Source organism: Enterobacter sp. ECC_219_Taxon_10, from assembly GCF_058354905.1.
The window spans coordinates 3941516-4170104 of the sequence record NZ_CM178005.1 but is presented as its reverse complement, the minus strand read 5'-3'; the positions used below and the strand labels follow the sequence as shown (position 1 = coordinate 4170104).

Annotated in this window: 222 protein-coding genes, 2 tRNA genes, 1 other RNA gene, 1 pseudogene and 1 riboswitch (2 of these 227 cut by a window edge); of the genes and pseudogenes, 131 read left to right on the top strand and 95 right to left on the bottom strand. The window is 55.1% G+C overall.

Features of this window, described 5'->3' with window-relative positions; translation table 11 throughout:
* Positions 1–315 carry the 3' portion of a tRNA (adenosine(37)-N6)-threonylcarbamoyltransferase complex transferase subunit TsaD gene (gene tsaD, locus AC4ICF_RS19770; RefSeq protein WP_024906472.1) on the top strand. It extends 699 nt beyond the left edge of the window, so the window shows 315 of its 1014 coding nt (coding positions 700–1014); its start codon lies off the left edge, out of view; the stop codon is at positions 313–315.
* A gap of 42 nt (positions 316–357) precedes the next feature.
* Here tsaD and ureG read toward each other — a convergent pair whose 3' ends face one another.
* The 9 genes from ureG to AC4ICF_RS19725 all read right to left on the bottom strand — a co-directional run bounded on the left by ureG (position 358) and on the right by AC4ICF_RS19725 (position 6994).
* Positions 358–975, bottom strand: coding sequence for an urease accessory protein UreG (gene ureG / locus AC4ICF_RS19765; protein WP_023298635.1), 618 nt, complete (start codon positions 973–975; stop codon positions 358–360).
* A 9-nt stretch (positions 976–984) separates the two neighbouring features.
* Entirely contained in the window at positions 985–1659 is a 675-nt protein-coding gene (locus AC4ICF_RS19760; RefSeq protein WP_316379908.1) for an urease accessory protein UreF, read from the bottom strand.
* Positions 1659–2198: a HupE/UreJ family protein gene (locus AC4ICF_RS19755; protein WP_316379909.1), complete on the bottom strand. Its 540-nt coding sequence runs from the start codon at positions 2196–2198 to the stop codon at positions 1659–1661. The genes AC4ICF_RS19760 and AC4ICF_RS19755 overlap by 1 nt, the downstream gene beginning before the upstream one ends.
* A 9-nt stretch (positions 2199–2207) precedes the next feature.
* On the bottom strand, positions 2208–2672 hold the full coding sequence (gene ureE / locus AC4ICF_RS19750; protein ID WP_302220379.1) for an urease accessory protein UreE: 465 nt from the start codon (positions 2670–2672) through the stop codon (positions 2208–2210).
* 9 nt (positions 2673–2681) lie between these two features.
* Entirely contained in the window at positions 2682–4385 is a 1704-nt protein-coding gene (gene ureC / locus AC4ICF_RS19745; RefSeq protein ID WP_316379910.1) for an urease subunit alpha, read from the bottom strand.
* Positions 4378–4692, bottom strand: a complete 315-nt coding sequence (locus AC4ICF_RS19740; protein ID WP_316379911.1) for an urease subunit beta — start codon at positions 4690–4692, stop codon at positions 4378–4380. The genes ureC and AC4ICF_RS19740 overlap by 8 nt, the downstream gene beginning before the upstream one ends.
* 10 nt (positions 4693–4702) lie before the next feature.
* Positions 4703–5005, bottom strand: coding sequence for an urease subunit gamma (locus AC4ICF_RS19735; protein ID WP_316379912.1), 303 nt, complete (start codon positions 5003–5005; stop codon positions 4703–4705).
* Between the two features lie 10 nt (positions 5006–5015).
* Positions 5016–5843, bottom strand: a complete 828-nt coding sequence (locus AC4ICF_RS19730; RefSeq protein WP_233002787.1) for an urease accessory protein UreD — start codon at positions 5841–5843, stop codon at positions 5016–5018.
* Between the two features lie 137 nt (positions 5844–5980).
* Positions 5981–6994, bottom strand: a complete 1014-nt coding sequence (locus AC4ICF_RS19725) for an alpha/beta hydrolase (RefSeq protein ID WP_316379913.1) — start codon at positions 6992–6994, stop codon at positions 5981–5983.
* A 142-nt stretch (positions 6995–7136) separates the two neighbouring features.
* Here AC4ICF_RS19725 and AC4ICF_RS19720 point away from each other — a divergent pair, with 142 nt between their 5' ends.
* Positions 7137–7559: a MarR family winged helix-turn-helix transcriptional regulator gene (locus AC4ICF_RS19720; RefSeq protein ID WP_316379914.1), complete on the top strand. Its 423-nt coding sequence runs from the start codon at positions 7137–7139 to the stop codon at positions 7557–7559.
* Between the two features lie 42 nt (positions 7560–7601).
* Here the strand turns inward: AC4ICF_RS19720 and AC4ICF_RS19715 are convergent, their stop codons facing one another.
* Both AC4ICF_RS19715 and plsY read right to left on the bottom strand, forming a co-directional pair.
* Positions 7602–9068 (bottom strand): MFS transporter, encoded by a 1467-nt coding sequence (locus AC4ICF_RS19715; protein ID WP_166712372.1) that lies wholly within the window; start codon positions 9066–9068, stop codon positions 7602–7604.
* 93 nt (positions 9069–9161) lie between these two features.
* Positions 9162–9776: a glycerol-3-phosphate 1-O-acyltransferase PlsY gene (plsY, locus tag AC4ICF_RS19710; RefSeq protein WP_061097029.1), complete on the bottom strand. Its 615-nt coding sequence runs from the start codon at positions 9774–9776 to the stop codon at positions 9162–9164.
* Between the two features lie 107 nt (positions 9777–9883).
* Here plsY and folB point away from each other — a divergent pair, with 107 nt between their 5' ends.
* Together folB and bacA are read left to right on the top strand one after the other, a co-directional pair.
* A complete protein-coding gene (gene folB, locus AC4ICF_RS19705) occupies positions 9884–10252 on the top strand; it encodes a bifunctional dihydroneopterin aldolase/7,8-dihydroneopterin epimerase (RefSeq protein ID WP_116342110.1) in 369 nt (122 codons plus the stop codon).
* A 106-nt stretch (positions 10253–10358) separates the two neighbouring features.
* Complete coding sequence (gene bacA / locus AC4ICF_RS19700) at positions 10359–11180, top strand: undecaprenyl-diphosphate phosphatase (protein WP_316379915.1); 822 nt, start codon at positions 10359–10361, stop codon at positions 11178–11180.
* A 13-nt stretch (positions 11181–11193) separates the two neighbouring features.
* Here bacA and AC4ICF_RS19695 read toward each other — a convergent pair whose 3' ends face one another.
* Both AC4ICF_RS19695 and AC4ICF_RS19690 read right to left on the bottom strand, forming a co-directional pair.
* Positions 11194–12435, bottom strand: coding sequence for a multifunctional CCA addition/repair protein (locus tag AC4ICF_RS19695; RefSeq protein WP_116342106.1), 1242 nt, complete (start codon positions 12433–12435; stop codon positions 11194–11196).
* A 61-nt stretch (positions 12436–12496) separates the two neighbouring features.
* Positions 12497–13117, bottom strand: coding sequence for a TIGR04211 family SH3 domain-containing protein (locus tag AC4ICF_RS19690; protein WP_028014457.1), 621 nt, complete (start codon positions 13115–13117; stop codon positions 12497–12499).
* 229 nt (positions 13118–13346) lie between these two features.
* Between AC4ICF_RS19690 and AC4ICF_RS19685 the strand changes: the two genes are divergently transcribed.
* The 3 genes from AC4ICF_RS19685 to hldE are packed head-to-tail and all read left to right on the top strand — an operon-like array spanning position 13347 to position 18996.
* Positions 13347–14648: a CYTH domain-containing protein gene (locus tag AC4ICF_RS19685; RefSeq protein WP_316379916.1), complete on the top strand. Its 1302-nt coding sequence runs from the start codon at positions 13347–13349 to the stop codon at positions 14646–14648.
* Positions 14649–14669: 21 nt separating this feature from the next.
* A complete protein-coding gene (gene glnE, locus AC4ICF_RS19680; protein WP_491466128.1) occupies positions 14670–17525 on the top strand; it encodes a bifunctional [glutamate--ammonia ligase]-adenylyl-L-tyrosine phosphorylase/[glutamate--ammonia-ligase] adenylyltransferase in 2856 nt (951 codons plus the stop codon).
* Positions 17526–17565: 40 nt separating this feature from the next.
* Positions 17566–18996, top strand: coding sequence for a bifunctional D-glycero-beta-D-manno-heptose-7-phosphate kinase/D-glycero-beta-D-manno-heptose 1-phosphate adenylyltransferase HldE (gene hldE / locus AC4ICF_RS19675; RefSeq protein ID WP_316379918.1), 1431 nt, complete (start codon positions 17566–17568; stop codon positions 18994–18996).
* A gap of 77 nt (positions 18997–19073) precedes the next feature.
* Here hldE and ubiK read toward each other — a convergent pair whose 3' ends face one another.
* Positions 19074–19370, bottom strand: a complete 297-nt coding sequence (ubiK, locus tag AC4ICF_RS19670; protein WP_014071796.1) for a ubiquinone biosynthesis accessory factor UbiK — start codon at positions 19368–19370, stop codon at positions 19074–19076.
* A gap of 121 nt (positions 19371–19491) precedes the next feature.
* Positions 19492–19642: riboswitch (FMN riboswitch) on the top strand.
* Between the two features lie 105 nt (positions 19643–19747).
* Here ubiK and ribB point away from each other — a divergent pair.
* The gene (gene ribB, locus AC4ICF_RS19665) at positions 19748–20401 is read left to right on the top strand and encodes a 3,4-dihydroxy-2-butanone-4-phosphate synthase (RefSeq protein ID WP_316379919.1); all 654 of its coding nucleotides are present in this window, start codon (positions 19748–19750) and stop codon (positions 20399–20401) included.
* A 44-nt stretch (positions 20402–20445) separates the two neighbouring features.
* Here ribB and AC4ICF_RS19660 read toward each other — a convergent pair whose 3' ends face one another.
* The 4 genes from AC4ICF_RS19660 to AC4ICF_RS19645 form a co-directional block, all read right to left on the bottom strand.
* Positions 20446–21507: a fimbrial protein gene (locus AC4ICF_RS19660; RefSeq protein WP_163329700.1), complete on the bottom strand. Its 1062-nt coding sequence runs from the start codon at positions 21505–21507 to the stop codon at positions 20446–20448.
* On the bottom strand, positions 21491–22252 hold the full coding sequence (locus AC4ICF_RS19655; protein ID WP_316379976.1) for a fimbrial biogenesis chaperone: 762 nt from the start codon (positions 22250–22252) through the stop codon (positions 21491–21493). Before AC4ICF_RS19655 ends, AC4ICF_RS19660 begins: the two co-directional genes overlap by 17 nt.
* Positions 22253–22261: 9 nt before the next feature.
* The gene (locus AC4ICF_RS19650; protein ID WP_439209979.1) at positions 22262–24700 is read right to left on the bottom strand and encodes a fimbria/pilus outer membrane usher protein; all 2439 of its coding nucleotides are present in this window, start codon (positions 24698–24700) and stop codon (positions 22262–22264) included.
* Between the two features lie 73 nt (positions 24701–24773).
* Positions 24774–25334, bottom strand: a complete 561-nt coding sequence (locus tag AC4ICF_RS19645; protein WP_491466127.1) for a fimbrial protein — start codon at positions 25332–25334, stop codon at positions 24774–24776.
* Between the two features lie 453 nt (positions 25335–25787).
* Between AC4ICF_RS19645 and ygiD the strand changes: the two genes are divergently transcribed.
* Positions 25788–26576: a 4,5-DOPA-extradiol-dioxygenase gene (gene ygiD, locus AC4ICF_RS19640; protein WP_316379920.1), complete on the top strand. Its 789-nt coding sequence runs from the start codon at positions 25788–25790 to the stop codon at positions 26574–26576.
* Positions 26577–26615: 39 nt separating this feature from the next.
* Here the strand turns inward: ygiD and AC4ICF_RS19635 are convergent, their stop codons facing one another.
* From AC4ICF_RS19635 to tolC, 3 genes are all read right to left on the bottom strand, one after another.
* Positions 26616–27776 (bottom strand): glutathionylspermidine synthase family protein, encoded by a 1161-nt coding sequence (locus AC4ICF_RS19635; protein WP_316379921.1) that lies wholly within the window; start codon positions 27774–27776, stop codon positions 26616–26618.
* Positions 27777–27778: 2 nt separating this feature from the next.
* Positions 27779–28444 (bottom strand): DUF1190 family protein, encoded by a 666-nt coding sequence (locus tag AC4ICF_RS19630; RefSeq protein WP_028014445.1) that lies wholly within the window; start codon positions 28442–28444, stop codon positions 27779–27781.
* A gap of 160 nt (positions 28445–28604) precedes the next feature.
* The gene (gene tolC / locus AC4ICF_RS19625; protein ID WP_316379922.1) at positions 28605–30092 is read right to left on the bottom strand and encodes an outer membrane channel protein TolC; all 1488 of its coding nucleotides are present in this window, start codon (positions 30090–30092) and stop codon (positions 28605–28607) included.
* 204 nt (positions 30093–30296) lie between these two features.
* Between tolC and nudF the strand changes: the two genes are divergently transcribed.
* From nudF to parE, 5 genes are read left to right on the top strand one after another with little or no spacing between them, the layout of a single operon-like run.
* Positions 30297–30929: an ADP-ribose diphosphatase gene (gene nudF, locus AC4ICF_RS19620; protein ID WP_116342078.1), complete on the top strand. Its 633-nt coding sequence runs from the start codon at positions 30297–30299 to the stop codon at positions 30927–30929.
* The gene (locus tag AC4ICF_RS19615; RefSeq protein WP_061097042.1) at positions 30926–31348 is read left to right on the top strand and encodes a DUF1249 family protein; all 423 of its coding nucleotides are present in this window, start codon (positions 30926–30928) and stop codon (positions 31346–31348) included. Before nudF ends, AC4ICF_RS19615 begins: the two co-directional genes overlap by 4 nt.
* A gap of 27 nt (positions 31349–31375) precedes the next feature.
* Positions 31376–32203 (top strand): 3',5'-cyclic-AMP phosphodiesterase, encoded by an 828-nt coding sequence (gene cpdA, locus AC4ICF_RS19610; RefSeq protein ID WP_116342076.1) that lies wholly within the window; start codon positions 31376–31378, stop codon positions 32201–32203.
* On the top strand, positions 32203–32784 hold the full coding sequence (yqiA, locus tag AC4ICF_RS19605) for an esterase YqiA (RefSeq protein WP_023331317.1): 582 nt from the start codon (positions 32203–32205) through the stop codon (positions 32782–32784). Before cpdA ends, yqiA begins: the two co-directional genes overlap by 1 nt.
* A gap of 28 nt (positions 32785–32812) precedes the next feature.
* Positions 32813–34705: a DNA topoisomerase IV subunit B gene (gene parE / locus AC4ICF_RS19600; RefSeq protein ID WP_316379923.1), complete on the top strand. Its 1893-nt coding sequence runs from the start codon at positions 32813–32815 to the stop codon at positions 34703–34705.
* 104 nt (positions 34706–34809) lie between these two features.
* Here the strand turns inward: parE and AC4ICF_RS19595 are convergent, their stop codons facing one another.
* Positions 34810–36948 carry a TonB-dependent siderophore receptor gene (locus AC4ICF_RS19595; RefSeq protein ID WP_316379924.1) on the bottom strand — a complete coding sequence of 713 codons (2139 nt, stop codon included), beginning with the start codon at positions 36946–36948 and terminating at the stop codon, positions 34810–34812.
* A gap of 384 nt (positions 36949–37332) precedes the next feature.
* Here AC4ICF_RS19595 and AC4ICF_RS19590 point away from each other — a divergent pair, with 384 nt between their 5' ends.
* From AC4ICF_RS19590 to AC4ICF_RS19570, 5 genes are read left to right on the top strand one after another with little or no spacing between them, the layout of a single operon-like run.
* The gene (locus AC4ICF_RS19590; RefSeq protein WP_116342275.1) at positions 37333–38145 is read left to right on the top strand and encodes an ABC transporter ATP-binding protein; all 813 of its coding nucleotides are present in this window, start codon (positions 37333–37335) and stop codon (positions 38143–38145) included.
* The gene (locus tag AC4ICF_RS19585) at positions 38142–39125 is read left to right on the top strand and encodes a FecCD family ABC transporter permease (RefSeq protein WP_316379925.1); all 984 of its coding nucleotides are present in this window, start codon (positions 38142–38144) and stop codon (positions 39123–39125) included. Before AC4ICF_RS19590 ends, AC4ICF_RS19585 begins: the two co-directional genes overlap by 4 nt.
* Entirely contained in the window at positions 39122–40162 is a 1041-nt protein-coding gene (locus AC4ICF_RS19580) for a FecCD family ABC transporter permease (RefSeq protein WP_316379926.1), read from the top strand. Before AC4ICF_RS19585 ends, AC4ICF_RS19580 begins: the two co-directional genes overlap by 4 nt.
* 9 nt (positions 40163–40171) lie before the next feature.
* Positions 40172–41122, top strand: coding sequence for an iron-siderophore ABC transporter substrate-binding protein (locus AC4ICF_RS19575; protein ID WP_163329690.1), 951 nt, complete (start codon positions 40172–40174; stop codon positions 41120–41122).
* On the top strand, positions 41119–41994 hold the full coding sequence (locus AC4ICF_RS19570) for a MurR/RpiR family transcriptional regulator (RefSeq protein WP_163329689.1): 876 nt from the start codon (positions 41119–41121) through the stop codon (positions 41992–41994). Before AC4ICF_RS19575 ends, AC4ICF_RS19570 begins: the two co-directional genes overlap by 4 nt.
* Positions 41995–42011: 17 nt before the next feature.
* Here the strand turns inward: AC4ICF_RS19570 and lysM are convergent, their stop codons facing one another.
* The 5 genes from lysM to qseB all read right to left on the bottom strand — a co-directional run bounded on the left by lysM (position 42012) and on the right by qseB (position 45564).
* Entirely contained in the window at positions 42012–42452 is a 441-nt protein-coding gene (gene lysM / locus AC4ICF_RS19565; RefSeq protein ID WP_028014428.1) for a peptidoglycan-binding protein LysM, read from the bottom strand.
* An 85-nt stretch (positions 42453–42537) separates the two neighbouring features.
* A complete protein-coding gene (locus AC4ICF_RS19560; RefSeq protein WP_116342064.1) occupies positions 42538–42852 on the bottom strand; it encodes a putative quinol monooxygenase in 315 nt (104 codons plus the stop codon).
* Positions 42853–42883: 31 nt separating this feature from the next.
* The gene (locus AC4ICF_RS19555) at positions 42884–43465 is read right to left on the bottom strand and encodes an NAD(P)H-dependent oxidoreductase (protein WP_024906501.1); all 582 of its coding nucleotides are present in this window, start codon (positions 43463–43465) and stop codon (positions 42884–42886) included.
* Positions 43466–43570: 105 nt separating this feature from the next.
* Positions 43571–44908: a quorum sensing histidine kinase QseC gene (gene qseC, locus AC4ICF_RS19550; protein ID WP_316379927.1), complete on the bottom strand. Its 1338-nt coding sequence runs from the start codon at positions 44906–44908 to the stop codon at positions 43571–43573.
* Entirely contained in the window at positions 44905–45564 is a 660-nt protein-coding gene (qseB, locus tag AC4ICF_RS19545) for a quorum sensing response regulator transcription factor QseB (RefSeq protein ID WP_163329687.1), read from the bottom strand. Before qseB ends, qseC begins: the two co-directional genes overlap by 4 nt.
* A 139-nt stretch (positions 45565–45703) precedes the next feature.
* Here qseB and AC4ICF_RS19540 point away from each other — a divergent pair, with 139 nt between their 5' ends.
* From AC4ICF_RS19540 to ftsP, 4 genes are all read left to right on the top strand, one after another.
* Positions 45704–46105: a YgiW/YdeI family stress tolerance OB fold protein gene (locus AC4ICF_RS19540; RefSeq protein WP_023309189.1), complete on the top strand. Its 402-nt coding sequence runs from the start codon at positions 45704–45706 to the stop codon at positions 46103–46105.
* A gap of 118 nt (positions 46106–46223) precedes the next feature.
* Positions 46224–48482 (top strand): DNA topoisomerase IV subunit A, encoded by a 2259-nt coding sequence (gene parC, locus AC4ICF_RS19535; protein ID WP_116342058.1) that lies wholly within the window; start codon positions 46224–46226, stop codon positions 48480–48482.
* A gap of 162 nt (positions 48483–48644) precedes the next feature.
* Positions 48645–49382 (top strand): 1-acylglycerol-3-phosphate O-acyltransferase, encoded by a 738-nt coding sequence (gene plsC / locus AC4ICF_RS19530; protein WP_061097059.1) that lies wholly within the window; start codon positions 48645–48647, stop codon positions 49380–49382.
* Positions 49383–49440: 58 nt separating this feature from the next.
* Positions 49441–50853 (top strand): cell division protein FtsP, encoded by a 1413-nt coding sequence (gene ftsP, locus AC4ICF_RS19525; RefSeq protein ID WP_116342056.1) that lies wholly within the window; start codon positions 49441–49443, stop codon positions 50851–50853.
* Between the two features lie 32 nt (positions 50854–50885).
* Here the strand turns inward: ftsP and AC4ICF_RS19520 are convergent, their stop codons facing one another.
* On the bottom strand, positions 50886–52361 hold the full coding sequence (locus AC4ICF_RS19520; protein WP_316379928.1) for a TrkH family potassium uptake protein: 1476 nt from the start codon (positions 52359–52361) through the stop codon (positions 50886–50888).
* A 200-nt stretch (positions 52362–52561) separates the two neighbouring features.
* Between AC4ICF_RS19520 and AC4ICF_RS19515 the strand changes: the two genes are divergently transcribed.
* A complete protein-coding gene (locus AC4ICF_RS19515; protein WP_316379929.1) occupies positions 52562–54736 on the top strand; it encodes a YgiQ family radical SAM protein in 2175 nt (724 codons plus the stop codon).
* A gap of 96 nt (positions 54737–54832) precedes the next feature.
* On the opposite strand, the gene dkgA is transcribed toward AC4ICF_RS19515, so the two are convergent.
* Positions 54833–55660: a 2,5-didehydrogluconate reductase DkgA gene (gene dkgA / locus AC4ICF_RS19510; RefSeq protein WP_021242117.1), complete on the bottom strand. Its 828-nt coding sequence runs from the start codon at positions 55658–55660 to the stop codon at positions 54833–54835.
* Between the two features lie 105 nt (positions 55661–55765).
* Positions 55766–56929, bottom strand: coding sequence for an alcohol dehydrogenase (gene yqhD, locus AC4ICF_RS19505; RefSeq protein WP_316379930.1), 1164 nt, complete (start codon positions 56927–56929; stop codon positions 55766–55768).
* 195 nt (positions 56930–57124) lie between these two features.
* Between yqhD and AC4ICF_RS19500 the strand changes: the two genes are divergently transcribed.
* A complete protein-coding gene (locus AC4ICF_RS19500) occupies positions 57125–58024 on the top strand; it encodes an AraC family transcriptional regulator (protein WP_233002811.1) in 900 nt (299 codons plus the stop codon).
* A gap of 45 nt (positions 58025–58069) precedes the next feature.
* Here AC4ICF_RS19500 and yghB read toward each other — a convergent pair whose 3' ends face one another.
* Together yghB and metC are read right to left on the bottom strand one after the other, a co-directional pair.
* Positions 58070–58729 (bottom strand): DedA family general envelope maintenance protein YghB, encoded by a 660-nt coding sequence (gene yghB, locus AC4ICF_RS19495; protein ID WP_163329680.1) that lies wholly within the window; start codon positions 58727–58729, stop codon positions 58070–58072.
* Positions 58730–58872: 143 nt separating this feature from the next.
* Positions 58873–60060, bottom strand: coding sequence for a cystathionine beta-lyase (gene metC, locus AC4ICF_RS19490; protein WP_116342044.1), 1188 nt, complete (start codon positions 60058–60060; stop codon positions 58873–58875).
* 251 nt (positions 60061–60311) lie between these two features.
* Here metC and exbB point away from each other — a divergent pair, with 251 nt between their 5' ends.
* Together exbB and exbD are read left to right on the top strand one after the other, a co-directional pair.
* Positions 60312–61043 carry a tol-pal system-associated acyl-CoA thioesterase gene (exbB, locus tag AC4ICF_RS19485; RefSeq protein ID WP_163329679.1) on the top strand — a complete coding sequence of 244 codons (732 nt, stop codon included), beginning with the start codon at positions 60312–60314 and terminating at the stop codon, positions 61041–61043.
* A 4-nt stretch (positions 61044–61047) separates the two neighbouring features.
* The gene (gene exbD, locus AC4ICF_RS19480) at positions 61048–61473 is read left to right on the top strand and encodes a TonB system transport protein ExbD (protein ID WP_116342040.1); all 426 of its coding nucleotides are present in this window, start codon (positions 61048–61050) and stop codon (positions 61471–61473) included.
* A gap of 42 nt (positions 61474–61515) precedes the next feature.
* On the opposite strand, the gene AC4ICF_RS19475 is transcribed toward exbD, so the two are convergent.
* Both AC4ICF_RS19475 and AC4ICF_RS19470 read right to left on the bottom strand, forming a co-directional pair.
* Complete coding sequence (locus AC4ICF_RS19475; RefSeq protein WP_116342038.1) at positions 61516–61965, bottom strand: cytoplasmic protein; 450 nt, start codon at positions 61963–61965, stop codon at positions 61516–61518.
* Position 61966: 1 nt separating this feature from the next.
* Entirely contained in the window at positions 61967–62371 is a 405-nt protein-coding gene (locus tag AC4ICF_RS19470; RefSeq protein ID WP_233002812.1) for a hypothetical protein, read from the bottom strand.
* A gap of 102 nt (positions 62372–62473) precedes the next feature.
* Between AC4ICF_RS19470 and AC4ICF_RS19465 the strand changes: the two genes are divergently transcribed.
* Together AC4ICF_RS19465 and AC4ICF_RS19460 are read left to right on the top strand one after the other, a co-directional pair.
* The gene (locus tag AC4ICF_RS19465; protein WP_116342034.1) at positions 62474–62977 is read left to right on the top strand and encodes an ESA_00282 family adhesion-associated protein; all 504 of its coding nucleotides are present in this window, start codon (positions 62474–62476) and stop codon (positions 62975–62977) included.
* Positions 62978–63058: 81 nt separating this feature from the next.
* On the top strand, positions 63059–63547 hold the full coding sequence (locus AC4ICF_RS19460) for a TIGR00645 family protein (protein ID WP_003862473.1): 489 nt from the start codon (positions 63059–63061) through the stop codon (positions 63545–63547).
* A 102-nt stretch (positions 63548–63649) separates the two neighbouring features.
* Here the strand turns inward: AC4ICF_RS19460 and AC4ICF_RS19455 are convergent, their stop codons facing one another.
* A complete protein-coding gene (locus AC4ICF_RS19455) occupies positions 63650–64690 on the bottom strand; it encodes an aldo/keto reductase (RefSeq protein ID WP_316379931.1) in 1041 nt (346 codons plus the stop codon).
* A gap of 257 nt (positions 64691–64947) precedes the next feature.
* Between AC4ICF_RS19455 and AC4ICF_RS19450 the strand changes: the two genes are divergently transcribed.
* Positions 64948–66495: a methyl-accepting chemotaxis protein gene (locus AC4ICF_RS19450; RefSeq protein WP_163329677.1), complete on the top strand. Its 1548-nt coding sequence runs from the start codon at positions 64948–64950 to the stop codon at positions 66493–66495.
* A gap of 54 nt (positions 66496–66549) precedes the next feature.
* Here the strand turns inward: AC4ICF_RS19450 and AC4ICF_RS19445 are convergent, their stop codons facing one another.
* Positions 66550–67143: a TetR/AcrR family transcriptional regulator gene (locus tag AC4ICF_RS19445; protein WP_116342028.1), complete on the bottom strand. Its 594-nt coding sequence runs from the start codon at positions 67141–67143 to the stop codon at positions 66550–66552.
* 142 nt (positions 67144–67285) lie between these two features.
* On the opposite strand from AC4ICF_RS19445, the gene AC4ICF_RS19440 reads away from it, so the two are divergent.
* Genes AC4ICF_RS19440 through AC4ICF_RS19430 form a run of 3 tightly spaced genes read left to right on the top strand, consistent with a single transcriptional unit; the run spans position 67286 to position 70154 of the window.
* Positions 67286–68341, top strand: a complete 1056-nt coding sequence (locus tag AC4ICF_RS19440) for a sugar phosphate isomerase/epimerase family protein (RefSeq protein WP_316379932.1) — start codon at positions 67286–67288, stop codon at positions 68339–68341.
* A gap of 24 nt (positions 68342–68365) precedes the next feature.
* On the top strand, positions 68366–69262 hold the full coding sequence (locus AC4ICF_RS19435; RefSeq protein WP_116342022.1) for an alpha/beta fold hydrolase: 897 nt from the start codon (positions 68366–68368) through the stop codon (positions 69260–69262).
* Entirely contained in the window at positions 69252–70154 is a 903-nt protein-coding gene (locus AC4ICF_RS19430; protein ID WP_316379933.1) for an alpha/beta hydrolase, read from the top strand. The genes AC4ICF_RS19435 and AC4ICF_RS19430 overlap by 11 nt, the downstream gene beginning before the upstream one ends.
* A 74-nt stretch (positions 70155–70228) precedes the next feature.
* On the opposite strand, the gene AC4ICF_RS19425 is transcribed toward AC4ICF_RS19430, so the two are convergent.
* Both AC4ICF_RS19425 and yghU read right to left on the bottom strand, forming a co-directional pair.
* On the bottom strand, positions 70229–70561 hold the full coding sequence (locus AC4ICF_RS19425) for a glycine zipper domain-containing protein (protein ID WP_116342019.1): 333 nt from the start codon (positions 70559–70561) through the stop codon (positions 70229–70231).
* A 158-nt stretch (positions 70562–70719) separates the two neighbouring features.
* On the bottom strand, positions 70720–71586 hold the full coding sequence (gene yghU / locus AC4ICF_RS19420) for a glutathione-dependent disulfide-bond oxidoreductase (protein ID WP_045403966.1): 867 nt from the start codon (positions 71584–71586) through the stop codon (positions 70720–70722).
* Positions 71587–71768: 182 nt separating this feature from the next.
* Between yghU and gss the strand changes: the two genes are divergently transcribed.
* Entirely contained in the window at positions 71769–73628 is a 1860-nt protein-coding gene (gene gss, locus AC4ICF_RS19415; RefSeq protein ID WP_316379934.1) for a bifunctional glutathionylspermidine amidase/synthase, read from the top strand.
* A 485-nt stretch (positions 73629–74113) separates the two neighbouring features.
* Positions 74114–74809 carry a winged helix-turn-helix transcriptional regulator gene (locus tag AC4ICF_RS19410; RefSeq protein ID WP_316379935.1) on the top strand — a complete coding sequence of 232 codons (696 nt, stop codon included), beginning with the start codon at positions 74114–74116 and terminating at the stop codon, positions 74807–74809.
* Positions 74810–74896: 87 nt separating this feature from the next.
* On the opposite strand, the gene AC4ICF_RS19405 is transcribed toward AC4ICF_RS19410, so the two are convergent.
* From AC4ICF_RS19405 to AC4ICF_RS19385, 5 genes are all read right to left on the bottom strand, one after another.
* Complete coding sequence (locus AC4ICF_RS19405) at positions 74897–75415, bottom strand: fimbrial protein (RefSeq protein ID WP_316379936.1); 519 nt, start codon at positions 75413–75415, stop codon at positions 74897–74899.
* Positions 75416–75429: 14 nt separating this feature from the next.
* Positions 75430–76500 carry a fimbrial protein gene (locus tag AC4ICF_RS19400; protein WP_316379937.1) on the bottom strand — a complete coding sequence of 357 codons (1071 nt, stop codon included), beginning with the start codon at positions 76498–76500 and terminating at the stop codon, positions 75430–75432.
* A gap of 42 nt (positions 76501–76542) precedes the next feature.
* Positions 76543–79140 carry a fimbria/pilus outer membrane usher protein gene (locus AC4ICF_RS19395; protein WP_320719866.1) on the bottom strand — a complete coding sequence of 866 codons (2598 nt, stop codon included), beginning with the start codon at positions 79138–79140 and terminating at the stop codon, positions 76543–76545.
* Positions 79137–79847 (bottom strand): fimbrial biogenesis chaperone, encoded by a 711-nt coding sequence (locus AC4ICF_RS19390; protein WP_316379939.1) that lies wholly within the window; start codon positions 79845–79847, stop codon positions 79137–79139. Before AC4ICF_RS19390 ends, AC4ICF_RS19395 begins: the two co-directional genes overlap by 4 nt.
* A 78-nt stretch (positions 79848–79925) precedes the next feature.
* The gene (locus AC4ICF_RS19385) at positions 79926–80471 is read right to left on the bottom strand and encodes a fimbrial protein (RefSeq protein ID WP_316379940.1); all 546 of its coding nucleotides are present in this window, start codon (positions 80469–80471) and stop codon (positions 79926–79928) included.
* 311 nt (positions 80472–80782) lie between these two features.
* Here AC4ICF_RS19385 and AC4ICF_RS19380 point away from each other — a divergent pair, with 311 nt between their 5' ends.
* From AC4ICF_RS19380 to AC4ICF_RS19370, 3 genes are read left to right on the top strand one after another with little or no spacing between them, the layout of a single operon-like run.
* Positions 80783–81502, top strand: a complete 720-nt coding sequence (locus AC4ICF_RS19380) for a fimbrial biogenesis chaperone (RefSeq protein WP_316379941.1) — start codon at positions 80783–80785, stop codon at positions 81500–81502.
* Between the two features lie 17 nt (positions 81503–81519).
* On the top strand, positions 81520–83985 hold the full coding sequence (locus AC4ICF_RS19375; RefSeq protein WP_316379942.1) for a fimbria/pilus outer membrane usher protein: 2466 nt from the start codon (positions 81520–81522) through the stop codon (positions 83983–83985).
* Positions 83960–84889: a fimbrial protein gene (locus tag AC4ICF_RS19370; protein ID WP_316379943.1), complete on the top strand. Its 930-nt coding sequence runs from the start codon at positions 83960–83962 to the stop codon at positions 84887–84889. The genes AC4ICF_RS19375 and AC4ICF_RS19370 overlap by 26 nt, the downstream gene beginning before the upstream one ends.
* Before the next feature lie 58 nt (positions 84890–84947).
* On the opposite strand, the gene AC4ICF_RS19365 is transcribed toward AC4ICF_RS19370, so the two are convergent.
* A complete protein-coding gene (locus AC4ICF_RS19365) occupies positions 84948–85475 on the bottom strand; it encodes a fimbrial protein (RefSeq protein WP_316379944.1) in 528 nt (175 codons plus the stop codon).
* Positions 85476–85836: 361 nt separating this feature from the next.
* On the opposite strand from AC4ICF_RS19365, the pseudogene AC4ICF_RS19360 reads away from it, so the two are divergent.
* Positions 85837–85947: pseudogene (locus tag AC4ICF_RS19360) on the top strand (hypothetical protein); the annotation flags it as partial.
* Between the two features lie 38 nt (positions 85948–85985).
* Here the strand turns inward: AC4ICF_RS19360 and pgaD are convergent.
* Genes pgaD through pgaA form a run of 4 tightly spaced genes read right to left on the bottom strand, consistent with a single transcriptional unit; the run spans position 85986 to position 92131 of the window.
* Positions 85986–86420, bottom strand: a complete 435-nt coding sequence (gene pgaD / locus AC4ICF_RS19355; protein WP_316379945.1) for a poly-beta-1,6-N-acetyl-D-glucosamine biosynthesis protein PgaD — start codon at positions 86418–86420, stop codon at positions 85986–85988.
* Complete coding sequence (gene pgaC, locus AC4ICF_RS19350) at positions 86417–87748, bottom strand: poly-beta-1,6-N-acetyl-D-glucosamine synthase (protein WP_233002816.1); 1332 nt, start codon at positions 87746–87748, stop codon at positions 86417–86419. The genes pgaD and pgaC overlap by 4 nt, the downstream gene beginning before the upstream one ends.
* On the bottom strand, positions 87741–89684 hold the full coding sequence (gene pgaB, locus AC4ICF_RS19345; protein ID WP_316379946.1) for a poly-beta-1,6-N-acetyl-D-glucosamine N-deacetylase PgaB: 1944 nt from the start codon (positions 89682–89684) through the stop codon (positions 87741–87743). The genes pgaC and pgaB overlap by 8 nt, the downstream gene beginning before the upstream one ends.
* Before the next feature lie 8 nt (positions 89685–89692).
* Positions 89693–92131 carry a poly-beta-1,6 N-acetyl-D-glucosamine export porin PgaA gene (gene pgaA, locus AC4ICF_RS19340; protein WP_316379947.1) on the bottom strand — a complete coding sequence of 813 codons (2439 nt, stop codon included), beginning with the start codon at positions 92129–92131 and terminating at the stop codon, positions 89693–89695.
* A 673-nt stretch (positions 92132–92804) separates the two neighbouring features.
* Here pgaA and AC4ICF_RS19335 point away from each other — a divergent pair.
* Positions 92805–93332, top strand: coding sequence for a helix-turn-helix domain-containing protein (locus AC4ICF_RS19335; protein WP_116342006.1), 528 nt, complete (start codon positions 92805–92807; stop codon positions 93330–93332).
* 61 nt (positions 93333–93393) lie between these two features.
* Here AC4ICF_RS19335 and AC4ICF_RS19330 read toward each other — a convergent pair whose 3' ends face one another.
* Together AC4ICF_RS19330 and AC4ICF_RS19325 are read right to left on the bottom strand one after the other, a co-directional pair.
* Complete coding sequence (locus AC4ICF_RS19330) at positions 93394–96396, bottom strand: autotransporter outer membrane beta-barrel domain-containing protein (RefSeq protein ID WP_491466126.1); 3003 nt, start codon at positions 96394–96396, stop codon at positions 93394–93396.
* A gap of 116 nt (positions 96397–96512) precedes the next feature.
* Positions 96513–96827 (bottom strand): lipoprotein, encoded by a 315-nt coding sequence (locus tag AC4ICF_RS19325; RefSeq protein ID WP_028014394.1) that lies wholly within the window; start codon positions 96825–96827, stop codon positions 96513–96515.
* A 175-nt stretch (positions 96828–97002) separates the two neighbouring features.
* Here AC4ICF_RS19325 and AC4ICF_RS19320 point away from each other — a divergent pair, with 175 nt between their 5' ends.
* A complete protein-coding gene (locus AC4ICF_RS19320; protein WP_316379949.1) occupies positions 97003–97635 on the top strand; it encodes a LuxR C-terminal-related transcriptional regulator in 633 nt (210 codons plus the stop codon).
* Positions 97632–99416: a hybrid sensor histidine kinase/response regulator gene (locus tag AC4ICF_RS19315; RefSeq protein WP_316379950.1), complete on the top strand. Its 1785-nt coding sequence runs from the start codon at positions 97632–97634 to the stop codon at positions 99414–99416. The genes AC4ICF_RS19320 and AC4ICF_RS19315 overlap by 4 nt, the downstream gene beginning before the upstream one ends.
* Positions 99417–99492: 76 nt before the next feature.
* On the opposite strand, the gene AC4ICF_RS19310 is transcribed toward AC4ICF_RS19315, so the two are convergent.
* Positions 99493–99568 (bottom strand) — tRNA-Phe (locus AC4ICF_RS19310).
* A gap of 95 nt (positions 99569–99663) precedes the next feature.
* Positions 99664–100377, bottom strand: a complete 714-nt coding sequence (locus AC4ICF_RS19305) for a DUF554 domain-containing protein (protein WP_116341998.1) — start codon at positions 100375–100377, stop codon at positions 99664–99666.
* Positions 100378–100558: 181 nt separating this feature from the next.
* Between AC4ICF_RS19305 and AC4ICF_RS19300 the strand changes: the two genes are divergently transcribed.
* Positions 100559–102694, top strand: a complete 2136-nt coding sequence (locus AC4ICF_RS19300; protein ID WP_316379951.1) for an ornithine decarboxylase — start codon at positions 100559–100561, stop codon at positions 102692–102694.
* A 102-nt stretch (positions 102695–102796) separates the two neighbouring features.
* Here the strand turns inward: AC4ICF_RS19300 and AC4ICF_RS19295 are convergent, their stop codons facing one another.
* A complete protein-coding gene (locus AC4ICF_RS19295; protein ID WP_316379952.1) occupies positions 102797–103489 on the bottom strand; it encodes a response regulator in 693 nt (230 codons plus the stop codon).
* Positions 103479–105104 (bottom strand): ATP-binding protein, encoded by a 1626-nt coding sequence (locus AC4ICF_RS19290; protein ID WP_166712333.1) that lies wholly within the window; start codon positions 105102–105104, stop codon positions 103479–103481. The genes AC4ICF_RS19295 and AC4ICF_RS19290 overlap by 11 nt, the downstream gene beginning before the upstream one ends.
* 345 nt (positions 105105–105449) lie before the next feature.
* On the opposite strand from AC4ICF_RS19290, the gene AC4ICF_RS19285 reads away from it, so the two are divergent.
* The 8 genes from AC4ICF_RS19285 to citG are packed head-to-tail and all read left to right on the top strand — an operon-like array spanning position 105450 to position 112761.
* Positions 105450–106811 (top strand): 2-hydroxycarboxylate transporter family protein, encoded by a 1362-nt coding sequence (locus AC4ICF_RS19285; RefSeq protein WP_491466125.1) that lies wholly within the window; start codon positions 105450–105452, stop codon positions 106809–106811.
* A gap of 17 nt (positions 106812–106828) precedes the next feature.
* The gene (locus AC4ICF_RS19280; protein WP_116341988.1) at positions 106829–107692 is read left to right on the top strand and encodes a fumarylacetoacetate hydrolase family protein; all 864 of its coding nucleotides are present in this window, start codon (positions 106829–106831) and stop codon (positions 107690–107692) included.
* Positions 107693–107705: 13 nt separating this feature from the next.
* A complete protein-coding gene (citC, locus tag AC4ICF_RS19275) occupies positions 107706–108728 on the top strand; it encodes a [citrate (pro-3S)-lyase] ligase (RefSeq protein ID WP_316379954.1) in 1023 nt (340 codons plus the stop codon).
* 16 nt (positions 108729–108744) lie between these two features.
* Entirely contained in the window at positions 108745–109038 is a 294-nt protein-coding gene (citD, locus tag AC4ICF_RS19270) for a citrate lyase acyl carrier protein (protein ID WP_116341984.1), read from the top strand.
* Positions 109035–109910, top strand: coding sequence for a citrate (pro-3S)-lyase subunit beta (citE, locus tag AC4ICF_RS19265; RefSeq protein WP_316379955.1), 876 nt, complete (start codon positions 109035–109037; stop codon positions 109908–109910). The genes citD and citE overlap by 4 nt, the downstream gene beginning before the upstream one ends.
* Before the next feature lie 10 nt (positions 109911–109920).
* Positions 109921–111438 (top strand): citrate lyase subunit alpha, encoded by a 1518-nt coding sequence (citF, locus tag AC4ICF_RS19260; RefSeq protein ID WP_233002880.1) that lies wholly within the window; start codon positions 109921–109923, stop codon positions 111436–111438.
* 2 nt (positions 111439–111440) lie between these two features.
* Positions 111441–111980, top strand: a complete 540-nt coding sequence (gene citX / locus AC4ICF_RS19255) for a citrate lyase holo-[acyl-carrier protein] synthase (RefSeq protein ID WP_316379956.1) — start codon at positions 111441–111443, stop codon at positions 111978–111980.
* Positions 111958–112761 (top strand): triphosphoribosyl-dephospho-CoA synthase CitG, encoded by an 804-nt coding sequence (citG, locus tag AC4ICF_RS19250; RefSeq protein WP_316379957.1) that lies wholly within the window; start codon positions 111958–111960, stop codon positions 112759–112761. Before citX ends, citG begins: the two co-directional genes overlap by 23 nt.
* An 80-nt stretch (positions 112762–112841) precedes the next feature.
* Here citG and AC4ICF_RS19245 read toward each other — a convergent pair whose 3' ends face one another.
* The 4 genes from AC4ICF_RS19245 to mutY all read right to left on the bottom strand — a co-directional run bounded on the left by AC4ICF_RS19245 (position 112842) and on the right by mutY (position 116864).
* Positions 112842–114098, bottom strand: coding sequence for a nucleoside permease (locus AC4ICF_RS19245; RefSeq protein ID WP_116341974.1), 1257 nt, complete (start codon positions 114096–114098; stop codon positions 112842–112844).
* Between the two features lie 282 nt (positions 114099–114380).
* Entirely contained in the window at positions 114381–115457 is a 1077-nt protein-coding gene (gene mltC, locus AC4ICF_RS19240) for a membrane-bound lytic murein transglycosylase MltC (protein ID WP_045260773.1), read from the bottom strand.
* Positions 115458–115512: 55 nt separating this feature from the next.
* On the bottom strand, positions 115513–115785 hold the full coding sequence (locus tag AC4ICF_RS19235; protein ID WP_023309138.1) for an oxidative damage protection protein: 273 nt from the start codon (positions 115783–115785) through the stop codon (positions 115513–115515).
* A 26-nt stretch (positions 115786–115811) separates the two neighbouring features.
* The gene (gene mutY / locus AC4ICF_RS19230) at positions 115812–116864 is read right to left on the bottom strand and encodes an A/G-specific adenine glycosylase (RefSeq protein ID WP_316379958.1); all 1053 of its coding nucleotides are present in this window, start codon (positions 116862–116864) and stop codon (positions 115812–115814) included.
* Positions 116865–117008: 144 nt separating this feature from the next.
* Here mutY and trmB point away from each other — a divergent pair, with 144 nt between their 5' ends.
* From trmB to AC4ICF_RS19215, 3 genes are read left to right on the top strand one after another with little or no spacing between them, the layout of a single operon-like run.
* Positions 117009–117728: a tRNA (guanosine(46)-N7)-methyltransferase TrmB gene (gene trmB, locus AC4ICF_RS19225; protein WP_233002828.1), complete on the top strand. Its 720-nt coding sequence runs from the start codon at positions 117009–117011 to the stop codon at positions 117726–117728.
* On the top strand, positions 117728–118054 hold the full coding sequence (locus AC4ICF_RS19220; protein ID WP_010435485.1) for a YggL family protein: 327 nt from the start codon (positions 117728–117730) through the stop codon (positions 118052–118054). The genes trmB and AC4ICF_RS19220 overlap by 1 nt, the downstream gene beginning before the upstream one ends.
* Before the next feature lie 56 nt (positions 118055–118110).
* The gene (locus AC4ICF_RS19215; protein ID WP_166712316.1) at positions 118111–118827 is read left to right on the top strand and encodes a YggN family protein; all 717 of its coding nucleotides are present in this window, start codon (positions 118111–118113) and stop codon (positions 118825–118827) included.
* Between the two features lie 67 nt (positions 118828–118894).
* Here AC4ICF_RS19215 and AC4ICF_RS19210 read toward each other — a convergent pair whose 3' ends face one another.
* From AC4ICF_RS19210 to AC4ICF_RS19185, 6 genes are all read right to left on the bottom strand, one after another.
* On the bottom strand, positions 118895–119257 hold the full coding sequence (locus tag AC4ICF_RS19210) for an endonuclease domain-containing protein (protein ID WP_045308346.1): 363 nt from the start codon (positions 119255–119257) through the stop codon (positions 118895–118897).
* 63 nt (positions 119258–119320) lie between these two features.
* Positions 119321–120463 carry a radical SAM family heme chaperone HemW gene (hemW, locus tag AC4ICF_RS19205; protein ID WP_116341966.1) on the bottom strand — a complete coding sequence of 381 codons (1143 nt, stop codon included), beginning with the start codon at positions 120461–120463 and terminating at the stop codon, positions 119321–119323.
* Positions 120456–121049, bottom strand: coding sequence for an XTP/dITP diphosphatase (locus AC4ICF_RS19200; protein ID WP_010435473.1), 594 nt, complete (start codon positions 121047–121049; stop codon positions 120456–120458). The genes hemW and AC4ICF_RS19200 overlap by 8 nt, the downstream gene beginning before the upstream one ends.
* Positions 121050–121052: 3 nt before the next feature.
* A complete protein-coding gene (yggU, locus tag AC4ICF_RS19195) occupies positions 121053–121349 on the bottom strand; it encodes a DUF167 family protein YggU (protein ID WP_014885193.1) in 297 nt (98 codons plus the stop codon).
* Positions 121346–121912 (bottom strand): YggT family protein, encoded by a 567-nt coding sequence (locus tag AC4ICF_RS19190; protein ID WP_116341962.1) that lies wholly within the window; start codon positions 121910–121912, stop codon positions 121346–121348. The genes yggU and AC4ICF_RS19190 overlap by 4 nt, the downstream gene beginning before the upstream one ends.
* 21 nt (positions 121913–121933) lie before the next feature.
* Complete coding sequence (locus AC4ICF_RS19185; RefSeq protein WP_116341960.1) at positions 121934–122635, bottom strand: YggS family pyridoxal phosphate-dependent enzyme; 702 nt, start codon at positions 122633–122635, stop codon at positions 121934–121936.
* 17 nt (positions 122636–122652) lie between these two features.
* On the opposite strand from AC4ICF_RS19185, the gene AC4ICF_RS19180 reads away from it, so the two are divergent.
* Positions 122653–123633 carry a type IV pilus twitching motility protein PilT gene (locus tag AC4ICF_RS19180; protein ID WP_316379959.1) on the top strand — a complete coding sequence of 327 codons (981 nt, stop codon included), beginning with the start codon at positions 122653–122655 and terminating at the stop codon, positions 123631–123633.
* Positions 123634–123643: 10 nt separating this feature from the next.
* Here the strand turns inward: AC4ICF_RS19180 and ruvX are convergent, their stop codons facing one another.
* The 8 genes from ruvX to metK form a co-directional block, all read right to left on the bottom strand.
* Positions 123644–124060 carry a Holliday junction resolvase RuvX gene (ruvX, locus tag AC4ICF_RS19175; protein ID WP_021242076.1) on the bottom strand — a complete coding sequence of 139 codons (417 nt, stop codon included), beginning with the start codon at positions 124058–124060 and terminating at the stop codon, positions 123644–123646.
* Positions 124060–124620 (bottom strand): YqgE/AlgH family protein, encoded by a 561-nt coding sequence (locus tag AC4ICF_RS19170; protein WP_020883695.1) that lies wholly within the window; start codon positions 124618–124620, stop codon positions 124060–124062. Before AC4ICF_RS19170 ends, ruvX begins: the two co-directional genes overlap by 1 nt.
* Before the next feature lie 74 nt (positions 124621–124694).
* Positions 124695–125642: a glutathione synthase gene (gene gshB, locus AC4ICF_RS19165; RefSeq protein ID WP_023331278.1), complete on the bottom strand. Its 948-nt coding sequence runs from the start codon at positions 125640–125642 to the stop codon at positions 124695–124697.
* Positions 125643–125661: 19 nt separating this feature from the next.
* Positions 125662–126393: a 16S rRNA (uracil(1498)-N(3))-methyltransferase gene (gene rsmE / locus AC4ICF_RS19160; RefSeq protein WP_316379960.1), complete on the bottom strand. Its 732-nt coding sequence runs from the start codon at positions 126391–126393 to the stop codon at positions 125662–125664.
* 51 nt (positions 126394–126444) lie between these two features.
* Positions 126445–127152, bottom strand: coding sequence for a deoxyribonuclease I (gene endA / locus AC4ICF_RS19155; RefSeq protein WP_233002833.1), 708 nt, complete (start codon positions 127150–127152; stop codon positions 126445–126447).
* Between the two features lie 94 nt (positions 127153–127246).
* A complete protein-coding gene (locus AC4ICF_RS19150; protein WP_003860035.1) occupies positions 127247–127744 on the bottom strand; it encodes a SprT family zinc-dependent metalloprotease in 498 nt (165 codons plus the stop codon).
* A 59-nt stretch (positions 127745–127803) separates the two neighbouring features.
* Positions 127804–129201, bottom strand: a complete 1398-nt coding sequence (galP, locus tag AC4ICF_RS19145) for a galactose/proton symporter (protein WP_045134809.1) — start codon at positions 129199–129201, stop codon at positions 127804–127806.
* 360 nt (positions 129202–129561) lie between these two features.
* A complete protein-coding gene (metK, locus tag AC4ICF_RS19140; protein ID WP_061097111.1) occupies positions 129562–130716 on the bottom strand; it encodes a methionine adenosyltransferase in 1155 nt (384 codons plus the stop codon).
* A 138-nt stretch (positions 130717–130854) separates the two neighbouring features.
* On the opposite strand from metK, the gene AC4ICF_RS19135 reads away from it, so the two are divergent.
* The 5 genes from AC4ICF_RS19135 (at position 130855) to speB (ending at position 134680) form a co-directional block, all read left to right on the top strand.
* Positions 130855–131073: a hypothetical protein gene (locus AC4ICF_RS19135; RefSeq protein ID WP_162874982.1), complete on the top strand. Its 219-nt coding sequence runs from the start codon at positions 130855–130857 to the stop codon at positions 131071–131073.
* A gap of 68 nt (positions 131074–131141) precedes the next feature.
* Positions 131142–131285, top strand: a complete 144-nt coding sequence (locus AC4ICF_RS19130) for a hypothetical protein (RefSeq protein ID WP_420094878.1) — start codon at positions 131142–131144, stop codon at positions 131283–131285.
* A gap of 94 nt (positions 131286–131379) precedes the next feature.
* Positions 131380–131511, top strand: a complete 132-nt coding sequence (yqgB, locus tag AC4ICF_RS19125; RefSeq protein ID WP_127312443.1) for an acid stress response protein YqgB — start codon at positions 131380–131382, stop codon at positions 131509–131511.
* Positions 131512–131519: 8 nt separating this feature from the next.
* The gene (gene speA / locus AC4ICF_RS19120) at positions 131520–133496 is read left to right on the top strand and encodes a biosynthetic arginine decarboxylase (protein WP_116341952.1); all 1977 of its coding nucleotides are present in this window, start codon (positions 131520–131522) and stop codon (positions 133494–133496) included.
* Positions 133497–133759: 263 nt separating this feature from the next.
* The gene (gene speB, locus AC4ICF_RS19115) at positions 133760–134680 is read left to right on the top strand and encodes an agmatinase (protein WP_008499737.1); all 921 of its coding nucleotides are present in this window, start codon (positions 133760–133762) and stop codon (positions 134678–134680) included.
* 3 nt (positions 134681–134683) lie between these two features.
* Here the strand turns inward: speB and AC4ICF_RS19110 are convergent, their stop codons facing one another.
* A complete protein-coding gene (locus tag AC4ICF_RS19110; RefSeq protein ID WP_316379961.1) occupies positions 134684–135895 on the bottom strand; it encodes an MFS transporter in 1212 nt (403 codons plus the stop codon).
* A 414-nt stretch (positions 135896–136309) separates the two neighbouring features.
* Here AC4ICF_RS19110 and AC4ICF_RS19105 point away from each other — a divergent pair, with 414 nt between their 5' ends.
* The 14 genes from AC4ICF_RS19105 to AC4ICF_RS19040 all read left to right on the top strand — a co-directional run bounded on the left by AC4ICF_RS19105 (position 136310) and on the right by AC4ICF_RS19040 (position 149004).
* Positions 136310–136633, top strand: a complete 324-nt coding sequence (locus AC4ICF_RS19105; RefSeq protein WP_116341948.1) for a Rieske (2Fe-2S) protein — start codon at positions 136310–136312, stop codon at positions 136631–136633.
* On the top strand, positions 136630–136938 hold the full coding sequence (locus AC4ICF_RS19100; protein ID WP_163329644.1) for a recombinase-like helix-turn-helix domain-containing protein: 309 nt from the start codon (positions 136630–136632) through the stop codon (positions 136936–136938). The genes AC4ICF_RS19105 and AC4ICF_RS19100 overlap by 4 nt, the downstream gene beginning before the upstream one ends.
* 10 nt (positions 136939–136948) lie before the next feature.
* Positions 136949–137971: an aromatic ring-hydroxylating oxygenase subunit alpha gene (locus AC4ICF_RS19095; protein ID WP_163329643.1), complete on the top strand. Its 1023-nt coding sequence runs from the start codon at positions 136949–136951 to the stop codon at positions 137969–137971.
* Complete coding sequence (locus AC4ICF_RS19090; RefSeq protein ID WP_302221200.1) at positions 137971–138720, top strand: SDR family oxidoreductase; 750 nt, start codon at positions 137971–137973, stop codon at positions 138718–138720. The genes AC4ICF_RS19095 and AC4ICF_RS19090 overlap by 1 nt, the downstream gene beginning before the upstream one ends.
* Positions 138721–138732: 12 nt before the next feature.
* On the top strand, positions 138733–139521 hold the full coding sequence (locus AC4ICF_RS19085; RefSeq protein WP_116342271.1) for an IclR family transcriptional regulator: 789 nt from the start codon (positions 138733–138735) through the stop codon (positions 139519–139521).
* A 78-nt stretch (positions 139522–139599) separates the two neighbouring features.
* The gene (locus AC4ICF_RS19080) at positions 139600–140526 is read left to right on the top strand and encodes a VOC family protein (RefSeq protein ID WP_166712302.1); all 927 of its coding nucleotides are present in this window, start codon (positions 139600–139602) and stop codon (positions 140524–140526) included.
* Positions 140523–141710, top strand: coding sequence for an NAD(P)/FAD-dependent oxidoreductase (locus AC4ICF_RS19075; protein WP_316379962.1), 1188 nt, complete (start codon positions 140523–140525; stop codon positions 141708–141710). Before AC4ICF_RS19080 ends, AC4ICF_RS19075 begins: the two co-directional genes overlap by 4 nt.
* A gap of 25 nt (positions 141711–141735) precedes the next feature.
* Complete coding sequence (locus tag AC4ICF_RS19070) at positions 141736–142992, top strand: MFS transporter (protein ID WP_316379963.1); 1257 nt, start codon at positions 141736–141738, stop codon at positions 142990–142992.
* A 10-nt stretch (positions 142993–143002) separates the two neighbouring features.
* Positions 143003–143533, top strand: a complete 531-nt coding sequence (locus tag AC4ICF_RS19065; RefSeq protein WP_062933216.1) for a cupin domain-containing protein — start codon at positions 143003–143005, stop codon at positions 143531–143533.
* Positions 143534–143542: 9 nt separating this feature from the next.
* The gene (locus AC4ICF_RS19060) at positions 143543–144313 is read left to right on the top strand and encodes an alpha/beta fold hydrolase (RefSeq protein WP_163329775.1); all 771 of its coding nucleotides are present in this window, start codon (positions 143543–143545) and stop codon (positions 144311–144313) included.
* On the top strand, positions 144297–145091 hold the full coding sequence (locus tag AC4ICF_RS19055) for an SDR family oxidoreductase (protein ID WP_316379964.1): 795 nt from the start codon (positions 144297–144299) through the stop codon (positions 145089–145091). The genes AC4ICF_RS19060 and AC4ICF_RS19055 overlap by 17 nt, the downstream gene beginning before the upstream one ends.
* 9 nt (positions 145092–145100) lie before the next feature.
* Positions 145101–145871, top strand: coding sequence for an aspartate dehydrogenase (locus AC4ICF_RS19050; protein ID WP_316379965.1), 771 nt, complete (start codon positions 145101–145103; stop codon positions 145869–145871).
* Positions 145872–145880: 9 nt separating this feature from the next.
* Complete coding sequence (locus AC4ICF_RS19045) at positions 145881–147350, top strand: aldehyde dehydrogenase (protein ID WP_316379966.1); 1470 nt, start codon at positions 145881–145883, stop codon at positions 147348–147350.
* Positions 147351–147363: 13 nt separating this feature from the next.
* Positions 147364–149004, top strand: coding sequence for a thiamine pyrophosphate-binding protein (locus AC4ICF_RS19040; protein ID WP_302221216.1), 1641 nt, complete (start codon positions 147364–147366; stop codon positions 149002–149004).
* Between the two features lie 53 nt (positions 149005–149057).
* Here the strand turns inward: AC4ICF_RS19040 and AC4ICF_RS19035 are convergent, their stop codons facing one another.
* Together AC4ICF_RS19035 and loiP are read right to left on the bottom strand one after the other, a co-directional pair.
* Positions 149058–150326 (bottom strand): OprD family outer membrane porin, encoded by a 1269-nt coding sequence (locus AC4ICF_RS19035; protein ID WP_116341921.1) that lies wholly within the window; start codon positions 150324–150326, stop codon positions 149058–149060.
* Positions 150327–150536: 210 nt separating this feature from the next.
* The gene (gene loiP / locus AC4ICF_RS19030) at positions 150537–151295 is read right to left on the bottom strand and encodes a metalloprotease LoiP (RefSeq protein ID WP_116342269.1); all 759 of its coding nucleotides are present in this window, start codon (positions 151293–151295) and stop codon (positions 150537–150539) included.
* Positions 151296–151566: 271 nt separating this feature from the next.
* On the opposite strand from loiP, the gene tkt reads away from it, so the two are divergent.
* From tkt to AC4ICF_RS18995, 7 genes are all read left to right on the top strand, one after another.
* Positions 151567–153558, top strand: a complete 1992-nt coding sequence (gene tkt, locus AC4ICF_RS19025) for a transketolase (RefSeq protein WP_316379967.1) — start codon at positions 151567–151569, stop codon at positions 153556–153558.
* A 341-nt stretch (positions 153559–153899) separates the two neighbouring features.
* The gene (gene epd / locus AC4ICF_RS19020) at positions 153900–154919 is read left to right on the top strand and encodes an erythrose-4-phosphate dehydrogenase (protein WP_061097136.1); all 1020 of its coding nucleotides are present in this window, start codon (positions 153900–153902) and stop codon (positions 154917–154919) included.
* A gap of 49 nt (positions 154920–154968) precedes the next feature.
* The gene (gene pgk / locus AC4ICF_RS19015; RefSeq protein ID WP_023309116.1) at positions 154969–156132 is read left to right on the top strand and encodes a phosphoglycerate kinase; all 1164 of its coding nucleotides are present in this window, start codon (positions 154969–154971) and stop codon (positions 156130–156132) included.
* Between the two features lie 92 nt (positions 156133–156224).
* Positions 156225–157304: a class II fructose-bisphosphate aldolase gene (gene fbaA / locus AC4ICF_RS19010; protein WP_061097137.1), complete on the top strand. Its 1080-nt coding sequence runs from the start codon at positions 156225–156227 to the stop codon at positions 157302–157304.
* A 186-nt stretch (positions 157305–157490) separates the two neighbouring features.
* Positions 157491–158345 (top strand): small-conductance mechanosensitive channel MscS, encoded by an 855-nt coding sequence (gene mscS / locus AC4ICF_RS19005; RefSeq protein ID WP_163329636.1) that lies wholly within the window; start codon positions 157491–157493, stop codon positions 158343–158345.
* A 145-nt stretch (positions 158346–158490) separates the two neighbouring features.
* On the top strand, positions 158491–159126 hold the full coding sequence (gene argO, locus AC4ICF_RS19000; RefSeq protein ID WP_316379968.1) for an arginine exporter ArgO: 636 nt from the start codon (positions 158491–158493) through the stop codon (positions 159124–159126).
* Positions 159127–159218: 92 nt separating this feature from the next.
* Positions 159219–159959: an oxidative stress defense protein gene (locus AC4ICF_RS18995; protein WP_116341915.1), complete on the top strand. Its 741-nt coding sequence runs from the start codon at positions 159219–159221 to the stop codon at positions 159957–159959.
* 48 nt (positions 159960–160007) lie between these two features.
* On the opposite strand, the gene argP is transcribed toward AC4ICF_RS18995, so the two are convergent.
* Entirely contained in the window at positions 160008–160901 is an 894-nt protein-coding gene (argP, locus tag AC4ICF_RS18990; RefSeq protein WP_003860089.1) for a DNA-binding transcriptional regulator ArgP, read from the bottom strand.
* Positions 160902–161028: 127 nt separating this feature from the next.
* Between argP and rpiA the strand changes: the two genes are divergently transcribed.
* Positions 161029–161688 carry a ribose-5-phosphate isomerase RpiA gene (gene rpiA / locus AC4ICF_RS18985; RefSeq protein ID WP_003860091.1) on the top strand — a complete coding sequence of 220 codons (660 nt, stop codon included), beginning with the start codon at positions 161029–161031 and terminating at the stop codon, positions 161686–161688.
* Positions 161689–161954: 266 nt separating this feature from the next.
* Entirely contained in the window at positions 161955–163187 is a 1233-nt protein-coding gene (gene serA / locus AC4ICF_RS18980; RefSeq protein WP_116341913.1) for a phosphoglycerate dehydrogenase, read from the top strand.
* 107 nt (positions 163188–163294) lie between these two features.
* Here the strand turns inward: serA and AC4ICF_RS18975 are convergent, their stop codons facing one another.
* From AC4ICF_RS18975 to zapA, 3 genes are all read right to left on the bottom strand, one after another.
* The gene (locus AC4ICF_RS18975) at positions 163295–163891 is read right to left on the bottom strand and encodes a 5-formyltetrahydrofolate cyclo-ligase (RefSeq protein WP_316379969.1); all 597 of its coding nucleotides are present in this window, start codon (positions 163889–163891) and stop codon (positions 163295–163297) included.
* Between the two features lie 24 nt (positions 163892–163915).
* A non-coding RNA gene (gene ssrS / locus AC4ICF_RS18970) (6S RNA) lies at positions 163916–164099 on the bottom strand.
* A gap of 41 nt (positions 164100–164140) precedes the next feature.
* On the bottom strand, positions 164141–164470 hold the full coding sequence (zapA, locus tag AC4ICF_RS18965) for a cell division protein ZapA (protein ID WP_006811891.1): 330 nt from the start codon (positions 164468–164470) through the stop codon (positions 164141–164143).
* Positions 164471–164637: 167 nt separating this feature from the next.
* Here zapA and AC4ICF_RS18960 point away from each other — a divergent pair, with 167 nt between their 5' ends.
* The 8 genes from AC4ICF_RS18960 (at position 164638) to AC4ICF_RS18925 (ending at position 174668) form a co-directional block, all read left to right on the top strand.
* Positions 164638–165216 (top strand): YecA/YgfB family protein, encoded by a 579-nt coding sequence (locus AC4ICF_RS18960; RefSeq protein ID WP_028014333.1) that lies wholly within the window; start codon positions 164638–164640, stop codon positions 165214–165216.
* A gap of 31 nt (positions 165217–165247) precedes the next feature.
* On the top strand, positions 165248–166561 hold the full coding sequence (gene pepP, locus AC4ICF_RS18955) for a Xaa-Pro aminopeptidase (RefSeq protein ID WP_320719943.1): 1314 nt from the start codon (positions 165248–165250) through the stop codon (positions 166559–166561).
* A complete protein-coding gene (gene ubiH, locus AC4ICF_RS18950; RefSeq protein WP_316379970.1) occupies positions 166558–167736 on the top strand; it encodes a 2-octaprenyl-6-methoxyphenyl hydroxylase in 1179 nt (392 codons plus the stop codon). The genes pepP and ubiH overlap by 4 nt, the downstream gene beginning before the upstream one ends.
* A gap of 12 nt (positions 167737–167748) precedes the next feature.
* A complete protein-coding gene (ubiI, locus tag AC4ICF_RS18945; protein WP_116341907.1) occupies positions 167749–168951 on the top strand; it encodes an FAD-dependent 2-octaprenylphenol hydroxylase in 1203 nt (400 codons plus the stop codon).
* Positions 168952–169348: 397 nt separating this feature from the next.
* Positions 169349–170443: a glycine cleavage system aminomethyltransferase GcvT gene (gene gcvT, locus AC4ICF_RS18940; RefSeq protein WP_116341905.1), complete on the top strand. Its 1095-nt coding sequence runs from the start codon at positions 169349–169351 to the stop codon at positions 170441–170443.
* Positions 170444–170466: 23 nt separating this feature from the next.
* Positions 170467–170856 (top strand): glycine cleavage system protein GcvH, encoded by a 390-nt coding sequence (gene gcvH, locus AC4ICF_RS18935; RefSeq protein ID WP_008499718.1) that lies wholly within the window; start codon positions 170467–170469, stop codon positions 170854–170856.
* Between the two features lie 126 nt (positions 170857–170982).
* Complete coding sequence (gcvP, locus tag AC4ICF_RS18930) at positions 170983–173856, top strand: aminomethyl-transferring glycine dehydrogenase (protein WP_163329634.1); 2874 nt, start codon at positions 170983–170985, stop codon at positions 173854–173856.
* Between the two features lie 68 nt (positions 173857–173924).
* Positions 173925–174668 (top strand): SDR family oxidoreductase, encoded by a 744-nt coding sequence (locus tag AC4ICF_RS18925; protein WP_316380095.1) that lies wholly within the window; start codon positions 173925–173927, stop codon positions 174666–174668.
* Between the two features lie 47 nt (positions 174669–174715).
* Here AC4ICF_RS18925 and bglA read toward each other — a convergent pair whose 3' ends face one another.
* Together bglA and AC4ICF_RS18915 are read right to left on the bottom strand one after the other, a co-directional pair.
* Positions 174716–176149 carry a 6-phospho-beta-glucosidase BglA gene (gene bglA / locus AC4ICF_RS18920; protein ID WP_116341901.1) on the bottom strand — a complete coding sequence of 478 codons (1434 nt, stop codon included), beginning with the start codon at positions 176147–176149 and terminating at the stop codon, positions 174716–174718.
* A 116-nt stretch (positions 176150–176265) separates the two neighbouring features.
* Positions 176266–176997, bottom strand: coding sequence for a MurR/RpiR family transcriptional regulator (locus AC4ICF_RS18915; protein WP_192982836.1), 732 nt, complete (start codon positions 176995–176997; stop codon positions 176266–176268).
* A 265-nt stretch (positions 176998–177262) separates the two neighbouring features.
* Between AC4ICF_RS18915 and trhA the strand changes: the two genes are divergently transcribed.
* Complete coding sequence (trhA, locus tag AC4ICF_RS18910) at positions 177263–177922, top strand: PAQR family membrane homeostasis protein TrhA (RefSeq protein WP_023331242.1); 660 nt, start codon at positions 177263–177265, stop codon at positions 177920–177922.
* Between the two features lie 74 nt (positions 177923–177996).
* Here the strand turns inward: trhA and ygfZ are convergent, their stop codons facing one another.
* Positions 177997–178977: a tRNA-modifying protein YgfZ gene (gene ygfZ, locus AC4ICF_RS18905; protein WP_116341899.1), complete on the bottom strand. Its 981-nt coding sequence runs from the start codon at positions 178975–178977 to the stop codon at positions 177997–177999.
* A 294-nt stretch (positions 178978–179271) separates the two neighbouring features.
* On the opposite strand from ygfZ, the gene sdhE reads away from it, so the two are divergent.
* Together sdhE and AC4ICF_RS18895 are read left to right on the top strand one after the other, a co-directional pair.
* The gene (gene sdhE, locus AC4ICF_RS18900) at positions 179272–179538 is read left to right on the top strand and encodes an FAD assembly factor SdhE (protein WP_010435322.1); all 267 of its coding nucleotides are present in this window, start codon (positions 179272–179274) and stop codon (positions 179536–179538) included.
* A complete protein-coding gene (locus AC4ICF_RS18895; protein WP_116341897.1) occupies positions 179519–179929 on the top strand; it encodes a protein YgfX in 411 nt (136 codons plus the stop codon). Before sdhE ends, AC4ICF_RS18895 begins: the two co-directional genes overlap by 20 nt.
* 6 nt (positions 179930–179935) lie before the next feature.
* Here the strand turns inward: AC4ICF_RS18895 and fldB are convergent, their stop codons facing one another.
* Positions 179936–180457 (bottom strand): flavodoxin FldB, encoded by a 522-nt coding sequence (gene fldB, locus AC4ICF_RS18890; RefSeq protein WP_116341895.1) that lies wholly within the window; start codon positions 180455–180457, stop codon positions 179936–179938.
* Between the two features lie 101 nt (positions 180458–180558).
* On the opposite strand from fldB, the gene xerD reads away from it, so the two are divergent.
* The 5 genes from xerD (at position 180559) to lysS (ending at position 186651) form a co-directional block, all read left to right on the top strand.
* Positions 180559–181455 (top strand): site-specific tyrosine recombinase XerD, encoded by an 897-nt coding sequence (gene xerD / locus AC4ICF_RS18885; RefSeq protein ID WP_116341893.1) that lies wholly within the window; start codon positions 180559–180561, stop codon positions 181453–181455.
* A 28-nt stretch (positions 181456–181483) separates the two neighbouring features.
* Positions 181484–182197: a bifunctional protein-disulfide isomerase/oxidoreductase DsbC gene (dsbC, locus tag AC4ICF_RS18880; RefSeq protein ID WP_116341891.1), complete on the top strand. Its 714-nt coding sequence runs from the start codon at positions 181484–181486 to the stop codon at positions 182195–182197.
* 5 nt (positions 182198–182202) lie between these two features.
* Positions 182203–183936, top strand: a complete 1734-nt coding sequence (recJ, locus tag AC4ICF_RS18875) for a single-stranded-DNA-specific exonuclease RecJ (protein WP_116341889.1) — start codon at positions 182203–182205, stop codon at positions 183934–183936.
* Between the two features lie 89 nt (positions 183937–184025).
* A protein-coding gene (gene prfB, locus AC4ICF_RS18870) for a peptide chain release factor 2 (RefSeq protein WP_096059326.1) occupies positions 184026–185124 on the top strand; the annotation gives its coding sequence in 2 pieces (ribosomal slippage) (positions 184026–184100 and positions 184102–185124; 1098 coding nt in all).
* A 9-nt stretch (positions 185125–185133) separates the two neighbouring features.
* Complete coding sequence (gene lysS / locus AC4ICF_RS18865; protein WP_061097156.1) at positions 185134–186651, top strand: lysine--tRNA ligase; 1518 nt, start codon at positions 185134–185136, stop codon at positions 186649–186651.
* Positions 186652–186688: 37 nt separating this feature from the next.
* Here lysS and idi read toward each other — a convergent pair whose 3' ends face one another.
* Positions 186689–187231: an isopentenyl-diphosphate Delta-isomerase gene (gene idi, locus AC4ICF_RS18860; RefSeq protein WP_116341887.1), complete on the bottom strand. Its 543-nt coding sequence runs from the start codon at positions 187229–187231 to the stop codon at positions 186689–186691.
* A gap of 163 nt (positions 187232–187394) precedes the next feature.
* On the opposite strand from idi, the gene actS reads away from it, so the two are divergent.
* The 3 genes from actS (at position 187395) to AC4ICF_RS18845 (ending at position 189176) form a co-directional block, all read left to right on the top strand.
* Positions 187395–188138: an amidase activator ActS gene (actS, locus tag AC4ICF_RS18855; RefSeq protein ID WP_041908359.1), complete on the top strand. Its 744-nt coding sequence runs from the start codon at positions 187395–187397 to the stop codon at positions 188136–188138.
* Between the two features lie 80 nt (positions 188139–188218).
* Positions 188219–188292: transfer RNA gene (locus AC4ICF_RS18850), tRNA-Gly, on the top strand.
* 557 nt (positions 188293–188849) lie between these two features.
* Entirely contained in the window at positions 188850–189176 is a 327-nt protein-coding gene (locus AC4ICF_RS18845; protein ID WP_055322107.1) for a GrlR family regulatory protein, read from the top strand.
* Between the two features lie 35 nt (positions 189177–189211).
* On the opposite strand, the gene AC4ICF_RS18840 is transcribed toward AC4ICF_RS18845, so the two are convergent.
* Positions 189212–189910: a DUF8453 domain-containing protein gene (locus AC4ICF_RS18840; protein ID WP_055322106.1), complete on the bottom strand. Its 699-nt coding sequence runs from the start codon at positions 189908–189910 to the stop codon at positions 189212–189214.
* A 152-nt stretch (positions 189911–190062) separates the two neighbouring features.
* On the opposite strand from AC4ICF_RS18840, the gene AC4ICF_RS18835 reads away from it, so the two are divergent.
* The 11 genes from AC4ICF_RS18835 (at position 190063) to AC4ICF_RS18785 (ending at position 200673) form a co-directional block, all read left to right on the top strand.
* Positions 190063–190269 carry a hypothetical protein gene (locus AC4ICF_RS18835; RefSeq protein ID WP_154591466.1) on the top strand — a complete coding sequence of 69 codons (207 nt, stop codon included), beginning with the start codon at positions 190063–190065 and terminating at the stop codon, positions 190267–190269.
* 2507 nt (positions 190270–192776) lie between these two features.
* A complete protein-coding gene (locus AC4ICF_RS18830) occupies positions 192777–193223 on the top strand; it encodes a hypothetical protein (RefSeq protein ID WP_491466124.1) in 447 nt (148 codons plus the stop codon).
* 250 nt (positions 193224–193473) lie between these two features.
* Positions 193474–194385: a DUF6945 domain-containing protein gene (locus tag AC4ICF_RS18825; protein ID WP_491466123.1), complete on the top strand. Its 912-nt coding sequence runs from the start codon at positions 193474–193476 to the stop codon at positions 194383–194385.
* A 15-nt stretch (positions 194386–194400) separates the two neighbouring features.
* A complete protein-coding gene (locus tag AC4ICF_RS18820; protein ID WP_491466122.1) occupies positions 194401–194874 on the top strand; it encodes a hypothetical protein in 474 nt (157 codons plus the stop codon).
* 114 nt (positions 194875–194988) lie between these two features.
* The gene (locus AC4ICF_RS18815) at positions 194989–195444 is read left to right on the top strand and encodes a hypothetical protein (protein ID WP_491466121.1); all 456 of its coding nucleotides are present in this window, start codon (positions 194989–194991) and stop codon (positions 195442–195444) included.
* A 46-nt stretch (positions 195445–195490) separates the two neighbouring features.
* Entirely contained in the window at positions 195491–197626 is a 2136-nt protein-coding gene (locus tag AC4ICF_RS18810) for a chemotaxis protein (RefSeq protein WP_491466120.1), read from the top strand.
* A 617-nt stretch (positions 197627–198243) separates the two neighbouring features.
* Positions 198244–198585 carry a hypothetical protein gene (locus AC4ICF_RS18805; RefSeq protein ID WP_047039314.1) on the top strand — a complete coding sequence of 114 codons (342 nt, stop codon included), beginning with the start codon at positions 198244–198246 and terminating at the stop codon, positions 198583–198585.
* A gap of 18 nt (positions 198586–198603) precedes the next feature.
* Positions 198604–199638, top strand: coding sequence for a major capsid protein (locus tag AC4ICF_RS18800; RefSeq protein ID WP_316383096.1), 1035 nt, complete (start codon positions 198604–198606; stop codon positions 199636–199638).
* 81 nt (positions 199639–199719) lie between these two features.
* Positions 199720–199923 (top strand): hypothetical protein, encoded by a 204-nt coding sequence (locus tag AC4ICF_RS18795; RefSeq protein ID WP_055322424.1) that lies wholly within the window; start codon positions 199720–199722, stop codon positions 199921–199923.
* Positions 199924–200072: 149 nt separating this feature from the next.
* Positions 200073–200249 (top strand): hypothetical protein, encoded by a 177-nt coding sequence (locus tag AC4ICF_RS18790; RefSeq protein WP_154591467.1) that lies wholly within the window; start codon positions 200073–200075, stop codon positions 200247–200249.
* Complete coding sequence (locus AC4ICF_RS18785; RefSeq protein ID WP_058686808.1) at positions 200206–200673, top strand: hypothetical protein; 468 nt, start codon at positions 200206–200208, stop codon at positions 200671–200673. The genes AC4ICF_RS18790 and AC4ICF_RS18785 overlap by 44 nt, the downstream gene beginning before the upstream one ends.
* A gap of 40 nt (positions 200674–200713) precedes the next feature.
* Here AC4ICF_RS18785 and AC4ICF_RS18780 read toward each other — a convergent pair whose 3' ends face one another.
* A complete protein-coding gene (locus tag AC4ICF_RS18780) occupies positions 200714–201907 on the bottom strand; it encodes a tyrosine-type recombinase/integrase (protein WP_055322426.1) in 1194 nt (397 codons plus the stop codon).
* 204 nt (positions 201908–202111) lie between these two features.
* On the opposite strand from AC4ICF_RS18780, the gene AC4ICF_RS18775 reads away from it, so the two are divergent.
* The gene (locus AC4ICF_RS18775) at positions 202112–204064 is read left to right on the top strand and encodes a site-specific integrase (RefSeq protein WP_046883079.1); all 1953 of its coding nucleotides are present in this window, start codon (positions 202112–202114) and stop codon (positions 204062–204064) included.
* Between the two features lie 1078 nt (positions 204065–205142).
* Here the strand turns inward: AC4ICF_RS18775 and AC4ICF_RS18770 are convergent.
* The gene (locus tag AC4ICF_RS18770) at positions 205143–206063 is read right to left on the bottom strand and encodes a hypothetical protein (protein WP_046883078.1); all 921 of its coding nucleotides are present in this window, start codon (positions 206061–206063) and stop codon (positions 205143–205145) included.
* Between the two features lie 224 nt (positions 206064–206287).
* Between AC4ICF_RS18770 and AC4ICF_RS18765 the strand changes: the two genes are divergently transcribed.
* From AC4ICF_RS18765 to AC4ICF_RS18755, 3 genes are all read left to right on the top strand, one after another.
* A complete protein-coding gene (locus AC4ICF_RS18765) occupies positions 206288–206845 on the top strand; it encodes a recombinase family protein (RefSeq protein ID WP_046883077.1) in 558 nt (185 codons plus the stop codon).
* 108 nt (positions 206846–206953) lie between these two features.
* Positions 206954–207091: a hypothetical protein gene (locus AC4ICF_RS18760; protein ID WP_368277803.1), complete on the top strand. Its 138-nt coding sequence runs from the start codon at positions 206954–206956 to the stop codon at positions 207089–207091.
* 276 nt (positions 207092–207367) lie between these two features.
* Complete coding sequence (locus tag AC4ICF_RS18755; protein ID WP_316380096.1) at positions 207368–209884, top strand: AAA family ATPase; 2517 nt, start codon at positions 207368–207370, stop codon at positions 209882–209884.
* A 40-nt stretch (positions 209885–209924) separates the two neighbouring features.
* Here AC4ICF_RS18755 and AC4ICF_RS18750 read toward each other — a convergent pair whose 3' ends face one another.
* Entirely contained in the window at positions 209925–210422 is a 498-nt protein-coding gene (locus AC4ICF_RS18750) for a membrane protein (RefSeq protein WP_046883075.1), read from the bottom strand.
* A 240-nt stretch (positions 210423–210662) separates the two neighbouring features.
* On the opposite strand from AC4ICF_RS18750, the gene AC4ICF_RS18745 reads away from it, so the two are divergent.
* Together AC4ICF_RS18745 and AC4ICF_RS18740 are read left to right on the top strand one after the other, a co-directional pair.
* Positions 210663–211127, top strand: coding sequence for a helix-turn-helix domain-containing protein (locus AC4ICF_RS18745; protein ID WP_046883074.1), 465 nt, complete (start codon positions 210663–210665; stop codon positions 211125–211127).
* Between the two features lie 175 nt (positions 211128–211302).
* Entirely contained in the window at positions 211303–212175 is an 873-nt protein-coding gene (locus AC4ICF_RS18740) for a DUF6998 domain-containing protein (protein ID WP_046883073.1), read from the top strand.
* Between the two features lie 745 nt (positions 212176–212920).
* Here AC4ICF_RS18740 and AC4ICF_RS18735 read toward each other — a convergent pair.
* The gene (locus AC4ICF_RS18735; protein ID WP_316380097.1) at positions 212921–213730 is read right to left on the bottom strand and encodes a LecA/PA-IL family lectin; all 810 of its coding nucleotides are present in this window, start codon (positions 213728–213730) and stop codon (positions 212921–212923) included.
* Positions 213731–214267: 537 nt separating this feature from the next.
* On the opposite strand from AC4ICF_RS18735, the gene AC4ICF_RS18730 reads away from it, so the two are divergent.
* Positions 214268–214897: a helix-turn-helix domain-containing protein gene (locus tag AC4ICF_RS18730; RefSeq protein ID WP_316380098.1), complete on the top strand. Its 630-nt coding sequence runs from the start codon at positions 214268–214270 to the stop codon at positions 214895–214897.
* Positions 214898–214991: 94 nt separating this feature from the next.
* Positions 214992–215606, top strand: a complete 615-nt coding sequence (locus tag AC4ICF_RS18725; RefSeq protein ID WP_302221267.1) for an outer membrane beta-barrel protein — start codon at positions 214992–214994, stop codon at positions 215604–215606.
* Between the two features lie 59 nt (positions 215607–215665).
* Here AC4ICF_RS18725 and AC4ICF_RS18720 read toward each other — a convergent pair whose 3' ends face one another.
* Positions 215666–216061, bottom strand: coding sequence for a hypothetical protein (locus AC4ICF_RS18720; RefSeq protein ID WP_116341873.1), 396 nt, complete (start codon positions 216059–216061; stop codon positions 215666–215668).
* Between the two features lie 287 nt (positions 216062–216348).
* Here AC4ICF_RS18720 and yjdI point away from each other — a divergent pair, with 287 nt between their 5' ends.
* Positions 216349–216579 (top strand): 4Fe-4S mono-cluster protein YjdI, encoded by a 231-nt coding sequence (gene yjdI / locus AC4ICF_RS18715; RefSeq protein ID WP_032660181.1) that lies wholly within the window; start codon positions 216349–216351, stop codon positions 216577–216579.
* Between the two features lie 10 nt (positions 216580–216589).
* Positions 216590–216862: a GNAT family N-acetyltransferase gene (locus AC4ICF_RS18710; RefSeq protein ID WP_013098585.1), complete on the top strand. Its 273-nt coding sequence runs from the start codon at positions 216590–216592 to the stop codon at positions 216860–216862.
* 27 nt (positions 216863–216889) lie between these two features.
* Here AC4ICF_RS18710 and AC4ICF_RS18705 read toward each other — a convergent pair whose 3' ends face one another.
* A complete protein-coding gene (locus AC4ICF_RS18705; RefSeq protein WP_316380099.1) occupies positions 216890–217501 on the bottom strand; it encodes a LysE family translocator in 612 nt (203 codons plus the stop codon).
* Between the two features lie 114 nt (positions 217502–217615).
* Between AC4ICF_RS18705 and AC4ICF_RS18700 the strand changes: the two genes are divergently transcribed.
* Positions 217616–218086: an Lrp/AsnC family transcriptional regulator gene (locus AC4ICF_RS18700; protein WP_061097185.1), complete on the top strand. Its 471-nt coding sequence runs from the start codon at positions 217616–217618 to the stop codon at positions 218084–218086.
* Positions 218087–218122: 36 nt separating this feature from the next.
* On the opposite strand, the gene AC4ICF_RS18695 is transcribed toward AC4ICF_RS18700, so the two are convergent.
* A complete protein-coding gene (locus tag AC4ICF_RS18695; protein WP_116341867.1) occupies positions 218123–219352 on the bottom strand; it encodes an amino acid permease in 1230 nt (409 codons plus the stop codon).
* 119 nt (positions 219353–219471) lie between these two features.
* The gene (locus AC4ICF_RS18690) at positions 219472–219933 is read right to left on the bottom strand and encodes a multidrug/biocide efflux PACE transporter (protein WP_116341865.1); all 462 of its coding nucleotides are present in this window, start codon (positions 219931–219933) and stop codon (positions 219472–219474) included.
* A gap of 104 nt (positions 219934–220037) precedes the next feature.
* Between AC4ICF_RS18690 and AC4ICF_RS18685 the strand changes: the two genes are divergently transcribed.
* From AC4ICF_RS18685 to wzz(fepE), 6 genes are all read left to right on the top strand, one after another.
* Positions 220038–220904, top strand: coding sequence for a LysR family transcriptional regulator (locus AC4ICF_RS18685; protein WP_116341863.1), 867 nt, complete (start codon positions 220038–220040; stop codon positions 220902–220904).
* Positions 220905–220997: 93 nt separating this feature from the next.
* On the top strand, positions 220998–222176 hold the full coding sequence (locus AC4ICF_RS18680) for an acetyl-CoA C-acetyltransferase (protein WP_316380100.1): 1179 nt from the start codon (positions 220998–221000) through the stop codon (positions 222174–222176).
* Positions 222177–222413: 237 nt separating this feature from the next.
* Positions 222414–223250 carry a 5-dehydro-4-deoxy-D-glucuronate isomerase gene (gene kduI / locus AC4ICF_RS18675; RefSeq protein ID WP_316380101.1) on the top strand — a complete coding sequence of 279 codons (837 nt, stop codon included), beginning with the start codon at positions 222414–222416 and terminating at the stop codon, positions 223248–223250.
* Positions 223251–223313: 63 nt separating this feature from the next.
* Entirely contained in the window at positions 223314–224075 is a 762-nt protein-coding gene (gene kduD, locus AC4ICF_RS18670; protein ID WP_116341857.1) for a 2-dehydro-3-deoxy-D-gluconate 5-dehydrogenase KduD, read from the top strand.
* A gap of 313 nt (positions 224076–224388) precedes the next feature.
* The gene (gene araE, locus AC4ICF_RS18665) at positions 224389–225804 is read left to right on the top strand and encodes an arabinose-proton symporter AraE (protein WP_028014298.1); all 1416 of its coding nucleotides are present in this window, start codon (positions 224389–224391) and stop codon (positions 225802–225804) included.
* 187 nt (positions 225805–225991) lie between these two features.
* Positions 225992–227116: an LPS O-antigen length regulator Wzz(fepE) gene (gene wzz(fepE) / locus AC4ICF_RS18660; protein ID WP_166712270.1), complete on the top strand. Its 1125-nt coding sequence runs from the start codon at positions 225992–225994 to the stop codon at positions 227114–227116.
* Positions 227117–227154: 38 nt separating this feature from the next.
* Here wzz(fepE) and AC4ICF_RS18655 read toward each other — a convergent pair whose 3' ends face one another.
* Positions 227155–227478, bottom strand: coding sequence for a cupin domain-containing protein (locus tag AC4ICF_RS18655; RefSeq protein ID WP_163329624.1), 324 nt, complete (start codon positions 227476–227478; stop codon positions 227155–227157).
* A gap of 133 nt (positions 227479–227611) precedes the next feature.
* On the opposite strand from AC4ICF_RS18655, the gene AC4ICF_RS18650 reads away from it, so the two are divergent.
* Positions 227612–228304 carry an aspartate/glutamate racemase gene (locus tag AC4ICF_RS18650; protein ID WP_116341851.1) on the top strand — a complete coding sequence of 231 codons (693 nt, stop codon included), beginning with the start codon at positions 227612–227614 and terminating at the stop codon, positions 228302–228304.
* Here the strand turns inward: AC4ICF_RS18650 and AC4ICF_RS18645 are convergent.
* A protein-coding gene (locus AC4ICF_RS18645) for a LysR family transcriptional regulator (RefSeq protein ID WP_116341848.1) crosses the window boundary here: on the bottom strand, positions 228299–228589 show its final stretch. Its footprint extends 636 nt past the window's final position; only the last 291 of its 927 coding nucleotides appear in the window; its start codon lies beyond the right edge, outside the window; its stop codon occupies positions 228299–228301. The two genes, AC4ICF_RS18650 and AC4ICF_RS18645, sit on opposite strands and share 6 nt — an antisense overlap.

Sequence of the window (228589 nt, the reverse complement as noted above, 5' to 3'; positions counted from 1 at the left end):
GATATCGCCCGCGCGTTTGAAGATGCGGTGGTGGACACGCTGATGATCAAGTGCAAGCGCGCGCTGGATCAGACCGGCTTTAAGCGTCTGGTGATGGCGGGCGGCGTCAGCGCCAACCGCACGCTGCGCGCGAAGCTCGCCGAGATGATGCAAAAGCGCCGCGGGGAAGTGTTCTACGCGCGTCCGGAATTCTGTACCGATAACGGTGCGATGATCGCTTACGCCGGAATGGTGCGCCTGAATGCGGGTGCAACGTCCGACCTGAGCGTGTCCGTGCGTCCGCGCTGGCCGCTGGCGGAACTGCCGGAGGCGTAATCCCCCTGACCCTCTCCCCACAGGGGAGAGGGAAATTTACAACTACATCCGCAGCATCCCTTTCTCTTCCAGAAACGCAATAATCGTCGCTAAACCGTCTCCCGCTTTAAGATTGGTAAACGTCCAGGGACGCTCGCCGCGCATGCGGTTAGTATCGCGCTCCATCACCTCCAGCGACGCCCCCACGTAAGGCGCGAGGTCGGTTTTGTTTATCACCAAAAAGTCGGATTTGGTGATCCCCGGTCCGCCCTTGCGCGGAATTTTTTCCCCTTCGGCAACGTCGATCACATAGATGGTCAGATCCGCCAGCTCCGGGCTGAAGGTGGCGCTCAGGTTATCGCCGCCGCTTTCAACGAAGATCAGATCCAGATTGCCGAACTTCTCGCTTAACGCTTCCACCGCCGCCAGGTTCATTGAGGCATCTTCGCGGATGGCAGTATGCGGACAGCCGCCCGTCTCCACGCCCACGATGCGCTCCGGCTCCAGCGCGCCCGCCTCGGTGAGGATGCGCTGATCCTCTTTGGTGTAGATATCGTTGGTCACCACCGCCAGGTGATACGTGTCGCGCATTGCCTTGCAGAGCGCTTCCAGCAGCGCGGTTTTTCCCGACCCTACCGGGCCACCCACGCCCACGCGCAGGGGATGTTTGTAATCAGCCATGTTGACTCCTCAGGAACGGAATAGTCGTGAATATTGGGTTTCGTGGCGCGCGGAGGCGATGGCGGAGAGCGGCGTTGCTGCCCCCAGCGCATCGTCGCGACGTAAAAATGCCTGTTCAAAACCAGCGGCGTAGTGGTCGCTCAGCTCGATAATCAGCTGCTGCGCGGCCTGTTGCCCAAACGGCACCAGCTTAACGCCCGCCATCACCGCGCTCTCTATCCAGCTGTAGCCGAGGCTCAGTGCCAGCTCATGCGCGCCAATGCCCCAGCGAACGCCAAGCCACGCCATGCCGCAGAGCTGGCTCTGCATAAACAGCGGCAGCCACTCTGCCGGGCAGTCCGGCTCCCAGCTTTTAACCAGCCGGGTAAAGGCCGCCCCGCGGTTGCGCTCCTCTTCGCGGAGCTCGCGCGTTTCCCGGCAGGCGAGAAGGTATGCCGTCCAGCGTTTTGCACTTGTAAGATCGCTACGCTCACAGGTCTGATAAAGACGGATAAACAGCGGCAGATCGACGCAGAAAAAGCTCTGCTCCATCTGCTGAATTTGCCAGCGTTTAAAGGCCCCGGCGTCGGTTACCCAGCCCGCCTCAACGGCCCACTCCAGTCCCTGTGACCAGGTAAACGACCCGACCGGCAGGCTGCTGCTGGAGAGCTGCATCAGGCGTAGCCTCTGGCGGGCGTGCTCCATCAGCTCATCAGCGCCAGCAGGGCGGAGACGATCAGCCCGCCGCCGAAGGTTTTACGCAGGCTGTCGTGACGGCGAAGCAGCAGCCCTGCGGCGAAACTGGCGCACAGCACCGTGGCGCTGGCGAACATAAAGCCGCTGGTGAAGAGCCAGAAGTTGTGGCCGGACATCTCCACGCCGTGCGCCCAGCCGTGGAACATCGCCAGGGCAGGCACCGCCAGCAGCAGACGGTTTTCAGTTTTAAACATCATCACGCCGGATACCGCCAGCGAGGCGATAATCAGCATCTCCATGCCGCTGAAGCCGCCGAGCAGGTTGCCCGCAATGGCGCCAACGAGCATCATGCCGAGGGTGGCAAACGGCAGCAGGAGCTTGCGGCCGCTCAGCGCCGAGAGCACGCCGGCGCCTGCCAGCATCAGCAGGTGATCTAGCCCGGTTAGCGGGTGGAGAAAGCCGGCCTGAAAGCTGTCGGCACCGTGGCCGGGATGGGCGAGCGCCGGTACGGAAACGGCCAGCAGAAACAGCGGTAAATACTTGCGCATGAGGAGTCCTTAATGTGAATGAGCGTGAGAATGGCTGTGGCTGTGGGCATCGCTGGCGTACGCGCCCGCTTCCGGTTCAAATGGCAGGCTGGCGTAGGTTACGTCCAGCCCGAACTGGCGCAGCATGTTGTCGAGAACGTGGTCGTGGTGATAGCGCAGCTCGCCGGGCATGACCTGCAGCGGCACGTGGCGGTTGCCCAGGTGGTAGCAGGCGCGGGCCAGCAGGAACGGGTCGGTGCAGCGCACCACGGAGACGGACTCAGCCGCTGCGATCACTTCGATCACCTCACTGCCGTCGTCGGTGGTCAGCAGATCGCCCCCGCGCAGCAGCAGGCCGCGCGGCAGCATCAGCCCGGCTTCGCGCCCGTCGTTCAGCGATACGCGTGCACGGCTTTTCACCCGCACGTCAATCGGCAGCGTGACGCTGGCGGTGATCGGGTGCGCGTGGTCCAGGCGTTGGGTTAAATAGATCATCATCACTCCTCAAAACAGGAAATAGCGTTGCGCCATCGGCAGAACGTCGGCCGGTTCGCTGGTTATCAGTTCGCCGTCGACGCGCACCTCATAGGTTTGTGAGTCGACGGTGATGTTCGGCTGTAAACCGTTGTGGATCATGTCCGCCTTTTTCACCGTCCGGCAGCCTTTCACCACCGCGGTGGCGCTCTGCAGGTTGAGCTGCTGCGGGATGCCGTTCTCACTGGCGGCCTGCGAGATAAACGTCAGCCGTGTGGCGTGGCGCGCGGCGCCCAGCGATCCAAACATCGGACGGTAATGCACCGGCTGCGGAGTAGGGATCGAGGCGTTGATATCACCCATTGGCGCACAGGCTATCATCCCGCCCTTGACGATGGTGGCGGGCTTGACGCCGAAGAACACCGGGGACCAGACCACCAGATCCGCCAGCTTGCCCGCCTCAATCGAACCGACTTCGTGGGCGATGCCGTGGGTGAGCGCCGGGTTAATGGTGTACTTGGCGACATAGCGCTTCACGCGGAAGTTATCGTTCTCGCCCGTCTCTTCCGGCAGCGCGCCGCGCTGGACCTTCATGCGGTGCGCCACCTGCCAGGTGCGGATAATCACTTCCCCGACGCGGCCCATGGCCTGCGAATCTGACGAGGTGAGCGAGAACGCGCCGATGTCGTGCAGCACGTCTTCAGCGGCGATGGTTTCCCGGCGAATGCGCGATTCGGCAAACGCCACGTCCTCGGCGATATCCGGATCGAGGTGATGGCAGACCATCAGCATGTCGAGATGCTCGTCGATGGTGTTCACCGTGTAGGGCAGGGTCGGGTTGGTGGAGGAGGGCAGAATATTCGGGTGCGCGCAGGCGGTGATAATATCCGGCGCGTGACCGCCACCCGCGCCTTCGGTGTGGAAGGTGTGGATGGTGCGCCCGGCGATAGCTGCCAGCGTGTCTTCGACAAACCCGGACTCGTTCAGCGTGTCGCTGTGCAGCGCCACCTGAATATCCATTTCTTCCGCGACTTCCAGCGAGCAGTTGATCGCCGCAGGCGTCGCGCCCCAGTCTTCGTGGATCTTCAGCCCGATGGCGCCCGCGGCAATCTGCTCGCGCAGGGCCTCCGGGTTGGAGCCGTTACCTTTGCCGAGCAGGCCGATATTCACCGGCAGCGTATCGGCGGCCTGCAGCATGCGGGCGATATACCACGGCCCCGGCGTGCAGGTGGTGGCGTTGGTGCCCGCCGCCGGTCCGGTGCCGCCGCCGATCATGGTGGTGACGCCGGAGACCAGCGCCTCTTCCGCCTGCTGCGGGCAGATCCAGTGGATGTGGGTGTCGATCCCGCCGGCGGTGACGATCTTCCCCTCGGCGGCAATCACTTCCGTCGCCGCGCCAATCGGGATCGTCACGCCAGGCTGAATGTCCGGGTTCCCGGCTTTACCGACGGCAAAGATCCTTCCGTTCTTCACGCCGATATCGGCCTTCACGATCCCCCAGTGATCGACGATCAGCGCATTGGTGAGAACCAGATCCACGCAGCCGTCCGCGGTCATCTGTCCCTGGCCCATGCCGTCGCGGATCACCTTCCCGCCGCCGAACTTGACCTCTTCGCCGTAGACCGTGAAATCGTCCTCCACTTCGATCCACAGTTCGCTGTCTGCAAGCCGGACCTTATCACCGGTGGTGGGGCCGAACATGTCGGCATAGGCCTGGCGTGAAATGTCAGCCATGTTTCACCTCGCCCATCACCTCGCCGCGAAAGCCAAAAATGCGCTGCGCGCCCGTCACCTGAACCAGTGTCACTTCCCGCCTCTGGCCGGGTTCGAAGCGCACGGCAGTGCCCGCCGGGATGTTCAGCCGATAGCCTCTGGTGGTTTCCCGGTCAAACTTCAGCGCCGGGTTGACCTCGTAAAAGTGGTAGTGCGAGCCGACCTGGATCGGCCTGTCGCCGTGGTTTTCGACAATCACGCTTTGGGTTTCTCGCCCGACATTGATCGCAATAGTGCCGGGCTGGATCTGATATTCACCTGGGATCATCACGCGCTCCTTAGACGATCGGGTTGTGGACGGTGACGAGCTTGGAACCGTCCGGGAAGGTGGCTTCCACCTGAATATCCGGGATCATTTCCGGGACGCCCTCCATCACCTGATCGCGCCTCAGGACGTGGCGGCCCGCCTCCATCAGCGAGGCGACGGTTTCGCCATCGCGGGCGCCTTCCATAATGAAGACGCTGATCAGCGCGACCGATTCCGGGTAGTTGAGCTTTACCCCGCGCGCGAGGCGGCGTTCGGCAACCAGCGCGGCGGTGAACAGCAACAGCTTGTCTTTTTCTCTGGGAGTCAGTTCCATAACGTTTCTCTTATGTCTGCCAGATGCGCGGCGAACAGGCGGTTTTGGTTGTGAGAAGCGGGCGAAGCGACTGCCAGATGTCGCGCATCACCCGCTGGCAAATCAGGTTGTCGTGGGAGAGAAAACGCACCGACAGCAGGTCATCGGTAAGCGTTGCCCCGGCATAATTTTCCAGCGGGGCGAGCAGCGCGCGCACCGTGTCGAGATGTTCTTCCCGGGCCGGATAGAACAGCAGCGTGCCGATCCACGGATGCCCGCCGACGGGCGTGAGATCGCCGTTGCTAAGATGCTGGCGCTCAATCAGGCGCGGCTCGTCGTCGACCCAGATTTCAAGGCGGCTCTCCATCGTGCCGTGGCTGAAGGTCTCACCGATAACCGGGCGACCCAGACAGTACAGCTCCCACGCCAGCAGCGTGCTGGAGGCCTTCAGATGAAAAACGGAGCGCAGCGCGGCGTTCGCGCCGGGGAAGATAATGGTGTCCTGCGGCAGCCACTCCAGCGTGGCGTCGTTATCAAGGTAAAAGTGCTGGCTCAGACGCGCCTGCGGGCCGCGGCTGCGGTAGAACTTGCTGGCGCCGGGCATGGTGATAAGCGCGTGGCTTTTGGCATCGAGCCGAACGGAAATGTCCAGCGTATCGCCCCCCACGACGCCGCCGGGCGGGTGCAGCAGGTAAAGGTGGCACGTTTCCCCTTCAGGGTAAAACGGTCGCTGAACCGTAAGCGGCCCGACGTGGTGAGCGGAGTGCAGGAGGGTTTTCTCAGGGGCGTGACAAAACTGCAGGGCAAGCGACGCCTGCCAGCCTTTATACGTATTATCAGTGACCTGAGCTGCTAACATGCTGCATCCATCTGCTCACCATCGGGGTCGTTTCAGTATGCCCTGGCGGAAATGAAGGCTGTCATATGAGTCGCTTATGGATAGAGGAAATAAAAAAGCACGGCCCGGGGCCGCGCTCAGCGTGAAGCATGACGATCCTATTTCAGGTGGTCATGTAATGCTGCACCTGCCTGCTCAAGGGCGACTTTAACCGTCGGCTCCTGGCTCAGCGGGTTAAGCAGGCCGTAGTCGTGGATCATGCCGTTATAGCGCGTGACGGTCACCGGGACGCCAGCTGCATCCAGTTTACGCCCGAATGCTTCACCTTCATCCCGCAGAACGTCCAGCTCAGCTGTCTGAATCAGCGTTTCCGGGAAGCCTTTCAACTGTGCACTCGTGGCGCGAAGCGGAGAGGCAAGAATATTGTTGCGATCGGCAGCGCTGGTGGTGTAGTTATCCCAGAACCATTTCATCATGTTTTTTGACAGGAAATAGCCATTTTCGAACTGGTTATACGAGGCAGTATCAAATTTCGCATCGGTAACCGGCCAGAGCATGACGTTGTAGCGAATCTTTGGCCCATTGAACTGTTTGGCCTGCAGCGCCACGGAAGCCACCATGTTGCCGCCCACGCTGTTGCCCACCAGACCCAGACGGCTACCGTCCACGCCGATTTCCTGGCCGTGCTCGGCTACCCATTTTGTCGCCTCATAGGCCTGATTGATTGCCACCGGGAAATGGGCTTCAGGTGACGGGGTGTAATCGACGTAAACCGCAGCGGCGCCTGATGCGCGAACCAGATCGCGGATCAAGCGTTCGTGGGTTGGGTAATCACCCAGCACCCAACCGCCACCGTGGAAGAACATAAAGATGGGGAGCGCGCCGCTGGCGTTTTCAGGTTTCACTATTTTCAGTTTTATGGCCTGGCCATTTACCTGGATCGTTTTCTCAGAAACCTGAGCGGGCGGCAGTTTGGCACCTTGTTGTGCGCCGATCAGTACCTGGCGGGCCTCCTGCGGGGTCATCTGTTCCATCGGTTTCCCTTTGCCAGAGTTCAGGACATTAAGAAACGCCTGCACGCCTGCGGTCGGGGCCGGAGTATTGATGGTTTGGGCGGATGCCGCTGCTGACGCGAAGACGGAAGAAACGAGAATGGCGGTTAATGTTTTCATAGTGGTACCTCTTTTAACGTATTTGATTGGATATATAAGTAGTGCGCTATTTAGTTGTTGATGTAATACTTGCGCACAAGATACTTTTGGTCAAACATTATTTATAATTTTTTTTAGACAACAGATTCAGGTTGATAGAAAAATGAAAGAAAACAAAAGATTAGATGATTTGCTGTGTTTCTCGCTGTACTCGGTAACCAATGCCTTCGTGCGCCAGTACCGCCCCCTGCTGCAGGAGATGGATCTGACCTATCCGCAATTTGTTGTTTTGATGGCTCTTTATGAGAAAGACAACATCCCACTTCGCGATCTCAGCGATAAGACCTATTTTGATTCAGGCACATTGACCCCGCTGGTTCAGAAGCTTGAGGCAAAAGAATTCCTCAACCGTATCGCGGTTGTGGGGGATGAAAGGATGAAAAATGTCGTACTGACCGCTAAGGCGAAAGAACTAAAAAAACGGGTGATGGCGCTGCCGGACCAGATTCGCTGCAGCATGCGGATGAGTGATGATGAGCTTGAGATGCTAAAAAAACTCTCGCGGACGCTGCTCGACGATTTGTAAAAACCCTTCGGTGGGGGGTGAACCCACCGAAGCGATGTGTCGTTACCGGTAGTCCTCCGCATCCACGTCATAGCCGGACGGCTCCCAGCGGATCGCCAGCAGCGACGCCAGGCCGATAAACGGCGCCAGCGCAATCACCCAGAACACGGCAGTGTCGAGAGACGCAACCAGTAGCGGGAACAGGAACAGCGACAGCGTGGAGCTGCTGCGCATCAGCGTCTGGTTGAGGCCTACGCCCACGCCGCGCAGCGAGGTCGGGTAGCTCAGCGAGGCGAACGTCATGGTATGCGCGCCCGGGCCAAATCCCTGACCGAACAGGAACAGCGCCAGCATCGCGACGGCGAGCACGCCTTCAGAAGCGCCTTCAGGGCGGCCAATCAGCGCCAGGCCCAGCAGCGCCACAAGCTGGCAGGCGTAACCCGCAAGCGACATCCGCCAGGCGCCGAAGCGCGGCACGTAGCGTACCGCCAGCAGTCCGCCGACGAAGGCAAACAGCAGGTTAAGCACCAGAGAAATGAGAATGGTGGTGAGCATCGACTGCACAAAGAAGCTGGAGATGATCACCGGCAGGCCAAACGCCACGGCGTTATAGGCAAACGACGAGACGACGGAAAGCAGCGTGGCGAGCGTCGTGCGGCGTAAGTAGATGCCGCGGAACAGGTTCAGATAGTTTGACCATTTCGCTTTATTCACCACAGGTGCAGGCTGGCTGAGCGCATCCTGCGGCACGTGGGCATTGATGTTATACGACTGGCGTAAAATCGACGCCGCCTCCTTCAGGTTGCCCTGATTCGCCGCCCAGACCGGAGATTCGCTCATATAGCGGCTGCGGATGGCGATAATCACCAGCGCGGGCACCGCGCCAAAGCCGAGAATCAAACGCCACAGCCAGTCGCTGTGGCTCTCCGGCAGCGCGGCGTAGAAGAACAGCACCAGCAGGTAAGAGACGCTGATGGCGGCATACCAGGTGGGGCACCACATCGCGACGCTGGAGGCCTTATTTCCCGGGCCTTTCAGCCTGGCGAACTCACTCAGGAACGCCATCGCCACGGGAAGATCGATCCCCACGCCGAGCCCCATCACGAAGCGGGCGCCCGCGAGCACATATTCGTTCGGGGCCAGCGCGCAGGCGATGGCTGCCACTACGAAGAACACCATATCAGCCATAAAAACGCGGTAGCGCCCGATTTTATCCGTGAGGTAACCGCCGAGCAGCGCCCCGACGATAGCGCCAAAGGTAATGGCCGAAGCCACCATACCGGTACCGGCGGGCGTCAGGTTAAACTCGCGGGTGATGTCTTTAATGCCGAACGCCAGCGCGCCCAGATCGTAGGCGTCGAGGAAAATCCCGCCCAGCGCGATACCCACCACGATACGGGCGTTGGCCCGGCCCTGTGAGCCGTCATTAACGAGACGGGATACATCCGATGCACTGCGCACCCACTGAATGTCGCCATCAGAGGGGATCCCTGCCGTTGAAAGGGGAGTTGAATCTGTGATTTCTGCCATTTTTCTTTTTGTGTGGTTGTGTTGTGTCTCTAACAGTTACCACAGGCAGAAGGTGACCAAAATCACATTTGGTTATAAGGCATAACGAACGCTTTATTTAGCGTCTTTCTTCTTGCGCTTGAGCTTAGTCCAGATCTTGGTTTCCTGACGACGCCACAGGCGCTGAATATTGTCGTGATGGCGCAGCAGGATCAGGCAGGAGAGCATTGACACCGGGAAGGTGAACTGGGGTTTGAACCACCAGACATAGAACGGAGCGATCAGCGCGCTGACGATAGCGCCCAGCGACGAGTAGCCGCTCAGAAGAATGGTGAGCAGCCACGTCCCGGCCATTACGCCGGTGAGATCCCAGCCGATAGGTGCAATCGCACCGAAGGCCGTCGCAACGCCTTTTCCGCCTTTAAAACCAAAGAAAACGGGCCAGATATGGCCGACGCAGGCGGCGATGGCGATAAGACCAAGCCAGAACGGCGTAACGCCCAGCGCATAGGCGCCCCAGACGGGTAGCATCCCTTTCAGAACATCAAAAATCAAAACCGCTACGGCTGCTCCCTTGCCGCCAATTCGAAGCACGTTGGTCGCTCCCGGATTCCCGGAACCACTTTCACGCGGGTCAGGTAACCCGGCAATGCGGCAGACCAGAATGGCGCTGGAGATTGAGCCGCAAAGATAGGCGAGGAGGATCATTCCAGGCGCGATTGCACTCATAACGCTGTTCCGTTTTGAAAATGTATCTGTATTCTCAGCATCTGTGGATAATACGCATAATTCGCCGGAAGTGGTATCCGGTTTAGCCAAAAAGCAGGCAGGTCGTGATGGATATTGTATTTATAGAGCAACTTTCGGTAATCACCACAATTGGTGTTTACGACTGGGAACAGACCATCGAGCAGAAACTGGTGTTCGATATCGAAATGGGATGGGATAACCGCAAATCGGCAAAAAGCGATGACGTGAATGACTGTCTGAGCTATGCCGACATCAGCGAAGCGGTCATCGGCCACGTGGAAGGACAACGTTTTGCGCTGGTGGAACGCGTGGCGGAGGAGGTGGCGGAACTGCTGCTGACCAAATTCAACTCACCGTGGGTACGCATCAAGCTGAGCAAGCCGGGTGCGGTCGCGCGCGCGGCCAATGTGGGCGTGATTATCGAGCGTGGCACAAATCTGAAAGGAAAGATTTAACGTCATAATTGCTAAACCATTTTAGGTTATATCGGTCTTAAGGCTGTATCTTTCACGGTTGTCCGCGTGGACACCGTTTTTTATATCTTTTTTTAGGGGTTTATAGATGAGCGATATGCACTCGCTGCTGGTGGCGGCAATTCTGGGTGTGGTCGAAGGATTGACGGAGTTTTTGCCGGTTTCCAGTACGGGCCATATGATTATCGTTGGCCATCTGCTGGGCTTTGAAGGCGATACCGCAAAGACGTTTGAGGTGGTGATTCAGCTGGGCTCGATTCTGGCGGTGGTGGTGATGTTCTGGCGCCGTCTGTTTGGCCTGATCGGCATTCATTTTGGCCGGCTGCCGCAGCGCGAAGGCGAGGGCAAAGGCCGCCTGACGCTGATTCATATCCTGCTCGGGATGGTCCCGGCGGTGGTGCTGGGGCTGGTATTCCACGACACCATTAAATCGCTGTTTAACCCGATTAACGTCATGTACGCGCTGGTGGTGGGCGGCTTCCTGCTGATTGCCGCGGAAGTGCTGAAGCCAAAAACCCCGCGTGCGGAAGGTCTGGACGATATGACCTATCGCCAGGCGTTTATGATTGGCTGCTTCCAGTGTCTGGCGCTCTGGCCGGGCTTCTCGCGTTCAGGGGCGACCATTTCTGGTGGCATGCTGATGGGCGTGAGCCGTTATGCCGCGTCGGAATTTTCATTCCTGCTGGCGGTGCCGATGATGATGGGCGCCACCGTGCTCGACGTCTATAAGAGCTACCACTTCCTGACTACCGGCGACATTCCGATGTTCGCCGTCGGCTTTATCACCGCGTTTATCGTGGCGCTGATCGCCATCAAAACCTTCCTGCAGCTGATTAAGCGTATCTCGTTCATTCCGTTCGCGATCTACCGCTTTATCGTCGCCGCTGCGGTGTACGTGGTCTTCTTCTGATGACGGGTTGCCCTCACTCTTTCGGCTGAGGGCAACGTTTTTCCTTCCACGCCGCTACCGCATCAATCCGGCGTTTCGTCAGCTCCTCGCGAATCTCCGGGCCTTTAAACCCTGCCTCAACCACATCTTTCGTTGGCACCGCTTTTGCGACTTCCCACGCTTCGCGCAGCAAACGCCCCTGCGGGTAATCGGACGCTTCAAACCCGGTACGGCCGCGAACGTCGGCTTCACTGGTCAGCGCAATCTGCTCGACGCGCTGCGGCTTGCGCCAGGCGTCGATATTATCGAACAGCTTCACGATGGTGGCGGGCTTCAGGATCGGGAAGGTGTGGATCAGGTCATGGAACTCGGCCACCAGTTTCGCCAGGTCACGGATCTCGTTCGGCACGCGCAGGCGCAGGCATAGTCCCTCGACCAGCTTCACTCCTGCCGGGCCGTGCCCGTGGTGGCGTGGCCAGAACTCTTTCGGCGTTAAGCCTTTGCCGAGATCGTGGCACAGGGTGGAAAAGCGCACGTCCACGTCAGGGCTGAGCATGGCTGCCATGCTCAGGGTCATCAGCGTGTGCACGCCGGTATCAATTTCCGGGTGCCATTTCGCCGGCGCGGGGACGCCAAACAGCGCGTCGATTTCCGGGAACAGCACCTTCAGCGCGCCGCAGTCGCGCAGGACCTGGAAAAAGACCTGCGGGTTGCGGGTGGTGAGGGCATTTTCCGTCTCTTTCCAGACGCGCTCCGGCGTCAGGTGTTCCAGTTCTCCCGCCTCGGTCATGGCCGTCATCAACGCCATCGTCTCATCGGCAATACGGAAGCTCAGATGGGCGTAACGCGCGGCAAAACGCGCCACGCGCAGAACGCGGAGCGGATCTTCAGAAAATGCCGGGGAGACGTGACGCAAAAGACGGTCGCGCAGGTCATCCTGCCCGCCGTAGGCGTCAATGATATGGCCGTTTTCGTCCTGGGCCAGGGCGTTAATGGTGAGATCGCGGCGAAGCAAATCCTGCTCGAGCGTCACATCCGGCGCGGCGTAGCAGGTGAAGCCCGTATAGCCGGAACCGGATTTCCGCTCGGTACGCGCCAGGGCGTACTCTTCCCGGCTTTTCGGGTGCAGAAACACGGGAAAATCGCGGCCTACCTGCTGGTAGCCCGCGTCGAGCATCTCTTCCGGGGTGGCACCCACCACCACCCAGTCTTTATCTTTGACCGGCAGACCTAACAACGCATCACGTACCGCACCACCGACCAGATAACTCTTCACGCCCAACACTCCCGTTTTCTCTTTTCGCAAGATAATACGTAAGTCTGGCAGAGAAGACGAATTAGTTCATCCAGCGGTCTTTACGCTTACGGCTTGGGATCAGATGCGGCAGGACCAGGCCCAGCACCAGACCTACGCCCAGTACGCCGCCGCCATACATAAACCACTGCATGATAATGGTGCGCTGTTTGTCATCAAGCTGCAGGTTCGCGGCGTTCACTTTTTTCTGCGCGACGATCAGCTCGTTTTTGAGCTTTTGATTCTCTTCTTTAAGACCGTTGATCACGCCGTCGCTCTGCGCCACTTTCTGCTGCATTTCGGCGGTGCGCTGGTTCCAGGTCCCGTCGATGTTGTTCAGCTTGTCGGTCAGCGTCTTCACCTGGTTTTCCAGGTCCGGCACGCGGGTGCGCAGGCTTGGCACGGTGCTCAGCTCTTTCATCGGGATCCAGGAGGTACGGCCGGAACTGTCGCGAACCTGACCGTAATTGGTCTCCGCGTTGGTCTGTAACAGGGTGACTTCCTCGCCGGCATTCACCGTACCCACGAGGCGATAATTATCTCCGGGGCCACTGCGTACCCAGGTGTTCAGTTCGTCAGAAACGTAACGCTTCTCTTCAGCGTGCACTGCGGTTGCGGCGCTAAAAGCGAGTAAAGTAAGTCCAATCAGGCGTAATTTAAGCATCATTAGTCGTTATTTTCATAAAAAGTGGAACGATAGTAGTGGCAACAGTGTCTCTACGCAAAGCATTCGTCAGCAATCAGAATCATCTGTGTCACGACTCTACACATTTACGCCCGACAAATTGCTCATTGCATGGCAATTTGGCGCAAAATACTATGTACTGACAAACAAATGGCGAGGAAGTTCGCCCTCATTGACGCGTCTGTGACGCCCGCAAAAGTACAAGGCTATGGCTCAGGAAATCGAATTAAAATTTATCGTCGAAAAAGACAGCGTTGACGCGCTCCGTCAGCATCTGAATACGCTCTCCGGCGAGCACCATGAACCCGTACAGTTGCTCAACATCTACTACGAAACGCCGGACAACTGGCTGCGCAACCACGATATGGGGCTGCGCATCCGCGGCGCACACGGGCGCTACGAGATGACGATGAAAATCGCCGGCCGCGTGGTCGGCGGTTTGCATCAGCGCCCGGAATATAATATCGACATCAGTAAGCCAGAACTTGAGCTGGAACGTTTCCCGGCGGAAGTCTGGCCGGAAGGCGAACTGCCCGCCACGCTGGCAACACAGGTGCAGCCGCTGTTCAGCACCGATTTCGCTCGCGAGAAATGGCTGGTGACGGAAGGCAAGAGCCGCATTGAGATCGCGCTGGATTTAGGCGAGGTGAAGGCGGGTGAGAGCCTGGAACCGATCTGTGAGCTGGAGCTGGAACTTCTGGAAGGGGAGGCGAGCGACGTGCTGAAGCTGGCGCGTAAGCTGGTAAGTCAGCCGGGGTTACGTCAGGGCAGCCTGAGCAAAGCGGCGCGCGGCTACCACCTGGCTGCCGGAAATGCGCCACGCGTGCTGCGAGAGACCCCTATTCTGCGCGTCGTGCCGAAAGCCAGCATTGAACAGGGCATGGAAGCGGCGCTGGAGCTGGCGCTCTATCAGTGGCAGTACCACGAGGAGCTGTGGGCGCGTAACGTGAAAAATGCCAAAAAACAGGTGCTGGCCGCTATTGGCCTGGTGCGTCATACCCTGACGCTGTTTGGCGGTATCGTACCGCGTAAAGCAAGCGCTCACTTACGCGATCTGCTGACCCAAACCGAGACGCTGCTGCTTTCCGACGTATCGGCGCAAACCGCGCTTTACAGCCCGCAAAATGCCGCGGCAAAACTGGCGTTGACCGAATTTCTGGTGACGCGCGGCTGGCGCACCTTCCTGGATGCAAAAGCGCAGACCAAAATCGCGGATAACTTCAAACGCTTCGCGGATATCCATCTTTCCCGCCACGCCGCCGAGTTGAGAACCACCTTCGCACACCCGCTGGGCGACCAGTATGGCGATCAGCTTCCCCGTCTGGCGCGTAACATCGACAGTATGTTGCTGCTGTCCGGTGCGTATGAGGGCGTGAAGGCGCAGGCCTGGCTGGAGAACTGGCAGGGACTTAAGCATGCCATTGAGACCCGTCAGCAGATTGAGATCGAGCATTTCCGCAACGAGGCCATTTCGCAGGATCCGTACTGGCTGCACAGCGGAAAACGTTAATTCTGGCAAGGAACCCCTGATATGCCGCTTTCTTCGCAGTTACAGCAGCACTGGCAGACCGTTTGCGAACGTCTGCCCGAGTCGTTACCCGCGTCATCGTTAAGCGAGCAGGCGAAAAGCGTGCTCACGTTCAGTGATTTTGTGCAGGAAAGCGTCAGCGCTAACCCGGAATGGCTGGCGGAGCTTGAAAGCGCGCCGCCGCAGGCTGACGAGTGGCGGCATTATACCAGCTGGCTGCAAACCGCGCTGGCAGATGTAACGGATGAGGCCACGCTGATGCGCGTTCTGCGTCAGTTCCGCCGCCGGGTAATGGTGCGCATTGCCTGGGCGCAGGCGCTGGAGCTGGTGAGCGAAGAGAGCACTTTGCAGCAGCTGAGCGAGCTGGCGCAGACGCTGATCGTCGCCGCGCGGGACTGGCTCTATGCCGCCTGCTGTAAAGAGTGGGGCACGCCGTGCAGCGAAGAAGGGGTTCCGCAACCGCTGTTAATTCTGGGAATGGGCAAGCTGGGTGGCTGTGAGCTGAACTTCTCCTCCGACATCGATCTGATCTTTGCCTGGCCGGAGAACGGCTCCACGCGCGGCGGGCGTCGCGAGCTGGACAACGCCCAGTTCTTTACCCGCCTTGGCCAGCGTCTGATTAAAGCGCTGGACCAGCCGACGCAGGACGGCTTCGTCTACCGTGTGGACATGCGCCTGCGCCCGTTTGGTGACAGCGGTCCGCTGGTGCTGAGCTTCGCCGCGCTGGAAGATTATTACCAGGAGCAGGGACGCGACTGGGAACGTTACGCGATGGTCAAAGCGCGGATCATGGGCGACAGCGACGACGCTTACGCCAACGAGCTGCGTGCCATGCTGCGCCCGTTTGTGTTCCGCCGCTACATTGACTTCAGCGTGATCCAGTCCCTGCGAAATATGAAAGGGATGATCGCCCGCGAGGTGCGCCGCCGTGGGCTGAAGGACAATATCAAGCTTGGCGCGGGCGGCATCCGCGAAATCGAATTTATCGTTCAGGTCTTCCAGCTGATCCGCGGCGGGCGCGAGCCGTCGCTGCAGTCCCGCTCGCTGCTGCCGACGCTGAGCGCCATTGAGCAGCTGCACCTGCTGCCGGACGGAGACGCGCAAACCCTGCGCGAGGCCTATCTGTTCCTGCGCCGTCTGGAAAACCTGCTGCAGAGCATCAACGACGAACAGACCCAGACCCTGCCGGGCGATGACCTTAACCGGGCGCGTCTGGCCTGGGGCATGCGCGTGGACGACTGGTCAACGTTGACCGAACGGCTGGATGCCCATATGGCAGGCGTGCGCCGCATCTTTAACGATCTGATCGGCGACGACGAAAGTGAATCGCCGGACGATGCGCTCTCCGAGCACTGGCGCGAACTGTGGCAGGACGCGCTTCAGGAAGATGACACCACGCCGGTGCTGGCGCACTTAAGCGACGATGCCCGCCATCGCGTGGTGGCCTTAATTGCTGATTTCCGTCTGGAGCTGAACAAGCGCGCCATCGGCCCGCGCGGTCGTCAGGTGCTGGATCATCTGATGCCGCACCTGCTGAGCGAGGTCTGCTCGCGTGAGGACGCGCCGGTGCTGCTGTCGCGCATGATGCCGCTGCTGAGCGGGATTATCACGCGCACCACCTATCTTGAGCTGCTGAGCGAATTTCCGGGGGCGCTGAAGCACCTGATTTCCCTCTGCGCCGCGTCGCCGATGGTGGCCAACAAGCTGGCGCGCTACCCGCTGCTGCTGGATGAACTGCTCGACCCGAACACGCTGTATCAGCCAACGGCGACGGACGCCTACCGGGACGAGCTGCGCCAGTATCTGCTGCGCGTGCCGGAAGAGGACGAAGAGCAACAGCTGGAGGCACTGCGTCAGTTTAAGCAGGCCCAGATGCTGCGCGTCGCAGCGGCGGACATCGCCGGTACGCTGCCGGTGATGAAAGTGAGCGATCACTTAACCTGGCTGGCGGAAGCGATTATTGATGCGGTTGTCCATCAGGCGTGGGTGCAGATGGTGGCGCGCTACGGCCAGCCGAAACACCTCGCTGAACGTGAGGGGCGAGGGTTTGCGGTGGTTGGTTACGGCAAGCTGGGCGGCTGGGAGCTGGGCTATAGCTCCGATCTGGATTTAATTTTCCTGCACGACTGCCCGGCGGACGTGATGACCGACGGCGAGCGCGAGATTGACGGGCGTCAGTTCTATCTGCGCCTGGCCCAGCGCATCATGCACCTGTTCAGCACCCGCACCTCGTCGGGGATTCTGTATGAAGTGGATGCGCGCCTGCGCCCGTCCGGCGCGGCGGGTATGCTGGTGACCTCAACGGACGCGTTTGCCGATTATCAGAAGAATGAAGCCTGGACGTGGGAGCATCAGGCGCTGGTGCGCGCTCGCGTGGTCTATGGCGATCCGCAGCTCAAAACGCAGTTTGACGTTATCCGCAAGGAGGTTATGACCACCATGCGTGATGGCAGCACGCTGCAAACGGAAGTGCGCGAAATGCGCGAGAAAATGCGCGCGCACCTCGGGAATAAACACCGCGATCGCTTTGATATCAAAGCCGATGAGGGCGGGATTACCGATATTGAGTTTATCACTCAGTACCTGGTGCTGCTGCACGCCCACGACAAGCCGAAGCTGACGCGCTGGTCCGATAATGTGCGCATTCTGGAGCTGCTGGCGCAAAACGACATCATGGACGAGCAGGAGGCCCAGGCCTTAACCCGTGCCTACACCACGCTGCGCGATGAGCTTCATCACCTGGCATTGCAGGAGCAGCCGGGGCACGTGGCGCTGGACAGTTTTGCTCATGAACGTGCTCAGGTAACGGCCAGCTGGCAGAAGTGGCTGGTGGAACCGTGCGTAACAAATCAAGTGTGATATTATCGCGCGCAAATTGTGAATCTTTCTGGAGTCAGGAATGAAAGTAACACTGCCAGAGTTTGAACGTGCTGGAGTAATGGTTGTTGGGGATGTGATGCTGGATCGCTACTGGTATGGGCCTACCAGCCGCATATCCCCGGAAGCACCGGTGCCGGTGGTTAAGGTCGACACCATTGAAGAACGTCCCGGCGGCGCGGCAAACGTGGCGATGAACATTGCCTCTCTGGGCGCGCACTCGCGTCTGGTGGGCCTGACCGGCATCGACGATGCGGCGCGCGCGCTGAGCAAGTCGCTGGCGGACGTGAACGTGAAGTGCGACTTCGTTTCTGTTCCGACCCACCCAACGATTACGAAACTGCGCGTGCTGTCGCGCAACCAGCAGCTGATCCGACTCGATTTTGAAGAAGGCTTTGAAGGCGTCGACCCTGAACCGCTGCACGAGCGTATCAACCAGGCGCTGGGCAATATCGGCGCGCTGGTGCTGTCCGACTACGCCAAAGGCGCGCTGGCCAGTGTGAAGACGATGATTCAGCTGGCGCGCAAAGCCAGCGTGCCGGTGCTGATCGACCCGAAAGGGACCGATTTTGAGCGCTATCGCGGCGCGACGCTGCTGACGCCAAACCTCTCCGAGTTTGAAGCGGTGGCGGGCAAGTGTAAAACGGAAGACGAACTGGTTGAGCGCGGCATGAAGATCATTGCTGACTTCGAGCTCTCTGCGCTGCTGGTGACCCGCTCCGAGCAGGGGATGACGCTGCTGCAGCCGGGCAAGGCGCCGCTGCATATGCCAACCCAGGCGCAGGAAGTGTACGACGTGACCGGTGCCGGCGATACGGTGATCGGCGTGCTGGCGGCGACGCTGGCAGCGGGTAACTCCCTGGAAGAGGCATGCTACTTCGCTAACGCCGCGGCGGGCGTGGTGGTGGGGAAACTGGGTACCTCAACTGTTTCGCCAATCGAACTGGAAAACGCGGTGCGCGGCCGCGCCGACACCGGTTTTGGCGTCATGACCGAAGACGAGCTGAAGGTGGCCGTTGCCGCCGCGCGTAAGCGTGGTGAAAAAGTGGTGATGACCAACGGCGTGTTTGACATTCTGCACGCGGGCCACGTGTCGTATCTGGCGAACGCGCGCAAGCTGGGCGACCGCCTGATTGTGGCGGTCAACAGCGATGCGTCGACGAAGCGCCTGAAGGGCGAAACGCGTCCGGTGAACCCACTGGAGCAGCGTATGATCGTGCTCGGTGCGCTGGAAGCGGTGGACTGGGTGGTGTCGTTTGAAGAAGACACGCCGCAGCGCCTGATTGCCGGCATTCTGCCGGACCTGCTGGTAAAAGGCGGGGATTACAAACCGGAGCAAATCGCGGGCAGCGAAGAGGTCTGGGCCAACGGCGGTGAAGTGATGGTGCTCAACTTTGAGGACGGGTGCTCAACCACCAACATCATCAAGAAGATCCAGAAAGACAGTCAGTAAAAAACGGGCCTGTTGGCCCGTTCGTTTTTCACCCTCTCCCTGTGGGAGAGGGCTGGGGTGAGGGCATTAGGCCGCACTTACTCCTGGTCGTCCACCGGTGGAATAGCCGGTGCTGGCTTCACTTCTTCCGGTGCATTACGGTTTTCCAGCTCGGTCAGACGCTGTTCCAGCAGCGCCAGCTTCTCGCGGGTGCGCAGCAGAACCTGGGTCTGCACGTCAAACTCTTCGCGGCTGACTAAATCAAGGCGAACCAGCTGCGCCTGCAGCGTCTGGCGGATTTTCTTTTCTACGTCATCCCCAAATTCACGAATGCCTTTCGGCATGGACTCATGAACCTGACGCGCGATCTGCTCAATTTTTTTCGGGTCAATCATAATGGCTTCCCTTGATAAGTCGGTGTTGATGAACATTGTAGCGCGTCATGACCCAGGATAAAGCAGATTTGTTTGAAGCTTATGCATTGCCCAGGTTAATCAATAGCGTTATAGTTATCTCGCTTATTCTCAGGGCGGGGCGAAATTCCCCACCGGCGGTAAATCAGCGTCATGCTGAAAGCCCGCGAGCGCTTTGAGTGAATTCTCAAAGGTCAGCAGATCCGGTGTAATTCCGGGGCCGACGGTTAGAGTCCGGATGGGAGAGAGTAACGATCCAGTCGGGCATGGCCCGCTCACGTTATTTTTTTGCCGCTTGTTCGGCGCTCCTAAGACTGCCCTGATTCTGGTAACCATAAAGTTAATGAGGTTTTTTTACCATGAATCAGACGCTACTTTCCTCTTTTGGCACTTCAATTCAACGTGTTGAACATGCACTGGATGCACTGCGCGAAGGCCGCGGTGTGATGGTGCTTGACGATGAAAACCGTGAAAACGAAGGCGACATGATTTTTGCCGCCGAAAACATGACCGTTGAGCAGATGGCGCTGACCATCCGTCACGGCAGCGGCATCGTATGCCTGTGTATTACCGAAGACCGCCGCCAGCAGCTCGATCTGCCGATGATGGTTGAAAACAACACCAGCGCCTTCGGAACCGGTTTTACCGTGACCATTGAAGCGGCCCATGGCGTGACTACCGGTGTGTCGGCGGCTGACCGTCTGACGACCGTGCGTGCAGCGATTGCCGATGACGCAAAACCATCCGATCTCCACCGTCCAGGCCACGTCTTCCCGCTGCGTGCGCAGCCGGGCGGCGTGCTGACCCGTGGTGGCCACACCGAAGCGACCATCGATCTGGTGACGCTGGCTGGCTTCAAACCGGCTGGCGTGCTGTGCGAACTCACCAATGATGACGGCACCATGGCGCGCGCGCCGGAGTGCATGACCTTTGCACGTCTGCACAACATGCCGGTGGTGACGATTGAAGATCTGGTGGAGTACCGCCAGGCGCACGAGCGCAAAGCCAGCTGAAGTTGCTGATGTGAAAAAGCCGGGGAAACCCGGCTTTTTTGTTGCTAGTGATAGTTAATTTTGAATAACACCACGGTTTCGAAAGGACCGGACTGGATAGCTTTTCCTTCTACTGGAGACAGCTCTGCGGTGTAATCCTGCTGATATTGCAGCGTGCTGCCCGTAAAATCGGCATATTCTTCATAGTGGTTAAAGGTGTAGGGCTGAGTGCCGTTGAGTATTCTCAACTGCAAGCCATTCCCAATAAGTAATGCCGTGTCCTCAGCGGTGAGCGATTCCGTAGTATAGAACGACGAATCCATTTTGAACCCATCTGAACATTGTGCATCCTGCACCTTCGTCGTCTTCACCGAAAAGGTTCGTCTACGCGTCTGCTGATTCACAATATCGCGCGCGCTGAAGGTACCAAAATCAATCTCCTGATTCTCCGGGAAAATACTGAACGTCGCCCCACAGTCCAGCACGGTAATGTTTTGCAGACCGTTGATGTGATATTTGAGGTTTTTGGCGTCCGACATCTGGTTCACGCCACCTTTTCCGTCAAACTGGACAACGATGTAATCGCCCAGGGAGCTGACGTAGCCGTGGGGCGGCATCGCTTTGATTTTGACGTATAAGCGCAGGCGAGCAACAAAGGTGCGCGAGGTATGGATATCGTCCGGGTTACCGGAGCAGATCAGATTTTCCCAGCCCATCTGCCGGATCTGCGCCGGGGTATAAATCGTGATGTTTTGGTTGTCCAGACACTGGCGGGTATCGACGCCGTTAGGCTGGCCGGTTGCATCGTAATCCATCCCTTCATAGGTCACGCCCAGTTCATAATAGGGATCCGATGCGGCAGGATAAGGGTTTACCCAGGCGAAGATATCTTCTTGTTCAAAACCGCCGACAACATTGTGGTTGCACGTCACCGGAATTTTGATGTCATCTGATTCCCAAATTTTTTCGCCCACCTGCGCATTGCTGGGAATGGCGAACGGCGAGATGGTTTTGGTCTCCTCAACGGGACCGCCTGAGCCGCCCAGATAGCAGTCCAGTGCCAGCGCCTCTTTTAACGGCAGTGCAGAAACCAGCAAAATAAACAGGACATTAGCGAGATTTCGCATCTTTTTCGATCTTCCGTTCGGTAAGTTTGCACTGCGCTGTACCCGCGCACTGCACGTCGACCTTTTTCAACGCACCGTAATCGTCGATATAGCCGATGCTGTAATAATTACCGTGGTAGTCACCGGTAGAGGTTGTTGCCGTTGCGAAGGGTGCAAGCATCAGGCTGTCAAAGCCCGGCAGCATGGTTTTGGCATTCTTACTGAGCCAGGCCAGGGTGATGTAGTACGGCGTCGGGTTATGTATAGTCAGCCCTTTCGCGGTGGCTGAAATTTCCATCCGCATTTCTGCCTGCTCGCCGGGCTTTTTGGTAATTGCTTTAGGACGCCAGAACAGTTTGATCCTGCTCTGCATCGCCACCTGCATGACGCTGCGCTCTTCGCTGGCGCTGGTGCTTTTTGGCGGCACTTCGCGCAGGTTGAAATAGAACAGGGATTCCCTGTTTTTTGGCAACTGGCCGGTGGCCGCTTGCTTAACGATCCTGACCTGCGACGCGGAGCCCGCTTCAATGCGTTGAATCGGAGGCAGCGCCATGAAGTGCGTATCCTCCTTGCGACCTTTCTCATCTTCAATCCAGGAGAGCGCCAGATAGGGCAGCGCTTTGCTCTGGTTTTCTATCTTCAGGCTGCTGGCCTTGTCGCTTTCCGGGAAGACAATGCGCGTGCGGTCCAGGTTAACGGCTGCGTGGCTGGCAAATGCGGTGCCGATAAGCATCAGGCACAGGTTTTTAAGTAGGGTGAATTTCATCATGATTTCTTACTGACATGGCAGTATCAACTGCATACTGTTTTCGAGTTGTGAAGGTAACACGAAGCGACACTGCTGATTGTCCCCCCACGTTACGCGGAACTGCTGTTCTGGCTTTACGGCGCCCAGCCAGACGTGGCCATCATCGGCGACCATTCCAATCTGTCGATCGTTATCCAGCAGGCGAACAATCGCCCCCAGCGGCGGCGTGCCGGACGGCGTACGTAAGATGCCTGTAATATCGTTGCCTGCGCGGGTTGCAATTTGACGGTACCCGATGGCGCCCTCTGTCCAGGTTGAAGTCACGACGCGGGTGTCCACGTCTACGCCGTCGGGCAGATTGTTCATATTGACCTGCACGCTGGAGGGCGAATAGCTGGAAATGGACGGTAAAACGCCAATGCCAAAGCGGTTGGTTTCATCCCGCGACATGTTCAGCGGGATGTTGCCTACGCCGTCGGTACTGACCATCACGCGCGGCTCGTTACCGTAGCTGCGACGATGCAGCGCAGCACCTTTGGCCGTTGAGGTGAAGGAGCCATTCCAGCTGGCACTCAGGGAATTGTATTCATTAGCCTTATAACTCCCGGAGAGATTCAGGTCGCCATATGGAGAATAATGTTGATAGTTACCGCTCACCTGCGCGCCGGCATCTGATTTCTCGCTCTCGGTACCTGCGGAAACACCCCAGGTATTGTTGCGGTCTGATGTGTCATACCACGAAACGTTCTGGCTCAAACTGTCGCCGTTACGCAGGTCGTAATTCAGACGATGATCGGGGTCGAGCGGTACGCTCAGTGAGAGGTAGAACTGCGTATCGTCGTCTTCGTCTTCATAGTGCGTTTTACTCCACGACATGGTGACGCCCAGGTTTTTCCAGCGACCGATGTCAAAGTTATAGCCTGCTGTCACGCTGCCCGTTGTGGAGGGGGTGTCATTCCACCAGGTTTGACGCAGCATGTTGACATAGAGGTTGAGCGATAGCGCTGAAATGTACTGGCTTGCCGTCACGCTGAGCGTCTGTTTTTCTGACTGGCGGTCATTATTGTCATCATCCAGAAAACGGGCGTAGCTGAGAAACTGCGGGTCTGAGTAGCGATAGCTGGCGAGCGTAAGCTGGCTGCCGGTGGTATCGAAACGTTTACTGTAGTTAAAGCGGTAGCTGTAACCTGTCTGGCTATTCTGATTGGGCAACCGGCTGGTCGCCTGCGTCACGTCAAAAGAGAGGGCGCCCAGGTACTCCATATTTTGTCCGATCCCGGCGGCAACGGACCGGTAACGATCGCCATCGGCGAGCGAACCGCCATAAAGGGAGGTTTGTGACAGCATACCCCAGGAGAATTCACCGCTCATAAAGGCGTTATCTTCAACGTCATGAGACGCGTCTTTTCGCGCTTTTCCGGTCGCCAGCTTATAGCGAACCTGACCTTTACGCGTTAAAAACGGCACCGATTCTGCCGAGACCTGGAAGGTGCTGACGCGCCCATCCTCTTCCGTCACCTTGACGTCCAGCGTGCCCTGCACCGACTGGTTAAGATCCTGAATAACAAACGGTCCCGGCGGAACTTTACTTTGATAGATCACACGATCGGCCAGGCTGACCGTGACCGTCGCGTTGGTTTGCGCAATCCCGGTAATTTGTGGCGCGTAACCCCGCAGGGACCATGGTAGCATGCGTTCATCGCTGATCAGGGAGGCGCCGGTATAGGTAAACGCATCAAAAATGGCAGACTGAAAATCCGTTTCGCCAAGGGTCAACTTCGCCCCGAGTGAAGGCAAGGGGCGGAACATGTAAACACGGGAAAAACGTCCGTCATGTTCAGAGCCGGCGTCGGTATGCGTTTGTGTGTACTGATAATCGCTGCGCAACCGCCATGGACCCATATTGGCACCGGCGGTCCCGTAGGTGTTGGCGTTATCCGAGGCCGATCCGTTATTGGGCTGGTAATGGCTGGCGAACAGGTTGTAATCCAGCAATACGCCAGGCACGCCGTTATCCCATGTGGAGGGAGGCATCCAGTCAGCGGCACGATACTGCAGCCATGCCTGCGGAACGGTAACTTTTAACGTTTGGGTTGCTTGCTCAAACGTAAAGGTAATATCGGGCCGGGAGGTGAAATCAATGCATCCGTCTTTTTCGGGTAAAGCGTTACGAATATCATCTTTTAGCGCAAAGGTATCAGCCAGTTCAGACGGAATACATACCTGTACTGAATCATTAAACGCTTTCCAGTTAAGCTGCCATCCGTTCGCCAGTGGAACGTCATTAATAGAAACGGTAACAAAATAGCTTCCGGGGATGACGGCTATTTCATCTTTAAAAAGAGAAAGATCGACGCTGCCTCGCTGGTCTTTATCAATAGCATTGATATTAAACTCAGTGGCGTAGGTGCACTTCGTCATTAACAGGGACGCAATGATGATTGTTTTTTGTAATTTATATGTCATCATCCTGTTACTCAAAATAATGTTGCGGACCGACTGACGCATTAAGCCAGCCGGTCTGTTTTGTCGCGTAGTATTATTTGTACATCAGCACATAGTTGGCGGTGGCTTCTACCTGGCCGGCAGTCGCGGTTTTACCTGCAGGCACTTCCATTAACGCTTTAAAGTGCAGCGTTTGAGTAGTGAAGCCTGCCAGCAGATCAACTTCATTAGCCGCGCCCAGCGTGATGTTGGATTCGGCGTTATCCAGCAAACGAACGCCCACGTTCTGTGCGCCGCTGGCGTAGGTGTTGGTCATGAGACTGGTGTCAGTCGCGTCTGTTGCTGCGCTGGTGAAGGTGACATCGACTTTGGTAATTGGCGTGTCGGTCTCATCAGCAGGATCGTCAAGCTGGCAGTTTTCCAGGTTGATATCAACCGGAACAGCAGTAGACTTTTTGTTGGCATTAATAACGGCAGTGGTCACTTCACCCAGGTCAACTTCTTTGTCAACGCTGTCCGGTGCAATGCTGCATGGTGCATCAATAACCACGCCTTTAAATTTAATTTTGCCGGAACCCTGTTCTTCCGCGAAGGCAGAACCCGATACAATGGCAGCCATCGCAACCGCTAACAGTACTTTTTTACCCATATACATGAAAATATCCTTTTTCAAATGAATTCATACTCTGAATATTAATTTCAGAAAGCAGTTTGAGTATACGGGAGGACGGAGAGAGAATGCGATTACTGTAGCTTAAAGCTAATTTAAGTTAACCTTTATATATAATTTCTGTTGATTGTAAGGTCCGGCCTGCTCTCCTGATTTAGCGGCTTAGCAGCGATGATGATATAATTTTTTTTAATGTATTTTTGGTCGATATAAATGTTGACATTAATTTTCTAATATTTACTGGCATTGGTGCGGGTTATTATTGTCATCTTTATTTTACAGCCAGTGAGTATAGTCTGATGAGGGGGGCTGTACGTGGTTAAGCAGCCTCATATTCAAATTTCCTGATGATGATCTTCACGGTTATCTGCGTTCATCTTTATCTGAATACGCGTAATGTAGAACCATCAAATTGACACCTTCTCTAAGGATACCACCATGTCTTCTTCTCGTATGCCGGCCCTGTTTTTAGGCCACGGTAGCCCAATGAACGTTCTGGAAGACAACGTCTATACCCGCGCCTGGCGCCATCTTGGCGAGACGTTGCCGCGACCGAAGGCGATTGTGGTGGTGTCCGCGCACTGGTTCACCCGTGGCACTGGCGTGACCGCCATGGAAGCGCCTAAGACCATTCATGATTTCGGCGGCTTCCCGCAGGCGCTGTACGACACGCATTATCCGGCTCCAGGATCGCCTGAGCTGGCGCAAAAGCTGGTGGATTTGCTGGCTCCTGCCCCGGTCGCGCTGGATAAAGAAGCCTGGGGCTTTGACCACGGCTCGTGGGGCGTGCTGATAAAAATGTACCCCGATGCGGATATCCCGATGGTGCAGTTGAGCATCGACAGCACTAAACCGGCTGCCTGGCATCTGGAGATGGGCCGCAAGCTGGCGAACCTGCGTGATGAAGGCATCATGCTGGTGGCAAGCGGCAACGTGGTGCATAACCTGCGCACCGCGCGCTGGCACGGTGAGAATACGCCTTACCCGTGGGCGACCGCTTTTAACGACTACGTCAAAGCGAACCTGACCTGGCAAGGCCCGGTTGAGGAGCATCCGCTGGTGAACTATCTGGATCACGAAGGCGGTTCGCTTTCTAACCCGACGCCGGAACACTTCCTGCCGCTGCTTTATGTTTTGGGCGCATGGGACGGTCAGGAGCCGGTTACTATTCCGGTTGACGGCATTGAGATGGGTAGTTTGAGTATGCTGTCGGTGCAGGTTGGGTGAAAACATGCCGGGCCAGGCGAAGCCGCCACCCGGCAGATCTTACTCTACGAAAATATGCGGATAGAACCGTGACAAATCCTGCGTGATCAGCGCGCGGTCTTCGCGAATGCCAATCCCGGCGGGCCGATCGTTGATGAGCCAGCTGCCAATCAGCGTATAGCTGTCGCCAAACTTCGGCAGTTGCCAGAATTCCTGGACGATCATTCCTTCTTCGCCGTACGGTCCTTCAACCGCTTCCAGCGTTTTACCGTTTTCGATAATTGAGACGTTCGCCCCTTCGCGGGAAAAAATCGGTTTAACGACGTATTTTTCCATCGGCGGGAAATCATCTTCCGCAAAATACGCTGGCAGCAGGTTAGGATGGTTCGGGAACATCTCCCACAGCATCGGCAGCAGGGCTTTATTAGAGATAATGCTCTTCCATGCCGGTTCCAGCCAGCGCACGCCCGCGTCTTCCAGCTTGGTGGAGAACATTTCGCGCAGCATGTATTCCCACGGATAGAGCTTGAACAGGTTGCTGATCACCTGATCCTGCATATCCGTAAACTGACCTTTTTCCCCCAGGCCGATATCCTCGATATAGAGGAACTCGGTCGCCACTTCAGCTTCAGCAGCGCAGTCCTGCAGATACTGAACCGTACCACGGTCTTCTTCCGTGTCGCGGCAGCAGGCAAGATGCAGCAGGTTGAAGCCAAACTGCTCCCGCAGCTCGGCAAAACGCTCAATCAGCTTTTCCTGCAGGCTGTTGAACTGGTCGCTGCCTTCCGGCAGGTTTCCGGCGTTCATCTGATCTTCCAGCCAAATCCACTGGAAGAACGCCGCTTCATAAAGGGAGGTTGGCGTATCTGCGTTGTTTTCTAACAGCTTCGGTTCACCCACGCCGTCCCACGTCAGATCGAGGCGAGAGTAAAGCGAGGGCTGATTTGTTTTCCACGACTGCCGGACGAAACTCCAGGTGTGCTTCGGAATACGGAATTTGGTCATCAGCGCGTCGCTGTCGATGACTTTTTCCACAACCTTCAGGCACATCTGGTGCAGCTCGGCCGTCACCTCTTCCAGTTTTTCCACCTGGTCGAGCGTCAGTTTGTAGTAAGCATCTTCACACCAGTACGGCTCCCCGTACATGGTGTGAAAGTTAAAACCGTATTCGGTGGCTTTTTCGCGCCAGTCCGGGCGCTCGGTAATACCGACTCGTTCCATGATCAGCCGCCCATTGAGCGAGTAGAAGTGCCTGTTGCACTACGCTGCATGCTGGTCTGTTTTGCCACAGACTCACCGAACCCACCGCGGGTGATGGTGCTGGTGGTTGCAGGCTTCGGCGCCATCGCGGTTTTCGGGACGGTCACGGTGCGGCCCGGGGTCGCTGCGCCGTAGCCTTTGCCGCTGGCATCGGTATATTGACCATAAGCCGGACTGGCCGGGTTTTTCGAGCTAAACAGCGGTTGCTGCTGATAGCCTGCACCGCCACCCATCAGGCGGCCCATCATGTAGCCTGCCATTAGTGGCATCCAGAAGCTGCCGCTGGACTGCGCCTGCGCCTGATTTTCCGGCGCAGTACCTGCCTGAGCCGGCGTCTGCTGACACTGACCTTCACCAAATTCCGCCACGCAGTCTTCGCGTGAGGCGTATTTTGGCGCGGTGCGTTCCGCTTCTTTCAGCGCGTTGGTGTAGGCGGTTTTACATTCTGCAGCCTGGCCGGTTGCGGCAGAGCAGTCGTCCGCGTTTTGATACAGCGATACCGTTTCGTCGTTTTTCTCACAGCCTGCCAGCATAAAGACAGCGGTTACTGCCAGCGCAACAGGGGTGAGGTGACGTGCGTTCCAGCTTTTGCGGAACGACGCGTGATTGATCGTTTTTGTCCGTTTCATGTTTGTCTTCCAGGACCCAGTGGTAATAACGCTCAGGATAGTGGATGAGTGGTTGAAAATGAAGCGAAGAGGGGTGGAATCAGGGGGATCTTTACGTTGGCTTACGTTCGGGGGGATGCAGATGCGCCCTCTCCCGGTGGGAGAGGGCGTGATAACAACTTTAGTTACGGAACGGGTTAGAGCCTTTGCTGGCGGACGTAGTAGTACGCGCTGCCGCTGGCTGCGCAGCAGGCGCGCTGCCAGCGGCGTTGAAGTTATCAACGGCGGCAACCTGCTCCGGGTTCTCCGGCGCAACGCTTTCCGGAGAGGTGGAGACCGGTTTGCCCAGCGCACTGTTCAGCATCTGCAGATCCTGCTCGTTCAGCGTACCGAGCGCCTGCTTGATGTTCAGCTGGTTAATCAGGTACTGGTAACGCGCGCTTGAGAGTTGCTGCTTCGCGTTGTACAGCGTGGTGGTCGCGTCGAGCACGTCAACGATGGTGCGGGTACCCACAGAGTAACCGGCTTCCATCGCGTCCAGGGAGCTCTGTGCAGACACCACGGCCTGTTTATAGGCATTGATGCTGCTGATGGAGGCGTTGACGTTGTTGAAGGAGGAGCGAACGGTCTGCACCACGTTGCGGTGCGCGCTTTCCAGCTGCTCGCTCGCGCCAACAAAGTTGTACTGCGCCTGTTTCACCTGGGAGTTAACCATACCGCCCTGATACAGCGGCAGGGAGAAGCTCAGGCCCACTTTGTTCTGACCCATATTGCTGTCGTCATAAGCCTGTGAATTGGCACCATTCGTTTTAGAGCCGCTATAGGTGGTATCAGAGACGCCGGTCGACGCGCTCAGGCTCAGGGTTGGCAGATGGCCATCCTGCGCCTGACGAATTTGCTCGCGGGCCAGGTCCTGGCTCAGACGCGCCTGCAGCAACGTCAGGTTGCGGTTTTCCGCCTCTTTCAGCAGGGCGTTAACGGCCTGCGGCTTATCCGTTTTGAAGCTGTCCACGTTCAGGGACGCCAGCTCAGGGTAGTAATTTCCGGTCACCTGACGCAGGGATTCCAGCGCGTTGTCGAGGTTGTTACGCGCGGTCACTTCGTTAGCCAGCACGGTGTCGTACTGTGAACGGGCGTTCTGCACGTCGGTGATCGCCACCAGACCCACGTTGAAGCGCTGGGTGGTTTGATCTAACTGGCGGTAGATCGCCTGTTTCTGCGCTTCGGTGTAGGAGAGCGCGTCAATGGCGCTCAGCACGTTGAAGTACGCGGTTGCAGTGTTCAGGATCAGCGTCTGCTGGTCGGTCTGATAGGTCACATCCTGGATGCCCGCGCTCTTTTCCTGCAGGGTCAGGGCGCGCCATTTGGACATATCAAACAGCGTCTGTGTTAATTGCAGTGAGGCGCTGGTAGCATTGGAGTTAACGCCGTTAGCGTCGCGGAAACCGTTGCTGTAGGTATAATCTGCACCTAAACCTAACTGCGGCAGCAGTGGGCTACGCGCTTCGTTAATCTTTTCAAACGCAGCATCACGATCGGCCGCTGATTTACGTAAATCAGGGTTGCCCAGACGTGCCTGCTGGTAGACCTGTAACAGGTTTTCCGCCTGGCTCATTGCACTGAAGCCCGTCAGGCTCAGGCCGATAAGGATGGGGAGCAATTTCTTCATTTGCATTCCTTGTTGTGAAGCAGTATTAGCGCTGATCTAATTAAAAAATAATTGCCGATTCTAACAGAATCATCCACACCAAAAGGTTGGCGTTACGTGCCATCTGGCGGTAATTTGCACCAATCTACCATATAGCCTTACAAACGGCAGCCAAACAGCCTTGAAATTCACAATTTCATCACCATTGCTACCAGGACTCGACTCATGCAAAAACCAGAAAAGTTGCCCGTGACATTCGCCAAAAACGATGTAGAAATTATTGCACGAGAAACGCTTTATAGCGGTTTTTTTTCAATGGATCTTTACCGTTTCAGGCATCGCCTGTTTAACGGCGAAATGAGCGGCGAAATCAGACGCGAAATTTTTGAGCGCGGGCATGCGGCTGTCTTGCTACCCTTTGACCCAGTGCGTGACGAAGTCGTGCTGGTGGAGCAGATCCGCATTGCCGCGTATGACACCAGCGAAAGCCCGTGGCTGCTGGAGATGGTGGCCGGGATGATCGAAGAGGGCGAGTCAGTTGAAGACGTCGCCCGTCGCGAGGCGCTGGAAGAGGCCGGGCTGGTGGTTGGCCGCACAAAACCGGTGTTGAGTTATCTGGCAAGCCCGGGGGGCACCAGCGAGCGCTTGTCCATTATGGTGGGCGAAGTGGACGCCACGACGGCGGAAGGGATCCACGGTCTGGCTGATGAAAACGAAGATATTCGGGTTCATGTGGTGAGCCGGGAGCAGGCTTATCAGTGGGTAGAAGAGGGTTTAATCGACAACGCAGCGTCTGTCATCGCCCTGCAATGGCTGCAGCTGCATTATCAGACATTACGAAACGAGTGGAAAAAATGAAGCGCTATACGCCTGACTTCCCAGAAATGATGCGCCTGTGCGAAACCAATTTCGCCCAGCTGCGCCGCCTGCTGCCGAGAAACGACGCACCCGGCGAAACGGTAAGCTATCAGGTGAGCAACGCGCAGTATCGGTTAACGATAACAGAATCAACGCGCTACACTACGCTGGTGGACATTGAGCAAACGGCACCCAGCATCAGCTACTGGAGCCTGCCGTCTATGACGGTGCGTCTCTATCACGACGCGATGGTCGCTGAAGTGTGTTCAAGTCAGCAGATCTTTCGCTTCAAGGCGCGGTATGATTATCCGAATAAAAAGTTGCATCAACGCGACGAAAAGCATCAAATTAACCAGTTTTTAGCCGACTGGCTAAGATATTGTTTAGCACATGGAGCAATGGCGATTCCGGTTTGTTAGCGTCATAAACCTACCTAAGGACACCATTTGGAAAGCCTGTTGAACCTGACTGTTGCTGGTGGGGCGCCAGTCAGGATATTACAAATCACCGATACCCACCTTTTTGCCGAAAAGCATGAAACTTTGCTTGGGGTTAATACCTGGGAGAGTTATCAGGCGGTACTGAGCGCCATTCACGCTGAACATCGCGACTGCGACCTGATTGTCGCAACGGGCGATCTGGCGCAGGACCAATCCTCCGCGGCCTACCAGCATTTTGCTGAAGGCATCGCGAGCTTTAGCGTGCCCTGCGTCTGGCTGCCCGGAAACCATGACTTCCAGCCCGCGATGTACAGCGCCCTTCAGGATGCGGGAATTTCTCCGGCGAAATGTGTTTTTGCGGGTGAACAGTGGCAGATCCTGCTGCTGGACAGCCAGGTGTTTGGCGTCCCGCACGGTGAGTTAAGCGAGTTTCAGCTCGACTGGCTTGAGACCAAACTGGCTGCTGAGCCTGAACGTCACACCCTGCTGTTACTTCATCATCATCCGCTACCGGCGGGCTGCAGCTGGCTGGATCAACACAGCCTGCGCAACTCCGCGGCGCTGGATAGCGTGCTGGCGAAATTCCCACGGGTGAAAAATCTGCTGTGCGGGCACATTCATCAGGAACAGGATCTCGACTGGAACGGACGCCGCATGCTGGCGACGCCGTCGACCTGCGTGCAGTTTAAGCCGCACTGCGCCAACTTTACGCTGGATACCATCGCGCCGGGCTGGCGCTGGCTGGAACTGCATGCCGACGGCACGCTGACCACGGAAGTCTGCCGCCTGGCGGGCGCAGAGTTCCGACCGGATACCGCTTCAGAAGGCTACTGATGTCTACGCTCCTTTATCTGCACGGATTCAACAGCTCGCCGCGCTCCGCAAAAGCGACGCAGTTTCGCCAGTGGCTGAGCGAACATCACCCCCATGTTGAGATGATCATCCCGCAGCTGCCACCATACCCGGCAGAGGCGGCGGAAATGCTCGAATCGATCGTGCTTGAACACGGCGGTGAATCGTTTGGCGTGGTCGGCTCATCGCTGGGCGGATACTATGCCACCTGGCTCTCACAATGCTTTATGCTGCCGGCCGTTGTGGTTAATCCGGCGGTTCGGCCGTTTGAGCTGCTGAGGGACTTTCTTGGTGAAAACGAGAACCCCTACACCGGACAGCAATATGTGCTAGAGTCACGCCATATTTACGATCTCAAAGTTATGCAGGTCGACCCGCTTGAAGCGCCGGATCTCATCTGGCTGCTGCAGCAGACGGGTGATGAAGTGCTGGATTACCGCCAGGCAGTGGCGTATTACGCCTCCTGCCGCCAGACTATAGAAGAGGGCGGAAACCATGCTTTCACGGGCTTTGAGAATCATTTCACCCAGATTGTCGATTTTCTTGGACTGCACAGCCACTGACAATCAATGCGAATTGCTAGTTTAAATCATGACGCAAACCTATAACGCTGATGCCATTGAGGTCCTCACCGGGCTTGAGCCGGTTCGCCGCCGCCCGGGGATGTACACCGATACGACGCGCCCAAACCATCTGGGCCAGGAAGTTATTGATAACAGTGTGGACGAAGCGCTGGCGGGCCATGCCAAACGCGTTGACGTCATCCTGCATGCCGATCAGTCGCTGGAAGTTATCGACGACGGTCGCGGCATGCCGGTGGATATCCACCCGGAAGAGGGCGTGCCCGCCGTTGAGCTGATCCTCTGCCGTTTGCACGCGGGCGGTAAGTTCTCCAACAAAAACTATCAGTTCTCTGGCGGCCTGCACGGCGTGGGGATTTCCGTGGTGAACGCCCTGTCCAAACGCGTGGAAGTCAACGTCCGCCGCGACGGTCAGGTGTACAACATCGCGTTTGAAAACGGTGAAAAGGTGCAGGATCTGCAGGTCGTCGGCACGTGCGGTAAACGCAACACCGGTACCAGCGTCCACTTCTGGCCTGACGAAAGCTTCTTCGACAGCCCACGTTTTTCCGTTTCTCGCCTGACGCACCTGCTGAAAGCCAAAGCAGTGCTCTGTCCGGGCGTGGAAATCACCTTTAAAGACCACGTCAACAACACCGAGCAGGCCTGGTGCTACGCCGATGGTCTGAACGACTACCTGTGCGAAGCGGTAAACGGCCTGCCGACGCTGCCGGAAAAACCGTTCGTCGGTAACTTTAGCGGCGATACCGAAGCCGTGGACTGGGCGCTGCTGTGGCTGCCGGAAGGCGGCGAGCTGCTGACTGAGAGCTACGTCAACCTGATCCCGACCATGCTCGGCGGTACGCACGTCAACGGCCTGCGTCAGGGTCTGCTGGACGCGATGCGCGAGTTCTGCGAATACCGCAACATTCTGCCGCGCGGCGTGAAGCTGTCGGCGGAAGATATCTGGGATCGCTGCGCCTACGTGCTCTCCGTGAAAATGCAGGATCCGCAGTTTGCCGGTCAGACTAAAGAGCGTCTCTCCTCACGTCAGTGCGCGGCGTTCGTCTCCGGCGTGGTGAAAGATGCGTTTACCCTGTGGCTGAACCAGAACGTTCAGGCGGCTGAGATGCTGGCTGAAATGGCCATCTCCAGCGCCCAGCGTCGTCTGCGCGCCGCCAAAAAAGTGGTGCGTAAAAAGCTGACCAGCGGCCCTGCGCTGCCGGGCAAGCTGGCCGACTGTACCGCACAGGATCTCAACCGTACCGAGCTGTTCCTCGTGGAAGGGGACTCGGCGGGCGGGTCGGCCAAGCAGGCGCGCGATCGTGAATATCAGGCGATCATGCCGCTCAAGGGTAAGATCCTGAACACCTGGGAAGTCTCTTCAGACGAAGTGCTGGCCTCGCAGGAAGTGCATGATATCTCCGTTGCGATCGGTATCGATCCGGACAGCGAAGATCTGAGCCAGCTGCGCTACGGCAAGATCTGTATCCTCGCGGATGCGGACTCTGATGGTCTGCATATCGCCACGCTGCTGTGCGCGCTGTTCGTGAAGCACTTCCGCACGCTGGTGAAAAACGGCCACGTCCACGTTGCGCTGCCGCCGCTGTACCGTATCGACCTTGGCAAAGAGGTTTACTACGCGCTGACGGAAGAAGAGAAGGCGGGCGTGCTGGAGCAGCTTAAGCGTAAGAAGGGCAAACCAAACGTGCAGCGCTTTAAAGGGCTGGGCGAAATGAACCCGATGCAGCTGCGCGAAACGACGCTGGATCCGAACACGCGCCGCCTGGTGCAGCTGACGATCAGCGACGAAGACGAACAGCAAACCAACGCCGTGATGGATATGCTCCTTGCCAAAAAACGTTCGGAAGACCGACGTAACTGGCTGCAGGAGAAAGGCGATATGGCGGATATTGAGGCCTGATGATCCCCCTCACCCCGGCCCTCTCCCCAAAGGGGAGAGGGTGTTAAATTCCCCTCTCCCCTTTGGGGAGAGGGTTAGGGTGAGGGGAACTCCTCGCACTAAAATCAAAACTCCATCTTCACCGTAAACTGCACTTCGCGCGGATCGCCAATCTGATTGCCCAGGTTGTTGGTCGCAATGGACGACGTGTAGTAGGTCTTATCAAACAGGTTTTTCACGTTCACCTGCAGCGTCACCGGATACTGTAGTTTCATCTTGTACGCCGCAAACGCGTCCGCCACGAAATAGCCCGGCAGATAATAATCCGCACCGTTGGTTGCCGAGCGACGGCTTACGCCGTGCCCGCCGCCGCCGAGCGTCAGGGTATTCCCGGCAAACGCATTGTGAATATCGTAGGTCAGGAACAGGGAGCCGGTGTGGCGCGGCACGTTCGGCAGCGGTTTACCCGCGTAGTCCGGGTCCTCCAGCACTTTCGCGTCGGTATAGCCGTAGCTGGCGATAATGTTGGTGTTCTCCGTCAGCGACCCCGCAAGATCCACCTCTACGCCCTTAGAGCGCACGCGGCCCGCGGTTTTGGCGATGGTTTCGCCCCCAATGCTTTCAGTGTACAGCACGTTGCGCTTGTGAATATCAAACAGCGCAATGTTGGCGGTAACACCTTCGAACAGGTCAAACTTTGCGCCCACTTCATACGCATTCGACGTTTCCGGCGGCAGGTCGCCAATGTAGCTCGCAATGGACGACTGCGGCATAAACGTCTGCGAGTAGTTGGCAAACAGCGAGACTGCTGGCGTCAGTTTGTAAACCAGCCCCAGCTTTGGCGTCCACTGCTCGTCGCGGCTGTCGGTATTGACGTTAAACGGACGGCCTTTGCCCGCGTACTGGGTGTAATACTGGTAGCGTAGCCCGGCGACGGCGATCCATTTATCCGTCAGGTACAGGGCATCCTGAGCGTAGGCCGAGTAGCTCTCCTGCTTGAGCGTCTGGTCGCTGTCAGCGGCGGAGACGGTTGTACACTCGTCGAGTTTGCCATAAACCGGATTATAGATATTGAAACCTTTGACGTTCTTACAGCGCATCATGTCCGTGCGCAGCAGATCGTAATTTTCATACGACACGCCGGTGAGGATCTCATTATAAAAGCCCGCGATATCCACGTTGCCCTGCAGATCCGCACGGGTGCTGTGCATGCGCTGGGTCGAGCCCTGGGTCGCATCCACCCGGCGGGTCAGGGTGCCGGTTTTTGAATCGTAGGCCATAACGCGGGCCTGGTTGTCGCTGTATTTATCCTGGCTGTAGCTGTAGTCGAACTTCGCGGTCCACTGGCTGTTGAGGCGATACTCCGCGTTAAGCTGAGCGAGATCGGACTGCCCGTCGGTCACGTTAAACGGCTCGTCAAAGCGGGTTTTGCGATCGACATTCACTGGCTGTTTGGTGTTGAGATCGAAGATCGTTCCGCGATCGAACGGCGTCTTATAGTCGCGATGCGAATAGAGCACGGTCACGGTGGCATCGTCGCCGAACCAGGTCAGCGACGGGGCGATAAACGTGCTGCGTTCGTTGCCGAAGTTGCGCCAGTAGTCCTCGTCCTGATACTCGCCCGTGAGGCGATACGCCAGGCGCGTGCCCTCAATCGGGCCGGTAACATCGACCTGTCCGGTGCCGCCGCCAAAGCTGGAAGAGGTGGCAGAAATCGAGCCGCCGAAGGTCTTCTCCGGGCGCTTCGTGACGACGTTAATCAGGCCGCCCGGATCGAGAATGCCGTAAAGCGTCGAGGCCGGGCCTTTGAGCACCTCCACGCGTTCGGTTGCGGCGTTAAAGCTGCGCGGCAGGACGGTGCGCAGGCCGTTGGTCATGATCGAGCCGTCGCGGTTTGCGCCAAACCCGCGGCGTACAAAGGCATCCTGCGTACCGCCCAGGGTGTTGGTCTGCACCACGTTGCTGACGTTATAGAGCGCTTCATCCAGCGTGGTGGCGTGCTGATCCGCCAGCACCTTATCGCTGACGGTATTCACCACCTGCGGGATATCCAGCATCGGCATGTTGGTCAGCGTGGCGGTGGAGGTGTTCAGCGGCTGGTAGCCGTTGGTGGCCTCCGCCGTAGTGTTTGGATCGGCGGTGACGGTAAGTGTTTCGCCGTCTTTAGCCGTGGTGTCTGCTGCCTGCACCAGCGGCGCCATAAACAGCAGTGAAAAGAGCGCGCGCCCTTTTACCCCAGAGAGTGAAGGTGTGAACGTAGCCATTACATCTGTTATCCCAAAATATCCGTGAAGCATATTCACGGAAGAACGTGTGAGTCATTGCCCTTTATGGTCTGCTCGTTAGCCAGAACCGGCATCGAACATGTAATTGAGAATCATTCAATCATGCGGAAATGTAGTAGTAAATGAAAAAAGATAAAAATCGGCTACATCTATGAAACGTAACGGGAAAGCACAGCTATAACTCATTATTTCATTGAAAATTAATAATTTGTTGTTTTGCTTGTTAGTGTAGTAACGCTCCGTTACCCCTGGTTTATTCAGGGTGTTTCTTCTCTTGACTACTACATGGCTCGGCCTCAAACTCTCAAAAGAGAATGATTTTTATTTATATTTGTTTCCCTTTTTTATTACGTTGGCATGCACGTGGCTCACAACACGACAAAACCGGGACTGGTTCTGGAGAATCTTTCTGCCGGTTATCAGAAAAAAATCATCGTTGATGATATTTCCCTTGCGATCCCCCAGCAGAAAATCACCGTTCTGGTAGGGGCGAACGGCTGCGGAAAATCCACGCTGCTGAGTACCATCGCGCGTTTGCTCCAGCCGCTTGGCGGCGCGGCGGTTCTCGACGGCAAGGCGATCCACGCGCAGCCGACGAAAGCCGTCGCCCGCCAGCTTGGCATCCTGCCGCAGTCTCCGCTGCTGCCGGAAGGGTTAACCGTCTTTGAGCTGGTCTCGCGCGGGCGTTTTCCCTGGCAGAACGTTATGCGCCAGTGGAGCGACGAGGACGAGCAGGCGGTGGAAGAGGCCCTGCGCCTGACCGGTACGGCAGAGTTTGCCCACATGCCCGTGGAAAGCCTGTCCGGCGGCCAGCGTCAGCGCTGCTGGATCGCCATGGCGCTGGCGCAGCAAACGCCGTATATCCTGCTGGATGAACCCACCACGTTCCTCGATCTCCGCTATCAGGTGGAGATCCTCGAACTGCTGCATACGCTGACGCGCGAGCATGGACGTACCGTGGTGGTGGTACTGCACGATCTTAACTTCGCCGTAAACTACGGCGATTCGCTGGTCTTTTTACGCCAGGGAAAAGTCGAGGGCGTACTGCATGAGGGAGACGCCTGCACGCCTGAGCTTATTAAAGCGGTGTTTGATGTCGACGTACATATGTCCATCAATCCGCTGACCGGTAAACCGTTCTTTATGCCGTTTCGCCAGGTCGCAAAACAGCCATGATGCGCACCTCTCTGGCTTTCCTGATTTTCGCCGTGCTGCTGGCAACGGGCGCGATTGCCCATCTGGGGATCGGCGCCCGCCTTATCGCCCCGCAAACGGTGGTGGAAGCACTCTTCCACTTCGATCCGCGTAATTTCGATCATAACGTCATTATCAAACTCAGACTGCTGCGCCTCTGCGCCGCGATGGTGACGGGCGCCGCGCTCGGCGTGGCGGGCGTGCTGCTGCAATCCACGATCCGCAACCCGCTCGGCGAACCGCATATTTTGGGGCTCAACGCCGGGGCAGCACTGGCTGTGGTGCTGACGAGCGCGCTAGGGATGACGCTGCCGTTTGGGCGCCCGCTGATTGCCGCCGCCGGAGCCGCGGCGCTGTTTCTGCTGGTGCTCACGTTCTCCTCGTCCGGACGCACCGGGCTTACGCCGATGAAAGTCACGCTGTGCGGCGTGGCGATGTCGGCGTTTGTCTCGTCGATTACCGCCACGGTGCTCATCCTGGATGAACAGACGCTGCTCGCCATGCGCACCTGGCTGGCGGGGGATTTGGCGGGGGTCAGCGGTGAAACGATTACCGCTGCCCTGTGGGTGGCTGGCGTGGGCTTTGCGCTGGCGCTCTGGCTGTCGCCCTCGCTCAACATGCTGGCGCTGGGCGACAGAATGGCGCAGGGGCTTGGCGTATCGCTGCTGAAAACCCGGCTGTTCGCTCTGCTGGCCATCGCGCTGCTCTGCGGTGCGGCAGTCTCCATTGCCGGACCGATCGGCTTTATCGGGCTCGTGGTGCCGCAGCTCGTCCGCCGTCTGGTGTCGGTCGATCTGCGCGTGATGGTGCCGCTGTCCGCCCTGTGCGGGGCGCTGGTTCTGCTGCTGGCGGATATCGCTGCCCGCACGCTGTTTTCGCCCTGGGAGCTGGCAACCGGCATCATGACCGCGCTGGTTGGCGCCCCCGTCTTTATCTTCATGGCCTCGAGGATGTTCAAATGAACCGTGCCGGACTGCGTGCGCTTCGGGTTGGCGCCTTCTCGGCGTTGGTCCGTCCAAAGGCGTTGGCGTATCTGGCCGTGCTGACGCTGGCAGCCTGCTTGCTGGTAGGTTTTGGCCTGACGCATGGTTCTCTGCCCATCCAGACTTCCGCCATCGGGCGTGCGCTGTTTTATCCAGAAAGCCTGACGGCGGAGGCGCGCTATATCGTGATGGATATCCGCCTGCCGCGCCTGCTTATGGCGGCGCTGTGCGGTGGGATGCTCGGTATGGCGGGGGCGGCAATGCAGTCTATTACCCGAAATGGCCTGGCCGATCCGGGGCTTATCGGGGTGAAAGAGGGCTGTAGCGCGGCGGTACTGCTGCTGATATTTCAGTTCCCGGCGCTGGGCCTGGCCTGGCGGCCGCTGGTCGGCATGGCCGGGGGGCTGCTCACCGCGCTGCTGGTGATGGCCCTGGCGCGCGATATCTCACGTCCGCGATTCATCCTGATCGGCATCGGCGTGTCGTGGGTCTTTGCCGCCGCAATGGGCGTTTTTATGACCACGGCGGACGTGCGCGACGTGCAGACGGCAATGCTGTGGCTGGCGGGCAGCCTGCACGCCGCAAACTGGACGCTGGTTTGCATTGCCGCTGTCTGGACGCTTCCGGCGTTTGCGCTGCTGCTGCTTACCGCCCGCGCTGCCGACGTGGCGCTGCTCGGCAACCACGTCGCCGCGGGCCTTGGCGTGCGCGCACAGCGGCTGGCGCTTCTAAGGGTTCTCGCCCCGGTAGTGCTGACGGCGGCCTGCGTCTCCTGCGTGGGCAGCATTGGTTTTGTCGGTCTGATTGCGCCGCATATGGCGCGCCTGCTGCTCCGCGGCGGGCAAACGGCGCTCCTGACGGGTAGCGCCGTGCTGGGGGCGCTGCTGGTGCTGCTGGCGGATAACGTCGGGCGGCTGGCATTCCTCCCGCTGCAGCTGCCGGCGGGAATTGTGATTTCACTGATTGGCGGACCGTTTTTCCTGCTGCTGCTCTGGCAGCGTCGGGACAGATTTTAGAGGGTTAACATGCGCATACTGTTTTCGATGCTGTTGCTGGTGGGGTTTGCGGCGAGCGCGGCTGAGCCGACGCAGACGTTTACTGACGATCTGAACCGTAAGGTGGTGGTGCCGGTGCATCCGAAACGGATCGTCTCGTTACACGACCTGGACATTACCATTCCGTTAATTGAGCTTGGCGTACCGCCGGTGGCGAGCCATGGCCGCACCCGGCCGGACGGCAGCCACTTCTTGCGTTCCAGCGGCATGTTGACCGGCGTCGACTTCGATAATTCCGACATCAAGTTTATCGGCACTGCGGATATCGATATCGAAGCCATTGCCGCCGCAAAACCGGACCTGATCGTTACCGAGCCGACGCGCAACACCCCGGTGGAACAGCTGGAGAAAATTGCCCCGACGGTGAGCATCGATCATCTCGACGGCGGCGCGCCGGAGATCTACCGCAAGCTGGCGCAGCTGACCGGAACGCAGGCGCGGCTCAGGATTCTGGAGCGGCGCTATCAGGAGCAAATTAAGGCGCTGAAAGCGACGATTGATACCCGCAAGGTGAGCGTGTCGGTGATTCAGGCCAATCAGGGGAAAATCAACGCCATGCACAGCTACCATTCGCTGGGGCGCGTGCTGCGTGATGCCGGGTTCACCTTCCCGCCGCTGATTGAGTCCATCCCGGAAGGGGGGCGCATTGACGTCAGCGCCGAGCGGCTGCCGGAGCTGGATGCCGATTTCGTTTTCGCCACCTGGCGCGGGGATACGGGCGGCAAACCGCAGGATGAGCTGGCAGCGATGGATGCAGTGATGCCGGGTTGGTGCCAGTTCCTGAATGCCTGTCGAACCGGACATTACGTGCTGATCTCGCGTGAAGAAGCTATCTCGAACTCGTTCGCCTCGTTAGGGCTGATGGCCGCGCAGGTGCAGTCGCACATTGCCGGACGTCCGCTGCCGGAGGCGTCACGATGAGCCGTAAAGTTGATCTCTTCGGGGACCGCCTCCGCTCGCGATCGCACCAGCTCACGCCTCGGCTGCTGCAGGTGGCGCGCTATATCAATGAAAATCGGGAAGCGGTGATGGAACAGACGGCAATGGAGATCGCGACGCTGCTGAAAACGTCGGATGCCACCGTCGTTCGCGCCATCCAGGCGCTGGGTTTTGCCGGGCTGCGCGATCTGAAGCAGACGCTGGAGCAGTGGTTTGGCCCGGTCGTGACCTCCAGCGAAAAGATCTCCACCACGGTAAATACGCTGACCAGCGACGTCAATGCGAGCATTGATTTCGTGCTGGAGGGGCATCAGCATACCTGTGAAGTGTTGTCTGAACCCCATAACCGCTTCGCGATGGCGCAGGCGGTCTCGCTGCTGGCGCAGGCGAGGCAGGTTGCCATATTTGGAATTGGCGCGTCCGGGATTTTGGCCGAATACACCGCCAGACTCTTTAGCCGGATGGGGCTACCCGCCACGCCGCTTAACCGTACCGGAATAGGGCTGGCCGAGCAGCTGATCGGGCTCCAGCGCGGAGATGTGCTGATCATGATGGCGCAAAAATCCGCGCACCGGGAAGGGCAAACCACGCTGCGCGAAGCAAAACGGCTGGGTATTCCCACGATTTTGCTGACCAATGCCATCGACTCGCGATTCAGCAAAGAGGCCAGCGTGGTGATCCACGTCCCGCGCGGCGGCGAGAAAGGTAAAATCCCGCTCCACGGCACGGTGTTGCTGTGTCTGGAGATGATTATTTTATCCGTGGCCTCCACCGAGCCGCAGCGCACCATCAAGTCGATGAAGCGCATCAACGAGTTACATCGTGGGTTAAAACCGGGGAAGAAAAGCAGCTGATTTCCCCGGCTCGCGGATCACGCTTTCGGAATACGCAGCGTCTGGCCAGGATAGATTTTATCCGGGCTGGAGAGCATCGGGCGGTTAGCCTCAAAAATCTTATTGTACTGGTTAGCATCGCCGTACACGGTTTTGGAGATAGCGCTCAGGGTATCGCCGGATTTCACCGTGTAGTAGGTGGCTTCATCTTTGGCATCGGTCGTGGTGATGTTGTTCTCCACCTCGCTGACGCCCGCGATGTTCCCGACGGCAACCTGGATTTTTTCCTTCTGCTCCTGGGTCAGCCCGTCGCCCGTCACGCTGGCTTTGCCGTCGGTAACGTTAACCTGAACTTTGTCTGAACCGGGAATGTTGAGTTTCTTGAGGTGCTCGGTGATTTTGTCGCTCTGACCTTTATGGTCGGTCAGGTTATCCCATAGCTTTTCGCCTGCTTCTTTTACGAAGTTAAAAAGACCCATTCCATCCTCCTGTTAATCATGAAGTCAGAATAAGCATAGCAGGTCAGAGAGATTTCCCTCCCCGGAAGGAGAGGGAAGGCAGGTTTTAAACCCCTTGCTCCAGAATACGGATGTGGGTCTCCAGCACGTCACCCTTCACCGCATCGCTCCAGGCTTTCATGTGCGCGGTCTGCAGGTGCGCTTCAAGGTGCGCGACGGTTTCCCACTGCTCAACCATGATAATGGAGTCTGGCGCGGTGGACTGGAAGCTCGCGTCGGTAGCGGCGTCCACCATCGGCGCGTAGCCGTGGCAGCCTTCTTCTTTCAGTACGGTTGGGATGATTTTCGCGAACTGATCCAGCACCGCCTGGCGGTGATGTTGACCTGGACGAGTACGGATTTCTGCGATTACTGTAAGCATGGTTACTACTCCTTTAATTCCAGGCTACCAGTTAAGCAAAAATTTTCGCGAGATGCTTGCGATATTCTGCGATATAGCTCGGGACGTCCGGCATTTTTATCACGTCGTTAACGATAAAGGTCGGCAGCGGATCCATGCCCAGGAACTGATTCGCCTTGTGGAACGGCAGGTACGCGCCGTCGACGCCCACGCCCTCGAAGAACTGATCTTTTTCGGTGAAGGCTTCCAGAGGAGCGTTCCAGGTGAGGGAGAGCATATATTTTTTACCCTGAATCAGGCCGCCGGAGCCGTATTTTTTAGATGCGTCTGAGCGGGTGCGGCCGTCGCTGGCATACAGTGAACCGTGACCTTCGGTGAATACGTCGTCCATGTACTTTTTCACGGTCCACGGTGCGCCCATCCACCAGCCCGGCATCTGCCAGATCACCACGTCGGCCCACAGGAAGTTCTGCACTTCGGCCTTCACGTCATAGTTGCTGTCCGCACGTACGACCTTAACATCATGCCCGGCGTCGCGCAGGAAGCCGTCCGCGACCTCGGTCAGGGTGTCATTCAGCTGGCCTTTAGAGTGCGCAAATTCTTTTGCGCCGTTGATAATCAGAATGTTGCTCATTTATTGTCCTCGATGCTGAGAGTATGTCCGGTATTCTACGCGCGAGGGCGGAGCGGAAAAATGAGCAAAATGTGCAAAGTCTTTTGCGCGTAGTGCAATAATCCCTTACCAGCTGACCTTCACGTCAAAGCCGCCTTCAGGCGCATTGCCCAGCGAGACGCGCATGCCGTGCAGCGCGGCAATGCGTTTCACAATGGATAATCCCAGCCCGCTGCCCGTTGCGTCCTGACCCGGCGGACGATAAAACCGCTCGCCGAGACGCGCCAGCGCATCGGGTGAAATGCCCGGGCCGTTGTCGCGCACGGTGAAGCTACGGGTGTTCAGCGTCACGTCTACCACGCTGCCGCGCGGGCTGTAACGGGTAGCGTTGTCCAGCAGGTTACGCGCCAGCAGGCTCAGAAGCAGCTGTTGACCCGTGCGAGTCACCTCCGGCGCGTTGATGTTAAGACGAATATCAATACCCGCCTGCTGCGCCGAAGGGTAGATATCCATCACCGCAGACTGCAGCAGGTCGGCCATCGCTATCTGTTCTACGCCGTCCAGACTATCCAGCGAGTCCAGGCGCGACAGGGTGAGGAGCTGATCCACCAGCCGGGAGGCGCGGTCGATACCCGCGTGCAGCTGCGCCAGCGCTTTTTCCTGCGCCTGCGGATCGTCCTGTGAAAGCTGCGCCACGTCGGTTTGCACCTTCAGCGCGGCCAGTGGGCTGCGCAGCTCGTGGGCGGCGTCGGAGGTGAAGCGGCGCTCGCGGGCCATCATCTCCTGGGTACGCGCAAAAAGATGGTTCAGCGAGTTGAGCAGGGGGCGCACCTCCGCAGGCACGTCCTGAGTGGGCAGGGCGTCGGTGGCGTCCGGCGAGCGGGAACGCAGGGTCTGGGCCAGCTTTTTCAGGGGCTTTAGTTCCCGGCTCAGCAGGACAATAAGCAACAGCAGCATCACCGGCAGCGCCACCAGCCACGGCGTCAGCTGCGAGCTGACCACGTCCAGCGCCATATCCTGCCGGTACTCCCACTCCTGGCCGACCACCACGCGGTATTTTCCGTCTGGCGACGTCAGCCATAAAAAGCGCCATTCGTCGTTGTCATCCTGAAGCCGTCCGTCATCAAAGCCGTCGCGACGATAGTGATACGGAATATCGCGCCCGTTTTCGCCGTCGTTAAGGATCATCGTGCCATCTGAAGCGTAAATAGCGAAGGCCAGCGCGTCATCGTCCAGATGCCCGTGTTTGGCCTTTTTCGGCACCTCGCGCATGCGCTCCGGCGCGCGGATCTCGTCAAGATCCATCGTCAGCAGCCGTTTGGCAAACAGCATCTGCTGCGTATCGAACAGCTTATCGAGCTTGTGGGTAGTCTGCTGCCACGCCACCAGGCTGGCGGCAAACCAGGCCGTCAGAGACAGCGCTAAAAAGAGAAGCGTCAGGCGCAGCTTCAGGCTCAGCTTCATGCGTCACCCAGGGTATAGCCGATGCCGTGCACGGTGCGGATAAACTCGCTCCCGAGCTTGCGGCGTAAATGATGAACATGGACTTCCACGGCGTTGCTGGAGACGTCATCGTCCCAGGTATAAAGCTTTTCCTCGATGAGCTTGCGCGGCAGCACCCGGCCCGCGTTACGCATTAACAGCTCCAGCAGGGCGAACTCTTTCGGTTTAAGCGTCACCGTTTCGCCCTCCAGCGTGGCGATGAGGCTTGCCGGGTCGAGCGTCACCTTGCCGTGGCGCAACTCGCTGCGCGTCTGGCCGTGGCTGCGGCGCACCAGCGCTTCCAGGCGGGCAGCCACCTCGATCAGCGCGAACGGCTTACAGAGATAATCGTCTGCCCCGAGGCGCAGCCCCTCGACGCGCTGGTTCAGCGCATCCCGCGCCGTCAGGATCAGCACCGGCTCGCTGCGCCCGCTTTCGCGCCAGGCGCGCAGGATGTCCAGACCGTCCAGTTCCGGCAGGGTCAGATCAAGCACGACGGCATCATAGGGCGCAGAGGCGAGCGCGGCCTGTCCGGTTTTCCCGTCGGTAAACCAGTCCACGCTAAAGCCCAGTTTGCTTAAGCCCGCTTTGATGCCATCACCAATTAACCTGTCGTCTTCTACCAGTAAAATGCGCATGTTCCCTCCTTGATGCCGTCAGTAAACCCTCTGCAAGCGCCTGCTGTACAGTAAAAATAAATAAATTTTCCCCTTAAGAAGTTGTTAAGGTTTACCCTGTTTAATGGATTGTGAAACGACATTAAAGGGAGAGATTACGATGAAAAAATTCGCTGCAATTGCTGCCATCATGATGATGACCACCGCGCCGGTCTTTGCTGCTCAGGGCGGTTTCACTGGCCCATCCGCTACACAGACCCAGACGCAAACCCAGCAGGGCGGTTTTGTCGATAACAACGCCAACCTCACCACCGCGGCTAAAGTCAAAGATCTGAAGGACGACGCCTGGGTCAAGCTGCGCGGGAACATTACCGAGCGCCTGTCCGATGACCGCTACACCTTCCGCGATGAGTCCGGCACGGTAGTGGTTGAGATTGATCACAAGCGCTGGAACGGCGTGACCGTGACCCCGCAGGATAAAGTCGAACTGCAGGGTAAAGTCGACAAAGACTGGAACGAATTTGAAATCGACGTGAAGCAGGTCATCAAGCTGAACAAATAACCCGAAAAGGGCCGCTTATGCGGCCCTTTTTCTTTGTGACTCAATTCATCAGATGAGGTAGTATCTGCGGCAATATTGCCTGAAACCCTTCGGTTTCTGAGTTGAGGAATCACACGTAATGAGCGATATGGCAGAGCGCCTCGCGCTACATGAATTCACGGAAAACGCCTACCTGAACTACTCCATGTACGTCATCATGGACAGGGCGTTACCGTTTATCGGGGATGGCCTGAAGCCCGTTCAGCGCCGCATCGTCTACGCGATGTCCGAGCTGGGGCTGAACGCCACCGCCAAGTTCAAGAAATCCGCCCGTACCGTCGGTGACGTACTGGGTAAATACCATCCGCACGGCGACAGCGCCTGTTATGAAGCGATGGTGCTGATGGCGCAGCCGTTCTCTTACCGCTACCCGCTGGTGGACGGGCAGGGGAACTGGGGTGCGCCGGACGATCCAAAATCCTTCGCGGCAATGCGTTATACCGAATCCCGCCTGTCCAAATATGCCGAAGTGCTGCTGGGCGAGCTGGGTCAGGGAACCGTTGACTGGGTGCCAAACTTCGACGGTACGATGCAGGAGCCGAAAATGCTGCCTGCGCGTCTGCCGAACATCCTGCTGAACGGCACCACCGGTATCGCGGTCGGCATGGCGACGGACATTCCGCCGCACAACCTGCGTGAAGTGGCGAAAGCCGCCATCACCCTGATTGAGCAGCCAAAAACCTCGCTGGACGATCTGCTGGATATCGTCCAGGGGCCGGACTACCCGACCGAAGCCGAGATCATCACCTCGCGCGCGGAAATCCGCAAAATCTACCAGAACGGTCGCGGCTCCGTGCGCATGCGCGCGGTGTGGAACAAAGAGGACGGCGCCGTGGTGATCACCGCGCTGCCGCACCAGGTTTCCGGCGCGAAAGTGCTGGAGCAGATCGCTTCCCAGATGCGCAATAAAAAGCTGCCGATGGTGGATGACCTGCGCGACGAGTCCGACCACGAGAACCCTACCCGTCTGGTGATCGTGCCGCGCTCCAACCGCGTGGACATGGAGCAGGTGATGAACCACCTGTTCGCCACTACCGATCTGGAAAAAAGCTACCGCATCAACCTGAACATGATCGGCCTTGACGGACGCCCGGCGGTGAAAAACCTGCTTGAGATCCTCTCCGAATGGCTGACGTTCCGCCGCGATACGGTGCGCCGTCGTCTGAACCATCGTCTGGAGAAGGTGCTTAAGCGCCTGCACATCCTCGAAGGTTTGCTGGTGGCGTTCCTCAATATCGACGAGGTGATCGAGATCATCCGTACCGAGGACGAGCCGAAGCCGGCCCTGATGTCGCGCTTCGGCATCAGCGAAACCCAGGCCGAAGCGATCCTCGAACTGAAGCTGCGCCATCTCGCTAAGCTGGAAGAGATGAAGATCCGCGGCGAGCAGAACGAGCTGGAAAAAGAGCGCGATCAGCTGCAGGCGATCCTCGCGTCAGAACGCAAAATGAATAACCTGCTGAAGAAAGAGCTGCAGGCGGATGCCGATGCCTTCGGCGATGACCGTCGTTCTCCGCTGCACGAGCGCGAAGAAGCGAAGGCGATGAACGAGCACGACATGCAGCCGTCCGAGCCGGTGACCATTGTGCTGTCGCAGAGCGGCTGGGTGCGCAGCGCCAAAGGCCACGATATCGACGCGCCGGGTCTGAGCTACAAAGCGGGCGACAGCTTTAAAGCGGCGGTGAAAGGTAAGAGCAACCAGCCGGTGGCGTTTATCGACTCCACGGGCCGCAGCTACGCCATCGACCCGATCACGCTGCCTTCCGCGCGCGGCCAGGGCGAACCGCTGACCGGCAAGCTGACGCTGCCGCCGGGCGCAACGGTTGACCACATGCTGATGGAGGCCGATGACCAGAAGTTGCTGCTGGCGTCCGATGCGGGCTATGGCTTTATTTGTACCTTTAACGACCTGGTGTCGCGTAACCGCGCCGGTAAAGCGCTGATCAGCCTGCCGGACAACGCTCACGTGATGCCGCCGCTGGTGATCGAGAACGAGAGCGACATGCTGCTGGCGATCACCTCTGCCGGACGCATGCTGATGTTCCCGGTCAGCGACCTGCCGGAGCTGTCGAAAGGTAAGGGCAACAAGATCATCAACATACCGTCTGCGGAAGCCGCGAAAGGTGAAGATGGCCTGGCGCATCTCTTCCTTCTGCCGCCGCAAAGCACGCTGACCATTCACGTCGGCAAGCGTAAAATCAAGCTTCGTCCGGAAGAGCTGCAGAAAGTGGTGGGCGAGCGTGGCCGCCGCGGTTCGCTGATGCGCGGCCTGCAGCGTATCGACCGCGTGGAGATTGATTCCCCTGCGCGCAGCAGCGCGGGCGACAGCGAAGAGTAATGCCGTGACACCCCCTCTGTCCGGAGGGGGTATTTCAATAAAATTTCCCGTAAAATCGTTGTTAATTCGTGCGTTGCGATTAACAATACGCGCTCGTAATAAAGTCCTTACCTGGCCACAGGTGAAGTATAATTGTCAGCTGTCAGGGCTTCAGAGGTCGCTATGCTATATATTGTTCGTCTTATTCTTACCGTTATCTACTGCATTCTGGTCTGTATTTTCGGCTCTATTTACTGCCTGTTCAGCCCGCGTAATCCGAAGCATGTTGCCACCTTTGGCCATATGTTCGGCCGCCTTGCGCCGCTGTTTGGCCTGAAGGTTGAAAAACGCCTGCCTGAAGGGGCGGAGAATTTCGGTAACGCCATCTATATCGCTAACCATCAGAACAACTACGATATGGTGACGGCCTCCAATATTGTTCTGCCGCCGACCGTAACGGTGGGGAAAAAAAGCCTGCTGTGGATCCCGTTTTTTGGCCAGCTGTACTGGCTGACCGGTAACCTGCTGATCGACCGTAATAACCGCGCAAAAGCGCACGGCACCATTGCGGAAGTGGTGAACCATTTTAAAAAGCGCAAAATATCCATCTGGATGTTCCCGGAAGGAACGCGCAGCCGCGGTCGCGGTCTGCTGCCGTTTAAAACCGGCGCGTTTCATGCCGCAATTGCGGCAGGTGTTCCAATTATTCCCGTGTGCGTTTCCAATACTTCTAATAAGATTAATCTTAACCGCCTGAATAATGGTCTGGTGATTGTCGAAATGCTGCCACCCGTCGATACCAGTAAGTATGGTAAAGACCAGGTGCGCGAGCTGGCAGCCCACTGCCGCGAGCTGATGGCTCAGCATATTGCGCTGCTGGACAAAGAAGTCGCAGAAAGAGAAGCCGCCGGTAAGGTTTAATCCGGCGTTAAAGGGAAAACGAATTCCCGCGTTGTTAGTCGTTTCAGATGGAGCTTATATGTCACTCAGTCGGCGTCAGTTTATTCAGGCTTCGGGGATTGCCCTTTGTGCGGGTGCGATGCCGCTGACAGCCAGCGCCGCCGGGCAGCAACAGCCGCTACCCATTCCGCCGTTGATTGAATCCCGTCGCGGGCAGCCGCTTTTCCTCACGCTTCAGCGCAGCCACTGGTCGTTCACCCAGGGCACGCGCGCGCCGGTGTGGGGCATTAACGGGCGCTACCTCGGGCCGACCGTCCGCGTGTGGAACGGCGATGACGTTAAGCTCATTTACAGCAACCGTACGGCTGAAAACGTCGCCATGACCATCAGCGGCTTACAGGTTCCTGGCCCGCTGATTGGCGGCGCGGCGCGAATGATGTCCCCCAACGCCGACTGGGCGCCCGTCCTGCCGATCCGCCAGAGCGCGGCAACCCTGTGGTATCACGCCAATACCCCTAACCGTACGGCGCAGCAGGTCTATAACGGCCTGGCCGGCATGTGGCTGGTGGAAGATGAGATGAGCAAATCGCTGCCGATCCCGAACCACTACGGCGTGGATGATTTCCCGGTCATCATTCAGGACAAACGTCTGGATAACTTCGGTACGCCGGAGTACAGCGAGCCGGGCAGCGGTGGCTTCGTCGGCGATACGCTGCTGGTTAACGGCGCGCAGAGCCCGTACGTGGAAGTGTCCCGTGGCTGGGTGCGCCTGCGTCTGCTCAACGCCTCTAACTCGCGCCGTTATCAGCTGCAGATGAGCGATGGCCGCCCGCTGCATGTCATCTCCGGCGACCAGGGCTTTTTACCCGCGCCTGTCTCCGTAAAACAGCTGGCGCTGGCGCCGGGAGAGCGTCGTGAAATTCTGGTGGATATGACCAACGGGGATGAAGTCTCCGTCACCTGTGGTGAAGCCGCGAGCATTGTTGATCGTATTCGCGGGTTCTTTGAGCCGTCGAGCATTCTGGTCTCCACGCTGGTGTTAACCCTGCGCCCAACCGGCCTGCTGCCGTTGGTCACCGACAGCCTGCCGATGCGTCTGCTGCCGCAGGAGATCGTGAGCGGTTCGCCGGTGCGCAGCCGTGATATCAGCCTGGGCGACGATCCAGGCATTAACGGCGCGCTATGGGATGTGAACCGTATTGATATCACCGCCCAGCAGGGCACCTGGGAGCGCTGGACGGTGCGTTCAGATATGCCGCAGTCGTTCCATATTGAAGGGGTAAGCTTCCTGATCCGCAACGTTAACGGTGCGATGCCGTTCCCGGAAGACCGTGGATGGAAAGATACCGTCTGGGTGGACGGCCAGGTTGAACTGCTCGTCTACTACGGCCAGCCTTCCTGGCCGCACTTCCCGTTCCTGTTCCACAGCCAGACGCTGGAGATGATGGACAGGGGCTCCGTGGGGCAGATGCTGATTAACCCCGCGCCTTAACCCCCTGACATTCCCGGTTCGCCGGGAATGTTTTAAGCCCGCCAGAAAAAGCGCGAGAACAGAATCAGTACCGGGTAAATTTCCAGACGCCCTAAGATCATCGCCGCGCACATCAGCAGTTTCGCTCCCTCTGTTAACGTGCCGAACGTTGACGCCGTCTCGCCAAATCCCAGCCCCATGTTGTTGATACAGGCGGCAACCGTGGCGAATGACGTAAACAGGTCGTAGCCCATCAAATTAAGCGCCCAGACAAAAAAGCCCGTGATCATCACGTAGAGAAAAAAGAAGCTCCATACCGAGCGCAGGACGCGTTCATTCACCACGCTTTTGCCCACCTTTATGCTCAGCAGCGCGCGCGGATGGGCCAGCTGGTTCATCTCCTGAATACTCTGCTTGAACATAATGAGAAAACGCAGGGCTTTGATCCCGCCGCAGGTTGAGCCTACGCAGCCGCCAAAAAAGCTGGCGCTCAACAGCAGGAAGATGGTGTGGGCGGGCCATTGGGCATAGTCAGCTGTCGAAAGGCCGTTATCGGTCATCATCGAACTGGCCAGGAAGAAGGCGTGCACCAGGCTATCGACAGGGTTGTACATTCCCGCGTGCCAGACCTGCCAGGCGGTGATGACGATAATCACCGCGGCGGCGCTCAGAAAGAATCTCACCTCCGGGCTGCGGCGAATCGGCTTCAGGGTGCGTCGGACAATGGCGACGTACCAGAGGGTGAAGTTAAACGCGGAGAGCAGCGAAAACGCCCCGGCGACCAGCTCAATCGCGTGGCTGTCATAAAAACCGATGCTCTCGCTGCGGGTGGAGAACCCGCCCAGCGACACCGTCGAAAGCCCGTGACAGAGGGCGTCAAAAAAGGGCATCCCCGCCAGCCAGTAGGCCAGGGTGCAGGCCACGCCCAGCGCGAAGTAGGTCACCCACAGGGTACGCGCGGTATCGGCAAGGCGGGGCGTCAGGCGCTCCTCCTTGAACGGACCCGGCATCTCTGACTGATAGAGCTTCATGCCACCAATGCCCAGCAGCGGCAGAACCGCGACGGCCAGCACGATGACGCCTAATCCGCCAATGAAATTGAGCTGAGCGCGATAATAAAGGTACGACTTCGGCAGGGCGCTGACGTCCCCGATCACCGTCGCCCCGGTGGTGGTGATCCCGGAAACCCCTTCGAAGAGCGCGTCCGCAAAGGAGAGGTGCAGGCCATCATCCATCCATAGCGGCATGGCGCTTATCAATGAAAACAGCAGCCAGAACAGCACGATGATCACGAAACCGTCGCGGGTGCGCAGCTGTATGCCGGCGTGGCGGGTTGCCCGCCAGGTTAACCCTCCGAGGCTGAAAAAGGTCAAAAAGGTGGTCAGGAACGCAAAGTAGGTCCGCTCTTTATTGAGCAGGGCGATGACCATCGGCGGCAGCATCGACAGGCTGTACAGCAGAACCAAAAAACCGCAGAGGTGGAGCACAACCCGCAGCTGAGACACATGTAACGAATCGTTGAACTTCACAAAGCAACTCCACGCCAGAATTCCTCCCGGCGGCTGAAGACCGGGAGAGTCAGGGGTAATTATGATGCAAAATTAACAGGGCGCTGTATTTTAACGACTTCCACGAATATCTGCCTGCTTCCTGCATCCTTTTCTTCAAATCTGACGGATGAACAGCGTATAATCCCGCTCCTTTTGTCTATTTTTTCTTCGGAAGCATTATGAGCGCAATCTCCCTGATCCAGCCGGATCGTGACCTCTTCTCCTGGCCCCAGTACTGGGCAGCCTGCTTTGGACCGGCGCCGTTCCTGCCGATGTCCCGGGAAGAGATGGACCAGCTGGGCTGGGACAGCTGCGACATCATTCTGGTCACGGGCGATGCCTACGTTGACCATCCGAGCTTCGGCATGGCCATCTGTGGCCGTATGCTCGAAGCGCAGGGCTTCCGCGTGGGGATCATCTCCCAGCCCGACTGGAACAGCAAAGACGACTTTATGCGTCTGGGTAAACCCAACCTGTTCTTCGGTGTCACCGCCGGCAACATGGACTCGATGATCAACCGCTATACCGCCGACCGCAAGCTGCGCCATGACGACGCCTACACGCCGGATAACGTGGCGGGTAAACGCCCGGATCGCGCGACCCTGGTCTATACCCAGCGCTGCAAAGAAGCCTGGAAAGACGTGCCGGTGATTCTGGGCGGCATCGAGGCGAGCCTGCGCCGCACCGCGCACTATGACTACTGGTCGGATACCGTTCGCCGCTCGGTGCTGGTGGACTCCAAGGCCGACATGCTGATTTACGGTAACGGCGAGCGTCCGCTGGTGGAAGTTGCGCACCGTCTGTCGCAGGGCGAGCCGGTGAGCAGCATCCGTGACGTGCGCAACACCGCGATCATGGTGAAAGAGGCGCTGCCGGGCTGGAGCGGGGTAGATTCCCGTATCATCGATATGCCGGGCAAAATCGATCCGATCCCGCACCCTTATGGTGAAGATCTGCCGTGTGCGGATAACAAGCCGGTTGAGCCGAAGAAAGCGGAAGCGAAGGCTATCGTTGTGCAGCCACCGCGTCCGAAGCCGTGGGAAAAGACCTACGTGCTGCTGCCGTCCTACGAGAAGGTAAAAGCCGACAAGGTGCTCTACGCGCACGCGTCCCGTATTCTGCACCACGAAACCAACCCGGGCTGCGCCCGCGCGTTGATGCAGAAGCACGGCGAGCGCTTTATCTGGATCAACCCGCCAGCGATCCCGCTCTCCACCGAAGAGATGGACAGCGTCTTTGCGCTGCCTTACAAGCGCGTGCCGCACCCGGCGTACGGCAACGCCCGTATCCCGGCGTATGAGATGATCCGCTTCTCGATCAACATCATGCGCGGCTGCTTCGGCGGCTGTTCCTTTTGCTCAATTACCGAGCACGAGGGGCGCATTATCCAGAGCCGCTCTGAAGATTCGATCATCAATGAGATCGAAGCCATTCGCGACTCGGTGCCGGGCTTTACCGGGGTGATCTCCGATCTCGGCGGCCCAACCGCGAACATGTATATGCTGCGCTGCAAATCGCCGCGCGCGGAGCAAACCTGTCGTCGTCTCTCGTGCGTCTACCCGAGCATTTGCGAGCACATGGACACCAACCACGAGCCGACGATCAACCTCTACCGCCGCGCGCGTGACCTGAAGGGCATCAAGAAGATCCTCATCGCCTCCGGAGTACGTTACGACATCGCCGTGGAAGATCCGCGCTACATCAAAGAGCTGGCGACGCACCACGTTGGCGGCTATCTGAAGATTGCGCCGGAGCACACCGAAGAAGGCCCGCTGTCGAAGATGATGAAGCCGGGCATGGGCAGCTACGATCGCTTTAAGCAGCTGTTCGACACCTACTCGAAACAGGCGGGCAAAGAGCAGTATCTGATCCCGTACTTCATCTCCGCGCACCCGGGCACGCGCGATGAAGACATGGTCAACCTGGCGCTGTGGCTGAAGCAGCGTCGCTTCCGTCTGGATCAGGTGCAGAACTTCTATCCGTCACCGCTCGCCAACTCGACGACCATGTATTACACCGGCAAGAACCCGCTGAGTAAGATTGGCTACAAGAGTGAAGAGGTGGTGGTACCGAAAGGGGATAAACAGCGCCGTCTGCACAAGGCGCTGCTGCGCTATCACGATCCGAAAAACTGGCCGCTGATCCGCCAGGCGCTGGAAGAGATGGGTAAAAAACATCTGATTGGCTCGCGCCGCGACTGCCTGGTTCCGGCCCCGACGCTGGATGAGATACGCGAAGCGCGTCGCCAGAACCGCAATACGCGCCCGGCGCTGACAAAGCACACGCCGATTGTGCATCAGCGTTCGAACGGTGGTGCGGGGACGAAGAAGAGCGTAAAGCGTAAGATTGGATAACGATGATGTCCTCACCCCTCACCCTAACCCTCTCCCCAAAGGGGAGAGGGAACTTGAACACCCTCTCCCCTTTGGGGAGAGGGCAGGGTGAGGGGATTACCCGCCAAACTGATCCGGATCCGGCCCTAAACGCTTGCCCTTATCCAGCTTCGCAATTTCACCCAGCTCGTCTTTGTCCAGCCGGAAATCCCAGACGTCAAAGTTCTCGGCGATACGCGACGGCGTGACCGATTTCGGAATGACCACCAGGCCGTTGTCCAGATGCCAGCGAATGACGATTTGCGCCGGGGTTTTACCGTATTTATCCGCCAGGTCGCGGATAATTTTCTGATCGAACACGCCTTCACCACCCTGCGCCAGCGGGCTCCAGGATTCGGTTTGGATCTTATGAGTGGCGTTCCAGGCATGAAGCTGACGCTGCTGCAGTAGCGGGTGCAGCTCGATCTGGTTAATCACCGGTGCGACGCCCGTTTCATCAATCAGACGCTGCAGGTGATGTACCTGGAAGTTACAGACGCCGATGCTTTTCACCAGCCCCTCTTTCTGCAGTTCAATCATCCCTTTCCAGGCGTCAACGTAATGGTCGATGGCCGGAACTGGCCAGTGCATCAGGTACAGATCGACGAAATCGAGCTGGAGTTTCTCCAGGCTCTCCTGCAACGCTTCACGGGGGCGCTTTTGATCGTCGTTCCACAGTTTCGTGGTGATGAATAGCTCATCGCGGGGTACGCCGGCGCTGGCCAGCGCGGTACCCACGCCGTCCTCGTTTTTGTACGCGGCGGCGGTATCAATCGACCGATAGCCGACTTCCAGTGCTTTATGAATGGCGGAGACGACCTCGTCGTTACCGGCTTTCCATACACCTAGCCCCAGCTGGGGCATCACGTTGCCGTCCTGCAGCTTGATTACGGTTTGGTTTGCCATTTTTCCTCCTTCAGGTGCGCATCGTCGGAGGGGGACTCCGACGATGGGGTGTGCATTAAGTCTGGACGAAATGTCAAAAAACGAAAGTCGGGAGGACAAAAACGCTTAGCGTGCCGCTTCGTAGATACGACGGCTCACATCCAGCGTAATGTCCCCGTGCTCGCCGAGCTGGGTCATGCCGTGCTCTTCGAGTTTTGCCAGCAGGGTAGGGATAGAGCTGCCGTCCAGGCCGTAGCCGGACAGACGCGTTGGCACGCCCAGGCTTTCAAAGAAGCTGCGGGTCGCTTCAATGGCAGCATCAATACGCGCATCGTCAGAACCCTCGGTGATGTTCCACACGCGCTCGGCGTACTGCAGCAGTTTGGCGCGCTTGGTGTCGCGTTTTTCGTTCCACAGCGCGGGCAGCACAACGGCCAGCGTCTGAGCGTGATCCAGACCGTGCATCGCCGTCAGCTCATGGCCGAGCATGTGGGTCGCCCAGTCCTGCGGCACGCCAGCGCCGATCAGGCCGTTAAGCGCCTGCGTTGCGGCCCACATGACGTTGGCGCGAACGTCATAGTTCTCCGGCTCTTTCAGCGCTTTCGGGCCCTCTTCAATCAGCGTCAGCAGAATGCCTTCCGCGAAGCGATCCTGAATTTTGGCATTCACCGGGTAGGTCACGTACTGCTCCACGGTGTGAACAAAGGCATCGACCACACCGTTCGCTACCTGACGCGCAGGCAGGGTGTAGGTGTACACCGGATCCAGAATAGCGAAGACAGGCTGAACGTGTTCGTTCATAAAGGCCTGCTTGTCGCCGGTGGTTTTGCGGGAGATCACCGCGCCCTTGTTGGATTCAGAGCCGGTGGCCGGGAGGGTTAGCACGGAGCCCATCGGGATCGCGCTTTTGATGTCGCTGCCGCGGGTTTCCAGGATGTGCCACGGATCAACGCCGTCAGCATAGTGCGCTGCCGCCGCGATGAACTTAGTGCCGTCCAGCACGGAGCCGCCGCCGACCGCCAGCAGGAAGGTGATATTTTCTTCGCGGGCGATTTTCACCGCGTTCATCAGCGTTTCGTAAGACGGGTTTGGCTCGATGCCGCCGAACTCACGCACGTCCAGGCCGCTCAGGGCGCTGTAAACCCGATCCAGCACGCCGGTTTTTTTCACGCTGCCGCCGCCGTAGGTGATCAGCACGCGGGCGTCAGCAGGGATCTGCGCGCGCAGATCGGCGATAGCGTCTTTACCAAACAGAATGCGGGTTGGGGTATGAAGATTAAAGTTGTTCATTGCTCGTTCCCTTTAGTGGGTGAAAAACCGTGGTGGCGCTGATGGCTACCTGATGCTGCTCATTGTGGCCGTCCGGGACCAGGCCCTCAATGCACATTCCTGCCGATGTCTTGCCCATTTCTACAGAGCGCTGGAGAAACTTCGGAAAAATGCGCAGACTGTAAGGGTCGGAAACCGTACCCGGAGTAACGTAAAATGAACCGCGAAGCGATCTGCCACCAGCTCACGGCGCAGATTAAAAGACTGATAGATAAAGAAAATAACGTCAGCGACCTGCTGCCGGACATTCGCCTGCTTTACGGCACGCAACCCGGGACGCGCACGCCGGTGATGTACCAGCCGGGCATCGTTTTTCTCTTCTCTGGCCATAAAATTGGCTATATCAACGAGCGCGTGTTCCGCTACGACACCAATGAATATCTGCTCCTGACGGTACCTTTACCCTTCGAATGTGAAACCTTCGCGACAGAGGAGGTCCCGCTGGCGGGTATTCGCGTCAACGTTGATATTCTTCAGCTGCAGGAGCTGCTGATGGAGATTGGCGAAGACGAGCTCTTCCAGCCGTCGATGGCCTCCAGCGGGATTAACTCGGCGACGCTGTCGGAAGAGATCCTCTGCGCCATTGAGCGCCTGCTGGATGTCATGGAGAGGCCGCTGGACGCGCGTATTCTCGGCAAGCAGATCGTTCGCGAAATTCTTTACCACGTGCTGCTGGGCCCGGGCGGCGGGGCGTTACTCGCCCTGGTGAGCCGACAGACCCACTTCAGCCTGATCAGCCGCGTGCTCAAGCGTATTGAGAGTCAGTACACGGAAAACCTCAGCGTTGACCAGCTGGCCGCGGAAGCGAACATGAGCGTCTCGGCGTTTCACCATAACTTTAAGTCGGTGACCAGCACTTCGCCGCTGCAGTACCTCAAAACCTACCGGCTGCATAAGGCGCGCATGCTGATGATCCACGACGGCATGAAGGCCAGCGCGGCGGCCATGCGGGTGGGTTACGAAAGCGCGTCGCAGTTCAGTCGGGAGTTTAAGCGCTATTTCGGCGTCACGCCGGGAGAAGATGCATCACGCATCCGAACCATGCAGGGAGCTTAGGCTTTTTTCCCTCTCCCCAATGGGGAGAGGGTCAGGGTGAGGGGATCAGGCACTGCAATACTTTTTCTTGATCACCACCGCAATCGTCCCTACCAGCCCTGCCACCAGCAGGAAAATCGGCAGGATCATCAGGAAGGTCATTACCTGATCTTCGTGATGTTTCACAAACGGGATCATGTTCAGCGCATAGCCGAACGTGGTTACGACACCGACCCACAGCAGGCCGCTCAGCCAGTTGAAGAACTGAAACCGGCGGTTAGACAGCCCGGAAATACCCGCCATGGTGGGCAGAAGAGTGCGAACAAACGCCAGAAAACGCCCGGCCAGCAGTGCCAGCAGGCCGTGTCGGTCAAACATACAGGTCGCACGCTGATGGTATTTATGGGGCAACTGCGCCAGCCAGCTTTTTACCACGCGCGTGTTTCCAAGCCAGCGGCCCTGCAGATAGCTCAGCCAGCAGCCCAGGCTCGCGGCGGAGGTGAGGATAACCATCGTGGGCGTAAAGTCCATGACGCCTTTGCCAATCAAGGCCCCGGCAAGTAAAAGCAAACTGTCACCGGGTAAAAACGAGGCTGGCAGTAATCCATTTTCCAGAAACAGCGTTGCGAACATCACAAAATAGACGACGCCTATGACGTGAGGATCCGCCAGGGCGGCAAAATCATGTTGCCAGAGCGCCGCGATAATATCTTGAATAACAGCCATGGACTTTCCTGTGGAACAGCAGAGATAACGCTATTGTACTCCCAATTTTACCTGCCGGGATTGATCGCAGGCGCAACTCATGCAGACTTTTCTGCTTGCAGTGTTCACAAAAGCGTCCGGAGAGTACATTTTCAGCCCGCACTCTACACGATACGTTCAAACCCTGCAGATAAATCCGCAATTAAATCGTCCACGTTTTCTAAACCGATATGCAATCTAATGAGGGTGCCGCTGAAGTCCACTTCACCGCCGGGGCGCAGGGCCGCGATCTGCTCCGGCTGATTCGGCAGGATCAGGGATTCAAAACCGCCCCAGGAGTAGGCCATGCTGAAGAGGGTAAAATTATCCAGATAGCTCGCCAGCTCGTCATTATTGAGCCGTTTTTTAAGCACAAACGAGAACAGCCCGCTGCTGCCCGTAAAGTCACGCTGCCAGAACTCATGGCCCTTACTGCCCGGCAGTGCCGGATGGTTCACGCGCTCAACCTGCGGATGCTGCGCCAGCCACTCAGCGATTTTCAGACTACTTTCATGATGCTGACGCAGGCGAACCCCCAGCGTGCGGATACCACGGCTGGTCATGTATGCCGTGTCTGCATCCACCATCTGGCCCATCAGGTAGGCATTTTCACGCAGCTGGTCCCAGCAGCGCGCGTTGGATACCGCGGTGCCAATCATCCCGTCAGAGTGGCCAATCAGGTATTTCGTTGCCGCCTGAATCGAGATATCAATGTCGAATTCCAGCGCCTTAAACAGCACGCCCGCCGCCCAGGTGTTGTCGATCATGATAATCGCCTCTGGCGCTTTGCTGCGTACGGCCTTAACGATAGCCGGCACGTCGTGCACTTCCATGGTGATAGAACCGGGAGATTCCAGGAACACAATGCGCGTGTTTGGCTGGATAAGTTCAGCAATGCCTTCACCAATCAGCGGGTCAAACCAGCCGGTCGTTACGCCGAGCTTGCTGAGGATTTTGGTGCAGAAATCCTGGCTGGGTTCATAGGCCGTGTTGGTCATCAGGATATGGTCGCCCTGTTCCACAAACGCCAGAATGGTGTTAGCAACCGCCGCCGCCCCGCACGGGAACAGCGCGCAGCCCACGCCGCCTTCCAGCTCGCACATCGCCTCCTGCAGAGAAAAGTGGGTTAGGGTGCCGCGACGACCATAGAACAACCCGCCTTTCGCGCGGTTGCGCGTGGCGATTTTTTTCTCCTCAACGGTGTCAAACACCAGGGAAGAGGCGCGTTGAATCACGCTGTTAACCGAACCCTGAGTATATTTTTTGCTGCGTCCAGCCTGTACCAGCGTGGTATCAAGATGCTTCTTCGTCATATTTGCAAACCCTGTTTTTATACGTCTGGACGTCCAGACTACCACGATTGTAAAAAACTGCACCCGCATGCTTATCGAATAAGCAGAAAATATTGGCAAAAAAGCGCATAAGAAATTTTTACTGCGTAAGCGCAAGGAAAGTGAGCGAAAATTAAGGCACCATGTAAATACTAATGAGAACGACTATCAATTCGACGACTTTTTGATATTATTACGTTCAGATTTTGTGATTTGCGTCCTGGAGATACAGAGTGGGTAATAATTTGATGCAGACGGATCTCTCCGTTTGGGGCATGTATCATCATGCTGACATCGTGGTTAAGATTGTGATGATCGGCCTGATTCTGGCGTCCGTTGTCACCTGGGCTATCTTCTTCAGCAAAAGCGCCGAGCTGCTTTCGCAGAAGCGTCGCCTCAAGCGGGAACAGCAGCAGCTGGCTGAAGCCCGCTCTCTGGATCAGGCTTCTGAGATGACCTCATCCTTCCACGCGAAAAGCCTGACCACCCTGTTAGTGAATGAAGCTCAGAACGAGCTGGAACTCTCCGCCGGCAGTGAAGATAACGAAGGCATTAAAGAGCGTACCGGTTTCCGTCTGGAGCGTCGTGTTGCGGCCGTTGGTCGACACATGGGACGCGGCAATGGTTATCTGGCGACCATCGGCGCGATTTCGCCGTTCATTGGTCTGTTCGGTACGGTCTGGGGCATCATGAACAGCTTTATCGGTATTGCGCAGACCCAAACCACCAACCTCGCGGTGGTTGCGCCGGGTATCGCGGAAGCGCTGCTGGCGACGGCAATCGGTCTGGTTGCCGCTATCCCTGCGGTGGTTATCTACAACATCTTCGCGCGTATGATTGGCAGCTACAAAGCGACTCTCGGAGACGTTGCCGCCCAGGTTCTGCTGCTGCAAAGCCGCGATCTCGACCTGAATGCCAGCTCCGTGAAGCCGGTCCATGCGGCGTCTAAACTGCGCGTAGGTTAATAGTATGGCGATGCGTCTCAACGAAAATCTGGACGATAACGGCGAAATGCACGAAATCAACGTGACGCCGTTTATCGACGTCATGCTGGTGCTGCTGATTATCTTCATGGTGGCTGCGCCGCTGGCGACGGTCGACGTGAAGGTGAATCTGCCTGCCTCCTCCAGCCAGCCGCAGCCGCGTCCGGAAAAGCCTATCTATCTGTCGGTGAAAGCGGATAAATCCATGTTCCTGGGTAACGACCCGGTAACGGATGCTTCCGTTATTCCGGCGCTGGATCGGCTTACCGGCGGCAAGAAAGACACCACCGTCTTCTTCCGGGCGGACAAAACCGTCGACTACGAAACCATGATGAAGGTAATGGACACGCTGCATCAGGCGGGTTATCTGAAGATTGGGCTGGTCGGGGAAGAGAAAGCGGCCTCGAAGTGATACAGAAGCTGGCGAAAGCCGGCTTTTTTTATGCCTGTCGGTTTATGCGTTTTTGTCGTCCGTCGGTGCGGTAGAGGAGGTTGCAAGCGCATCCTCATCGAGGGCAACGCAGGTGACGTTTGACGTACGGTATTCACCGGCTGACAGTTTGCGCGTCAGGCGCAGGGTGGCGACTTCTCTGGCAAGCAGATACTGATAGTTGGCCTCAAGACGTCCCAGCAGTTTCTCTTTCAATTCTGGTTGCTGTTCGATGATGGCGTTCATCACGGCACCGTAAATTTCTTCTTTGACCTGTAACGGATAAATCTCGCGGCGATTCTGCCATTTCAGACGCACCAGCGTTGCCGGGATCGATACCATGTCTTGTGTAATACGCGTCATCTCGGCATTTTTTGCATTTCTCAGCGCCTCGATATTTTGCTTTAAGATAAATTCATCACTTTTTTTATCATCTAAAGTCAAATAAACGTCATTGTCTTTAACTTCTTTCACGTTAATCTTCCCCCAGGGTATAAAAAATAGGGTTGTTTTTTTCTCGCGTAATTAGATTAAGCCAAATTTCATTGCCGGCCTCATTTATTTCTTTTGTTTTTTCAGCCATTATTTGACTTAGTTTCTGGGCATCTATTTCACCTTCGGCCTGCAGGTCATTCAGCAGGTGGACGAAGGCTTCAATTTTTATAGCACGAAATAAGCGGTCTTTTATATGGCGATCGTGCTCTTCCAGCAACATATTACGGGATTTGCCAGTGCGGGAAACGCCAATTAATATATCTGGCTCGAAATCAGAGAGCTTTCTTTTCCCCTGAGTTAAACTGGCCTTTTTTTCTTCTTCCATCGGTTTCTGTTCCACAGGCGCAATGTGGTACTTAGCCGGGACGAGATAGTCGGGCAGCATTTTAATTTCCTTTATTTTCAACAGGGTGGGGTTGGTAAAGGCGTGAGATTCGTTGACAATATCATGAGGCAATTTTAAAATCAAAAAAAATGGAGCCAACCCATGAACAGCATTTTTTTTACGGTCATCACATTACTATTACTGACCGCTGGTGTGCTTTTATTGATGCAGGAGTTCAATAAAACGAAAGTGTCGAAAGACACCAGTGAACCGCCACAGCCTGAGCTGATGACGAAAGAGGAAGGAGAAGACCATTTCTCTGTTCTGATGAACTCCGTTACGCCTGTCTGGTACTGGCGGGTGAATCATGAATATATCGACTTCTTACACGCGACAATTAAACGTATGAAAATGTCGGAAATTAATGATACCCCCGGTCTGTTTGAGGCTCAGCGTCGCTGTAGCGACCTCAATTCGGCGGTTTATAAATATTATGACAATATCAAAAAGCGCTGTCTTAACGGTGAGAAGGTTTCCTGTTCCGATCTGGACGTATTAAATTTGCGGCAGTGTTTTCGCGAGTTCAGTCTGGAAGCCTACCCCGAGCTTGTGGCGCTGGTCTGGCCGGAGTATGCGCGTCCGGAGGTCAACCCGGACAACGTCTGAGTGACGTGCGGGTTAGTTCTTGCAAACAGTCAGCGCCGTTGAGATATACTGAGCGCTGGTTTCGTTTGCAGACAGGATTTTATGGAACGCTTCTTTGAAAACGCAATGTATGCCTCTCGCTGGCTGCTCGCACCCGTCTATTTCGGTCTTTCCCTGGCGCTGGTCGCCCTGACGATCAAGTTCTTCCAGGAGATTTTCCACGTCTTGCCTAACATTTTCTCCGTGGCGGAAGCAGATTTGATTCTGGTTCTGCTGTCGCTGGTGGATATGACGCTGGTGGGCGGCTTACTGGTGATGGTGATGTTCTCCGGTTATGAGAACTTCGTCTCTCAGCTTGATATCGCCGAGCATAAAGAAAAGCTCAGCTGGCTCGGAAAAATGGACGCATCATCGCTGAAGAATAAAGTTGCGGCATCTATAGTGGCGATCTCCTCTATCCACCTGTTACGCGTGTTTATGGACGCGAAAAACGTGCCGGATAATAAGCTGATGTGGTATGTGATTATCCATCTGACGTTTGTGCTGTCGGCGTTTGTGATGGGGTATCTGGATAAGATCAGTAAGAAGTAGAGACACCTTACCCCTCACCCTAACCCTCTCCCCAGAGGGGAGAGGGAACTTGAATACCCTCTCCCCTCTGGGGAGAGGGCAGGGTGAGGGCGTCAGACCGCACTATTTATCCGATGACGCCTGCCACAGATTCAACTCTCCATCCGCAACGTGCTGGTCAATCCGCTTGAGTTCGTCATCAGTAAAGCGCAGATTTTCCAGCGCCTGAACGTTCTCCTCCAGCTGTTCCGGACGGCTCGCGCCTATCAGCACTGACGTCACGCGTTCATCTTTCAACAACCAGCTTAGCGCCATCTGCGCCATCGTCTGCCCGCGCGCCTGCGCCATCTCATTAAGCAGACGAAGACTTTTCAGGTTAGCTTCAGTCAGCATTTTCTGCGTCAGGCCGCGCACTTTGTTCCCTTCGCGCTGCATGCGAGAACCTTCAGGAATACCGTTCAGGTATTTTCCGGTCAGCAGACCCTGCGCCAGCGGGGTAAAGGCGATACACCCCGTGCCGTTTGCTTCCAGCGCATCCAGCAAGCCGGTCTTATCGACCCAGCGGTTAAGCAGGTTATAGGACGGCTGGTGGATCAGCAGCGGGATCTTCCACTCGTGAAGCAGCGCGGCCATTTTTTGTGTGCGCTCGGTAGAGTAGGAGGAAATGCCCACGTATAGCGCTTTTCCACTCTGAACCGCGTGAGCCAGCGCGGAGGCTGTCTCTTCCATCGGCGTATTTTCATCCACGCGGTGGGAGTAGAAAATATCCACATACTCAACGCCCATGCGTTTCAGGCTCTGGTCGAGACTGGCGAGCAGATATTTACGTGATCCCCCCGAACCATACGGCCCCGGCCACATGTCGTAGCCGGCTTTGGTGGAGATAATCAGCTCGTCGCGGTACGCGGCAAAGTCCTCACGCAGCAGGCGGCCAAAGTTCTCTTCCGCGCTACCCGCTGGCGGGCCGTAGTTGTTGGCAAGATCGAAATGGGTAATACCGAGGTCGAAGGCTTTATGCAGCAGCGCGCGCTGGGAATCAAGAGGCTGGATGTGGCCGAAGCTATGCCACAGACCCAGCGACAGCGCAGGCAGGCGCAGGCCGCTCTTGCCGCAATAGCGGTACTGCATATTCTCGTAGCGGGTAGCGTCAGGGTACCAGGACATGATGTCTCCTTTCTTATTTAATGGATTTTCGAAACAGCGTTTTTATTCTGTGTTTATCAAATCATAAATTAAGCAGAGAAGCGACGACATGCCCAAACCCTGTGATGTGGAAAGGTAATGCTTAACCATGACTGCGTTACCTGTGAAGCCATGCTAACTAAAAATAATCACAAAACGTTATAATTTCCCTGCACCCTGCCGATAACGAGAGTAGCACTCGCCTCTGGGCGAATTCACCCTCACGGCAAGGAAGACTTATGAATATGCTTCGTAATTTCACGATCCGTTTCGTCATGCTGACGATCCTCGGAATCTTTTGTTTAATGTGGGCGGGCGTCGGGCTGTACAGCACCTGGTCCCTTTCACGGGTATCAGATGGTAATGAAGTCGATCGCCAACTGGTCAAACAGATGATGGTGCTCAGCCAGGGCAACGATCAGTATTTCCGCTTTGTCACCCGTCTGAGCCGCGCCATGGAGGTCAAAGCCGCTGGCGGCACGCCGGATTTGTCCTCTGCCCAACAGGCGCTGGACAACATGGGTAAAAAACTGGTCGAGATGAAGGCGATCTCACCAGGCCCGATGGATGAGCAGATCTCATCCCGGGTGATCGGCGCCTGGCAGGCGCTGCTTGAGCAGGGCGTGACGCCGCAAATGGAGCAGGCGAAGCAGGCGACCCTGGACGGCTACCGCCAGCAGGCCAACAACGTCACTCCGCCGCTGAGCCGTGCGTTCGGTGCGGCCGCCGAGGAGTTCAACAATGCCGCGGCGAAGACGCTCGACAGCACCCGCGTGGTGGTCGACGGCCTGACCAGCATGACCCGCACGGTCATTATTGTCGCCACCATTATCGGCCTGCTGATCCTGCTTTTTACCGACCGCTACCTGGTGGCGATGCTGGTCAAACCGCTGGAGCGTATTCGCCAGCAGTTCCGCCAGATTGCCCAGGGCGATCTCAGCCAGCCCATTGAGCCTTTCGGCCGCAACTGTGTGGGACAGCTGGTGCCGCTATTGAGCGCTATGCAGGACAGCCTGCGTGAAGCCGTCAGCACCATCCGCTCCGGCAGTGAAAATATCTGGCGCGGCGCGACGGAAATTTCCAGCGGCAACAACGACCTCTCTTCCCGCACCGAAGAGCAGGCTGCCGCGCTGGAAGAGACGGCTGCCAGCATGGAACAGCTCACCGCTACCGTGAAACTGAACGCGGAAAGCGCGCGTCAGGCCAGCCAGCTTGCCGATGTGGCCTCAACCACCGCCAGCCGCGGCGGCTCGCTGGTGGAAGAGGTAGTCACCACCATGAGCGGTATTTCGGAAAGCTCGAAGAAAATTGCTGAAATCACCAACGTGATCAACAGCATCGCCTTCCAGACCAATATTCTGGCGCTCAATGCGGCCGTAGAAGCCGCACGCGCGGGCGAGCAGGGGCGTGGTTTCGCCGTGGTGGCGGGTGAAGTCCGTAACCTGGCAAGCCGCAGCGCCAACGCGGCAAAAGAAATTGAGGGGCTGATCGCTGATTCCGTTACCCGCGTCGAGCAGGGAGCGCAGCTGGTGGGCGACACGGGCACCACTATGGATGCGATTTTGCGCGACGTGACGGAAGTGACGACCATTATGAAGCAAATCGCATCGGCTTCTGAGGAGCAAAGCAAGGGCATTTCGCAGGTCGGGATTGCCATTACCCAGATGGACGGCGTCACTCAGCAGAACGCCTCGCTGGTTGAAGAGGTTTCTGCGGCAGCGGCGGCGCTTGAGCGCCAGACCGAAGAGCTTCAGCGCTCGGTGCAAAAGTTCCGCCTGACGGCGTGAGCCTTCTGCTAAGGCCGCTCCGTGCGGCCTTTCTGCTTTTTCGTCTGTTGGATCTCACTCTTTGGGCGGCAGGATGCTCATCGCCTGCTCAGCGGACGCCAGCAATCGTGATGACGGCACGCCGTCACGAGCCTGAACGGATAAGCCATGTAAAAAGACGGCAAAAAAGTCTCCCAGACTGTCAGGATCGGTCGTTTCGGGCAATTCACCGTTTTGCACCGCCAGCCGCAGCCGGTCAATGATCTGCTGCGTGCGCTGCAGGCGATGCTCAGCCAGCCAGGATTTAATGCCGTCATTTTCCGCACTGACGCTAGCGGCTGTAGCAACCACCATGCACCCATGCGGCTTGCCAGGTTGGCTATAAAGCGTAATGGCATCACTCAGCAGCGTTTTGATTGCCTGCCGTACATCACCCTCGGTGGTTAATGCGCGATCCGCGAAGCTGCCTTCTTCGTTTTCATAATGAGCAATCGCTTCCCGAAAGAGCTGTTCTTTTGAACCGAACGCCTTGTAAATGCGCGCCGAAGCGATGCCCAGCTCAGCCACCAAATCTGACATTGAGGTCCCTTCGTACCCTTGTCGCCAGAACAGGTTACGCGCTTTGATAAGCGCCTGGTCGCGATCGAACTGGCGCGGTCTTCCTGCCATTTTGTTGCTCCGGTTTGTCTTCTGTTCACTGCAAACAGGATCGCTTAATTCGTTGGGATTACCAATGAATTTATAAGTTTTGCTTGCGGTTAACTGATTTTACTCCTATTGTTTGTCAATCGACAAACAATAGGAGTTTACGATGAAAACCCTCAAAGGACCCTCTCTTCATCTCGCACAGTTCAGTGACGAGGTTGCCCCGTTTAACAGTTTACCGACAATAGCCCGGTGGGCCGCGGAAACCGGTTTTAAGGCATTACAAATCCCGGCCTGGGACCGTCGGCTGTTCGACGTTTCGACGGCGGCGGAAAGCCAGACCTATTGTGACGATCTTACCGGCATGCTGGCGGAACATGGCCTGGTCGTGAGTGAGCTGACCAGCCATATCTTTGGCCAGCTAATGGCGGTCCATCCGGCGTATGACAGCCTGTGCGACAGCTTCGCGCCGCCGGAAATACACGGCAACCCGCAAGCACGCGGCGAGTGGGCACGGCAACAGCTGCTGATGGCGGTGAAGGCTTCCGCCCGGCTTGGTCTCAGCGATCTGGGGACATTCTCAGGCTCGCTGGCATGGCCTTATCTGTTCCCGTTCCCGCAGCGCCCGGAAGGGTTAATTGAAACCGCTTTTGACGAGCTGGCCAGACGCTGGATGCCGGTGCTCAACGCCTGCGACGAACATGGCATTAACCTGTGCTATGAAATTCATCCGAGTGAAGATCTGCACGATGGCGTGACGTTTGAAATGTTTTATCAGCGGGTGAAGGCGCATCCACGCTGCCGGATACTTTTTGACCCGAGCCACATGGTGCTTCAGCAGCTTAACTATCTGGAATTTATTGATATATATAAGGACGTTATCAGCATGTTTCACGTCAAAGATGCTGAATTTAATCCAACCGGTCGTCAGGGGATTTATGGTGGGTATCAGTCATGGCTCGAACGCGCAGGGCGTTTTCGCTCACTGGGCGACGGTCAGGTTGATTTCAGGGCTATTTTCTCGAAGCTGACCCAATACGATTATGCTGGCTGGGCAACCCTGGAGTGGGAATGCTGTCTGAAAAACCCGCAGGACGGTGCCAGAGAAGGGGCAGCGTTCATCCGCGACCACATTATACACATCACCGATAAAGTCTTCGATGACTTCGCCGGTGCTCCGGTCAATGCTCAGCAAATCAACGCATTACTCGGCATTCGCTAAACCGTCACATCACAGGGAATTCTTATGGAACAGCAATATGATGGGATCCTGAATCAGGATCTCAGGGCAGAACATGTCTATACGAAAGTGGATGGACAACGTATTCACTGCGTCGTAGCGGGCAAAGGTCATCCGGTCCTGCTGATACCCGGTTGGCCTCAAACCTGGTATACGTGGCGCTACGTCATGCAGGCGCTGGCGCAGGCGGGGTTTCAGGCGATAGCGGTTGATCCACCCGGCATCGGGGATTCCGATAAACCGCGCGACGGCTATGACACCGGACGCGTTGGCGCCATCCTGCATACACTGATGGCGCAACTGGGGCATTCACAGTACCGCATAGTGGGCCACGATATTGGCATGTGGGTTGGTTACGCCATGGCAAGCGATTTTCCTGATGCGGTGGAGCGTCTTGTGCTGACCGAAGCGGTTATCCCAGGCCTGGCTCCTCCGCCGCCGATTTTCGTCGCACCGGAAGAGAACATTTTTCTTTGGCATTTCATGTTTAATCAGCTGGCGGATTTACCCGAAACCCTGACCTGCGGGCGTGAATCACACTATCTCAGCTTTATTTTCGACCGCTGGGCACATCGCCGGGAGCGGGTGGCTGCTCAGGTGTATATCGACGCCTATTCGACACCGGGAGGACTGCGTGCAGGCTTTGACTATTATCGTGCGATCCCGGAAACCATCAGGCAAAACCAGCTCCGCGCGCAAACGCCTTTAACCATGCCGGTACTGACGGTGGGAGCGGAACATGCGACGCGCGATGCGCCGCTGACAACCCTGCAGGGTAATGCCCTGGATCTACGGGGCGAGACGGTGGCTGACTGCGGGCATTTTATTACCGAAGAGTGCTATGAGGCGTTTATTGGGCTGATTGTACCCTTTCTCTCAGAGGACACCGATCGTGCCGCTTGATAAACACATTGCTGACTTTCTGGCTGCATCATCGGGCGCGCCACAGCCAGCGTCGTTAGCCGACCTGCGTGTCGCCACCGACGTGGGTTTGTTGCGGCTACAGGGCGAGGAGGAAACCGGTGACGCCATTCAACATTACATTGTTATCGCTGATGATGGCTACGCTATCGGCCTTCGCGCCTATACGCCTGCTGCCTCAAACGCAGATATCGCGCAGCCTGCAATGCTGTTTGCTCACGGCGGCGGATGGTGTCTGGGGTCGCTGTCGCTGTACGATCGGCCCTGTCAGGCACTGGCTAATGCTACTGGCCGGAAAATACTCTCCGTGGATTACCGTCTGGCGCCGGAGTTCCCCTTTCCAAGACCGTTAGAAGATGTTTATCAGGCACTGTGCTGGGCCAGTGAACAGGCCGCAGCTCTGGGGATAGATGCGACCCGTCTGGCGGTGGGCGGTGACAGTGCAGGCGGTAATCTTGCTGCCGCGGCAACGCTGCTGGCCCGGGATCGCGGCGGACCTCATATAGAGCATCAGTTGCTGCTCTACCCGGCGTTAAGTCGCGAGATGTCGACCGAAAGCTATTGTGAATTTGCTGAAGGTTATTTTTTAACGCGTGATGCGATGGCGTTTTGCTGGGAACATTATCTGGGAGACCGTCGTCATCCCTGTGCCGAACCGCTGCATATGGCCTCGCTGAGGGGGTTACCGCCGGCAACCATCCTGAGCTGTGAATACGATCCCCTGCGCGATGAGGCTGAAGCGTATGCGCGGCGGCTTGACGAGGCGGGGGTACCAGTACGCTGCGAACGGCTGCCGGGCATGGTGCACGCCTGCATTCATATGACTGGGTTAACGCCAGCCGTGCGTCGGTTGTTCGAACGTGCGCGTATCTGATTCAGACAACACAAAAAACCCAGCGCGATCGCTGGGTTTATTATTCATATTGGTTCACAAGGTAGAACACCCTATCAGTGCGTCGCTTCACCAATCAGCGCGCCCGTGCCCGCACCAACGGCCGCACCTTTCAGCACGCTATTGCCCGTCACCGCAGCCGCACCCGCGCCAACGACGGCACCCACGGCACCGCCCTTACGTGCGTCTTTGCCTTTTTCGCCTTTTTTGAACATCGCCCCCGTACCTGCGCCCACCACGGCACCGCCCACGGTCGATTTCAGATCTTTGCCCGTGGCTGCGCCAATGGCAGCGCCTGCTACCGCGCCGGCAGCGGTTTTGTCGATGGCCATTCCAGAGGTGGAAAACATGAGGGCGCTGATAACCAGCGTTGTTTTAATAAGTTTCATAACAGATCCTTTGTGACTGCTGTCGGTTGATACGTCGTTTCTCGCGCTGAGGGGAGAAAAACGTCCAGATAGTGCCAGCAATACCGACTCAACCTTTAGGCGAATCATGCCCTGGGTAAGGATCCCGGTTGCCGGGCGGGGCTCCGCCCGGCGGAACGTTACGCCTGACGCTTGTCTTCCGTATTGGTTTCGAAGTCGCTCGCCGCGTGGCGTTCGTGGAGCTGCTCGTTCAGCTCGCCGCTGGTGCGGTTAACGATGCGACCGCGCTTAACCGCATGGCGGTTCGCCACGTCCTTCGCCCAGCGCTGGACGTTGGTATACTTTTCGGCGTCCAGGAACTCGGCGGCGTTATAGACACTGCCCAGCGCCACGCAGCCGAACCACGGCCAGATCGCCATATCCGCGATGGTGTACTCCTCACCCGCGACGTAGCGACCGCGCGCCAGCTGTTTATCCAGCACGTCGAACAGGCGCTTGGCTTCCATGGTGAAGCGGTCAATTGCGTACTCGATTTTTACCGGCGCATAGTTGTAGAAGTGGCCAAAGCCGCCGCCGAGGAACGGCGCCGCACCCTGCAGCCAGAAGAGCCAGTTCAGGGTTTCGGTGCGTCCCGCCGGGTCTTTCGGCAGGAAGTGACCAAATTTCTCTGCCAGATAAAGCAGAATATTGCCGGATTCAAAGACGCGTGTTGGCGGGTTCGTGGAGTGGTCACGCAGCGCCGGAATTTTCGAGTTCGGGTTCACCTCTACAAACCCGCTGGAGAACTGATCGCCCTCACCGATGCGGATCAACCACGCGTCATACTCCGCGCCCGTCACGCCCAGCGCAAGCAGCTCTTCGAGCATGATCGTCACCTTCTGGCCGTTCGGTGTCCCGAGAGAGTAAAGCTGCAGCGGGTGGGAGCCCACGGGCAGATCTTTCTCATGCGTTGCACCGGAAATTGGGCGGTTAATGTTGGCGAATGCGCCGCCGCCGTTCTTTTTCCATTCCCACACTTTGGGTGGCTGATACGTGTTGTCTGACATGTTGGCCTGCCTTTTGAGTGATGTGTTGAGGGAGTTTAGCAGGAGATGAAGCGACCGTTTAACGATGTGAGCGCAACGGTCAGTGTAGGTGTATGATAAATCCTCCTCTGTCAGGTTAATTACAACGTGCAGACGACGACAACCCTTAAAAAATTGCCGCCTGCCTGTTTTAGGTTGGATACATGCGTAAAGGAACGTTAAGCAGTGATGCGCCATTTGGGACATTGTTAGGCTATGCGCCCGGTGGCGTGGCGATTTACTCTTCAAATTACGGCAGTCTGGATCCGCGCAAATACCCCGAAGACGCGGATTTTCGCAGCTATATCGGCAACGAATACATGGGCCACAAGTGGCAGTGTGTTGAGTTTGCCCGCCGTTTCCTGTTTCTCAACTATGGCTTCGTGTTTACCGACGTCGGCATGGCGTGGGAGATCTTTTCCCTGCGCTTTTTACGCCAGGTGGTGAACGATAACATTCTGCCCCTTCAGGCTTTTGCCAATGGCTCAAAACGCGCGCCGCGCGCGGGCGCGCTGCTGATCTGGCAAAAGGGCGGAGAGTTTCACGAGACCGGCCACGTGGCGGTGATTACCCAGCTTCTGGACGATAAGGTGCGTATTGCGGAGCAGAACGTGATTCACTCCCCACTGCCGCTCGGGCAGCAGTGGACGCGGGAGCTGCGCATGACCGTGGAAAACGGCTGCTACACCCTCCATGACACCTTCAGCGATACCGAAATTCTCGGCTGGATGATCCAGACGGATGACACGGAGCACAGCATTCCCCAGCCTGAACCTGACGGCGAACTGCTGAAAATCCGCGGCGCGCGGCTGAAAAACAAACGTCAGTTCGACGGGAAATGGCTCAACGAGGACGATGCGCTTCAGCAGGCGTATATCCGCGCGAACGGTCATGTAATCAACAAAGATCCCTGCCAGTATTTCACCATCACCGAAAGCGCCGAGCAGGAGCTGATCAAGGCCACCAACGAACTGCATCTGATGTACCTGCACGCCACCGACAAAGTGCTGAAAGACGACAGCCTGCTGGCGCTGTTCGACATCCCGAAAATCCTCTGGCCGCGCCTGCGCCTCTCCTGGCAGTGGCGTCGCCACCATATGATCACCGGTCGTATGGATTTCTGTATGGATGAGCGCGGCATTAAGGTTTACGAATACAACGCCGACTCCGCGTCCTGTCACACTGAAGGCGGGCTCATTCTTGAAGAGTGGGTGAAAAACGGCTATCGCGGCAACGGGCATAACCCGGCAGAAGGGCTGCTGGAAGAGCTTACCGGCGCATGGAAGCACAGCCACGCGCGGCCGTTCGTCCACATCATGCAGGACAACGATGTGGAAGAGGACTATCACGCGCTCTTTATTCAGCGTTCGCTGATACAGGCCGGGTTCGAGACTAAAATCCTGCACGGGCTGGGTGCGCTGAGCTGGGATGCCGCCGGGCAGCTGATTGACGACGAGGGCCGCCACGTCAACTGCGTGTGGAAAACCTGGGCGTGGGAAACGGCGATAGAGCAGATCCGCGAGGTGAGCGAAACCGAATACGCCGCCGTGCCGATCCGCACCGGACATCCTGAGGGCGAGGTGCGCCTGATTGATGTTCTGCTGCGCCCGGAGGTGCTGGTCTTCGAACCGCTGTGGACCGTTATTCCCGGTAACAAAGCGATTCTTCCGGTACTGTGGCAGCTGTTCCCGAACCACCGCTACCTGCTCGATACCGATTTTGAGGTTAACGACCTGCTGAAGCAGACCGGATACGCCGTTAAGCCGATTGCCGGCCGCTGCGGCAGCAATATCGATCTCATCAGCGCCCAGGACGAGCTGCTGGATAAATCCAGCGGCAAGTTTGTTGACCGTAAAAACATCTACCAGCAGCTGTGGTGTCTGCCGAACGTCGACGGCAAGTACATTCAGGTCTGCACTTTTACCGTGGGCGGAAACTACGGCGGGACCTGCCTGCGCGGCGACGATTCGCTGGTGGTGAAAAAAGAGAGCGATATCGAGCCGCTGATTGTGGTGAAGGATTAATAGGTTGCAGAGGGGGAGGGAACCCCAGAAAGCAAAAAAACAGCCCGTAGGCTGGTTTTTCTATACAAGCAGCGGGATGCATACATGCTGTTAAGCACAGATAGAGTACAACTGAGCCCTGATTACGTGCAATGCGCACGCCAGCAGGTTACGCAGGGCGTGTTATCTGCAGCCGCAAATAGTGCGGTCATTCGTTCCAGGGAGTTGTTGCCCGTAAGACTGTTGAGATGTACCGGCCAGCGTGGCTCACCGCGAGTACCGCCCCAGGCGTTGAATAGCATTTTCAAATTACAACAAACAATTAACATCAGCAGTATTTTGTATACATAACCTTATTTCAGATTATGTTAATGCATAAGCAAAATAAAATGGAAAATATTAAACAATGTACTAAAGTTGCATCATAACCTTGATTTAATCAATGTTATTGCTCAATCACTGGTGTACTATTATCTTTGTGTCAACGGCAAGGAGAATTTTTAAAAGTGGCAACTCATATAAGCGATAATAATGAATTTGATCATAAGTATAGTTTTGTTATGAAAACTAAACCTATGAAATCAATTGACTCATTATTCGTGGCTCTTTTGCCATACAGCCAAAAAATAATAATTCCAAAAAATAAAAATTACAAGCTAAATGAAGAAAAAGGGAGTAAAGGGGTTATATTGTTCGCTGAGGGTATTGCTACGCTGACATATGCTAGTAGCGGACTTTATTCCTCTACCGTTTATCCGCCATCGATCCTGGGCCTTGTTCATGGTTATTCCTCATTTTATGAGATTCCAAACACATTATCTCAAGAGGTTAATTTATGTGCCGAAACGGATATCACTTTATTTTTTGTACAACTTCAGGATTTTGTTGCCGCAATAGATGCACAAAACCTTTGGCACGATGTGGCCAGAATTCTGGCACATCGTCTTATGCTCATGATAGATAGAGAATCTGAGAATTTAAAAAACAATTCTTACCTTAAAATTAAAAACATAATACTCGAGGTATGGTCTTATCCTGAAGAATATAGAACTAACATTAATCTACCTTCTTTTATACAAAAAAGAACGGGGCTTTCCAGAAGCCGAATTATGAAAATCCTTATGGATCTTAAAAAAGGAGAATATATCACAATCAATTCAGGTAAATTGACTTCAGTATCTAAGTTACCGGGTGCGTATTGAAGAATAAAAAACCACCTGCGATGAGGTGGTTTTTTATTCTGGGAAGATAATAATATATATAAATATCTATGTTATGTAATATTTATACTATTGGTAATCTAAAGTGTAAGTGACTGACGCTGTCACCGTACCGCTGCTTATTGACCCAGTGCGAATATATTGTGCGGCAAGAGGAATAACTGCACTTCCCTCAGAGGCTTGAATAACCATCCAACGCTGCCCTAGCGAAATGGGATTATCACTGTTAGATACATCAAGCAATTGAAGCCCAACACCTTTCCCCGTGCCTTTGTTTTCTATAACCGTCGGTGAATCGGCTATACTATCTCCGTTGACGGTCATATACACGCCCGTCTCAGTAGTACATGTTAAATTAATACTTTGCTCTGTACGACCAAAGGTAGAGTTGACTCCAGGCAGGTCTGACGCTGAAACGTTACCTAGAGCGAACGTTAAATCCGTTACACCCGATATACTACACGTAGATGGCAAGAGATTCCCGGTAACATTCACCGTTCCCGTTTCATATCCCGTGCCAGCATAAGCCCTGGCTAAAGTTAAAATAGACAACACACCAAATAGAGTAAACCCGATTTTTTTCATCATAGTTTCGCTTAATGTTACTCATAATCTAAGGTATAAGTCGCACTTGATGTGACAGACCCTGCGACCATATCCCCCGTTCGGATATAACGTGCCGATACTGGAATGTTAACGGTCTCGCCGGAGGAGCTACTGACTGCAACTCGGGTGCCTAGCACATAGGGCGTACCATCAGATTTTAACAGCTGAACGCCAATACCCTGGGCTGAACCATTATTTTGCAATACGCTTGCATCCGCTGAATCAGAAGACTGGGTGCCTGAAAACGTAATGCCTACCGAGGTGCCTTTACTACAGGCAAGCTGGATATTTTGCGGACTGCTTTGGCCCCATGTGCTATTCACATCAGGTAAATCACTCTTCTGTACATCATCAAGTACAATATTGATCTCTTTAGTGCTACTCACATCACAGCCGGAGGCAGCAACCGTTACTCCCGCAAGAACAATAGGTACTGTTATTAAATTAGCAGGTACGCGGTCAGGCATAATTCTCACATAACCTACTTGACCTGAGGCAGTGCCACTCGCAACGTCTCCGGCTGTCTTAACGAAATACATCTGCACAGTTGTATCAATGGTTACCGTTTCATTTGAACTTGATATCTTGGCGATACCTCCGCTCTTCGTATCACCCCCAGAAATCCAAGTGCCAGGTATGTTCTGGGTATCCGCAGAATAGGTAGAATTTAAACCAAAAGAACCGCCGAGTTGTATACCAAGGCCTTTAAGATTTGTATCAAACGTGGTCCTGTCCTGGTATGTGCCAGCAATGCTGTTATCCGAACCGATCATATAATCAAGTTCTCTGTTAGCAGAGGTATCACCTGAATATTTACACGTCACCAGACCAGTCACCTGACTGGTCGTATATGAACCGAAGCTAGCTGGAGCCCCTATGGCGATATCCGGAGGGAAAGTGACAGTTCCGCTCAAAGAAAACATTGGTATCATCGCCTCATTAGCCGTACAGGTTGCAGCGCTTGCCGCATAAGCGGGTGCAGCTAAAAAATAAATAGCAATGGCGGTCAGACAAAATAAACCTCTTCCCGCATGGATATAATTTCGCTGTTTATTTTTAATTTTCATTTGTTTACCTTTATCTTGCTTGCCAGTGGCGGTGTTTTATTTTTAATAACAAACGGCACTGACATTAATCACGCTGGAATTAGATTGATTCTCTGGTAACGCGAACTTTGCCTTACATTGGGTATTCGCCTCTTTACCCCACTGCACCAGTAAATCACCTTCCATTGGAACACCGGTCAAATAGACATCGCCACCATCACCCACAATACCTGTCACGCTATCATCCTGAATCAGGCTTACCGTCGCACCGAAAGGAATGGCTGAACCCTGATGCTGCAAACGAATTAACGCATGGGCGCCAATATGGGTATTAAATTTCGCCAGAACTACCGCCCCTTCCGTTGGGACAACATTAACAGACGAGCTGTCTACATCAGCATTCTCTGCAAGGGTACCCGTATCCAGATTGACCATGGTTCTTTTATACGGCGTAAGGTAAGGAACCACGGCGTAGCCCTGCCAGTCAGTTCTGACATCCGTGCCGTTAAGGATTTTTGTACCATCACTGCCTCGTGCGCTGACCAACGCGATGGACTGGATATCCTGGTTAAGCGCCTGCGAGAGTGTCACTCCATGCTGGTGGACAACAACTCCGCCCTGTAAGCCATAGTTAACCTGATGGCTGTCAGGATCGTAGTTATAACCCACGTTAGCTTCACCCATGCTGCCGGTATAATCCAGGTTAACGGATCCATTCGAGCCAGAATCCTCATGATTTCGATAGCCTTCCATCAGGGTATAGTTAAGATTTCCATCTTCAAGTGCTGAACCATACAGGCTTACCTGCTGTGTGGTATCACCATGACGGTTCGTATTCGTATTGTATGAGGCATAAGCACCGTGTAGCCATTTATCCAGGGGAACACTAATATTCATTGCGATTTGATGATCGTTTTCCATATCCGGCATGCTGGTAAAGTTGTAGGTAACCCCATAGCTAATTCCGGACCATGTATTGTTATAACCAACGCTTAGATTTCTTTCATAGCCATTATCGCTCCAGTAATCTTGCTGGTAGCCATTAAGATAAATTTGTCCCCAATCTTCGGGAAGGTCCTGGCTTAAAGACGCCTGCCAGCGCGAGCGTTTGTTATTGGTGAGGTTAAAATCATTATTCTCGTTTTCGTCATCAGTTAAGTCATTATTTACCTGTAGATCGGCGGCATCCTGAAAACTATAATAGCCTTTGGTGGAATACCGATATGCTGCAAGCGTCACGGTGGAGCCCGTACTCAGCACACTTTTCGAGTATTGCGCACGGTAAGATTCCCCATTTTTATGTTCGCCAGTACTTAAATCTGCAGAGGAATAGGACGTATCCACGGAAAGAGAACCAATATCCCCCAGAGTAAAGCCTAAACCAGCCAATCCGTTCTGATAATTGTCGGATAATTGAGTTCCGCCATAGATGGTCATGTCATGCGGAAGACCATAAACCGCAGTAAGCTGGCCAAACTTAGGTTCGTCACCTTCCGAGTTACTGCGGTATTCGCCGCCAGTAAATGCATATTTCAGATGACCTTCACGTTGCATAATTGCCACGCTGGAGAAAGGCTGAACAAATGTATGCTCATGGCCATCTGATTCTTTCACCGTTACAACAAGATCACCGTTAGTTGAGTTAGGATATAAATCCTTAATTTCAAATGCTCCTGGCGGAACTTGTTTTTGATAAATAACGGTGTTGTTCTGGCGGATCGTTACCGTTGCATTGCTGGTCGCAATACCATGCACCGTCGGCGCAAAGTTACGCAGGCTGTCCGGTAACATATTATCGTCAGATGTTATTTGTGCACCACGGAACGAGAACCCATCATAGACATCAGAGGGCGTTGTTGCATCGCCCATGGTCAGCATCCCATCTATTCCTGGAAGGTCTCGTTGTAAAAACGTGTTGACCGAGTCCCAATGGTTTTGGCTATCCCCGCTGTTGGTGTACCCATCAACTGAACTTTCAGGTGTCTTGGTATACGTCCAGGTACTGTAATTACGCAGACGCCATGCCCCCAGATTCAACCCGCTATGTAAACTCAGAAAATAGTTATCTTCGGTACCTGACGCATTATCATTGTTGCGCCAGGTGTTTGAACCATTGAAGTCGTATCCAAGCAATAAGGCGGGTATACCTTCATCCCAGAGTTCGGGGCTAACATAACCCTGCGCATTACTATTCACATAAGCTTGAGGGATGGTTAAGTCTAAACGCATCTGACTATAATCAAGATTTTCAGTGGCTTGAGGAATAAATTTTGGTAAGTCCTCGATTTTTTTCGCTTCGACAAGGCCATCAATATCATCGACATTCACCCCCCAATCTTTTAATAGATCGGGAGTCAACTCCGCCACCAAAAGACCGTCTTTGTTCTGCACGAAATCCAGCGATCGCGTATCTACCTGCGCATGATCAATATAAACATCAACGTGATAACTCCCTGGCAGCTGAGAGCCTGAATTAGCAAACTGACTGAGGTTAACGTTGACCTTTGGCCCGCTCGTTTCCAGAGCGGCCATATCAAATTCATCCCGGGCAAATGCGTAGTGGGTACTTTGTAAGGCCATTAACACCAAACAGGTTAATGGCCTGAATCGATATAATCTTTTTTTTGCATTTTGATTTCGTCTTGCAGCACCTAAACTCATCTGGAAACATCCCCCATGACTGGAGACGCTGCGCCATAGTCATTAATATATGACCAGGTCACTTTTCCTGATGCACCCGCCGGGATTTTATACGTATGCGTACCGCGTGGCGGAACCATTGTGAATTCAGTATTCACTAGGCTAGAACCAACATTTAACTTATAGAATGTCAAAAACCATGGTGTTGGGTTGGTTACAACTAAATCGCTACCCGATATCTTGAATGATACTGCTTTGTAATCATCAATAGTTGGATCGGCCAGACCTGCGGGACGATAATATATTTTCACCCTGTTTTTAAGAGAAAAACGCAGAACATTTTTCCCATCATCCTTTGGATCATTCGCTGGAATAGCCTTAACATCTAACCAATAAACGGTTTCTCGATCAGTAGGAAGATCACCACCAGTACGAATGACGCGTACCGCATTTTGTGCACCAGGTTCGAGGCGGAATAATGGTGGTGTAACGGTAAATGGCTGTTTACCTGTGCCTTCAGGTTGGTCACCCTTTGGTCCTTTATTATCAACAAAGCTTTGAATGAGGTATGGATATTTGTCATCTGCTCCACTTCTCACATTAATCGACGCCTCTTTCTTTTCCCCATGGTAAATTAAACGAGTGCCATTAATATTAACGCCAGCGTTAGCAGATACAGCAAACGACATACATGCCGTTAGCAAGCAATATTTTACTGACATTTTCATGCGTAAACTCTCTTAATATTAGAAATAGAAAAACCAGGGCATCCTTACCCTGTATTCATCCATGGGAAGCTTATTTTATTACTGGTAGCTGACGGTGTAGTCAGCGTGGGAAATAATAGAACCAGCAGTCGCAACATCAGCAACAGCGATCATACGAGCAGTAAATGGAATTGATGCAGATTTTGCAGTCTGATCAGCGTTCTCGGTCAGGAAGCTGGTCACATCCAGGGCAGCGTCAGGCGTTACCGTTTTCAGAGATGAGTCATACAATTGAACGCCAACGTTCTTAGCTGCATCGCTTGCGTTCGCTTCGTTGGTGAACGCGGTATTCAGCGTACTGTCTGCGTTACCGCTAAACGTAATGCTTGCTCCTGTTACTGTTTCTGGGCAAGATGTCAGATTCAGGGTGAAATTAGTCGCCGGGCCAGTATCGCCTGAAGCAGCAAGGTCTGCAGTGTTAACAGTGCCAAGGTTCAGAGTTGGATTAGTTTGATCATTGATTGCAACAGTACAGGTATCCGCAGTTACGGTCCCGGTGAAGTTAATTGTACCGTCTGCTGCATGAACCATACCCATACCAGTAGTAAATAACATTGCTACGGCTACAGCCAGTTGCTTTTTCATGTAAACCTCAAAAAAATAAAGTAGATAATTAATTCTCAAACACACAACGTTTCACGAATGAAAGTTGAATTAGCAATCCAAGCCTGTTCAATAACTTTTAATTCAGCACAAACTCGGTGTGTTCGCATTATCGCTAAATTAATCACGAAAGAACAACAGGAGGGTGTGTCCTTTTTGATACACCTTTCTATGCAAAAAAGAAACACCACTCATCGAAGGTTAATACAATGGCGGTCGGTGTCCTTTTGAGGACATTGAATGAACCTTAAATTCACGTTGTAATTGTTTTTTTATAATTAGGTTTTCTTGTTATGTTAAAATCAAATTACATTCTTTCATTTTCTTTCCTTATTGCATCCAGCGTCTTATGTCTGAATACAGCTGTTGCCTCTGTAACATTGGGCGGCACCAGGTTTATTTACCATGAATCACAGGATAGCCTTTCTATCTCCGCATATGACCGCGACAATATTCCTTATTTGGTTCAATCCTGGTTCTCGCCATATAACGAGAAAACAGATAAGAAAATCAACAGCAATTTAGCCAAAATTCCATTTGTCGTTACTCCACCGTTGTTTCGAATGAATCCTGGAGATACGAACACGATAAACATCGTAAAAACAGATACCAGCACCCTACCTCAGGATAGGGAGTCTATATTTTATTTCAATTTCAAAGCCATTCCCGGACTAGCCAAAAGTTCATCAAGTTCCCTCATGGTTTCAGTCAGTTCATCGATGAAATTGTTTTACCGCCCGGAGAAATTGACTGATGAAGAGGCCGCCAGCGCATGGGAGAAAATAGTATTCACTAAACATGGGAAATCGGTCACAATAAAAAACCCAACTCCCTATTTTGTTACCCTGCATAAATTGTCTATTGATAGTCAAGCCAACAGTTCCGTTAAAAATTTGATGGTCTCACCATTTTCTGAAAAATCAATTCCAGTCACTACATCTGTACATTCCGTAAACTGGAGCGCGTTAACCGACCAAGGGGGCATAACCTCGGAAAAATCAACAACCTTATAAAAGGCCTGCAACAAGAAATGCCTCATAGCCAACATTTATCATTTTCAGCCCTAACGCTACTGCTTTGTTCTTTAGGGGTACAGGCTGATGATTTTGTTTTTGATTCATCCGCTGTCGAAAATACCGGGCAGATTTCGGCACAAAACGTTGATATTAGCCAGTTCAATAAAAGTGACAGCCAGGGGGGGATTTACCATGTCTCCATTCGCGTCAATCAAAAGCTCATAACCACCAGCGACATTAATTTCGTGCTAGATAAAAGCGGTAAGTTACAACCTGAGATTACTGTCGCAAAAATGCATGAGTTAGGTGTTTATTTTCTTAAGCAGCAAATTAACAGTAATGAAGCTTACGCCCTCCCTGGCGAACTCAATGGGATGACGTTTTCATTTAATGAAAAGAAGCTTTTACTGGATATCAATATCCCTCAGGCCTATTTGAAAGCCGGGCCTGATGATGATCTCAGTGTTCCATCAAATCAATGGGATAACGGTATCTCCGCATTAAGTCTGAATTATGATTTTAATGGTGCCCAGAAAAGTGACTCAGGAAAAAGCTTTACCGCTGATGACCAATACATCCGACTGAATAGCGGGTTAAATATAGGGGCGTGGCGTTTACGAAATATGGGTACTGCAGATAAGCCAGCGGAAGGCTCGGTATCCTGGGAGAGCACTAAGACCTGGCTTCAGCGCGATATTCCCGCACTTCGGGGGCTATTGAGCATCGGAGATAACAGCAGCGATACCTCCCTTTTTGATGGAATTGATTATTCAGGTCTTTCTCTTGCTACCGATAGTTCAATGTACGATGACAAAGCACAAGGCTATGCGCCTGTCATTCGTGGGATAGCACGTACATCAAACGCACTGGTCGAAATTAGTCAGAATGGTAGTGTAATTTATAAGCGTTACGTATCCGCTGGTCAGTTTCTGATTAATGATTTATATCCTCAAACCGGTGGTGGACAGTTGAAGGTTAAAATCACCGAGGCGGACGGAAGCGAGCACCATTTCACGCAATCCTGGGGGACGGTTTCAGCAATGCAGCGTCAGGGTTTTCTGAAATATAGCCTTAACGCAGGTCGTACTAAAAATAGTAACGCTAAAAATGAAAATTTTAGCCAATTGACTTTTTTCTATGGTCTTCCTGCCGATATGACAGTATTTGGTGGTTCATTTTTAACAAACAGCTATCACGCATTCGATATCGGCTACGCCCTTGGCTTAGCTCAGTTTGGTTCGATCTCGGCCGACATGAAATTTATGCAGGCTCATCCATATGAAACGCTGGATACGCAAGGACAGAATTATCGCCTGCAATATGTGAAAAATGTTCCCGGCTCGGATACCGATTTATCGATGTCATGGGCATTTTCGCCAGCACCAAATTTTATTTCTTATCCTGATGCCATCACCGATTCTGATAAAGACGTTGATGAAGGCTCTATGTTCCAGAGGAATCAACTGCAGCTGTCGGTTAACCAGCCTCTTGGCGAAATCAACACGGTTATACTTTCGCTTCTTCGTACCGCGTACTGGTATAAAAATACGGAAGAAAGCGTATCGTTAACGGATAACTTTTCGATCAATAGCGCCAGCTTGAACGTCGGTTGGGCATGGACACAGGAAAGTGATGGTAGCTCCGATCAGCAGCTCTCTCTTAACGTACAAATACCATTTTCAATTTTTTCTGATGATGCATGGATTTCACTTTCTAACTTACTACAGAAACCTGGCTCGCCGACACAATCCGTAGGTCTTAACGGCAATGCCTTAGAAAACGACGCATTAAGCTGGGAGTTGAGTGCGATGAATGGTGATTCACAAACTACCTCACAAGGCTTGGCTCTTGATTATAAAGGTAGCTATGGCGAGTATCGCACGAACTACAGTCACTCTTCCCAACAGCAAAGTCTAAGCTACCAGATAAAAGGCTCTCTTGTCGGTTCTTCATATGGCTTGACGGCTGGCCAATATTTCAACCCGAATGATGCTGTTGCCCTGATTAAAGCAGAACATGCCCCTGGGCTGAAAATCGAAAATCAAACGGGCGTGACCACCGATTTCCGCGGTTATACCATCGTACCTTACCTACAACCCTACAGGCAGGACCGTATCGCAATCGGTAAAGATAAAGAAACCGATTCGGATATTGAGTTAGGGAATACCTCTGTATTTCGTGTTCCGACCGAAGGTGCCATTGTTCTCGCAGAATTCGCTCCTCATATTGGACAAAAGCTTTTGCTGACACTGGTAACGCCTGCTGGAACACCCGTACCGTTTGGTGCAACGGTCACTGCTGGTGATGAAAGTAACGAAGGTATCGTTGATGAGAATGGGAATGTCTATTTAATCGGCGCACCTGCTAAGGGTGCTATCACAGCAAAATGGGGTGATGCCAACCAGGAGTGCAAGGCGCCATATCAGATCCAAAAACAATCAAGGAAGCATCTCTATGCACTATCACTTATCTGCCGATAAAGCATCATGGCTCATTAGGTTATTCATAGTTTTTATCCTGTCATTCCCAGTGGCATCTGTGAATGCTGAATGTCGCCTGGCTGAATCGCTGAAGCTAGATTTTTCATTGCCAGACATAACCCTTTCCTCATCATCAGGGCCCGGCACCATTCTTTCTCAGAAAACAATGAGCTTAAATGATGGTTCTGATAAACAGCCATTTATTTGCAATGGCAATGGGCACCTTACGGCATTTCCTGGATTCATGAGTAAAAATGGCCAAGGGGTTTACGCAACCGGGGTAGCAGGGATTGGCTATCGTCTCTATCTTGATACTCAGCCCTTTCCCTGGAGAACAAATCTGCGGTGTGGCGGTTTTCGGTGCCGTCTGCCCTGGCCCGTCACGCCCCGTCTTACTTTCGAGTTGGTCCAGACATCATCTGTTCTTCAAATTCAAGATACGATAAAACCAGGAGTTTATGGCGTAATACGCCCAGATGGCGGCAATAAATCGGTGCTGATTTCATTACAGCATCCAGTTAGGGTGCACGGAGAATCTTGCCATATTGAAAGCAAAACGGTGAACTTCGGCGATGTGAATATTCCAGACAAAGCAAAAGTGGGTACCGTTCTGGCGACCCGGGAGTTCTCCTTATCATACTCATGCCCACTTCAGGACCATCTGGCTATGCGCTGGGAGGGAATATCAGACAAGAATGGATATTTACTTTCTTCGGTGATGAGGAAAAACAATATCGCGCTGAGCATACAGCAGCAAAATGGCACGCCAATGCCAGTCAATAAGCGGATAAAAATCGTCCCACAAACAGGTAATTTCGTATTCCTGGCAAAGCTATTGAGTACTGGAGTACCACAAGCTGGTGCTTTTAATGCCACTGCAAATCTGCATATTCTTTATCCATGATTTAATTTTGTTCAAAAAAAAAGCCGTGAAATAATTCACGGCTTTACGTTATTCATAATCAGTTATAAATCACATGAAGGGAAGTCGATACTGCAAATTGGCCTTCGTCTACAGAGGAGCTTTTCATTTTCAATAAAGCAGCCAGAGGGATGGATACAGCACCACTATCTAAACTTTCTGTTGAGCCGGAAACGTTTGGACTGAAGTAAGTACCACTGGCCGTATTCTCAATCATCAGGGCAACCTGCTCTGCAGCATTACCAACTGATGAGGTCAAAGCGAAAGCAGTGTTGTCGCCAGAAAATGCATTTCCCTCAAAATCCAGGGCAGCAGTCTGAATACTTGACGGACAATCTTTAATATCAACGGTGAACGGAACTGCTGTCGTTGTTTCGCCGATTTTCAAACCAGAGGTATCAACACTACCCATATCAATAGACTGACCACCATTTACGGAAACGTTACAGGAAGATGTTGTCAGCGTACCGCCAAACTCGACAGCAACGCCTTCAGTGCCTGCAGCAAAAGCGCCACAGGATGCAGTGATAGCCGCAGCTAAAATTCCGAGCTGAATGATTTTTTTCATTTCAATAACCCTTAAAAAATACAATAAAGTTGATTTTATTACTATCGCTCTTTAAGAAGCGAGCTAGTATATATTAAGAGTTAGTGTTTCGATTTGAAACCATCCGAACTGTCTTCATTTGGACACTTGGTTTATTTTGAAATTATTTCTATCACATCAAAAGTAAACTTAACGTGCTATAGTAAATAATTTATACATTCATCTTTGTATAAATATATATATGGGAATTTTTCTTATTTTAATTTTAGCCTCAGAGAAGCGCCCAATCAGATAATTAAAAAATTTTTCAGAGGTACTGCATCACGAACTCGATAAAAATCATTGGATGGGTGAACAACAGGCGCCATTAGTGAGCGAGCGCGATCTGCTGAAACAGACCGGCTATGTCGTGAAACCTGTTGCTGGTCGCTGCGGCAGCAATATCGCTCTCATCAGCGCTCAGGACGAACTGCTGGATAAATCCAGCGGCAAAAAAAGCCCCCGCAGAGTATTCTCTGTGGGGGCCTTTTGTTACTGCGCTTCCCCGTCCTGCTGCTCGCTGGTCTTCAGATCGATGATGCGTCCAATCTGGTCATGATACACCGTCAGCAGGTTGTACTGGCTCATCTCGGAGATGATCTGCGGTGAGACATTAAAGCTGCGGGCCAGCTCCTCCTGGCGAAAATAGCCCGGCTGGCGGCGCCTTGCGTGCGTGCGGCGGCGGTTGTACTGATACCACAAAATCAGCAGCCAGCCGTTGAGCGCAGCGAACAGCAAATAGATCAACACCGTATTAAAGGAGGCAATAATCACGCTCCACCGGTGGTCGCTCTCCTCGGTTAACTGCATCCACAGCCTGGCATACAGGAAAAACAGAAATCCGCCCCACGCCATCGCGGTTAACGCGGCATCAAAAAGACGTGGCAGCAAGCGATGTTCAGTCAAAATTAAGGTATTTTCGTTCATTGAAGGCTCCCTTTTCCCCGGTCCGGACTGATCCAGCGCGCGCGGGCACGCTGACGTTTAAGCATGACTTTTGGAAATGCGACGAGGGTGGTGAACAGGCCAATCATCCAGTAGACCATCGGGAACCAAATCACCCAGAAAAGCGAGCTTGCCACCTTGCGCTCATAGCGCCGCTCGATGTACAAGCTGACCAGGAACTGCAGCAGGCACATCACGCCCAGCAGCAGCCCGGTAAACGCCGGGGGAAACAGGGTTTCAACGGTCAGCCTGGCGGGAATGGGCGCGACGTGGCTGATGACGAACAGCAGCACCGTTATCGCATACGCGAAGGCCCACAGCGTTGACAGCGCGTACTCCAGAAACAGGGGCCACATGCGGTGATGTTCCCAGCGCACCATCTTGCGCAGGTTGACCAGAAACACCTCCGCGCCGCCCTGGGCCCAGCGCAGACGCTGCTTCCACAGGCCCTTGAGCGTCTCCGGCATCAGGATCCAGCACAGCGCCCGCGGCTCGAAAAAGATATCCCAGTGGCGCAGCTGGAGCTTCCAGCTGATGTCGATGTCTTCGGTGATCATGTCCGGGCTCCAGTACCCGACGTCCGCCAGCGCCTGACGGCGAAAGGCGGCAATGACGCCGGAGACGGTAAAGACCCGGCCATAGATCCGCTGCGTCCGCTTGATGAGCCCAATGATGGACGAAAACTCGCCTACCTGAATGCGGCCAATCAGCGTGGAGCGCGTGCGAATTCGCGGGTTCCCGGTAACCGCCCCAACGTGGGGATACTGAATCAGCGGCGCTACCAGATAAGCAGCGGTGTCGCGGTCGAGCAGGGCGTCGCCGTCAATGCAGACCAGCAGATCGCCCCGGGCCGCCGCCGCCCCGGCTTTGAGCGCCACGGCTTTTCCCTGGTTCTCCGCGAGGTTGATCACCCGCAGGCGCGGCTGCTCCTGCGCCAGCGCCTGCAATACCTCCGCCGTGTTGTCAGAGGAGCCGTCATTGATGGCGATAACTTCTATATTTTCATACCGCTGATCCAGCGCGGCGCTGATGGTCTCCCGGGCATTTCGTCCCTCGTTGAAGCAGGGGATAAGAATGGAGATGAGCGGCTCGCCGGCAAGTACCGGGGCGGGCGTGTCTTTATTCCACGACCAGCGGCGTTCAAGCTGAAACCAGAAATAGAGCCCGCCGGTGACCCAGAGCACGGACATAAACAGCGGCCAGAAGAAGACAAAATCCAGAATCAGCTCGCCGGTAAAGAGGGCTGCCACGCCTAACGGCAACCCGAATACCAGACATAAAATGGAAAAGGCGATTATGCGATCAGTCATTGTCAGGGTACCAGTAGGAAGAAAATACGGGCCTGATGCGTGAGATATCAGGCTGGTTATTGATGAAATCGTCAGGGTAGTAGCCGTAGTTTTTGATGCCGTTAAGCTGGAGGACGCGCATCCACGCCGCAAGCTGGCTGTCGGAAACGGCGCGCTGCGGTTTCTGCTCCCAGTCTCTGGCCTGCAGTTCGAAGATGGTTTTATCCAGCGCGCCGGGCCGCGTTGCGACGGCTTTGATCAAACGCGTCAGCCAGGCATTGCTCTCATTCGCCGGAACGGACTCCATCAGCGGCATGGCCATCGGTACCGTCCAGTCATAGGCCGCCAGAAAATCATCGAGATTCTGCCCAAACCACGCTTCGCTTTCGGGCTGCAGAATGGGTAAGACGAACATATTGCGCGCGGTTTTTATCTGCGGGCCGCGGATATGCTTCACCGCCTGGCCCAGGGTGCGGGTAAACCCGATAAGCCTCCGGCTTTTCTGACGCGTCGTGTCCTGCCCGGCAGCGTCAACGTCAACGTCCGTCAGCACCGCATCGTCATGGAACAGGACCCCGTTGAAGCTGGCATGGCGGGCCAGATCCTCATAGATCTCCGTCACCTGCTGGCGAACCTGCGGATCCCACGGGGAAAGCCTGATGTAGGGCTCATTGGCCTCGCGCAGCTGACCGGTTCGATCGTCCCGACGCTGCACGCGGGGCAGGGAAGGATCGAGATCGAACGAGAGCACCGGCATCCACGCGAAGACCTTCACGCCCGCGCGGGTTTGCAGCTGCCAGGCGACAAAGTTAAAGAGGTCGGCCCGGACCGGAAGCCGGCGGTTGGGGAAATAGAGCGCCCTGATCCTGCCGTCGCCCTGCGGGTCGGCAAACGCCTGCAGGAAAACGTGGCTGATTTTCATGTCGTAGACCCGCTGGATCAGCCTGTTGATGTTTTGGGTCTGCTGGGCCGGATCGGGATCGTAAACGTAGTCGAGATCGACGTGCATGACGCGCACGGGATCGCGCTCCTGAGCCTGGCTGACCGTACTGGCAAACGCCTTGAGCGAGGGATTCCCGGCGATCAGCAGGCGGGGGATGTTGCCCAGCTCCTGCACATTCCCCAACCCGTCCTCAAGGGTAAAGGCCAGCTGATAACCCTGCTGTCTGGCGATGGCGAGCGACGTACCGTTTGCGGCGCCGTAAGGCCAGACCCAGGCGCGCGGCGCCTTGCCCGTCACCTGCGCGATTTTCTCCGTCACCTTGCGGACGTCATCGCCGATCCGCTGGTTGAACTGCTGGTCGGTTTCATAGCGGCCCGTGGCTTTGTCATAAAAGCGGTTGGCGATAGCCGGTTCACGGCTGCCCTGCGGGTTGGCGACGATGCCGTAATGCGAGGCCCAGGTATGCGATCCGATTTCAATCAGCGGGGACTGGCTGAGCTCGCGCACCATGTCCCAGGTCGCGAAGCGATCGCGGGGCGTCATCAGGCCGCCAAAGTTCACCTTCTGGTTTGCTGGCGTATCCACCCAACTGCCCACCGGCGCCCAAAGCGCAGGGACGTTCCAGGCCTTGAGCAGTGGCCATACGCGGGTGTAGAAGCTGCTGTAGCCATCGTCAAAGCTGAGCAGAACGGCTTTTGGCGGCAGCGTTTTTTTTCCGTCATGCGCGTCCAGAATGTCCTGCACGCTGATGGCGTGATAGCCGTTGTGCAGAAGCCAGCTTATCTGCTCGTTTAACGCGCTGGTGCGCACGGAGAGGTAGCGCTGATCGGCGGCATCGTCTTCGACGTCGTGGTAGGCCAGCACCAGAAACTGGTTCTGCGGCCAGGGTTTGCTCGCCTCCGGCTGCGGCCGCGCTTTGGGCGCAACGAACGAAATCGCCTGCGCGCAGACGCTCGCGCTGAGGCAGAGCCAGCCGATGAGTATCAGGCTCGCGGAAAAGCGTGTGTTCAGCATATTCATCCTTAAAAGCGTAAAGTCGCATCAAGCGTGACGGAGAGGTTGCTCTCGCGTTTGCCGTCATAAGGGCGTTTATCCCAGTTCAGCATCACGCCGGTATCAATAACGTTATTCCACTGGACGCGTTGCCCGTAGCCCAGCAGGACGATGGCGCCAGCGGACTGCTTTTTCTGCCAGTAGCTGCCGCCTCCGGCCACGAACTGCTGGCTCCAGAGGGTGTCGTAATGGCGGTACATCTCATGGTCCACGGACAGGGCGGCCGTCACGGACAGATCCCGCGCCGGGTTGTAATAGAGCGTGTCCCGCAGGCTGTTTTTACTGGCGGCGATCCCCGGTTCGAGATCCAGCGTCAGGGTCGGGGTCTGCCAGAGACGCTCCTTACCCGCAAGGGTGTATTCCTGCCGGCGGTTATGATCGGAGAAGCGGCTGACGGCGGCGCTGAACTGATACTCACGGCGCTCGTTTTGATACCAACGCACCCCGCCTTCACCCCGGTTGGCGCTAATCCCGTTGCGTAAGGCCCGCAGGGGCGTGGTGCGGGATAAGCGTTCAAGGCTGCCGCTGACCTGCCAGTTATCATCGAGAAAGTACGTTGTTGAGAGGCGAGCGCCTGGCTTGTTTGCCCCGTGATAGCGGTTGCTGGAGAGCTCGGCTTCGAGCTGAAGGTCGCGAGGACGCCACTGGACGCCACCCAGGAGGTGACGGCTGGTGCCTTTGCCTTCATCGAAATTCCCCTGCGCATAGCGGGTGCCGGCAAACAGCCGCCAGCTATCCGCCACGGGGGGTCCATAGAGCGTGGCGTCCAGGTTCAGGTCGTGCGTCCCGCTGATGGGGTTATCGGAGTGCAAACCCTTGCTCGCGTTGAGGCGCAGCTCGGACATGTGGTGGACCGTTCGGAGTCTGTCCAGACGCCTGGCGCTGCGATCGACGGGGGCGCGGGCAAGCACATCGTCGGCCAGTAAATCCATCTGTCGCCACTCCTGCAGATCCATGGCGACGTAAGCCTGCTGCTGCTCTAGCTCCAGATTTGATGGCTCCAGCGCCTCCGCCCTTTTCAACGTTTTCTCGGCCGCGCGCGGCAAGCCCCGTGCCTGAAGCAGGGTGGCATAGTCAATCTGCAACCCCTGATTGCCCGGCGCCGTTGTCGCCAGACGGTGTGCCAGCTTTTCGGCTTCCGGAAGGGCGTTAGTCGAGCGCAAATAGTTAAATTTGAGCGACTGCCCGGTAAGCCACCGATCGTTCGGCTGAGGGACAGGGGACCCAAAATCGTAGCGGGTCCACGGAACGTTGCGGGTCTGGCGCTCAACGTAGCGGTGGGCGGCCTGATACTGCCCGGTATCCAGCCAGGCGTAGAAAAGCGCATGCTCCTCATCCTGCGGGTCGGCGGCGTATTGCGGATAGCGTTGCAGAAGCGCGAAGGCGGCAGCCGCGTTTTTCTCTTGCAGATACGCGGAGATCACCCAGCCGATGGCCCAGCCCGGCACGGGATGCTGCGCGTCCCTCAGCGCCTGATATTCACGGATGACCTGCGGGTAATCGCCATGCGCGTACAGCGCGCCAAGCCTGTCGATACGGGCGAGGATGACGTCTTCCGCTGCCTGCGGTTCGTTTTGCCAGCGGGAGAGCAGGGCGTCGTAACGATTCAGTGCCATTTGCGCCAGCTGCAGACGCTCCTTTTCCGTTCTGCCAGGAACATCGGCCAGCCGAACCCACTCGGCGGCGGCATTAAGCTCAAGACGGCGTCGCTGCGCAGGGGGCAGCGTTACCCTTTGCGACAGCATCAGCGCGGGGGTACTCACCCGGCTATCCGTTAGCGCATCAATCAGCTCGCTGAGGAGCGCTTTATTCTCCGGCGCGAGGGTCAGCGCGCGCGTGTCCGCTAAAAGCCGATCCCAGCTTTTTCCCTGGCGTAACCAGACGTACGAGAGCGTCTGAAGATGCGCCGGAGAGGGATCCTCCGTCACCAGCTGACGGGCTTCATGCAGAGCGAGCGTATCCATGCGGGCATCGGCCAGGGTTTTAATATAGCCGATACGATAATCGTCATTATCCGGCGCAAGGCTACGCGCCTCTTTCCAGAGCACGAGAGCCGGCTGCCATGCTTTTTGATTTCGCCTGGATTGCGCGACGGCAGCAACGCCGCGAGCAGGCAGCGGCATATAAATGCCGTAACGCCGCCAGACCTGAATCACCTCGTCATCGCGACCAGCCCATGCAGCCACCTGTAACCAGTCCGCGACTTGCTCAGGCGTCAGAGCATGCTGTTGCTGATAACCCTGAAGGTAATTGAGAAACGGCGCGTAATTACCGTTACGCGCCTGTTGAATCTGTTGCTCATAAACGGATTCCGTTGCCTGACCGAGAACAGGAAACAGAAATAGCAGAAACAATAATCCTGGGACGCGATAAAAGAATAACGTATTGAAGCGAAGCGATCTTTCCATATCTATTTGCCATTTGTTTATCATGAATCCATTGCATAACACGGCCGCCTTTTAACTCTTCGTTAAAGGCCATAAATGAGAACATTAAATCTGAATGCATTAACGTTACGGGGTACTTACTTAAAGGTAATTATGGTTCCTCCTCTTTGTGAGCTGAGTGGAAGGTAATGTACACCTGATATGTTGCCGGATAAATATGGTGAAAAGCTGACGGGGAGTTTTGGGATAATTCTGGAATGAGATGCTTTTGGTGATTATTGAGAATTGAGCTTATAATTACAACTAATTGATATTATTGATTTTTATTTTTAATTCGGTTGATTTTTTTATATTTTAAATGCGGTTTGATTGTAGCATTTAAAGTACTTTCTGGTGCATGTTTGGGAAGTTTCATGACAAAAATTCTTAATGTTCAGAGAAGTGTCTTTTCTGAGGTTGTTTTTTATTTATAATTAATGCCAGCCATTGAATGAAAGTCTACAGGAAGTCTTGCTCATCAATGTCTGTATTGAGGGATGTTCAACGCCAGAATACATATTGTCGTTAATATTACAGCGCTATAAAACGAAGGCGGCCTTCTTTCTGAAGGCGCGTTCTTGCTTTAATCTAAAAGGGATGGTTAGTGGCAACTTCAATAGTGTTAGTGACTCAGGATCGCTATCTTGTCAGGGGGATGAGGCTATTTTTCCCGGATATTATCCTGCTCGACTCGATTGACAGAAACATATTTGATAATGGTGCAGATGAATATTCTGTGTTGATTGATAGTCGTTCTCCGCTCCGCTTATATGACTACCTGATACGCCATCCGGCCAGAACAAAAAAAACGATCTGCTGCGTTATGCTGGATATGCGACATCGCGAGGAGAATCTACTCAGTATGAAGTTGTTTATGAACACGTCGCTTACAGCGCCGGATATGGCGTCGTTATTTAACCTGGTGCTCAATATGAAGGGCAGGCGCCTGTCCACCAAATGGCTGCTTAACTTGCGGCTTAGCACGCACGAAGCAATCATGCTGCGGTTGCTGAGGGCAGGGATGTCGATGGAAGCGATTGCCGATGAGCTGAACACGTCGGTTAAAAGCCTTTACCGCAAACGAACGGCGCTGTCGGAGCGCCTGGGGGCGGAGAACTTCAACGAGGCGTGTTTGTTCATCTTTAAAAATAAACTGCTGGACGCGGTTGGGAACGATCCCTGACGTTGTCAGAAGTCAAAAGCAAAAACCCGCCACGAGGGCGGGTTTTTTAAATGCAGATAGGTCAGAACGACCAACGCAGATTAGCGTTAACCGAGTTGACGCGGGTATCCGCACCATATTGCCCCTGATAACCCACATCCAGCGTCGCAGCACGCGACAGCTGTACGCTCACGCCGATATCACCCACCATCACGTCCTCATCCACGGCCTGCCCCTGAGTAATGAACGCGTCGCTGCCCGCAAACGCCATGCGCGAAGAGGTATTCTTATCGCCATAGGCGTGCTGCCAGCCCAACGAACCGTAGAGGTTAACGTTCTTCGGCAACTCGGTCACACCGCGCACCCCGAGGGTGGAATAGAAGGTGTTCATCGTTTCGTTACGCACGCTCAGCGCGGCGGCACCGCCGTCTTCCCTGAAGCTGTCGGTATGCAGCCGAATGTACGATAAATTGACGAACGGCTCGATATTCATATCAGGCTGGCCGAAACGGTAGCCCGCTTCGGTGAACGCCAGCAGCGAGTTGGCGTCGTAATCCGACTTCAGCCGATCCGAGAAGCCGCTGAAATCAACATTGCGCTCGCCTTCGATCTTGTGCCAGGTGTAGCCCAGCGCGCCGCGAAGGGAGAATGCATCCTGTTGACCGGCGGCATACAGGCCAAGGTGGTAGTTGTCGGTATCCGTTGAGGAGCGACGGCTGTCGACGTCGTAATCGCCTCGGCTGTAGCCGAAGTAGCCGCCGACACGCACGTTATGGTCCGCGAGCTTGCGATCGGCCCCAAGCAGAAAGCCGGTGGTATTACCGTCCAGCTTGCCCACGTTACCGTCGCCGCTGTTTCGGCTCCAGGAGCTGAAGGTCTGGCCCCAGACGCCATTGTTTTGCGGCTCCGGCTGCTGCACCAGCGACATCGCTAACGGTGGTATCGGCAGACTGTCGTTATCAAACGCGCGCTGCATTCGCTGGTTTAACACGTTAAACACCTGCGTGCTGCCGGCGATCAGGTTGGACTGTACTGACGGATAAACTTCACCGGACAGCTGGTTGAACGCCTCGCGCGCTTCCGGCGCGCTCAGCACCAGCAGCGAGTTGTACAGCGCCAGCGACGGGCCGCTTTGCGTCAGCGTGGAGAGCGCGCCGGCGGTATTCCACTGGTTGCTGCTATTGGCGACGGTCTGGAAAATCCCCGGCTTGCCGCTGCCCGGATTCTCACCGCCAGGGTTTTCTCCCCCCGGGTTCTCACCGCCTGGGTTTCCTCCTCCTGGATTTTCACCTCCCGGGTTTTCGCCTCCAGGATTCTCGCCGCCGGTCTCTTTCTGTGCGATGGTCAGATCGACGGCGTTGGTGTTCTGGTTCAGCGCGACGTCCAGGAAGGCGGATTTGGAAATCGCCCCCGCGAACTGACCGTCAATTCCCCCGTCGGAGGTTAAAATGCGGTAGCTTTGGCCCGTTTTGTAGCTGGTTTGCGGATCCAGCGCGGTGACCTGGACCTGAGCCCGATCGCTGATGGTCGTTTTGCCCGCTACCAGCAACTGGTCGCTGCGGCCATCACCGGCGATATCGACGTCATAGAAAGACTCACCCACAAAATTCAGATAACGCTTCAGCGTCAGCGTGCCGATATCGCCATCCCCTGGTGAAATATGCCCGCCGGACAGGATCTCGGTCTGGCCCAGCGTGCCGTTCCCCCCCAGCGTACCGCCGGCCTTGATTGACGCGGCGCTGCTGTAGCCCAGCCCGTTGCTAACGTCGGTTCCCGCCGTCGCGTTGAGGATCAGCGTCCCGCCGTTCTCGGCGCTAAGGGTCTGAATATCAAAAATATCGTCTTCTGGCTGAGTGTTGATGTTGCTGGCAATAATGACTTTACCACCTCGCGCGGTCACGTTCGCCTGAAGGGCTGAAAGATCGCCGTTCAGCGTTGTCTGCCCGGAGGTATTGATTACCTCACCTTCGCCGCTCATCTTGTTGCTGAAGACGTAATTTCCATCGGTATGGTTGAAGTAGACATAGCTGCCGAACAGCCCGCCGCGCAGGCTGATTGCCGTATTCGCATCGAGAGTACCTGCGCCGCCCGCTGTGCCAAGCGTTGGCTCAGTTAAACCGGTGCCGGTGTCCATGTTGCCGCGGCTGCCGATGATGAGTGCACCCCGATTCGAACCGGAACCCGAAGTTCCCACGATCAGCGCATTGCTGCCAGCGGAAAATGAACCGCCGTCAATCACAGACAGCACGCCATTGCCGTAATCGCCCACGCTCACGCTGCTGCCGCTGGTAAAGCGCGAGTCTTTGCCCGCAATAACCAGCTCGGCGGTTTTACCTGCCCCGGAGACGCCCGCCACCTGCACGCTGCCAACGTTAACCGCACCGCCGTTCAGCACGTCCAGGTCGCCATAAAGCGTTAACGTACGGCCAACATTCCACTGTGAGCCGCTCCCCGTGACGGTGGCTTTCGGGCTCAGCGTGTCGGTTTCACCCGGCCCGGTACCGTTGCCGATGCGCGCATCGTAGGCGGTACTGAGCGCCGCGCCGTCCTCAACCGCCAGCGTGGAGCGTGCGCCCAGATCGGTGCCTACGCTAAGAAAATTACTGGTCACGCGTGAGCCGGTGCCCGTGGCGATAAGGTGGCTGTCGTAGCCACGGGTAGTGCCGACAACGATCTCTTTTGCGCTGGCCAACGCACCCTCTTCGACTCGCAGGGTGCCGAGGCCAAGATTCAGGTCGCCGCGCAGGACATACTGATCGTTCACCGCGTTAAGCTCGGCGTTTGGCCCGCGGACCGTGACCACGCTTTCATAAATTTGGCCGTCGAACAGCCGGCCGATGTTGATGTTATAGGCGGTGATTTTGCCATTATCGATCAGCAGGTTTCCGGGTTGATTACGTCCAACGTAAACATCGCCGGTGTAACCCAGCGTTTCGGTAATACGCGAGTCGCCATCAAAAAATGCATCGGCTGCGCGCGCGAAATCGGCAGGTGAAAGCAGTAGCAGCGGCGCGGAAAATAGAGCGAGGTAAAGTCTGGAAAGCGGCGTCTTAACCGCTAAAGAATGCGATGTAGAGTTATTCACGGGCTATCTCCGTACTCATTAGCGTGATGTCTGGAAAATCGTTTTTATATGAAAACTCAGATATGTCAGAGAATGTAAAAGGCGTTATTTATGTACGCCTTTTGATTTGGCGTTAATTATTTATGTGTGACAACAGGTGTACAGGTTGGCGCGCTCAGCGTCGGTGCTGATCCTAAAATCCCCGGCATCATCATCGATGAGCAATCGAAAATACGCCCTTTCTCCGTCGTCGCGCGATAAGACAGTTTCTGTCCTCCCAGTGCATCCGGCTGGGCGCCATTAACATTGGTCACGGTTATTTCATCCGATGAGCCCAACCCCAGCATTTTAGCGGTCTCCGCCTGCAGGAGTGGAATGGCCTGATCGGTTTTAAGCGTGGAACAACCGGCTAGCATCAACGTAACGCTTAAAAAGATTAGTGGTTTTTTCATAAATTATCCTTTATATCCAATCAGTTAATTTCACTGATTGTATTTATGTTTTGAATTACCCAAATCAGCGAATAATATATTTCCCTTTCCTAATCGATAAAACCCTCCTAAAGTAGGGTGGGTAGATAATAAATCATCCGTACACTCAGATATGCGAAGGTAAAAGGAGGATCCTTTGGGGCAGAATTATGCGTTGGTCGTTGATGACCATCCATTGGTAGCAAGCGGCATCGCCAATTTTCTGATTACACATTGCCAATTTAAGCAGGCGTACGTGGTGACGAATGAGGAGGATTGCTACCGTCAAATTAGGGATAATGGCCCGCCACGTTTGCTGGTAATCGATTTTTGGCTCTCGTCCGGAACAGCGTTGAAATTACTCAAAGAAGTTAAACAACTTTACCCACAGGTACGGCTTCTGGTGGTCAGTGGGGATGACAATAATGACATCTGGCAGAAAGTTCACGCCGCCGGGGGGCACGGTTTCGTATTGAAAAGTGAACCGCCCGAAATGTTCTCACGGGCCGTTTTTGCACTTACAGATAATTTGACCTGGTTTCCTGAGCGAAATGAATATTCCGTTGAATCGAATAATGAGAAGTTAAGTAAATTTAACTTAACGCCGCGACAAATAGACGTGTTAAATATGATTATGCGCGGCCTGCCGAATAAGCGAATCGCCGCGCAGCTTTCAATTTCTGAGCCCACGGTAAAAGAACACATCAGCAATATATTGAAAAAAATAGGTGTTAACAGTCGGGTCGAAGCCATCACGCTTCTGCATGGTAAGCGGGAATCATCAGAATGAGGTTTTTCCAGAGCTTACAGAACGATGGCATCTCTCCTCCCGCGCAGATCCGTTTACTAAACAACACCTTTATGCGGCTGGTGTTCAGCTTCAGCGCGGTGCCATTTGTCGGTATTCCTTTCGCCATCTGGATTAATTTGCTGGGCGATGAACTTGCCCCAACCATTACCTGGATAATTATTTACCTGCTATGTGCCGTGGCAATCCGAATATTGCACCGACGCTACCGGCGCGAAGTGAAAGAGCATGATGAAGCGGACGTCCTGCGCCGCTGGCTTCCGCGCATAAATAAGATTGCTTTTATTCACGGGCTGGGGATTTCATCTCTCTATTTAATTACGCCGCAGACGCAGAACTTTGACTTTTTCCTGCTACTTAATATCAGTATTGCCGCCATCGTCGCCGCCAATGCGACGCATCTGACGCCGGTCATCAGCACCTTTACGTGCTTTTTCTTCGCCTCCTGGGGGGTACTGAACCTCGGCATCATCTGGCGGCTGGACGATCTGATGTTCATTGTGCTGATGCTGAACCTGCTTTACGGCTTCGCCATTTACCGCCATGCGTTAACGTCGCACGCGTTCTTCATTCAGCAAGCGCTGCTTGAGGAAAAAAGCTCACGCCTGGCAGAACAGTTTCGTCAGGCTAAAGAGGAAGCGGAGCAGGCGCTGCTGGATAAGAATCAGTTCCTGACGACCGCCAGCCACGATCTGCGTCAGCCGGTACACGCCATGGGCTTTCTGATCGAAGCGATTATCCACCGAAACCGCGACGACAGCCTGACGCCCCAACTGCTTGACCTGCAGCAGAGCGTTCGCTCGGTGCATTTGATGTTCAATTCTCTGCTCGACCTCAGCAAGATTGAATCCGGGAACGTGCTCACTGCACCTTCCAGAGTGGACATCGGCGCTCTGCTCGACTCGGTGATCACGCTGTTTCGCGAAGAGGCCAACAGCCGCGCACTCAGGCTGTCCACCCGTCGGCCCAAACGCCGCATCCACGTGATGGGCGATCCGCTGCTGGTGCGACAATCGCTGATTAACCTGATTCAAAACGCCCTTCGCTACACGCAGCAGGGCGGCGTGCTGGTCGCCATCCGACCGCGCGGTGACGAGTGTCTGGTGGAGGTGTGGGACACGGGGGTCGGTATCGCCGATGACGAGAAAGGTAAAATCTTCTCTCCCTACTACCGCCCCGAGCTGGCCTGGAAGATCGACAGCGCCGGACACGGGCTGGGTCTGGCCGTGGTTGCCCGCTGTGCAAAACTGATGAAGGTAAAGTACGGGATGCAATCTATTGAAGGTAAAGGCTCACGCTTCTGGATGCGCTTCACTCAATATTCTGGAGAAGAGATCGCGCCGGACATCCCGCCCGCCGATGACAGCACCGCCGCGCAGGTACGCTATGCGCCGCTGCGCGGTTCCTGCCTGGTCGTCGATGACGACCCGCTGGTGACGTCTGCCTGGGAGAGCCTGATGCGCATCTGGGGGATCAACGTGCGCTGTGCGGCCTCCGCTGAAGAAGCGTTCGCCATAATCGACGACGGCTTCACGCCGTTCGCCGTGCTGTGCGATCAGCGTCTGCGATCCGGCGAAAGCGGCTTCGACATCCTGAAAGCGCTTTTTGAACGTCTGCCGGACATGAGCGGCGCGATGGTTAGCGGCGAATTTAACTCGCCGGTTCTGCTGGCGGCGGAGCAGGAAGGGTACCTGGTGCTGCGCAAGCCTCTGGAGCCGGCTAAATTGTATGCGCTACTGACGCAGTGGTCCGGGTGTCGTTAAGGGAATTTAGAAGTGTTGATTCTGGCGGGCTTAGAATGCAAAAACGGACCTCCGTGGAGGTCCGTTAATATGAATTTGGTGCCCGGACTCGGAATCGAACCAAGGACACGGGGATTTTCAATCCCCTGCTCTACCGACTGAGCTATCCGGGCAACGGGGCGCATTAAACCCGATCTGCCCGTTGCCGTCAACGAAAAATGTTGTTTTCGTTACAGACTGCGCAATCTCTCGCCATTTCGCCGTACTCTTAAGCGAAAAAGTGCGTCCAAAGCGCGGAAAGCGGCATGGCGAGCAGCAGGGCGGGCAGCATATTCACCACCGCAAACATCTTGATCCCGCAGATGCGCAGCCCGGTTGCCAGCAGCAGTAGACCGCCGACGGCGGTGAAGTCCGCCATCATCGCTGGCGTGGTCAGCGGGAGAATCAAGGTGGCGCAGGTGGCAAGCGCCAGCTGGATCAGCAGCATCGGGACGCAAATCGCCGCCACGGCAATGCCGAGCGTGGTGGCAAAAATAGTGGCGGTGAAGAAATCAAGAAACGCCTTCGCAATCAATATGCTTGGGTCGCCCGTCATCCCTTCCTGCATCGAACCGAAAATCCCGGTGCCGCTGGCACAAAACAGAATAATGATGGCGACGTAGTTCTGAATAAACGACTCGTGCGTGCCGTGCTTCGCCTTGCCCGGTCGGGCTATCAGGTTTTTGGCTTTGCCTACCGCATTATTGATGCCTTTTTCCAGATAGCAAAACTCGCCAATCAGCGCGCCGAGCAGGGTGGCCAGCACCATGACGGGCAGGTTGGCACATTTGATCACTAAAAGGATGCCGATGCCTAAGGATGCCAGGCCGAATATCGAGGGCATGGATGAGCGGATACGCTCCGGCAGCCGCTGACTCAACACTGCGCCCAGTACGCCGCCCAGCAATACGGCTCCGGCGTTAATAAATGGCCCGATAACCACGGTTAACTCCTGTTATTTACTCATTGATATTGCATTATTATGACACGTCAGGGCTGCGCGGGCCTTAGCTTTGGGTGGTTTCGTGCATACTGATTCCTTCTTGCACCTCAAAATAAAAGGTGACATTATTGCGCGAATTTTCTCCTCCCTGTCTCACCGCCCGGTGAGGGTAACTGCGCCTATGAAAACCATGAAAATTGCCGTCAGCCCCGAGCTGGTCTCCGCCGTCTCTACGCACCGTGAAAAGGTGACGCTGGACAGCACTGATTTTACCGATGTGGCGGCAGTCGTCATCACAATAGCCGAAAGTCGCAGCGGCATTCTTGCACTGCTGAAACGCACGGGCTTTCATTTACCGGTGTTTATTTTTTCGCAGGAGCCAACGGACGTACCTGACGGCGCCACCGCGATCATCTCGGGTAAAGCTCAGGAGTTCCTGGAACTGGAGAGTGCTGCCTGCCGTTACGAAGAGGATCTGCTGCCGCCCTTTTTTGACACCCTGAGCCAGTATGTTGAGATGGGCAACAGCACCTTCGCCTGTCCGGGCCACCAGCACGGGGCATTTTTCAAAAAACACCCGGCAGGGCGACAGTTCTATGATTTCTTCGGTGAGAACGTGTTTCGCGCCGACATGTGCAACGCCGATGTGAAGCTGGGCGATCTGCTGATCCACGAAGGCTCCGCCAAGCACGCGCAAAAGTTCGCGGCGAAAGTGTTCAACGCGGACAAAACCTACTTTGTGCTAAACGGCACGTCGGCGGCCAACAAGGTGGTGACCAACGCGCTGCTGACCCGCGGCGACCTGGTGCTGTTCGACCGCAATAACCATAAGTCTAACCACCACGGCGCGCTGATTCAGGCGGGCGCGACGCCGGTTTATCTGGAAGCGGCACGCAATCCGTTTGGCTTTATCGGCGGGATTGACGAGCACTGCTTTGATGACGCGTATCTTCGAGACCTGATCCGCGAGGCTGCGCCGGAGAAGGCCGACGAGGCGCGTCCATTCCGCCTGGCGATCATTCAGCTTGGCACCTACGATGGGACGATCTACAACGCTCGTCAGGTGATCGACAAGATCGGCCATCTGTGTGACTACATTCTCTTTGACTCCGCCTGGGTGGGTTACGAGCAGTTTATCCCGATGATGGCGGAAACGTCCCCGCTCTTGCTGGAGCTGAACGAGAACGATCCGGGTATTTTCGTGACCCAGTCGGTGCACAAACAGCAGGCCGGGTTCTCGCAAACGTCACAGATCCATAAAAAGGATAACCACATTCGCGGCCAGGCGCGCTTCTGCCCGCACAAGCGGCTGAACAATGCCTTTATGCTGCATGCCTCCACCAGCCCGTTTTATCCGTTGTTCGCTGCGCTCGACGTGAACGCCAAAATCCACGAAGGGGAGAGTGGACGCAGGCTGTGGGCGGAGTGCGTCGAGCTGGGCATTGAGGCGCGCAAGGCGATCATTGCCAACTGTCATATGATCAAACCGTTTATCCCGCCGGTGGTGGCGGGGCGGCCGTGGCAGGATCATCCGACTCACGCTATCGCCAGCGAGCTTCGCTTCTTCAGCTTCGAGCCGGGGGCCAAATGGCACGGGTTTGAGGGCTATGCCCGCGAGCAGTACTTTGTCGACCCGTGCAAACTGCTACTGACCACGCCGGGCATTGATGCCGAAACGGGGAAGTACACTGATTTCGGGATCCCGGCGACGATTCTGGCGCACTACCTGCGCGAAAACGGCATCGTGCCGGAGAAGTGCGACCTCAACTCGATCCTGTTCCTGCTGACGCCTGCCGAAAGCAGCGAGAAGCTGGCGCAGCTGGTGGCGATGCTGGGCCAGTTTGAACAGCATATTGAAGACGACACGCCGCTGGCGGACGTGCTGCCGACGATCTTCCAGAAATACCCGGTTCGCTACCGGGATTACACCCTTCGCCAGCTGTGCCAGGAGATGCACGATCTCTACGTCAGCTTTGACGTGAAAGATCTGCAGAAGGCGATGTTCCGCAAGGAGAGCCTGCCTGAGGTGGTAATGAACCCGCAGGATGCAAACCGGGCCTATATTCGCGGCGAGGTGGAGCTGGTTCGCATTCGGGATGCCGCAGGGCGCATTGCTGCTGAAGGGGCGCTGCCCTATCCGCCAGGCGTACTGTGCGTGGTGCCGGGTGAGGTCTGGGGCGGGGCGGTACAGCGTTACTTCCTGGCGCTGGAGGAGGGCGTCAACCTGCTGCCGGGCTTCTCGCCGGAATTGCAGGGCGTGTACAGCGAGAAGGATGCCGACGGGATCAAGCGGCTGTATGGGTATGTATTGAAGTAGGCCCCCTCACCCTAACCCTCTCCCCAAAGGGGAGAGGGGGGGGCACGGAGCCGTCTTTTCACCCTCTCCCCAAAGGGGAGAGGGCCGGGTTGAGGGGTATCATCAAACCGGACTACGCTTGTACATCCTCCTCGGGTGCCCAATCTTGCCGTACAGCATCTCCACCGTCAGAAAACCCGCCTCCACGCAGTGTTCCAGATAGCGTCGGGTGGTGGTTTTACTTAACCCCGTTTCGCTCACCACTTCATCTACCGAAAAGCAGTGGGTAGCCTTGTCGTTAAACAGCGCCTGCACCCGCGCCAGCGTATTTTCCTCTATGCCTTTGCTGCCGTTGTCCAGACGGTAGTTTTTCGCCTGTAGCTGATACAGAGAATCGACGTTTTGCTGGTCGACAATCTTCCAGACCCGCTGCTGTTCGGCAAACTGCACAAACCGCTCCAGCGACTGGCTGAGCCGCTTCCAGGAGACCGGCTTGAGGATATAGTCGAACGCGCCGTTGCGAATCGCCTGGCTGCAGGTGTCCATATCGCTGGCGGCGGTGATGAAAATCACCGAGCAGTTGGCGCGGGCCAGCATCGGGTTGCTGATAAGGGTGATGCCTTTGCCGTCCGGCAGATAGTTATCCAGCAGCATCAGCTGCGGCTGTTTACTCTCAAGCTGAACCTGCGCATCGGCCAGCGACGAGGCAATCCCGACCAGCCTCAGGCGCGGATGTTTGCTTATCAGCTCCGCGTGCAGCTGTGCCAGTTCGTTCTCGTCTTCAACAATCAGTACGTCGATAAGTTCATGTTGCATAGTCGGTATCTTCCAGTTGCCGGGCGGTTCCCATGGCCGGGATAAACAGTGAGAAAATGGCACCGTGCGGCGTGTTATCGGCAACTTCTATTGTGCCGCCAGCCTGCGTCACGTAGCTTTCGATCAGATACAGGCCAATCCCGTGATCGCCGCGCGTTTTGGTGGTGATGCCGCGTTCAAAGATTCGGTCACGGATCGCCGGTGTAATGCCAACGCCCTGGTCGGCGACTTCAATAATCAGCTCTTGTTCGCTGAGTTTTATCAGTACCTCCACCGGTGCATGGGGAAGCGGCGACCGCTGCGTCGCTTCGATGGCGTTATCCAGCAGGTTGCCAATAATCGAAATCAGCTCTTGTTCCCCCAGCGGCAGGAACGGTTTGTCCAGCCGACAGGCCGGGTCGAAACTCAGCTCGACGCCTTTCTCCCGCGCGCGGGCGGCTTTGCCCAGCAGCAGGCCGCACAGGGTGGGGGAGCTGAAGCGCGAAGAGATAAAGTCCAGCAGCTCCTGAGCATGCTCCGACTGCGCCTGAATGTAGCCAATCGCCTCTTCATAGCGGCCCATATGCAGCAGGCCGGACAGGGTGGTCATCCGGTTTAACTGCTCATGACGCATGATGCGCAGGTTATCGACGTAGCGTTTCACCTGGCTGAGCTGGGCGCTTAGCGAGTCGATCTCGTTGCGATCGCGGAAGGTGATCACCCAGCCCTGCAGCGATCCCTCAAGCATAATGTGTACCCGGCTGGCAATGACCGTGAGATCGTTAAAGCGGCAAATTTCGTCATGGGTATCTTTCGCCAGCATCGTCTGCGTGTCGAAGAACGGGACCGGATCGATCACCTGGCTTATCAGCTGCCCGCGCAGCTCGCGCGCCGGCTGGCTCAGGCCCAGCAGCTTGCGCGCCGCCTGGTTGATCACCTCTATCCGCCGTTCGTTATCAATAGCGATCACGCCTTCGTAGATGGATTCCATCAGCGCCTTCTGCTGGCGCACCAGCAGACCGATCTCGCGCGGCTCCAGGGAGAAGATCTGCTTCTTAATGCTGCGGGTAAAGAACCAGGAGAAGATAAAGAGAGCGATCAGCAGCAGCACGGCAGCAATGAGGATATTGACCACTTTACTGACGGTAATGGTATCCAGGTAGCTGGTGAGATAGCCTACCGAGACAATGCCAACCACCTGCCCGGCGTCGTTGAAGATGGGGGCTTTACTGCGCAACGAAATGCCCAGCCCGCCTTTACGAATGGTTGTCGTGCTCTTCCCCTGCAGCACGGCTTCATTGTCGCCGCCAACCAGCGTCGTGCCCACCCTGTCGGCAAAAACGGAATGAAAAAGATGCCGTCCCGTATTATCGCCAATGACAATAAAGCTGGCGTCGCTGTGGGCAGCAATTTTCTGCATAAAATCATGGATAGCGTTGATATCTTTTTGTTCAACTTCATTGCGCAATGACGGAATAAGTGCAATCTCTTCTGCCTGTATTTTAGCGCGCGCGCTCATTTCCTGATAAAGCTGCTTTCCTACATCGGCATAATAATATCCGCCCAGCAGCGCAAAAAGCACTGAGAAAAAGGCAACCAGCGAAATAAACAGCTTAATCTGGAAAGAGACTTTCATAACTATCACGCAAGGTGGCGGCAAAGATCGTCAATATATCATCTTTTTTCATGCGGATGCCCGCTTTACGGGAAACTTGTGATCCCTTGCACAGCAGGGGCTGTAAATGATTTATCCTGAAGGCTTATGTACTTCATGCCGCTAAGTTAAATGTTATTTGCTTGTTCAATTCAGAAAAGAAACCATAAAAACCACGCTAATAAATAAGGCATAAATCACATTAAATAAAAGAAACCATTAAAACCATAGCTGCCATTAAAACTTCGCTTTTAATATGCCATCCCTCACATAAAGTAAGCCTTTGTGACTCTAAGCTGAACGGACAAAATAACTAAGGGGCTTATTATGAGCACAACTGACGATTCCTTCTCTGTTACCCACGACCCGATTGAAATTCAGCGGCCTTCGCTCAAGGAGAGCTGGTGGCATATTATGGATACCTGGAAAATTGGGATTATTCCTCTGCCGCTGTTCGTTCTGGCGGGCGCGCTGATTGCGATTGACTGCCTGGGCGGAAAACTGCCGAGCGATATCGTGGTGATGGTGGCAACGCTGGCCTTCTTCGGCTTTGCCTGCGGCGAGTTTGGCAAACGCCTGCCGATTGTCGGCAAGCTCGGTGCGGCGGCGATTTGCGCCACCTTTATCCCTTCCGCGCTGGTCTACTATGGCCTGCTGCCGGACGTGGTGGTCGAGTCCACCACCAAATTCTACAAATCCACCAACATTCTCTATCTCTACATCTGCTGCATTATCGTCGGCAGCATCATGAGCATGAACCGCACGGTGCTGATTCAGGGCTTCCTGCGCATCTTCTTCCCGATGCTGTGCGGCGAGATTGTCGGCATGCTGGTGGGGATGGGCGTGGGCCTGGCGCTGGGCCTTGAGCCGTTCCAGATTTTCTTCTTTATCATTCTGCCGATCATGGCGGGCGGCGTCGGGGAAGGGGCGATCCCGCTCTCCATCGGCTACGCCACCCTGCTGCACATGGACCAGGGCGTGGCGCTCGGCCGCGTGCTGCCGATGGTGATGCTTGGCGGTCTGACGGCAATCATTATCTCCGGCTGCCTGAACCAGCTCGGTAAGCGCTTCCCGCACCTGACCGGTGAAGGTCAGCTGATGCCTAACCGCGCGAATGCCGATGCCACCGTCTCTCAGCCTGCGTTTTCCGGCAAAGCGGACGTCACCACCATCGCCTCCGGCGCGCTGCTGGCGGTGCTGCTCTACATGCTGGGGATGCTCGGCCACAAGCTGATTGGCCTGCCAGCGCCGGTCGGCATGCTGTTTATGGCGGTACTGGTGAAGCTCTGCAACGGCGCCTCTCCGCGCCTGCTGGAAGGCTCTCAGGTGGTGTACAAATTCTTCCAGACCTCCGTGACCTACCCAATCCTCTTCGCCGTCGGCGTGGCCATCACCCCATGGCATGAACTGGTGGCCGCCTTCACGCTGACCAACCTGCTGGTGATTATTAGCACCGTCTCCGCGCTGGTGGCGACCGGGTTCTTCGTCGGCAAAAAGATTGGTATGCATCCGATTGATGTCGCCATCGTCTCCTGCTGCCAGAGCGGACAGGGCGGCACCGGCGACGTGGCGATCCTGACCGCAGGCAACCGCATGAGCCTGATGCCGTTCGCCCAGATTGCTACCCGTATCGGCGGGGCGATTAACGTCTCCATCTCTCTGCTGATTCTGGGCAACTTCCTCGTTTAAGTTTTCAGGAAAGAACAATGAAACTCGCAAGCTTTTTATACCAGGGAAAACGCAGCTACGGCATCGTCCAGGCCGACGGCGTGATTGATTTGGGCCGCCGTCTGGGCGACCGCTACAGCGACCTCAAGGCGCTGCTGCAGGGCAACGGGCTGGCGCAGGCCACCCGTTACCTGAACGATGTGGTGGACGTGCCGCTGAGCGCCATCACCTTCTTACCGGTGATCGTGCAGCCGGAAAAGATCCTCTGCGTGGGCATGAACTACGCCGACAAGCGCAAGGAGTTTGACCAGCATAACCCGGCCCCGACGCTGTTTGTCCGCTTCCCGGATTCACAGACCGGCCACAACGAGCCGGTGCTGAAGCCGCGCCACTCCAGCGAATTCGACTACGAAGGCGAGCTGGCGGTGATCATCGGCAAAGGCGGGGAGAACATCAGCCGCGACGACGCCCTGCGCCACGTGGCGGGCTACAGCTGCTATATGGACGGCTCCGCCCGCGACTGGCAGCACACCTGGTTTACCGCCGGTAAAAACTGGCGTCAGACCGGCGCGTTTGGCCCGTGGATGGCGACGGCGGACGAGATCCCGGATCCGCATCAACTGGCGATCCGCACCTGGCTGAACGGCCGCATGGTGCAGGAGGACAACACCAGCAGCATGATCCACAAGGTGGCAGAGCTGATCGAGTACATCAGCACCTTTACCCGCTTAAGCCCGGGCGATGTGATCATCACCGGCTCCCCTGGCGGCGTGGGTAAAAAGCGTAACCCGCCGCTGTTTATGAAAGAGGGCGATCGTATTGAGGTGGAGATCGAGCATATCGGTCATCTGAGCAACGTGATTGTGGAAGCGCCAGCCGTCGGGCTTGCGGCAGCACATTAACTAAGGCGGCAGCATGCACTCGCGACCCATCGATTTTCGCCACACCGTTGTGGCGAAACACCCGGAACGCTTAAGCCAGATCCGCTACCTGCTGGCAGACAGCGGCCTTGGCCTGGACAACGACATCACGCTGTTCGTCGAAGCCTGGTCCGGCGCGCAGCTGGTGGGTTGCGCAGGGCTTGCCGCCAACGTCATCAAATGCGTGGCGGTCAACGAGCAGCTTCGCGGCGAGAACCTCAGCGCGCGGCTGCTGGCAGAGGTGGAAAATGCGGCGCTGGAGCGCGGCCATTTCCACCTCTTCCTCTGCACCCGTCCGTGCAACCGGGAGCGCTTTGCCCGCAGTGGCTTCTGGCCGATTGCCCAAAGCGGGAACAACGCGGTGCTGATGGAGAACACCCCGCAGGGGATCGAACGCTACTGTCGTTCCCTGCGCGCAAAGCGCAGGTGCGGGGAGAACATTGGCGCGATAGTGATGAACGCCAATCCGTTCACCCTCGGCCACCGCCATCTGGTGGAGCAGGCGGCGGGGCAGTGCGATGCCCTGCACCTGTTCGTGGTGCGTGAAGACGCCTCGTTCTTCCCGTTCAGCGCGCGCCTCGAGATGGTGCGGGCGGGCGTGGCGCATCTGCCGAACGTGGTGGTCCATGAAGGCTCGCAGTACATCATCTCCCGAGCCACCTTCCCGGCCTACTTCCTGAAGGAGACCGGCAAAGTGCAGCAGGCGTGGAGCGAGATCGACGTGCTGATCTTCCGTGACTTCATCGCCCCGGCGCTCGGCATCACGCACCGCTTCATCGGCTCGGAGCCGTTCTGCGATATCACCCGCCAGTACAACCAGACGCTGCACAACCTGCTGGCCTCGCATATCAACGTGGTGGAAATGCCTCGCATCAAGGCCACCGGCAACGCCATTTCGGCGTCTGAAGTGCGCCGCTTACTGAAGACACAGCAGTTTTCCCGGATCCGGGAGATTGTCCCGGACTCCACCTTCGCGCATCTCGAAACGCATTACCGTGCGAGTGCGGAAGTCGCTTAACTACCAGGAATTTATCATGAAAATTGTAAGGGAGGCGCTGGCCGGAACGCAGGAGTCCAGCGACCTGATGGTGAAAATCGCTCCCGCTCACGGCGAGCTGGAGATAGTCATCCACAGTGAAGTGATTAAGCAGTTCGGTGAGCAAATTCGCCAGGTGGTCAACGACACGTTGCGCGCCATGAACGTGCACCAGGGATTAATCATTATTGAAGACAAAGGGGCGCTGGACTGCGTGATCCGCGCCCGCCTGCAGAGTGCGCTGATGCGCGCTGCCGACGAGCAGGTCATCAACTGGGGGGCGCTGAAATGAGCAAACTCCGCCGCAGCATGCTGTTCCTGCCGGGCGCCAACGCCGCCATGCTCTCCACCGCCTTTATCTACCGCCCCGACTCCATCATGTTTGACCTTGAGGATGCCGTGGCCCTGCGCGAGAAGGACACCGCGCGCATGCTGGTGTTCCACGCCCTGCAGCACCCGATGTATCAGGATATCGAAACCGTGGTGCGCATTAACCCGCTCAGCACGCCGTTTGGCCTGCTGGATCTGGAGGCCGCCGTGCGGGCGGGCGTGGACGTGATCCGCCTGCCGAAAACCGACACCCCGGACGATATCTACGAGCTGGAAGGCCATCTTGAGCGCATTGAGCGGGAGTGCGGCCGTGAGGTTGGCTCCACCCGTGTGATGGCGGCGATTGAATCGGCCGTTGGCGTCATCAACGCCGTGGCGATTGCCCGTAGCTCTCCGCGCTTAATCGGCATCGCGCTGGCCGCCTTTGACTACGTGATGGACATGCAGACCGAGCGAGGCGACGGCACCGAACTGTTCTACGCCCGCTGCGCTGTGCTGCACGCCGCCCGCGCCGCGGGCATCGACGCCTTCGACGTGGTGTGGTCAGACGTTAACGACGAGGCCGGGTTCCTGCGCGAGGTGGATCTGATCCGCAAGATGGGCTTTAACGGCAAATCGCTGATTAATCCGCGCCAGATTGATCTGCTGCACAACGCCTATGCCCCGACGCAGGAAGAGGTGGATCACGCCAAAAGGGTGATTGAGGCGGCAGAAGAGGGCGAGCGTAACGGCCTGGGCGTGGTGTCGCTCAACGGCAAAATGGTGGATGCACCGATTATTAACCACGCGCAGGTGGTGCTGGAGCGCGCGGCGGCCTCCGGCGTGCGTCGGTAAGGATGAGATGATGAATCAGACAGAACTTCTCCACGTGAATTTCCCCCATTTGCGGGACTTAAAACCCTTTGATACCGCCCACAGCGCTACGCCCTGGCTGGCGGACAGCGACGCGAAGCACGGCCGCAAGCTTTGCGCCTCCATTGAAGAGGCGGTTAAGCGCAGCGGCCTGCAGGACGGGATGACCATCTCCTTCCACCACGCGTTTCGCGAAGGCGACCGGGTGATAAACACCGTCGTGGCGCTGCTGGCGCGAATGGGCTTTAAAAACCTGACGCTGGCCTCCAGCTCCCTGATGACCTGCAACGACGCGCTGATCGAACATATCGAAAGCGGCGTCATCACCCGAATTTACACCTCAGGCATGCGCGGCAGGCTGGCGGACGCCATCTCCCACGGGCTGATGGACGAGCCGGTGCAGATTCACTCCCACGGCGGGCGCGTGAAGCTGCTCCAGGACGGCGAGCTGAATATAGACGTAGCGTTTCTCGGCGTCCCGTGCAGCGATGAGTTTGGCAACGCCAACGGCACGCACGGCAAATCGTGCTGCGGGTCCCTGGGCTACGCGATGGTGGACGCGCACTTTGCCCGCAGGGTGGTACTGCTCACCGAAGAACTGGTGCCGTTCCCCAATATGCCTGCCAGCCTGGTGCAGGACCAGGTGGACTACATCGTGCAGGTAGAGAGCGTGGGCGACCCGGCGAAAATCAGCGTCGGCGCGGCGCGCGTCACCAGCAACCCCCGCGAGCTGATGATCGCTCGCTATGCGGCGGACGTGATTGAACACTCCGGCTACTTCAAACCGGGCTTCTCGATGCAGACCGGCTCCGGCGCGGCGGCGACCGCCTGCACCCGCTTTATGGAAGAGAAGATGGAGCGCAGCGGCGTGAAGGCGCGCTTTGCGCTCGGCGGCATCACCGGCAGCCTGGTGGATCTGCACGAGAAGGGGCTCATTGAAAAGCTGCTCGATACCCAGTGCTTTGACGGCCAGGCGGCGGCCTCGCTGGCGCGCAACCCGAACCACGTGGAGATCTCCACCAACGTCTACGCCAACCCCGGCAGCAAGGCGGCAAGCTGCGACCAGCTCGACGTGGTGATCCTCAGTGCCCTCGAAATTGACGTCGATTTCAACGTTAACGTCATCACCGGCTCCGACGGGGTGATGCGCGGCGCGTCTGGCGGGCACTGCGACGTGGCCGCCGCGGCGAACCTGACCATCGTCGTCGCGCCGCTGCTGCGCAGCCGCATTCCGACGGTCGTGAAGCGGGTCACCACGCGCCTCACGCCGGGTGAGAGCATCGACGTGCTGGTCACCGATCACGGTATTGCGGTCAACCCGGCGCGCCCGGAGATCCGCGAGCGGCTGCTGGACGCCGGGCTGAAGGTTGTGGACATCAGCGCGCTCTACGAGCGGGCGATTTCCCTGACCGGCGTACCGAAACCGATTGAGTTTACCGACAAAATCGTCGGGGTGATCCGCTACCGCGACGGCAGCGTGATCGACACTGTTCGACAGGTAAAGGAGTGAATATGACCATTGCGACACCCGTGCGGACGGGTGTCAGCCTGGACGAACTGCTGGCGGCGAAAGAGCGCCGCGCAGCCCGTCAGGCTGACTGGCTCACGCACTATCAACAGCCGGTGATTTCCCTCACGCTGGTCACGCCGGGGGAAATTAAAGACAGCCTGCGCTATCGCAATACCATGGGCGTGGCACTGCAGATGTGCGACCAGCTGCTATGGGAGAACCGCTGGCAGCTGCTGGACCGCCAGGTGCTGTGGCTCCCGACCGGGCCAGAAGCCCTGTGGTGCGTGGCCCATCCGGCGACGGAAATCAAAGCGCACTGTGCGGAGCTGGAGCAGATGCACCCGCTCGGCAGGCTGTGGGATCTGGACGTGATCTGTCCTCAGCACGGCCACGTCGGGCGTCAGTCGCTGGGGGCAAATCTCAGGCGCTGCCTCATCTGCGACGAGCCCGCCCACGCCTGCTCTCGTTCGCGCAATCACCCCGTTGAGCAGGTGGTTTCCCGCGTGGAGAAGATGATAGATGACTGGTTTGCTCGCGACTAAACCGCGCCCGGCTGACGTGCCCGCGCTTGCCGAAGCGGCGCTGTGGCAGGAGCTGGAGCTGACGCCCAAGCCGGGGCTGGTGGACAAGCTCAATAACGGCTCCCATCGCGATATGGACCACGCGTTGTTCGTCCGCAGCATTGCGGCGATTGCGCCGTGGTTTTCGCGCTTTGCCGAGCTGGGCAACTCGCATGCGGATAAACCTGCTGGCGAGCAGCTACGGATCCTCCGCCCGATGGGGATGGCCTGCGAGCAGGCGATGTATGCTGCGACGAACGGAGTAAACACCCACAAGGGCGGGATTTTTGCCCTGGGTTTACTGTGCTTCGCCGCCGGACGTGTGAAAAATATCTCGGCAGACAGCCTCTGCTGTGAGGTAAGTAACATCTGCCGTGGGATGGTGTCGCGGGAGCTGGCCGCGCGCAGCGGACGGGCGACGGCGGGCGAGCGGCAGTTTCAGCAGTACGGCTTAACCGGCGCGCGCGGTGAGGCCGAAAGCGGCTTTGCAACGGCGTGTAGGGCGCTGGCGCAGTGGAACGGACAGTCGCTTCACGGCCTGCTGTTACGCCTGATGGCGATAAATCAGGACAGCAACCTCGTTTCGCGCGGCGGCATTGAGGGGCTGCGCTACGTTCAGGGCTATGCGCGGGAACTGCTGGCAAACGGCTGGGATCGCGAGGCGTTGCTTAAGATGGATAAGGCATTGATTGAACGCAATCTGAGCCCGGGCGGCAGCGCGGATTTGCTGTCGGTGGGGTGGGTGTTGTCTGCAATAAAATAGCCGGGTGGCAGCTTCGCCTTACCCGGCCTACGGTCTGGTTTTGCAGGCCCGGTAAGCGAAGCCGCCACCGGGCACAACAATCAATGCGCGATCGGCTGCGCACCGTGCGGTTCACGCACGTGCTTGTACTTGAACAGCGCGATGAACGCGAAGAACAGCACCAGCGAGTACGCGGCGAAGATCAGCCACACAGGCTGCCAGTCGGTAATGCCGTTGGTGGTGTACATCTCCACCACTTTACCGCTCACTACGCCGCCCAGAATACAGCCGAAGCCGTTGGTCATCATCAGGAACATGCCCTGCGCGCTGGCGCGGATTTCAGGCTTCACCTCTTTTTCCACAAACACCGAACCGGAGATGTTGAAGAAGTCGAAGGCGCATCCGTAAACAATCATCGACAGCACCAGCAGTACGGTGCCGAACGCGCTAGGGTCACCGTAGGCGAACAGGCCGAAGCGCAGCATCCATGCGGCGATACTGATCAGCATGACGTTTTTGATGCCGTAGCGGCTCAGGAAGAACGGGATGGTCAGAATAAACAGCGTCTCGGAGATCTGCGAGATGGACATCATTACCGACGCGTGCTCGACGATAAAGCTCCCGGCAAACAGAGGATCGTTATCGAAGCTGTGCAGGAAGGTGTTGCCGAACATGTTGGTGATTTGCAGCTCTGCGCCCAGCAGCATGGAGAAGATAAAGAAGATCGCCATGCGTTTGTTTTTGAACAGCGCGAACGCGTCCAGGCCGAGCATGGTGCTCCAGCTCTGGTTTTTTTGCTGGTTAGAAACTGGAATGGTTGGCAGCGTCAGGGTGAAGATCGCCAGTAGCACGGAGAGCGCTGCACCGATGTAGAGCTGCATATGGCTCAGTTCAAAGCCCGCGAAGCTCACGCCCCACATCGCCATGATAAAGCCGATGGTGCCCCAGATGCGGATAGGCGGGAAATCGGTGACGATATCCAGGCCGGCAGATTTCAGGCGGTAGTAGGAGATGGTGTTGATCAGCCCAAGCGTTGGCATATAGGCCAGCGAGTTAAGCAGGATCACCATAAACATCGCCCCCGGCGTGGTCACTTCGGCCGCCATAAACAGCGTCCCCGCACCCACCAGATGGCAAAGCATGTACAGCCACTTCGCGCTTAACCATTTATCCGCCACGATACCGAGCAGCGTTGGCATAAAGACAGCCGCAATACCCAGCGAGCTGTATACGGCACCGATTGACGCACCGTCGAACTTGAGCGTCACAAACATATAGGAGCCGAGTGTAGTCAGCCAGCTACCCCACAGGCAGAACTGCAGAAACGACAATATTTTAAGCTGCAGCTTAAGGTTCATGTTACTTTCCTCACAAGTGAGCGGGAGATATGTTGTTTTTGGAACATTCAGGGTTGTTATTTGATGCAATTCTATCAGTTGGCAACGATATGTTTTGTTACCTCCCGCAAAAAAATGCAATCCACATTAATTTGCAGTTTGGATTGTGATGCAAATAACGTTTTCGTATGGGTGGGGGATGGGTGCGGTTTATTCCCCTCACCCTGCCCTCTCCCCAAAGGGGAGAGGGGGTTCAAGTTCCCTCTCCCCTTTGGGGAGAGGGTTAGGGTGAAGGGGGAGTTTCTAGCGGCGACGATAGTTCTTCTGCGCCGTATTCACCTTATACAGATAGCGGCGGGATTCCGCAGACGGGTGGCGAGTGGTGAGGGTTGAGTAGACATCCCCCGGTGCCATGCTGTTGATGATGTTTGCGGCCTGCACTTTGTCGTTCGAGAAGACGCGCAGCACGCTGCCCGCGCCGCCGTTGTAGGCTGTAATCACCGCATAGCGACGCGACGTCGGGTTATCGATGCCGCCAAGGTAAACATTGTTCAGCATCGCCAGGTAGGCGGTCCCGGTATCAATGTTGCTCTGCGGGTCGAACAGGTAACTGCGGCTCGGCGTGCCGGATTTCCCCTGCGAGCGGAAGACGTCTTTACCGGCGCTGTGCTGCACAACCTGCATCAGCCCCAGCGCGTCCGAACGGCTCACCGCGTAGGGGTTGAACGACGATTCGGTCTGCATAATCGCCAGGATCAGCGACTCATCCACGCCGTACTTACGCGATGCCTGACGCACCATGCCAAGGTACTTGTGCGCACGCTTGTCGAGGTGGTTCGGGACAAGGTTGATGGTGACGCTGTAGATGATCTTCAGGCCGTTAGAGCGGCTCTTCAGGCGCGTCTGCAGCAGGTAGTCGGCAAATTTCGTGGCGCGGCCTTCCCAGCGGATCGGCTGTCCGGTCTGGTCAACTACCTGACCGTACAGGAACGGCTCTTTTGAGATGGTGATGTCGTCGGCATCGGAGTAGAGATCGATAGATCCCGGATCGTCACCCATCAGCAGGGTTTTGACGATCGCCTGACGCAGCCGTGCCGCAGGGTCGGTGCCTGCGATGGTTTCAATGGTGATCGTACCCTCATCAAAGTTGATGTGGCTACGGGTCAGATAGGCGTCGGTGTACTTAACGTAGTCCTTCGGTCCGGCAATAAGAACTTCGTTAAATCCCCATATATTCTCGATGTTGTGGGCAAACTGCCCCATCAAAATGTCAAAACCGTTGGTGTCCTTGACCCAGGCTTCGTTGTAATCATCGCCTTTTTTGGACGAACACGAGACCAGCAACGGCGCAACAAGGGCTAGCGCTAAAAGTTTTTTCATCATTCCGGGAGTGCGTGTTGTGTTTGCTTTAACGGCGGGGTTCACCCGCACGCTGTTATTTTTCCGGCGGCGTATAGCCTTCGATGTGCACGTCTTTACCTTCGAACAGGAAGCTCACCATCTCCTGCTCCAGCAGCTTGCGGTGCTCCGGGTTCATCATGCTGAGCTTTTTCTCGTTGATCAGCATGGTCTGCTTTTTCTGCCACTGTCCCCAGGCTTCTTTGGAGATCTCGTTATAGATGCGCTTGCCCAGATCCCCCGGATAAAGCTGGAAATCCTGGCCTTCAGCGTCTCGCTGCAGGAAAGTACAAAAAATCGTTCTGGCCATACGTATTCCTCTTTTTCTTGTCGATGCTAAACCATTGCACCGGTACGTAATTGCTGTAACAGGCGCTCCACGGGAGCCGCCAGCCCGACTGATGGCGGTTGCGCTAAGTTATACCAGAGAGCGGTGCCTTCATCCATGCACGAGGTGAATGAGGACACGGGAAGCCACATCGGGACAATATCCAGATGGAAATGGCTGAAGGTATGGCGAAACGCGGTCAGCTGCGTCAGGTTATCGGCAGCAATCCTGCGCTTTTGAAGCCACTCACGCAGCAAGTCTTCATTTTCAAACTGTGGGAAGCAGTATAGACCACCCCACAGACCGCTCGGCGGACGCTGGGCAAGGAACACGTCGTCGCCGTGCTGCATCAGCAGCATATAGCCCGTGCGCTCCGGCAGCGTCTGTTTGGGTTTCTTACCCGGATACTGCGCCCATGAATGGTTGGCGTAGGCCACGCAGAGGTTGTTTACCGGGCAGAGTTCACACTTAGGTTTTGAACGCGTGCAGACCATTGCGCCGAGATCCATCATCGCCTGGTTGAAACGCTCGACGCCGTTGGCCGGGGTGACCGCTTCACTTATTTCCCAAAGACGTTTCTCAACGTCCTTCTTACCCGGCCAGCCGTCGACGGCATAACAGCGGGCCAGCACGCGCTTCACGTTGCCGTCGAGGATCGGGAAATGCTTGCCTAAAGACAGGGAGAGAATGGCGCCCGCGGTTGAACGCCCGACGCCGGGTAAGTCCGCCACCTCGTCGAAGGTTTCCGGGAATTTGCCGTTGTGGCGCGTCGCGACCTGCTGTGCGGCCTTGTGCAGGTTACGCGCCCGGGCGTAATAGCCAAGACCGGTCCACAGGTGCAGCACCTCGTCCAGCGGGGCGTTGGCCAGATCGGTCACCGTCGGGAAGCGCGACATAAAACGCTCGAAGTAAGGGATCACCGTGGCGACCTGCGTTTGTTGCAACATCACCTCGGAGAGCCATACTTTGTACGGCGTTTTTTCAATTTGCCAGGGCAGGGTTTTACGCCCGTATTTGTCGTACCAGTCCAGCACCTGGGCTGAAAATTGAGAGGCTTGCATGGTCATCGATTCGCATAATCAGGGACGCAGATTGCAGCACAGCGTCAATCTGCTGTAAACCGGATCTTTCCCATGCTTGCATAGAAGCCTTAACTTTGGATAATGCCCGTTTCCCGAACATTCTCACAAGCAGACAACTCTTTTATGAAAAACGACGTCATTTCACCGGAATTTGATGAAAACGGTCGCCCGCTGCGCCGTATTCGCAGCTTTGTCCGTCGTCAGGGCCGCCTGACAAAAGGTCAGCAACACGCGCTGGACAACTACTGGCCGGTGATGGGCGTTGAGTTCAGCGAGCAGCCTCTGGACTTTGCCGAGCTGTTTGGTCGCGACGCGCCCGTCACGCTGGAGATCGGCTTTGGGATGGGCGCCTCGCTGGTGACCATGGCGAAGGCGCGTCCTGAGCAGAACTTCCTCGGTATTGAGGTGCACTCTCCGGGCGTGGGCGCCTGTCTCGCAACCGCCCATGAAGAGGGCGTTGAGAACCTGCGCGTCATGTGTCACGACGCGGTGGAAGTGCTGCATAAAATGATTCCTGACAATTCTTTAACCATGGTTCAGCTCTTTTTCCCTGACCCGTGGCACAAAGCACGTCATAATAAACGCCGTATCGTTCAGGCACCGTTTGCTGAGCTGGTAAAAAGCAAGCTCAAACTGGGCGGTGTCTTCCATATGGCGACCGACTGGGAACCTTATGCGGAACATATGCTGGAAGTGATGTCATCGCTGGATGGGTATAAAAACCAGTCTGCGAGCAGCGACTATGTACCGCGTCCGGACTCGCGTCCGGTAACGAAATTTGAACAGCGTGGCCATCGTCTTGGTCACGGTGTATGGGACTTAATGTTCGAGAGGGTGAAATAATGGCAAAGAATCGTAGCCGTCGTCTGCGTAAAAAGATGCACATCGAAGAATTCCAGGAAGTGGGCTTCTCCGTTGCGTGGCGTTTCCCGGAAGGCACCAGTGTAGAACAGATCGATCAGGACGTTGACGCGTTCATCAATGACGTGATTGAGCCAAACAAGCTGGCCTTCGACGGTAGCGGTTACCTGGCATGGGAAGGTCTGATCTGCACCCAGGAAGTGGGTAAATGCACCGAAGAACATCAGGCGCTGGTACGTAAATGGCTTGAGGACCACAAGCTGGAAGATGTTCGCATCAGCGAACTTTTCGACGTTTGGTGGGACTAATAAAGCAGTAAGGGGCCAGCATTAGCTGGCCCATTTTGTCTGAGGGAGTGTTTAAGATGCGCAAAACGTTGCTGGCTGTTGCTTTGATGGCAACCGGATTCACCGCCCATGCGGATTATCAATGTAGCGTCACCCCGCGTGATGACGTGGTGTTAAGCCCGCAAACCGTGCAGGTCAAAGGCGAAAACGGCAATCTGGTGATTACGCCGGAAGGGAACGTCACCTTTAACGGCAAACAGTACACCCTGACTGCCGCACAGCGCGAGCAGGCGAAAGACTACCAGGCCGATTTGCGTACCGCGCTGCCGTGGATTAATGAAGGCGCGCTGACGCGCGTTGAGAAAAGCCGGGTGGCGCTGGATAAAATCATCACCAAAGAGGTGGGGGAGAGCAGCAACATGCGCACCCGCCTGACGAAGCTCGATAAGCAGCTTAAAGAGCAGATGAACCGCATTATCGAGACGCGCACCGACGGTCTGACGTTCCACTACAAGGCGATCGATCAGGTCCGCGCTGACGGGCAGCAGCTGGTGAATCAGGCGATGGGCGGCATCCTGCAGGACAGCATCAATGAGATGGGGGCGAAAGCCGTGCTGAAAGGCGGCGGTAACCCGCTGCAGGGCGTGCTGGGCAGCCTGGGCGGTTTGCAGACCTCGATTCAGAACGAGTGGAAGAACCAGGAAAATGATTTCCAGCAGTTCGGCAAAGACGTGTGTAAACGCGTGGTGTCGCTGGAAGACAGCCGGAAGGCGCTGGTGGGGACGCTGAAGTAATTTACTTCACCCCTCACCCTAACCCTCTCCCCAAAGGGGCGAGGGGATGGTTTGCTCCCTCTCCCTTTCAGGGAGAGGGCCGGGGTGAGGGTTGCAGCATTTGCAGTGTTTCAAGGATCTTTTCTAACACCGCCTCTTCGTTATCCCAGAGTTCGTTGTTCCAGAAACGAATGACGTACCAGCCCTTTCGATTTAGCCAGAGCGTCCTTTGACGATCGTATTCCTGATTCTCATCATGTTGCCCGCCATCCAGCTCAACAGCCAGACGAGCCGCGCAGCAGGCGAAATCCAGAATGTAATTACCTACCGGATGCTGTCGACGAAATTTATAATTTTCGAAACGGCGGCTGCGCAGTAGATACCAAAGCCGCCTTTCTTCTTTTGTCAGCTCACGTCTGAGCTGTTTTGCATAAGAACGAGTAATTTCCATCCCCACACTCTGCCAGCCTTTCCCTCAGCCGCCAGAACGGGATGCAAAATCCTGAATCAGCCTTCAGGAATCTTCGGTGAGGAACAGCTCAAGAAGAGAGTTTAAGAACAGTTTGCCGTGTTCGGTGATCTGCCAGTATTCCTCGCTCTCGGTGAGATACCCCTGCGCCAGCGCCTCGTCGATCTGCGGGCGGATCACCGACTCCGGCAGCCCGGTGTACAGCGCAAACTCCGCGCGCGGGGCGGCTTCCAGCAGGCGGAAGCGGTTCATAAAGAACTCAAACGGCTTATCCGCCGCTTCGACGTCGTGCTGACGCTCCAGGTAGCGGCCTTCCATATACCCGCGCGGGTGGCGGGTTTTAGCCGTGCGCAGAATACGTCCGTCCGGGAAGGTCACCTTGCCGTGCGCGCCGCAGCCAATCCCCAGATAGTCGCCAAAGCGCCAGTAGTTCAGATTGTGCTGACACTGGTAGCCCGGCTTCGCGTACGCGGACGTTTCGTACTGCTGATAGCCCGCAGCGGTCAGAAGCCTGTGACCCTGCTCGAAGATATCCCACAGCGCGTCGTCGTCCGGCAGCACCGGCGGGCGCGAGCCAAACAGGGTGTTAGGCTCGATGGTGAGCTGGTACCACGACAGATGCGGCGGGTTCAGTTCGATCGCCTGGCGCAGGTCGTCCAGCGCCTCTTCCAGAGACTGATCCGGCAGGCCATGCATCAAATCGAGGTTAAAACTGCGAAGATTAAGCCCGGTCGCCAGGTTTGCCGCGCGCTTTGCCTCTTCCGGGCCGTGAATGCGCCCCAGACGTTTTAGCTTTGGTTCGCTAAAGCTCTGCACGCCGATGGAGATGCGGTTCACCCCCGCGCGCTGATAGTCGACAAAACGGTCGGCTTCAACGGTGCCGGGGTTGGCTTCCATCGTAATTTCCGCATCAGCCGCCAGGTTCAGACGCGCACGCACGCCGTCCAGCAGCGTCTGCATCGCCGGGCCTGACAGCAGGCTCGGCGTACCGCCACCAATGAAAATGGTCTTAACTTCACGTCCCTGTGCGTAAGGTACATCGGCGTCCAGGTCGGCCAGCAGATGCGCAACGTAGTCATCGTGCGGCACTTCGCCCTTTAGCGCGTGCGAGTTGAAATCGCAGTACGGGCATTTCTGCACGCACCACGGGATGTGAATATAAAGACTCAGAGGCGGCAAATTAGCCATTACGCAGTGCTTCCAGTAACAGTTTCAGCGCGCGTCCACGGTGGGATATCGCGCTTTTCTCTTCGCGGGTCAGTTCCGCGGCGGTTTTGCCCTCGGTCGGGACAAAGAAAATCGGGTCGTAGCCAAAGCCGCCGTTGCCAGCCGCTTCACGGGTAATCACGCCCGGCCAGCTGCCGTGGCAGACAATAGGCGTCGGGTCTTCCGCGTGGCGCATATAGACCAGTACGCAGTGGAACTGCGCGGTGCGCTGTTCGTCCGGTACGTCTTTCAGGGCGACAAGCAGCTTTTCCAGATTCTGCTGGTCGGTGGCGTCCACGCCGGAATAGCGTGCGGAGTAAATTCCCGGCGCGCCGCCGAGGAAATCGACGGCCAGACCGGAGTCGTCGGCAATCGCGGGCAGGCCGGTGACCTGCGCGGCATGGCGCGCTTTCAGGATCGCGTTTTCGATAAACGTCAGCCCCGTCTCTTCGGCGGACTCCACGCCCAGCTCGGTCTGAGCCACTACGTCCAGCCCAAAATCATTTAATAGCGAGGCCAGCTCGCGCACTTTACCGGCATTACCGGTCGCGAGAACAACTTTCTGCATGGTTTAGTCCTGTTCTGTCAGAGCCGCGACTTCCGTCGGGATAGATTGCGGATTAAGGATTTTTACCTGTTTATGTCGCCCAAGTTCACCTTTTTCAATGATGACCTGGCTTTTGGCGACGCGAAACTGTTTTGCCAGATATTTGGTCAGATGCGCGTTCGCCTGGCCGTCAACCGGCGGGGCGGTGATGGCGACCTTTAACTCGTCGCCATGCAGCCCGACAATACTGTCACGGCTGGCTTTCGGCTGAATATACAGCCGCAAAACCAGCCCGTCAGCGCAGGTGCTTACTGCACTCATAGCGCCATCCACAGCCCCGGCAGCAGCATGTCGCCCGTAGACTGAAGCAGCTCGGCGATCCCCATGTTGATCACATAGAGCAGCAGAACCAGAATCATCGGGGAGAAGTCGATGCCGCCCATAGACGGAAGCAGGTTGCGGATCGGACGTAGCAGCGGCTCGGCCAGCTGAATCAAGGCGTACTCTACCGGGCTACGGCCCTGGCTCACCCAGCTCATGATCGCCATAACCAACAGCACCCAGAAGATCAGCAGACCGACGGTTTTGATCAGAATCAGGACGGCGGCAATCCAGATAATCGGCTGGAAGGTGATGACCATAAACAGCACGATGGCTTTGATCACGCTCAGAATAAACGCCACCAGCAGCGAAGCGCTATCGATGGGCCCCATTGCCGGGATAATACGGCGCAGCGGTCCGACGACAGGTTGCGTAATTTTCACGACAAACTGGGAGAACGGATTGTAAAAGTCACAGCGGGCCCACTGCATCCAGACGCGTAGCAAAAGCGCCATCGTATACAGCTCAATGACCGTTGAGAGCAGGAAAGTCAACGTCTTCATGGCGTTCCTCAGGTTTCCTTATTATTTGGTGTAGTCGCGCGCACCGAAAACGGCTGTGCCGATGCGCACCATAGTGCTGCCTGCCGCGATGGCGGCTTCCATATCATCCGACATGCCCAGTGAAAGCGTGTCTACCGTTTCATAGCGCGCTTTAAGCGCCTCAAATGCTACAGCCATTTGCTGTGCCACGGCAAACTGCCTTTCATAACTTGACTCAGGCGCCGGAATTGCCATCAGCCCGCGCAGGGTTAAGCGAGGCAGGGCGGCCACCTCTGCGGCCAGCGCATCCAGCTCGCTCAGGGCGATGCCGGACTTGCTGTTTTCATCACTGATGTTGATCTGAATCAGCACGTTAAGCGCAGGCATCTCTGCCGGGCGCTGGTCGCTCAGGCGTGTGGCAATACGCAGACGGTCAACGGTATGGCACCAGTCGAAGTGCTCTGCCACCAGACGGCTCTTGTTCGACTGCAGTGGGCCAATAAAGTGCCACTGCAGATCAGAAGTACCCTGCTCCTGGAAGTAGCGAATTTTATCCACGCCTTCCTGCACGTAGTTTTCGCCAAACGCCCGCTGGCCTGCCGCAATGGCTTCTGCGATGGCGCTCGCAGGCTTTGTTTTGCTGACTGCAAGTAGCGTAATTTCTTCTGAAGCACGGCCGCAACGCGTTGCTGCGGCTGAGATTTTGTCCCGAACCTGTGCCAGGTTATGCGCAATGTCGTTCATTTTCCGAGGAGTAGTCTATGGATGTGGAAGAAATTGTGGCCCTTAGTGTAAAGCATAACGTCTCCGATCTACACCTGTGCAGTGATTCGCCACCCCGTTGGCGCAGATTAGGCCGCCTTGAACCGGCGCCGTTTCCGCCGCCTGATGTCGGGGCGTTGTTGAAAGCCTGGCTCAACGACGAGCAGCAGGGAACCTGGTGGGCAAACGGGCAGGTCGATTTTGCCGTGACGGTGGCGGAAGACCAGCGTCTGCGCGGGAGCGCGTTTAAGCAGATGAAGGGGATATCCGTCACCCTGCGGCTGTTGCCGCGCACCTGTCCGCAGCTTTCCGCGCTGGGTGTGCCACGGGCCATTCCCGAACTCTTGTCCAGCGACAACGGGTTGGTTCTGGTAACGGGAGCGACCGGCAGCGGCAAATCCACCACGCTGGCCGCAATGGTCGATTTTCTCAACCGCCATACTGACGGCCACATCCTCACGCTCGAAGATCCGGTGGAGTTTATGTACCAGAGTGAACGTTGCCTGATTCAGCAGCGGGAGATAGGCCAGCACAGTCCATCATTTGCGGAGGCGCTGCGCAGTGCATTACGCGAGGACCCGGACGTTATTTTACTGGGTGAGCTGCGCGACAGCGAAACAATCCGCCTGGCGCTGACGGCGGCGGAGACCGGGCATCTGGTGCTGGCGACGCTCCACACTCGCGGGGCATCGCAGGCAATTGAACGGCTGGTCGATACGTTCCCGGCGCAGGAGAAAGATCCGGTGCGTAACCAGCTGGCTGGCAGCCTGCGGGCGGTGCTGGCGCAAAAGCTGCTCCCCGATCTGCAGGGCGGGCGCGTCGCGTTGTATGAACTGCTGGTGAACACCGCAGCGGCGGCCAATCTTATTCGTGAAGGAAAAACGTGGCAGCTGCCCGGCATTATTCAAACCGGCCAGCAGGCAGGAATGCAGAACTTTGACCAGAGCCTGGCGGAGAGACGGGCACAGGGGCGGCTGTAGCCCCCTTCGTTTAAAAGCCCTGTTCGAAATAGCTTTCGAGGATGATGACGGCTGAAGCGGAGTCCACGCTGCCCTTGTTGAGCGCCCGGAAGCCACCGTGCTCAAACAGGCCTGCACGCGCTTCGACGGTGCTGAGACGCTCGTCGTGAAGCTTCACGGAGACGCCAAAGCGGCCATGGATTTTATTAGCGAACTTACGCGCCCGGGCGGTCAGCGGCTGTTCCGTGCCGTCCATGTTCAGCGGCAGCCCAACGATAACGTCATCCGGCTGCCACTCTTTGAGCAGACGTTCGATAAGATTCCAGTCTGGCGTGCCGTCGTTGGCCTTCAGGGCCGTGAGCGGACGCGCGGTACCGGTGATGCGCTGACCCACGGCAACGCCAATGCTTTTGGTGCCAAAATCGAAGGCCAGAAGTGTTCCGCTCATCAGGCGTGCCCCGCTACGCCTGGCATGGTCAGAATATCAATGCCAATCAGCTTTGCCGCGTCACGCCAGCGATCGGCTATCGGGGTTTTAAACAGAATATTCATGTCCGCAGGTGCGGTAAGCCAGGCGTTATCGAGGATCTCTTGCTCAAGCTGGCCTTTTTCCCACGACGAATAGCCCAGCGCCACCAGCACCTCAGAAGGCTGCTCTGCGGTACCCAGCGTTTCAAGTACGTCGCGCGAGGTCGTGATCACGGTGTTGTCGGAGATGCGAATGCTGGACGAGAAAACCGGCGGGGTATGCAGAATAAAGCCGCGATCTTCTGCAAGGGGTCCACCCAGCATCACCGGTTTATCAAGCCGAATTTCCGGCAGGCGCTCTTCAGCCGAGATTTTCAGCTTGTCCAGAATTCCTTCAACCTGCAGGTTTTCCAGCGGCTTGTTGATAATAATCCCCATCGCACCGTCTTCGTTGTATTCGCAAATATAAACCACGGCGCGGCGGAAAATCGGATCCTGGAGAGCAGGCATGGCAATAAGAAAGTGATGCTGTAAATTCATTGTCAGAGGTACTGTTTCCTGGTTTAAAAAGCGACAGCGCCCAGTATGGGGATAAACCTGGGCGCTGTCACAGATTATTTCTGTAAACGTTTTTCGATCGCGTCCATCAGCATTCCGGTGATCGAGATCGGGAACTCCGCTTCGATTTCGCGAATGCAGGTTGGGCTGGTGACGTTCACTTCAGTCAGGCGATCGCCGATGATATCCAGGCCAACGAAGATCAGGCCTTTGGCTTTCAGCGTAGGGCCGACGCGGCGGGCAATTTCCCAGTCGCTTTCGGTCAGCGGACGGGGTTCACCACGACCACCGGCCGCCAGGTTACCGCGGGTTTCGCCACCCTGCGGAATACGCGCGAGGCAGTAAGGCACCGGCTCGCCGTCTACAACCAGCACGCGTTTGTCGCCATCTTTAATGGCAGGCAGATAGTTCTGCGCCATGCAGTAACGGGTACCCAGTTCGGTCAGCGTTTCGGCAATCACGCCGATGTTCGGATCGCCTTCCTTCACGCGGAAGATAGATGCGCCGCCCATGCCGTCCAGCGGCTTCATGATGATGTCGCCGTGCTTCTGCCAGAACTCTTTCAGCTGCGCTTTGCTGCGGGTCACCAGCGTTTCCGGCGTCAGGTCAGAGAACCAGGCGGTGTAGAGCTTCTCGTTGCAGTCGCGCAGGCTCTGCGGCTTGTTGACGATAAGCGTCCCTTTCTCTTCGGCACGCTCAAGGATGTAGGTGGAGTAGATATATTCGGTATCGAACGGCGGATCTTTACGCATCAGGATCACGTTGAGGTCGGCCAGGGCAATGTCCTGCTCGGTGCCAAACTCGTACCATTTGTCGTAGTTCTGCTCGACGTTAACGATGCGGGTACGCGCGCGGGCTTCACCGTTGATCAGGTAAAGATCGTTCATCTCCATATAGTGGAGCTCATAGCCGCGACGCTGCGCTTCCAGCAGCATAGCGAAGCTGGAATCTTTTTTGATGTTAATGTTTGCGATGGGATCCATCACGATGCCGAGCTTTATCATGTTCTTCTCCGTTAATACTTCAACCCAGGTCGCCAAACCGCACCTGTAGCGCGGTGATGGCCGTGAGTGCCGTTGTCTCAGTGCGCAGAACGCGAGGTCCCAACAGAATATCAGTAAACTGGTAGCGCGCCGTCATCGCAATTTCGTCCGCCGACAGCCCACCTTCGGGGCCAATCAGCAGCCGAACGCGCTCGACGGGCATCGGCAGCGTATTGATGCTGGCACTGGCGCGCGGATGAAGATTGAGCTTCAGCCCGCTCTCTTCTTCTGCACACCAGTCCTCCAGATCCATTGCCGGGCGGATCTCCGGGATTCGGTTGCGGCCGCTCTGTTCGCAGGCCGCAATGGCAATTTTCTGCCACTGCTGGATCTTTTTATTCAGACGTTCAGCATCCAGTTTAACGCCACAGCGCTCGGAAAAAAGTGGCGTAATGAGGCTTACGCCCAGCTCAATGGATTTTTGAATGGTGAACTCCATCTTTTCCCCGCGCGACATCACCTGCCCAAGGTGGATGTGCAGCGGCGATTCACGGTCGTCCACTTCACCGCGCAAGACATTTACATGCACGCTTTTTTTATCCGCCCGCGTGATTTCCGCGTCGAAAACCTGATTAGAGCCATCGAACAGTTGTATTGCCTGGCCAGCCCCCATGCGCAGCACGCGGCCAACGTGGTTAGCGGCGTCGTCAGACAGGGCGATTTCGCGGCCTGCGGTAATCAGTTCAGGGTGGTAAATGCGGGGAATGCGCATAGTCAAAAATTCCATATGTCATGCGATATAAGCGAATTGCCGTAGTGTAGGTTAGCTCTTTTGCGCCTGGCAAGCCCGCTGGACGTACGGGTTATGATTCCCCTGGACTCTGGCAATGCGTTCGTCGCGCTGGCATTCCCATTCCGTCACCGGATACTGCTTGTCCCAGGCGTTGAACAGCTGCGTCTGCTGGCGGGAAAGGTTGAGGTCATAACGGTCACGCATATAGAAGTAGGTGCGGGCGATGCTGCCGCGCGCGCGGGCAGGGGGCTCGGCGACTTTCTCTTTAAAATCCACCTTCATGCCGCACTGGCCGTACTGGCCTTCGCCACCGTTCCACTGGCTGTACATAAAGTTACCGCGGTCGCCGTTCACTTCACCAACCGCAGGTTGCAGGTTATGCATATCGCTTTCCATCTGGCGATATACCGGATCTTTGGCGCAGTTTTTACGTCCGCCGTCCTGCCAGCACTGGCGCTGGTGGCCAAACTGCCAGGCCGGAACGACATGCTCCCATTCGATGCGGCTGGCGCGGTTTTCGTTTTTACGCACCTTATAGCCGCATGACTCAAGGTCAACGACCCCTTTTTTGCCCTGCCAGTTAATTTTGCAGCCGCAGTAGAAATCGCCCGGCACATCGGCGTTCACCTTCACGCCTGCTGCCTTGGCCTGGGAAAAACTGTTGATACCGTCGGCCATTACCTGGCCGGAAAGCGCCGTCGTCAGAAAAGCGACCGCGAGAGAGAAATTACGGGACATCTTACACTCCGTGTCAAAACGAGCCCGCAACGTAACGAATGTTGTTCCCGTATGCAATCAGTCAGATCAGGAAAGTTCCTGAAAGTTCAGGCGATTACTCCGCGACCAGCGGTTCGCCGCATTTGACGCAGCGGTAGGTCGCTTCACCGCGCACCACGCGATTATGGCGGCGGACGGTAAGCTGGTGCTGCTGGCACTGGCAGCGGTAGGGGAAGGTATTGCGGCGCACCGATTCCAGCTCGAACTGATGGGTGCGGCGCGCCGGAACTCCAAGCACCGCCTCCATCATCCACTTCCACTCTTTTCCGTGGGGCGCGACGCGGCCAAAGTGCTTCCACACCAGAAGGTGCGCCAGCTCGTGCGGTACCACTTCTTCAATAAACGCCTGCTGGTTCTCCATCATCAGCACCGGGTTAAGGCGAATCTCGTATGATTCCAGCCAGGCGGTGCCTGCCGCGGTACCGCGCTGCTGATAGACCAGCTTCGGTTCAGGATAGTTGCGGCCGAGCTTCAGATTCGCCTGAGCGAGTTTTTCCCGCAGGCTGCGCATAACGGCTTGCTGAATGGCAATGGGGAGACGGGGAGCTTTCATAGGGGCAGAGCATAAAGCGGGAAGCGGGGAGGCGCAAGAGGCGCCTCCCGCAATGAGGATCAGTCGTGTGCGCCGATTTCGCGCAGCGGACGACCTTTCATCAGGTTACGTTCAATGTGTTCCAGTGAAACGTGCTTAGTTTCTGGAACCAGCCAGATAGTCAGAACAATAAAGAAGATATTCAGACCGGCGTAGACCCAGAAGGTGTTCGCATTGCCCAAGGTGTTGAGCATGGTCAGGAACGTCGCGCCGACGATCATATTGGCAATCCAGTTGGTCGCGGTAGAGCAGGTGATACCAAAGTCACGCCCTTTCAGCGGCTGGATCTCCGAGCACAGCACCCAAATCAGCGGGCCGGCGCTCATCGCAAACCCGACGATAAACATCAGCAGCATCCCTACCGCGAAGTACTGGGCGGTTGGAGAGTGAATGCCCACATGCATCATGGTGCCCAGCACGCCCATGCCGATCGCCATGACCAGGAAGCCCAGCGTCAGAGTAGGCTTACGCCCCCAGCGATCCACCAGGCCGATGGCGATAAAGGTCGCCAGCACGTTGGTCAGGCCGACAATAACGGTGCCCCACATCTGCTCGGTGGTGTTGGTGTATCCCGCCAGCTCAAAGATTTTTGGCGCGTAGTACATGATGACGTTCATCCCGGTGAACTGCTGCATCACCTGCAGCAGCACGCCGAGGAACACTGCACGGCGGAAGTTGCTGTTCTCTTTAAACAGCGCCCAGCCGGACTGTTTTACCTTCAGGCTTTCGCGGATCTCTTCCAGCTCATTTTTCGCTTCAGCGCTGGTATCGCGCAGGCGAAGCAGCACGCGTTCGGCATCGACGAAGCGGCGTTTGGCGGCGAACCAGCGCGGGCTGTCCGGCAGGAAGAAGACGCCAATCAGCAGCAGAATGGCCGGAATGATGATCACGCCGAGCATCCAGCGCCATGCGCCGCTGTAGCTGAACGCGGTATCGGACAGGTAAGCACCAAGAATACCGATGGTGATCATCAGCTGGTACATGGAAATCATGCTGCCGCGGATTTTCTCCGGCGCAATTTCAGAGAGGTAGAGCGGGGCGGTGTATGACGCTACGCCCACGGCCAGGCCCAGCAGCACGCGGGAAAGGATAAGCACTTCAACGTTAGGGGCGGCTGCAGAGAAGAGGGAACCGGCGACGAAGAGGATCGCACCGATCATGAGGCTCTTTTTACGTCCGAGCTTGAAGGAGAGCCAGCCGCTGCCGACGGCCCCAACGGCCGCACCGAACATCATGGAGCTGACCACCCATTCCTGGGTATGCGCGTTAATCTGGAATTCGTCTGCGATGAAGGGAAGAGCGCCGGCAATGACGCCGATATCCAGGCCAAAGAGTAATCCTGCCAGGGCGGCGAGGAAGCAGACGAAGAATGTCATCGCCTTGTTGGACGTACGCCCCTGTTTTTTATTGTCAGGCATTATGCCCTCCAGTTGGGTTATCAGTTTTATTGATGTTTAGGGTAGGTGAGCGACCCATAAAAAGATGTGAGATTAATCACATTGGTGTAATCGGTTACACTAACCTGTAACCGTAAATAAAATTAAAGCTTTGAAAATATAGAGGTAAATGAGGTGATATGCATCGCGAAAGAATACATTTCAGACTTAACTGAAAGGAAATGTAACAGCAGAAGAAAGGCGATCATGCAAAGAGAATATTCTGAAAGCAGGATATATTCGGTGCGGTGTAATCGGTTCCAGTCGTGCGGCTTTTAGCAGGCACCCGATATAAAAAAGGCCAGCACAAAGGCTGGCCTGTCTAAAGCGCGCGTCAGTCGATTATTTCAGACCGGCAGCTTCACGCAGCAGAGCGGCTTTGTCGGTTTTTTCCCATGGGAAATGTTCACGACCAAAGTGACCGTATGCCGCGGTTTCCTGATAGATTGGGTGCAGCAGATCCAGCATCTGAATCAGGCCGTATGGACGCAGGTCGAAGAACTCGCGTACCAGCAGGGTCAGCTGTTCTGAAGGCACTTTCTCGGTACCGAAAGTTTCAACCATGATGGAGGTTGGCTCAGCCACGCCGATGGCGTAGGAAACCTGGATCTCACAGCGGTCGGCCAGGCCGGCAGCAACGATGTTTTTCGCCACATAACGTGCTGCGTACGCAGCAGAACGGTCAACTTTAGAAGGGTCTTTACCGGAGAACGCACCGCCGCCGTGACGCGCCATGCCGCCGTAGGTATCAACGATGATTTTACGACCGGTCAGGCCGCAGTCGCCCATTGGGCCGCCGATAACGAAGCGTCCGGTTGGGTTGATGAAGAATTTGGTCGCGGAGCTCAGCCATTCGGTCGGCAGAACCGGCTTGATGATCTCTTCCATCACTGCTTCCTGCAGGGATTTCTGATCGATATCTTCGGCATGCTGAGTAGACAGTACCACCGCATCGATGCCGACAATTTTGCCGTCGTCGTACTGGAAGGTTACCTGGCTTTTCGCATCCGGTCGCAGCCACGGCAGGGTGCCGTTTTTACGCACTTCAGCCTGACGCTGCACCAGACGGTGTGCGTAGGTCACAGGCGCCGGCATCAGCACGTCGGTTTCGTTGGTTGCATAACCGAACATCAGGCCCTGGTCGCCCGCGCCCTGTTCCAGCGGATCGGCACGGTCAACGCCCTGGTTGATGTCTGGAGACTGTTTGCCAATCGCGCTCAGTACCGCGCAGGAGTTGGCATCAAAGCCCATATCAGAATGCACATAGCCGATCTCACGCACCGTGTTACGGGTGATCTCTTCGATATCAACCCATGCGCTGGTGGTGATCTCACCGCCAACCAGAACCATGCCGGTTTTGACATAGGTTTCGCACGCTACGCGCGCTTTAGGATCCTGCGCCAGGATCGCATCCAGCACCGCATCGGAGATTTGGTCAGCAATTTTATCAGGATGTCCTTCTGATACGGACTCGGACGTAAACAGGTGTTTTGCCATGTTTTATTTCACCTAAGAGGAATTTGGTTAGCTCAAGCTGCTGTGTGGAATAGCCAAAGGAGATAATTCTACCAAGGCCTGCAGGTTTTTGACACTGGCAGTATGAGTGTTAATCAGTATAGATGGATTAACATCTGGATGGCTATTTTAGGTCACTTCTTCGCCCGATTTCCAGTTTTTTTTGATTCATCTCTCACTGCGTTGAAATGTCTGCTGGAAATTTTTCCTGACGGCGCTGGCAACCCGCGCATTTTTGTTTTGCTTTTTAGCCCCCTTCTCGGTATAAAACGCGGCGCGCGGCTCATACAAAAAAAGCGCTCGATGACCTCATCGTGTCGCCACTTCCAGCCGGGTTAAGCAGTGAACTTTTAGCTTTGGCTTGGGGTCCGTTTCAGCAGAGGCGGCCGTGGAGGTGATACGAGATAATGAACCATCGTTTTCCGCTAATTCAGCGCTGCCGTTCTGGCGCGCAATTGATTCCCGCAACCCGCATTTCTAGTCTGCAAACCTGCCGATGTTATACCCATCTCGGCGCTTCTCAGGATTCCAGGGCCGGTCACGCTTTGTGAAAACTGAACAAGGGCGCTCTTGTTAATACAAGAGTTTTCTCGTGGTTTCGCCGAACCTTGTCATACAGAGTTCGGATACGTGTTTTACAATGATATGAATAAGAAACCGGTCGCACGGTCTGGTTTTCAGCATACTCTGCTGGGAAACGGAGCCGTTTATGGGTTGTTATCGCCGTACAACGCTGCGATAGTAGTCAACTGTTTTACACTTAATACAAAGAGTTGAGGTTCGCTATGTCTGACGACATGTCTTCTTTTTCGCCTTCGTCAGCGGGCGAACAGGGTGTACTACGTTCTATGCAGGAGGTTGCGATGAGCTCCCAGGAAGCCAGCAAGATGCTGCGCACTTACAATATTGCCTGGTGGGGCAATAACTACTACGACGTCAATGAACTGGGCCACATCAGCGTCTGCCCTGATCCGGACGTCCCTGAAGCGCGCGTGGACCTCGCCAAACTGGTGAAAGCCCGCGAAGCACAGGGCCAGCGTTTGCCTGCACTGTTCTGCTTCCCGCAGATCCTGCAACATCGCCTGCGTTCCATTAACGCCGCGTTCAAGCGCGCGCGTGAATCCTACGGCTATAAAGGCGACTACTTTCTGGTTTACCCGATCAAGGTAAACCAGCACCGCCGCGTCATTGAATCCCTGATCCACTCCGGCGAGCCGCTGGGTCTGGAAGCCGGTTCCAAAGCGGAACTGATGGCGGTTCTGGCGCACGCGGGAATGACCCGTTCGGTGATCGTCTGTAACGGCTACAAAGACCGTGAATACATTCGTCTGGCGCTGATTGGCGAGAAGATGGGCCACAAGGTCTATCTGGTTATCGAAAAGATGACCGAAATTGCCATCGTGCTGGAAGAGGCCGAACGTCTGAACGTCATCCCGCGCCTTGGCGTGCGTGCGCGTCTGGCGTCGCAGGGTTCCGGTAAATGGCAGTCCTCCGGCGGTGAAAAATCCAAGTTCGGTCTGGCGGCGAACCAGGTGCTGCAGCTGGTGGAAATTCTGCGCGAGCGCGGTCGTCTGGACAGCATTCAACTGCTGCACTTCCACCTCGGCTCGCAGATGGCCAATATTCGCGACATCGCCACCGGCGTGCGTGAATCGGCCCGTTTCTACGTTGAGCTGCACAAGCTTGGCGTAAATATTCAGTGCTTCGACGTGGGCGGCGGCCTGGGCGTGGACTACGAAGGGACCCGCTCGCAGTCTGACTGCTCGGTGAACTACGGCCTGAACGAATATGCCAACAACATCATCTGGGCGATTGGCGATGCCTGTGAAGAGCACGGCCTGCCGCACCCGACGGTGATCACCGAATCTGGCCGCGCGGTCACCGCCCACCATACGGTGCTGGTGTCTAACATCATTGGCGTTGAGCGCAGCGAAATCACCGAAGCGACGCCTCCGCAGGATGATGCCCCTCGCTCCCTGCAAAGCATGTGGGAAACCTGGCAGGAGATGCATGAGCCGGGCACGCGCCGTTCCCTGCGCGAATGGCTGCATGACAGCCAGATGGATCTGCACGATATTCACGTGGGTTATTCTTCAGGCACCTTCAGCCTGCAGGAGCGCGCGTGGGCGGAGCAGCTCTACCTGAACATGTGCCATGAGGTGCAGAAACAGCTCGATCCGAGCAACCGCGCGCACCGTCCGATTATCGACGAGCTGCAGGAGCGTATGGCGGATAAGATTTACGTCAACTTCTCCCTGTTCCAGTCGATGCCGGATGCCTGGGGTATCGACCAGCTGTTCCCGGTTCTGCCGCTGGAAGGGCTGAACCACGCGCCGGAACGTCGTGCCGTGCTGCTGGACATCACCTGTGACTCCGACGGCGCTATCGACCACTACGTTGACGGCGACGGTATCGCAACGACGATGCCAATGCCGGAGTACGATCCGGAGAACCCGCCGATGCTGGGCTTCTTTATGGTCGGGGCGTATCAGGAGATCCTCGGCAACATGCACAACCTGTTCGGCGATACCGAAGCGGTTGACGTGTTTGTATTCCCTGACGGCAGCGTGGAAGTTGAGCTGTCCGACGAAGGGGATACCGTGGCGGACATGCTTGAATACGTTCAGCTGGATCCGAAAACCCTGCTTACCCAGTTCCGCGATCAGGTGAAAAACACTGGTCTGGACGACGCGCTCCAGCAGCAGTTCCTGGAAGAGTTTGAAGCGGGTCTTTACGGGTACACGTATTTGGAAGACGAGTAAGGCATCCGCCTTTCCCCTCACCCCAGCCCTCTCCCCAAAGGGGAGAGGGTGTTCAATTTCCCTCTCCCCAAAGGGGAGAGGGTTAGGGTGAGGGGCAAAGACCACACTATGCCCTATACTCACTTGAACCCGTATGCATTACCGGCGATAATTCGTCCCAATAAGCGATTTACGAATCAATCCCTTCCTCGTCGGGTTTAACGACGCGGAGGGGATTTTTTTTCATCTGTTTTTAACGCATCGACTTTAAACGAGGTCAGGACATGAGCACTTTAGGTCATCAGTACGATAACTCTCTGGTATCTAACGCGTTTGGTTTTTTACGTCTTCCGATGAACTTCCAGCCGTACGACAGTGACGCTGACTGGGTAATCACCGGCGTACCGTTCGATATGGCGACCTCTGGCCGCGCGGGTGGTCGTCACGGCCCGGCGGCGATCCGTCAGGTTTCCACTAACCTGGCCTGGGAGCACAACCGCTTCCCGTGGAACTTCGACATGCGCGAGCGCCTGAACGTGGTGGACTGCGGTGACCTGGTGTACGCCTTTGGCGACGCGCGTGAAATGAGCGAAAAGCTGCAGGCCCATGCTGAAAAACTGCTGGCCGCCGGCAAGCGCATGCTCTCCTTTGGCGGTGACCACTTCGTGACCCTGCCGCTGCTGCGCGCCCACGCGAAGCACTTCGGTAAAATGGCGCTGGTGCATTTTGATGCGCATACCGACACCTACGCGAACGGCTGCGAGTTCGACCACGGCACCATGTTCTTCACCGCGCCGAACGAAGGTCTGATCGACCCAAACCACTCGGTGCAGATCGGCATCCGCACCGAGTTTGACAAAGACAACGGCTTCACCGTGCTGGACGCGGGCCAGGTTAACGATCGCGGCGTGGACGATATTCTGGCGCAGGTGAAGCAGATCGTCGGCGACATGCCTGTTTACCTGACTTTCGATATCGACTGTCTGGATCCGGCGTTTGCACCTGGCACCGGTACGCCGGTCATCGGCGGCCTGACGTCCGATCGCGCCATCAAGCTGGTGCGCGGCCTGAAGGATCTGAACATCGTCGGTATGGACGTGGTGGAAGTGGCACCAGCCTACGACCAGTCCGAGATCACCGCGCTGGCCGCGGCGACCCTGGCGCTGGAAATGCTTTACATCCAGGCGGCGAAAAAAGGCGAATAAGCCTTACGCGCTCACTGCTGCTGCGCGACGCATGCGCAGCAGCAGCATTCCTCCTGCGAGCAGGGTAATGACCTGCGAGACGACCAGCACCGAAAAACCAGAGCTGACCGACCCCACCGATTTCATCACCATCCCCATCAGCAGCGGAATAAACGCCGCGCAGATATTGCCTGTCCCATTAATAATACCGTACGCGCTGCCCACGGCGTCCCGCGCGGCGTGATGCTGGATCGCCGCAGGAATGGCCGCCCCCTGAAGCCCCCAGAAGACGTTGGCGGACAGCATAAACAGCGCCAGCCATGCGGGCTGATGGCTGAGCATCAGCCCGACCACGGACAGCGCCGTCAGCGCTCCTCCTGCTACAAACAGCACCGGCGCCTGCTCCGGGCGCATTTTGTCGAGCAGCACGCCGCCGAGGAATTTAGAGCCCAGGCTCAGCAGGAAGGGAATGGCCGCAAGCATGCCGGTGGCATGCAGCGAGAAGTGGTGTTCGTCGCGAAGCCATGCGGGCAGCCAGGCGCTGCTCCCCCAGAGATAGCTCAGCGTGGCGATTTCAACCAGCAGGATCCAGCCCAGCAGCGGCGTTTGCCACGCCAGGGTGAAGGTGCGAACAAAACCCGGTTTTTTCGTCGTTGGGAGGCCGCCCGGCACGGACAGGTATCGCCAGATGAGTCCGCCACCGAGAGCCAAATTCAGTATCGCCAGCGCATAAAACGACCCGGCCCAGCCCAGATGATCCATCAGCCAGGTCACCAGCGGAAAGCCCACGGCCAGGCCGAGCGAGACGCCCAGCGCGGTCACGGCGTTGGGTTTGCCGATCTCATCCGCGCTAAAGTTATCGCTGATGAAGCGCGTTTTCAGGGAAAAGAGCGGTCCTTCCGCCACCCCGAGAATCACGCGCGCGATGAGCATCCCCATCAGCGAGCCGAGCAGGGGAGAGATCGCACAGACCGCGGCCCAAATCACAATACTGCCTAATAACCCCTGCCGATAATGAAGTTTGCTTTCAATAACTGGTGTTAATAATAAAGCTGAAAAACCATAACCCAAAAGAAAGCAGGTCATTAGCATTCCCTGTAACATTCTGTTTTCATTTAGCTGAAAGTGGTGGGCAAATTCCGGGTTTAATATCATTACAGAAATATTTACCCGGTCGATGTAGGAGATAATGATGAGTAATAACAGTGCAATTGTACCTTGCCATCTTGCCGTCATGTTGCCTGCCTTATGCGTGCGCATACTTATATTTTTATCAGCGTGATTGTCACGGTTCTAAAATGATTCGCCAGTGAAACTTGTTGTTTTAAAAGAATAAAATAAATACCAGTTTCACTGATGAAACATTAAGCGCTTCCTCTCTTTTATTTGTACGAAGCAAAAACAAAGAAAGTCAATATCTGAGTAATGAAATTTAAAGTCATCGAAAAATCGTATTCATTCACGCCGCAATAATGAAAATTTCATATCGCTGCATTTTTTCGTGATCCTTTGCACACTTAGTTAATTAATTGCTGTTTGATTAACAAATTCTTCACATTGGCGCTTGACGAAACATTCATCGCTTTTATATTGACCGTATTAAATAAGAAACAGAGTTTCATATATGAAACAAAAGCCTGGAGGATCGTGATGAGCTGGATAGGCGTATGTGACGCAGAACAAGTACAGGAAGATTTCCCTTTTAGCGGCAGCGTCGACGGTAAAGAGATCGGCGTTTATTTGATTGACGGCGAGTATTACGCGCTGGAAGACGTATGTCCGCACGCTTATGCCCTCCTGAGCCAGGGCTTCGTAGAAGATGGAAAGGTGGAATGCCCGCTGCACGAGGCGGTCTTCGACGTTAAAACCGGCCAGTGCCTGCACGGCCCCGGCGGTCGCAACCTTAACCGCTACCCGGTTCGGGTCTATGAAAACCAAATCCAGATTACCTTCGTTGAGGAGACCGTGGCATGAGCAACACCCTGAACTACAACCCTGCGCTACCGGAAAGCCGCCAGTTTACCCCGCCTGCAGAAGGCGGTAACGGCGCCATTCATAAGCCAGGCGATTACCAGAATCTCATCTGGCAAACCCGCAGCCGCGAACCGGAAAACTGGGAGGTGAACCTCATTGCGACGCTGGAAGAGCTCTTTGAGCAGGGTGTTGAAACCTTACCGGAGCTGGTGAACGGCCTGAACGCGGTGCGCATGCACGATCAGCAGGGCGAGCCGTGGAGCAACGCCAGCTTCCAGGCATTCTTACAGGTTAACGGCTACTGAGGACAACGCGATGACGACGACCGTACAACATTATCTCGATAAAGGCCTGCGCGGCCTCTGGTATCCGGTGCTGTCGAGCTGGGAAGTGCAGTCCGCGCCGGTGGGGATTACCCGCCTGGGCGAGCAGATTGTTGTCTGGCGTAACAAAGATGGCCAGGTCCAGGCGCTGGAAGACCGCTGTCCGCACCGCGGCGCGCGCCTGTCGATGGGCTGGAACCTCGGTGACCGCATCGCCTGCTGGTATCACGGCGTGGAAGTGGCGGGCAATGGCGAGGTGAAAGATGTGCCCGCCGTGGACAAATGTCCGCTGGTCGGCCAGCAGTGCGTGCGCAGCTACAACGTGCAGGAGGCGCACGGCGCTATCTTCCTGTGGTTTGGCGTGACCGCCGACCAGCAGCCGGACGAGCTGAGCTTCCCGGATGAACTCGCCGACACGGAGAACTTCAGCAACTTCCTCTGTACCGCCGCGTGGAAATGCAACTACCAGTACGCGCTGGAAAACGTAATGGACCCGATGCACGGCACCTATCTGCACTCGTCCTCACACTCGATGGCGGAAGGGGACCGCAAAGCCGACATGGTTCTTCAGCCGACCAAAACTGGCTTCATCTTCGAGAAGAAGGGCCAAAGCGGCGTTAACTTTGACTGGGTGGAGCTGGGCAATAGCGGCACCTGCTGGATGCGTCTCTCTATTCCGTACAAGAAGCGCTTCGGACCGGGCGGCCACTTCTTTATTGTCGGCATGGTGGTGCCGGAAGATAACGACAACTGCCGTGTCTTCTTCTGGCGTATTCGCCGCGTGCAGGGCTGGCAGCGCGACATGTGGCGCTTTATGTACCGCAACCGTCTGGAAAAGCTGCACTGGGAAGTGCTGGAGCAGGACCGCGTGGTGCTGGAAAGCCTGGCGCCAAACGCCCGCGACCATGAGTACCTTTATCAGCACGACGTTGGGCTCTCTCGCCTGCGCCGCATGATGCAGAAGGCCGCCAAAGAGCAGCTGGCGATGCGCGAAGCGCAGCAGGGAGCCGCCTGATGAACGGACTGCTGGGGGGAAAGCGCATCGTCGTGACCGGCGCCGCGCGCGGGCTGGGCTACCACTTTGCCAGAGCCTGCGCGGAGCAGGGCGCGTCGGTGGTGATGTGCGACATCCTCAAAGGCGAACTGGCCGAGAGCGCGCAAACGCTCCGCGAACAGGGCTATGCGATCGAGCCGCACGTCATCGATCTGGCCGATCCGCATTCTATTGAGCAGGTGTTCAGCGCCATTGGCGATCGCGGGCAGATTGACGGTCTGGTGAACAACGCGGCGATGGCGACCGGCGTGGGCGGTAAAAACATGCTTGATTACGACCCGGACCTGTGGGACCGCGTGATGAGCGTGAACGTCAAAGGCACCTGGCTGGTGACGCGCGCCGCCGTGCCGCTGCTTCGCGAAGGGGCGGCAATTGTGAATGTGGCGTCCGATACCGCGCTGTGGGGCGCCCCGCGCCTGATGGCCTACGTCGCCAGTAAGGGGGCGGTGATTGCCATGACCCGCTCGATGGCGCGCGAGCTGGGCGAAAAGCGCATTCGTATCAACGCTATCGCGCCGGGGCTGACCCGCGTCGAGGCAACCGAATATGTGCCCGTCGAGCGGCATCAGCTCTACGAAAACGGCCGTGCACTCGCGGGCGCGCAGCAGCCGGAAGATGTGACCGGCAGCGTGGTCTGGCTGTTAAGCGATCTGTCGCGGTTTGTCACCGGGCAGCTGATCCCGGTCAACGGCGGCTTTGTCTTTAACTGAGGTATGGCGATGATGGCAAACGATCGGGAAGTGAAGTATCTGGTGCCGGGGCTGGAGCGCGGCCTGCAGCTGCTGTTGGCCTTCGGCGAGCAGCATCGCGAACTGACCTTTGCCGAACTGCACCGGCTGGTGGATATGCCGAAGGCCACCGCCTACCGGGTAGTGCAGACCCTGGAGTACATGGGTTTTCTGGAGCGCAACGCGCGCACCAATACCTTTTCGCTCGGCATGAACGTGCTGCGCCTGGGCTTTGAGTACATCGCTTCGCTGGACGTGGCGCAGGTCGGCCAGCCGGTGATCGAGCAGCTGCGCGACGTCAGCCAGTGCAGCAGCCATCTGGCGATCCGCGACGGGCGCGACATTATCTACATCGCCCGCGTCAGCGCCGCCGGGTCACGCATCAATCAGGTCAGCATTGGCACCCGTCTGCCGGTGCACTGCACCTCGCTCGGGCGCATGCTGCTGACCGATGTTTCCCGTGCCGATTTTGAACAGTTGTTCCCGCACGAGCGTCTGCCGGGCAACACGCCGGGGCAGCTTCACGACCGCGAAGCTCTCTGGCAGATGGTGCAGCAGGATAAAGCCCGTGGGTATGTGATCGGTGAATCCTTCTTCCGCCACGGCATCTCCTCCATCGTCTACCCGGTGTATGACCGAAGCGGACGCGTGGCGGCGGTGGTCAGCATTCTGGTGCCGTCGGAGGAGATCCCGCAGACCGACCGCGAACGCCTGCAAAACGAGGTTCGCCTCGCGGCGGATAGAATTTCTGGCTTCTTAGGGTATCTGTCACAGGCCAGTTAAATCAGTGAGTTAACGTCAGGCGCTTGACTGCGTCGGGCATAGTTTACGCCCAATTTGGGCCAGATGAGGCAACGAACGATGAGTGTAACCGGAATTGAAAAGCTGGAATTTGGCGTGGAGGACCTGACGCACTGCGCCAAATTTATGCGTGATTTTGGCCTGACGGGCGATGCCAGCGGCCAGCGTTTTACTACCCTGAGCGGCGCACGCGTGGAGCTTAACCCGATCGACAGCCCCGACCTGCCGCCGGCGTTTGAAGCAGGCAACACCCTGCGCCGCATGACCTGGGCGGTTGCCGCGCAGTCAGATCTTGACGCGCTGCGCCCGAAGCTGGCGCAGCAGCCCGGCTTTCGCGAGGTGGGCGACGCGCTGGAGTGCCTCGACCCGAACGGTATGACCCTGCGCGTGCAGGTCAGCCAGCAGACTGAGGTGGAGCTGAACGTCGAGCCGATTAACCAGTGGGGCGACGTCCGCCGCATCGACACCCCGAGCCCGGTTTACGATCGCGCCCAGCCCATCAACGTCGGGCACGTGGTGTTCTTCGTGGAAGAGCTGGCGGCGGTGGAAAAATTCTACCGCGAGGTGCTCGGCTTCCAGGTATCGGACCGCTACATCAACCGGGCCGTGTTCCTGCGCTGCGGCGCGCGCGGCGGCCATCATAACCTGTTCCTGCTGCAGCTGCCGAACCGCAGGCGCGGTCTCAACCACGTGGCCTTCACGGTACGTGATATTCATGAGGTGATCGGCGGCGGGATTGCGATGAATAAACACGACTGGAGCACCTTTATCGGGCCGGGCCGCCATCCGGTGTCGTCGGCCTATTTCTGGTACGTCAACAGTCCGACCGGCGGCGCGTTTGAGTATTACACCAACGACGACTACCTGACCGAAAACTGGCAGCCGCGCGAGCTGGAGCACTCGCTCGTCTCCTTTACCGAATGGGCGGTGGAAGGCGGGATTGACCACGACACGCGCCGCCAGCAGAAAAAGCCGGAGGCGGTATGACGTCGCGCATTGTCATTATTGGCGGCGGCCAGGCGGGCGGCTGGGCGGCGAAAACCCTGCGCGACGAGGGCTTCGACGGCGAGATTTGCGTGGTGGCAGAAGAGGAATGGGATTTCTACGAACGGCCGCCGCTGTCGAAGGCGTCCCTGCTGGAGCCGGACGCGGCGCTCCCGCGCCTGTTTACCGACGAGGTGCAGCAGGCGCTGAACCTGACCTGGTTCCGCCCGCTGCGTGCGGAGCAGATCGACCGAGCGGCGAAAACGGTGCGGTTAAGCAACGGCGAGTATCTTAGTTACAACATTCTTTTGATTGCCACCGGAGGGCGGGCGCGCCTGCCGGGTGAGGCGTGGGCTTCCCATCCGCAGGTCTACACCCTGCGCCACTGGCAGGACGCACAGCGCCTGAAGGGTCGGCTGGCGGTAAGTCAAACTCTGGCGATTGTCGGCGGCGGCTGGATTGGGCTGGAGATTGCCGCCTCCGCGCGCAAAAGCGGCGTGGCGGTCACCCTGTTCGAACAGCAGCCCGCGCTCTGCATGCGCTCGGTGAGCGGCGAGGTGTCGCAGCGCTTAGAGGCACTCCATCGCGAGCAGGGCGTGGAGATCCGCACCGGCTGCGGCGCGCTGGAGCTGGAGGACGATAGCGGCCTGCCGGTTATCCACTGCGATGGCCGGCGCGAAACCTTTGACGCGGTGGTGGTGGGGATTGGCGTCGATCTTAATCTGGAGCTGGCGCGCGATGCGGGGCTGCGCACCGAACGAGGGATCGTCGTCGATGCCCAGGGGCGAACGTCGGATCCGTTCATCTACGCTGCGGGCGATGTGGCTCAGCACCATCGCTTCGGCCTGTGCATCCAGTCCTGGGCCTTTGCCCAGAACCAGGCGGTGGCGACGGCGAGAGCAATGCTCAACCCCGATGCGCCGGGCTATGACGACGCGCCGTGGCTGTGGTCGGATCAATACCAGCACAACATTCAGATCCTCGGCATTCCGCAGGCGGGGAGCACAACGGTAGCGCGCGAAGATTCGCTTTACTTCTCGCTGGACGAGAGCGGGCGGCTGACGCAGCTGGTAGCGTTCAACGACGCGCGCACCGTCAAGCTGGCGAAGCGCTGGATGGCGGCGGGGCGGGATCTGTCCGACGTGCCGCTCGGCGACCCGACCTTTTCACTGATGTCACTGCGATAGCTAACCCGCACCCGTAGGGGGAGACATGACCACATTAGAGACCAACACCGCGCCCGTTGAGGCAAGCGGTGAGGGGACCCGCACGCCTGAAAAAACGGTGCGCTGGGCCATCCCGCTGTCGCTGCTGGCCTGCGTGCTGCTGGCGTTTTTCGACAAAATCAGCATCGCGGCGCTGTTTTCCGACGGCCATTTCCAGCAGGCGATGGGCATCGATTTCGACACCACGCGCCTCGGCATTCTGATGAGCGCCTTTCTGCTCAGCTACGGCTTTTCGTCGGTATTTTTAAGCGGCTTAGGCGACAAGATCGCGCCGCTGCGCCTGCTCACCGGAATGATGGTGGTGTGGTGCGTGCTGATGGTGGCGATGGGCTTTACCCATAACTACACGCTGATGATCGTTCTGCGCATTCTGCTGGGCGTGGCGGAAGGGCCGCTGTTCCCGCTGGCCTTTGCCATTGTGCGGCACAACTTTCCGCAGCATCTGCAGGCGCGCGCCACCATGCTCTGGCTGCTGGGCACGCCAGTCGGCGCGGCGATTGGTTTCCCGCTTTCCCTCTGGCTGCTGAACACCTTCGGCTGGCAAAGCACCTTCTTCGTGATGGCGATGCTCACCGTGCCGGTGCTGATCTTTGTGCGCATCGGCCTGCGCGGGATCCGTCTGGAAGCAAAACCCGGCACCTCGCAGGCGTCGCAGGACGAGCGCCGCGCCGCGCGCCGCGAGCTGTTTGTCAGCCCGCACTTCTGGATCATCTGCATCTTTAACATTGCCTTCCTGACCTACCTTTGGGGCATCAACGGCTGGCTGCCGGGCTATCTCATCAAGGGCAAAGGCATTCATCTGGAGCACGCGGGCTGGCTGTCGTCGATGCCGTTTATCGCCATGCTGGCGGGAGAGGTGATTGGCGCGTGGCTTTCGGACCGGGTCGATAAGCGTGCGGCGGCCTGCTTTATCTCCATGGCGGGGGCCGCGGCAGGTCTTGCGGCGGTGATGCACCTCGACACCCCGCTGACCATCATCGCGGCCATGAGCTTCAGCACCTTCATGTGGGGCACCGGCGCACCCAACATTTTCGCCCTGCTGGCGAAGGCCACCCATCCCCGGGTGAGCGCTACGGCGGGCGGCATTTTCAACGGGCTGGGAAACTTTGCGGGCGCGCTGTCGCCGGCGGTGATGGGCGCGCTTATCGCCTTCACCCACAGCATGGATTCCGGGCTGATTTTTCTGGCGGTGATGGCGGCGGTGGGCTGCGTCCTGTTACTGCCGCTGCTGAGACGTTACTGAGGAGAGTGTCATGACTGATTCAACCGTAACCAAGACATCTGGCATCAAGCCTGACCACCTGACGATGGAAGAGTGGGTCGAGTCGCGCATCGCGCGCTTCGAAGGCCGTAAATACGACTGGAACGCGCTGAAGTTCCAAGCCGATTTTGACCCGAAATACCGCCGGGCGCAGATGCGCTACATCGGCACCGGCGCAACCGGCGTGGCGAACGACACCAATACAGTACAAGCGGACCATTTCACCTTCTCCACCATGGTGCTGCCGTCGAAGTGCGAGGGGCCGCTACACCTGCACGACGACGTGGAAGAGGTGTTCTTCATGCTTAAAGGGCAGATCACGCTGATGATCCAGGACGGCGACAACTACACCGAAACCGTGCTGCGCGAGCGCGATTTGATTTCCGTCCCGCCGGGGATCTATCGCGGCCTGTTTAACCATGGGGAAGAAGAGGCGCTGATGTGCGTCATGCTGGGAACCAACAAGCCGGAAATCCCGACCTATCCCTCCGATCATCCGCTGTCCAAAGTGAAGCGGAACTAAGGAGGCACGATGACGGGTTTTCGTGAACAGGGAAGCGGCATTCCGCTGATGCTGCTGCACGGCATCAGCTCCGGCGCGGCCTCCTGGCACAAGCAGATGACGCTGGAAGGCTTTCGCGTGTTGGCGTGGGACATGCCCGGCTATGGCGAAAGCCCGATGCTGGCGGTTGAGCGTGCGAACGCGGGGGATTACGCCGACGCGCTGGCGGCGATGCTCGACCGCGCGGGCGTCTGGCAGACGGTGCTGGTGGGCCATTCACTCGGCGCGCTGGTCGCCAGCGCCTTTGCGGCGAAGTATCCGCAGCGCGTGCTGCACCTGGTGCTGGCGGACGCCGCGCAGGGCTACGGCAATGCTGTCCCGGAGCAGCGGGAGCAGGTCTGGCGCAGCCGCGAGCAGCAGATGGCGCTCGGCGGTGAAATCCTCGCGCAGACCCGCGCCGCGAAGCTGCTGCGCCCCGGCGCGCGCGCGGACGATATCGCCACCGTCGCGGCGGGCATGCGCGCGCTGCGCCCGGAAGGCTACCTTGCCGCCGCGTGGATGCTGGCGCACGACGACATTCATACCTGGCTCAAGCGGCACTCCGGCACGTTTGAAGTCTGGTGCGGCGAGCAGGACGCCATCACGCAGCCCGAGCTGGTACAGGGGCTGGCGCTGCGCTACCGCATGCCGTTTACCGCCATACCGCAAGCCGGGCACGCCAGCTATCTCGATAACGACGCGTTTTTTAACCAACAGCTTTTACGCATTAACGAAGAGGTGCGCGATGAATGCACACATTGACGGCCGCGTAGCGGTAGTCACCGGCGGTTCTTCCGGCATTGGCTTTGAAACGCTGCGCCTGCTGCTGGGCGAGGGAGCAAAAGTGGCCTTCTGCGGCCGCGACCCGGACCGGCTCGCCAGCGCCCACGCGACGCTGCAAAACGACTATCCCGACGGGGAGATTTTCTCTTACCGCTGCGACGTGCTGAACGCTGACGAGGTGCAGGCTTTCGCGGATGCCGTTCAGGCCCAATTTGGCGCGGCGGATATGCTGATCAACAACGCCGGGCAGGGCTACGTGGCGCATTTCCACGACACCCCGCGTGAGGCGTGGCTGCACGAGGCCGAGCTGAAGTTGTTCGGGGTGATCAACCCGGTTCAGGCGTTTCAGCCTCTGTTGGAGCGGTCCGACATCGCCTCGATCACCTGCGTCAATTCCCTGCTGGCGCTGCAGCCGGAGGAGCACATGATTGCCACTTCCGCCGCCCGCGCCGCGCTGCTGAACATGACGCTCACTCTCTCAAAAGAGCTGGTGGGCAAAGGTATTCGCGTCAACTCCATTTTGCTCGGCATGGTGGAGTCCGGGCAGTGGCAGCGCCGCTTCGAAAACCGGGCGGATAAAAGCCAGAGCTGGCCTGCCTGGACGGCGGATATCGCGCGCAAGCGCGGCATTCCGATGGCGCGCCTCGGCAAGCCGCGCGAGCCCGCGCAAGCGCTGCTGTTTCTCGCTTCGCCGCTGGCTTCGTTTACTACCGGTGCCGCGCTGGACGTTTCCGGCGGCTTCTGCCGCCATCTGTAAGGACACATCATGAAAAAGGTAATGTTAATTGGGTTTGGCGCCATGGCGCAGGCGGTGATTGAGCGTCTGCCCGCCGGTGTGGCTATCGGCTGGATCGTGGCGCGTGAAGCCCACCACTCGGCCATTCGCGCGCAGTTTGGTGATGCGGTAACGGCGCTGACCTCGCCAGTGGACTGCGCGGAAACGCCCGACCTTGTGCTGGAGTGCGCGAGCCAGCAGGCGGTGGCGCAGTATGGCGAAGCGATTTTAAGTCGCGGCTGGCATCTGGCGGTGATCTCCACCGGTGCGCTGGCGGACAGCGTGCTGGAGCAGCGCCTGCACGCGGCGGGCGGCAGGCTGACGCTACTCTCCGGTGCGGTTGCCGGCATTGACGGGCTGGCGGCGGCGAAAGAGGGAGGGCTTGAGCGGGTTACCTATCAGTCGCGCAAAAGCCCGGCCAGCTGGCGCGGTAGCTATGCCGAGCAGCTTATCGATCTTAACGCGGTCTCAGAGGCGAAGGTCTTCTTTGAAGGCAGCGCCCGCGAGGCGGCTCGCCTGTTCCCGGCGAACGCCAACGTGGCGGCAACCGTGGCGCTCGGCGGCGTGGGGATGGACGACACCCGCGTGCAGCTCATGGTCGACCCGGCAACAAAGCGTAATACCCACACGCTGCACGTCGAAGGATTGTTCGGCGAGTTCCATCTGGAGCTGAGCGGGCTGCCGCTGGCGTCCAATCCCAAAACCTCCACCCTTGCGGCACTGAGCGCGGTTCGCGCTTGCCGCGAGCTGTCCCTGAGCTGAGGAGCGACGATGGACGATCTGATGATTTTTATCGGCGGCCAGTGGCGACGCGGCGGCGGTAACCCGATGCAGAGCCATTTCCCGGCTGACGGGTCGATCAATGCGACGCTGAATGCCGCAAGCCCCGACGATCTCGTGGAGGCGATAGAGGCCGGCGAGCGGGCGTGGCGCGATCCCGCGTGGCGCAACAGTCTGCCGCATATGCGTGCGAAGATCCTGCACAAGGTCGCGGATCTGATTGAATCCCGCGTGGATGCGCTGGCGCAGATGCAGAGCCGCGATAACGGCAAGCCGCTGGCGGAAGCGCGCGGGCTGGTGATGAGCGCGGCGGGAACGGCGCGCTACTTTGCCGCCGCCTGCGAGCTGCTGGAAGGCGAGCTCCCGACGCCGCGCCAGCCGGATTTGCTTACCCTGAGCCGCTACGAGCCGCTCGGCGTGGTGGCCGCCATCACGCCGTGGAATTCGCCGATTGCCAGCGAGATGCAGAAGATCGCGCCGGCGATTGCGGCGGGTAACGCAGCGATCCTCAAGCCCGCCGAAGCCACGCCGCTGATGGCGCTGGAGCTGGCGCGGATTTTTGAACAGGCCGGGCTGCCCGCCGGGCTGCTGAGCGTGCTGCCGGGCAAAGGATCGGTGATTGGCGATGCGCTGGCGCGCCACCCTAAGGTGCGAAAAATTTCCTTTACCGGCGGGACCACCACGGGCCGTCATCTGGCGCACGTGGCGGCGGAAAAGCTGATCCCGGCCTCGCTGGAGCTGGGTGGAAAATCCCCGACCATCGTGCTGGAGGATGCCGACGTTGAGCAGGCCGCGCGCGGGATCTGCTACGGCATTTTCAGCTCGGCAGGGCAGGCGTGCATCGCCGGGTCGCGCCTGTTTATTCACGAAAGCATCTACGCGCCGCTGATGGCGCGGCTACTGGAATTAACTCGCGGGCTGCGCGTGGGGCACCCCTTCACCGACGGCGTCCACGTTGGGCCGCTGATCAATGAGAAACATCGCCAGAGCGTGCAGGAATACGTCGAGCTGGCTAAGCGCGAGGGGGGCCGCGTGCTGTGCGGCGGGGAGATCCCGGCGGATCCTGACCTGGCAAACGGCAGCTTCTTCCAGCCGACCATTATCGAAGGGCTGACGAACAGCGCCCGCGCCTGCCAGGAAGAGATCTTCGGCCCGGTGCTGGTGGCAATGCCGTTTCGCGATGAAGCCACGCTTATCCGCGAGGCGAACGACTCGGTTTACGGCCTGGCAGCAGGGATCTGGACCCGCGACACCGGGCGCGCGTTGCGCCTGAGCGAACGGCTGGAGGCGGGCACGGTGTGGATCAACACCTACAAAGTTTTTGCGATTTCGACCCCGTTCGGGGGCTTTAAAGAGAGCGGTCTGGGCCGCGAAAAGGGCATTCAGGGGCTTAAAGCCTGGATGCAGCAAAAGAGCATTTATCTGGCGACGGGTAATAGCGTCAACCACTGGTGCGACTGAGAAAGGGTGAGCAATGAGTGAAATGATAACCGTCGGCGACGCCATCGCCAGAACGCTGGAGCAGTATCAGGTTGAGGCCATCTACGGCGTCATCTCCATTCACAACCTGCCGATCGCGGACGCGGTGGGGCAGCGTGGCAACATTCGCTTCGTGCCCGCGCGCGGCGAGGCGGGATCCGTCACCATGGCCGACGCCCACGGGCGTTTTTCCGGCCTCGGCGTGGCGCTGACCAGCACCGGCGCCGGGGCAGGCAACGCGGTCGGCGCGCTGGTAGAAGCCATGAACGCCTGCACGCCGCTGCTGCATTTAACCGGACAGGTGGAGAAAGCGTGGCTGGATGCCGACACCGGGTTTATCCACGAAACCCGCGACCAGCTGACCTTCCTGAAGGCCAGCTCAAAGCGGGCCTACCGCATCAGCAACGCCAACCAGGCGATAGCGATTCTGCATAAAGCGATTCAGGAGGCGCAGACGCCGCCGTGCGGGCCGGTTTCAGTGGAGATCCCGATTGATATTCAGGGGGCCCAAATTCCAATGTCGCTGGTGACCGCACCGGTGAAACCGGCTTCGGTTGCAGCCGTGGAGCCCGCGTCGGTCGATGCATTGTGGGCACAGCTCAGGCAGGCGAAACGGCCGCTGCTGTGGCTGGGCGGCGGGGCGCTGGGAAGCGCTGACGCCGTGAAAACGCTGGCGGATGCAGGTGTGACGGTGATTTCCAGCACCCACGCGCGCGGCGTGCTGCCGGACAGCCATCGCGCCAGCCTGCGGGCGTTCCATAATTCCCCGTCGGTGGAGGCGATTATCGCGCAGTGTGACTTTACGCTGATCGCCGGTTCACGCCTGCGCAGCAACGAAACCCGCTCCTGGACGCTGGCGCTGCCCTCTCCGCGCGTGCAGATTGATATCGATCCGGCGGCAGCGAGCCGCAATTACCTGATGGATAACACGCTGATAGCCGACTGCCCCACGCTGCTTCGCGCGCTGGCCGACAAAGCCCAGGGCCGGGAATGGGGCGACGCGCAGTGGGATACGCAGGTGCAGCAGGCGGTTGCAAAAGCAGAGCAGGGGCTGCGCGAACAGTGCGGCGCCTACGCGAAGCTTAACGACGCCATTGAGAAAGCCCTGCCGCAGGACGGCCTGCTGGTGCGCGATATCACCGTTTCCGGCAGCCTGTGGGGCAGTCGTCTGTTCCGCGCTAACGGTCCGCTGATGAATATCCACTCTCTGGCTGGCGCAATTGGTATGGGACTACCGATGGCCATCGGTACCGCGATTGCTAACCCGCAGCGTAAGGTGGTGGGGCTGGTGGGCGACGGTGGCCTGAGCCTGAATTTAGGCGAGCTGGCGACGCTGGCGCAGGAGAAAGCCAACGTGACGCTGCTGATCATGAACGACGGCGGCTACGGCGTGATGCGCGGCATCCAGGATAAGTATTTCGGCGGGCGTCAGTATTATAACGAACTGCATACGCCGGACTTTACCCTGCTGGCACAGGCAATTGGCTTGCAGGCGTGGAGCGTTGAGCGGGCAGAGGATTTTGATGCGGTAATGACGGAGGCGCTTGCGATGCCGGGGCCGTCGGTGGTGGAAGTGCGGATGGGACAGATTGGCGCGCTGAAGTTTGCCGGGCCGCCGCAGAAGACGCTTTACTGATATGCGAGATTTCCCCTCTCCCCTTGGGGAGAGGGTTAGGGTGAGGGGGTAAATCAGAACACGTTAAACGGGTATTCCACGTAGGCTCGGATCTCATCCCCGCCCACGTTGTACTCGCTGGCGTTGCTGGAGACGCGCAGCACGGAGTAGCGCAGGCGCAGCGTCAGGTCTTTCGCCGGGCCGTCCTGGACCTTGTACTGGATCTGGTTAAACCACTCGTGCTCTTTGCCGTTGCTGGTTTCAGAGGTTTTGATGTTGTCCCCACGCACGTAGGCGGTGGTCCAGCTCAGGCCCGGCAGGCCAAGGCCGCCAAAGTCCAGGCCGTACGACGCTTGCCATGAGCGCTCGTCTTCACCGTTGAAATCAGACCAGTAGGAGTTCGCCAGCCAGATGGTATTGCCACCGTCACCCACGCCGCCCTTGTCGCGATAGCCGCCGTAGTTGTAACCGGTGCTGCCGCTGCTCTGCTGGTACGCCACTTTGAACGTATGAATATCCCAGATGTAGCTCGCCGCCAGGCTCCAGATGGTGTTGCTGCGGCCGGTGTCGAGGCTGTCAGCGTAACCCTGATCAAGACGCGAGTTATAGCCGTTAAAGTCGAGTACCAGCTGCTGTCCGGTGCTGAACGGCTGTTTGAAATTCAGGCCCAGATACTGTTTGTTCATCACCTCTTCGTTATGAGAGGCATACAGCGCACCGCTGAACTGGTCGTTGAACTGGTAGCTTGCGCCCCCGAAGGTCAGGCTTTTCAGGCCGCTGTCGTGGCGGTCGTCGCTTTTACGCTGCTCGTCGGTGAAATAACCGGCGTTCACTTCCAGCCCGTCGATCTCTTTCGAGGTCAGCATGGCACCGGTGTAGCTTTCAAACAGCAGGCGGGAGTTATCGGCGTTAACGATAGGTAGTTCAGGGCGCTGGTTACCGTAGCTCAGCACGGTATTTGAGATGCGCATTTTGGCGGTTGCGCCAAATTTCGCTAGATCGGATTTGGCCCTCCCATCGTCTTCCTGTTTAAAGAAGTCGATACCGCCCGCGCCGCTCTTGCCGCGACCGCCATCCAGGCGCACGCCGTACTGTGCGATGCCGTCCACGCCAAAGCCCACCAGCCCTTCGGTATATCCGGATTCAAATGTGGCGATGATACCCTGGCCCCATTCGGCTTTATCCTGCTGGCCCTGATGGTAATCACGGCTGATATACGCATTGCGTAAAAACAGGTCTAAATGGCTGTCGTCGATAAAACCCATGCTGTCAGATTGCTGGCTTGCAGCGGCAGGTAATGCGGCGAATAAACTTAAAGCAATTAACGATAATTCTTTTTTCACGGAGGGAACGTCTCTGTCTTAATATATTAAATTGAATTACTGCGCGCTTGATAATTACCGGAAAGGTTAACGATTGCAATAAATATGTGACCAGACGTTTCAGCAAGAAAGGGCAGATTTGACGGGGCTTTCAGAGGTGTTACCGATACGTGCGATTTAGTTAGCAATTCATGCGAAATAAAAAGGAGGCAAAATTGCCTCCTTTCAATATTATTTAATTCCGTCAGCGGCCATACGGTCGCGAATATGCTGCGCGCGCGCTTCTGAGGCCGGGTGATCGTCAAACATGGAGCTCTGGCGACCCGCTTCCAGCTTGGCCAGCTTTTCGAAGCTGGTGGCTAAACCAGATGGATTAATCCCGCGTTTGCGCAACAGATCGTAGGAGTAGTCATCCGCTTCGGACTCCTGACGCTGTGAGAACTGGGAGTTAACCAGCTTTTCGCCTACGTCACCAAGCTGCGACTGGGACAGGCTGCCAACGATACCGCCCGCAGAGGCCGCCGCCGCGCGGATGGCATTGGTGCCTAAGGCAACCTGCATCCCTTTCTTGACGTGGCCGAGCGCAACGTGGCCCATTTCGTGGCCGATCACCGCTTCGACTTCGTTGTCGGTCATCATGTCCATCAGCCCGCTGTAGACGCGGATGCAGCCGTTCGCCATCGCGAAGGCGTTCACGTCTTTCGCCATGTAAACCTTGTAGTTCACCGGCTGGCCGTTGATGTTATCGCCGAGCGCGGAAGCAATCTTATTCAGACGCTGTGTGTAGGTACTGTCAGCCGGCGCAAGCGTGGCTTTTCCGTCCATATCTTTACAGGCCTGATCGCTCAGCGCTTTAACCTGCGCGTCACTCAGGGAGTAGGCCTGAAAGGCTTCTGCACCTGAGGTCATCAGACCGTTAGAGTCCATATTCTGACAGCCGCTCAGCATGAGCGTTGTACCCAGGGCCAGCACTATTGCACGCATTTTCATGAAGTTGCTTCCGTACTCGTTAATCTGAATAAAATCCGAAAAGTGCACCAGCAACGAAGCCGGGGCGGGATAAGTATAAGGAATATCTACAGGCGCGGGCGAGCAGATTGCGCAACATGCGAGCATGATCCAGAGATTTCTTAAGCTGCAAAAGAATGGTCCATGTACATGCCCTGCGGCTTGGGTTACATTGTTGGCACTTTTTTCCGGCGTAGCCCAAAACGCGCTGTCGTCAAGGGCATGGCCTTTAACAGTCCGATCTGGAGTTAAAATGTCCTCACGTAAAGAGCTTGCTAATGCTATTCGTGCGCTGAGCATGGACGCAGTACAGAAAGCCAAGTCCGGCCACCCGGGTGCCCCTATGGGTATGGCTGATATCGCCGAAGTCCTGTGGCGTGATTTCCTTAACCACAACCCACAGAACCCGGCATGGGCTGACCGCGACCGTTTCGTGCTGTCTAACGGCCACGGCTCTATGCTGATCTACAGCCTGCTGCACCTCACCGGCTACGATCTGCCTATCGAAGAGCTGAAAAACTTCCGTCAGCTGCACTCCAAAACTCCAGGTCACCCGGAAGTGGGCTACACCGCTGGTGTAGAAACCACCACCGGCCCGCTGGGTCAGGGTATTGCTAACGCTGTGGGTATGGCGATTGCTGAGAAGACCCTGGCAGCGCAGTTCAACCGTCCTGGCCATGACATCGTGGACCACTTCACCTACGCCTTCCTGGGCGACGGCTGCATGATGGAAGGCATTTCTCACGAAGTGTGCTCCCTGGCCGGTACCCTGAAGCTGGGTAAACTGGTTGCGTTCTATGACGACAACGGCATCTCCATCGACGGTCACGTTGAAGGCTGGTTCACTGACGACACTGCAGCACGTTTCGAAGCTTACGGCTGGCACGTTGTGCGTGGCGTTGATGGCCACGATGCTGACTCGATTAAACGTGCAGTAGAAGAAGCGCGCGCAGTGACCGACAAACCGTCCCTGCTGATGTGCAAAACCATCATCGGCTTCGGTTCTCCGAACAAAGCGGGCACCCATGACTCCCACGGCGCACCGCTGGGTGACGCGGAAATCGCACTGACCCGTGAGCAGCTTGGCTGGAAATACCCTGCATTCGAAATCCCGTCTGACATCTATGCCCAGTGGGATGCAAAAGAAGTGGGCCAGGCGAAAGAAGCGGCCTGGAACGAGAAGTTCGCTGCCTATGCGAAAGCGTTCCCACAGGAAGCGGCTGAATTCACCCGTCGTATGAAAGGCGATATGCCGTCTGACTTCGACGCGAAAGCCAACGAATTCATCGCTAAGCTGCAGGCGAATCCGTCTAAAATCGCGAGCCGTAAAGCGTCTCAGAATGCGATTGAAGCGTTCGGTCCTCTGCTGCCTGAATTCCTCGGCGGCTCCGCTGACCTGGCACCATCTAACCTGACCCTGTGGTCCGGTTCTAAGCCAATCAACGAAGATACTGCCGGTAACTACATCCATTACGGTGTACGTGAATTTGGTATGACCGCTATCGCGAACGGTATCTCCCTGCACGGTGGTTTCCTGCCGTACACCTCTACCTTCCTGATGTTTGTGGAATATGCACGTAACGCCGTGCGTATGGCCGCGCTGATGAAACAGCGTCAGGTGATGGTCTACACCCACGACTCCATCGGTCTGGGCGAAGATGGCCCAACTCACCAGCCGGTAGAGCAGGTAGCTTCTCTGCGCGTGACCCCGAACATGAGCACATGGCGTCCATGTGACCAGGTTGAATCCGCGGTAGCGTGGAAATACGGCGTTGAGCGTCAGGACGGTCCAACCGCGCTGATCCTCTCCCGTCAGAACCTGGCGCAGCAGGAACGCACGCCAGAGCAGCTGGCGAACATCGCGCGCGGTGGTTACGTGCTGAAAGATTGCGCGGGCCAGCCACAGCTGATCTTCATCGCCACCGGTTCTGAAGTTGAACTGGCTGTTGCTGCGTGGGAAAAACTGACTGCCGAAGGCGTGAAAGCGCGCGTGGTCTCCATGCCGTCTACCGACGCGTTCGACAAGCAGGATGCCGCTTACCGCGAATCCGTACTGCCTAAAGCGGTTTCCGCTCGCGTGGCAGTGGAAGCGGGTATCGCTGACTACTGGTTCAAATACGTGGGCCTGAACGGCGCTATCGTCGGTATGACCACCTTCGGTGAGTCTGCTCCGGCAGAGCAGCTGTTCGAAGAGTTCGGCTTCACCGTTGAGAACGTTGTCGCTAAGGCGAAAGAACTGCTGTAATCGCTTGTACGGTGCGGGCTGATGCCCTCACCCCGACCCTCTCCCACGGGGAGAGGGTGCAAACACTAAAAACGGTAACCTTTCGGTTACCGTTTTGCTTTTCCCTCGGCGTAAATTATTCCACCAAAAATGTGACGCAAGTCATATAGCTCGCTTATTCATCTGGACAGACATTCCTTTTATTCCTCGATTCGCTTATTCTTGCTGAAGCGTTTCAGTCGATTAAATGTTCGACAATTGACCAATCAATCGCAGTTTGTGATAGCAAGGATTCCCCTTCGGGCGTAGCTGGATTACTCTTTCAGCCACCTCAAACTCAGGGATAGCTTTGCAGGAGATCTATGACCGTACGCGTAGCGATTAATGGCTTCGGTCGCATCGGGCGCAACGTGGTTCGTGCTTTATATGAATCCGGGCGTCGTGCGGAAATCACCGTGGTGGCAATCAACGAACTGGCGGATGCTGCGGGCATGGCGCATTTGTTGAAATATGACACCAGCCACGGCCGCTTTGCCTGGGATGTTCGCCAGGAAAGAGAGCAGCTGTTTGTCGGTGACGACGCGATTCGCGTACTGCATGAGAGCAGTATTGCAGGACTACCCTGGCGGGAACTGGGCGTGGATGTGGTGCTCGACTGCACCGGTGTTTACGGTAACCGCGAACACGGCGAAGCGCATCTGGCCGCTGGCGCAAAAAAAGTCCTGTTTTCTCATCCCGGCAGTAACGATCTCGACGCGACCGTCGTGTTTGGCGTCAACCAGCATGAGCTGAAGGCTGAACACCTCATCGTTTCCAACGCCTCCTGCACCACCAACTGCATTATTCCGGTCATCAAACTGTTAGACGATGCGTACGGCATTGAATCCGGCACCGTGACCACGATTCACTCCGCCATGCACGATCAGCAAGTTATCGACGCTTACCATCCGGATTTACGACGCACGCGCGCGGCGAGCCAGTCAATCATTCCGGTGGACACAAAGCTGGCGGCAGGGATCACCCGAATTTTCCCGCAGTTTAATGACCGTTTTGAAGCGATTGCCGTGCGTGTCCCGACAATTAACGTGACGGCAATTGACCTCAGCGTGACGGTGAAAAAACCGGTAAAAGCCTGCGAAGTCAACCTGTTGCTGCAAAAAGCGGCACAGGGAGCATTTCATGGTATAGTTGACTATACGGAATTACCGTTGGTCTCAGTAGATTTTAACCACGACCCGCACAGCGCCATCGTCGATGGCACGCAGACGCGAGTCAGTGGCGCACACCTTATCAAGACGCTGGTCTGGTGTGATAACGAATGGGGCTTTGCTAACCGGATGCTCGACACTACGTTAGCAATGGCCGCTCAAGGTTTCAGGTAAGACGCATCGTGCGTCTGCAAAACTTTAAGAATCAACGAGAGGATTCACCATGTCTGTAATTAAGATGACCGATCTGGATCTGGCTGGTAAACGCGTTTTCATCCGTGCCGATCTGAACGTACCGGTTAAAGATGGCAAAGTGACCAGCGACGCGCGTATCCGTGCATCTCTGCCAACCATCGAGCTGGCTCTGAAGCAGGGCGCTAAAGTGATGGTCACCTCCCACCTGGGCCGTCCAACCGAAGGCGAGTACAACGAAGAGTTCTCTCTGCTGCCAGTTGTTAATTACCTGAAAGACAAACTGTCCAACCCAGTTCGCCTGGTGAAAGATTATCTGGACGGCGTTGAAGTGGCTGCCGGTGAACTGGTGGTTCTGGAAAACGTTCGCTTCAACAAAGGCGAGAAGAAAGACGACGAAACCCTGTCCAAAAAATACGCTGCACTGTGCGACGTATTCGTGATGGATGCGTTCGGCACAGCTCACCGTGCGCAGGCGTCTACCCACGGTATCGGTAAATTCGCAGACGTAGCGTGCGCCGGTCCTCTGCTGGCCGACGAACTGGAAGCGCTGGGTAAAGCGCTGAAAGAGCCTGCTCGTCCAATGGTGGCTATCGTTGGTGGTTCTAAAGTTTCTACCAAACTGACCGTTCTGGATTCCCTGTCTAAAATCGCTGACCAGCTGATCGTCGGCGGTGGTATTGCGAACACCTTCGTTGCTGCTCAGGGCCACAACGTGGGTAAATCCCTGTACGAAGCAGACCTGGTTGACGAAGCCAAACGCCTGCTGGGTACCTGTGATATCCCGGTTCCAACTGACGTTCGCGTGGCGACCGAGTTCTCCGAAACCGCTACCGCGACCCTGAAATCTGTAAACGACATCAAAGATGAAGAGCAGATTCTGGACCTGGGCGACGTTTCTGCACAGAAACTGGCTGAAATCCTTAAAAACGCAAAAACTATCCTGTGGAACGGTCCTGTTGGCGTGTTCGAATTCCCGAACTTCCGCAAAGGTACCGAAATCGTTGCTAACGCTATCGCAGACAGCGAAGCGTTCTCTATCGCAGGCGGTGGTGACACCCTGGCAGCAATCGACCTGTTCGGTATCGCTGACAAAATCTCCTACATCTCCACTGGTGGCGGCGCATTCCTCGAATTCGTGGAAGGCAAAGTACTGCCAGCAGTAGCAATGCTCGAAGAGCGCGCTAAGAAGTAAGCCATTCAAGGGCAGGGAAACCTGCCCAATTTTCAGCGCGCTTCTAAGAGCTCGCACCTTTTCTAACGGCCGAAGATACAGGACTAAGCAACATGTCTAAAATTTTTGATTTCGTAAAACCTGGCGTTATCACTGGTGATGACGTACAGAAAGTGTTCCAGGTAGCTAAAGAAAACAACTTCGCTCTGCCAGCAGTTAACTGCGTAGGTACCGACTCCATCAACGCCGTACTGGAAACTGCTGCTAAAGTTAAAGCGCCAGTTATCGTTCAGTTCTCTAATGGTGGCGCTGCGTTCATCGCAGGTAAAGGCGTGAAAACTGACATTCCTCAGGGTGCTGCAATCCTGGGCGCTATCTCCGGTGCACATCACGTACACCAGATGGCTGAGCACTACGGTGTTCCGGTTATCCTGCACACTGACCACTGCGCGAAGAAACTGCTGCCGTGGATCGACGGTCTGCTGGACGCGGGTGAAAAACACTTCGCAGCAACCGGTAAGCCACTGTTCTCTTCTCACATGATCGACCTGTCTGAAGAGTCACTGCACGAAAACATCGAAATCTGCTCTAAATACCTGGCGCGCATGGCCAAAATGGACATGACCCTGGAAATTGAACTGGGTTGCACCGGCGGTGAAGAAGACGGCGTGGACAACAGCCACATGGACGCTTCTGCACTGTACACCCAGCCAGAAGACGTTGATTACGCTTACACCGAGCTGAGCAAAATCAGCCCACGCTTCACCATCGCAGCGTCCTTCGGCAACGTCCATGGCGTTTACAAACCAGGTAACGTGGTTCTGACTCCAACCATCCTGCGTGACTCTCAGGAATACGTTTCCAAAAAACACAACCTGCCGCACAACAGCCTGAACTTCGTCTTCCACGGCGGTTCCGGTTCTTCTGCTCAGGAAATCAAAGACTCCGTAAGCTACGGCGTAGTGAAAATGAACATCGATACCGACACCCAGTGGGCAACATGGGACGGTATCCTGCAGTACTACAAAACCAACGAAGCTTACCTGCAGGGCCAGCTGGGCAACCCGAAAGGCGAAGACCAGCCGAACAAGAAATACTACGATCCACGCGTATGGCTGCGCGCTGCTCAGACGTCCATGGTGACCCGTCTGGAGCAGGCTTTCAAAGAACTGAACGCAATCGACGTTCTGTGATTTGAGCTGCTAACAGCATCGGAAGGCCCGCAAATGCGGGCCTTTTTTTATGCATTTTCAACATGCTGCAACATCTGATTTTGTGATCTGTTTGGCAAAACATGCGCTTTTTGTTTACCCTTTACTGACCTGCCTGTCTCCATGGGGGATGGATTTAGTGTTTTGGTTTAACAAAAGGAAGAATAAATGGAACAACTCGATGTTGTAGACAGCATCAATAACGCCGGTAACTGGCTGGTGCGCAACCAGGCGCTGCTGCTGAGCTATGCCGTGAACATCGTTGCGGCAATTGCGATCATTATCGTCGGGATGATCGTGGCGCGTATCGTATCGAACGCGGTTAACCGCGTAATGCTGGCCCGTCACATTGACGCCACGGTGGCTGACTTCCTCTCCGCACTGGTGCGCTACGGCATTATCGCCTTTACGCTGATTGCGGCGCTGGGCCGTGTGGGCGTGCAGACCGCCTCCGTTATTGCCGTTCTCGGTGCCGCCGGTCTGGCTATTGGTCTGGCGCTGCAGGGCTCGCTTTCAAACCTGGCGGCAGGCGTGCTGCTGGTGACCTTCCGTCCGTTCCGCTCCGGCGAATACGTTGATCTGGGCGGCATTGCCGGCACCGTGCTGCAGGTGCAGATTTTCTCTACCACCCTGCGTACCGTCGACGGCCGTATCGTGGTGGTGCCGAACGGGAAAATCATCGCGGGCAATATCATTAACTTTTCCCGCGAGCCGGTGCGTCGTAACGAGCTCATCATCAGCGTGGCGTACGATTCCGATATCGATCAGGTGAAGTCGCTGATCGCGAACATCATCGCTTCTGACGACCGCATTCTGAAAGACAAAGAGCAGACGGTTCGCCTGAACGAACTGGGCGCGTCCTCGATTAACTTCGTGGTGCGTATCTGGAGCAAAAGCAGCGATCTGCAAAACGTGTACTGGGACGTGCTGGAGCGCATTAAGCGCGACTTCGATGCCAACGGCATCAGCTTCCCGTACCCGCAGATGGACGTAAACGTCAAAAAAGTTAAAGAAGCAGAGTAACTTCACCCGTAGGCCCGGTATGCGCTAGCGCCGCCGGGCTTTTCTTGTATTAGCTATATTAATGGTCAATTAATATTATCAATTTCCTCTAATGTGATTCGCGCAGTATAGTCGGTTTCCAGAACAACACTGTGAGAATTGCGTCATGTTATCCTATTACTTTCAAGGGCTTGCCTTAGGTGCGGCCATGATCCTCCCTCTCGGGCCGCAAAATGCGTTCGTCATGAATCAGGGCATCCGCCGCCAGTATCATCTGATGATTGCCCTACTTTGCGCGGTGAGCGATCTGCTGCTGATTTGCGCCGGGATTTTCGGCGGCAGCGCGCTGCTGATGCAGTCCCCCTGGCTGCTGGCGCTGGTAACCTGGGGCGGCGTGGCGTTTCTGCTGTGGTACGGATTCGGCGCCCTGAAAACCGCCATGAGCAGCAATCTTGAGCTGGCGAGCGCCGAAGTGATGAAGCAGGGGCGCTGGAAGATCATCGTCACCATGCTGGCGGTCACCTGGCTTAACCCGCACGTTTACCTTGATACGTTCGTGGTGCTGGGTAGCCTGGGCGGGCAGCTGGACGTTGAGCCCAAACGCTGGTTTGCGCTCGGTACGGTCAGCGCCTCTTTCCTCTGGTTCTTCGGTCTTGCGATCCTGGCGGCGTGGCTGGCACCGCGGCTGCAGACTGCCAAAGCGCAGCGCATCATTAACACGCTGGTCGGTCTGGTGATGTGGTTTATCGCTTTCCAGCTGGCGAAGGAGGGCATTCATCATGTACAGGGATTGCTCAACTAAGCGTTGTCTTATGGACAACTGAACAAGACCCGCTAAGCTTGCTGGCATGCGCCCTGTTGTTGGGGCACTCTTCGCAACATGGAGGAATGACAGTGAAGTTTAAAGTGATGGCCCTGGCGGCATTAGTGAGTTTCGGTGCGGTGTCGGTGCAGGCAAGTGAATTGCCGGATGGCCCGCACATCGTCACGTCAGGCACCGCAAGCGTGGACGCGGTACCGGATATTGCAACCCTGGCAATTGAGGTCAATGTCGCTGCGAAAGATGCGGCCTCCGCCAAGAAGCAGGCGGACGATCGTGTTGCGCAATATCTCTCTTTCCTCGAGCAGAACGGTGTAGGTAAAAAAGATATCAACTCCGCGAACCTGCGTACTCAACCTGATTACGACTACCAGAACGGCAAAAGCATCCTGAAAGGCTACCGCGCCGTGCGTGCTGTTGAAGTGACCGTGCGTCAGCTGGACAAGCTGAATTCACTGCTGGACGGCGCGCTGAAGGCTGGCCTGAACGAAATCCGTTCGGTGTCGCTGGGCGTTGCGCAACCGGAGAAATACAAAGACGAAGCGCGTAAAGCCGCGATTAATGATGCAATCCATCAGGCGGAGCAGCTGGCTTCTGGCTTTAAGAGCAAGCTCGGCCCGGTATACAGCGTGCGTTACCACGTCTCTAACTACCAGCCAAGCCCGATGGTGCGGATGATGAAGGCTGACGCTGCGCCGGTTTCTGCTCAGGAAACCTATGAGCAGCCAACCATTCAGTTCGACGATCAGGTGGATGTGGTGTTCCAGCTGGAGCCAACTCAAACTCAGCAAACTGAGGCGGCTAAGGCGCAGTAGTTTGCCCTCACCCTAACCCTCTCCCTGTGGGAGAGGGAATTCAAGCGATTAATCCTGTCTCAACACCTTATGCCCAAACGCCAGCAGCGCGTCAGTAACGTTGCGCATCATGCGGCTTTCCGGCGCAAAACGGTGCCAGTAGAGCATCCGGCGCTGATACAGCCCCGGCGTTAGGTCAATCAACTCACCGCTTTTCAACTCTTTCTCAATCTGCAGGTGCGGGATCATGCAGCAGGTCGTGCCCTGACGCGCAAGCTGCACAAAGGCTTCGGACGAGTTGACGATATGGCACGGTACGCTGCCCGGCGGCAGGTCAAAGTTTTGCTGCAAAAATGCCTGGTGCATATCGTCCAGATGGTCGAACGCCACGGCCGGCGCTTTCAGCAGCGCTGCGCGGGTGACGCCGTTCGGGAAGTAGCGCTCCGCAAAGGCTTTTGAACCCACGAACAGGTAGTCCAGCGCGCCCAACTGATCGACAAGACAGCTTGGCAGCGCCTGCGGCTGGATACTGACTGCCCCCACCACTTCGCCGCGACGCAGGCGCTCCTGGGTGCGGGTTTCATCTTCAACCTGGAGATTCAGGCGGATAGGGGAGTCAGCTAATACCGGCGCCAGGGCCGGCAGCAGCCAGGTTGCCAGACTGTCGGCGTTGACCGCCAGCGAGAGCAGCAGCGGCGTGGAGCCCGTTTGTTCGTCACCCAGCCATTCGTCTTCCAGTAGCTCAACCTGACGCAGCAGGGCGAGAAGTTTTTGCCCTTGCTCCGTTGGGCGCGGCGGCACGGTACGCACCAGCAGCGGCTGCCCGAACATGTTTTCAAGCTGTTTGATACGCTGTGATACGGCGGACTGGGTGATACACAGCTTTTGCGCTGCGCGCTCAAAGCCACGTTCACGAATAACTGCATCAAGTGCCTGTAGTGTTCTGTAGTCCGGACGTTTCATTGCTCTGGCTGGCTCCTTAATTTTGCTTAATCTGCACTATGACACAATTTTCCCTTCCTGGCAGACGAAATCCATTCGACGTGTTCTATAATGCGCCCTGAGTTTTCACACCACAGGCAAAACGATCATGACGCAGGATGAACTGAAAAAAGCAGTAGGATGGGCCGCTCTCCAGTACGTACAGCCAGGGACCATTGTCGGTGTTGGTACGGGGTCAACGGCGGCGCACTTTATCGATGCACTGGGCACGATGAAGGGGCAGATCGAGGGCGCGGTTTCCAGCTCCGATGCGTCCACGGAAAAGCTGAAAAGCCTCGGCATTACCGTTTTCGATCTCAACGAAGTGGATCGTCTGGGCATTTACGTTGATGGTGCGGATGAAATCAACGGCCATATGCAGATGATCAAAGGCGGCGGCGCGGCGCTGACCCGTGAAAAGATCATCGCCTCGGTTGCGGACAAGTTCATCTGCATCGCGGATGCCTCCAAGCAGGTCGACATTCTGGGTAATTTTCCGCTGCCGGTCGAAGTGATCCCGATGGCGCGCAGTGCGGTTGCCCGTCAACTGGTGAAGCTGGGTGGCCGTCCGGAATACCGTCAGGGCGTGGTCACCGACAACGGTAACGTCATCCTCGACGTTCACGGCCTGGAAATTCTCGACGCGATTGCACTGGAAAACGCCATCAACGGCATTCCAGGCGTTGTTACCGTAGGGTTATTTGCCAACCGCGGCGCGGACGTGGCACTGATAGGTACGGCCGACGGCGTCAAAACCATCGTAAAATGATCTGACGGGGGGAGTGCTCCCCCCGCTAAAAAATTTTTGAAAAGCTAAATTTGGTGACTTGTGTCACGCTTTTCCGCCTCTTTTGCCGATCCTGCCACGTTTGTAAATTTCCTCAGCATTTTACTCTGTCATTTTGCCCTGTATGACTTTTCTTCAGAGTGCCGACGCAAACGTTCATATTGCTGCAATAGTTTTTTTTGATATGTTGGCTACAGCGGATTTCAATCCAGCACAACATCAGTTCAGATAAAAACAGGGTCGGGGAAATGGCAAAGGTATCACTGGAGAAAGACAAGATTAAATTCCTGCTGGTCGAGGGCGTGCATCAGAAAGCGCTTGATAGCCTTCGTGCGGCGGGTTACACCAATATCGAATTTCACAAAGGCGCGCTGGACACGGAAGAGCTGAAAGCCGCCATCCGTGATGCCCACTTCATTGGCCTGCGATCCCGTACCCACCTGACTGAAGACGTGATTGCCGCGGCGGAAAAGCTGGTTGCCATTGGCTGTTTCTGCATCGGCACCAACCAGGTCGACCTGAACGCTGCCGCAAAACGCGGTATCCCGGTCTTTAACGCGCCGTTCTCGAACACCCGTTCCGTGGCGGAACTGGTGATTGGCGAACTGCTGCTGCTGCTGCGCGGTATTCCGGAAGCTAACGCCAAAGCGCACCGTGGCGTGTGGAACAAACTGGCTGCGGGCTCATACGAAGCCCGTGGTAAAAAGCTGGGTATCATCGGCTACGGCCACATCGGTACTCAGCTGGGGATCCTGGCGGAGTCGCTGGGGATGCACGTCTACTTCTACGATATCGAAAGCAAGCTGCCGCTGGGTAACGCGACGCAGGTGCAGCATCTCTCTGACCTGCTGAACATGAGCGACGTAGTCAGCCTGCACGTGCCGGAAAACGCCTCCACCAAAAACATGATGGGTGCGGAAGAGCTGGCGCTGATGAAGCCGGGCTCTCTGCTGATCAACGCCGCGCGCGGTACGGTGGTCGATATCCCTGCGCTGTGCGATGCGCTGAAGCGTAAGCATCTGGCGGGGGCGGCCATCGACGTATTCCCGACGGAGCCTGCGACCAACAGCGATCCGTTTAACTCTCCGCTGTGCGAGTTCGACAACGTGATCCTGACGCCACACATCGGCGGTTCTACTCAGGAAGCGCAGGAGAATATCGGTCTGGAAGTGGCGGGCAAGCTGAGCAAATATTCCGACAACGGTTCAACGCTCTCTGCGGTGAACTTCCCGGAGGTGTCTCTGCCGCTGCATGGCGGTCGCCGTCTGCTTCACATCCACGAAAACCGTCCTGGCGTGCTGACCGCCATCAACCAGATCTTTGCCGAGCAGGGCGTCAACATCGCCGCGCAATATCTGCAAACCAACTCGCAGATGGGTTATGTGGTTATCGATATTGAAGCCGATGAAGACGTTGCCGAGAAAGCGCTGCAGAGCATGAAGGCTATTCCGGGGACGATTCGCGCGCGTCTGTTATACTGATTGTGCGAGGTAAATGCAAAACGGTAACGATAGTTACCGTTTTTTATGTTTTCACCCTCTCCCTGTGGGAGAGGGCTGGGGTGAGGGCATCAGGCTGCACGCCTGTTTCACCACTCCCATAACTTCGATGGCGTCACCACAGCCGGTAACGGCACATCCCATTTCTCCACCGGCAGGGCCTCTACAGCCTGGCAATCATGCGCATAACCCACCGGCTGTAGCCCGTACTCCTGCCAGTTTTGCAGCGTTCTGTCATAGAACCCGCCGCCCATGCCTAAACGCTGGCCCTGTTCATCAAACGCCACCAGCGGGGTAATCAGCACGTCCAGCCCGGACAGCGGTAATACGTCGCGCACGTCGAGTTTCGGTTCGGTAATTTTCAGACGATTTACCACCAGCTCGCTGTGCGGGTGGTAGTGTAGAAACAGCAAATTACCTTGGCTAAACGGATGCAGTACCGGCAGATAAACCTTCTTTCCGGCGCGCCAGAGCTGGTCGATAAGCGGCTGGGTATCCAGCTCGCCATCAAACGACAGAAACAGAGCGACCGTGTTCGCCATTACAACTGGCGGATACGCCATCATGCGGGCTGCGGCCTGCTGCGCAAAGTGTGCTTGTTGCTCGGACGTAAGCGCGCGACGACGCTGGCGAATAAGCTGACGGATATCCTGGCGTGAGGCAGAAACTTCAGGGAATTGAGTCATGGTAGTGGGTAGAAGAAGAAAGAGGGAATCTCCGAGATGCCGCCGCAGGCTGTAACCCTTGAACCCTTGGTTCAAGGTGAATGTGTCGTCATAGTTTTAAGGCTTCTCGGACGAACCGAGCATGCTCACCAACCATGGAGCGCCACATTCTTGTGGTATGAAATATCGGCTCAGGGGACTGGCCCGCTTGCGAACATCTCAGAGAAATTTTGTCTTCACAGTTACTCTACCATAGTCAACTGAGAAGTGTTATTCAAACTTTGGTCCCGGTCTTTCGGGATTGCGACCTTGATCAAGCAACGCCTGTTCAATGGTCTGCTGGAGCATTTTAATGCGCTGCTCCATGCTAGCCGCGTAGTCGCGGGTCTTCGCTTTTTCCTGAGTCAGTTCATAGCTGATGTTCAACGCGGCGATGAAAACCAGCTGCTCAGTATTTGTGACTCTAGTGCGTTCTTTTAGATCTTGCAACCGCTGATTCAAATCGTCCGCAGCCTGATTCAAAGCATCCCTTTGTTCAGGCGGACAATTCACTCGCAGTGAACGGCCAAAAATCTGGAGATCGACGGGTTGTGCAGACATGCCACCTTCCTGCTGATTGACTGCGCTGCCTTCGCTTACTGCCCCGGGGGCTGCGAAGGGGCGACACTATAGCTACCCTGATGTGAAGATACAAGCCCTTTTCTGGTATCACCAGGGTCCAAAGTGGTAGCATACCATGAATATCCTCCCTTTGATGACGAATGCGTATGTCTATACAGAACGAAATGCCTGGTTACAAGGATTTAAACCAGTTACTGAACCAGCAGGGAGTCGGTCTTACCCCTGCCGAAATGCACGGTCTGATCAGCGGCATACTGTGCGGCGGAAACAGCGACAGCTCATGGCAGCCGCTGATCCACGACCTCACAAACGAAGGGCTGGCTTTTGGCCACGAACTGGCGGAAGCTCTGCGAAAAATGCACGCGGCCACCAGCGATTCGCTGGAAGACGATGGCTTCCTTTTTCAGCTTTATCTGCCTGAAGGCGACGATGTCAGCGTCTTCGATCGTGCCGATGCGCTCGCAGGTTGGGTAAACCACTACCTGCTGGGCCTGGGCGTTACCCAGCCTAAGCTTGATAAAGTCACCGGCGAAGCGGGTGAAGCGATCGACGATCTGCGTAACATTGCCCAGCTCGGCTACGATGAAGAGGAAGACCAGGAAGAGCTGGAGATGTCTCTCGAAGAAATTATCGAGTACGTGCGCGTGGCGGCGCTGCTGTGCCACGACAACTTTACGCGCTCGCAGCCGACCGCGCCGGAAGTTCGCAAGCCAACCTTACATTAAGAAAAATAACGCACAGGAGGGTGTCATGGTTATCTCGCAACAAGAGTATTTGCGCCGTCGTCAGGCGCTGCTGGCAAACATGCAGCCGGGCAGCGCGGCGCTGATTTTTGCCGCGCCAGAGGTGACGCGCAGCGCCGACAGCGAATACCCCTATCGCCAGAGCAGCGATTTTTGGTACTTCACCGGCTTTAACGAACCGGAAGCGGTGCTGGTGCTGATTAAGAGCAATGACACCCATAACCACAGCGTGATTTTCAACCGCGTACGAGACTTAACCGCTGAAATCTGGTTTGGCCGCCGCTTAGGGCAAGAGGCCGCACCGGACAAGCTGGGCGTTGACCGTGCGCTGGCGTTTAGCGAAATCAACCAGCAGCTCTATCAGCTGCTAAACGGCCTCGACGTGCTCTACCACGCGCAGGGCGAATATGCTTACGCCGATGAGATTGTTTTCACCGCGCTGGATAAGCTGCGCAAAGGCTCGCGCCAGAACCTGTCCGCGCCCGCCACCCTCACGGACTGGCGTCCGGTAGTGCACGAGATGCGCCTGTTCAAATCTGAAGAAGAACTGAACGTGATGCGCCGTGCGGGCGAAATCAGCGCGCTGGCGCACACCCGCGCGATGGAAAAATGCCGTCCCGGGATGTTCGAATATCAGCTGGAAGGCGAAATACATCACGAATTTAACCGTCACGGTGCGCGCTTCCCGTCCTACAACACCATCGTTGGCGGCGGGGAAAACGGCTGCATTCTGCACTACACCGAAAACGAAAGCGCGCTGCGCGACGGCGATCTGGTTTTGATTGACGCCGGTTGCGAATATCAGGGTTATGCGGGCGACATCACCCGTACTTTCCCGGTGAACGGCAAATTTTCACCGGCGCAGCGGGCAATTTATGACATCGTTCTCGAGTCACTTGAGACGGCGCTCACGCTGTATCGGCCAGGCACCTCTATTCAGGAGGTGACCGGCGAAGTCGTGCGCATCATGGTGACCGGGCTGGTGAAGCTCGGCATTCTGAAAGGCGACGTGGACACCCTGATTACCGAGAATGCCCATCGTCCCTATTTTATGCACGGCCTGAGCCACTGGCTGGGGCTGGACGTGCACGACGTGGGCGCATACGGCCCTGAACGTTCACGCGTGCTGGAGCCGGGCATGGTGCTGACCGTCGAGCCGGGTCTGTACATCGCGCCAGATGCCGACGTGCCAGAGGAATACCGCGGAATCGGCATTCGTATTGAAGACGACATCGTCATCACCGAAACCGGCAACGAAAACCTGACCGCGAGCGTGGTGAAAAAAGCGGACGATATCGAGGCGCTGATGGCAGCGGCGCGCGCATGAGCGTGATTATCGTTGGCGGCGGCATGACGGGCGCCACGCTGGCCTTGGCTGTCTCGCACTTAACGAAGGGGCAACTTCCGGTGCATCTTGTCGAGGCGGTCGCCCCACAAACGAAGAATCACCCCGGTTTTGATTCCCGCGCCATTGCCCTGGCGCAGGGCACCTGCCAGCAGCTGTCCCGGATTGGCATCTGGCAGGCCATCGCCGACTGCGCCACCGCCATTAATACCGTGCACGTGAGCGATCGCGGCCATGCCGGGTTTGTGACGCTGGATGCCCACGATTACCGTATTGACGCGCTGGGTCAGGTCGTTGAACTGCACGATATTGGCCTGCGCCTGTTCCGCCTGTTGCAGGACGCGCCGGGCGTTACGCTGCACTGCCCGGCACGCGTTGCCAGCTTCACCCGCAGTGAAGAGGCGGTCAGCGTAACGCTGGACAATGGCATCGTGCTCGACGGACAGCTTTTGGTTGCGGCGGACGGGTCGCGCTCGGCGCTCGGCACCCAGTGCGGCGTAGAGTGGCGACAGCAGCCTTACGGGCAGGTCGCGGTCATCGCGAACGTCTCGACCGCAGCAGAACACAACGGCCGGGCATTTGAACGCTTCACCCGGCACGGTCCGCTGGCGATGCTGCCGATGACGGACGGGCGCTGCTCGCTGGTCTGGTGCCACCCGCAGGATAAAGCCGAAGAGGTTAAGGCCTGGTCCAACGAACGCTTTTGTACCGAGCTGCAGAAAGCCTTTGGCTGGCGGCTGGGGCGTATTACCCATGCCGGGAAACGTGCGGTCTATCCGCTGTCGTTAACCACGGCCTCACAGTCTGTTTCTCACCGCGTGGCGCTGGTCGGCAATGCGGCGCAAACCCTCCACCCCATCGCCGGCCAGGGCTTTAACCTCGGCCTGCGGGATGTGATGAGCCTTGCCGAAACGCTTTCGCAGGCGTGGAGCGAACAAAAAGACTGTGGCGCTTACCCGGTGCTAAGCCATTACCAGACGCGACGCCAGGCCGATAAAGAGGCGACAATTGGCGTCACCGATGGTTTAGTCCATCTCTTTGCCAATCGCTGGGCGCCGCTGGTTGCCGGCCGCAACCTCGGGCTGATGGCGATGGAACTGTTCATTCCGGCACGTGACGTGCTGGCGCAGCGGACCCTGGGTTGGGTTGCGCGTTAAGGAGTTATCACCGTGCAAAATGTTGATGTTGCCATCGTTGGCGGCGGAATGGTTGGGCTGGCGCTGGCCTGTGGATTGCAGGGCAGCGGCCTGCGCGTGGCGGTGCTGGAGCAAAAGCCGCCTCAGCCCGTCGCACCTGATGCCCCGCCAGAACTCCGCGTCTCGGCGATTAACGCGGCCAGCGAAAAGCTGCTGACGCGTCTCGGCGTCTGGTCAGATATCGTCGCCCAGCGCGCCAGCTGCTATCACGGCATGGAAGTGTGGGACAAAGACAGCTTTGGCCATATTGCCTTCGATGATGAAAGTATGGGCTATAGCCATCTGGGCCATATCATTGAGAATGGGGTGATCCATCACGCGCTGTGGCAGAAAGCAGAGCTGTGCAGCGACGTGACGCTGGTCGCGCCTGCGCAGATCCAGCAGGTGGCGTGGGGCGAAAACGAGGCGTTTATCACCCTGCAAAGCGGCGACATGCTGACCGCGCGTCTGGTGGTCGGTGCCGACGGCGCAAACTCCTGGCTGCGTAATAAAGCCGATATCCCGCTGACGTACTGGGATTACCGCCATCATGCGATGGTGGCAACAATCCGTACCGAAGAGCCGCACGGCGGCGTGGCCCGGCAGATTTTCCACAACGACGGTATTCTGGCCTTCCTGCCGCTTGCCGATCCGCACCTGTGCTCGATTGTCTGGTCCTTAGTGCCGGAAAAAGCGCAGCAGATGCAGGAGGCGACGCCCGAGGCCTTTAACCAGGCGCTGTGCGTGGCGTTTGATAACCGCCTTGGCCTGTGCACGCTTGAAAGCGAGCGTCAGGTGTTCCCGTTAACCGGCCGCTACGCGCGCCAGTTTGCCGCGCATCGTCTGGCGCTGGTGGGCGATGCCGCTCATACCATTCATCCGCTGGCCGGGCAGGGCGTCAACCTCGGCTTTATGGACGCAGCGGAGCTGGTTGAGGAACTGCGCCGCCTGCATCGTGAAGGCAAAGATATCGGTCAGCATCTCTACCTGCGTCGCTACGAGCGCAGCCGCAAGCACAGTGCGGCGATGATGCTGGCAGGGATGCAGGGCTTCCGCGAGCTGTTTGCCGGGGCAAATCCGGCGAAAAAACTGCTGCGCGACATTGGCCTCAAGCTTGCTGACACCCTTCCGGGTGTTAAACCTCAACTTCTCCGTCAGGCGATGGGTCTTAACGACCTGCCGGACTGGCTTAAATAATATTGACCCCCGTCACACTATAATTTCCCGGCCTCTGCGCCGGGGAAATCCCCTCGTTTGAAATATTCTAATTTCACGTCATTTTTCGCATTAGATAATCTAATGTCGTCTTTTTCTTGTTACGGAAATTCGGCCCGTTTTTCCGCACGAAATATCACCATGTGCTAAATCCTGTTAGATCATTGTTAATTTTGTGCGGGGTTAATCGCATTTTTCCAGTGAATAACTCTGTAGGCTTTTCAGCGTTTTTTAGTCATAAGCTAATGTGATGACCCGTTTTACCTTATGGTTAACCGCCGGTTTCGGTGGTAAGTTCAGGTAAAAGAGAACGTTTGCGTCGGCATTCGGGAACGAGGCCGATACCGGGTTTCACGGTGAATTTTTCAACGAGGACAAGATGGCTCAACAGACTCCTTTGTACGAACAGCACGTGTTATGCGGCGCTCGCATGGTGGACTTCCACGGCTGGATGATGCCGCTGCACTACGGGTCGCAGATTGATGAGCACCACGCGGTGCGCACCGATGCCGGTATGTTCGACGTGTCCCATATGACGATTGTCGACCTGCGCGGTAGCCGCACCCGGGAGTTTTTGCGTTATCTGCTGGCAAACGACGTCGCCAAACTGAAGACGCCGGGTAAAGCGCTCTATACCGGCATGCTGAATGCTTCGGGCGGCGTGATTGATGACCTCATCGTCTATTACTTCACTGAAGATTTCTTCCGCCTCGTTGTAAACTCCGCCACCCGCGAAAAAGACCTCTCCTGGATCACCCAACACGCTGAACCTTATGCCATCGACATCACCGTCCGTGACGATCTGTCGCTGATCGCCGTGCAGGGGCCAAACGCGCAGGCGAAAGCCGCGTCTCTGTTTAACGACGAGCAGCGCAAAGCCACAGAGGGCATGAAGCCTTTCTTCGGCGTGCAGGCGGGGGATCTGTTTATCGCCACTACCGGCTACACCGGTGAAGCGGGCTACGAAATTGCGATGCCAAACGAGAAGGCCGCTGATTTCTGGCGTGCGCTGGTGGAAGCGGGCGTGAAGCCAGCGGGCCTGGGCGCGCGCGATACCCTGCGTCTTGAAGCGGGTATGAACCTCTACGGCCAGGAGATGGACGAAGGCGTCTCTCCGCTGGCCGCCAACATGGGCTGGACCATCGCATGGGAACCGGCTGACCGTGACTTTATTGGCCGTGAAGCGCTGGAGATGCAGCGCGAGAAGGGTACCGAACAGCTGGTGGGGCTGGTGATGAAGGAAAAAGGCGTGCTGCGCGGCGAACTGCCAGTGCGCTTCACCGATGCCGACGGCAATCATCTCGAAGGCGTGATCACCAGCGGCACCTTCTCCCCGACGCTGGGCTACAGTATTGCACTGGCACGCGTGCCGGCGGGCATTGGCGACACGGCGGTGGTACAGATCCGCAACCGCGAAATGCCGGTCCACGTGACCAAACCGATTTTTGTTCGCGCCGGTAAGCCGGTCGCCTAATCATTTTTATCAGGAGAACTTCAATGAGCAATGTGCCAGCAGAACTGAAATACAGCAAAGAACACGAGTGGCTGCGCAAAGAGGCGGACGGCACTTACACCGTAGGGATCACCGAGCACGCGCAAGAGCTGCTGGGCGACATGGTGTTTGTTGACCTGCCTGACGTGGGCACGACCGTTAGCGCGGGCGACGACTGCGCCGTGGCGGAGTCCGTAAAAGCGGCATCTGACATCTACGCTCCTGTGAGCGGCGAAATCGTTGCCGTCAACGACGCGCTGAGTGATTCGCCAGAGCTGGTGAACAGCGAGCCGTATGAAGGCGGCTGGATCTTCAAGATCAAAGCCAGCGACGAATCTCAGGTTGCCGCGCTGCTGGATGCGACCGCGTACGAAGCACTACTGGAAGACGAGTAAGCCATTATCCCTCTCCCCTTTGGGGAGAGGGTAGGGTGAGGGGAACAGACGACACCCTCACCCCAGCCCTCTCCCTTAGGGAGAGGGAGAAAACACATTCACTGCACGTTTCAGGAACCATCGCTCATGACACAGACTTTAAGCCAGCTTGAAAACCGTGGCGCCTTCATTGAACGTCACATTGGGCCGGATGCTCAGCAACAGCAGGAGATGCTGAAGACAGTTGGCGCGGATTCATTAAACGCACTGATCGGCCAGATTGTGCCAAAAGACATCCAGCTTGCCACGCCGCCTCAGGTGGGGGAAGCCACCACGGAATTCGCCGCGCTGGCGGAGCTGAAGGCTATCGCAGGCCTGAACAAGCGCTATAAGTCTTACATTGGCATGGGCTACACCAACGTGCAGTTGCCGCCGGTTATCCTGCGCAACATGCTGGAGAACCCGGGCTGGTACACCGCTTACACCCCGTATCAGCCAGAAGTCTCCCAGGGCCGTCTGGAAGCGCTGCTGAACTTCCAACAGGTGACGCTGGATCTGACCGGTATGGATATTGCCTCCGCCTCGCTGCTGGATGAAGCCACCGCTGCCGCCGAAGCAATGGCGATGGCAAAACGCGTCAGCAAGCTGAAAAATGCTAACCGCTTCTTCGTGGCGGCGGACGTGCATCCTCAGACGCTGGACGTTGTGCGCACCCGTGCGGAAACCTTCGGCTTTGACGTGATCGTCGACGACGCTGACAAAGTGCTGGATCACCAGGACGTCTTCGGCGTACTGCTGCAGCAGGTAGGTACGACGGGTGAAGTACATGACTACGGCACGCTGATTGCCGAGCTGAAGTCCCGCAAAGTGGTTGTCAGCGTTGCCGCCGATTTTATGGCGCTGGTGCTGCTGACGGCGCCGGGCAAACAGGGCGCGGATATTGTCTTCGGCTCTGCGCAACGCTTTGGCGTGCCGATGGGCTACGGCGGCCCGCACGCGGCGTTCTTCGGCGCGAAAGATGAATTCAAACGCTCCATGCCTGGCCGCATTATCGGCGTCTCAAAAGATGCTGCCGGTAACACCGCCCTGCGCATGGCGATGCAGACTCGCGAGCAGCATATCCGCCGCGAGAAAGCGAACTCCAACATCTGTACCTCCCAGGTGCTGCTTGCAAATATCGCCAGCCTGTACGCCGTGTTCCACGGCCCGGCTGGCCTGAAGCGAATTGCCAGCCGCATTCACCGCCTGGCCGATATTCTGGCCTGTGGTCTGCAGCAGAAAGGCCTTAAGCTGCGCCACGCTCACTACTTCGACACTCTGTGTGTGGAAGTAGCGGACAAAGCGGCGGTGCTGGCGCGCGCGAATGCGGCAGAGATCAACCTGCGCAGCGACATCCACAACGCGGTCGGCATTACGCTGGATGAAAGTACTACCCGTGACGATATTCTGAACCTGTTCAGCGTGCTGCTGGGTGACGCGCACGGTCTGGACGTTGATGCGCTCGACAAAGAGGTCGCCCTCGACAGCCGCTCCATTCAGGAAAGCATGCTTCGTGTTGACGCGATCCTGACCCATCCGGTGTTCAACCGCTACCACAGCGAAACCGAGATGATGCGCTATATGCACTCTCTGGAGCGCAAGGATCTGGCGCTGAACCAGGCGATGATCCCGCTGGGCTCCTGCACCATGAAGCTGAACGCCGCGGCAGAGATGATCCCTATCACCTGGCCTGAGTTCTCCGAACTACACCCGTTCTGCCCGCCAGAGCAGGCAGAAGGTTATCATATGATGATCAACCAGCTTTCCGACTGGCTGGTGAAGCTGACCGGTTATGACGCGCTCTGCATGCAGCCGAACTCCGGCGCGCAGGGCGAATACGCGGGCCTGCTGGCGATCCGTCACTATCATGAAAGCCGCAACGAAGGACACCGCGATATCTGCCTGATCCCAAGCTCTGCTCACGGCACCAACCCGGCCTCTGCCCAGATGGCGGGCATGGAAGTGGTGGTCGTGGCGTGTGATAAGAACGGTAACATCGATCTGGCAGACCTGCGTGCGAAAGCCGAACAGGCGGGCGACAAGCTCTCCTGCATCATGGTGACCTACCCGTCCACCCACGGCGTATACGAAGAGACTATCCGTGAAGTGTGCGAAGTGGTGCACCAGTTTGGCGGTCAGGTTTACCTCGACGGCGCAAACATGAACGCTCAGGTGGGCATTACCTCTCCGGGCTTTATTGGCGCGGACGTGTCGCACCTGAACCTGCACAAAACCTTCTGCATCCCGCACGGCGGTGGCGGCCCGGGTATGGGCCCAATCGGCGTGAAAGCGCACCTGGCACCGTTTGTGCCGGGCCACAGCGTGGTGCAGATTGAAGGCATGCTAACCCGTCAGGGCGCGGTCTCTGCGGCACCGTTCGGTAGCGCCTCTATCCTTCCAATCAGCTGGATGTACATCCGCATGATGGGCGCGGAAGGGCTGAAGCAGGCGAGCCAGGTGGCGATCCTGAACGCTAACTACATTGCGACTCGCCTGAAGTCCGCCTTCCCGGTGCTCTACACAGGCCGCGACGGTCGCGTGGCGCACGAGTGCATCCTCGATATTCGTCCGCTGAAAGAGCAGACCGGTATTAGCGAGCTGGATATCGCCAAGCGTCTGATCGACTACGGCTTCCACGCGCCAACCATGTCGTTCCCGGTTGCGGGGACGCTGATGGTGGAGCCGACCGAGTCTGAAAGCAAAGCCGAGCTGGATCGCTTTATCGACGCGATGCTGGCCATCCGCATGGAGATCGACCGCGTGCAGGACGGCGAATGGACGCTGGAAGATAACCCGCTGGTTAACGCCCCGCACACTCAGCACGAGATGGTGGCAGAGTGGAACCACGGTTACTCCCGCGAGCTGGCGGTCTTCCCGGCAGGCGTGGCGAACAAATACTGGCCGACCGTGAAGCGTCTTGATGACGTCTACGGCGACCGTAACCTGTTCTGCTCCTGCGTACCGATGAGCGAATACCAGTAATTATTTGCCATACTGTAGGCCGGGTAAGCGTAAGCGCCACCCGGCTTTTTTTTATCTGGAGGTTGTGAATGGCAATTGCACTGGTCACCGGCGCGAGCCGGGGCATTGGGAAAGCCACCGCGCTGCAGCTGGCACGTGAAGGCTACACCGTGGCGGTAAACTATCACCACAACATTAAATCCGCGACGGACGTGATCAACCAGATCGTTGAGGCGGGCGGTAAAGCGTTTGCCGTGCGTGCGGACATCAGCGACGAAGCTCAGGTGCTGGCGATGTTTGACAGCCTCGATCGTGAAGGCGAGCCGCTTCGTGCGCTGGTCAATAATGCGGGCATTCTGTTTGAGCAATCCACTATCGAGAATCTCTCCGCTGAGCGCATTAACCGCGTCCTTGCGACCAACGTCACGGGCTACTTTCTCTGCTGTCGGGAAGCGGTAAAACGCATGTCCATCAAACATGGCGGCAAGGGTGGGGCGATAGTGAACGTCTCTTCCGCGGCATCGCGTCTGGGCGCGCCGGGTGAATATGTGGATTATGCCGCGTCCAAGGGAGCGGTGGATTCGCTGACAACCGGGCTATCGCTGGAGGTGGCGGCACAGGGTATCCGCGTGAATTGCGTGCGGCCCGGGCTTATCTATACTGATATTCACGCATCCGGCGGGGAGCCGGGGCGGGTGGATCGCGTGAAATCGCTGCTGCCGATGCAGCGCGGCGGCCAGCCGGAAGAGGTGGCCCAGGCGATTGTCTGGCTGCTGAGCGAGAAGGCGTCGTACGTAACGGGTAGTTTTATCGAGTTAGCGGGTGGGAAATAAACCCCTCACCCTAACCCTCTCCCCAAAGGGGAGAGGGGATCACTGCGTTAAAGTTTTTCGCCGTTGCTGGCAATCACTTCCTTATACCAGTTAAAGCTCTTCTTACGGGAGCGCGACATGTCGCCCGTTCCGTCGTCGTGCTTGTTCACGTAGATAAAGCCGTAGCGCTTGCTGTACTGGCCGGTGGTGAACGACACGCAGTCGATGCAGCCCCACGGGGTATAGCCCATCAGATCCACGCCATCGTGCGTGACGGCTTTGATCATCTCTTCCACGTGTGCACGCAGGTAGTCGATACGATAGTCATCGTTGATGCTGCCGTCTTCTTCCACTTTATCATAGGCGCCGAAGCCGTTTTCCACGATAAACAGCGGCTTCTGATAACGCTCGTACAGCTCGCACAGGGAATAACGCAGGCCCACCGGGTCAATCTGCCAGCCCCAGTCGGACGCCTTCACGTGCGGGTTCGGCACACTGCCTTCAAAGCCGGAGATGGCGTCACCGGTACCGCCTTCCGCCTTCACCGCGTTGGTCATGTAGTAGCTGAAACCTAAGTAGTCGCAGGTACCTTCACGCAGGATCTGCTCGTCGCCTGCCTCCATTTTGATGGAGAAGCCGCGGCGCTCCCACTCGTTCAGCACGTAGGACGGGTAGTAACCACGCAGCTGGACGTCGGTAAAGACATAGCGCTCGCGCATCGATTCCTGGGCGAACATCACGTCTTCCGGTTTGCAGGAGAATGGATAGAGCGCCACCATGGCCAGCATGCAGCCGACTTTCATCTCCGGGTTGATGCGGCGCGCGGCTTTCACCGCCAGGGCGCTGGCCACAAACTGGTGGTGCAGGACCTGGTACATGGTCTCTTCCGGATTGTTATGTTCGGTATAGACCACGCCCGAGCAGCAGTAACCGAACAGCGGCGCGCGCCAGTTACGCTGGTTATTGATTTCGTTGAAGGTCATCCAGTATTTGACCTTGTTTTTGTAGCGCTCGAAGACCACTTCCGCGAAGCGCACAAAGAAATCGACCACTTTACGGTTGGTCCAGCTACCGTACTCCTGCACCAGGTGCAGCGGCATTTCGAAGTGGGAGAGGGTGATCACCGGTTCGATGTTGTACTTCAGCAGCTCATCGAACATGTCGTCGTAGAATTTTAGCCCTTCCTCGTTTGGCTGCGTTTCGTCACCTTTCGGGAATATGCGTGTCCAGGCAATAGAGGTACGGAAGCACTTGAAGCCCATCTCGGCAAACAGCTTGATGTCTTCTTTATAGTGGCCGTGGAAATCGATGGCCTCATGATTGGGGTAATATTTACCCGGCACCACCTCCTGCGTGATTTCGCGTGGCACGCCGTGTGCGCCGCCGGTCAAGACGTCGCAAATGCTTGGCCCTTTGCCGCCTTTGTTCCAGCCGCCTTCAACCTGGTGAGCGGCAACCGCGCCGCCCCATAAAAAATCTTTCGGTAAGGTTAATTTTTTCATCGCTGCTATTCTCAATAAATGGCTTATTGGCATTGAGTCTAGCAAAGCGAAATTGAATGTCACGATATAACAATTTGCGGAAATTGTGATTTGTCACATCAAAAAAACAGGGTGTTTTATTCCGTCAATTTCTTCGCCAGCTTGCGTCCGAGGGATTCCAGAATATAGATGACGGGGATTTGCGTGGTGATATCGTAGACGCCGCCAATTCGCGTCTGGGGAACGTGCCAGGAGAGATTAAAGTCCGCCAGTTTTGCCAGGCGAGAGTGCTCATGGCTGGTGATGGAGAGCACCTTACAGTGATGCAGGCTGAACTGGCTGGCGAAGCGCAGTATCTCCTCGGTTTCGCCTGAGACGGAGAGCACAATGGCCAGCGCATTTTTCGCCATATCATTGGTGACAGGGAAATAAGGGTCATCAATATGATTACTGAATTTACCAATATTCGAAAAGAAACGTGCGCCATATTTCGCCAGTGAGCCTGACGTGCCCGCCCCGACAAAAATAATGCGCTCTGAAGAGAGAATGATATTTACCGCGTCATCTAATAACGCGTCGAACTCTTCATTATTGACGCTTTTAAAGAAGCTGATAATTTCGCTGGCACCGAAATTCGCCTGCTGGGGCTCATTCTGCTCAAGATAGAGCTTAAAGCGCACGCGAAATTCCGAATATCCTTCGCAGTTGAGCTTGCGGCAAAAGCGCAGGATGGTGGTGGTTGAGACTCCGGCCGCATCCGCCAGCTCGCGGATGGTCATATACATCACTTTGTCTCGATTTTTGATGACATAGTTGTAGACCATCATCTCCAGGTTATTGAGACTGGCAATGGCGGAGTGGGTGAACATACTCACTGTGGCAAAACTCTCATTCAGACCTCATTTATCCATCATAACATGCAGCCAGACGGCACGGGCCAATTTTATGCCATTGATTAGTAACGCTTAAATTTTTATGTGAACAAATGTCAGGTGAATTATTTGTTTATGTTTTTGATTTTTATTATAAAAATTTACGTTAAAATTATTTTAGCTAACAGGTGTTCACTGGAATCATTCTCAGTTAGCATAGTCATGCGATGAATAATCATCTTTAGTTTTCCCGGAGTTTTGTATGGCGAGCAGACCATTAATCGCACAGGGATATTCGCTGGCTGAGGAAGTAGCCAACAGCATCAGCCACGGCATTGGCCTGGTGTTTGGGATTGTCGGTTTAGTGTTATTGCTGGTACAGGCGGTAGATACCAATGCCAGCGCGATGGCGATTACCAGCTATAGCCTGTATGGCGGAAGCATGATCCTGCTATTCCTGGCGTCGACGCTCTATCACGCGATTCCGCATCAACGGGCCAAAATATGGCTCAAGAAATTTGACCACTGCGCTATCTATCTGCTGATTGCGGGTACCTATACGCCTTTCCTGCTGGTGGGGCTCAATTCACCGCTGTCGCGCGGCCTGATGATAGTTATCTGGAGCCTGGCACTGCTGGGGATCCTGTTTAAGCTGACGATTGCGCACCGGTTTAAGGTGTTGTCGCTTGTCACCTATCTGACGATGGGCTGGCTGTCACTGATTGTAGTGTATCAGCTGGCGATTAAGCTGGCGGTCGGCGGGGTAACGCTGCTGGCCGTGGGTGGCGTGGTGTACTCGCTGGGCGTTATTTTCTACGTCTGCAAGCGCATCCCGTACAATCATGCTATCTGGCACGGTTTTGTTCTGGGCGGCAGCGTGTGCCACTTTTTGGCGATTTATTTGTACGTGGGGCAGGTGTAGTTTTTTCCACCGTGCGGGCGGTGGCCCTCCCCCCGGCCCTCTCCCACAGGGAGAGGGAGGACACCTGTCGACGATTACTCTTCCAGTGAATACGGCAGCGGCTCAATACTCAACGTATTGGCGTCGTCGCGCACGCGGAACACGCTGTCGGCTTCCATGTCGTTGTTCATGACGGCTTGAACCAAAAGACGGCCATCGTCCAGCTGTACGGCAGCTAACACGGTGCCTGTACGGCGCCAGTTATCGCCCATCTTCAGTTCTAAGTCTTCACCCGCTTCCGGTACGCGGCTGGCATGGCCCGCCAGTGTCCACAGCGCGCGTTTGTTTGCCCCACGGAATTTTGCACGCGCCACCATTTCCTGGCCGGTGTAGCAGCCTTTTTTAAAGCTGATGCCCCCCAGCGCCTGCAGGTTAGTTGCCTGAGGAATAAACTGCGCGCTGTTGGCTGCGTCAATCACCGGCAGACCCGCTTCGATGTTCAGCGCCAGCCACTGCTGGCTGTTGTTGAGCTGCGCTTCGCCGCGCAGCGCATCGGTCACGCGTTCGGCGGTTGCGGCATCCGTGACTAACAGGAAGCGCTCTGCCGGGTGTTCAAACCACAGAATGGAGGTCGCGCCCTCGCTGACCACCTGTTTTTCTGCATCCGGCAGTTCAGCAAACAGGTTTTTCAGCGCTGCACGCGCCTGGAAGCCCGCCACGCCCAGCAGAACATGTTCGTCGTCCGGGGCGATGGTGACTTTGGAAAAGACTGCGTATTTTTTCAGCTCTTTGAGCTGCGCATCACGCAGGCTGCGGCGTTCGATAAAGGCAAACCCATCCTGACGGCGGAACAGACGCAGGTTGCTCCACATTTTGCCTTTAGGATCGCAGTGCGCGGCCAGCAGATGCTGGTGTTCAGTCATCTGCGCGACATCCGCGGTGACCTGACCCTGCAGGTATTTTTCGGCGTCAGCGCCGGAGAGGGTAGCCAGCGCCCAGTCATCAAGAGAAATAAGCGTCAGCGGCAGACGCGCAGAGGCGGCGGGCTGGCGAGGAGAAAATGGTGTAAATGCCATAACGATATCCTGAATTGCTTAACGCTTTGATAATGCCTAATGGTAAAAGAGCCTGCAGGCATTGCAAGCGCTTTCAGCAGACCATTTGTGCCATAAACCGGTTATGCGTAGCGCTAAGCAAAATAGTGTAATCCGCTGTCTTTGTAGGGAATATTCTGGAAGCCAGCTCCTCGATCGCAATATTCCAGTAATGAAACGGTCAAAAACACGTTACACTAGCTGGTGTCCCCGTAAAGAAATTAAGAACAGAGAACGGGGTACCGACTGTGCCAAACGTAATGCAGGAAACTGAACATGGATATTAACAACAAGGCCCGTATTCACTGGGCATGCCGTCGCGGCATGCGTGAACTTGATATTTCCATCATGCCTTTCTTCGAATATGAGTACGACAGCTTAAGCGATGATGATAAGCGTCTGTTTGTTCGGTTGCTTGAGTCTGACGATCCGGATTTATTCAACTGGCTGATGAACCACGGCAAACCCGCCGACACCGAGTTGCAACGGATGGTGCAATTAATTCAAACACGGAATCGGGAACGTGGTCCTGTGGCAATCTGATCTTCGCGTCTCGTGGCGCTCGCAGTGGATGTCTTTATTGCTCCACGGCCTGGTTGCGGCCATCGTGTTGCTGATGCCGTGGCCCCTGAGCTATACGCCGCTGTGGCTGCTGTTGCTGTCGTTTGTCGTTTTTGACAGCGTACGCAGCCAGCGTCGCATTAATGCGCGCCAGGGGGAAATCAAGTTACTGATGGACTCCCGCCTGCGCTGGCAGGGAAAAGAGTGGGATATTCTTGGTATGCCCTGGATGCTCAACTCCGGGATGATGTTACGGTTACGCAAGGTTGATGGCGGACGTTGCCAGCACCTGTGGCTGGCGGCTGACAGCATGGACGCGTCAGAATGGCGGGATCTGCGCCGGATGTTGCTGCAACAGCCGACGCAGGAGTAGGGGGCGTTAGCTAAATTTTTCTGCCATTTCGCCGAGGATCTGCTCGCACCAGGTCTGCAGGCGCTCGTCGCTGAGATCGTACTGATTGGTTTCATCCAGCGCGAGCCCAACAAACAGCTCGCCGTCGGCAATAATCGGTTTTTTACTGGTGAATTCATACCCTTCGGTTGGCCAGTAGCCGATAAACGTCGCCCCTTTTGGTGCCAGCTTGTCGTGCAGCATGCCCAGTGCGTCCAGGAACCATTCGCCGTAGCCCAACTGGTCACCCATGCCGTACATCGCAATAATTTTACCGTCGAAATTGACTGAATCGAGCTGATCCCAGATGGCTTCCCAGTCTTCCTGTATCTCCCCAAAATCCCAGGTTGGGATGCCGAGGATCAGCACATCGTACTGTTCCATCAGCGCGACCGCGTCATCTTTCAGGTTATGCAACGTCACCAGTTCCGGGCCAATGATGTCGCGAATTTTCTCTGCCGCCATCTCGGTGTAGCAGGTGCTGGAACCATAGAACAGACCAATATTCATCGCGTAACTATCTCAATTCATGCTTTGACATTGCGCGTAGTGTACCAGAAACCGGTCGCAATCAGGCATAATGGCCTGACTGCAAAATCAAAGGGGCTGATGTGGAAAAGGATCTCACACTCGTTGAACAGTTTCTCGACGCGCTGTGGCTGGAGAAAAATCTGGCTGAGAATACCCTCAGTGCCTACCGGCGCGATCTCTCCATGCTGGTGGAGTGGCTGGCGCGTCGGGAGCTATCGCTTGCAAGCGCGCAAAGTGACGACCTGCAGGCGCTGCTCGCTGAACGTGTAGAAGGGGGTTACAAAGCCACCAGTTCTGCACGCTTGCTCAGCGCAATGCGTCGGCTTTTCCAGCATCTCTACCGCGAGAAGATTCGCGGGGACGATCCCAGCGCGCTGCTGGCGTCCCCGAAACTCCCGCAGCGGCTGCCGAAAGATCTCAGCGAAGCACAAGTTGAGAGATTATTACAGTCACCGGCAGTTGACCTGCCGCTGGAGTTACGCGATAAAGCCATGCTTGAGTTATTGTATGCTACCGGCTTGCGCGTTTCGGAACTGGTTGGCCTGACGATGAGCGACATCAGCCTGCGTCAGGGCGTGGTGCGCGTCATCGGTAAAGGAAATAAGGAGAGGCTGGTGCCGCTGGGTGAAGAGGCGGTTTACTGGCTGGAGACGTACCTTGAGCATGGCCGTCCGTGGTTGCTTAATGGCGTGTCTATCGACGTCCTGTTTCCGAGCCAGCGCGCGCAGCAGATGACGCGGCAAACGTTCTGGCATCGCATCAAGCATTACGCCACACTGGCGGGTATCGACAGTGAAAAGCTCTCGCCGCACGTATTGCGTCACGCCTTCGCGACGCATTTGTTAAACCACGGCGCAGATTTACGCGTGGTGCAGATGCTGCTGGGACACAGCGATCTTTCAACGACGCAAATTTACACCCATGTCGCGACGGAACGCCTGCGGCAGCTACACCAACAGCACCACCCTCGTGCGTGAGTGCCGACAAATTGTAACAGGATCACATATGAAAAAGTCTTTCGCGCTGCTCACCCTGCTGGCAGCCTCATTTACCGGCTTCGCCCATGCGGACGACGCCGCTATCAAACAGTCTCTGGCTAAGCTTGGCGTCACCAGCAGCGACATCCAGCCTGCGCCGGTTGCCGGCATGAAAACGGTACTGACCAACAGCGGCGTGCTGTACGTCACCGAAGACGGCAAACACTTCATTCAAGGACCGCTGTACGACGTGAGCGGCGCGCAGCCGGTGAACGTCACCAACCAGCTGCTGATGAAAAACCTTAATGCGCTCGAAAAAGAGATGATCGTCTATAAAGCGGCGCAGGAAAAACACGTGATTACCGTCTTCACCGACATCACCTGCGGCTACTGCCACAAGCTGCATGAACAGATGAAAGACTACAACGCGCTGGGCATTACCGTGCGCTATCTGGCCTTCCCGCGCGCGGGGGTGCAGAGCCAGCCTGAACAGGACATGAAGGCGATCTGGTGTGCGAAAGACCGCAACAAAGCGTTTGATGACGCAATGAACGGCAAAGGCATTAAGCCTGCCTCCTGCGACATCGACATTGCTAACCACTACGCGCTGGGCGTGCAGTTTGGCGTGAGCGGTACGCCAGCGATTGTCCTGAGTAACGGCTATGTTGTTCCGGGTTATCAGGGACCAAAAGAGATGAAAGAGTTCCTCGACGCGCACCAGAAACAGTTTGGTGGTAAATAATTCGCGTGAAAGCCCCCATCAAATTGCGCCGCCGCGAGGCGGTTGAACCCGTTGATTTGCCGGACGATCTCCCGGCGCTGCTGAAGCGCCTCTACGCCAGCCGCGGCGTGCGTCGCGCTGAGGATCTTGAGCGCAGCGTGAAAGGGATGTTGCCCTGGCAGCAGCTGAACGGTATCGAGAAAGCTACCGAAATGCTCTATAACGCGCTTCGCGAGGGAACGCGCATTGTCGTGGTCGGAGATTTCGACGCCGACGGCGCAACCAGCACCGCGCTGAGTGTGCTCAGCCTGCGCGCACTGGGCTGCGATAACGTCACGTATCTGGTGCCGAACCGCTTTGAAGACGGCTATGGCCTCAGCCCGGAAGTTGTCGATCAGGCCCACGCCCGCGGTGCGCAGATGATCATGACCGTAGACAACGGGATCTCCTCCCATGCGGGCGTCGATCATGCTCACGCTTTGGGGATCCCGGTGCTGGTCACCGATCACCACCTGCCCGGCGATACGCTCCCCGCAGCGGAAGCGATTATTAACCCCAACCTGCGCGACTGCGATTTTCCATCGAAATCTCTCGCCGGCGTGGGCGTGGCGTTTTATCTGATGCTGGCGTTACGGACCCTGCTGCGTGATAAGGGCTGGTTCGAATCCCGCGGTATTGCCATACCAAACCTGGCCGAATACCTCGACCTGGTGGCGCTGGGCACCGTCGCGGACGTGGTGCCTCTTGATGCCAATAACCGCATTTTGACCTGGCAGGGCTTAAGCCGCATTCGTGCGGGCAAGTGCCGCCCCGGAATTAAGGCGCTGCTGGAGATTGCCAACCGCGATCCGCTCAAGCTGGCGGCAAGCGACCTGGGCTTTGCCCTCGGGCCGCGTCTGAATGCTGCCGGCAGGCTGGACGATATGTCCGTCGGCGTGGCGCTGCTGCTGTGCGACAACATAGGTGAAGCGCGCGTACTGGCCAACGAGCTGGACGCCCTGAACCAGACCCGTAAAGAGATTGAGCAGGGGATGCAGGCCGAAGCGCTGACCCTGTGCGAAAAGCTCGAACGCAGCGGCGATACGCTGCCGGGCGGGCTGGCGATGTACCATCCTGAGTGGCATCAGGGCGTGGTTGGCATTCTGGCGTCGCGCATTAAAGAGCGCTTCCACCGCCCGGTGATTGCGTTTGCACCCGCGGGCGACGGCACGTTGAAAGGCTCTGGCCGTTCGATTCAGGGGCTGCACATGCGCGATGCGCTTGAGCGTCTGGATACGCTATACCCGGGTCTGATGATCAAGTTCGGCGGCCACGCGATGGCGGCTGGCTTGTCGCTGGATGAGGCGAAATTCGACGAGTTCCAGCGCCTGTTTGGCGAGCTGGTCACCGAGTGGATTGACCCGGCGCTTCTGCAGGGAGAGGTGGTCTCTGACGGTGAGCTGTCTGTCTCCGAAATGACGATGGACGTGGCGCAGATGCTGCGCGATGCCGGTCCATGGGGGCAGATGTTCCCGGAACCGCTGTTCGACGGGCGATTCCGCCTGCTGCAGCAGCGTATCGTCGGCGAACGTCACCTGAAAGTGATGGTCGAGCCCGTGGGCGGCGGACCGCTGCTGGACGGCATTGCTTTCAACGTTGACACCTCTATCTGGCCGGACAACGGCGTGCGCGAGGTCGAACTGGCGTACAAACTGGATATCAACGAGTTTCGCGGTAACCGCACCCTTCAGATCATCATCGACAATATCTGGCCAATTTAGCGGCATAATCTCTATAAAAAAGGGCGTGGATTCGGTACAATCCCGCTCTTATCACCGCATTTTGACAAGTCCATAAAAGAAAACAGACCATGTTTGAAATTAATCCGGTAAAAAACCGTATTCAGGACCTCACGGAGCGCTCCGACGTTCTTAGGGGGTATCTTTGACTACGATGCCAAGAAAGAGCGTCTTGAAGAAGTAAACGCCGAGCTGGAACAGCCGGACGTCTGGAACGAACCTGAACGCGCACAGGCGCTGGGGAAAGAGCGTTCCTCTCTCGAAGCTATCGTAGATACGCTGGATCAAATGGCCCAGGGGCTGGAAGACGTTTCCGGTTTGCTGGAGCTGGCCGTCGAAGCCGACGACGAAGAGACCTTTAACGAAGCCGTGGCAGAACTCGACGTACTGGAAGAGAAGCTGGCGCAGCTGGAATTCCGTCGCATGTTCTCCGGCGAATACGACAGCGCTGACTGCTATCTCGATATTCAGGCAGGGTCTGGCGGTACCGAAGCACAGGACTGGGCCAGCATGCTGACGCGTATGTACCTGCGTTGGGCAGAGGCGCGCGGCTTCAAAACCGAAATTATCGAAGAGTCTGAAGGTGAAGTGGCCGGTATTAAATCCGTCACCATCAAGATCATTGGCGATTACGCCTACGGCTGGCTGCGTACCGAAACCGGCGTTCATCGTCTGGTGCGTAAGAGTCCGTTTGACTCCGGTGGCCGTCGTCATACCTCCTTCAGCTCCGCGTTTGTTTACCCGGAAGTTGACGAAGATATCGATATCGAAATTAACCCGGCGGACCTGCGTATTGACGTTTACCGTGCTTCCGGCGCGGGTGGTCAGCACGTTAACCGTACGGAGTCTGCGGTGCGTATTACCCACATTCCAACCGGGCTGGTAACACAGTGCCAGAACGACCGTTCCCAGCATAAGAACAAAGACCAGGCCATGAAGCAGATGAAAGCGAAGCTTTATGAGCTGGAGATGCAGAAGAAAAATGCTGAGAAACAGGCGATGGAAGATAACAAGTCCGACATCGGTTGGGGCAGCCAGATCCGTTCTTACGTCCTTGATGACTCCCGCATCAAAGACCTGCGTACCGGGGTTGAAACCCGCAACACGCAGGCGGTGCTGGACGGCAGCCTGGACCAATTTATCGAAGCAAGTTTGAAAGCAGGGTTATGAGGAACCAACATGTCTGAACAACAAGCACAGGGCGCTGACGCGGTAGTCGATCTTAACAACGAACTGAAAACCCGCCGCGAGAAGCTGGCAGCGCTGCGCGAGCAGGGCGTGCCGTTCCCGAACGATTTTCGTCGTGACCACACCTCAGACCAACTGCACGCTGACTTCGACGGTAAAGAGAACGAAGAGCTGGAAGCGCTGAACGTTGAAGTGGCCGTTGCAGGCCGCATGATGACCCGTCGTATCATGGGTAAAGCCTCTTTCGTGACCTTGCAGGACGTTGGCGGCCGTATTCAGCTGTACGTTTCCCGTGACGACCTGCCGGAAGGCATCTACAACGAGCAGTTCAAGAAGTGGGACCTGGGCGATATCCTGGGCGCGAAAGGTAAGCTGTTCAAAACCAAAACTGGTGAACTGTCTATCCACTGCACCGAGCTGCGTCTGCTGACCAAAGCCCTGCGCCCGCTGCCGGACAAGTTCCACGGCCTGCAGGATCAGGAAGCGCGCTACCGTCAGCGTTATCTGGATCTCATCTCTAACGATGAATCCCGTAAGACCTTCAAAATTCGCTCCCAGATCATGGCCGGTATCCGGCAGTTCATGGTGAACCGCGACTTTATGGAAGTGGAAACCCCGATGATGCAGGTGATCCCTGGCGGCGCGTCTGCGCGTCCGTTCATCACCCATCACAACGCCCTGGACCTGGACATGTACCTGCGTATCGCGCCGGAACTGTACCTGAAGCGTCTGGTGGTCGGTGGTTTCGACCGCGTATTCGAAATCAACCGTAACTTCCGTAACGAAGGTATCTCCGTTCGTCATAATCCAGAGTTCACCATGATGGAACTCTATATGGCGTATGCGGACTACAAAGATCTGATCGAGCTGACCGAGTCCCTGTTCCGTACCCTGGCTCAGGACATTCTGGGCACCACGCAGGTACCTTACGGTGAAGAAGTGTTCGACTTCGGCAAGCCGTTCGAAAAACTGACCATGCGCGAAGCGATCAAGAAATACCGTCCGGAAACCAACATGGCGGATCTGGATAACTTCGACTCTGCGAAAGCGATCGCTGAAAGCATCGGTATTAAAGTGGAGAAGAGCTGGGGTCTCGGCCGTATCGTAACCGAGATCTTCGAAGAAGTGGCGGAAGCACACCTGATTCAGCCGACCTTCATTACTGAATACCCGGCTGAAGTTTCTCCTCTGGCACGTCGTAATGACGAGAACCCGGAGATCACTGACCGCTTTGAATTCTTCATCGGCGGCCGTGAAATCGGCAACGGCTTTAGCGAGCTGAACGATGCAGAAGACCAGGCGCAGCGCTTCCAGGATCAGGTTGACGCGAAAGCGGCAGGCGACGACGAAGCGATGTTCTTCGATGAAGACTACGTGACCGCACTGGAGCACGGCCTGCCACCAACTGCAGGTCTGGGTATTGGTATCGACCGTATGGTTATGCTGTTCACCAACAGCCACACCATCCGTGACGTTATCCTGTTCCCGGCGATGCGTCCGGTGAAATAAGGCGTTAAGATGTAAAAAAGCCCCGAAAGGGGCTTTTTTATTGCGCCGCGAACGCTCTCAGAGCCTCTCGTGCGGTGGTTGCTTCCAGCACCATCCACGGGCTAAAGCTCCAGGGCGCGGCGTCCAGCGCGCGGAATAACGACTCCAGCCTGACCCACTCAAATTCCATTACTTCATCGTGATTAATACACAGTTCGCTGGTAACGCGTGCCGCGAAGACCGGGCAAATTTCGTTTTCCACGATGCCGGAAGGATCGGTTTCACGGTAGCGAAACTCGGAGGCGACAGGCGTAATCGCAGTGATTTCAGCACCGACCTCATAGCGGCAGCGGCGGATAATCGCCTCTTCCGTCTTTTCACCGGATTGAGGGTGCCCGCAGACGGAGTTCGTCCAGACGCCCGGCCAGGCTTTTTTGCTTAACGCGCGTCGTGTGACCAGACATTCGCCTTCGGCGTTAAAGAGCCAGGATGAGAACGCCAGGTGCAGGGGGGTTTGGGCAGTATGCGCGGCGTACTTCTCCTGAGTGCCAATCACCATTCCCTGGTCATTTACCAAAATAACGTGTTCTTGAATACTCATTCATGCTCCAGTGCCAACGATGCGGATGGTTTTGCACCATCAGCAGGGAACATTATACGGCATTCTTATACGAACGGTTTGTCTCCTGGAGCGGAAAAGGGCTGACCCATATCTCTCCGGGCTGGTATCATAGTGCGCCATTCACGCTGACCGAGGATCTGTTTTGTTTGCAGGAAGCCTGACGAGAAACCCCATCATCGCCATCTTTTGCCTGACGTTGACGCTATTCCTGGCAGGCTGTTCAGGGAGCAAATCATCGGATATGGGTAGCTATTCCGGTTCGGTCTATACCGTTAAGCGCGGGGATACGCTGTACCGGATTTCGCGCGCAACGGGGACCAGTGTGAAGGATCTGGCGCGCCTGAATAACATCTCTCCGCCGTACACCATCGAAGTGGGACAAAAGCTGAAGGTGAACGGCAGTTCATCCTCGGGCAAAAAATCCTCATCGAAAGGCAAAACCGCCAAAGTGACGCCGTCCTACCAGGTACCGCAATCGTCATGGCCGCCGGTTGGACAGCGCTGCTGGATTTGGCCTGCCAGCGGTAAAGTTGTTGCTCCTTACTCACTCTCTGAAGGTGGTAACAAGGGTATTGATATCGCCGCTGCGCGCGGTACGCCGGTTTATGCCTCCGGGGCAGGGAAGGTGGTTTACGTCGGTAACCAGTTGCGCGGCTACGGCAACCTGATCATGATTAAGCACGGCGAAGACTACATCACGGCCTATGCGCATAACGACACGATGCTGGTCAACAACGGTCAGAACGTGAAGGCGGGGCAAAAGATTGCCACGATGGGCAGCACGGGAACGGACTCGGTGAAGCTGCATTTCCAGATTCGCTATAAAGCGACGGCCATCGATCCGCAGCGTTATCTTCCTGCGCCCGGCAGCAAACCGAAGTGCTAAGTGATTATTTAATCGCCACTTAGTGGTGAAGAGGCTTGTATGAAAAGGCGTAAGGTCTATAATGCCTTACGCACCTCAAAGCGGGCGTAGTTCAATGGTAGAACGAGAGCTTCCCAAGCTCTATACGAGGGTTCGATTCCCTTCGCCCGCTCCATTCTCCTGATAAATCAAAAGGTTATGATTTATCAGTTAGTTACGTTGCCCCGCTAAAGCAGGTACAACTTAAACTACCCATTGTTCTACGCCCGCACCTGTCGCGTGATTGGTCTGTGGTACAAGGGAGCATATCATCACGCTGGCGGTGGTTCCAAGTTCTTACCGCGACAGTACAACAACGAACAAAAAGCCGCATACCTGGCATAACTCCCAAAACTTTCAGTGAAGCGCATTTTAGCCCGATGCCCCCATATTCCACACGTCGAGATGATGTTGCAGGGGATAAACAGGTTTATGGTGGTTTTGGTACTTGCAGACCATATGCAAGCTCTGCCAGCGGTTCGGCCTCGCTCCTTCGGGTACATGGTCATCCTGATAAACTTCACTGTCTGACATATCCCTGATGTTGTCGCTTGAAGCTCCGCTTGTTGTCTTACCACCAACGGGGCTTAATGGGTTCTATTGACTTAGTTCAATTTTTTGCTGTTTTTATGTTCAATTGGTTGCTGTATGATATTGATGCAATTTTGCAGATATCTATAGGTGATATGCGTTATGAAAGACGGACTTTATTCTGTTTTCTTTAGAAGCAACACTCAAGATTTCGGTGCCGGGGTTGTATCAGTTAAAAATGATGGTGTTAATGGTGGCGATTATGCCTTCTACTATCAAGGACAAATAATCAGCAATAAATTAAAACTGCACGTAAAACAATTTAATCCTTCTGGTCAATCTGTTTTCGGTCCCTTAAATGACTTTTATTTGCTCTTGACTGTAAACGAAAAAGATGCGAGCAGCTATGTCCTTGAAGGAAGCCTGGAAGGAAATTCCCATTTGAACTTACAGGTTTTAGCAACAAAAATTTCCGATTTGATTGGCTGATATGTAGAGTTAGAGGGCTTTACAGCCCTCATTTATTATGGCTTATTATTCTTTCTCTTTTCCCTTTCTGCTAAAACATTTTGATACCATTCGTCACGTGCTTTTTTCTCTTTATCTCTATCACGTGAACTATAACTATCCGTTTTTATCTTTTTGGAACCTTGTGAAATAGGTCTCCAGTCATCTCTTATTTTTTTAATTTGCTCTGCAATTTGTGTGACTGGGCTACGTGAACCTAAATAGTTAATTCCATCGAAAGATGACATGTCATACTCATACTTATTATATTCTCTTTCTGTTGAGTCTGCTTTTTTTGACCAGCTAATTGTTACATTGTATGTATTGCTTTTGATTTGATTATATTCACAAAGGTTACTAGATAAAGTTTGCCCGTTCTTTAATACACTGATTTTTCTAAATGGAATGGAGTGATGGTTGTTTTCTCTATATTCAGCATTAATCAGTGGCGGATCAAAGTCAATCTCAATATTATAAGCTGGAGCATTGCCCGTGTTTGCAACATTAATATCAAAGTAAAAGGCGGCCCAGGTATTTGGTTCAAGGGTGACAACGACATGCGGCTGAGATGAGGCTTCAACCATACGCGTAGTTTCTTTGGCTAGTAACTTTGTTACCCGCCAAAGAAAAAAAGTTGCTACTGCTGTTAAAATGGCTGCGACTGAACTTATGAATGTGCTCCATTTTTCTAGATGAGATATCAAGAGTTCAAACATTCTCTTTCCTTTTCAAGTTTATTGTACTCATATACAAGTAATAATTTGCATATGCAATATCCAACAACTCAATAACTTAGAGTTTGTTGTATAGTGCTAATAAAGGAGGCGGATGCCTCCTCGCCTATTTTGTTTTTAGATTACTTTGCGATATGAATCACGGATACCATTTCGATAGCCATCAGCAAACGCTGCCTGAGGGCTTTTATGGCGAACCGTTCCCGCTTGGCTATCAGGAAGGGCTGTTAAGTCAACCCAAGGCTGGCCTGTGCGGGCTAAACCAGCACGGTAACCCTGGTCGTAAGCGCAGCCGCAACATTTGTGGCGACCTTCACCACCTTGATCGTCAGGTAAGCTGATGAAAAGAGTATTGTAACGGTGTGATTGTTTACAAATAGTCATGCATTGCTCCTTATGAGCGTCATTTTAAGGTTTACATGATCCTCTTTGCCTGGCACAATCAAGCCGTGAAAAATGAAGGCAAGGCTAAGATTCATACGAGTTTGGCGACTCGTATTGGTCATGCTTTGTAAGCCGGGTTCATGCAAATGAATCCGGTTTTTTTATGCCTAAAATTCAGGCGCGGCACTACATGTGGGGGTGGTCAATCAATGGTGCCCCCACATAGTCGATATTCTAGTGATGATTCTTTTCTGCACAAGGGTTGATTTTGACGTTAAATTGAGGTTGTGAAAGGGTAAAAATGCAAGACCCTACACAGCATAAGGCCTGGAAGACATGTCAATAATTAAGAAAAAAAATTCAAAATTTGATCGAGTGCTGATTTCTTCAACGGGAGGTCAGAATTGCGCAACATGATATCGCGCAATCTTTATAAGAATAATGAATGTTGCCCGTGGTTTTGATAGTTGCGTGCAACATATAGATAACATATATGTGTGCGTAACGATGGAACTAAGAATGTACCCATAACAGTTGGTGATCTGCTAGACCGTCAGCCCAGACCCTCGGTGAAAAGCGCTTTTCTTCACCAAATATCGCTACGTGATGCTTTCAGCGACTCGCCTCACTGCAACAAGCAGTGCAGTTACACAATGCTGCTTTGGGCTGACGCAAGGGAGATAACTTGATGTTTTGAAGTGCCTCTGTTCACTAATTGTACAGCCATTTAACATATTGTATCTTACATGTACTTGACTGGAATAGTCAGGTATTGCTTTTCGGAGCGTTGATGCGAAGCGGGGTACACAACAGCGATTTCACCAACAGAAGGAAAGCATTCAGGAGGATTCGAGGTGATTTCTCTTGTTCAAGGATTTTGGATGAGTTTGCCTGGTCATCAGACAATTTCAGGTTTCAGGCCTTTGAAGCTGCCAGCGCATCAAACATGATGAAAGAGCATTATTCTCTTTATCAGCAGAAAAAGAGCTACTACGGCGACGTTACCACAACGGGCTGAAAGTCTGCCATCACCAAGCGAAATTCTCCCGTCCTAGCCGTCACCGCTTCGTGTCTTTTCCCACACAAGTGTGAACTGCCCCACCAATGGCCCCGTATGCTCCACCAGAAGCGCTACAGCGCGTTATCTCCACACAATCGTGAACTGACTCACCCATAGCACAGCGCCACGCTGAGAGGCTCTCACAGGCCCAGAAATGGATGATTTTTCGTTGATTTTGCGAAGAAAATTAATTTTTTCGGTATGGAAGGGCGGATCGGTGATTGTGTTTAGCCACACCGCGAGTGACATATTTAACGCATCCAGCACTGGCGCGGCTTCGTTGTGTACATCTCGATATAACGATCACCACATCCCACAAGTTAGCAAGTGACTACAACCCCACAATAGATGGTAGAAATGGCGACTTAAGGAGCACTTAATTCGATTTAAGCACCATTTATATTGCAAGGCGATTAGCCACAGGCTAACCCGCTGGCGGGTACATTTAATATCCCTTGGTGCTGTGGGCCATTGAGAAGCAGACCACTAAAGAAAGGTAAGTGGTGAGATGCTCTCACATGGGGGTAAAAATACCCCTATAGGAATTTGAATGTAGGTAAATACACCCCTATTGAATTTTGGTATGGGGGTAAATATACCCCTATAGAGTGCCAGCAATGGGGGTAAAAACACCCCACTAATAAGACTCTTTTTTAAGACTGATAAAACCCATAAAGACTTTTAAAACCATGTAAGACTTAAGGTCAAGATCTTAAGACAGGTCAAAGACTGGTTGAACATGCGTTCAATTGTTGGTGTTAAGGAGTGGTGTCTTATCGCTCCGCTCTGAATGGCTGTGCCACTTCAGATATGTGTGTGGTAAGAAGCTCTCTTCGATGACGTGAACAGATCCGTCATCTCGTGACCTTCTAACCCTCGTTAACCCATCGCTACGCTCTGCGACTCGGGTAACCCGACAGCCTACGGCAACAGCGCGTAACGCTGCTCTGTGTGGGTATGCGAACTTGTTCGCCATATGTGGATCGGAGCACGGCGGAGAGGACTGCTTTGCATCTGTCCGGTTCACTCCAGGGCGGCGCGGGTTAACTAACAAACTAACTGACCTCCTCAACGCCTCTCTACGGCGTTTAAATGGTGGTGGCGATGCGTATGTACTCCTATGGTGACAGGTCCCCGCAGAACGCGTTTCAGAGCGATTTAGCCCTATTGACAAAGATTTCGGTAGTTGATAATGTGATGCTGAGGTATTATAAAGTTCACTAAAATAAAGCTTTCTATTTCAAGTGAAAACTGATATAATAAATAGGTAGGGTAATGATTTACCTATGAATCCTCGAATAATTCTGCCGTCATCACGACATTCCTTGTCAACCTCACGGCAATACAAAATGGGTTACAAATAGAACCTCCGCGAATAATTCTTTTAACAGAACGGAGAACCCAATGAATAAACCAAAATCCCAACGTCTCGACCTGACCACTATGACAGGCGAGCAGATCGCTGATCTCATCCTGAACGGCAAATACACCAAGTCCGCGTTATGGGCCTTCATTAGTAGGAACGGTGGCGCGGATGCTGTACATGTTCGATTCCCACAGATCGCCGTCTGTCTTCATATTTTGAAGCAGGAACGGAAAAAGGCGAAACATGCACGGGCAGTGAAGTCGGTGCTGAAGCCTCTGAGCAATCAACGTGCCGCAGGAATGGAATTGACCGAAATTCTTCGCCCAATTCTAGAAGGTCACCGCCAACTTTACCTGAGTAAGCTCAATCTAGACCTGACACCAGAGCAGGTCATTATGCTGCTCGTCGCTGTCAACGGTGCTGAAGAACTGGAATCCTACGGTTTCCCACTGATTGGCGAGTTCCCGACAGCAACCGCAGCTTAACAACACTGAACAAAACCTGAGCCGGTTCGCCTTCTGGGCGACCACTGGCGAGGTTTCTTTTGTACCTAATTGAGGAGGATTTTTGATATGAAGCTGAGCCTGGATGACGAAACATACGCAATCCTACGTGAAGAGTCTGATCGGCTGGGGATGCCAGTTCCGAGGATGATCCGGAACATGTGCCAGAACCTAGCGAAACACATTCAGAAACGCAATGAACAACCACTGACGAACCCACAGGGAGAACAACATGAGCCAGAACGGAAACACCAATGAGCGTTTTTATAAGAGCGAGAATCGCCTTTTCCATGCAGACACGGTTACAAATAAATCCACTGGTGAAGTGGTTGAGATTAGCAATTCACTAGAAAAATTATACACATACATGCTTAATCAGTATCGTTTCTGGAGTGGATTAAATCAACCATTTGCTGAGTCGCAGGAGCGTCTAGGGACCGTTGCTCGAATCGGTGACGCCAAGAAGAAAACAAAGCCTCAGATCGATAAGCTGATCGCTCTTGGTCTGGTTGAAATCACTGGAAACATCGGGCGTTGCAATATTTACAAAGTGATCGATGTTGATAAGGTCGCTGGAAATCTTGAGTTTTCCTACCCAGAGTGGGCTGGAGAACCAATGTATGACCATGAGAAACGCTTAGGAAAATCTAGTCAACAGCCAAAAAACGAGGAGAAAAAAGGTGATGGCGAATCTGATCAGGGCGGTGCTGGAAAGCGAGACGGCGTACCTCCTGTGGGTGTTCCTGTCGATGCTGATCTATCCGGTAGTGATGATGCGGTGAGTGGTGGAAATGTAATCCAATTCCCAGCAGTCAAAAGCCCAGACCCGCTCCAGATGGCTGATATCGATACCCTCAACAACTGGGTAGAAGGCTACGACGATGAAGGATTTATGGCCTATGGTGCGACGTGGGGGATAGAAAAACCTGGTGCGATAACAGACCTGATAAAGAGCCATATCAGAATCATCCAGAGCGGTGGATACAAAGGATCGAGGTCTGCCGCTAATGATATTTCATCCGGTGCTGATGCTTATTACAAACAGCAGCAGGCGCAAAGAGCAGCCGAAGCGAAACAGGTTACTAATGCCCCGCAGCAGCAAGAGGATGAGCAGCTTGAATTTAATGATGACGAACCGTTTTAGCAATTGGAGGAATAATTGTGTGATGTTGCCAACGACCTAAGCGCCGAAGAAGAAAACCAGCTTTCTCGCCTGTTCTCCATCCTGGAGAACCCGACATACAAATCCCGGTCTCAACCTTCCGACCTGGAAACTCAACGCAAAGCTCGTTTGCTATTGAATAGAGGTTTTTCACCGCAGGTTGTTGCAAATACACTAGATCTTCCGTTTGCTGAAGTCTGGCGGCTCGCACGTCAAAAACAAGCGGTAACCTGGGCGATGATGACACCGACAGCCCGGACAGAATTTGTCCGTGAAATGTGGTCACATCGGATGCACCCGGAACAGATCCGCAAGCGTTGCGATGGTCTGTCATACGTAAGCCTTCGATATTACCTGCATAACGCCGGGATCACTGACGCTGAAATGTTGGGGTACTACCCAGACGTGTTCGAGAATATCTGTAAGCTGCCGACAGTGAAGAAGAAGCGCACCAAGCGCAAATCCAAATAATCCCACATCGGGAGCCAATGAACTTTGATTACATCTTTTTCCTGCCTTGGGGCTGGGTGGCGCTTCGTCACGTCCTGATCGGCGGGATTATCCTACTCTGGAGATACTATAAAAATGACCACAATAAAAGAGCGGATTTTTGCCGCCATGCACGGCATGACACCGGAGGAATACGAACTCCAAAAAGCGCGGGACAATCTGAAGAGCGTCACCGATAACTTTCTGGATCAACATCCGGAGTTGCTCAAATCAGCCCCGGCTGAAACACCCACGGATAAACGGGGCGAAGCCCTCTCGCCAATGCGAGACAAGGCCCTGAAGGGTGAACCTTTGGTTCATCTTGATTCCGTATTTCCGGCATTTAAAGCCGGGGAATCAAGACCGGATAACACCTTTGGTGCTAAACAACGGATTAAAAAATCGTTGGGTGCTGATAGCCGTCCGGTTGTCTCACATACCGCTGATCACATCGATCCTGAAATGCTGGCGAAAGCTAAAGCAGCGGCTGCTGCTCTTGCAAAATCCGATCCTGATCGTTACGGCAATATCATCAAGCAGCAGGGGGTGTAATGACACAAAGTGTTTCGACCAAGAGTCAAACCTCCAAAGGAGACAAATGATGAGTGGGACCAATAAGATCGTTACCAGCACCGTTAATGAAATCTCGTGGATCACAGACGATGCCTCATATCAAAAAGCCAAAAAGAAGATAATTTCGCTTAAGGCTGCTCATGAGAAACCAGCTAAAGCGCTTGAGAAGGCCCAGAAGAAAGTGCAAGCCTCAGAAGGCAAGGCAGCATTAGCGGCTGCAAAAGCCCAGACTGCGAAGCTTCGACAGGCTGAACAATTGTCAAAACAGCAACAGAAACAAGCTCAGGTACAAGCCAAAATGGAGCGGGACGCAATCGCCCACGCCAATAAAATGACCTCATTACAGGCTCGCCAGTTATCCCAACAGGAACAGGCAGCACGTCAAAATGCCCGTTTAGCAGCAATATCTGCAAAAGTGCAGGCCGCAGCCAGATCACGAGCGATGATCTACAACCCAAACCTGGGCGGTCAACATTACGATCCCGGTCTTGTTTCTCGTCAGACTGAAGCAATGAACCGTGGTCACGGCGCTGTTGCTGCTGACATCGCAGCCACCAAAAAGGCGATGGCCCTGGAAGAGAAGCGCCAGCGTGAGAAAGAGGCAGGCCTTAAGCGCGAGGTGACTTATTACAACAGTTTGCGCCGTAGCGCTCTGACTCTGGCAAACGTGAACGGCGCTGACGTTGCAACCCGTTATAAAGCCATCAGTGCAGCAAAAGAGGCACTTAAAGCCCAGAAAGAAGAGCGCTATACGGTCGAAGAGACCCGCTTCGAAATGGCCCGTATCACTACAGAATTACGCAAGCAGGCTCGTCTGCAACAGCGTATTACCCGTGAGCAGAAAGCCGCAGGTGTTCGTGCTGGTCGTGTACGCACAGAAAGCCGTGGTGGGAGTGTAGGTCTTGCTGCCGCTGGTGTAATTGCAGGTGGTTCCCTGATTGGCTCAATGGGAGTTGCTCGTGTTGGTCAGACCCTCCAGGGGAGTCTTGAACGCTCCAGAGAGGCGCAGCAATTAAGGCAGTATGACATTAGCCAGCTTGAATTTAATGCTATCCATGACGTTGTACAGAAGCGTACAGGGTACGACCTGACCGTAGATAAGTACGCCTCAATGAATAAGGATTATTTTGAGAAAGCAGGTGAGCTACTGAATACCGGTTCCTTTAAAACTAACAAGCAAGGGGTAACAACATTCAGCGGGGGCGGTGAGCTTGCCGACCTGGTGAGTGCGGTTCTTAGCAAGACCAACCAGCGAACAGCCCAAAAAGTTATTGATGAACTCCAGAAGCTGGATATGGGAACTTTCGTTACCTACGTCCGGCAGTTGGGTAAACAATTCGGCTGGGGGGAAAATTCTATGCGCCATTTTTTGGAGGCCATAGATGATGGATCGGTGCTCCTCAGCGGGCTTACAGGGGAGGGTGACGAGGTTATTGCCCGTATGCATCAACTCGCTTCTGAAGGATGGACCATATCTGATGCACAGCAGGCCAACCTTGATAAGCTGGCAGCTTTGGGTGCTGAGTACAACCGAGTACAAACCAGTCTTGCGGATCACTTCTCAGCCTCGTTTGTTGAAGGCCTGGGGCAGTACGCTGCCAATACTGACACTCTACGTCAGAATATGACTGGACTGATCCCAATTTCCGATGCCCTCGGCGTTGCACTTGGTGAGCTAACCACCAACATTCTCTCCTTCGCTGGTCGAGTCGGTGAAGAACTCAAGAAAGGCGCGACATTGCCGGATGCGGTTTATACGAGCGTGGTAGATGACTCCGCAAACGGTGCTGCCGATTGGATTAAGGAAAAGACCGGATTTGATCCACGTAGCATTGGTCAGACGCTTAAGCAGATTTACCCGTGGCTGGATAGTTCAGCACCGAGCAATATCGGCTCAGGTACGGCGTACAACGATCCAGCACTAGCGTTGAATGTTCCTGGTCTGAACTATCTGACACCCCAGCAACCAACGTTCACGGTTCCGACAATTGATAGCATAGTTCAACGACAGCCGATCCCTGTCAGTGTGACCGGGCAAGCGAACATTAATCAGCAGATGGATGTGTTTGTCCATGACGATAAGATCGCAGGGCTGGTTGATACCAAGATAAGGGAAAACAACCAGGCGCAGAATAACCTAATCCTTGGGATTGCAGACTAAAATCATCGTTCCGTCAAAAATGACGCAGTAAATTGGCCCACACGAGAGAGCGCCGTTAAATTCGCCATGTTATTGTTTTTGTTGTTGCAAATGATAATCATTCGTGTTAAAATAATTACATAGGGTGATGATTTAAATTGTATGTGCGTACAACAGCCGTTGTCATTCCTTCTCCTTACTTAAAGTGCCTGTGTGAACACCGTGCGGGCCTTTTCTCATACAGCCAATAATCCGCACTCTCTCACGGGAAGGTTAGGCCATTGCCGCTGGCTGTATCAGAAAAGCATCGCAGAGCGATTAGCCAGCAGGCTAACCCGTTCTCGTGTGTAGAAAATTTCCACCTAAGGTGGATTTGCCAAAAGTCCTGTCCTCCTCGGCGGGCTGTCAGCCGGACACTAACGGCATCAGGTGGCAACGTTTTTGGGCTTCCTTACCCATTCTTTGGAGCGTTGCCGCCTCCTTATTCCTACCAGTGAAATCCACACCGGACCTCTTTCCGTCCGGTCACTTTTTTCATCGGAACAATTCGAAAGGCTGGCCCTGTCGCCGTTTACGGCTCAAGCAGGCGCTGGCCTTTTGTTTACATAGCTATGTGAAATTTAACGGGAGTTAATTATATGAAAATGGGAAGCCTTGAGCGCTCTTACAATGACGTGATCGCGTATGCAGCCGATCCGAATTTTGACCGCAAGACTATTACTGTCGATCTAGCTGTAGAAGTCCAGCCGGGTAGTTGCATTACCAGCACTGGAGCTGCTTATGTCTCTGGTGATGACTGCCTGCTGGTCCTGAGCCACCACAGGGCGGAAGATGCTGCTCATATCATCGTTGCTGATCGCGGGATTTACATCAAACAAGACACCATCACCGCTGTTATGGGCGCTACCGCTGGCGCTAATGCTATTGCCGCACTCACCAAAACGGGCGCAATCCGTACTAGCGCACCGGACGCAGAATAATAATAAGGAGAAGACAACATGGGACTATCAACCAATTTCAGCTACGCGGATTACACCAACACCTTTGTGAACATGGATGCAAAGAACACTTTGCTGTCCACGCTTAATGTTTTCAGTGATCGTCAGACTTCTGCAAGTCCGAAGGTGAGCCTCGATATCATTGATGAAGTCGCTCAGAAGGTGGCAAGCTCTGTTAATCGTTACGGTTCAGAGTGGTCAACCATTCCTAAGCGTAGCGCCAGCAATCACCTGATCGAAGCACCGCTTTATGCTTATCAGGACCGGATTACAGCGGCAGACGTGCAACCATATCGCAAACCAGGCTCCGACCTGCAAATGTCTGTAATGGATGCGGTCACTTCTTCTGCTGTCGCAATGCACGATAAGTACATGCGTACTAAAGAGAAAATTTTCGCTGACGCACTCTTCCGAAATACTGTCGAAGCGACCTACACCCAGCAGCCGATCATTTCCTGGGAAGATGAATTTGGATACCAACAGGCAACCGGAACGATCAAAACCAGCGTTAGCTCTGGTGACCCACTTCGCAGCCTCGATGATGCTGTAACCGCTGCTAAAGTGCGCATGGGTGGCCTTGCTGGTCAGCTTGACGGCTTTATCCTGTTTGCTGGTAGCAATGTTTATCGCGGCATTAAGTATCACCCTGATGTTCGTCAGAATGTTCAGTTCGGTGTGCTTGATCGGGATGTTCTGTTTAACAAAGAAGTGCTTCCGGCGTTCTCAACATTCATTATTGAAAATGTCCGAGTGGTGGAAGTCACGGATCAGGCACTTTACGGAATTGGTCCGGATGAATCCTTCCTGGTTCCACGCTTTAGCAAACCGCTGTCTTCGGATATTGCTCTGCCCTTCGGGTATGTGGCAACGGCTACCAGCCGCAATCTGGATCTGGCATTTGCTGATCCGGTTGATTTCCGTATCTGGAGCGTACAAGACAAGTTTAAGAACGTTGAGCTATTCGCGGAAAGCTCTATCTTGCCTGTTGTGTACCGTCCGGATTTCACTACACGACTGACGAACGACGCAGCGTAAGACAGCGGATTTTGGGGCTGACCATTCGGCCCCACCGTGAAGAATTGCCTGAAAAGGCGGGGCAAAGAAGAGGAAATTACTATGAAAATTCAATTCCAGACGAACAACGGATTCCCGTTGCTGACTGTTGCAGACGAGCGCGTTTTAGACTTTCTGAACGTCAGCGCCGTGTGTCGGTTCCTGAAGGTTCCGCGCTCCTCGTTCATGATGGACGTTGAACAAAACGGGCTTGAGAAGGCTATTAGTGAAGCTCTGTTGAAGTTAAGAAAGAATAAAAATTGTTAATAATCAATATTTTGGCATTTGTTGTCAAAAGAATCATTGTGTTTGTTTTTCGCGCATTTACTTGACACTCTGATGTAGATTGCGTAGGCTGAACATAAAATAATTGTTGAGCGTGTGTTCGGCATTTCTATCAACCAATGGAGGCGAATATGATCCTTGAACGTGACAAGAAAAAGTTCGTCGCTTCCCTTGTTGCACTTTCAGACAAGGTGAGCAGTAAGTCCTTTTCTGGAGCACCAAAAGAACAAGAACAAGCGCTGATCGACTTTTTCAAGGAAACCAATGAGCGCTTCGCAGCAACCTCTAGAGAGAACTTACATATCTGATGTGAAGGTTAACACCCTTTTCTCAGTCATTAGCGATCAGTTTGGTTATGACGCCAAAGATTGGGCCAAGGAAATTGTAGCGCTCATGAATCTTTGGAAAAAGAACGGATTCATAGAGGTGTACCAAACTAAAGAGGATCGCAAGTTTGGCCTCATCAAAGATTCTAGTATCAATGAGCGCGGTATAATTAGCCCCTATTACATTGGTCTTTTTCATGCAAGATTAATTGACGGTGATAATGATCCGTTAATAATTATCAAATTTCATGAAGTTGAAGGTGATCATCCTTATGCTGATATGAAATTTATGCTCGACCATTGTGATATCTTTGGCGACAAGTCTCAGAAGTTCGATCAAGCTCAAATGCGATTCATATGGAAGCAAATTGATGAATTCATTCAGCAAGCAGATGGTACTCTCTGATACCGATTAAAGGTGCCTTAAGGCACCTTTTTTGTTTATATTAAATATCATATCCTACTAACTCCACATACTCAGATAGCTCTTTCATCCCTGCGCCCTTGCTGTAGGTTCTGAATGCTTCGGTTTTCGCTTTCTGTTCGGTGTGTCCAGTGACGGCTCCGATCCGTTGTTCTGGCACCCCTGCACGGTCTAAGCAGGTGATGAACATTCCCCGTAGGCTGTGGAAACATTGCCGATCTGTAGCTGTTGGCAAAACGCTATCACGCAGCCGGGTGAACTTTTGGCTGTACCACGGCCCCCGTTTGCCATCCTTACGAATGATTTTGTTTGACTGTTCCAGCAGATATTCACCGCTGTTGTTAGCCAGATGCTTATCAACAATCCCAATCAGTAGCGAGTGGATCGGAACATACCGCACCCCCGCGAGTGTTTTTGACTTACTGACGAAGAAACACCGCACACCCTCTATCATGACAATCTCTTCCCGCTTGATGCTGGCTATCTCATCAAGTCGCATTCCAGAGTAAAGCCCGATCAAAATGACATCACGTAAAACGTCATCAGCTTCTCTGACAAGGGCTTGCAACTGTTCAGGTTTAAACGGCTGATAACTCTCTATTGTGCGACGTGCTTCGAGGTTATGACCGTGAAAAGGGTTGCTGTCTGGTATCGCGTCGTAGCGGCGTTTGGCGAACTCGTACAGACTTCCCAAAGAGGTTAGCCAGTTCTGAACGGTCTGAGGTGCTGCCTTTTTGTGTTGGTCTTCGATGAAATCAGTAACGGCTCTGCGTCCGATCTTGTTCAGACCAATATCAACTTTACCGATACTCTGGAGAAATACTTCCACCGCTCGGGCTGATTTGCTGAGTGTGGAGAATGCCCGACGTTCGCTATAAACCGTCATGTATTCATCACGTATGACTGCCAGCGTTGGTATCGGAGATACTGTTACAGGCGCACTCTTTGCCTGTTTTATAGTGGTGTGGAGTGTGGTGATCGCATTCTGGATGCGAATGTCTTCACGATCAGGATTCAACAGGGCTTTCAGGTTGTTGAACTCAATCAACATGTGATTTCTGAAGTGTCGAGCCTTAAGAATGTCTTTTGTCCCAGTGGATTTTCGCCAGGCTCGTTTATTCTCGAACAGGTGACGCATGTACGCAGGTACAAAGACCTGAAAGATCCATACGCCCGAATGACTTTGAAAAAGATACTGATTGTTCTTGATAGACATGATTTCGATCCTCTAAAATCACGCCATCAGGTACAGCCATATGTACAATGTCGGGATGGAGTAACGAGAGCTTCCCAAGCTCTATACGAGGGTTCGATTCCCTTCGCCCGCTCCAGAATTCCCCTAACGTATTAATTCCACTATCTTTTTCTAAACCATACGTGACGGCGCTCGTGATCCTCCTACAAAGGGGTCATACAGCCGATGGCGCAGCGTGATAATCTATATCGACGTCCAAGTGGTATCTATGTTCTGCGGATCACCGTTCCGGTTCGTTATCGCGCCCTGATAGGGCAGCGCGAAATTCATGCATCTACCCGCACAACCCACCTTGCAAATGCCAGAGCTATTGCCGCGTGTTTGCTGGAGAAGTGGTATGCGTCTCTGGAAGAGTTCAGGCAAGTGGATAAAGAGAAGATCAGGGGCAATGCCCCATTGTTGACTGGCGCTGGCAAAATCAGCCTGGCATTGTTTTGCGATTCATTTGGGGTTGGGGTTGAGACTGTCGTCCAGCATCTTCTGGCAGACAATGTGCCGCTGTATGCCCTTGTGTCGAACCAGCGTGGCTTTCTGATTGATGATTTCAGCACGCTTGAGCGTGATCCTGATGCGCATGGGTTCGTTTTGAATAACATTGCGTATGACGGTGCTGAGGCTGCGGTGAACGGCTATATGCAGCTTTATCAGCCGCAGTTTGCCCTTGTTGAATTGCTGAACGGGCGAGAGGTTGAGGTTACGGCATTCAGGGCTAACAACGGCAATCCTCTTTCCCTCTGGTTGTTGGATTTACCCGGGGTTACGCTGAATGCAAATTCTTTGTTCATCAACAACGTGCAGGCTGAAAAACTGCGTAGCGCCTGGGAAAGAGCGATTGCGAAATCGGAACCGACATCAATCACCTCACCAAAAGCTTCTACAGTGTCATCAACAGTGCTTCCTGCGGCCGCTACCATGAATCCGTATTGCAATCCGTTGTATGCGAGTATGACGGTTTCAGCATTGCTGAAAGCGTTTCTGGTCTACAAAAATACGGGTGATATCAAGTTAGCCAGCGAGGGTAAAATTCGCTCCAGAATTGAACACTTCACGGAGATCATGGGCGATATGCCCTTGAGTGAGCTGGATCGTGATGTTGTGAAGGACTACGTCAACAGAATGCAGAATATGCCCGGCAATCTGTATTTGATGCGGCGAAAATACAAGATTTCAGATACGCATAAGCTGATTGAAACGGCGTTGGCTGATGGTCAGCCGGTCATGAGCCGAGATGCGATTGGCAGGCATATTGAATCACTCGGTTCTATGCTCAAATGGGCTAAGAGCGAACGTTATCTTTTTGATAACCCTGCTGAGAATGTGCTGGCTCAGCGCCGCGTAATGGTGCGTGAGCAGGATCGCCGCGACCTCTTCACCGACGAGGAACTAGAGCAAATTTTCTCGGCTGACTGGTTTGAAAAAGGCGCGGGAACGCCCAATCAATACGGACGTTATACGAGCTTCCGCCCGTTTCACTACTGGTTGCCTCTGTTGGCATTATATGTGGGCGGGCGCATCAATGAGCTTTGCCAGCTTTATCTGACGGACATTCGCGAAGATAAAAATGGGGTTGCCTATATTGATTTTAACCTTGATGCGCCGGATAAGGTGATGGATGAAGAGCCGCTGGCTGGCGGCGATAAATCATTAAAGACGGTGAATGCAATCCGTCAGGTTCCAATTCATCCGCGACTTATCGAACTAGGGTTGCTGGAGTATGTAGATGCACTGAAAGCTGCCGGGTATGATCGTCTTTTCCCTGAGTTGAAGCACAACAAAATCAAAGGATATCGTGCCGGCGCCTCAAAATGGTTTAACGAAAACTACTTTGGCAAAGTCCTCGGGTTCCCCCGTGACGGTAAGAAAACGTTCCATTCGCTGCGGCATACTTTTATCAATGCCGTAGACGAGTTTGAGATCAACGAGCGCACGATTGCGCAGCTTGTAGGACATGTTCGCGGCAGCACCACTGCGATGACAACCTATCGTAAGGATGCTGATGTGGGCGAGCAATTTGGCGTGATTTCGCAGCTTCACTACAGTTTGCCTGATATTGCTCAGTTTGATTCGCAAGCGGGTATCAAGGCGGTCATCGACGCGCGGCGCAGACATAAATCGTAAGATGTGCCAAACGCGCCAGGAAGCCCTGAGGCGCGTTTTTTATTAAGGGTAGTGGAAATTATGGTGCGGAATTTGCGGCGCTTTCATAGCACGGCTGGCGCAGCTAGATGAATCAGATGTAACCTTCAACAAGTAGCTACTTTCGGAACATTTTAACAACCTGAGAAGCACGGACATTTATGGCGACTTACCGACAAATTGCCGATGATGTTAAATCCCGAACAGGGAAAACAGTAAAGACATGCTGGATAGCGCATGTTAAGTCATTGCATGGGCTGACTCGCCGCGTATCACCGAACCGGATTAGCACCGAAAGCCGCGTTTATCCTTGTCCTGATAAATGGGTAGCGGAGATCGAGCAATCAATGAGAAATCTGGGCGAGCTTTAGCTTTACCGCGCCTCTTAACTTTTGAGTCTGTTTGGCTCTATAAGGAGAAGCCTGCCGCTGCGGAAAATTTCGGACGCAATGCCTGAGAGAGGCGCTTCCAAACCTAGGAGATCCACTTTTCAGCGCGACAATTTTTCCGGTAGCTTTTGTCGTGTGGGTTAGGGGTTCTGGTGGGTTCTAAGCTGAAACTTCAAGACACCAAGAACATAGTTATTGTGTTGTCTTTTCTTTTAAACTTCTTGTTTTGTTTTTATATGTTTTATAAACCTCTTTTCTGGGGAGCAAAACTAGCCCTAGGGACCAATGCGATGATTTGCAGTGAGGCCCTTGGCTAATCAGGCTTCCAGAGTTGTAACCTCTTTTCTGGGTCCCTGCTTGGATCGGCGATGTGAGCTACTCTGCTTTAAAAAAGGCTCACGACGTAAGCCCTTTGCAAAACATGATAACTCGCTATTCTTATTGGCTGTGCAAGTCCAAGACTCAGCACCTTACACAACCTCACGCACCCTGGCATACGCCGCCTTTCGGAACCAGACCAGTGGGTAACGGTGCGCCCGCTTTAAACCCCGGCTCCGCTAGTTGCAGAGCCTTGTTGATACGCCATTTTGGGTAAGCGTCTGTATACCAAAACCCCAAAATGTATACTGATAGTAACATTTTGAGGCTTCAGTGCAAGAGAGTTATCTTGTTTAGAGTTGTTCAATAAAGCGTTTAAAGGGTGCCGCTGCTCGCTCTCCATGATGCTCTTCCACCCAAAAGGCAAGCGGTTCAAGATTTGAAGCTGTCAGTAATTTTTGTGCAAGCGGTATGATCTCTTGGGCCATGTTAATTTTTGCTTGAATGTTGCTTGCATCTTTGGACAGTTGTGCAAGTTCACGAGACTTCAAATTATCGACATCACAATCTATTAATTGCCTTAGTGTTTGTGTAACGCCACGGATCAGTAGTTCTTTGAGATCATTGTCTTTAGACATTGCTTCGAGGTGGTTAATCGAGCCTGTAACGATAGTAACGTAATAAGGTTGGCCATGGTATTTATCCTCCAAAGACGGATCCATGGAAAAATCCCGCTCTCTTTCTTCTTTCGTTGCAAGACGAGATGAGAGTAGCTCTTTACGTCTCTCCTTAAGCATTTTACGAATTTCGTTAGCCGCTGCCTCACCAATTACACCTCGATTGCGGAGTTTCTCAATACGAGAGTAGATCCAATCAGCCCCTTTAGGCTGTTTCCGTAATCCCTCTACATGCTCAAGGAGTTGTGGTGCTGTTTCTTTTGCCTTGCGGATATTGTCGCGTTGTAGTGAGGTTTTAACATCTCGATCAAACCGCGTCTTCATTTCGACGAAATCTACGGAAAAGTAGTTTTTGCCACAATCTTTTCCGATGTTGGTTTCGTAACCTTCTTTTGTCACTACGATATAACCACGTTTATGCGGTTGATGGCATGTTGTGAGTCCACACGGAACATCTTCTGGAAATTGATAGCTACCGATGATCTCTTTAAGGTCAACGTTTGTAGGGTTGATGTTTGAGCGAAAATGCGGGCGCTCAACGATATCATGCCAACTGCTGATCTCAATGATTCCCTTGACTGTGTTGAGAGCAATCATTTTTGTTCCTTTTTTGGCCCAGAGAATTTTTATGTTATGTCATCCGGTTTTCCGCGGCAACGCTCTGCTGTATGTATAAACAGATCAGGAGTGCCAACAAACGACCGTTTTCCGGCACCCCTTCGCAGGTATCTTACGGAATGTTGAAAAATTAGCCTTGGCAATTGTTGGCAGGCGTCCTATTGTTGACACCGTTTTCTGACAGGTATTGATAGGTGTTGAGAATGGCGATTTTCGGCTACGGGCGTGTCTCTACCGCTCAGCAAGATACGGAGAACCAGAGGTTGGAGCTTGAGCAAGCTGGTTGGATGTTTGACTTTTGGTTTGCTGATATTGTCAGCGGGAAAGTTCAGGCAATTCAGCGTAAGGCGTTTGCTGAAATGCTTGGCAAAATTCGAACCGGTGAAACGCTGGTAGTGGCAAAACTCGACCGTTTGGGGCGTGATGCTATTGACGTGCTCCAGACAGTCCGATTGTTATCTGATCGCGGCATCAAGGTGATCGTCCAACAGCTTGGAACAACTGACCTCACTTCTGCTGCCGGTAAGCTTCTATTGTCGATGTTGGCAGCGGTTGCGGAAATGGAGCGTGATCTACTGATTGAACGCACTCAGGCGGGTTTGTCGCGAGCAAAATCCGAAGGCAAGAAATTGGGTAGACCTTCTAAAATCGCACCAGAAGCCCGTAGAGCGATTATAGAGAAAAAGAGTAGCGGAATCAGTGTCAGTGCGTTAGCGCGTGAATACGGCGTTTCCAGAGCAACTATAGCCGCGTTGCTTTAAACGTTTATCGCTTTTCGAAGCTCTTGGGCGACAACTCGTTGTCTAGCGGTTCTGACTTTCAGACCGCAGGGCTTATCTCAGAGAAAGATTGCCAATGCACTTAATCATTTGGGCATAACTACGCCTCATGGTGGACTTTGGCGATTGTCTCAGGTTCATGGAATAATCAGTAGGTTAGAAGAAAATGTGAAAGAAGAGACTCAGTTTAAAATGCTTTCGGTTGCGTTAAATGAATTCTTCACTTAAAACATAACGGTGTCGCATATGTCGATGTTTATGAAAGAGTTAAGTTAAATTGAAGAGCGTGTTCTTCTTTGTTCCAATGTCTTCGGTGGATGCGATACAGTCTAACCTTATGAATTGCTTATGAAATCTTCTATCAACGCTATTATATGAAAGATAGGAGGCAATTCTTATCTATAAAAATAACTGTTAGAGGCTATCATGGATGTCTTACAGGAAATATTGAAATGGTCTAGTTCCGAGCTACCCCTCTGGGCAAGAGACTGCTTAAGGAGACAATTGGCTTCTCCCTCATTGGAGGATAGTGATTATGAAGAATTATTAGAATTGATAAAGATTGAAAATAAAATATTGCCCTCCGATAAATTAGAATCTCTCCCATTAAATAAGGATCATATTCCGGTTTCAGCGGTTAATGATCAAGTCATTAAAATTAAAGAACTAAGTAGTCTTGTTCATGTGAACAGGATTGCGCCTGACCAAAAAATTGCATTCTGTGATAATGGGATTACCATCATTTATGGTATGAATGGTGCGGGAAAATCAGGATACGGGCGAGTTCTCAAGCATGCATGTAGAGCACGAGATAAAGGTGGTGCGATACTCCCTAATGTAAACCTGCCGGGCTATTCATCCAATATACCTAACGGGAAATTTAAAATTTCTCTGAATGGGAAAGAACACGATTTACAATGGTCTTATAATTCACCATCCCCAGAATTGTTGTCCTCAATTAGTGTTTTTGATACTCTTTGTGCATCATCATATCTGAAAGAAGGCGAGGCTGCTTATTTACCTCGCGGTCTCGATATTCTTGAGGAATTTGCAAATATAATAATTCCTAAATTAGCAGAAAAAGTTTTAGCCGAGGCTAAGGCTATAGATGTGAATAAAGAGATAACTCAAGTTTTTACAGATGGCACTAGTGTATCTGATATATGTAAAGTATTGGACCATAAAACAGATGTCGTAAAATTAAGACATTTAGCCACTTTAAGTGATTCCGAGCTAAGTAGAGATAAAGAGCTAGATAGAGTTCTGGCAGAAAAAAATCCTGAGGAAAAGTATAAAGAATTACTAAGAAGTGTATCGCACATAAAAGAGCTTTGCGTTAGGATCAATAATAAAAGCAAGTTTATAAATAACGCGGCCATGACAAAGCTTAAGTCGTTGATTGAAGGCGTTACTAATGCAGAAAAGGCATTAAATGAGTCAGCGCAAAAACTTGCGGCCGGAGATGATTTATTGCCTAACACTGGTGAAGGTATCTGGAGGGATTTGTTTCTGTCTGCCAAAAAATACTCGCTCAGTTGTGCTTACCCAGGCCATGATTTTCCCTCCGTTGGTCGTGATGCAAAATGCGTTTTATGCCAGCAACCTATATCCGAAGCAACTGACAGAATGTTACGCTTCAATGAGTTTATTAATGATGATATATCTAAATTATTAGATGAAAGAAAATCTTCTCTAAAAACAGCTAGAGAAAAAATATATACTGCTACCCTTGATTTTAGTTTTAATGCTGCAATACATATTGAAATTGGCAATGAGCATGGTGAATTAATTGAAAGAGTTAAGAAATATCAAGAAGATATTATCAAGACAAAGACTGCGATGCTTTCAATGATTGATAGTAAGAACTTCGCGAATATCGAATTTGATTATAATCCAATTTCAGAGCTAAGACTTCTGGCTGCTAGCAAGTTACGTGAAGCAAGGTTATATAAGCAAGCATCCAAAAAAAGAAAGATTGAAGATCTAATAAAGGAAAGTAAAGAACTCAAAGCACGAATTATGCTTGCGGAAAAATTAGAAGGCTTAATTTCTTTAGTTGGTAGGTTGAAGTTATATAACACTCTTAACTCAATTAGCTTTTCAGCATTATCAAAAAAAGTATCAGATAAATCTAAGTTGTTTGCAAATTCAATAATAAGTAATGCTTTAAAAAAAGATTTGGATGAAGAATTTTCTAAATTGGGTGTTTCTCATATAAAAACAGTTCTCAAACCAAGAGTTTCTAAGGGGAAGGTTTTTTATAGTTTGCTTTTGGATATACCTGTCTCAAATAAGGTGGATTTAATTTTGAGTGAAGGGGAACAGAGGGCTGTATCGTTAGCATCTTTTTTAGCTGAATTAAAACTTGCCAACCATTCATGTGGGATCATTTTTGATGATCCAGTATCTTCTCTTGATCATCATAGAAGAAGACGGGTAGCAACAAGATTGGTTGAAGAAGCAAAAAATCGGCAGGTAATAATCCTCACGCATGATATCGCTTTTTTGAGCGAGTTAATATTTGCTACCGAGAAAAATAATGTCGATAGCTTAATACATCACCTGCAATGGACTGGAGATTTTTCAGGCTGCGTTTATGATGGTTTACCTTGGGACAAGGTCAGCTATAAAACCAGAGTTGAAAAGTTAAAACAAGAATCTCGGCAATTAGATCCTTGGCCTGTATATCCCAGTGCTGAGCAAGACAACTCGATGCGAAGATTATATAGCCGTATGAGATCAACGGTTGAGAAAATGGTTGAAGACGTGATATTCGCTGGGATTGTGGTTAGATTCAGTGAAATTATAGGAGTTGGCAATTTACATAAATTAAGTGGGCTTGAGCGAGAATGTTGTATTGCGATTTCTGAACTCTGGTCAAAATGCCATCGTATTACTGATGCTCATGATCAACCTGCATACAAACAGACAGCGTTACCAAGCCCTGATGAATTTCGAGCAGATTTAGAGCTTATTTTAGATTTAGCAAAAAAAGCAGCAGCGACTCAGATTAAAAAATAGTTAATCTTTAAGCATTCAGGGAAGAATTCCCTGAATGCTCTTATTCAAATGAAGCCGCGATGACTTCCCCAGTGTTGGCGTTAAAAACACAAAAGTATTGCAATGGTATCAGCATATTCATGCTGTTAATGGCCTTAGCCTGTTGTCCAAATGCTTGAATCGTTTTCTTTTGCTCGTTGTGCCAAAGGTAAGTGTCGAAAACTGGCCGCGCTTCACTTTCCTGCCACACATGGCGAAACGCTGCTTTCTTGTCCATTACCTGCTTGCACTCTTTGACGGGGTTGTGGTGCGCTTTTGCATAGCATTCCGGGGCGCTACCTAAGCACAAGGTCTTGTGTTTCGCTGCCGGGTGTTCTGCGCTTACAGCGGAAAATGCACATACGCCTAGCACCAATGAGAGGGTTCCAAGAATTCCCCATGAAACTGCGCGTAGCGTGCTGATCTGATGTTTTGAAACAATGCGAGCAACAAATCCATAGCTGACGCAACTAAGCGCGACACCCGCCACCATTGGTAATAAAAAACCTGATCCCGCCATGATTCCCTCATTTTCAAAAACACATCACGCCTACTAGCGAATGTTGGGGACGACCAACCGATGACAATCATAATACTTTGTGGATTTTAAATGTCACTATTGATGTTCATTTTGAATCATGAAGGGTTGTCATGAGGCAGGCGGCTAATGCGAGTGACTCAGCCCGCTGAAGTTAGGGTTGATTCAAAATGTCTCATATAGAGCGTGGCCTTGCAGTGGTCAAAACTGCACATTCAGTGCATGAAAAAGACCTTGAGAATACAGTTTGGCGAGCGGGTAAAAGAACTCCGCATAGCCACCGGATTGAGCCAGGAAGCCTTTGCTGATCGGTGTGGGTTTGCACGTAGCTATATGAGCAGAATTGAACGTGGTGGCTCTAATGCGTCTCTGGACGCGATTGAGGTGCTGGCTAACGCTTTGAGCGTTGAGCCGTGGCAGTTATTAGCGTCTGGCTCATCTGAAGATAACGACCCGGAACTGTTGGTTCCATACGCGGCCGATGGTTCCTGTTTTCACCCCGGTTTGGCGAGCACCCGTGATGGTTCGTTTGGCGTAGGTGATAAAGCGGCTCAGAAGCGTTTTGGCACGTTTTCTGAAGCTCTTGAGTATCTCCGTAGCATGGAGACAGCAAAATGGCGTAGGCCCAATGCCAGTGGCAACTGGGGTATTGTTTCGGCAGTGCGGTGGGGCAAACTGAGAAAGTGAAGTAAGTGTAAGTTTATAAATTCTGGATGCTGTATTAATGAACAGACTTCTTTGGCAAAAGATGAGACACCTATGAATCAGTCTTACTCTTCTATAAGAGTCGACAAAACATCAAAATCCAGGTGCGTTACGTAGGCGTTACAGTGGCATTTCACTTCGGCAATGGAGAGTGTTTTTGAAAAATAATCATTTAACATCATATGATTGGCTAAATGCGCTGAATAATCTTGAATTGCTGTCACTTCATTCCGAAATATTAACGCAGTTGCGTTCTAGAGGTGTCATTCGCACCAAGAATAATCCTGTTGGTGACTATGCTGAATGGCTGGTTTCTAATGCACTGGGTATGACTCTTCTCAGTAATTCCTCGGCGGGTGCTGATGCCATTGATGCTGATGGCCTGAAAGTGCAGATCAAAGCTAGGAGAGTTACGCCGGATAATCCTTCCCGGCAGCTTAGTGCCTTGCGTAACTATGAGGCAGCCGATTTTGATTATTTAATCGCGGTTATTTTCGATGGGACTTACAACATTCTTGATGCTTACAAAATCCCACATGAAGTAATACGAGATTATGCACGGCATAGTGACCACGTTAACGCACATATCGTTAACCTCAAGGGCGCGATTCTTACTGATCCCCGAGTTAGTTCCATCAAAGAAGACTTGATTGTCAGGAGTTCGGTTTCAGTCAATGAAGCGGCTATGCAAACCCTTCCACCCGAACCTGTGGAAGAGGTTTTGAATCAACCAGAGAAGATAACGAGTAGTGTTACCCTGGTCAGCCACCTTAAGGCTATCGGGATGGAGTGCTTTGTAAACTACTACCATCATTTTGCCGATTCAAATTTATCAAGCGCGGATATCATTGAGCAAATGCACTCACGTGAGGGTTATACAGAGAAAAGTTGCCGGGGCCGTCTCAGTAAAGCGCGAAAAGTGATCAGGGATGGTTTAAGTATTGAGGCTTTGACGTTGATCGCTGACTCTGGGCGAATACAAGATTCTGTCAGAAGTGACGCGCTAAAACTTATCAGCGTTCTGGAGTGAAGCGGTTTGCAAAACGTTGTAGTTCCTCCTACAAAACCCTCCTACAATGCATCACGTTTTTGTTAATAAATCCATGGGATTACGAGATCTTTGGAGCGGGGGTGATTTCCCTTCGCCCGCTCCATATCTCTCCCCTTGTTGCAAAACACCACCCAAAATTGGCTTAAATGTATTTCGCTATCAACAAGTTACTTAACATACGATGTCTGTTATCGTTCAACAATTGAATGACGGTTTACCAATAAGAGGTATGATCTGCTGCCCCCTGAATTAACCAGACAGGTCTTGTATCGTTTAGCGATATACCGGCAGTACAATTACGTTGCCTTTTAATTAAACAAGGATGTGCTTTGCTAATTGCAGATTATGGCTCTTTCATGGTGCGCTTTTGCAGGCACCATGATCTTTTTGATTACGTGAATATGCAGCCCTGAATGTGTATTCAGAACCGATATTACCCCACTGGTGTTTATTAGGCATGAAGTTAGTGTGTTACTTCCGCTCAGATACCCTAACCGAAAGCGTGCTGTGTTTCAGGATAGCGTTAATCGAGACGCGTCTTGTTTCTAATCACAGCCGATACTGAGAGGATATACAACATAATAAAGAGTAATGCCGTGTGTTTATTGCCTGTTGGTGTAGCGCATATGTTGATCATGTGCGCTACACAATTTTTTAATCCTGTTTTGAACATCGAACTGCCATCCAGCATTCATGCCGAATAGCAGACCGACACTCCTGTAGATTATCCCTTAATTTTTAGCTCCTTAATTCTGAAATCATTCCCCATACTTGCTGTAACATGGCTGACTACCGCGAGTTCAGCCTGACTGCTCGCGGCTTTGAATTTTCCACTCAGGGTTACCCATTCATTCGCCTGCTTCAGCTCCAGCGGTGCGGAGATGTCTTTGCCATCCGCACGGAGAGAAATTTTTGGCGCTTCATATTTTCCAATAATGCGCGCAGCTTTCAGCGTCCAGGTATATTCATGCCCGGCAGTCAGACCTGTCAGCGTCTTTTTGAGGATCTCTCCGGCATGATTTTTATTGGGCCTGGTAATAAACTCGACGGCGCGGGCGCTGGCGTCAACCAGGTAAAGATCGTGCCCGGCAGGTCCCGCCTGCCAGCTATTCCAGTTATCACGTTCAAAGTTGGTTAAATCTTCAAACGGTGCTGTCCTCGCTGTAATATCCGCCTCGCGATACACTTCAACGCTGAATTCGCCCGAGTTGTCTTTGTACTGGTCTTTACCATCGGCATAAATCAGCGTCAGAATACCTTCAGCAGGAATTGACCAGCGATATTTATGGTTGCCAACCGGATATGTTTCACCCCCAATCCGTGCCAGAAGTGAAGGATTGCGTATCGTTAGCGGTTCGCCCTCTCTGGGAATACGTCCCTGTGGCGCGGTCAGAGCAAAAGTTTCGCTACCATTTTTGGCCCAGCCATCGGCCAGAATCGTAATGATCTCCCCTCGTTTGAGGGAAAGGCCTGTATTTATCCCTTCGGCACTTTTTGCATCAACTTTTCCTGACCAGATTAAATTTGCGCTCATGTCTGACTCCTGTGAGAGTGGCGTACAATTTCGCCATTGAAAGATAGTCCTTGCGAAATGAGTTTTTTAATGACTCACATCGGCTAACAGCCTGATAAAGCGAATAAATGAATCTGTATGTATTACACTTTACGCATATTCATTTCCGGAATGTTTTCGGCTCGAAAGAGAATAGTCAGGCTGTATATACAATTCAAAAGCTGGAACGGCCTGTTTCGGCTTGATATTTTGTAATTATTTAAAAAACAACAAATATTTGTTGTTTTATTAGGAATAATCTTAATGAAGTGATGTGTAAGAAGAAAAGATTGTTCAGGTTTTAATAGTCTTTTCTCCCCAGTGTTTTCATAGGTATTAGAGCAAGCACCAACAAATATCAGTTACCTATTACCGACGTTCTTGGTGGAAAATTCAAAAATAAACAGAGTTTCTTTTTACTCATGTTTTTCTATCTGATATCACTTCCCCCTCATACTTGTCTGATCAATGACTGTTGTAGTCTATACTGGCCATTACCCAACGCTAAAAGGCTGTGTTATGAATATTTTACCTCCTGTTCGGCCTGAACAATCCATTGAACGTTTGACGGCGATCCTTGAGCCAATGGCAGAGAAAGTGAAGCTCGCGCCGCGCAAGCGGATCACCTGGAAACACAAAGGCCACCAGCAGATGTACCTTTTTCAGGACGGGGAGCTTTCGCTGCTGCGGGCCTCTGATGGACTGCTCTTAGTGACCGTTTTCGAGCCTCATCTGTTCGGCATTGCCGAGATGATCCAGCCGACACAAGGGCATATTTTACGTGCAGAAAGAGAGTCTATAATTTTACGTGCTGATGCAGATGAAGCAGCTGCGCTATTTCGTGAAAAGGGCGTCTGGGAAGACGTTGCGGCCTTACTGTCGTATCATACGGCGTATCTGATTTATCGTGATGCGCAGGTCGTGCAGCAACGTACCTATTCCGTGATTCGTAGCTATCTGCAGGAGATGATATTACTTCCCGAAGAGGCGCGTATGCGGACGAGCATTCTGGAATATATTCAGGATCGTACGCTTCTTTCACGCAGCAGCATTCTCAACGTATTATCGGCGCTTAAGCAAGGTCAATATATTGCGTTTAAGCGCGGCGGTTATTTACTGGAAATGGGAAATTTACCTGAGTCGTTCTAAAATTTAAAATTAAACAGAAAAGCATTTCACGTTGTTCTCGTTTGTCTATATCGTTTGCTCACTGATAATATTTAGCAGAGTAAACGGGATTCGTATGAAGAAGACACTTTTTGCATTAATTATTGCTAACGCGTTCACTGCAACGGCTGCATTTGCAGCTGCGGATACAGGTACATGGTATAGCGGGGCTAAATTTGGCTGGTCACACTATTTTGACGCCAGCACAGGTTCTAAAGCGAGCGATAATAACAATGGCTCAAGCCAGTATAATATCGATCATGATAACGTCGGCGGTGGGGTTTACGCTGGCTATCAGATGACACCCTGGCTCGCAGTAGAAGGTGGTTATGATTATTTAGGAAATATGCAGATGAAAGGCAACCATAGTGCGGGCGCACAAATGAAAAGCCAGGGGCTGCAGATGTCCTTAAAAGCAAGCTATGCCGTGACCGACAGCTGGGATATCTATGGGCGTGCCGGGGCGATGGCGTATCGCGCAGAATCTGATGTAAGTGGTCACAATCGTTTTGATACAGGCATTCGCCCGCTTGCCGCAGTGGGGACGGAGTATGCGTTCAACAAAAATTTGGCTGGCCGCCTGGAATATCAATGGGTAAGCAATGTGGGTAACGCCAACCAGATTGGCGTCAGCAGCGACGTAAGCTCCGTAACGGCAGGCCTGACATGGCGATTCGGACAGCACGATTAATCGTTGTTAGCCTCTCAATTAAAAAAGCCCAGCTGCTCAGCAGTTGGGCTTTTTGGTATTTAAGTGACTAAAGGCTGAAGGGCAAGTTTAATCTTTTGCAGACCGGTAACATTTTTATCTTTCAAGTATTGCTGATTAATCATTTCAAGCTGTTCCAGTTTTGTCAGCGAGGCGTAGACCGGCTGAACGGGGCTATCTTCGGTGAAAATATCCTTCGCGGTGGCGTGCTGTAAATATTGTGATTTCAGCTGTGTTGCTATTTTATCTATCTGTATTTTATTTTCTTGATAAAGTGCTGCAATATGTGATGCCGGAACGGCAGGCGGTTTTTCTCCCGGTAAAACTAGCGGGACCTGCAGATGGTGTATTTGTTCAACCTTATCTGGCTCAGAAGCGCTGCAGGCGGTTAATAAATTGAGGCTGAGCAGAGTCAGTAATAATGGCCGTGTCTTCATGGGTAACTCATGTTAAATAAGCAGAGCGGACATTATCGTAAACGACAGGCTCATCTTCAGATTAAACTTGTTTAATTTTAAACATCTCACCGGGGATACTCAGTAACAGAATGTCGGATCACGCTTAATGCGTAAAACAGCCAGTATGCGCACCCACCGATGTACGCAGGGGGACGCAATCCGGCGAAAAGTGTTGCGAGCTGGCTTTTCGTTTTTAGCGTGATAGCTATCGGGATCCCATAAGGCTATGCTTCATTCAGCACGAGAATAATTACAGAGGCAATGTCATGGATAAAGAACTACTGGATGCAGGCTACCGGGCCTATACCGGCGAGAAAATTGACGTTTACTTCAACACCGGGATCTGCAAACACTCCGGTAACTGCGTGCGTGGGAGCGCAAAGCTGTTTAATCTGAAGCGTAAGCCGTGGATTGTTCCTGATGAAGTGGACGTGGAAACGGTTGTACGCGTGATTGATACCTGCCCGAGCGGTGCGCTGAAGTACCGCCAAAAATAAGCGAGGAACCATGGATATTCTGGAAGGCCACAACAAGTTTTACGTAAACGATGCGAACGGCAATCAGGTCGCTGAGATTGTCTTCGTGCCGACCGGCGAGCACCTGAGCATTATTGAGCATACCGATGTCGATCCGAGCCTGAAGGGGCAGGGTGTGGGCAAGCAGCTGGTGGCGAAAGTGGTTGAGAAGATGCGCGGTGAGAACCGCAAAATTATCCCGCTGTGCCCGTTTGCGAAGCATGAATTTGATAACACGCGGGAATATGACGATATTCGGGCGTAAAACACACCGGCGATGGCCGGTGTTTTTTTATCTCATCTGTTCAAACAGCAATACCAACGCGATCATCACCATTATCCCGCCCGATGCCATGCTCACCAGACGCGCCGCCTGTGGCCGGGTCGCCAGCACCGCTCTCGAACCATACCCCACCAGCAGATAGACCAGCGTGCAGGTGATCAGGTGCATCACGCCAAGCGCGGACATCTGCATCGCTATCGACCAGCTTCCTGCAGGGTCTGTAAACTGCGGAAGCAGCGCCAGAAAAAGCAAAAAAACTTTCGGGTTAAGGCCGCTAATGCAGAGCCCTTTCACCGCCCACTGTTTCCAGTTTCCCGCGTGGTGGGTGGCCTTTTCCGGCGCGGCGGGGTGACGTAATAGCGTAATGCCAAGCCACAGGAGATACACGGCCCCCGCAATGGTCAGCCCGGTTAGCGCCAGCGGATGTTGGGCAATCAGTACGCCTACGCCAGCCACCACGATCAGCGTGGCTAACAAATGCCCGGACATCAACCCCATCACCGCCGGCACCACGCGCCGCCCGTTAATCCCGGCGCTAATGGCGTAGGCCCAGTCGGCGCCAGGCGTTATGATGAGCAGAAACGAAACCACCCAAAAGCCGGCCACAATACTCATTTCCATCGTCCTGAAGACTCCTGCAGTGCGTCAAAGTTGAGAAAAAGAATATCGCTAACCCTGCGAAATAGGCTTTCAATGTTATGCTCATAACACCGTCAAAATGAGAAAATCTTCCACATGGATAGCATCGATCGAAAAATTCTTGCGGAGCTGCAGTCCGATGGCCGCTTATCCCTTACCGAGCTGGCTGAACGGGTGAATCTGAGCCTTTCGCCGTGCCATCGTCGCGTCCGGGCGCTGGAGCAAAGCGGGGCCATAACGGGATACCGTGCCAGCCTTGACCCCGCCAAAATGGGCTTTAACTTTCTGGCGATAGTGTTTGCGACGCTAAAAGAGGGGGACCGAAAGGCGGTAAGCGCGTTTGAAGAGGCGGTAGAAGAGATCCCTCAGATCGTGCTGGCACAGCGTCTGTTTGGCGATCCGGATTATCTGATGCACGTTGTGACCCGCGACCTGTCGGCCTTTCAGAAACTCTATGACGAGAAACTCTCCGCCATGCCTGGCGTGCAGCACCTTCGCTCTACGCTTGTCATGAAAACGGTAGTGCAGGACAGACCTTTTCCGCTGGAGTCAGCAGGGCGAGACTGAGAGGCATGCCCGACAGAATGCCGGGCATGAGTATGTTTAGCCCACAAACATCACCGACACGCACAGCACGCCGACGATCAGCGTCAGCAGGCTGCCAATGGAACGGTATTGTTTCAGGGAGGGGATCAGATACGTCGACAGCGTCGGCATGATAAACAAAATCATGGCGATAAGCGGACCGCTGATGGCGTAAATCATCGAAATGGCGTTCGGGTTAATGCAGCAGACGGCAAAGGTGATTAACGACACCCCCATAATGGAAAGCGCGCGGTTGAAGGCGCGGCTTTTTTTTACGCCGATCTGATTTAGTGACGACTTCACGATCTCCGTCGCCCCTTCAATCACCCCAAAATAGGTGCCGAGGAACGATTTTGACATCGCAACAATCGCCACCACAATGCCAGAAATACCCAGCCACGCCGGTGAAGAAGGCATCATCGACAGCGCGGACAGGATCGTTACCCCTTGCTCTTTGGCGGCTACAATATACGACGGTGGAATAGAGAGCAGGCAGCTGAAGACAAAGAACAGCACGCTCAGGCAGATGATCAGGTACGCCACCTTCATGATTTTATTGCATTTATCCATGGCGCCGTCGGCAAATTTCTCGCGACGGTCAACGGCAAATGTGGAGATAATCGGGGTATGGCTGAACGCAAACACCATCACCGGAATCGAAATCCAAACCTGGTGCAGCGTATGGCGATCGACGGCCATCTGGCTGGTCAGCAGCGAGGGTTGCCAGCTGCCGATCAGGTAGAGCGAGACAAACAGGAAATAGGCAATCAGCGGAAACACCAGGAAGCCCATCACTTTTATTGTGATATGCCGTCCCATCAGGAAGATCAGATTCAGAACCAGCACCACGCCCAGGCTGACCAGCACGCGAACGACGATATCTACCGTCAGGTGTTTCGCCAGCTGTTCGGTTAACGAGTTGGTGATGGCCACCGCATATATCTGCACCACCACAAAGAAGGCGATGAAATAGAGCGTGGTGATCAGGTTGCCAATCTTCTTACCATAGTAGTGGGAGACGGCGCCGGTGATCCCTTCATTACCTTTTGTTTTTGAAGAGAGAATAAATTGCGTTAGCGCCCGGTGCGGCCAGTAGGTTAACGGATAGGCCACAAGGGCGGTGATAAACAGGACAATAGCGCCTGCGGAGCCCAGCTGAATGGGCAAGAACAGCGTTCCTGCGCCCACGGCCGTGCCATAGAGAGCGAAACTCCAGAGAGTCTCATCTTTTGACCAAATTTTCGACATTAGAGCAACGTTTCAACTAACAAACCATCAGAATGGCGTGCAATTTACCATAGTTATGCCTGAAGAGCGCAGTTGCTTCGACGGAGTTTGGCCGGAACGGGCGTCCGGCCAGCGTGATTTTAGCCTGCCAGAGCGCGTCGTTGCTGGCGGCGCTTAAGAAATTTCTCGCGCAGGTTATCGTATGCCCAGTTATAGAACATGGTGTACGGCAGGAAGAACAGGAAGAAACCTATTTCCAGCGTAAATGCCTGAAGCAAGGTCACGCCCAGCACGGCGGCGACAATCGACACGCCAATCACAATAAACCCACATTCGAACCCCAGCGCGTGCAGCGCACGCACTTTTGCCGTACGTTTTACGCGCTGGACAGGCCAGAAACGGTCGAAGCCGAAGTTATAGATAATGTTCCAGAGCATGGCGGTGGTAGCCAGGATAATGGTTAACCCGCCCATCTCCACCACGGAGCGCTGCATCAGCCACGCCGCCGTGGGGGCGAGAATTGCCGTGGCAATCCCTTCGAAACAGACAGCGTGGAAGATCCGCTCCGGCAGCTTACGTTGGAGTACATCCTGGTGTTGCATAGTGTAGACCTCATTAATTCGCCGGTATGGGCGTTGATGCAGCCTATTTTTATCGCTAAAGCTGATATATTAAAGATGGTATCCATCGATAAAGTAGATAGGTTATGCACTATTCACCTGAAGCCCTTACCGCGTTTGTTGAGACCGTTGCGGCAGGCTCTTTCTCTGCTGCCGCGCGCCGGCTGCGTAAAAGCCAGTCGACGATCAGCACCTCCATTGCCAATCTTGAGGCCGATCTGGGTTTCGAACTGTTTGACCGCTCGGCGCGGCAGCCGGTGCTAACGGTCCAGGGGGAACAGGTGCTGGGCTACGTGCAGGCCATCCTCGCCGCCAGCACGCGGCTTGATGAGCTGGCGGTGTCGTTAACGGCACGAACCGAAGCGCGTTTGACGTTTGTCCTTTCCGATACCCTCAACCCGGACGTGCTGGAAGATCTGATGAAGCAGTTTGACGCCCGCTTTCCCCATACGGAATTCGAATGTCTGATTGGCGAGGAAGAAGACGTGATCGATCTGCTGCAAAAGGAGCGCGCGCAGGTGGGTCTGACGGAAGCGCGAGACAGTTATCCTACGGATATTGGCGCCACCCGGCTGCCGGTGCAGACCCGAATGGCGATATATGTCGCGACCACGCACCCGCTCGCCGGGCAACACGAGGTGCAGAGCGACGAGCTGCACGGCTGGCGGGAGCTGAGGCTCAGCACCTACCTTGAGCGCGAGGCTGAGATTGCTCGGGGGCCCGTCTGGTCAGCGCCGAACTACCTGTTACTGCTGAGTATGGCCGTCCAGGGTTTCGGCTGGTGCGTGCTGCCGTGCGCGCTGGTGGATGAATTCGCCGCGGCGAAATCGCTGGTACAGCTCAATGTTCCCGGCTGGCCAAGGGCGATCGGCATCGATTTGCTGTGGAATAAACGATCCCCGCCCGGCGTTGCCGGAAGCTGGCTGCGGCAGTATCTGCAGGATGCGCGCTAATCCTTGTGATTAAACTCACTATTTTTAAACAATTAAGATAATTGCCAGTAACAATCCTCTACTATCGTCATGTCATTTAACACAGAGGTCGTGATGAAAGATGTCGTAATAGTGGGTGCGTTGCGTACGGCTATCGGCTGTTTTCAGGGAGCGCTTGCGCGTCACTCGGCGGTTGACCTGGGCAGCGTGGTAGTTAAAGCGCTGGTGGAACGTAGCGGGATCGCCGCACATGAAGTTGATGAAGTGATCCTGGGGCAGGTTCTCACGGCCGGAGCCGGGCAGAACCCTGCGCGCCAGGCGGCGCTGAAGGGCGGGTTGCCCAATACCGTATCCGCCATCACCATTAACGACGTCTGTGGTTCAGGATTAAAAGCGCTGCATCTCGCCACCCAGGCCATTCAGTGCGGTGAAGCGGATGTGGTTATTGCTGGCGGACAAGAGAACATGAGCCGCGCGCCGCACGTTCTGACCGACAGCCGTACCGGCGCGCAACTGGGCAACAGCCAGCTGCTCGACAGCCTCGTGCATGACGGGCTGTGGGATGCGTTCAACGACTATCATATGGGCGTGACGGCAGAAAATCTGGCGCGCGAGTACGGCATCAGCCGCGAACTGCAGGACGCCTATGCGCTAAGTTCGCAGCAAAAAGCGCGTGCCGCGATTGATTCCGGTCGTTTTCGCGACGAGATTGTCCCGGTCAGCACGCAGCGTCAGAACGGTGAGGTTATCGTTATAGATACCGATGAACAGCCGCGCACCGATGCCAGTGCTGAAGGCCTGGCAAGACTGAATCCCGCGTTTGAGACCCAGGGCTCGGTCACGGCGGGAAATGCCTCTTCCATTAACGACGGCGCCGCGGCCGTCATGATGATGAGTGAAAGCAAAGCCCTTGAACTCGATCTCCCCGTGCTGGCCCGCATTAAGGCATTTGCCAGCGTGGGCGTGGATCCTGCGTTAATGGGGATCGCGCCGGTCTACGCTACCCGCCGCTGCCTGGAGCGCGCAGGGTGGCAGCTTTCTGATGTGGATCTGATTGAAGTGAACGAAGCCTTTGCCGCGCAGGCGATCTCGGTCGGCAAAATGCTGGAGTGGGATCCGCTGCGGGTCAACGTAAACGGCGGGGCCATTGCGCTGGGGCATCCCATCGGTGCGTCCGGTTGCCGAATCCTGGTCTCCCTGGTCCACGAAATGAAAAAGCGAAACGCCCGCAAAGGGATAGCTACTCTCTGTATAGGCGGCGGACAAGGGGTGGCGCTGGCCATTGAGCGCTAATCTTACCTCATTAAAAAAAACCTCCTTCGGGAGGTTTTTTTTATCGCGCTGTTTTTGCCTGGCGTATTTATCGTGATCCGAACGTCATTTCCGCTATAAATAAAATAAAAAATGAAACGTTGTTTTAAGTTGGGTTGAAAAGCCTATTTTCTGCCGCTAGTATGTGCTCATAATGTAAAACGGAACGCTGTTTCGTTTATTTTCTTCTTTCGGGAATGACCACATCTGGAGGTTACCGTGGACGTCAGACAAAGCATTCACAGCGCGCACGCCAAAACGCTGGATACTCAGGGGCTGCGCAGCGAGTTTTTAATTGAGCAGGTGTTCGGAGCCGACACGTACACCATGGTCTATAGCCACATCGACCGCATTATTGTGGGCGGCATTATGCCGGTGGCGAAAACCGTCTCCGTGGGCGGCGAAGTGGGCAAGCAGCTGGGCGTCAGCTACTTCCTGGAGCGTCGTGAACTGGGCGTGATTAATATCGGCGGGCCGGGCACGATTACCGTGGACGGCCAGTGCTACGAGATTGGCCACCGAGACGGGCTGTACGTCGGCAAAGGGGCGAAAGAGGTGGTCTTTGCCAGCATCGACGGCGCTAAGCCCGCAAAGTTTTACTACAACTGCGCCCCCGCGCACACCGCTTATCCAACCAAAAAAGTGACGCCAGCGGACGTTGCGCCCGTGACGCTGGGCGATAACCTCACCAGCAACCGCCGTACCATCAATAAATACTTCGTTCCGGATGTGCTGGAAACCTGCCAGCTCAGCATGGGGCTGACCGAACTGGCTCCGGGCAACCTGTGGAACACCATGCCGTGCCATACCCATGAGCGCCGCATGGAAGTCTACTTCTACTTCAACATGGACGACGATGCCTGCGTGTTCCACATGATGGGACAGCCGCAGGAGACGCGCCATATCGTCATGCATAACGAGCAGGCGGTCATTTCACCCAGCTGGTCTATTCACTCCGGCGTGGGGACAAAAGCCTATACCTTCATCTGGGGTATGGTTGGAGAAAACCAGGTCTTCGATGACATGGACCACGTCGCTGTTAAGGATCTGCGCTAGTCGCGGGCAGCTAAGTATCAATCTGCCTGTTGGTGACAGGCGCTGAAAGAGTAAGGAACAAACATGATTCTGGATGCATTCTCTCTGCAGGGTAAAGTGGCTGTGGTTTCCGGTTGTGACACCGGGCTGGGCCAGGGGATGGCGTTAGGCCTGGCGGAAGCGGGCTGCGACATCGTCGGGATTAACATTGTTGAGCCCACGGAAACGATTGAACGCGTGACCGCGCTGGGCCGTCGTTTTCTCAGCCTGACCGCCGACCTGCGTAAAATCGACGCCATTCCGGACCTGCTGGATCGCGCCGTGGCGGAGTTTGGCCATATCGACATTCTGGTCAACAACGCGGGGCTGATCCGCCGTGAAGACGCGATTAACTTCAGCGAGACCGACTGGGACGACGTCATGAACCTGAACATCAAGAGCGTGTTCTTTATGTCTCAGGCGGCGGCGAAGCACTTCATCGCCCAGGGGAAAGGCGGCAAAATCATTAATATCGCCTCGATGCTCTCCTTCCAGGGCGGCATCCGCGTGCCGTCTTACACCGCGTCAAAAAGCGCGGTGATGGGCGTGACCCGCCTGCTGGCGAACGAATGGGCGCAGCACAACATCAACGTCAACGCGATTGCGCCGGGCTATATGGCCACTAACAATACCCAGCAGCTGCGGGCGGACGAAGAGCGCAGTGCGGCCATCCTTGAGCGTATTCCGGCTGGCCGCTGGGGGCTTCCGAGCGATCTGATGGGGCCGGTTGTGTTCCTGGCTTCCCCTGCATCGGACTATATCAATGGTTATACCGTCGCGGTTGATGGCGGCTGGCTGGCGCGATAGACCCACTAATGACAAATACCTCTGCTCTTCGGCGGAGGTTTTTTTTGCTTAAAATTTTCCAAAGTCCATATTGATAAACACGAAAAATCCATACTGAAAAATCATAGATGACCGCTATCACACTTTTATTACTGAAAAATTAAGGTATTAGTAAAATAAGGTGATTATCCAGCATTAGTTGAAATTGTAATGTCCATCACAGATCGCTATGCCATAGCGAAATAATCCATATCTTCACGAATTCCGGCCTGACACTTTTCCCCGCTATCTCGTAATTTCACTTAACGAATTTTGCTGTTGAGGCAGGAAAAATATGACATCTATAAATGACTCTACCCTGATGCCCGCTGCGCTGCGCGATACCCGCCGCATGAACCAGTTTGTCTCCATTGCGGCAGCCGTGGCCGGTTTACTGTTTGGCCTGGATATCGGCGTTATCGCCGGTGCGCTGCCGTTTATTACCGATCACTTTACGCTGAGTAACCGCCTGCAGGAGTGGGTGGTGAGCAGCATGATGCTCGGCGCGGCCATCGGCGCGCTGTTTAACGGCTGGCTTTCGTTCCGCCTCGGGCGCAAATACAGCCTGATGGTCGGGGCGGTCCTGTTTGTTGCCGGGTCCATTGGTTCGGCGTTTGCCACCAACGTTGAAGTGCTGCTGCTCTCCCGCGTGCTGCTGGGCGTGGCGGTGGGGATCGCCTCCTACACCGCACCGCTGTATCTCTCCGAAATGGCGAGCGAGAACGTGCGCGGCAAGATGATCAGCATGTACCAGCTGATGGTGACGCTGGGCATCGTGCTGGCGTTCCTGTCCGATACGTACTTCAGCTACAGCGGTAACTGGCGGGCGATGCTCGGTGTGCTGGCGCTGCCTGCGGTTGTGTTGATTGTATTAGTGATTTTCCTGCCGAACAGCCCGCGCTGGCTGGCGCAAAAAGGGCGTCACGTGGAGGCGGAAGAGGTGCTGCGTATGCTGCGCGACACGTCTGAGAAAGCGCGTGAAGAGCTGAACGAGATCCGCGAAAGCCTGAAGCTGAAGCAGGGCGGCTGGTCATTGTTCAAGGCTAACCGCAACGTGCGCCGCGCGGTATTTCTTGGCATGTTGCTCCAGGCGATGCAGCAGTTCACCGGGATGAACATCATCATGTACTACGCGCCGCGCATCTTCAAAATGGCCGGTTTTACCACCACCGAACAGCAGATGATCGCCACGCTGGTGGTGGGGCTCACCTTTATGTTCGCCACCTTTATTGCGGTGTTCACCGTCGATAAAGCCGGACGTAAGCCAGCGCTGAAAATTGGCTTCAGCGTGATGGCGCTCGGTACGCTGATCCTCGGCTACTGCCTGATGCAGTTTGATAACGGCACGGCGTCCAGTGGCCTCTCATGGCTCTCCGTGGGCATGACCATGATGTGCATCGCTGGCTACGCGATGAGCGCCGCGCCGGTGGTGTGGATCCTGTGCTCTGAAATTCAGCCGCTGAAATGTCGCGATTTTGGTATCACCTGTTCCACCACCACCAACTGGGTATCGAACATGATCATCGGCGCGACCTTCCTGACGCTGCTGGATGCGATTGGCGCGGCGGGAACCTTCTGGCTCTACACGGTGCTGAACGTGGCATTTATTGGCGTCACATTCTGGCTAATTCCAGAAACCAAAGGCGTGACGCTGGAGCATATTGAACGCAAGCTGATGAGCGGGGAGAAACTGCGAAATATCGGCGTGTAAGGGGTAATGCCGGGTAAGCGCAGCGCCACCCGGCGTTTTGTTAGCGTGATGCTTAATAACTACCAACTTTGATAGCAATCTCTCAGATAGTCCATTCTCGCATTCAGATTATTCTTAGTTTCTTGTATTATCGGGCAACTGAACTCATCCGGCAGGAATTTACTGCACCCGAAACAGAAGAACGGTTATGTCAGCAATGGATATCAAGAAAAAAACGGACCTCGATTTTCCCTCATATGCCCCCCCAGCAGTCAGTTCAAAAGAGATCGATCTTCTGGGTCTGTTAGATGTTCTGATTACCGCGAAAAAACGTATTGCCACCATTATCTTTGTTTTCGCGCTGGCAGGTCTGGCAATTGCGCTTCTACTGCCGCAAAAATGGACCAGTAAAGCGGTGATCACTCCGGCGGAACAGACACAGTGGAACCCGCTGCGCCAGATGATGGTTGCGCTGCAGGTTCTTGACGTGAAGGTGCCGGTCACCCGTCAGGAAGTCTTTGACCTGTTTATTAAAAAATTCCAGTCACAGTCATTGCTCGAAGAGTATATGACCTCTTCCCCTTACGTGATGGCGCAGCTTAAGAATACGGAAGTGGACCCGCTTGAACTGCACCGTGCGGTTGTTAATATCGCAGACAGAATGAAAGCGGTGAATGATGTTCAGGGAAAAGACGCGGATAAATCGCCTTTCGTCTCCTGGACATTGAGCTTCACCGCGCCGACCGCAGCCGATGCCCAATCCGTCCTGGAGGGGTATATCGACTATATCTCGGCAATTGTTGAGAAAGAGACGGTGCAAAATATCCGCAATCAGATCGCCCTCAAAACGAACGAGGTAGAACAGCAGCTGGCGCTCGACCGCGTTCGTCTGACCAATGTGCACAACACCAACCTGCAGCGGCTGAATTATTCGCTGGAAGTGGCGAATGCCGCGGGCATTAAGAAGCCCGTGTACAGCAACGGACAGGCGGTAAAAGACGATCCGGATTACTCCGTTGCGCTCGGGGCTGACGGTATCGCGCAAAAGCTAAAGATTGAAAAAAATCTCAAGGACGTGACGGAGCTGAACGCGGATTTCCAGAACCGGGAATATTACCTGGCGCAGCTGAAAAAACTCTCCTTTGCAGACGTTAAGCTTGAGCCATTCAGGTATCAGCTTTCGCCATCGATGCCGGTGAAAAAAGACGGCCCGGGCAAAGGGATGATTGTCATTCTGGCAGCGATCCTTGGCGCTCTGTTTGCCTGCGGCAGCGTGTTACTGCGTGAGGCCATGCTCAGCCGAAACCCATTGCCAGAGCCGGTAACGGAATAAATTCTGCATACAGGAAAGGCGCTGAAACAGCGCCTTTTTTATTTCAGGAAATCCTCGCGGACAGGCGTAAAGGTGTCCAGCAGCGTGCCGGCCCTGAGGCAGAGGCAGCCGTGCATAACATGTGGTTTTTTGTAGAGCGTATCTCCCGCCGTCACGACATGCTTCTCTTCACCAATCGTAAATTCAAACTCGCCGGATAGAACATAGGTTAACTGTTCGTGCGGGTGGTTATGCAGTGGGCCAATTGCACCCTGCTCAAAATGCACTTCAACCGCCATCATCCTGCCGCCGTGGGCCAGTACGCGGCGCGTAACGCCGTTCCCCAGATCTTCAGACGCGGTCTCTTTGTGGAACATAAACATGGTTTTGCCCTTTATAATAAAACGGTGTTTTATTTAATTTATATGGGCCAGCTTAAAAAGAAAACGACGCAACAAAGATCTGGAAACAGGATCACAAGTTTGCTTCACTGGCTTAAACAGAGAAGGAGGGATGATGAAAACGATTGGCCTGTTAGGTGGGATGAGCTGGGAATCGACTATCCCTTATTACCGCCTGATTAACGAAGGCGTAAAGCAGCGTCTGGGCGGCCTGCACTCCGCGAGCCTGCTGCTGCACAGCGTTGATTTTCATGAAATCGAAGCCTGTCAGTCGAGCGGTGAATGGGATAAAGCGGGAGAGATCCTGGCCGATGCCGCGCTGGGGCTGGAGCGTGCGGGGGCGCAGGGCATTCTGCTGTGTACCAACACGATGCACAAAGTGGCCTCGCACATTGAAGCGCGCTGTTCGCTGCCGTTCCTGCACATCGCGGATGCCACCGGACGCGCAATTCGCGCCTCGGGAATGTCGCGCGTGGCCTTGCTGGGCACACGTTACACCATGGAGCAGGATTTCTATCGCGGGCGCTTGCACAGCGAGTTTGGGATAGAAAGCCTGATCCCGGATGAGGAGGATCGGGCGCGCATCAATCAGATTATCTTCGACGAGCTCTGCCTCGGAACTTTCAGCGAAACCTCCCGCGCGTATTACGTGAGCGTAATAGAGAAACTGGCGCAGCAGGGGGCTGAAGGGGTGATTTTCGGCTGCACGGAGATCGGTTTACTGGTGCCGGCCGAACGAAGCCCCATCCCGGTGTTTGATACCGCGGCTATTCACGCGGCAGATGCCGTGGAATTTATGCTGTCATAACGGGTTTTGCAGGTCAGGCAAGCGAAGCGCCGCCTGACGCGCATGCTCAACTAAGTGTTCGGTGAATGCGTCCACCAGCGCGGAAGCCGGACGGTGCAACGGGCGGATAAGGCTTACGGTGAACGGGACGGAAACGCTAAAACGGCGGATGACGATCCCGCTCCCGGCATAGTCCAGCGCCGTAAGTGGATTGACGACCGCGACGCCGACGCCCGCACGAACCATCGCGCATATTGAGGCCGCGCTGTGCGTTTCTACCACCATCCGCCGCTTCACCTGATGCTC

Coding starts and splice junctions, on each gene's coding strand:
- ureG (WP_023298635.1), bottom strand. CDS start 975: ATGGCTGATTACAAACATCCCCTGCGCGTGGGCGTGGGTGGCCCGGTA.
- AC4ICF_RS19760 (WP_316379908.1), bottom strand. CDS start 1,659: ATGGAGCACGCCCGCCAGAGGCTACGCCTGATGCAGCTCTCCAGCAGC.
- AC4ICF_RS19755 (WP_316379909.1), bottom strand. CDS start 2,198: ATGCGCAAGTATTTACCGCTGTTTCTGCTGGCCGTTTCCGTACCGGCG.
- ureE (WP_302220379.1), bottom strand. CDS start 2,672: ATGATCTATTTAACCCAACGCCTGGACCACGCGCACCCGATCACCGCC.
- ureC (WP_316379910.1), bottom strand. CDS start 4,385: ATGGCTGACATTTCACGCCAGGCCTATGCCGACATGTTCGGCCCCACC.
- AC4ICF_RS19740 (WP_316379911.1), bottom strand. CDS start 4,692: ATGATCCCAGGTGAATATCAGATCCAGCCCGGCACTATTGCGATCAAT.
- AC4ICF_RS19735 (WP_316379912.1), bottom strand. CDS start 5,005: ATGGAACTGACTCCCAGAGAAAAAGACAAGCTGTTGCTGTTCACCGCC.
- AC4ICF_RS19730 (WP_233002787.1), bottom strand. CDS start 5,843: ATGTTAGCAGCTCAGGTCACTGATAATACGTATAAAGGCTGGCAGGCG.
- AC4ICF_RS19725 (WP_316379913.1), bottom strand. CDS start 6,994: ATGAAAACATTAACCGCCATTCTCGTTTCTTCCGTCTTCGCGTCAGCA.
- AC4ICF_RS19720 (WP_316379914.1), top strand. CDS start 7,137: ATGAAAGAAAACAAAAGATTAGATGATTTGCTGTGTTTCTCGCTGTAC.
- AC4ICF_RS19715 (WP_166712372.1), bottom strand. CDS start 9,068: ATGGCAGAAATCACAGATTCAACTCCCCTTTCAACGGCAGGGATCCCC.
- plsY (WP_061097029.1), bottom strand. CDS start 9,776: ATGAGTGCAATCGCGCCTGGAATGATCCTCCTCGCCTATCTTTGCGGC.
- folB (WP_116342110.1), top strand. CDS start 9,884: ATGGATATTGTATTTATAGAGCAACTTTCGGTAATCACCACAATTGGT.
- bacA (WP_316379915.1), top strand. CDS start 10,359: ATGAGCGATATGCACTCGCTGCTGGTGGCGGCAATTCTGGGTGTGGTC.
- AC4ICF_RS19690 (WP_028014457.1), bottom strand. CDS start 13,117: ATGCTTAAATTACGCCTGATTGGACTTACTTTACTCGCTTTTAGCGCC.
- AC4ICF_RS19685 (WP_316379916.1), top strand. CDS start 13,347: ATGGCTCAGGAAATCGAATTAAAATTTATCGTCGAAAAAGACAGCGTT.
- glnE (WP_491466128.1), top strand. CDS start 14,670: ATGCCGCTTTCTTCGCAGTTACAGCAGCACTGGCAGACCGTTTGCGAA.
- hldE (WP_316379918.1), top strand. CDS start 17,566: ATGAAAGTAACACTGCCAGAGTTTGAACGTGCTGGAGTAATGGTTGTT.
- ubiK (WP_014071796.1), bottom strand. CDS start 19,370: ATGATTGACCCGAAAAAAATTGAGCAGATCGCGCGTCAGGTTCATGAG.
- ribB (WP_316379919.1), top strand. CDS start 19,748: ATGAATCAGACGCTACTTTCCTCTTTTGGCACTTCAATTCAACGTGTT.
- AC4ICF_RS19660 (WP_163329700.1), bottom strand. CDS start 21,507: ATGCGAAATCTCGCTAATGTCCTGTTTATTTTGCTGGTTTCTGCACTG.
- AC4ICF_RS19655 (WP_316379976.1), bottom strand. CDS start 22,252: ATGAAATTCACCCTACTTAAAAACCTGTGCCTGATGCTTATCGGCACC.
- AC4ICF_RS19650 (WP_439209979.1), bottom strand. CDS start 24,700: ATGACATATAAATTACAAAAAACAATCATCATTGCGTCCCTGTTAATG.
- AC4ICF_RS19645 (WP_491466127.1), bottom strand. CDS start 25,334: ATGTATATGGGTAAAAAAGTACTGTTAGCGGTTGCGATGGCTGCCATT.
- ygiD (WP_316379920.1), top strand. CDS start 25,788: ATGTCTTCTTCTCGTATGCCGGCCCTGTTTTTAGGCCACGGTAGCCCA.
- AC4ICF_RS19635 (WP_316379921.1), bottom strand. CDS start 27,776: ATGGAACGAGTCGGTATTACCGAGCGCCCGGACTGGCGCGAAAAAGCC.
- AC4ICF_RS19630 (WP_028014445.1), bottom strand. CDS start 28,444: ATGAAACGGACAAAAACGATCAATCACGCGTCGTTCCGCAAAAGCTGG.
- tolC (WP_316379922.1), bottom strand. CDS start 30,092: ATGAAGAAATTGCTCCCCATCCTTATCGGCCTGAGCCTGACGGGCTTC.
- nudF (WP_116342078.1), top strand. CDS start 30,297: ATGCAAAAACCAGAAAAGTTGCCCGTGACATTCGCCAAAAACGATGTA.
- AC4ICF_RS19615 (WP_061097042.1), top strand. CDS start 30,926: ATGAAGCGCTATACGCCTGACTTCCCAGAAATGATGCGCCTGTGCGAA.
- yqiA (WP_023331317.1), top strand. CDS start 32,203: ATGTCTACGCTCCTTTATCTGCACGGATTCAACAGCTCGCCGCGCTCC.
- parE (WP_316379923.1), top strand. CDS start 32,813: ATGACGCAAACCTATAACGCTGATGCCATTGAGGTCCTCACCGGGCTT.
- AC4ICF_RS19595 (WP_316379924.1), bottom strand. CDS start 36,948: ATGGCTACGTTCACACCTTCACTCTCTGGGGTAAAAGGGCGCGCGCTC.
- AC4ICF_RS19585 (WP_316379925.1), top strand. CDS start 38,142: ATGATGCGCACCTCTCTGGCTTTCCTGATTTTCGCCGTGCTGCTGGCA.
- AC4ICF_RS19580 (WP_316379926.1), top strand. CDS start 39,122: ATGAACCGTGCCGGACTGCGTGCGCTTCGGGTTGGCGCCTTCTCGGCG.
- AC4ICF_RS19575 (WP_163329690.1), top strand. CDS start 40,172: ATGCGCATACTGTTTTCGATGCTGTTGCTGGTGGGGTTTGCGGCGAGC.
- AC4ICF_RS19570 (WP_163329689.1), top strand. CDS start 41,119: ATGAGCCGTAAAGTTGATCTCTTCGGGGACCGCCTCCGCTCGCGATCG.
- lysM (WP_028014428.1), bottom strand. CDS start 42,452: ATGGGTCTTTTTAACTTCGTAAAAGAAGCAGGCGAAAAGCTATGGGAT.
- AC4ICF_RS19560 (WP_116342064.1), bottom strand. CDS start 42,852: ATGCTTACAGTAATCGCAGAAATCCGTACTCGTCCAGGTCAACATCAC.
- AC4ICF_RS19555 (WP_024906501.1), bottom strand. CDS start 43,465: ATGAGCAACATTCTGATTATCAACGGCGCAAAAGAATTTGCGCACTCT.
- qseC (WP_316379927.1), bottom strand. CDS start 44,908: ATGAAGCTGAGCCTGAAGCTGCGCCTGACGCTTCTCTTTTTAGCGCTG.
- qseB (WP_163329687.1), bottom strand. CDS start 45,564: ATGCGCATTTTACTGGTAGAAGACGACAGGTTAATTGGTGATGGCATC.
- AC4ICF_RS19540 (WP_023309189.1), top strand. CDS start 45,704: ATGAAAAAATTCGCTGCAATTGCTGCCATCATGATGATGACCACCGCG.
- parC (WP_116342058.1), top strand. CDS start 46,224: ATGAGCGATATGGCAGAGCGCCTCGCGCTACATGAATTCACGGAAAAC.
- plsC (WP_061097059.1), top strand. CDS start 48,645: ATGCTATATATTGTTCGTCTTATTCTTACCGTTATCTACTGCATTCTG.
- ftsP (WP_116342056.1), top strand. CDS start 49,441: ATGTCACTCAGTCGGCGTCAGTTTATTCAGGCTTCGGGGATTGCCCTT.
- AC4ICF_RS19515 (WP_316379929.1), top strand. CDS start 52,562: ATGAGCGCAATCTCCCTGATCCAGCCGGATCGTGACCTCTTCTCCTGG.
- dkgA (WP_021242117.1), bottom strand. CDS start 55,660: ATGGCAAACCAAACCGTAATCAAGCTGCAGGACGGCAACGTGATGCCC.
- yqhD (WP_316379930.1), bottom strand. CDS start 56,929: ATGAACAACTTTAATCTTCATACCCCAACCCGCATTCTGTTTGGTAAA.
- AC4ICF_RS19500 (WP_233002811.1), top strand. CDS start 57,125: ATGAACCGCGAAGCGATCTGCCACCAGCTCACGGCGCAGATTAAAAGA.
- yghB (WP_163329680.1), bottom strand. CDS start 58,729: ATGGCTGTTATTCAAGATATTATCGCGGCGCTCTGGCAACATGATTTT.
- metC (WP_116342044.1), bottom strand. CDS start 60,060: ATGACGAAGAAGCATCTTGATACCACGCTGGTACAGGCTGGACGCAGC.
- exbD (WP_116342040.1), top strand. CDS start 61,048: ATGGCGATGCGTCTCAACGAAAATCTGGACGATAACGGCGAAATGCAC.
- AC4ICF_RS19470 (WP_233002812.1), bottom strand. CDS start 62,371: ATGCTGCCCGACTATCTCGTCCCGGCTAAGTACCACATTGCGCCTGTG.
- AC4ICF_RS19465 (WP_116342034.1), top strand. CDS start 62,474: ATGAACAGCATTTTTTTTACGGTCATCACATTACTATTACTGACCGCT.
- AC4ICF_RS19460 (WP_003862473.1), top strand. CDS start 63,059: ATGGAACGCTTCTTTGAAAACGCAATGTATGCCTCTCGCTGGCTGCTC.
- AC4ICF_RS19455 (WP_316379931.1), bottom strand. CDS start 64,690: ATGTCCTGGTACCCTGACGCTACCCGCTACGAGAATATGCAGTACCGC.
- AC4ICF_RS19450 (WP_163329677.1), top strand. CDS start 64,948: ATGAATATGCTTCGTAATTTCACGATCCGTTTCGTCATGCTGACGATC.
- AC4ICF_RS19445 (WP_116342028.1), bottom strand. CDS start 67,143: ATGGCAGGAAGACCGCGCCAGTTCGATCGCGACCAGGCGCTTATCAAA.
- AC4ICF_RS19440 (WP_316379932.1), top strand. CDS start 67,286: ATGAAAACCCTCAAAGGACCCTCTCTTCATCTCGCACAGTTCAGTGAC.
- AC4ICF_RS19435 (WP_116342022.1), top strand. CDS start 68,366: ATGGAACAGCAATATGATGGGATCCTGAATCAGGATCTCAGGGCAGAA.
- AC4ICF_RS19425 (WP_116342019.1), bottom strand. CDS start 70,561: ATGAAACTTATTAAAACAACGCTGGTTATCAGCGCCCTCATGTTTTCC.
- yghU (WP_045403966.1), bottom strand. CDS start 71,586: ATGTCAGACAACACGTATCAGCCACCCAAAGTGTGGGAATGGAAAAAG.
- gss (WP_316379934.1), top strand. CDS start 71,769: ATGCGTAAAGGAACGTTAAGCAGTGATGCGCCATTTGGGACATTGTTA.
- AC4ICF_RS19405 (WP_316379936.1), bottom strand. CDS start 75,415: ATGATGAAAAAAATCGGGTTTACTCTATTTGGTGTGTTGTCTATTTTA.
- AC4ICF_RS19400 (WP_316379937.1), bottom strand. CDS start 76,500: ATGAAAATTAAAAATAAACAGCGAAATTATATCCATGCGGGAAGAGGT.
- AC4ICF_RS19395 (WP_320719866.1), bottom strand. CDS start 79,140: ATGAGTTTAGGTGCTGCAAGACGAAATCAAAATGCAAAAAAAAGATTA.
- AC4ICF_RS19390 (WP_316379939.1), bottom strand. CDS start 79,847: ATGAAAATGTCAGTAAAATATTGCTTGCTAACGGCATGTATGTCGTTT.
- AC4ICF_RS19385 (WP_316379940.1), bottom strand. CDS start 80,471: ATGAAAAAGCAACTGGCTGTAGCCGTAGCAATGTTATTTACTACTGGT.
- AC4ICF_RS19380 (WP_316379941.1), top strand. CDS start 80,783: ATGTTAAAATCAAATTACATTCTTTCATTTTCTTTCCTTATTGCATCC.
- AC4ICF_RS19375 (WP_316379942.1), top strand. CDS start 81,520: ATGCCTCATAGCCAACATTTATCATTTTCAGCCCTAACGCTACTGCTT.
- AC4ICF_RS19370 (WP_316379943.1), top strand. CDS start 83,960: ATGCACTATCACTTATCTGCCGATAAAGCATCATGGCTCATTAGGTTA.
- AC4ICF_RS19365 (WP_316379944.1), bottom strand. CDS start 85,475: ATGAAAAAAATCATTCAGCTCGGAATTTTAGCTGCGGCTATCACTGCA.
- pgaD (WP_316379945.1), bottom strand. CDS start 86,420: ATGAACGAAAATACCTTAATTTTGACTGAACATCGCTTGCTGCCACGT.
- pgaC (WP_233002816.1), bottom strand. CDS start 87,748: ATGACTGATCGCATAATCGCCTTTTCCATTTTATGTCTGGTATTCGGG.
- pgaB (WP_316379946.1), bottom strand. CDS start 89,684: ATGCTGAACACACGCTTTTCCGCGAGCCTGATACTCATCGGCTGGCTC.
- pgaA (WP_316379947.1), bottom strand. CDS start 92,131: ATGGAAAGATCGCTTCGCTTCAATACGTTATTCTTTTATCGCGTCCCA.
- AC4ICF_RS19335 (WP_116342006.1), top strand. CDS start 92,805: ATGAGGCTATTTTTCCCGGATATTATCCTGCTCGACTCGATTGACAGA.
- AC4ICF_RS19325 (WP_028014394.1), bottom strand. CDS start 96,827: ATGAAAAAACCACTAATCTTTTTAAGCGTTACGTTGATGCTAGCCGGT.
- AC4ICF_RS19315 (WP_316379950.1), top strand. CDS start 97,632: ATGAGGTTTTTCCAGAGCTTACAGAACGATGGCATCTCTCCTCCCGCG.
- AC4ICF_RS19300 (WP_316379951.1), top strand. CDS start 100,559: ATGAAAACCATGAAAATTGCCGTCAGCCCCGAGCTGGTCTCCGCCGTC.
- AC4ICF_RS19295 (WP_316379952.1), bottom strand. CDS start 103,489: ATGCAACATGAACTTATCGACGTACTGATTGTTGAAGACGAGAACGAA.
- AC4ICF_RS19290 (WP_166712333.1), bottom strand. CDS start 105,104: ATGAAAGTCTCTTTCCAGATTAAGCTGTTTATTTCGCTGGTTGCCTTT.
- AC4ICF_RS19285 (WP_491466125.1), top strand. CDS start 105,450: ATGAGCACAACTGACGATTCCTTCTCTGTTACCCACGACCCGATTGAA.
- AC4ICF_RS19280 (WP_116341988.1), top strand. CDS start 106,829: ATGAAACTCGCAAGCTTTTTATACCAGGGAAAACGCAGCTACGGCATC.
- citC (WP_316379954.1), top strand. CDS start 107,706: ATGCACTCGCGACCCATCGATTTTCGCCACACCGTTGTGGCGAAACAC.
- citD (WP_116341984.1), top strand. CDS start 108,745: ATGAAAATTGTAAGGGAGGCGCTGGCCGGAACGCAGGAGTCCAGCGAC.
- citE (WP_316379955.1), top strand. CDS start 109,035: ATGAGCAAACTCCGCCGCAGCATGCTGTTCCTGCCGGGCGCCAACGCC.
- citF (WP_233002880.1), top strand. CDS start 109,921: ATGAATCAGACAGAACTTCTCCACGTGAATTTCCCCCATTTGCGGGAC.
- citX (WP_316379956.1), top strand. CDS start 111,441: ATGACCATTGCGACACCCGTGCGGACGGGTGTCAGCCTGGACGAACTG.
- citG (WP_316379957.1), top strand. CDS start 111,958: ATGACTGGTTTGCTCGCGACTAAACCGCGCCCGGCTGACGTGCCCGCG.
- AC4ICF_RS19245 (WP_116341974.1), bottom strand. CDS start 114,098: ATGAACCTTAAGCTGCAGCTTAAAATATTGTCGTTTCTGCAGTTCTGC.
- mltC (WP_045260773.1), bottom strand. CDS start 115,457: ATGAAAAAACTTTTAGCGCTAGCCCTTGTTGCGCCGTTGCTGGTCTCG.
- AC4ICF_RS19235 (WP_023309138.1), bottom strand. CDS start 115,785: ATGGCCAGAACGATTTTTTGTACTTTCCTGCAGCGAGACGCTGAAGGC.
- mutY (WP_316379958.1), bottom strand. CDS start 116,864: ATGCAAGCCTCTCAATTTTCAGCCCAGGTGCTGGACTGGTACGACAAA.
- trmB (WP_233002828.1), top strand. CDS start 117,009: ATGAAAAACGACGTCATTTCACCGGAATTTGATGAAAACGGTCGCCCG.
- AC4ICF_RS19220 (WP_010435485.1), top strand. CDS start 117,728: ATGGCAAAGAATCGTAGCCGTCGTCTGCGTAAAAAGATGCACATCGAA.
- AC4ICF_RS19215 (WP_166712316.1), top strand. CDS start 118,111: ATGCGCAAAACGTTGCTGGCTGTTGCTTTGATGGCAACCGGATTCACC.
- AC4ICF_RS19210 (WP_045308346.1), bottom strand. CDS start 119,257: ATGGAAATTACTCGTTCTTATGCAAAACAGCTCAGACGTGAGCTGACA.
- hemW (WP_116341966.1), bottom strand. CDS start 120,463: ATGGCTAATTTGCCGCCTCTGAGTCTTTATATTCACATCCCGTGGTGC.
- AC4ICF_RS19200 (WP_010435473.1), bottom strand. CDS start 121,049: ATGCAGAAAGTTGTTCTCGCGACCGGTAATGCCGGTAAAGTGCGCGAG.
- yggU (WP_014885193.1), bottom strand. CDS start 121,349: ATGAGTGCAGTAAGCACCTGCGCTGACGGGCTGGTTTTGCGGCTGTAT.
- AC4ICF_RS19190 (WP_116341962.1), bottom strand. CDS start 121,912: ATGAAGACGTTGACTTTCCTGCTCTCAACGGTCATTGAGCTGTATACG.
- AC4ICF_RS19185 (WP_116341960.1), bottom strand. CDS start 122,635: ATGAACGACATTGCGCATAACCTGGCACAGGTTCGGGACAAAATCTCA.
- AC4ICF_RS19180 (WP_316379959.1), top strand. CDS start 122,653: ATGGATGTGGAAGAAATTGTGGCCCTTAGTGTAAAGCATAACGTCTCC.
- ruvX (WP_021242076.1), bottom strand. CDS start 124,060: ATGAGCGGAACACTTCTGGCCTTCGATTTTGGCACCAAAAGCATTGGC.
- AC4ICF_RS19170 (WP_020883695.1), bottom strand. CDS start 124,620: ATGAATTTACAGCATCACTTTCTTATTGCCATGCCTGCTCTCCAGGAT.
- gshB (WP_023331278.1), bottom strand. CDS start 125,642: ATGATAAAGCTCGGCATCGTGATGGATCCCATCGCAAACATTAACATC.
- rsmE (WP_316379960.1), bottom strand. CDS start 126,393: ATGCGCATTCCCCGCATTTACCACCCTGAACTGATTACCGCAGGCCGC.
- endA (WP_233002833.1), bottom strand. CDS start 127,152: ATGTCCCGTAATTTCTCTCTCGCGGTCGCTTTTCTGACGACGGCGCTT.
- AC4ICF_RS19150 (WP_003860035.1), bottom strand. CDS start 127,744: ATGAAAGCTCCCCGTCTCCCCATTGCCATTCAGCAAGCCGTTATGCGC.
- galP (WP_045134809.1), bottom strand. CDS start 129,201: ATGCCTGACAATAAAAAACAGGGGCGTACGTCCAACAAGGCGATGACA.
- metK (WP_061097111.1), bottom strand. CDS start 130,716: ATGGCAAAACACCTGTTTACGTCCGAGTCCGTATCAGAAGGACATCCT.
- AC4ICF_RS19135 (WP_162874982.1), top strand. CDS start 130,855: ATGGCTATTTTAGGTCACTTCTTCGCCCGATTTCCAGTTTTTTTTGAT.
- AC4ICF_RS19130 (WP_420094878.1), top strand. CDS start 131,142: ATGAACCATCGTTTTCCGCTAATTCAGCGCTGCCGTTCTGGCGCGCAA.
- yqgB (WP_127312443.1), top strand. CDS start 131,380: ATGAATAAGAAACCGGTCGCACGGTCTGGTTTTCAGCATACTCTGCTG.
- speA (WP_116341952.1), top strand. CDS start 131,520: ATGTCTGACGACATGTCTTCTTTTTCGCCTTCGTCAGCGGGCGAACAG.
- speB (WP_008499737.1), top strand. CDS start 133,760: ATGAGCACTTTAGGTCATCAGTACGATAACTCTCTGGTATCTAACGCG.
- AC4ICF_RS19110 (WP_316379961.1), bottom strand. CDS start 135,895: ATGACGGCAAGATGGCAAGGTACAATTGCACTGTTATTACTCATCATT.
- AC4ICF_RS19105 (WP_116341948.1), top strand. CDS start 136,310: ATGAGCTGGATAGGCGTATGTGACGCAGAACAAGTACAGGAAGATTTC.
- AC4ICF_RS19100 (WP_163329644.1), top strand. CDS start 136,630: ATGAGCAACACCCTGAACTACAACCCTGCGCTACCGGAAAGCCGCCAG.
- AC4ICF_RS19095 (WP_163329643.1), top strand. CDS start 136,949: ATGACGACGACCGTACAACATTATCTCGATAAAGGCCTGCGCGGCCTC.
- AC4ICF_RS19090 (WP_302221200.1), top strand. CDS start 137,971: ATGAACGGACTGCTGGGGGGAAAGCGCATCGTCGTGACCGGCGCCGCG.
- AC4ICF_RS19085 (WP_116342271.1), top strand. CDS start 138,733: ATGGCAAACGATCGGGAAGTGAAGTATCTGGTGCCGGGGCTGGAGCGC.
- AC4ICF_RS19080 (WP_166712302.1), top strand. CDS start 139,600: ATGAGTGTAACCGGAATTGAAAAGCTGGAATTTGGCGTGGAGGACCTG.
- AC4ICF_RS19075 (WP_316379962.1), top strand. CDS start 140,523: ATGACGTCGCGCATTGTCATTATTGGCGGCGGCCAGGCGGGCGGCTGG.
- AC4ICF_RS19070 (WP_316379963.1), top strand. CDS start 141,736: ATGACCACATTAGAGACCAACACCGCGCCCGTTGAGGCAAGCGGTGAG.
- AC4ICF_RS19065 (WP_062933216.1), top strand. CDS start 143,003: ATGACTGATTCAACCGTAACCAAGACATCTGGCATCAAGCCTGACCAC.
- AC4ICF_RS19060 (WP_163329775.1), top strand. CDS start 143,543: ATGACGGGTTTTCGTGAACAGGGAAGCGGCATTCCGCTGATGCTGCTG.
- AC4ICF_RS19055 (WP_316379964.1), top strand. CDS start 144,297: ATGAATGCACACATTGACGGCCGCGTAGCGGTAGTCACCGGCGGTTCT.
- AC4ICF_RS19050 (WP_316379965.1), top strand. CDS start 145,101: ATGAAAAAGGTAATGTTAATTGGGTTTGGCGCCATGGCGCAGGCGGTG.
- AC4ICF_RS19045 (WP_316379966.1), top strand. CDS start 145,881: ATGGACGATCTGATGATTTTTATCGGCGGCCAGTGGCGACGCGGCGGC.
- AC4ICF_RS19040 (WP_302221216.1), top strand. CDS start 147,364: ATGAGTGAAATGATAACCGTCGGCGACGCCATCGCCAGAACGCTGGAG.
- loiP (WP_116342269.1), bottom strand. CDS start 151,295: ATGAAAATGCGTGCAATAGTGCTGGCCCTGGGTACAACGCTCATGCTG.
- tkt (WP_316379967.1), top strand. CDS start 151,567: ATGTCCTCACGTAAAGAGCTTGCTAATGCTATTCGTGCGCTGAGCATG.
- epd (WP_061097136.1), top strand. CDS start 153,900: ATGACCGTACGCGTAGCGATTAATGGCTTCGGTCGCATCGGGCGCAAC.
- pgk (WP_023309116.1), top strand. CDS start 154,969: ATGTCTGTAATTAAGATGACCGATCTGGATCTGGCTGGTAAACGCGTT.
- fbaA (WP_061097137.1), top strand. CDS start 156,225: ATGTCTAAAATTTTTGATTTCGTAAAACCTGGCGTTATCACTGGTGAT.
- mscS (WP_163329636.1), top strand. CDS start 157,491: ATGGAACAACTCGATGTTGTAGACAGCATCAATAACGCCGGTAACTGG.
- argO (WP_316379968.1), top strand. CDS start 158,491: ATGTTATCCTATTACTTTCAAGGGCTTGCCTTAGGTGCGGCCATGATC.
- argP (WP_003860089.1), bottom strand. CDS start 160,901: ATGAAACGTCCGGACTACAGAACACTACAGGCACTTGATGCAGTTATT.
- rpiA (WP_003860091.1), top strand. CDS start 161,029: ATGACGCAGGATGAACTGAAAAAAGCAGTAGGATGGGCCGCTCTCCAG.
- serA (WP_116341913.1), top strand. CDS start 161,955: ATGGCAAAGGTATCACTGGAGAAAGACAAGATTAAATTCCTGCTGGTC.
- AC4ICF_RS18975 (WP_316379969.1), bottom strand. CDS start 163,891: ATGACTCAATTCCCTGAAGTTTCTGCCTCACGCCAGGATATCCGTCAG.
- zapA (WP_006811891.1), bottom strand. CDS start 164,470: ATGTCTGCACAACCCGTCGATCTCCAGATTTTTGGCCGTTCACTGCGA.
- AC4ICF_RS18960 (WP_028014333.1), top strand. CDS start 164,638: ATGTCTATACAGAACGAAATGCCTGGTTACAAGGATTTAAACCAGTTA.
- ubiH (WP_316379970.1), top strand. CDS start 166,558: ATGAGCGTGATTATCGTTGGCGGCGGCATGACGGGCGCCACGCTGGCC.
- gcvT (WP_116341905.1), top strand. CDS start 169,349: ATGGCTCAACAGACTCCTTTGTACGAACAGCACGTGTTATGCGGCGCT.
- gcvH (WP_008499718.1), top strand. CDS start 170,467: ATGAGCAATGTGCCAGCAGAACTGAAATACAGCAAAGAACACGAGTGG.
- gcvP (WP_163329634.1), top strand. CDS start 170,983: ATGACACAGACTTTAAGCCAGCTTGAAAACCGTGGCGCCTTCATTGAA.
- AC4ICF_RS18925 (WP_316380095.1), top strand. CDS start 173,925: ATGGCAATTGCACTGGTCACCGGCGCGAGCCGGGGCATTGGGAAAGCC.
- bglA (WP_116341901.1), bottom strand. CDS start 176,149: ATGAAAAAATTAACCTTACCGAAAGATTTTTTATGGGGCGGCGCGGTT.
- AC4ICF_RS18915 (WP_192982836.1), bottom strand. CDS start 176,997: ATGTTCACCCACTCCGCCATTGCCAGTCTCAATAACCTGGAGATGATG.
- trhA (WP_023331242.1), top strand. CDS start 177,263: ATGGCGAGCAGACCATTAATCGCACAGGGATATTCGCTGGCTGAGGAA.
- ygfZ (WP_116341899.1), bottom strand. CDS start 178,977: ATGGCATTTACACCATTTTCTCCTCGCCAGCCCGCCGCCTCTGCGCGT.
- sdhE (WP_010435322.1), top strand. CDS start 179,272: ATGGATATTAACAACAAGGCCCGTATTCACTGGGCATGCCGTCGCGGC.
- fldB (WP_116341895.1), bottom strand. CDS start 180,457: ATGAATATTGGTCTGTTCTATGGTTCCAGCACCTGCTACACCGAGATG.
- dsbC (WP_116341891.1), top strand. CDS start 181,484: ATGAAAAAGTCTTTCGCGCTGCTCACCCTGCTGGCAGCCTCATTTACC.
- lysS (WP_061097156.1), top strand. CDS start 185,134: ATGTCTGAACAACAAGCACAGGGCGCTGACGCGGTAGTCGATCTTAAC.
- idi (WP_116341887.1), bottom strand. CDS start 187,231: ATGAGTATTCAAGAACACGTTATTTTGGTAAATGACCAGGGAATGGTG.
- AC4ICF_RS18845 (WP_055322107.1), top strand. CDS start 188,850: ATGAAAGACGGACTTTATTCTGTTTTCTTTAGAAGCAACACTCAAGAT.
- AC4ICF_RS18840 (WP_055322106.1), bottom strand. CDS start 189,910: ATGTTTGAACTCTTGATATCTCATCTAGAAAAATGGAGCACATTCATA.
- AC4ICF_RS18835 (WP_154591466.1), top strand. CDS start 190,063: ATGAATCACGGATACCATTTCGATAGCCATCAGCAAACGCTGCCTGAG.
- AC4ICF_RS18830 (WP_491466124.1), top strand. CDS start 192,777: ATGAATAAACCAAAATCCCAACGTCTCGACCTGACCACTATGACAGGC.
- AC4ICF_RS18825 (WP_491466123.1), top strand. CDS start 193,474: ATGAGCCAGAACGGAAACACCAATGAGCGTTTTTATAAGAGCGAGAAT.
- AC4ICF_RS18815 (WP_491466121.1), top strand. CDS start 194,989: ATGACCACAATAAAAGAGCGGATTTTTGCCGCCATGCACGGCATGACA.
- AC4ICF_RS18810 (WP_491466120.1), top strand. CDS start 195,491: ATGATGAGTGGGACCAATAAGATCGTTACCAGCACCGTTAATGAAATC.
- AC4ICF_RS18805 (WP_047039314.1), top strand. CDS start 198,244: ATGAAAATGGGAAGCCTTGAGCGCTCTTACAATGACGTGATCGCGTAT.
- AC4ICF_RS18800 (WP_316383096.1), top strand. CDS start 198,604: ATGGGACTATCAACCAATTTCAGCTACGCGGATTACACCAACACCTTT.
- AC4ICF_RS18795 (WP_055322424.1), top strand. CDS start 199,720: ATGAAAATTCAATTCCAGACGAACAACGGATTCCCGTTGCTGACTGTT.
- AC4ICF_RS18790 (WP_154591467.1), top strand. CDS start 200,073: ATGATCCTTGAACGTGACAAGAAAAAGTTCGTCGCTTCCCTTGTTGCA.
- AC4ICF_RS18785 (WP_058686808.1), top strand. CDS start 200,206: ATGAGCGCTTCGCAGCAACCTCTAGAGAGAACTTACATATCTGATGTG.
- AC4ICF_RS18780 (WP_055322426.1), bottom strand. CDS start 201,907: ATGTCTATCAAGAACAATCAGTATCTTTTTCAAAGTCATTCGGGCGTA.
- AC4ICF_RS18775 (WP_046883079.1), top strand. CDS start 202,112: ATGGCGCAGCGTGATAATCTATATCGACGTCCAAGTGGTATCTATGTT.
- AC4ICF_RS18770 (WP_046883078.1), bottom strand. CDS start 206,063: ATGATTGCTCTCAACACAGTCAAGGGAATCATTGAGATCAGCAGTTGG.
- AC4ICF_RS18765 (WP_046883077.1), top strand. CDS start 206,288: ATGGCGATTTTCGGCTACGGGCGTGTCTCTACCGCTCAGCAAGATACG.
- AC4ICF_RS18750 (WP_046883075.1), bottom strand. CDS start 210,422: ATGGCGGGATCAGGTTTTTTATTACCAATGGTGGCGGGTGTCGCGCTT.
- AC4ICF_RS18745 (WP_046883074.1), top strand. CDS start 210,663: ATGAAAAAGACCTTGAGAATACAGTTTGGCGAGCGGGTAAAAGAACTC.
- AC4ICF_RS18735 (WP_316380097.1), bottom strand. CDS start 213,730: ATGAGCGCAAATTTAATCTGGTCAGGAAAAGTTGATGCAAAAAGTGCC.
- AC4ICF_RS18730 (WP_316380098.1), top strand. CDS start 214,268: ATGAATATTTTACCTCCTGTTCGGCCTGAACAATCCATTGAACGTTTG.
- AC4ICF_RS18725 (WP_302221267.1), top strand. CDS start 214,992: ATGAAGAAGACACTTTTTGCATTAATTATTGCTAACGCGTTCACTGCA.
- AC4ICF_RS18720 (WP_116341873.1), bottom strand. CDS start 216,061: ATGAAGACACGGCCATTATTACTGACTCTGCTCAGCCTCAATTTATTA.
- yjdI (WP_032660181.1), top strand. CDS start 216,349: ATGGATAAAGAACTACTGGATGCAGGCTACCGGGCCTATACCGGCGAG.
- AC4ICF_RS18710 (WP_013098585.1), top strand. CDS start 216,590: ATGGATATTCTGGAAGGCCACAACAAGTTTTACGTAAACGATGCGAAC.
- AC4ICF_RS18705 (WP_316380099.1), bottom strand. CDS start 217,501: ATGGAAATGAGTATTGTGGCCGGCTTTTGGGTGGTTTCGTTTCTGCTC.
- AC4ICF_RS18700 (WP_061097185.1), top strand. CDS start 217,616: ATGGATAGCATCGATCGAAAAATTCTTGCGGAGCTGCAGTCCGATGGC.
- AC4ICF_RS18695 (WP_116341867.1), bottom strand. CDS start 219,352: ATGTCGAAAATTTGGTCAAAAGATGAGACTCTCTGGAGTTTCGCTCTC.
- AC4ICF_RS18690 (WP_116341865.1), bottom strand. CDS start 219,933: ATGCAACACCAGGATGTACTCCAACGTAAGCTGCCGGAGCGGATCTTC.
- AC4ICF_RS18685 (WP_116341863.1), top strand. CDS start 220,038: ATGCACTATTCACCTGAAGCCCTTACCGCGTTTGTTGAGACCGTTGCG.
- AC4ICF_RS18680 (WP_316380100.1), top strand. CDS start 220,998: ATGAAAGATGTCGTAATAGTGGGTGCGTTGCGTACGGCTATCGGCTGT.
- kduD (WP_116341857.1), top strand. CDS start 223,314: ATGATTCTGGATGCATTCTCTCTGCAGGGTAAAGTGGCTGTGGTTTCC.
- araE (WP_028014298.1), top strand. CDS start 224,389: ATGACATCTATAAATGACTCTACCCTGATGCCCGCTGCGCTGCGCGAT.
- AC4ICF_RS18655 (WP_163329624.1), bottom strand. CDS start 227,478: ATGTTTATGTTCCACAAAGAGACCGCGTCTGAAGATCTGGGGAACGGC.
- AC4ICF_RS18650 (WP_116341851.1), top strand. CDS start 227,612: ATGAAAACGATTGGCCTGTTAGGTGGGATGAGCTGGGAATCGACTATC.